Here is a 221524-nt window from a genome sequence, read left to right as displayed (position 1 = left end):
CCGCAGCGGGTGTATCCATAGCCAGCAATAGAAACAGCAAAAACCCCAAAATTTTCATGGATGCGGAGCCAATGCCGTTCAGTACCATAGGTTTCAAATTCTCGATGTTTCATAAATTTTCGACGATGCTAACAATGGTTTATCAAACTCATGCGCGCCGGAGAATATTGGAATTCCGGAAATGCAGATAAATCCGTCGCAACGCCCGTTGCGAGTGCCATTGCGGGATGGGAGGCCGATCCTGCGGAAAGCACCTTGCCCGCGGATGAAGTGCGGCTCTTTATGGCGCTCGGCATTGGCAAACCCACTCTGGCATTGGCGTTTCAAAAGGCGCAGCAGAACGGGACAACGATCGAGCGTGAGCTGATTGCCGACGGGACTCTCGATCCGCACATCTTTTACGAGGCTCTCGCCGACTGGCTCGGCCTTCCATTTTTCGCGAGCATCAACCCCGCGAATGTCTTCCTGACCGAAAACATCGATACACAGCTTGATAAAGGTGCGCTGCTGCGCCTGAGCCGTCCGTCGCTTCCTGCCCTGCTGGTCATTGCGCCGGAAGCGCGCCACGCCATCGCTTTGCGCGACCAACTCTCTCAGGCGCCCCACATGCGCGAGGGACTGGGCATCGCGGCACCGCAGACGATACGGGAGGCAATCTGGAAGGCCAATGCGCGGGCGCGTGTCGACAAGGTCACAGACCAGCTTTTCGGGGAAACGCCGGCCTTCAGCGCCCGGATCGTTCTCACCGGCTGGCAAGGCTATATGCTCGGCGCATTGTCGGTCGGTTTTCCGCTGGCTGTCGTTGTATGGCCCGACCCGATCCTTCTGCTCCTGCATATCGCACTGAGCGCCATCTATCTGGCAGCGATGGGGCTGCGGGCGATCGCTCTCAAGCTTGGGGCAACGGAGGGCGCCCGGCTCCCAAGCCCGCAACACGCTGCCGAGGCCGGTCCCCTACCCGTCTATACCGTTCTGGTCGCAGCCTATCGCGAAGAGGCCATGGTGCCGCAGATGATTGCGGCGCTCGACCGGCTGGACTGGCCGAAATCCCTTCTCGACATCAAGATCGTCTGCGAAGCGGATGATCTGGCGACCATCGCGGCAGTCCGCCAATACGCCAGGGGCGCGCATTTCGAAATCGTCGAGGTGCCGGCGGAGGGTCCGCGCACCAAACCCAAGGCGCTGGCCTATGCGCTGGCCGGTGCGCGCGGCGACTATATCGTGATTTTCGATGCCGAGGACCGGCCGCATCCGCAGCAGTTGCGCGAGGCCCATGCGCGGTTTGCAGCCGAAACCGACGCGATGGCCTGCCTGCAGGCGCCGCTCAACATTTCCAATGCCGGAGAAAGCCGGATCGCGGCCCTGTTTGCGCTGGAATATGCGGGGCTTTTCCGCAGCCTCCTGCCTCTTCTCGCACGCTTCGGCCTGCCAATGCCGCTCGGCGGCACGTCCAACCATTTTCGCCGGGGAGCGCTTGAAGCGGCCGGCGCCTGGGATCCGTTCAACGTGACAGAGGATGCCGATCTCGGCATTCGGCTGCATCGCATGGGCTATCGGTGCGGCGTTCTCAAACTGCCCACGCTTGAAGATGCCCCAACCGAGTGGCCGGTGTGGCGCGCACAGCGCTCGCGCTGGTTCAAGGGGTGGCTGCAGACGGTATTGGTGCATTTGCGCGCGCCGCGGCGTCTTCTCGCGCAGATCGGATCCGCCGGTTTCGTCGCCCTGTTCCTGACCTCGGGCGGAATGCTGTTTTCGGCGCTGGCACATCCGCTGCTTGCCGTCTTCATCCTGCGGTCGATCTGGCTGTTTGCAAGCGGCGCGTGGCTTGCAGTCGGGCTTGCGGAGCAACTCCTTTTTGCTGTGGATGTCGCGAATATCGTGGGGAGCTACTACCTCTTCGCGTTTCTCGGACGCAAGCCGATGAGCGCAGAGGAACGCGTCACCGTCGGTAGTCCCTGGGCCGGCGTGCCGTTTTACTGGATCATGCTTTCCGTTGCCGCCTGGCAGGCGGTGAAGGAGCTTTCCGCCAACCCGTTCCTCTGGCGGAAGACGCCGCACGCCCCTTCCTCCATAGCCGCAACCCGGTCAGAAGAGACCGGCGACCTGCGCGAGCAGAAGGAAGTTCAGGCAGAGGACCACCGCCGCGCCGATCGTCCCGAGAACGCGGATCACCGGGCCGTTCACATATTCGCCCATGATGCTGCGCTTTGATGTGAAATGCAGCAGGGCCAGCATGGGAATGGGCAGGGCGATCGAGAGGATGACCTGACTGACCACAAGCGCCTTGGTCGAATCGACTCCCATGAGAACGACCGCGAAGGCCGGAACCATGGTCACGAGACGGCGAATGAGGAGCGGGATGCGGAAACCGACAAAGCCCTGCATGATGACCTGACCGGCCATGGTGCCGACAACCGAAGACGACACGCCCGAGGCAATGAGCGAAACGAGGAAGACGGAAGCTGCGGCACTGCCGAGAAGAGGTGTCAGCGTGTGATAGGCGGTCTCGATCTCGGCAACTTCAGAATGACCGAGATGGAAGGCGGCGGCGGCCATGATGACCATCGCCATGTTGACGAGGCCGGCTGCCGCCAGCGCGATTACGACTTCCCGGTTGGAGAAATTCACCAGCATGCGGCGTTCGCGGTCATCGGCGGGCCGGATACGCCCCTGCGTGAGGCCGGAATGCAGAAAGACCGCGTGCGGCATCACGGTGGCGCCGACAATACCGACGGCAATCATCAGCGCATTGCTGTCCGGAATATTGGGTGTTGTCAGGCCCTTGGCGACATTGCCCCATTCGACCGGGGCGATCAGCATTTCAACCAGATAGCAGAGACTGATGATGGCGACGAACGTGCCGATCAGGATTTCCATGCGACGGAAGCCGCCCTGCTCCATCACCAGAATCACATAGGTCACGATTGCGGTGACCACCATGCCGGCGAGAAGGGGCATGCCGAAAATCAGCGACAGACCGATGGCGCCGCCGAGAAATTCGGCCAGGTCCGTGGCCATCGCAGCGATCTCGCTGACGACCCACATCACATAGACCATCGGTTTCGGATATTGCTCGCGGCACATTTCGGCAAGGTTCACGCCGGTCACAATGCCGAGCTTGGCGGAGAGCGACTGGAACAGCATCGCAATCAGGTTGGCCGCCAGCAGAACCCACAAAAGCGCATAGCCGTAGCCGGCACCCGCCTGAATGTTCGTCGCAAAATTGCCGGGGTCCATATAAGCGATGGATGCAATAACAGCCGGCCCGAAAAAGGGGAGAAAGGCCCGCACTCCGGTCCTTCGCCCCGCCAGAGCATCGCGCATCGCCTGTTCATGCCGCAGTGCCACGGTGGAGCCGCTCGCCATCTGCAATTCGTCGCGCAACATGTCTTTACCTGTTCAATTATAGCACATGCTATAAACATTAGCTTATGACAAGTTGCTGTCAATAAGGTCGCTCACGAAATTTCCACTTGCCGCCGGGCTTCAACGCGTTCAGAAAGCCGGCATGACCGCGAAGGCAGGCAGGGACGCGGGGCTGTAAGGCGGGACATGGCCAGACGAAAAACAACAGAGGCTGACGATGCGCTGGCCGCTCCCGGAACGCGGGCTGCAGCCTTCCAGCAGGCGCGCGATGCGCGGCGTTCGGAGCTTCTGGAAGACTATGTCGAACTGATTGACGATCTCGTGCGCGCAACCGGCGAAGCACGGCAAGTCGATATCGCTGCCTATCTCGGCGTAGCACAGCCGACGGTCGCCCGCATGCTGAACCGTCTGTCTGATGCAGGCCTGATCGAAAAGCGCCCCTATCGCGGTATATTCCTCAGCGAAGCCGGGATGAAACTCGCCGAAGAAGGCCGCGAACGCCATGCGATCGTCGAGACCTTCCTCATCGACATCGGGATCGACCCGGAGATCGCCGGCTGCGACGCTGAGGGCATCGAACATCACGTCAGCCGCGAAACGCTGGCCGCCTTCAAGGCCTATTCAGCCGCCAAACGCGAAAAGTAATCGGAAAACCAAGAAAAGCTGGAGCGGGTGAAGGGAATCGAACCCTCGTATTCAGCTTGGGAAGCTGCTGCTCTGCCATTGAGCTACACCCGCTTCTTCGACCTTCAGGTCTGTGACCGCACAAATCCAACACTCGGTCCTCTTTGTCAAGCAACACAAACTGCGTCATGGACATGAAAACTGCCGCCTCATGTCCGCGAAGAAAGCGTTGAAATTGATCAAGCTTATATTATATATGTTAAATATATGAAGATCCATTTCTATTCTATGAAAGTCTAAGTCGAAGAAAAAGGCCGGCTTTATTTCGGAAAATCGACAGTTGCGGCTCCCAACCGCATTGCAATTGAATGAATTTCGCCTTTATAAGGCCCGCTTACCGGATTTTTGAGAATCGTCTATCGTCAAACTGGAACCGGCCGACCGCCATGGCCAATGCGATCTATCTTCTCGTGGTGAACTTTTCCCTCGGGCTTGCGTTTTCGCTGGCATTCGTGGGGATCGCGAGGGCACAGCGGGTGTCGTTGGGCTATTGGTGCGCGGCGGGGTTTCTTCTGGCCTCTTGCACGGTCGGCGCAGAGATGCTTGCGCCGCGCACGGGCATGCCGCAGCTCATTTCCTTCCTGTCGTTCTCCTGCCTGCATTCCGCACTGGCGCTGGTTGCTTTCGGGCTGATCAGGAACTTCACAAACTGGCCACGCTGGCCATTGCCGGCGCTTTATCTGGCGTTCGAAGTGGCCTTTCCGACAATCGTCATGGCAACGCCGCGCGATTCGCTCTTCTATTCCTTCGCCTATCAGACGCCGTTTGCCGTAATGCCGGCACTGGGCGCAGCTGCACTCCTGTCCGGATCGCGGGCCCGGCGGAGCCTTGCGGAGCATTTCCTGATGCTCGTGCTGTTTCTCAGTACCGCTCAGTTCCTGTTCAAGGGTTTCCTGTCCTATCAGCTCGGGCCCGGTTCCAGCATCCAGACCTATGTCTTCAGCAGCTATGCGCAATTCTCGCAGACAATTTCGGCCATCCTCTCCATCCTGCTCGGTGTCAGCCTGATGCTCGTCGTGATGGAGGAAAGCAACACCCGGACCCGGCAGACGCTGCTGCGCGACCACCTGTCAGGGCTGTGGACACGACGCGCCTTTTTCGAAAAGAGTGAAACCGCCTTGAAGCGCAGAAGCGCGAACAGGTCGCCTGTCATCATTCTCTGCGATCTCGATCATTTCAAGAAGATCAACGATACCTATGGCCATGCGGTTGGAGACGAGGTGATCCGCGTGTTTGCCGCCTGCCTTGAGGCAGCCGGTGGGGATGTCTGCGGACGGCTCGGCGGCGAGGAATTTGCGACGCTTACACTCGACAGCAACGCGTCGCTGGCGCAGCTTCAGGTCGAGACCGTTCGGGCGCGATTGCTCAATGCCGAATTCCTGCAGGAGGGGCTGCGGCCAACCGCCAGCTTCGGGATTGCCGTGATGTCCGAACATGAGGGCCTGTCCGATGCGATTGCCCGCGCTGACGCCGCCCTTTACGAGGCCAAGGCACGTGGCCGTGACCGGCTGGTATTTTCCCGAAACGAAAAAGACGTCGCCTCAATTCTGCGCGAGGCTCTGCTGCGCCGCTGAGACATTTCTGCGGCCCTTGTTCACTCAGTCTGTGGTCGTCAGTGTGATCTCGGCGCACAACCCGCCAAGGGTCTCGTCGTTGTGCAGTTCGAAATCCATATTGTAGACGGTGGCGATCTCGCGAACGATGGAAAGGCCGAGGCCGGTACCAGGCTTGGCGCTGTCCAGCCGCCAGCCACGCCGCGTCAGATTGGCAAGCTCCTCGGGACGCACGCCCGGCCCGTCGTCCGTGACGCGGAACCATATCCTGCCAGTATCGATGCCCCAGGTGACCACGACGCGGGCTTTTGCCCACTTGACCGCATTTTCAATGAGGTTGCCGGCGATCTCCCGGAAGTCTCCCGGATCGACAGGTGCGGTGAGCGAGGCCGGCCCTTCCGTCGAGAAATCGATCTCCTCGCCCTCCGGCGTCCGACGGACTGTGCGGATGACATCGCCGACGAGTTTGGCGATATGGCTGTCGCCGCCGCGAAGATCGGGCCTTGCCGCAATCCGCGACAGGGCGAGTTCCCGGTCGACATGAGCGCGCATGGTGGCGGTCAGATGATCGAGTTCGTCGGCCATGGCCGTCTCGCCACGCTCGCGCAGCGTCAGGGCATCGTTGGAGAGAACCGTCAGCGGCGTTCGCAAACCGTGGGCAAGATCGGCAGCGCGGCGGCGCGCCTTCTCGATCATGGCACCCTGCGTGTCGAGAAGCTGGTTCATCGCGTTGACCGTCGTCTGGAATTCCGCCGGGTAGTCACCCGTGAGGCGGCTGTCACGACGTTCGCGAATACGATCAATGCCTTCGCTCAGCGACGACAGGGGTCGCAGGCCGAAGGCAAGCTGGGCAATCGACGCGCCGACGAGGATGAGGCCAAGCGTCGCCAGGGCCGGAGCGATATCGCGCACGAAGCCGTCGCGCGCTTCTTCCAGCGCGCGATTGTTGATGGCGACCGCAATGCGGATGGGACGCGGCCCTCCCGGCGCGGAGACCCGGACAATGCGTTCCAGGACGATCAGTGTGCGCCCCTCCGGACCCGCAAGCATGTAATGATGGATTGTCCCGTTCGTATGCGTATCGGCGGGCAGCGCAAGCATCGTGTCGAAGAGCGAGACGGAGCGCATCGTCTGGCTCGCGACATCGTCGACGATCTGCCAGTAGAGGCCGCCATAGGGGATGTCGAAGCGCGGATCGAGCGAGCCGCTGGGGCGTATCAGCTTGCCGCTGTTGTCGAAGGCGAGCGCACCGGCGAGCGTATTGATCTGGTTCGTCAGTTCGAAGTCTATTCGCTTGCGGATGTTGTTGGAAAAGAGCGACACGAGAAGCACCGCCGTCAGCGCCAGCGACAGACCAACGGTCAGCGCCGACAGGACGAGGAAGCGGCCGCGGATCGATGTCAGCCATTTCATACGGCGCATCATGGCGTGCTCGCCTCTCCGGCAGATGCAATGCGATAACCGTAGCCGCGCCGCGTTTCGATGAGGTCGCGGCCCAGCTTGCGGCGAAGTCGCCCGATCAAAACCTCGACCGAATTGCTCTCACGTTCGAAATCCTGCGCATAGAGCTGTTCGGTGAGTTCAAGTTGGGTCACATGTCTGTCGCGATGCTGCATGAGATGGTGCAAGCAGCGATATTCGAGCGGTGTCAGGTCCACAGGCGCGCCGCAGAGCGTAACCAGACGCGTGCGCGGATCGAGCGAAACCTCGCCGACAGAAAGCACCGGACTGGCCTGTCCGGCGGCACGTCGCAGGATGGCACGCAGCCGCGCAAGCACTTCGGCCACCTGAAACGGCTTGGCGAGATAGTCGTCGGCGCCGGCGTCTATGCCCTCCACCCGCTCCTCCCAGTTGCCGCGGGCTGTCAGCACCAGAACCGGCATCTGGCGTCCCGCCTTGCGCCAGCGCTTGAGCACCGTCATCCCGTCCATGGTGGGCAGGCCAAGATCAAGGATGGCGGCAGCAAAGTCCTCACTGTCACCGGCATACCAGCCGGATTCGCCATCTCGCTCGTGGGCGACGAGATAGCCTGCGCGCTCCAGATGGGTAACGAGATCGCGCGCAATCAGAGGATCGTCTTCGACAAGGAGAATGCGCATCATTCGTTCTCGGTCTTGAGGATCTGGCCGGTCGCGGCATCCATATGGATCTCGACCAGCCGGCCATCGGCCTGCAACACCTTGAATTCATAGGTGAAGGCACCGTGTCTGCGGTGCGGCTCTATGCGAACGATATCTCCGGGGAAGCGGGCGGTGACGATGGCCTTCAGGTCAGACAGCGGCTTCACCGTGCCGTCCTCGACCGCCCTGTGAACGGCATCGAGCGTCTCATCTTCGTCGCCATCATGGTGGCCGTCCGCATGCGCCAGAGATCCCGCAAGGGCAAGCACAATGGCGGCAGACAGAAGGGAAAGAGCAGAGCGACGCATGATCCAACGCTAGCACGGGCAAGCTGAAATTTCGCTGACATTTTCCGTCAGCCATCGCTCAGTTCGCAGTCGCTAGGTTTCCTGGCAACGGTCGGACACGGGGTCCCGGTCGCCATTGAAGGAACCAAAGCCATGAAGAAACTCATTCTCGCTGCCACACTCATCTCCGCACTCGCCTCCGGCATCGCCCAGGCAGAAGACGAAAGCACCAAATGCGATGTGCCGAAGGACAAGTGGATGAGCGAAGACGCCATGAAGGCCAAGGCAAAGGAACTGGGGCTCGATGTTCGCAAGATCAAGGTCGAGAACGGCTGCTACGAAGTCTATGCCATCGACGCCAAGGGCAAGAAGGTCGAACAGGTCTTCAACCCCGAAACCGGCATTCAGGTCGGCACCGAAGGCAGCAACTGATGACCGAGGTCGCGCTCGAAGGCCGGGAAAGGCCCGGCCGGAGCGACGACCAGATCAAGGTGTGGGATCCGCTGGTGCGGATCTTTCACTGGTCACTTGTCGCGCTCTTCACCTTTTCCTTCTTCACGGGGGATGAATGGAAATCTGCCCATATCCTCTCGGGCTATGCGATCGGTTCGCTGCTCGTGATCCGAATCCTCTGGGGTCTCGTGGGAACCCGGCATGCGCGGTTTGGAAGCTTCATCTATTCGCCGCGCACGATCATGGCCTTCCTGAAGGATAGCCTGTCGATGAAGGCCAGGCGCTATGTCGGCCATAATCCGGCGGGTGGAGTCATGGTTATCCTGCTGATCGCCATGATCGCTGGCATCGTGACGACTGGATACATGATGACCACGGATACGTTCTGGGGGATCGAGTGGGTTGAGGACATGCACAAGGCGCTTGTCTATTCGACGCTCGGTCTCATCGCGCTGCATATCGCAGGCGTCGTTCTGGCAAGCCTGGAACACAGGGAAAATCTGGCCCGCGCCATGATTACCGGCTGGAAGCGCAGGTAAGCCCGTCGCCCCAGCCTGTCGCGAGCCCCTTCCTGGCCCCACTTCCCGGAGGGGGCTCGTAGACTTTGCCGGCGATTCGAACATCGCAAAAATGTTTTCGCGAGAGACGTTGCCAGTGTTGCGTTGACCGATATCAGATGGGCAGGCCGTCGGTCCTCCGACCGCCCAAAAAGCCACAGGATAACGTCAAGCCCATGAAACACATCGTCAAGTTCGGCCTTATGGCCGCTTTCGTTGCGACTGCATTCGCAAACAGTGCATCTGCCGGCGAAAACAAATGGGGCGCCTTCGCAGTCGATACATCCGACAAGAGCAAGGCCCCCTATTACGGCGTCGGCGGCGGCGATACGGAGAAGGAAGCCTCCAACTACGCCATGAAATTCTGCAAGGATGAAGGCGGCAAGGAATGCACGCTCGCGGTGACCTATGAGAAATGCGGCGCGCTGGCGTCCAGCGGCAAGTCGATCTGGTGGGGCGTTGCCCCGACGCAGAAGGACGCAGAGATCCAGGCTCTGCAGGGCTGCAAGGACGGAGCCTGCAAGGTCGTCAGTTCCGACTGCAACTGAAACAGAAAACGGCGCCGGCTTGTCGCCGGCGCCGCTTGTTACTTTTGACTTTGGCCTATCAGGCCTGAAGCGGGTCTTCGCCGAAACGGTTCGGACCCGTCGTGCCCTTCAGGAAATAGGCTTCGACGAGAAACCAGATCGGGCCGATGAGCGGGATCAGCTGGATCAGGATGAACCAGCCGGAGCGATCACGGTCATGCATGCGCTTGACGGCAACGGCGAGACCGGACCAAACGGCAAAGACCAGATAGCCAATACTGACGACGAGGTACGGAACGGACGCAGCGCCCTCAACATGGAACGTGCCGTCCTCACCGACTGAGCCGGGAACGACCTGCCAAAGGAGCGTCATGATAATGCCGACAGCGGCAGCTGCCAGCACATGGATCAGGAATGCGAACCAGATCTTCTTGCGATTGATGCGGCCCTGGAACGAAAAAAGAAGCTCTTTCATAATACCCTCACGCTGAAAAAGTTTCCAAATCCCTAATCGAGTCAGGACTATTGTCAACGAAGCGCGAACAATTATCTCAAAAATGTTCGAGAATAGCACGCAATATAGTTAACGCGCGCGGCCTCGTGTTTGCTTGCCGTGCGGTCCGCAGCCGAAACCTCTCGGACGTTCGGATCAGCTTCTGAAATGCTTGGAAAGCTTTAGGCCCTGCGCCTGATAATTCGAGCCGACGCCGGAGCCATAGAGCGCCTGCGGCTGTTCGAGCATATGCTCATAGACCAGCCTGCCGACGATCTGGCCATGTTCGAGGATGAAGGGGACCTCGTGGCTGCGCACTTCGAGAACCGCCCGCGAGCCCTTGCCGCCTGCGGCGGCATGGCCGAAGCCGGGGTCGAAGAAGCCGGCATAGTGCACGCGGAACTCGCCGACCAGCGGGTCGAAGGGCGTCATCTCGGCGGCATAGAGCGGCGGAACATGGACGGCCTCGCGGGAGACGAGAATGTAGAACTCGTCCGGATCAAGGATCAGTTCGTTGCGGCCGCGGCCGTAGATCGGCTCCCAGAAGTCATGCAGGTCATGCGCGCCCTTGCGGTCGACATCCACGACGGCCGTGTGATGCTTGCCGCGATAGCCGATGAGGCCATCCGGGCCCGTGCCTTCGAGATCGATGGAGAGCGCGATGCCGGCGCCGGAAACATTCGGTTCGCTCGCCGCAACCAGACCTTCGCTGGCATGCAGGCTTTTCACCTCCTGCTCGGTCAAAAGTGCATTGCCGATGCGGAAGCGGATCTGCGACAGGCGCGAACCGCGACGCACGACGATGGGGAAGGTGCGGGGCGAGATTTCGAGATAAAGCGGGCCGTTATAGCCGGCCGGGATCTTGTCGAATTCCTGGGCACGGTCGGTAATCACGCGGGTGAAGATATCGAGCCGGCCGGTCGAGCTTTTCGGGTTGGCGGAGGCCGACATCGCGGCATCAAGCGACAGGCTTTCCATCAGCGGCACGATATAGACGCAGCCGGTTTCGAGAACCGCGCCTTCGCTCAGATCGACGACATGCAGCTTCAGACGGTCGAGCTTGTCAGCCACCAGATGATGCGGACCGGGCAGGAAGCTGGCGCGGACACGAAACGCCTTTGCGCCGAGCCTTAAGTCAAGGCTGGCCGGCTGGATCTGGTCATGGTCGAGCGCGGCCTCACTCTTGAGCTTGCCGTCATCGAACAGAGCCTTGATCGCCTTGTCGGCCAGAATTCCGGTAGTGCGGGTCATGTTTGAAATCCTTTGGCGGACAAAACCAAAATCGCTTCCTTGACGCAAGCGCCCTTGAGGCGTAAGGGCTTTTTATCCCGTGGTGATTTGGCCGGTCGGCTTGCAGCCACGTTAAATAAGTGGCTAAAAGGACCGGGTGTGAAACCGGTCCGCTTTTGCGACCGGTTTTTTTGTTATGCAAAGGTGCATATCCATGACCAGGAATTGGAAACCCGCAACCAAGCTCGTACACGGCGGATCGCTGCGCTCGCAATTCGGCGAAATGTCCGAAGCGATTTTCCTCACCCAAGGGTTCCTGTACGAAACGTCGGCTGCCGCCGAGGCTCGCTTCAAGGGCGAGGATGACGGGTTCATCTATGCCCGCTACGGTTCGCCGACGAACGACATGTTCGAAAAGCGCATGTGCCTGCTGGAAGGCGCCGAAGACGCCCGCGCCACCGCATCCGGCATGGCCGCCATCTCCGCCGCCATTCTCTGCCAGCTGAAGGCCGGCGATCATATCGTGGCCGCCCGCGCGCTCTTCGGCTCCTGCCGCTACATCGTCGAAACGCTGGCGCCGCGCTACGGCATCGGCTGCACGCTGATCGACGGGCGCGATCTCGCCAACTGGGAAAAGGCCATCCAGCCGAACACCAAGGTGATGTTCCTGGAAAGCCCGACCAACCCGACGCTGGAGGTCGTTGACATAGCCGGCGTTGCCAAGCTTGCCAACCAGATCGGCGCGAAGCTGGTGGTCGACAACGTGTTTGCAACGCCGCTCTTCCAGCACCCGCTCGATCTCGGCGCCCATATCGTCGTCTATTCCGCCACCAAGCATATCGACGGCCAGGGCCGCTGCCTCGGCGGCATCATCCTCTCCTCGAAGGATTGGATCGACGAGAACCTGCACGACTATTTCCGCCATACGGGCCCGGCCATGTCGCCGTTCAATGCCTGGACGCTGCTGAAGGGTCTCGAAACCCTGCCGCTGCGCGTCAAACAGCAGACGGAAAACGCCGCCCGCGTTGCCGATTTCCTTGCCGACCAGAAGGCCGTCGCCAAGGTCATCTATCCGGGCCGCGCCGATCACCCGCAGGCCGACATCATCGCCAAGCAGATGACCGGCGGCTCGACGCTCGTTGCCTTTGAGCTCAAGGGCGGCAAGGAAGCGGCGTTTGCGCTTCAGGATGCGCTGGACGTGATCTGCATTTCCAACAATCTCGGCGACGCCAAGAGCCTGATCACCCATCCGGCAACGACGACGCACAAGAACCTGAAGGACGAGGACCGCGCCGAACTCGGTATCTCCGCCGGCACGGTGCGCCTGTCGCTCGGCATCGAGGACGGAGACGATCTGATCGCGGACCTGGAACAGGCGCTGTCGAAGGTCAAGGCTTGACGATGGTTGCGTCGGGCCAGGCCCGGCGCGCCGCATCGCGGAAGGCGTCAATGGCGGCTTCCGCAACCCGTGCATTCATATCGAGGGCTTCCGCCGCATAGGCAATCTCGCTCTTGTTCTTAACATGATTGAGAACTCCGGCTGCTTTGCGCGCAATATCCTGACCATAGGCCGCCTCGGCTTTCTCGATGGCGGCAAGCGGCATGTCCCCGCCATTCGCCTCGACAAGCCGTCCCAGATCGATCGCATCGCGATAGGCCACCGCGCGGTCGAAACAGCGGTCGGCATTCGCCAAGAGCTTCTCCGCAAACATGTCGTTCGTTCCGAGCAATGGGACCTGGAGATCAGGCGAGAGTGCACCAGCCAGAGTGACCCGTGCTTCGCGTACGATTTCAAATTTAACGGCGAGACCTTCGAATTCGACAAGGGTTCGAACGCCGTAGGCATCCGAGCGAATGTCGCGAAGCTGCCTGACCTCGCCCGAAAACAAGGCCGCGAGACCGCGGTCGAACACCGCGTTTCGGATATCGCGGTAGCCATCCGTGTCGGCACACAGAAAATCGAGGTCTAGCGAACGGCGATATTCGCCGCGGGTCAGAACGATGGCTGTCCCGCCGCCGAACCAGCAGCGGCTTTCCAGCAGAAAATCTGCATTCATATTCCGCAGCAGGCCAGCAATCTTGTTGTGTTCCGGACGCCTAAACTTAATCACGGGATCACACCAGGAGCCGGCCATGGCCGAATGCATGCGCCAGTTCTTCGATGAGATGCGTTTCATCCTCACCCAGACGCTCGCGGTCGACAAAACGCCAATTGCGTTCGTAGAGCGCAAAGGCCTCCTTGGCCGGAATTGCGCATGCAGGGTCGCGGTTCCAGACGAGCGCTCTCAGCTCGGGGAACTCGGCGGGCACGATCATACGGTCAACCACGTTTATCATGCTGGTATTTTAACAGAGGCTCGGCAGGCGAGCAAATCTGCCCGTTTACCGCCCTGCCGCCGCGGGGCGCGGCGCATGGTGGGGTGACAGCGCCTTGGTCAGCACGACAATGGCGACCAGTGTCACGACATAGACCAGAACCTGAAGCTCGCTCGGGCTTTGCGCGTAGCCGACCAGCGTGTGCAGGAGGCGGCCGAGGATGCTGCCTTCATCGATCAGCCAAGACGTATCCCAGGCGGTCGTGGAGAGAACATTCACCCTGCCGGAAGCCAGCAAAAGCGCGGCGCTCTGGGACGCCATGCTGGCAGCGAGCAGCGTGATCAGCGCGGACGTGACGGAGAAAAGGTAGCGCGTCGGGATCTTCACGAGGCCGAGATAGGTGAGCGCGGAGACGCCGCCGCCGAGAACGAGGCCCAGCATGGAGCCCAAAGCCAGCGACGACCAGCTGTCGCCGCCGGCCAGCACGATGCCATACATGAAGAGTGCGACTTCGGCACCTTCGCGCAGGACCGCGACCCCGACAACGACGGCAAGCGCTGCGAGCGGCCGGCTGCCTTCGCTGACGGCCTGACCGGCCGCCGTCAGTTCGGCAGCAAGTTCTCGGCCGTGGCGGGCCATCCAGAGATTATGCCAGACGAGCATGCAGACCGCGATGGCCAGCACGCCGGCATTGAAGAGCTCCTGCCCGAAACCATCGGCCCATTTCGAGACGACTTCGGCGAACATCGCCAGAAGCGCACTGCCGGCGATGCCTGCCAGCACACCGCCCGCGATCCACCAGCGGCTGCCGGCAACAAGCCTCGTCGCGGCAAGTACGATGCCGATGACGAGGCCAGCCTCGAAGACTTCGCGGAAGACGATGATGAGCGCGCCGAGCATGACTATCAGTCCGTGTTTGATCGATTACTGGACGACGACCTTGCCGATGGTTTCCTTTGGATGGAAGTCATCGAAGAACGTGTATGTGCCAGGCGCCTGTGCCCGGACATTGACGAGGATGTCGGAGAAGCCAGCCGCGACCTTTTCGAACCCAAGCTTGGAGGACTCCAGTTCGACCGGCATCGGATTGGCGTTTTTCAGCTTGATGCGGAAGGGCTCGCCCGCCTTGACCGTGATCTCACCGGGCGTAAAGACCTTGTCCTTGACGGTGATCTCATAGGTCTTCATGTCTTCGGCGCTCGCAGAGAAACCGAATATGGCCATGGCAGCACCCGACATGGCGGCGACGATCTGAAACTTCCGCATCTGCATTTCATGCTCCGTGAACGGTTCCAGCCTTTGCTGGCCGGCATTTCCAGACAGCCATAATATCATGATATTCCGAGTCAAGAAAAATTGTGTCGCAGGGCTTATCAGCGATGCCTGACATGCTGTCTGGAGGCTAACGGAAACTTGACGCAAGCGCTTTGGTGTACAATACCTAAATGCATGGTTTTGCAGGTGTGGCATGTATAGGGCGGTAACCCGGGACATCGAAGTGACGGTTGAGCCGTTCTATCTTCCGGAACAGTCGGATCCGGAGGATAGCCGTTATGTATGGGGCTATCGGATCGTCATCGCCAACTGGTCGAAGACACCGGTGCGGCTCATGCATCGCTATTGGCACATTACGGATCAGAACGGACAGGTCGACGAGGTCACGGGACCTGGCGTGATCGGCGAACAACCGCGGCTGGCACCGGGTGACACCTATGAATATTCATCAGGCTGTCCGCTGGATACGCCCTCCGGCATGATGTTCGGGCGTTATCAGATGGAAACGGACGAAGGCGAAAAGTTCGACGTCGCCATTCCCGCGTTTTCACTCGATTCACCGGGGCTGGCGCGGACGCTGAACTGAGTTCAGCGTCCGGCATTCTGGACCGTTACGCTTCTGCCCGAACCGTTTCTACTTCTTCAGCCGTGTAGCGATAGACCTGCGAACAGAATTCGCAGGTGACGGTAATCACCCCATCCTCGAAGCCTTGATCGACCTCTTCGGCCTCAAGGCCGCGCAGCACGCCGGCGATCTTGTCGCGGGAGCATGAGCAGCGATCATAGACCTTCTGCGGCTCGAAAACGCGGACGCCGCGCTCGTGGAAGAGACGATAGAGCAGGCGTTCGGCCCCGACATGCGGGTCGGTGAGTTCGTCTGCATCGATGGTGGCGACGAGGCTGCGGGCCTCGGTCCAGTTGTCGTCTTCCTCGATCTCGTGGCCTTCGTCGCCGTCGCCGCCCGGAAGATCCGGCTGGCGCATGCGCTCCGGCGCCTCGGGCAGGAACTGCGCGATCAGGCCGCCAGCCCGCCAGCGATGGCGCGGCTTGCCGGCCTCGTCGCGGTCGAGCAGTTCGGCAACGCTGAGGCGCACCGCCGTCGGGATCTGTTCCGACTGACGGAAATAGACCATGGCGATGTCCTCAAGGCTCGAACCGTCCATTTCAACGATGCCCTGATAGCGGCCCATGTGGGCGCCTTGATCGATGGTGAAGGCAAGAATGCCGCTGCCGAGCAGATCGGGCGGCGAGGTCAGGCCTTCCTCCATCGCTTCCTTCACGCGCTCTTCGTCGAAGCGGGCGTAGGCGCGCAGGCTGTCGGGCGTCGAGAAATCGGCGACCAGAAGATCGACCGGGCCGTCCCCTTGGGTCTGCACGATGAACTTGCCCTCGAATTTCAGCGAGGTGCCGAGAAGGACCGTCAGCGCGATGGCTTCGGCCAGCAACCTTGCCACCGGCACCGGATAGTCGTGGCGGGCAAGGATGGCGTCGAGCATCGGCCCGATCTGCACGGCGCGGCCGCGCACATCGAGACCCTCGACCTGGAACGGAACAACGTTGTCGTCCCCGGCGAAACCAAATTCGCCGAGATTGGCGGTCAGGTCTGACATCATGTTTCTCCCGGCCGGGTCCGATATCGCGGACGGCCGTCTTTCAAGCGTGTTTCAGGGGTGGAGAGGACTGAACAATCGATCTTCATCGTCTCCAGTTCCTCTTAGGCATGACGTTGTCGCAAAACCGCTATACACTTTTGCGCGTCATGCTCAGAATTGCCCCTTAGATAGTAAATCAATTAGATGACGCCAAGGCACCAGGCGAGAATGGATTTCTGTGCATGAAGGCGGTTTTCCGCCTCGTCGAAGACCACCGATTGCGGCCCGTCGATGACCTCATCCGTCACTTCCTCGCCGCGATGCGCCGGCAGGCAATGCATGAAGAGGGCTTCCTTGCCGGCCTTGGCCATCAGCTCGGCATTCACCTGATAGGGCATGAAGACATTGTGGCCGCGAGCCTTGTGTTCCTGGTTCATCGACACCCAGGTGTCGGTGACGATGCAATCGGCGCCGGAAACCGCGCGGTCGACATCATGGGTCAGCATCAGCTCGGCGCCCTTGTTGCGGGCCCAGTTGAGGAAGCGGTCGTCCGGCTCGGAGCCCATGGGCACGGCCATGTTCATGCGGTAGCCGAATTGCGCCGCACCCTCGACAAAGGAATGCAGCACGTTGTTGCCGTCGCCGGTCCAGGCAATCGTCTTGCCCTTCACGGCACCGCGATGCTCCTCGAAGGTCATGATGTCGGCCATGATCTGGCAGGGATGCGTATCATCCGTCAGCGCGTTGATGACCGGCACGGTTGCGTGTTCGGCCAGCTCCAGCAGGCGCGAATGGGCCGTCGTGCGTATCATGATCGCATCGACGAAGCGCGAAAGCACCTTGGCGGTGTCGCCAATGGTTTCGGCGCGGCCAAGCTGCATTTCGGTGCCCGACAGGAACAGCGTTTCGCCGCCGAGCTGGCGCATGCCGACATCGAAGGAGACGCGGGTGCGGGTCGAGGGCTTCTCGAAGATCATTGCCAGCATCTTGCCCTTGAGCGGCTGGTCGGCGGTTCCGGCCTTCGTCGCCTTCTTGCGGGCCAGCGCATCGTTCATGATGACGCGCAGCTCGCCGGCGGAAACGGCGGAGAGATCGAGGAAATGCTTCGGAGAGGCCATGTCGATGTCCTGAAATAGATTGGCTGCTTATGCCGCAGCCTTGAGATGGTCGAGCGCCCGTTCGATGCGAGCGAGACCTTCGCGAATTTCGTCAGCCGTGACGGTCAGCGGCGGAACGAGGCGCATGACATTGTCACCGGCGCCGACGCCGAGCATGTGTTCGGCGCGCACCGCCTTGATCAGATCGGCCACCGGGCGCTTGGCCTTGATGCCGAGCAGCAAGCCCTGACCACGGACTTCGACGATTTCGTCCGGATAGCGATCCTTCAGCGATTCCAGACCCTGGCGGAAGACGAGGCTCATGTCGTTGACATGTTCGAGGAAGCCATCGCCGAGCACGACGTCGAGCACGGCATTGCCAACCGCCATGGCGAGCGGATTGCCGCCATAGGTCGAGCCATGGGTGCCGGCGACCATGCCGGAGGCCGCTTCTTCCGTGGCGAGGCAGGCCCCGAAGGGGAAGCCGCCGCCGATGCCCTTGGCGATGCCCATGATGTCCGGCGTGATGCCGGCCCATTCATGCGCGAAGAGACGACCGGTGCGACCCACGCCGCTCTGCACTTCATCGAGGAGCAGAAGAAGGCCGTGGTCGTCGCAGATGGTACGCAATGCGCGCAGGAATTCCGGATCGACCGGGCGCACGCCGCCCTCGCCCTGCACGGGCTCGATCAGGATACCGGCGGTCGCCTCAGTGATGGCGGCCTTCACGGCATCCAGATCGCCGAAGGGGACCTTGTCGAAACCGGGGGCCTTGGGGCCGAAGCCTTCAATGTACTTCTCGTTGCCACCGGCCGCGATCGTCGCCGTCGTGCGGCCATGGAAGGCGCCGTCGAAGGTGATGATGTGGAACTTTTCCGGATGCCCCTTGTGGAAGTGATAGCGGCGCGCCGTCTTGATGGCGCATTCGATCGCTTCGGCACCGGAATTGGTGAAGAAGACCTTGTCGGCAAAGGTGTTGGCGACGAGGCGGCTGGCGAGCCTTTCCTGGCCCGGAGCCTCATAGAGGTTCGACGTGTGCCAGAGCTTTTCGGCCTGGGCCTTCAGCGTCTCGACCAGATGGGGATGCGAATGGCCCAGCGAATTCACCGCCACGCCGGCTGCGAAATCGAGATATCGCTCGCCGTTTTCCGCAATGAGCCAGACGCCCTCGCCGCGCTCGAAACGGAGCGGCGCACGGGAATAACTGTCATAAAGCGGCGTGGCTTCGGCCATGGCGCGTCTCTCCTTCAGGTCCAGTCAACGACGGGAATAAAAAATGCCGCTTCGACAGCGGCGCGTGTACTATTGCGGCTTCGCCCGTCATTGTCAACAAATGCAGGCGGTTGGCGGCATCGCCCCTCCCCCGCGGTTGGAAGGAGGAGCGGCCTTGTCGTCAGTCCTTCAGCAGTTCCGGTCCGTCGAGGATCTCGTTGTCGATCTCGCCGATGGCCTGCTTTTCCTTGCCATCATAATCCAGCGAATGGAGGATGTGGCGGATAAGGTTCAACCGGGCGCGGCGCTTGTCGTTGGCGCGGATGACCGTCCAGGGCGCGTGCTTGGTGTGTGTTTCCTTCAGCATCTTGTCGCGCGCCTTGGAATAATCGTCCCATTTGGTGAGCGCGGCAATGTCCATGTCGGAGAGCTTCCAGACCTTGAGCGGATCGTGGCGGCGGTCGTGAAAGCGCTTCAGCTGCATTTCTCGGCCGATATTGAGCCAGAACTTGAAAAGATAGGTCCCGTCATTGACGATCAGCCGCTCGAAGTCGGGCGTTGCCTTGAGAAAGGCCTTGTATTCGTCCTCCGTGCAGAAGCCCATGACGGGCTCGACGCCGGCGCGGTTATACCAGGAGCGGTCGAAGGCGACGAATTCGCCGGCGGTCGGGAAGTGGCTGACATAGCGCTGGAAATACCATTGGCCGCGCTCGGTCTCGGTCGGCTTGGTCAGCGCCACGACGCGGGCGGAGCGAGGGTTCATGTAGGCAAGCGTCGCCGCAATCGAGCCGCCCTTGCCGGCGGCATCGCGCCCCTCGAAGACGGACATCACGCGCTTTCCGGTCTTCTGCAGCCAGAACTGGACCTTCACCAGCTCCTTCTGCAGCGAATGGAGCTCGATCTGATAATCTTCTTCCTTCAGCTTCTTCTTGTAAGGATAGCCGCCGGAATCGAGCGCCGCCTCCTCGATCCACTCGGGAAGATGCGGATCGTCGACATCGAACACCCGCTTCTTGCCGCCAAATTCGAGTTCGACGGCCCTGCTCTTCTGGTCTGCCATACGCTGCCATTCCTCCTGTCACATTATTTCATCCTAGCGCGGATGCGCGCGAAGAAAAACATGTCACAATAGAAGCGTAACAAAGTTCCCATCATTAGCGATTCGCGTGTGTTGGGAGGAAGGCGTGGCATTGACGGACGACGACGGCAAAATCAGGTGGCGGCAAAGTCCCTATACCCTGCTTGCCGGCCTGCTGATCCTCGTGGCTGCCTTTGCCGCCGCCATGCATTCAGTTGCCGTTGCCCTCGTGCTTTCCGTTGGTGCCGTGGCGATCCTCGCCTATCAGCCTGCGCGTAACGCCAGAAGCGAAACGGTTGCCGCGCCGGTCATCGAGGCGCTGCCCGCTGCCGAGACGGCCCGGGACAATATTGGCGTGACCAGCGCCGCGCTGTCTGCCATCGACATGCCGCTTTATCTGATCGATGCGCGCGAGAATATCGTTTTCCAGAACGGGGCTGCCGCCGAGGCTTTCGGCGAAATCGAGGCGAATGCCCACATCACGACGCGGTTGCGCTCTCCGGCCATTCTCGACTGCGTGCGCGAGACGATCGCCAAGGGCAATGTGAACACGGTTGAGTATTCGGAGCGCCATCCCTCGACGCGGGTCTATCTGGTGCGGGTTGCACCGATGCCGAGCGAGAACGGAAAGGCGACGCATTTCATCCTGTCTTTCCGCGATATCTCGGAATCGCGTGTGGTCGAACGCATGCGCTCGGACTTTGTGGCCAATGCCAGCCATGAACTGAGAACCCCGCTCGCCTCGCTGCAGGGCTTCATCGAGACCCTGCAGGGGCCTGCGAAAAACGACCCCAAAGCCGGCGAACGCTTCCTCGGCATCATGCTTGAGCAGGTCCAACGCATGAACCGACTGGTGGATGACCTGCTTTCGCTCTCCCGGCTGGAACTGAAGGCGCATATCGCGCCCTCCGATCGGGTGGACCTGCTGCCGCTGCTCGGCCATGTACGCGACGCCCTACAGCCGCTCGCTGCATCGCTCGATATTGAGATCGCCATGGACCTGCCGCAAGATCCCGTCTTCGTGGCCGGCGACCGCGACGAGCTCATCCAGGTCTTCGAAAACCTCGTGCAGAACGCCTGCAAATACGGGCAGGAGGGCAAACGCGTCGAGGTGACGCTGACGCCGGCGACGAAAGGCCAGGGCGCGGAAGTCTCGATCCGCGATTTCGGACCGGGCATTGCAGAGGAGCATATTCCGCGCCTCACCGAGCGTTTTTACCGTGTGAACGTCGAAGCCAGCCGTTCCAAAAAAGGAACCGGGCTGGGGCTTGCCATCGTCAAGCATATCCTGACACGGCATCGCGCCCGCCTCATCGTGAAGTCGGAAATGGGCAAGGGATCGGTATTCACGGTCAGATTTTGACGACAGGTATGATCATTGCCCTCCACACGTTTAAAATAAACGAGTGAATTCAGTCGTATAATTTGTCACAAATCTTTTGCCAAAGTGTCATAAAAGCATTGGCGGGTGGCGCTAGGAAAGCGCATCCAGACTGAATGCGTCGCGCCATTGTCATGGTGCGGCCGAGCATGAACGCGCAACGGCTGATCGAAGAGGCCCGACATGACCCAATCCCACATTATGACCGCCTATGACGAGGAACTGCGTTTTCTCAGCCGCCGGATCGCGGAAATGGGCGGCATGGCCGAGCAGATGGCAGCGGATGCCGTTCGCGCACTGGTCAACGCCGATGCGGCGCTGGCGCAGCGCGTGATCTCCGACGACGCCATTCTCGACGCCGCCGAGCGCGAAATCACTGACAAGGCGATCCTGACGATTGCCCGCCGCCAGCCGGTCGCCAACGACCTGCGCGAAATCATGGGCTCGATCCGCATCGCCTCCGACCTGGAACGCGTCGGCGACCTCGGCAAGAACACGGCCAAGCGCGTCATCGCCGTCCAGCAGAGCGGCGTTCCGCGCGCGCTGGCCCGCGGCATGGAACACCTTTCCGAACTGGCTCTTGCCCAGCTCAAGGACGTTCTCGACGTCTACACGACGCGCTCGGCCGAGAAGGCGCAGTCGATCCGCGACCGCGACGAGGAAATCGACGCAATGTACACGTCGCTCTTCCGCGAGCTTCTGACCTACATGATGGAAGATCCGCGCAACATCACATCCTGCACGCATCTTCTCTTCTGCGCCAAGAACATCGAGCGCATCGGAGACCATGCCACGAACATTGCCGAGACGATCTACTACATGACGACCGGCACACAGCCCGACGGCGAGCGCCCAAAGGACGACAACACCGCCACGATGACGGTTCAGGGCTGAAAGCGGTAGAACGTCATGCAGCCGAAAATCACGGTGGTCGAAGACGAGGAGGCGCTGAGCGTCCTCCTCCGTTATAATCTGGAAGCCGAAGGCTACGAGGTCGAGACGATCCTGCGCGGCGACGAGGCGGATATCCGCTTGCAGGAGCAGGTGCCGGATCTCGTTATCCTCGACTGGATGCTGCCGGGCGTGCCGGGTATCGAACTTTGCCGGCGCCTGCGCGCCAGACCGACGACCGAGCGGCTGCCGATCATCATGCTGACGGCGCGCGGCGAGGAAAGTGAGCGAATTCGCGGTCTCTCGACCGGGGCTGACGACTATGTTGTGAAGCCCTTTTCCACGCCGGAGCTGATGGCCCGTGTCAAGGCGATGCTTCGCCGCGCCAAGCCGGAAGTCGTTTCCTCGCAGTTGAAATGCGGCGATATCGAACTGGATCGGGACAGCCATCGCGTTCATCGCCGCTCGCGCGAAGTTCGTCTCGGTCCGACGGAATTCCGCCTGCTGGAATTCTTCATGTCGTCACCCGGCCGCGTCTTCTCGCGCTCGCAGCTTCTGGACGGCGTCTGGGGTCACGACATCTATGTCGATGAACGCACGGTTGACGTCCATATCGGCCGTCTGCGCAAGGCGCTGAACTTCTCCAACATGCCGGACGTCATCCGCACCGTTCGCGGTGCGGGCTATTCGATGGAAGGCTGAGACGTTATTTTGAAGCAAGGCCGCGGCTTGATGAGCCGCGGCCTTGCTTTGTTTCGTGCATTTCACATCGCTATTTTTCGATGTGGCGGGAACCCGATCCGGGTTCAGACGTTCTCCCGACGCAAACGGAATGTGTTTGTTCCGATACAAGGAGAAACGCTCATGAGCAGCACGACTGACAAGATTTCCGGCAAGGCCAACGAACTCGCCGGCAAGGCCAAGCAGGCCGTAGGTAAGGCTGTCGGCGACGACGAAATGCGCGCCAAGGGCGCCGCGCAGGAGGTCAAGGGCAAGGTCCAGACCGCCAAGGGCAATGCCAAGGACGCCATTAAGAACGTGACTGATCGTCTCTGATCCCTCGGATCGGTACCGAATTCCCTCCCGGTTCCCACCCCCTCCCCCAAAACGCAGCGGGCCCCTTTCGGGGCCCGTTTCATTTTGTGCTGTCTGTCTGACATCAGCGGCCGGCGCGGCGGCGCTCGGCGGACGGCTGGTAGGCAAGCCGCGCATGATAGGTGCAGTAGGGCGAGCTGTCCGGGCTGTCGTTGCCACAGAAGTGGAAGTCGTCCTTCATCGGATCGCCGACCGGCCACTTGCAGGTGCGCTCGGTCAGTTCCGTCAGCGCAAGGCGACGCGAGATCGGCACGACCACGTTGGACGCCGGCTGCACTTCGGTCTCGTAATAGACTTCGGTCTCGACCTCTTCCTTCAGCATGGTTGCGCCCTGCGCACGGGTGACCGTGCGGGTTACGGTGCGCGGCATGAAAGACTGCGAACGCGGCGCTGCTGCAGCAGCCTGGCGCTTGGCCGGACGCGCAGTTGCCGCGCCGCCTGCCTTGGCCCGGCCCGGCAGGCACAGGCGATGCACCTTGCCGATGACCGCGTTGCGGCTGACACCGCCAAGCTGGGCAGCGATCTGGCTGGCGCTCAAGCCCTCGGACCACAATTTCTTCAGTCTTTCGACGCGCTCGTCTGTCCAGCCCATCGTCATCGTATAATCCGCTCCTTGTGCCTCGCAGAATCCACCACCGAGGCCGCGGAGGGGTTCCGCTGCCGGGATACGCGCTTACAGTGTGGTGACTAGTTCCGCCGCATGCGATCTAGTAATTATTTGTTAACCTAAAGGGTGGGTGACTCTGTGGCAAGAGTCGGCGGAATCGACGAGAATCACTTTCCGCGCTTTTCCCCAACTTGATGGGATTTTGGCAACACTCCCGCCAGACGCACTGCCAGCTGTCTATTTTATAAGTCTTTGTAAATAAAAAGATTTCAGGAATCGGATTGAGGATTTCGGTGCGACTTTGCCTGCCGTAACGGAAGGTGTAATCCCGTTGAGTCAGCCCCCAAAAATCGCATCGCTCTCGACAGAAAAATCCCGCCGTCAAGCGGGAAATGAGAGCAGATCGCCACAATTGTAAGTCGATCAGCCGCCCGGCAGCACGTGGATAGAGAAGAGCCTGGCCGTGTTGCCCTCGCCGCCAGCGCCCGCATTGATCACCAGCCTGCCGGGGCCTTCAGCAGGGTTGCCACCCTTGACCACCACATCGAACATCAAGTCGGTCTTGTTCTGCGACAGGAGAAAGCGATGGCGGCCACAATTGCCCAGCCCGCCGAACTCGCACTCCACAGTGACCTGAACCGGCTTGTCGCCGCCTTCCAGCATCAGGGCAATGTTGGATGTCTTGCCCTGCATCGATGTTATGACCGATTGCGGAAGTTCTATGGATACCGAGCCGTCAATACCAGGCGCGGCAGAGGTGATGGCGAGATAGGGGCCGGAACCGCTCTGCTCGACCTTGGCGGAAGCCTGTGAACCGACGGAGAAGGATTTCGATTTGCCAGCTTCGAAGAGCTTCGTCCATTCATCGCCAAATCCGCCCTGGCGGGAAAGCGACTTCAATTGCTTCGCGCCGTCAAAATCCTCGGCCTTGGCCGTGGGCGGCGGGTTGGGAACGGAACCATCGCGAACGGCTTTTGGAAGGTTGAGGCCCGTGCTTTGCACCCACCACCAGCCTGCGGCTCCGAATGCGGCGAATGTCACCAATGCGAAGGCGCGCGCCTTCCAGCGGCTCTTCCGGCGCGGCTTGATCGCACGCTCGGGCGGCAAATGAATGACTTCCGGCTCGGGTTCGGCTTCGTCAGCGACATAGGGCGGCTGCGACACCTCGATATCGAAGGCCGGCGCGCGCCGCTCTCCACGATCCTCCACCTCGGGAATGATGTCGAAAACAGGGTCGCGCTGACGTCCCGTCCGCTCGATCTCCACGGCAGGCGCGTCATCGATGGACGGCTCCGCGCCCTGCCCCACGATCTCACGACGCGTCATCCCGCCAATTGCGGCAGCCGCCGCGCGTGTTTCAGCCTCAGCTAGCGGGGGGCGAAGCGCGCCTGTCGCGGCCGCTTCAGCACGGCGGGCAAGATCGGCTTCTTCGGCGCGGCGCGCGGTTTCTTCTGCAACGCGACGCTCTGCCTCTTCGCGGACAAAGCGATCCCGCTCCCGCCTCTCGCGCTCCTGCTCGGCTGCCTGGCGTTCGGATTCTTCGCGCGCCAGCCGTTCGCGTTCCTGCGCCTCGCGTTCGCGCTCGGCTGCCTGCCGCTCGGCAAATTCGCGCGCGGCCTGTTCGCGGGCAAGCCGTTCCCGTTCGGCCTGGGCACGAATGGCTTCCTCGCGCTCCGCCTGCTCTTCCAATGCGCGGCGCCGGGCTTCCGCCTCGCGTTCGGCCTGCTCGGCGGCGTGGCGTCGGGCGTCGTCAGCCGCGCGGCGCGCCTCTTCTTCCTCGCGCTCTGCGGCGAGCATCTGCTCGCGCTCGGCAAGTGCGCGTTCGCGGGCAGCCTGCTCACGGGCGGCAATGCGATCGCGCAGCGCGCGCTGCGCCGCCTCATATTCCATTTCGCGGGCGATGCGCTCGCGATCGATCTCTTCGCGGCGGCGGCGCATCTCGGCGTCACGCTCGGCCTGAACGCGCGCCTGCTCGTTGCGTTCGCGCGCCAGTTCGGCCTCCATGCGGGCCTGCTCTGCCATTTGCAGTTCGCGCCTGCCCCGCTCCTCACGCTCGGCGGCCTCGCGGACTGCGCGCTGCTTGGCCTCGTGCTCCATGTAATCGAGCTTGGCGTCCCGCTCGACGCGGTTGATCGCCGCCTCAAGCTGGCGGCGCTGTTCGGCGGCGATCGCGGCATCCGTGATGTTCTGCTGACGCATCCCGTTTTCCAGAGCCAGACGCGCGGACTGATAGACGCGAGCGCGCTGCTCCGGATCAGCACCGGGGCCGACCCGTTCAAGAGCCTTTCTGATGGCCGTTTCCAGACTCAAATGCTTCTGCTCCTACAGCGCCTCGCGGTCTTGTCCGACCGTCTGCGGCAGCCCCCGCCCGCGCGAAATATATATAGCCACGAATGCAAGTCTTCGAGAACTGCGCTCGCCGTGTCACGCGCGCTCGCGAAAGCCAAGGCGCGCTTCAATCCCGAAGCTCTACTAAACAACCCCCCGCCGCGAAAATAGCAAGTGACATCTTATCCACTATCGCGACAGGTCCGGCCGCTTGCGGCGGCGACATATTTCAATTTTCATCGGGATGAAAATCTGCTAGATGATTGACGTTTGCGTAAACGTAATAATTGGACAAGCCGGGAGGAACCATGGCTCTGCCGCCGATCTTGAAAGACAACCTGCGCCTGCCGGTCGTCGCGTCGCCCCTCTTCATCATTTCGCATCCAGACCTCACGCTTGCCCAATGCAAGGCCGGCGTCGTTGGTTCCTTCCCGGCGCTCAATGCGCGGCCCGAAGCCCAGCTCGACGAGTGGCTGGCGAAGATCACCGAGGAACTGGCCGATCACAACGCGAAAAACCCGGAGCGCCCGGCCGCGCCCTTCGCGGTCAACCAGATTGTCCACACCTCGAACAAGCGTCTCGAACACGATCTGATGATGTGCGTCAAATACAAGGTGCCGATTGTCATTTCCTCGCTCGGTGCCGTGCCGGAAGTGAACCAGGCGATCCAGTCCTATGGCGGCATCGTGCTGCATGACGTGATCAACAACCGACATGCCAATTCCGCGATCCGCAAGGGCGCCAACGGCCTGATCGCCGTGGCCACGGGCGCCGGTGGCCATGCCGGCAAGCTCTCGCCCTTCGCGCTGATTCAGGAAATCCGCGAATGGTTCGACGGGCCGCTGCTGCTGTCCGGCGCGATTGCCAATGGCGGCGCAGTCCTCGCCGCACAGGCGATGGGTGCCGACATGGCCTATATCGGGTCGCCCTTCATCGCGACCCATGAGGCGCGCGCGGTGGACGCGTACAAGCAGATGATCGTCGAAAGCAAGGCGGACGACATCGTCTATTCGAACTTCTTCACCGGCGTTCACGGCAACTATCTGAAGCCTTCGATCGTGGCGGCTGGCATGGACCCAGACCACCTGCCCGAAGCCGACCCGTCGAAGATGGATTTCGACCAGGCGACCACCGGCGCGAAGGCGTGGAAGGATATCTGGGGCTGCGGGCAGGGCATCGGCGCGGTGAAGGAAGTGTCCTCCACAGCAGCCCTCGTGGACCGACTGGAGCGGGAGTATATCGCCGCCAAGAAGACAATTTGCGGCTGATACAGGGGCTGCTATGGTGACCTCCTCGACCGGGAGGAATCCATGCGGAATTTGAACTGGACAGCAGGCATTCTCATTGGCGCGGCGCTCACAGCCGCGCCTTTTTCGTCAGCCCTTGCCGGCGCCTTCAAGAGTTTCGGCAAGTGGGAGGTTTCCTGCACCAACGGGCGTAATTGCGAACTGCGCTTCTTCGATACCGATAACAAGGCCGGCGCCAATGCCTTCGTGCTGCGCGATATCGGTCCGACAGCGCCGGCGACGCTGGCAATCGGCCTGCCGGGAGATGTTTTCGGCGAGACGGCGAAGGACCTGACAATAACGCTTTCGATCGAGGGCGGCGCGGAGCAGAGTTTCGGCCCGGACAAGCTCACCTTTGACGCAACCAACTCGGTCTGGCGGCTTGCGGGCGACATTGCCACGAACGGAACAGTGGAAACGCTGCGCAAGGGCAAGACAATCGCGCTGACGGCGCATGCCGGTGGCCAGACGGTGAAGGCGACCATTCCGCTTGAAGGCATGGCGGCCAGCCTTCTCTTCCTCGACGATATACAAAACCGCGTCGGCCATACGGACGCGCTGGTCTCCAAGGGCGACAAGCCGCCGAGTGCACTGCCGCCAGTCACCGATATTCGCAAGTTCAGCGACCTGCCAGCCAGCATCCGCACGAACTTCACCGACGAGGACGCCACCTGCGGCGGTCTGGACGAAGGCACGCTGGCTGCGCTCGGTGGTTTCACACGCCGTTACGCCGAAAAGGAAGCGCTTTACGTCATCCCCTGCGGCGCTCCCGGCGCCTATAATGTTCCCTTCGTCGCCTATTATGAGCTGGAATCGATGCTGGAGCAGGTGCAGTTTCCTGTCATGGCCAAGGAGGGCCCGAGCGTCTCCTCGACCTCCTACAACCTCGATTATGACGAGAAGAGCGATACGATGACATCGTTCTTCAAGGGCCGCGGGCTCGGCGATTGCGGTTCTTTCTACAAATGGAAGATCTCGGAAGGCGGCGCCGGTCGCGCGCTCGTTCTGCTCAAGGAGACCGACAAGGACGACTGCGACGGCAAATATGGCGACGGCCCCGAAAGCTGGCCCGCCGCCTGGCCGATGAGCGGAGCGGCCGGACAGAAGGCGAAGTCCAAGGGCTAAGCAGACTTGCATTGGCAGGCCAACGCTTCGTTTGCTTAGTTTGTTGTTTTGACGCAGGTTCTGGTCGGAAAACCGTGGGACACTTTTCCGGAACCTGCTTAGAGACGTCCGACTGCTGGAGCCCGCCTTGGTATCGCCGAAGGCGCCTGCAAGGGCCAGCTCATTTGCGAATGCTCACGAATTTTCTCGCTGCGGCCCAAAAACCGGCTTGAAATTGCAGGGCGTTGCCTGTATCAGCGCGTCACGAAACGCCGGTAGCAAACTTGCTTCCTGGCCTGGAATGCCGCTTTAGCTCAGTCGGTAGAGCACATCATTCGTAATGATGGGGTCACGTGTTCGAGTCACGTAAGCGGCACCATTTCCCTCGTAAATTTTAGTTCGCCATCGTGGCCTGTGTGTTCGTAACGCCTGATCCGCAGGCCCTCAATGCGGCGTTCGAGCCGTTATAGACGCTGATCGTCGAGGCGATGATGGAGAAGCAGCCGTTCTGGGGAATGGTGCTCGTCTGCTGGCCGAAAAGGCTGACATCGTTGCCGGGATTGTAGACGATGCCCGAAAGGCTGTCGGTCGTGTTGCCCTGATAGATTGCGAAGTTGGCGCCATAGAGATAGGCGAAAACGTTCTGGTAGCCGTAAGTGGGTGTGGCCGACGTGGGCGCAGTGATGGTCGCGGCGCTCGAGCTTGAAAGCGTGAAGCTGCCATACCAGAAACCGAGCGACGTACCGTTGGCCGTGAACTTGCCCGACGCAATCTGCAGGCCCGACCAGTAGAAGAACATGGAACTCGAACCTCCAATCGGGTCGCCGGCGCCCCCGAGCGTGAACTCGGCGCCGCTGAGGTAGAGCGGCGTTGTATAGAGATCCATATTGCCCGTTCCGAAGGTGGTCTTCGAGCTGTTGAAGGTCGAAACGCTGGTATTGTAGAATTCGAAATCGCCGGTTCCCAGCGTCACGATGCCATTGGAGTTCAACAGGCCGCAATAGTAGAAATAGAATGGCCCGTTGCCGAAGGTGATGGTGCCGGTCGAGCCGTTATTGATCGTGCCCGTGTTGAAATAGAACGGACCGTTGCCGAACGTGACGTTGCCGGTCGTGTTGTAGATGCCGCCACCGAGATAGAACGGACCGTTGCCGAAGGCGACATTGCCGCCATTGCCGTTGTTGATCGTACCCACAGCGGAAAACAACATGTTCCCGAAGGTGATCGAACCCGATCCGTTGTAGAGATATTGCTGCAGCGCCATGGTCACGTTGGCGCCCGCGGCAGGGACGATGTTGACCACGGCACCATTTGAAATGCTCAGCACGCCACGGATCACGTAACAGCCGCTCCCGAGAACGATCGTCGTGTTCCCGGAAAGCGTGACGCCACCCGTGATCGTCACAGGATTGGCGCAGGTCGTGTCAGCTACGCCCGAGCCCGTGAACGTCACCGTAGAGTTCTGCGCGGTCAGCGACGAGAATTTGGTTCCCGACACGTTCGCCGTTGTGCTGGTATAGCTGAGGCCCGACCCGCCGAATACGGCGGCAGGTGTCAGCGGGGTCTTGAACGTACCGCTATAGGGCCAGCTCGCCATGTTCTGCAGGCGCTTCTTCATCGCCGCGATGCGGCTATCGGAAGCGAGCGGGTCAACGCTGGGTTTGCTGAAGGTGAAGCTGCTGAGCCCCGGTGTCAGAGGAGCGTTGTAGCAGATGCTGAACTGCTCGAGCATCTGCGAATAGGCAACCTCGATCGCCGAGACCTTGCTTGCCGCATTGCTGCAATAATAGAGATAGCTTGCCGAGGCTACTGTGCAGCCCGTGCCGTTTACCGCCGCACTGCTGAAAATGTTGAGCGCGCCGCCAAGCGTCCGCAGGCAGTCACCCGAGATCGCGCCGGAGACAACGGAGGCACTGGAGAGAGCGCTGACAGAAACCGAACCGGTCTTGGTGAACATCTGTCCCAGTGTCAGGTTGATCGGGTCGACCACAGTCGTTGTCAGCAGCTGGCCCTGCGTGGGGGAGTTTGTGACACTCGTGGTCAGGATATTCGCCGGATAGCCGTTGATGACGGCGACCTGCTGGGCGGTCGCCACCGCCTGCGGGCTCGGCGAACCGTTGCTGATCGCGCCACTGGTGCCGGCCGCCGCAAGATTGGCCAGATCGGCCACGCGCTGCATGTCACCCTTCTTGACGAAGAGAAGCGACGCCTCCAGTGCCAGCGCGGACATGGCAATCAGGATGACGATGGAAAAGGCACCCAGTATGCCCATGGCACCATCACGCGCCCTGGACAGGCGGGCCAGTTCCAGCGAAATCCTCGAGCATTTCACCGTTTCACAGAAACGCTGAAACGCTCTATTTCCTTTTTTTTGCGCAATTCCGGACGCGAAACCGTTTTTCACTTTCGCTGGAATTGCTCTGGCAACAGCCGAGCGGAGCGGGCTTTTCGTGAACATGCGCTATCCGTTCGGGAATTGTGCCGTGGCATTGAGGTTGAAACTGTAGCCGGCGAGGCTCATCGGATAGGTGACCTGCACGCGCGTGAAACTTGCCACACCGACGAGATAGGCAGGAATGATGGTGATCTGCGACGCGCTTGGCCGGGCAAGCCCTTGCGTGACGGCGAGTTGCTCGATGTAACATTGAGCGGGCGTGTCGGTGCAGCCAGCGACCGGCGCGGTGCAGGCGGAGCCGGCAATGGCGATGCAGCGGGCAGACTGCGTCACCACGGATTGCAGGGCGTTGAGATTAAGCATGGCCATGCCGAAGCCGAGGCCGGCAAACAGGACCAGGGCAAAGAGCGGAAAGACCACCGCGAATTCCACGGCGGCCGCGCCGTCGCGTCTTGCCAGAATGCCTCGATCACGCGGCCGAAGCTTCATGAGGTCACCCTCGCAACCACGGACCTGTCCAGGCCGTAGATTCCGGCCAGGAAACCCGGCGGCAGGATGAGCGGCTGGAGTTGTTCCGTCACATGAATGGTGACGAACTTGCCTGATGTTACATTGCCGGAACAGCTTGCCGGAGTTAGCCCCGTGCTGGTGTAGACCGGCGGGTAGCCGGCGACGCAGAAGTAATTGGATGCGTCCAGCGGATTGGTGGAATTATTGATCAGGACGGAGACCGTGATACTGCTCGATGTACCCAGCGTGCTGCGCACGATGCTCTGCAGCGTTGCCTGCATGACAGGGGCAGTGGCAGCCGAAAGTGTATTGCCATTTCGCACCGCATAGTAGGCGGCGGCCGAAATGGCGGATCCGATGCGCGACTTCTGATAATAGGCAAAGCCGAGATCGACGGTCGCTGCAAAAATCATCAGCATGAGCGGGAACACGACCGCAAATTCCACCGCCGCCGCGCCTGCACGGTGGCGGGTCAGGCGGTGGGCAATCCTGAATGCTCTCGCTGCACTCGTCATATAAATAAACCAATATGCGACGGGAACGGCCCGCCAATCTCATTGCGGCGGTATAGCAGCTATGTCTAAAAATTGAGTTATCGGATGCCGCACCGTTCGGATACGCGACCTCCGAAAGAGGCGGATTCCCCGCGCCTTCGCCCTTGACGCTGAGGTGTGGATCGCCGACTTATACAATCCAATTTTGGAACGGGCAGCATGACGGCGACCATCTACGGCATCAGGAATTGCGACACGATGAAGAAGGCCTTCGACTGGCTGAAGGCCCATGATGTCGCCTATACCTTTCACGACTACAAGGCCGCCGGTATCGACGAAACCTCGCTGAAGCGATGGTGCGGAGCTTTTGGCTGGGACAAGGTGCTGAACCGGGCCGGCACGACCTTCAAGAAACTGGACGAGGCCGACAAGGCCGATCTCGATGAGGCAAAGGCGATCCGGCTGATGCTGGCGCAGCCCTCGATGATCAAGCGGCCAGTTCTCGATGTCGATGGTCAGCTCATGCTCGGATTCAAGCCGGAGCAGTATTCTCAACTTTTCGGAGCCTGACCTATGGCGAAGTCAACACGCGCCACACAGGCGCTCGACAAGGCGAAGGTCGCCTACACGGTCGTCGCCTATGAATACGATCCCGACGCGGACCGGATCGGCATGGCAGCCGCCGAGGCAATCGGCGAACCGGCTTCGCGCGTGCTCAAAACGCTGATGGCAGAAGTGGACGGCAAGGCGGTCTGCGTCGTGCTGCCCTCCGACCACGAGGTGTCGATGAAGAAGCTGGCCGCGGCGTTCGGCGGCAAATCGGCCAACATGATGAAGCCGGCGGCGGCGGAAAAGCATACCGGTTACGTGGTCGGCGGCATTTCGCCCTTCGGTCAGCGCAAGGCGGTGCCGACCGTCATTGAGGAAAGCGCCATGGGCGAGCCCTATGTGTTCATGAATGGCGGACAACGCGGCCTGCAGGTTCGGCTGGCGCCTGCCGACGCACTGGCAGCGATCGGCGCGAAGGCAGCGGCCGTCATCGCCTGAACCTTCCCGTCCCCTTCCAATCGCCATCGCGGCACCCTACTCTTCTGAAGACTTCAATCACCGAAAGACATGATCATGACTGAGACGCCCATCGATCCCGTAAAGCTTGAAAAGCTCGCAGAAGTCGCCGTGAAGGTCGGCCTCCAGCTGCAGGAGAACCAGGATCTGGTCATCACCGCGCCGTTTGCGGCCGCACCGCTGGTTCGTCTCATCATCAAGCATGCCTATCTCGCGGGCGGCGGGCTTGTTTCCGCCTTCTACAATGACGAAGAGGCGACGCTGGCGCGCTATCGCTACGGCAGCGACAAGAATTTCGACAAGGCTGCGACCTGGCTCTATGAGGGCATGGCCAAGGCGTATGAGGCCGGAACTGCGCGGCTTGCGATTTCCGGCGACAATCCGATGCTGCTGGCGAACGAGGACCCTGCCAAGGTGGCTCGTGCGAACCGCGCCATGTCAGTCGCCTACAAGCCGGCACTGGAGAAGATTTCGAACTTCGATATCAACTGGAACATCGTTTCCTATCCGAACCCGTCCTGGGCCAAGCAGATGTTCCCCGGTCTGCCGGAAGACGAGGCTGTTAAGAAGCTGGCGGATGCCATCTTCGCCGCCTCGCGGGTCGATCGCGACGATCCGGTTGCGGCCTGGAAGGAGCACAATGCGAACCTTGCCAAGCGATCGAAGTGGCTGAACGACAAGCGTTTTGCGGCGCTCCACTTCACCGGACCCGGCACGGACCTGACTGTCGGGCTCGCCGACGGCCATGAATGGCATGGCGGTGCGTCGACAGCGAAGAACGGCGTGACCTGCAATCCGAATATCCCGACGGAGGAAGTCTTCACCACGCCGCATGCGCGAAAGGTGGACGGCTATGTCCGCTCGACCAAGCCGCTCAGCCATCAGGGCACGCTGATCGATAATATCGAGGTGCGTTTCGAACAGGGCCGCATTGTCGAGGCAAAGGCGACCAAGGGCGAAGCCGTGCTGCTCAAGGTGCTCGACACGGATGAGGGCGCGCGGCGCATCGGCGAAGTGGCGCTGGTGCCGCATTCCTCTCCGATCTCGGCATCCGGTCTGCTCTTCTACAACACGCTCTTCGACGAAAACGCCGCCTGCCATATCGCGCTCGGCCAGTGCTATTCGAAATGCTTTGTGGACGGGGCGAACCTGACACAGGACCAGATCAAGGCGCAGGGCGGCAATTCCTCCCTCATCCATATCGACTGGATGATCGGCTCCGGCGAGATCGATATCGACGGCGTGGCTGCGGATGGGTCGAAGGTGCCGGTGTTCCGGAAGGGTGAGTGGGCGTGAAGGGGAAGCGGCTGGCTCCTCTCCCTACCCCTTGTGGGGAGGGTTGGGGAGGGGTCTTTCTATCCTCTTGCTGGGAGGTCTTGGCGAAGACCCCCTCTGGCTGCCGCCATCTCCCCCACAAGGGGGGAGACGGATGGAGCCTCATCGCTGCGGCCAACCGTCCAGTAAGGTCAGCGCTTAACCAGCAAACCGCCCGGCGTCGTTGCCGTAATAATTCCGGTAACGCTCGGAGATCGTGTGGATCGGCAGGACGATCAGAACGTCTGTCGTGCGGAAGGCCCGATCGACGACAGCGCCTTCGCCGATCATGGCGCCGAGGCGCAGATAACCCTTGATCAGCGGCGGAAGGGCGGCCAGCGCCTTGCGCATGTTGATCGCTTCGGCCGGCATCAGGTCCATGGAATGTTCGAGTTCCGGCAGTGCCTCGACGCGCCAGCGGCCCTTGGCGAGCGCATTGTGGTGCAGATAGGAAAGCGCCAGCGCATGCTCTTCCGGCACTGCGCCGGGGAAGGATGCGCAGCCGAACATGACGTCGATGCGGTGCTTGAGCGCATAGGCCCAATTGCCCTGCCAGAGCAATTCGACCGTGCGCTTGGTGCGATATTGCGGGAGCACGCAGGAGCGGCCAAGCTCCATGAAACGCTTGTCCGGGTGGCGGGCGACAAGGTCGGCCACTTCAAACTCGGACGACGAATAGAAGCCGCCATTGGCCATGGCCACGTCCTGACGCAGCAGGCGATAGGTGCCGACGATCTGGTCTTCGGCATCGCCTTCTATGGCCGTGTCGAGAACCAGAAGGTGATCGCAGATGGCATCCCAGGCATCAATGTCGCGGCGCTTGCGGGCGGATTCAGGCGGAACCTGCGCATGCATTTCCTCGACGAACACGCGATAGCGGATCGCCTGCGCCGCGTCGACTTCCGATGCTGTGCGGGCAATGCGCGTTTCCAGCGTGCCAATGCGGCCGAGAACGCCGCTCTTGTCGGCCTTCAGGCGCGCCAGCGTCGCGTCCTGTCCTGCCAAGATGTCGGGGTTGAGCGTTTCTGTCGTCATCGCGATTCGAGCCTCTTTGGTTGAGGGCGATAAACCACGTATATACGACATGCGGGTGACATTAATAGGACAGAACCGTGTCCCATTCATTCTAAACTTCTGAAATTCTATCCGGCGCGACGAGCCGCGTAAGACGCAAGAAGTTCCGCAAGCTTGGCCGGGTCGGCGGGCTTGACGAACAGTTCCGTGGCGCCGGCATCGATGGCGGCCTTTCGGGTTTCGGACCCCGCAGAGCCGGTCACCACAATGATGGGCACTTCGGCCAAGCGATTGGTGCGCTCGAAGTCACGAATCGCGGAAAGCGCATCGAGCCCGTTTCCGCCGGGCATGGACAAATCCGTGACGATCGCGCCCGGACGTCCGGTGGCTTGCGTCGCGGCAGCGATCAGATCCCGAAGCGTCTCGACCTCGGACACGCGATGTCCACCCTTCTTGAGAACCGTCTTCAAAAGCAAACGATTGACCGGATCATCCTCGGCCAGCAGCACATCAAGGCCGCTCCCCTCCGCCTGCGTCCAGCGCGAATTGCTGCGATTGTCATTGATCGGGTCGCGCAGTTCGATGCCCTTCATGCGGCCCTGCAGCACGCCGACGAGCGAGCGTTCACGCAAGGGTCGAACAAGCCATGAATCATAGCCGGCACCGAGAAAACGCGTAGTGCTGCGGGTTTCCGGGTCGATCAGCAGGATGCGGCGGGTCGCCGGATTGCGGAAAACCGGATGCTTGCACAATTCTTCCGACAGGAAATCGGCAAGGCGGCGATCGACCACGATATCGGTAAATGCATCCGCAGCATGTTCAAGGCTCGCGAGGAGGTCCGCGGGGGTGGCCGCGAGTCTCACCGTTCCGCCGAGGCTGGTGACGGCTGCGGCAAGCGCTTCACGGCAGACGCCATCGGGCGCAATGATGAGCATGTGCGTGCTCGACAGCATCGTGGCGCGGGCCTGACGCAGGCGAAAATCGGAGGGTTGGCCCACAGGCACGCGAACAACAAACGTGCTGCCGACGCCCAGCTCGCTTTCGACAGCAATGCTGCCGCCCGCTTCCAGCACAATGCGGCGGGAGATGGCCAAGCCAAGCCCCGTTCCGCCGATTCTGCTCTTTTCCTCGCCAACCTGTTCGAATTCGCGGAAAAGCCTTTCCTGGCCCCGCACCGACATGCCCGGCCCGGTGTCGCGAACACGGATTTCCAACTCGCCCTCGACCATGGAGGCCGAGACGAGAACTCCGCCTTCATTCGTGAATTTCACGGCGTTGCCGACCAGATTGAAGAGAACCTGGCGAAGACGTTCGGGGTCGAAGGAAAGCAGGCCCGGCACATCGGCAGCCACCCAGCTTGCGATTTCGATGCCTTTTTCATGCGCCCGATGCGCGAGAATTTCCACCACGCTTTCGATGAGCTGGCGAAGATCATCATCGCGCGGATGAAGCTTGAAACGGCCTGCCTCGATCGCTGAAAAATCCAGGAGGTCATCGACAAGCTGCGAAAGCGCCTGAACCGACTGGCCGATGCCGGCGAGATAATTGGCCTGTTCGGGTGTCAGCCGCGTCTGGCCAAGCAGATGGCTCATCCCCGCGATGCCGGAAAGGGGCGTGCGGATATCATGACTGACGGTCGCCAGGATCCGGCTCTTCATCGCGCTTTCGCGCTCGGCGCGAGCGAGTGCCTCGCGCGTCATGTCAAGGCTGGTCACATGGTCCGCAGGCCCAGATCGGGCCGATGAAAACAATCGTCGAAACCATGCCGCAAGCGCGCTCCTGCCACGGCCGGCGGGAGGAGACTGTTCGAACTTGAAGTCGGCTTCTTGAAAATCTCGCATGAGCCAGAGCTAACATGCGAAACCTACAGAAGTGTTTCCGCGCTTCGTTAATCGTTCATTTCGATTTTTCGCCGCTTCCGAAGATTTCGTCAAAACCGATCAGAACAGCGCCCACGGTGATGAAACTGTCGGCCAGATTGAAGACGGCAAAGGACCATGACGTGCCGATGTGGAAGAGAACGAAATCGATGACATGACCATAGAGGAAGCGGTCGATGAGATTGCCGAAGGCGCCGGCAATGACCAGCGCGAAACCCATATGGGCGATCCAGCGGGAGGCGGGCGTGCGCAGCCAGAGCCATGTGACGAAGGCGACAATGGCGAGCCGCAGGCCCACGATGAAGACACCCGGCATTTCGTCGAACCAGGAGAAGGCGACGCCGGTATTGTAGGTGCGGTAGAGCGCCAGCACCGGCAAGAGATGAACAGGTTCCTGCAGCGGCAGATAATGATCCACGGCGATCTTCGTCAGCTGATCAATGATGAGCAACGCGATGATGAACAGAATCGCCGGGCGGGCGCGGGAAAACAGCGAGACCTTGTCCATCAGCGCGGCTCCAGCGTCAGCAGATGCCGGCGCGCCTCGAAAAGCATGACGGCGGTGGCGACGGCGAGGTTGAGCGAATCGGCAAGCCCCGCCTGCGGGATACGCGCCAGCTGATCGGCTTCCTTGGCCAGCTGGTCCGGCAGGCCCTGCTGTTCATTGCCCATGAGGACGACGACAGGCTTCTTCCTGTAATCGACGGTGCGATAATCAACGGCACCGGCCAGATGCGTGGCGACGACCGAGACGCCGGCGGCCTTTTTCCAGGTCAGGAATTCTTCCGGAGTGGCGCGGGTGACCGGCAGCGCGAAGACTGAGCCCATGGTCGCGCGCACCGTTTCCAGCGAGAACGGATCGGTACATTCACCGACAAGGATCACCCCGGAAGCTCCGGCCGCATCGGCGGTGCGGATGATCGTACCAAGATTACCGGGATCGCGCACGCGGTCGAGCGCGATATAGGTCTCATTAGCGGCAGGGCGAATGTCAGAGAGCGCGCGCCATTTCGTCCTGAAGACGCCGACAACCATTTGCGGATTGTCGCGGCGGGTGATGGCCGAGAGCACCTTCTCGCTGACCTCCAGCACGAGCCCACCGGCGGCCACCGTGCGGGCGGCGACCTTGGTCACCAGCGGCTTATCCTTGGCGTTCTTGGCGTAGACGAGCGTGGTGATGGCCCAGCCGAGTTCCAGCGCGTCGATGACGAGCTTCAGGCCTTCCGCCATGAATGTGCCGGTTTCCTCGCGGCCCTTCTTCTGCGACAGGCCCTTGATGTCCTTGATGATCGGATTGGCAAGGCTGGTGACTTCCTTGACCTGGCCGACGCGGCCGGGGCCGCTCTTGGTGGCGTCGCTCATGCGGGCACCCAACGCGAAAAGAGGGATGTGGAAAGCGCCCTGCCCGGCTCCGAGCCGTCGAGGCCGCTTTCACGGATGATGAGTTCGCCGGATTCGACCACGCCTCCGGCGCCGCGCATCGTTTCACGCATCAGCTCGTGGATCGAATAGAAGCTGGCGCGGATCGAATAGGCGGTCAGCACGAAGCCGAGAGCCTTTTCGCTCAGGAGTTCGCGGCCGATATCCAGCATCAGCGGCAGGTGATCGAAGAGATGCCAGACCTCGCCATTCGGGCCACGGCCGAATTTCGGCGGGTCGGTGAGGATGATGTCATAGCGATTGCCTCGACGCTCCTCGCGCGCAATGAATTTCATCGCGTCGTCGCAGATCCAGCGGATCGGAGCCTTGTCCAAACGGGCGAGCGCCTGGTTCTCGCGGCCCCAGCCGATGGCCTTCTTGGAGGCATCCACATGGGTCACTTCGGCGCCTGCGGCAGCGGCTATGAGCGAGGCGACGCCGGTATAGCCGAATAGGTTCAGGACTTTGACCGGGCGCTTGGCTCTTTCGATCTCCTGACGCATCCAGTCCCAATGCACCTGCTGTTCCGGGAAGACGCCGACATGGCGGAAGCTGGTGAAGCGGCCGTGGAACTCGACGCCGAGGAGCTGCATCGGCCAGGTTTCGCCGAGCGCGCCCTTGGGGAAGCGCCAGCGGCCCATGCCGTCCTCGTCCGTATCGCCGGTGAAGACGGCATCGACATGATCCCAATGTTTGGCGGCGAGAGAGCGCTGCCAGAGTGCCTGTGCTTCGGGGCGAACCACGCGGTAATCGCCATACTGCTCGAGCTTTTCACCCGCGCCGGTATCGATCAAGCGGAAGCCGGATGAGGACTGGTTCTCCAGGATCACCGGGATGCGCTCTGCGGGCTTTTCGCCGGTGCGGGTCATCAGCGGACGCTCGGGCGCGGCAGGGGCGGCGCGCTCCTGCTTCACCGGGGCATTCCCGAACGCTGCATCCTTGGGTCGCGCATCCTTGGCCGGCACAGGCTGGCGCGGACGGTCGCGCTTTTCCATCCGGCCGGGGGCCGGACCAGAACCCGGCGGACCGCCGCGTCGCATCTTTGTCGTCTTCGTCAAAAGTCATATTCCCGAGGCACCGAATTTGCGACTGTCGCAAAAACGGCTCTATCGGCACGAAATAACATTAAGTGCTCTCTTGGCAAAGACTTATCCCGCAAGCGATATTATAGCATTCATCAAGAGCGGCTCGGATTTGAGCCACGCATATGGGAGGAGCGATCAAGATGGATATGAGCGGCGAAGAGCGCATTGCAGCCAAGCGAGAGGTCGTCTGGGCGGCGCTGAACAATCCTGAAATCCTGAAAGCCTGCATTCCGGGCTGTCAAAACCTCGACATGGCTTCTCCGACCGAAATGTCGGCGACCGTGAAGATCAAGATCGGCCCGGTCTCGGCAACCTTTTCGGGTGACGTGACGCTCTCCGATCTCAATCCGCCGGAGGGCTACAAGATTTCCGGCGAAGGCAAGGGCGGCATTGCAGGTTTTGCCAAGGGTGGCGCGGAAGTGAAGCTCACCGAAGATGGCGATGGCACGATCCTGTCCTACACGGTCGATGCGCAGATTGGCGGCAAGCTGGCGCAGCTCGGGTCGCGACTGATCGATTCGTCTGCCAAGAAGCTTGCGGGCCAGTTCTTCGCAGATTTCAACAAGGCTGTCAGCGGAAGCTGACAGCGGCCTTTCCTTAAGATTATTTCGACGCCGAAACTGGCACGAGAACCTGCTGAGCCAGTTCCTCGGCGCGCTTCTGGCTGCGTCGGGCCTCACCCTGCCAGCGGGCGGCTTCCTGCGCATGATTTTTGGCGCGGCGACGGTGCTTGCCTTGCGCAAACCAGGTCAGGCTGGAGCCGACAATCGCGCCCAAGATAAGGGCGAGGAAAAGATAGACGAAGAAGGGCGCCGTCAGCGACAGCAGCGGATCTGCCGGATCGAACGGGTTGAGTGCCAGTGTGACAAAGTGGCGATTGGCGACCGAAAGAACGATGAGAATGATGGCGATCGGCAGGAGGATCACCAGATTGATCAGCTTCTTCGTCATGGGCGGACTCCGGCGGGCAAAAGGTTGAAAGCCGGTCAAGACCGACCGGCCGTCATCTCAAGATAGAAGGATGTGTGGCGCTTTCAAGCCGGAACGATCCCGAAAGGCTCAATCGTCTTCGTCGGCCTGACCGGGGTTGAGGCGCTCGCGCAGTTCCTTGCCCGTCTTGAAGAAGGGAACCCACTTCTCCTCGACGAAGACTGCATCGCCGGTGCGCGGGTTGCGGCCCGAACGCGAGGGACGGTTCTTGACCGAAAAAGCACCGAAGCCGCGCAGCTCGACACGATTGCCACCGGCCAGCGCATCGGTGATCTCATCGAGAACGGCATTGACGATGTTTTCCACGTCGCGGTGATAGAGATGTGGATTGCGCGCAGCAACGATCTGCACCAATTCGGACTTTATCACGTCTTCCCCCTCGTTCATTTCCAATTTCCGGCAGAGCCCGACTTTGGCGATTGCCCAAGCCTGCTGCCGGAGTGAATTTTTCACGGTCTTCTTGTCCCGGCGGATGCCGCCGGGGGTGCCTTAGCCGCGCTCAACCTGCCAAACGGAAACAAGGCCGTCAAGGAACAAGTGCTGGATACCTAGCATTTTCAAGGTGCTTGCCGAAAAATCCTTGTCCAGTCCCGACCATTCTGCAGCGTGAATGAGGGCGCCGGGCAGCATGCCGGCCCAGCCCTGGGGCGCCGGCTTCCAGTCAACGACAGGCAGTTCAGGGTCGACTGAACGGGTCTTCAGATAGGCCTTGATTTCCGGCATGCCGCCGAGTTCATCGATCAGGCCGTTCTTGAGCGCCTGCCGGCCGGTGAAAATCGATCCGTCAGAAACGGCCATTGCCTGTTCCGGCGTCATCTTGCGGCGCTCGGCCACCAGATCGACGAACCAGTGAAAGCTGTCCTGGACCATGGCATTGATCATGGCCTTGGTCTGATCGCTTGGCGGGTTGAACGGCGACGGTTCGGCCTTCATGGGCGCCGACTTGATCGTTTCCAGCGAGACGCCGATCTTGTCGAGCAGTTCCTTGGCCTGCGGATACTGGAAGAGCACCCCGATGGAGCCGGTGATCGACATGTCGCCGGCAACGATGCGGTCGCCTGCCAGCGCGATCATGTAGCCGGCAGAAGCGGCCAGCGTGCGGATATCGGACACGACCGGCTTCTTCTCGGCAACCCGGCGCAATGCCTTGTAGATCGTCTCGCCGCCATAGGTCGTGCCGCCGGGAGACGAGATGTCGACGATCAGGGCCTTGACGTTGTCGGCCTTGGCGATCCTGTCCAGACGCGCCGTCAGATCCCGATCGTCCTGGATGAGGCCAGTGATCGAGACCCGAGCGATCTGGTTGGCACCAGGACCTTCAGCGCCAGGCCAGCGGAACCAGACGGTGGCCAGCACAAGGACGAGAACGATGATGGCGAGGCCGCGCCAGAAGGTGACCTTGCGGCGCAACGCCCGTCGATCGGCAATTCCATTGTCCATGCGATGTTCCCTCTCAAGATCATGCCGGCATTCTGCGGCTCAGGCGGCGCGCCGCCCGGTTACGTTCCAAATCGACATCTTTGCTATCAGCCTTCGCGTCACCGGGCAAATCCGCGCAGCAGGGCACGCCGTAAAAAGGCCATGTCTGAGCGGCAGGAGAGGGCGTGGCAAAATGTTATTAAGGCTACCGATCTTTTCCCAGCCTTCGTCATTGTCTGCGGCAGGAAAATAACCATATTGCGTCGCGAACGCTTCGGCTAATGTGACAGCCACCGAGTACGGAAACGAAATGGCAAGCTTGGAAATGAACCGGGGGGAAGCAGGCGATCTGGATGCGCGGCGCGTGGCCTATCTGCAGGCCCTGCGTCATTCCAGGCGCGTGCGCCGTCTCAAGATTCTGCTGCCTGTCGGTGCGCTTGTGGTTTCTTCCCTTTTTGTCGTCGTTTCCATCGTTCGGAGCTTTCTGCCGGACAATATCGACGTGAAAGGCGCGACGATCGAAAACGGTCAGATCGTGATGGAAAAGCCGGCGATATCGGGCCGCAACGCCGACGGCATCTTCTATTCGATGACGGCGGCAAGAGCCTTGCAGAGCATCGTTTCGCCCAACATCATGACGCTGGAGGATATTGCCGCGCAGATGCCGGTCAACGATCAGCTGATCGCCAAGGTCAATGCGAAGGGTGGCGTCTACGACCGCAGCGCCAATACGCTCGACATGACCCAGCCCTTCTCGCTGCACCTCTCGAGTGGGCTGGTCGCGAATTTCCGCTCGGCCAAACTCGACGTGAAGAACGGCACGATGTCCTCCAACGACACTGTCTCCATTACCGCGTCCAAGGCAACCGTGGTTGCGCAAAGCATCAATATCGAAGATAAGGGCCAGACGATCATATTCGACGGCCGCGTGCAGGTGAACCTGAGCGCTGATTCCATTAAGGACAAAGGCAATTAATTGATGCCCGCCAAATCCAATGTCACGCTGTGCCTGGTGATTGCTGCCCTTGCGACTGCACCCGCCACTGCCGCTTTCTCACAGGCGACCGCCAGCAAGATGGACGGTGTTGCGCTTTCCAATGACAAGCCGATCCATATCGAAAGCGACAAGCTTGAGATCAAGGACAAGGAAAATCGCGCCGACTTCACCGGCAATGTCGTGGCCACGCAGGGCTCGACCATGCTGAAGTCGAAGACGATGACGGTGTATTACAAGTCGTCTGGCAAGGATGGCGCGAATAACAGCGGTGGTGCGATGGCCAATGCCGGCAACGGCGACATCGACCGCATCCTCGTGAACGGCGGCGTGGTGCTGAATTCCGACAAGCAGACGGCGACTGCCGAGAGCGGCCACTTCGAGATGGCCAAGCAGCTCTTCGTTCTGGAGGGCAAGCAGGTGGTGCTGTCCGACGGGAACAACGTTTTTACCGGCTGCCGTCTCACCGTCCACATGGACACCGGCCAGGCGCAGCTCGACAGCTGCGGCGGACGCGTGCAGATTCAGCTCGATCCCAAATCGCGCAGCAAATAAGCGGTGATCTCCTTGTTGAGCAGGAACAGCGCGAAAACCTCGCCCAAAACCCAAGGCGACCAGCAGAACGACAGCCACGCGGCCCGTTACGAGGGGACGCTCGTTGCGCGTGATCTGACGAAAACCTACAGTTCGCGACGCGTGGTCAACGGCGTTTCGCTGATCCTGAAGCGTGGTGAGGCCGTTGGCCTCCTCGGCCCCAACGGCGCCGGCAAGACGACCTGCTTCTACATGATCACCGGCCTTGTTCCGGTCGATTCGGGCTCGATAGAACTCGACGGGCATGACGTGACATCCATGCCGATGTATCGGCGGGCGCGGCTTGGCGTGGGTTACCTGCCGCAGGAAGCCTCCATTTTCCGGGGGCTCAGCGTCGAGGAGAACATTCGTGCGGTTCTCGAAGTGCGCGAGAAGAACCGGGCCAAGCGCGAAGACAAGATCACGGAACTGCTGGATGAGTTCTCCATCGGGCATTTGCGCAAGTCGCCCTCCGTGGCACTTTCGGGCGGCGAGCGGCGACGCCTGGAAATCGCACGTGCTCTCGCCACCGAGCCCGCCTTCATGCTGCTTGACGAGCCGTTTGCCGGCGTCGATCCGATTTCGGTTTCGGAAATTCAGAACCTTGTCCGGCATTTGACGCGCCGCGGCATCGGCGTACTCATCACCGACCACAATGTGCGCGAGACGCTTGGGCTGATCGACCGCGCCTATATCATCCATGCGGGCGAAGTGCTGACTCATGGCCGCGCCGATGATATCGTCAACAACGCCGACGTTCGCCGGCTCTATCTCGGCGACAATTTCAGTCTGTAAGGCTGCGCTGCGCGCGCAAACGTCACAGAACCTTCACTCATTTTAACCGAATCTCTGCTTGGCTCTTGACCGCGAAAGGGAAACCAAGCAATTTTCGGGCCAGACAGATTATCCGCCGGGAGCGCGTCGAAACTGTCGAATGGTAAGTGGGAGTTTTGCGTTCATCATGGCCATGTCAGCCAGCCTGCATTTAAAGCAATCGCAATCGCTGGTGATGACGCCGCAGCTCATGCAGTCGATCCAGCTCCTGCAGATGACGCATGTCGAACTCAACCAGTTCATCGAACAGGAAGTTCAGAAGAATCCGCTGCTGGAGGTCGTTTCGGGCGACACGCCGGTGGCATCACTGGGCGAGGACGTGCCGGAAACTTCCGCCGAGCCCGCCTCTGCACCGAGAGGCGAAGGAGACTGGTTCGAGACGGGCAATACCGGCCAGGCCGAGCGCCTGACCAAGGAACTGGACGCCAATTTCGAGCCGGAATTCGACACGGATCAGGCCGAGCGCCGACCGGACTCACCTGAACTCCTTGGCCAATGGAAGTCGATGCCGGGCGGCAACGGCGAAGATGGTAGCGACTTCGACATGGACGATTTCGCTGCAGCCGGCGTGTCCCTGCGCGAATTCGTCAGCCAGCAACTGCCTTTTGCTGTCATGGGTGCGGCGGACCGGCTGATCGCGCAGCATCTCGTCGATCTTCTCGATGACAGCGGCTACATCCTGCCCGAGCTCGACGCCGTGGCCGACCGGGTTGGCCGTCCGGTCGCCGATGTCGAACGCGTGCTGACCGTGCTGCAGACGCTGGAACCCGCCGGTATCTTTGCCCGCTCCTTAAGCGAATGTCTGGCGATCCAGCTGCGCCAGAAAAACCGGCTCGATCCGGCCATGTGCGCCTTCGTCGCCAATCTCGAACTGCTGGCGCGGCGCGACTTCCAGTCGCTCAGGAAGCTCTGCGGGGTCGATGAAGACGATCTTCTCGACATGCTGGCCGAAATCCGACGGCTCGACCCGAAGCCGGGCAGCGGCTTCCTGCGCTCGGGCTCGGAAACAATCGTGCCGGATATCGTGGTTTCACGGGCGGGCGATGGCGGGTGGAATGTTGAACTCAATCCGGACACGTTGCCGCGCGTGCTGGTCAACCAGACCTATTATGCCGAAGTGTCGCGGCATGCGCCGCGCGACAGCGCGGACCAGGCCTTCTTGAGCGAATGCATGCAGAACGCCAACTGGCTGACGCGCAGTCTCGACCAGCGGGCGCGCACCATCCTGAAGGTGGCCACGGAAATCGTGCGCCGACAGGACGGCTTCCTGCGCCGGGGCGTCGACGGGCTGAAGCCGCTGAACCTGAAAACCGTTGCCGATGCTATCAAGATGCATGAATCGACGGTCAGCCGCGTGACCTCCAACAAATTCATGATGACGCCGCGTGGTGTCTATGAGTTGAAATACTTCTTCACCGTCTCGATCTCTTCTGCAGAAGGCGGCGATGGGCATTCGGCCGAGGCCGTGCGCAATCGCATCCGCTCGATGATCAACGAGGAGACCGCTGACACCGTGCTTTCCGATGATGATATCGTCGATATCCTGAAGGCAGCCGGCATCGACATCGCCCGGCGCACAGTCGCCAAGTATCGCGATGCGATGAATATCCCCTCCTCCGTCCAGCGCCGGCGTGAGAAGAAGGCAATTGCCCGCATTGCCTCGTAATGCGTTATGTCAAATCCGTTCGGAACAATCGGTGGGCAAGTGGCTGCTCCCGCTGCACGTCATGTTGACTTGCCCCATGCCCCGGAGTAGAAGCGCGCCGCACCCCATGGAAGACCGAAAGTATTGTCGGAATCGCTTGGATGCGAAGGCAGCTTGGAATAGACTGTTTCTCGCAAATCAATACACAAGAAGGGTAAAACCATGAGTGTGCGAGTTTCCGGAAAACATATGGAAGTCGGTGAAACGTTCCGCCAGCGGATCGAGAACCATGTCGGAGACGCGGTGGGGAAATATTTCGATGGAGGCTATTCCGGCCAGGTGACGGTCGAAAAGTCGGGTTCGTCGCGTTATGCGGCGGATTGCAAGATTCACCTCGATACGGGCGTCGTGTTCCACGCGGCCGGCGAGGCGAACGATCCCCAGGCTGCCTATGATGCGGCGGCCGAGCGGATCGAGAAGCGACTTCGGCGCTACAAGCGCCGCCTGCGCGACCACCATGCCGGAAACGGGCAGCACACCGAAATGCCCTATTCCGTGATCGATTCAATCTCGGAAGAGGTTGAGGACGTACCGGAAGATTATGCACCGGCCATCATCGCAGAGAGCACGAAGCGGCTCAGAACCATGACTGTCGCCGGCGCCGTGATGGCGCTCGACATGACCGACGAACCGGTTTTCGTGTTCCGCAATGCGGGTAACGAACAACTGAACATTGTGTATCGCCGCCACGACGGCAACATCGGCTGGATCGATCCGGCCGGCGTGAAAGGCTGAGAAGCCGGGCAGGCGCGCCGGAAAACGCGCGCCTGCCTCGTTTCAGCTTCAGAACGGGGAACATCGAATGGCATTGGCAGATCTGCTGCAACAGGATGCGATTATTCCGGCTCTGAAGGCCAATTCCAAAAAGCAGCTGCTTCAGGAACTCGCGGAAAAGGCCGCAGCCGTGACCGGGCTGCCCGAGCGGGAAATTTTCGATGTCATTCTGCAGCGCGAGCGTCTTGGCTCGACCGGCGTCGGTAACGGCATCGCCATTCCCCATGGCAAACTGAATTCCATCAGGAAGATCGCCGGCGTCTTCGCGCGTCTTGACACGCCCGTCGCCTTCGAGGCGCTGGACGATCAGCCCGTCGATCTCGTCTTCCTGCTGCTGGCACCGGAAGGTGCGGGAGCCGACCACCTGAAGGCGCTTTCGCGCGTCGCCCGCGTGCTCCGCGATCAGGATCTGACCGCGCGTCTTCGCGCCTGCGAAACCGCCGCCGCCATCTTCGCCTGCCTGAACCAGGATGCGGGAACGAACGCGGCCTGAACCCAAAGGGTCAGGCCGCCAGATCAATCTTCTCAGTCTGTAGACAGCGGGTAGGCCTTACGCCGTCTTTTCCGCATCCGCCGTATCGGTCGCCGCCACCTTCGGGCCGCCCTTCGAGACACCGACCATGGCCGGACGCAGCATGCGCTCGCCGATGACATAGCCGGCCTGGACGACCTGCAGGACGGTGTTGTTCGGGACTTCGGTGTTGGGGATTTCGAACATCGCCTGATGGAAATTCGGGTCGAACTTCTGACCTTCCGGCTCCAGCTTCTTCACGCCGTGGCGCTCCATGGCGGCGAGCATCGAGCGCTCGGTCAGTTCAACGCCTTCGATCAGCGCCATGAGCCCTGCTTCGCCTGCTTCCTTGGCTTCAGCCGGGATGGCATCCAGCGCGCGACGCAGGTTGTCGGAGACACCGAGCATGTCGCGGGCGAAGCTCGCGATCGCGTAAGACTTGGCGTCCTTGACATCGCGCTCGGTGCGACGGCGCAGGTTGTCCATTTCAGCGGCGAGACGCAGATAGCGGTCGCGCAGATCGGCGTTTTCCGCCTTGAGGAATTCGATCGGATCCGGCTCCTGTTCGGCAGCTTTTGCTTCAGCCTCAGCGGCCTCGGTAATCACGGCTTCGGCGTCTGCGCCGAGTTCCGTTGCCGCTTCGTCAGGTCCGTTCTTCTTCGTGTCGTCGGTCATGACGGTCTCCAGATGATAGTTTGCTTATCGCGTTTTGGGGGTTGCGCCCGATATCGATGTTCAGGCTCGAAAAATCAAGGCTTCAAAGCCGACTTGTTGACAATCGGACTGTTTGTTCGATGTCAGCCGGGCGAACTCAGCTTGGAAATCAGTTGCGCCGTGTAGTCTACCATCGGGACGATGCGCGCATAGTTGAGCCGGGTCGGGCCGATCACACCCACCGCGCCGACGATCTTCTGCTCGCTGTCACGATAGGGCGCGACGATCAGCGAGGAGCCGGAAAGCGAGAAGAGCTTGTTTTCCGAGCCGATGAAGATGCGCACCCCCGGCCCCGTTTCGGCGAGGTTCAGAAGGTCGATCAGACTTTCCTTGCGCTCCAGATCATCGAAGAGCATGCGCAGGCGATCGATATCGGCCTGGTCGTCGAGCCCTTCGATGAGGTTGGATTGTCCGCGCACGATGAGCCGCGATGTCTGGTCAAGCTCGCTCGTGCCGGACCAGACGGCGAGACCGCGCTCGACGAGATCCTGCGACAGCGTATCGAGCTCGGTCTGAATCGTTTTACGAATGACCTCTGTCTGATTGCGGATTTCCGCCAGCGTGTAGCCAGAAACATGCGCATTCAGGAAATTGGCCGCTTCGGTAAGTTGCGAACTCGTGGTACCCGCAGGCAATTCAATGATACGGTTTTCAACCTCGTCATGCTCGCCAACCAGAACGGCAAGCGCCTTGGTTGGCCCCAGCCGGACGAATTCGACATGGCGGAGAACCGGATCGTTCTTCGTGGTGACCACCAGGCCCGCGCCGCGCGACATGCCGGAGAGCATGCGGCTTGCCTCGCTCAACAGATTGTCTGCCTGCGGGCCTCGCTCGGCAGAGCGCATCTGCGCCTCGATGGAGGTCCGTTCTTCCGGCGACAAATCGCCGACCTGCATGAAGGCATCGACGAAGAAGCGCAGCCCCAGCTGTGTCGGCAGGCGGCCGGCGCTGATGTGCGGCGAATAGATGAGGCCCAGTTCCTCCAGATCGCTCATCACGTTGCGCACGGAGGCGGGCGAGAGCGACATGGGCAGAAGGCGCGAGAGATTGCGCGAGCCAAGCGGCTCGCCGTTCTGCAGATAGGTTTCCACAATGCGCCGGAAAATCTCGCCCGAGCGCTCATCCAGCGTGCGGCCCGTATCCAGCGTCTGACCGATCCGTCTATCCCAACCGATCATGTGCCCTGCATGCTCTCCACCAGTCCTTGGTGTTGAAATATAAACATCGACGGCGTCTGCGCAAACAGGATTTGAAAACCGGAGCGCCGTTTTTCTTTGCAAATGGCGGGTTCGGGTCTTAGAAGAGCGCAAAACAATCAAGGAGACATCCATGAGGCCTTCCGGACGCAAGACCGACCAGATGCGCAAGGTGACGTTTGAGCGCGGTGTATCCAAGCACGCCGAAGGTTCCTGCCTCGTCAAGTTCGGCGATACGCATGTTCTGTGCACGGCCAGCCTTGAAGACAAGACGCCGCCGTGGTTGAGGAATTCCGGCAAGGGCTGGGTAACGGCCGAATACGGCATGCTGCCGCGCGCCACCGGCGATCGCATGAAGCGCGAAGCCGCCAGCGGCAAGCAGGGCGGACGCACGCTGGAGATCCAGCGCCTCATCGGCCGCTCGCTGCGTGCCGTGGTCGATCTCGAAGCGCTCGGCGAACGCCAGATCACCGTCGACTGCGACGTGATCCAGGCGGATGGCGGCACACGCACGGCCTCGATCACCGGCGGCTGGATCGCGCTGCGCGACTGCCTGAAATGGATGGAAACGCGCGGCATGATCAAGATGGATCGCGTGCTGAAGGACCATGTCGCGGCAATTTCCTGCGGCATCTTCGCGAACCAGCCGGTCATCGACCTCGACTATCTGGAAGACTCGTCTGCCGAGACCGACGCGAACTTCGTCATGACGGGCGCGGGCGGCATTGTCGAAATCCAGGGCACCGCGGAAGGCAAGCCTTTCTCGGAAGAGGAATTCGCGACCCTGATGGGTCTGGCCAAGGCCGGCATTGCCGATCTCGTGACCCTGCAGAAGGAAGCCGTCTCGGCTTGAGGAGACGCATGGCCGGGGCTCAACGCATCGAAGGCATTCTGGAGACAGCGCTTTACGCCGCCGATCTCCACGCTGCGGCGGATTTCTACGGCCGGGTTCTCGGCCTTCAGGAAATCACCCATGTCGAAGGCCGGCATATCTTCTTCCGCTGCGGGCAAGGCGTTCTCCTGATTTTCAATCCGGATGCGACGGAATTGCCGCCGCATAATCTTGACATGCCGGTTCCGCAGCACGGCGCACGCGGCGTGGGTCACGTTTGTTTCCGCGTCGCGGGCGAGGAGATGGACGCTATGCGCGCCCGTCTCGAGGCGGAAGGCGTGCCGATCGAAGCCGATTTCCGCTGGCCGAACGGCGCGCGGTCCCTCTATTTTCGCGACCCGGCCGGCAACAGCCTGGAATGCGCCGAAGCCAAACTCTGGAACCTTTGACATGCGCAAACTCGATACCCGCACCATCGTCGTTGCCAGCCACAATGCCGGCAAGATCCGCGAAATCAACGACCTGATCGGCCCGTTGGGTTTTACCGCGACGTCCGCCGCCGAACTGAACTTCGCCGTGCCTGACGAGACGGGCACGACATTCGAGGAGAATGCCGCGATCAAGGCGCTCGCCTCGGCAAAGGCTGCCGGCATCCCGGCCCTTTCGGACGATTCCGGCCTTGTCGTCGATGCGCTCAATGGCGCGCCGGGCGTTTACACCGCCGATTGGGCGGAAACCGGGGACGGTACACGCGACTTCCAGATGGCGATGCAGAAGGTCGAAACCGCGCTGCAGGAAAAGGGCGCAGCCATCCCGGAAAAGCGGACCTGCCGCTTCGTCTCGGTGCTCTGCCTCGCCTGGCCCGACGGGCATACGGAAATGTTCCGCGGCGAAGTGGAAGGCACGTTCGTCTGGCCGCCGCGCGGGACCGCCGGTTTCGGCTACGATCCGATCTTCCAGCCGGAGGGCTATGGCGTGACGTTCGGCGAAATGTCGGCAGAGGAAAAGCATGGCTGGAAACCGGGCGACAAGGCTGCTCTCTCCCACCGCGCCCGCGCGTTCAAGCTCTTCGTCGAAACCTGCCTTGAGGCATGATGATGCTCGGCGCTGACGGCCATATCCTCCCCGATACGGGCGATCCCGGCTTCGGCGTCTATCTGCATTGGCCTTTCTGCGCGGCCAAATGCCCCTATTGCGACTTCAACAGCCATGTGCGCCACCAGACGGTGGACCAGCCGCGCTTTGTCGAGGCCTTCCTGAAAGAGATGGCCGCCGCGCGGGAGCTCACCGGCCCGCGCACCGTGACCTCCATCTTCATCGGTGGCGGCACGCCCTCGCTGATGCAGCCGGCGACCGTCGAGGCGATCCTGAGTGGCGTTGCCAACACCTGGCATGTGCCGGCCGGGATCGAAATAACGCTTGAGGCTAACCCGTCGAGCGTGGAGGCGGAGCGTTTTCGCGGCTACCGCGCCGCCGGCGTCAATCGCGTTTCCATGGGCGTGCAGGCGCTGAACGACAAGGATCTCAAGTTCCTCGGCCGGTTGCACAATGTCGAGGAAGCGCTCACCGCGATCCGGCTGGCGCGCGAGATCTTCCCGCGCATGTCCTTCGATCTCATCTATGCCCGGCCCGGCCAGACGGTCGAGGAGTGGAGCCGCGAGCTTGTCGAAGCGATCAATCTCGCCGTCGATCACCTGTCGCTCTATCAATTGACCATCGAGGAAGGCACGCCCTTCTTCGGCCTGCACAAGGCGGGCAAGTTTACCGTGCCCGATGGCGACCAGTCGGCAGCGCTCTATGAGGCGACGCAGGAGATCACCGCGCGCCACGGCATGCCGGCCTATGAGGTGTCCAACCATGCCGTGCCGGGTGCTGAAAGCCGGCACAATCTCACCTATTGGCGCTATGGCGACTATGCCGGCATCGGCCCCGGCGCGCATGGGCGCATCTCGCGCGGAACACAAAAGATCGCGACCGCGACCGAACGGAACCCGGAAGCCTGGCTGTCGCTCGTGGAAGCGCGTGGCCATGGCATGATCGATCACGAGCTTCTGGGCTATGAGGAACAGGCCGACGAACTGCTGCTGATGGGGCTTCGGCTCCGTGAAGGCGTCGACCTCGCGCGCTGGCAGGCGCTCTCCGGCCGCGACCCGGACCCTAAGCGCGAGCAGCTGCTGCTCGACCATGGATTTATCGAACGCCTTGGTAATTCGCGCCTGCGCTGCACGCCGTCCGGCATGCTCATTCTGGATAGCGTGGTGGCTGATCTCGCCTGCTGAAAGCATCACGCCTTCTGGCAATAATGCGCCGTGTCGCTCTCGCCCGTCTGGAAATCTCCTGCCTGTGGCGGAGCAATCGGCTTGAATAGCGTGCGATCCGGTTTCAGGTCGAGAAGTGGAGTGCCGTCGAGGCAATCGAGGCCACGCACGAAAAGCCGGTTGCCTTCGATCTTATCCAGAACAACGATTGAGGTGCCGATCGGGTTGGGCCGCACGGGCGTGCGCAAGGAGAACGTGCCATGGATCTTGCCGTTCGACGCAGGGCTTTGCAGGACCAGATCGCGGCGCGAGCGGTCGAGCCAGTAGAGCACTTCCAGCCGCTCGAATTTCGCCACCCCTTCCAGCGCCCGGTCCCAAGGCTCAAAGACATCGATCACGCAGACCGGCCCGTCATGGCGGCCCTGTCGCGGGGTTTCCATGCGCGAGGTCCAGGGCGTTGAAATCCGGCCGATGAATTCCAGCCCGGCATCCTGCGCCGACGGCGGAGCAACGGCCACCTCATTCTCGCGGATTTCGTTTTCGCGGATCATGATCGCCTCCAGCGTTATATTGCTCTGAATATAGCGTGGACTTCGGACCGTACAAACGAAAAAGGCCAGCATCGCTGCCGGCCTTTTTGAATAGATAGCCTGATCGACTATTCGTTGATCAGGCGCTTCAGGAGCTCGATTTCATGGCTGAGCTTCTGGTCGCCGGTGATCAGCTCTTCGATCTTGCGGACGGCATGGAGAACCGTGGTGTGATCGCGTCCGCCGAAGCGACGGCCGATTTCCGGGAAGGAACGCGGGGTCAGTGTCTTGGACAGATACATGGCGATCTGGCGCGGCTTGACGATGACGCGGGTGCGGCGGTTGGAGACGAGTTCCTGACGCGACACGTTGTAGTGACGGGCCACCACGCGCTGGATGTCCTCGATGCGGACGCGGCGGGGTTCGCCGGCACCGACCAGATGGGCCAGCAGTTCGTCGACGCGTTCCATCGACAGGTCCGGCTCGAACGAGCGACGGAACAGAAGCTGGTTGAATGCGCCTTCCAGCTCGCGGCCGCTTGCGGTGACACGACGGGCGACGTGATCGAGCACGCCCTCGGCGATATCGAGCGACGGGTCATCCATGCGAGCGACTTCGAGGCGACGCTTGAGGATTTCAAGGCGCATTTCGTAGTCGGGCGCTTCCATCTCGATGGCAACGCCACCCTGGAGGCGCGAACGGACGCGCGGATCGAGCGATTCCAGCTCCCACGGCGCGCGGTCGGCGGCAACGACGACCTGACGGGCGCTGTCGAGCAGCGTGTTGAGGAGATGGCAAAACTCGTTCTGGATCGACTTGCCCTGCAGGAACTGCATGTCGTCGATGATCAGGAGATCGATATTGCGGAGCGATTCCTTCAGCGACAGCGCATCGTTGTCGCGGATGGCGGCGGCGAAGCGCCACATGAAATATTCAGCCGTCAGATAGACGACGCGCGGATTGCGCGGGCTGGTGATGGCAGCCGCCGCAATGGCCTGCAGAAGATGCGTCTTGCCAAGGCCCACGCTCGAATGAACGAAGAGCGGATTGAAGCGCACGGCGCCGGCACCGGCTTCGGCAATCGTCTTGGCAGCGGCAAGCGCGACGCGGTTGGAGCTGCCCTCGACAAAGGAAGCAAAGGTGTAGCGTGCATCAAGCGGCGAGCCGAAAAGCGGCGTTGCGGCGCTGGCCTGCCACGAAGACGGCGCTACAGACGACGCAATCTGGGCGATCGGCTGGGCGGACGGACGGCGGGCTGCCTGCGGCTGCGACGTCTGAACCGGCGTAGCATCAGCTACATCGTCATCTGTTGCCACCTTGGAGGCACGGGCCGCCGTGCGGACCAGGATTTCGACCTTCATGATCTCCGCATCTTCTTCCTGGAAGAGCGCGGTGATGAGATCGAGATAACGGTTATTGATCCAGGACTTCAGAAATGTCGTAGGAACAGTCAGTCTGACGACGCTCTTCGAAACGGAATGCAGTTTCAGTCTGCCAAACCAGCTTGCATAGACGTCAGTACCAACCTTGGCTTTGAGCCGCGCACTGAAACGCTCGAACAAAGCGTTATTTACCATTGTCTGAACGTTCCCCGCCGCTTGAATTTCGGACGAACCGATCACTGGCGCTGCGCCGCTTTCGCGTGCGCGCACCGATGCTTGTGCCATCGTCATGAGCCGCCTCTCTAACTTCTCTTATCCACACCGACCAGAGCCTCGTATCTCTCTTGGCCGGGCTGTCATTCCAAAAATCGGTCCACTCCGCCCCGAACAGACCGACTACGCATATTACTCGTTACGCACCTTCCGTTTCCGGTTCAGCCCAGCCTGGCGCAAGCTTCGCTGCCTATTCCGGCAGCAAGAAGGCTCATGCCTCGGCAAGGCCGGGTCAGGTCACCCGCCTCGTTCCTTTCACGCTCCGGATGCACCTCTCCCGCAACCGGCTCGCCAGACACACCAAGAGAACAGGCCCGAAACCATGGGCCAGGTTTTCATGCGTGACCAACCGTGAAAACGCAGACCCGTACAGGGTCAGCTACAGAGCACTCAACCGTTTCGTAAACAGGTATTCCCCATACGTTGCGATCATTTTGTCCGGCGTTGTCCGCCCTCTGTTGGGTGCATTTACGCAGGATCGTTTGGAAAGATCAATCGCGTTTTTTACGCAATTTTAACTCGCGACCATTGACTCAAGGAGCGAGTTTCTGTCCCCACCAAGCCTTCCAAAAAGAATCGCTTTTGAATCAAGGAGATTCGTTTTCGCGGCGTGGGAGGGGGCTCGAAATGCAAAAAAATTAATTTTTTTCTTGACTCAAAAATAGGCCGACCTCCCCTTAAGTGAGGTCAGGAACGGCTTTGTCACCTTCGCCAAGATATTGAAAATAAAATGTTTTTTATGTCAGCATCCTGTCATGATCGAAACTGATGAATGACAAGCGGACGACGCAATGATGACAGCGGGAGAGGAAACGACAAAAAGCCCGGTCAGACGACCAGGCTCTTTAAATCACAAAATTTCGATCAGATGATCAGGCCGAAAGAGCCTTCACGCGGCTCGCAAGACGCGAAACCTTGCGCGATGCCGTGTTGGCATGAACAACGCCGCGGCCGGCAGCGCGCATCAACTCGGGCTGAGCAGCGCGGAGCGCTTCCTGGGCGAGCTTTGCGTCGCCGGAAGCGATTGCTTCTTCAACCTTGCGGAGGAAAGAACGAACGCGCGAACGACGAGCCTTGTTGACGTCGGTGCGGCGAGCAATCTTGCGGGTCGCCTTCTTCGCAGAAGCTGTATTGGCCATATGTGCCTCTCTTACAAACTCGATATGCTACCACCCTGCCGCGCTCGGTCGCCAGACCATTCGTCAGAACTCAAGTGGAAGCGTTTGACGGAAAGCACCGGAACGGCGGCTTTCCAAACGGTTGGCGGGCATATAACGGGAAAGCGGCCGCCCGTCAACGCGCAAAATGCGAAGCTGCCCCTATTTCTGGCAAGCGGCGCAGAAGAACGTCGAGCGGCCCGACTGCACGATGCGCTCCACCGGACGACCACAACCCGGATTGGGACAGGCCTCGCCCTCGCGATCATAGACCCGGAACGTATGCTGGAAATAGCCGAGCGAGCCATCCGTCTGAATATGGTCACGCAGGGACGAGCCGCCGGCGACGATAGCTTCTGCAATGACATCGCGGACGCATTCGGCGAGGAGCCCAAGCTGCGGCTTTGGCCTGCCCTTCCTGTCGACGAGCGTTCCCGCCGCCCGTTTCGGCGAAAGCCCTGATCGGTGCAGCGCCTCGCAGACATAAATGTTGCCGAGCCCGGCAATCACCGTCTGATCGAGCAGTGCGGCCTTCAGGGGCGCCTTCTTGTCCGCAAAGGCTGTGGCTAGCACCTCTGCGCTAAGGCTGTTTCCGGTGGGCTCCGGCCCGAGGCTGGCAAGATACGGATTGTCGGCCAGCCTGGCGGTCTCTTCCAGCAGAAGGAAGCCGAAGCGGCGCGGATCATTATAGATGACGCGGGCGGGCTCATTCGCACGGGCGAGATGAAAGACGACATGGTCGTGCTTCTCGTCCTTGGAGCGCGCATGGTGAAATTCGCCGGGAGTCGCAGGCTCGCCGCCCGCTTCGATGCGGAACGATCCCGACATCCCGAGATGAGCAATCGCGGTCAGCCCGCCTTCGAAGTGGATCAGCAGGTATTTCGCCCGGCGGCTCAGGCTTTCGATCTGCCGGCCGGCGAGCGCATCCGCCATTCCGGGCGTAAAGGGAAAGCGCAGGTTTTCGCGGCGCAGTTCCAGCCGCGTCAGCCGCGCGCCTTCCATGGTGGGCGCAAGGCCGCGCCGGACGGTTTCCACCTCGGGCAGTTCGGGCACGGTAACCTCTTTCGTTCAATTCTATTTCTCGGCGCGGCAATCTGGTCTATAGACGCCGCATCACGTTGCGGTGCAAAACCGCATGTCCATATATAGGTGTGCCTGCGAATAGCGCCCAAGAGGCGAATGCGCCAGAGCCTGATGCCGACGAACGAAAAACCGGAGCCTGAACCCATGAACGAGAGCCGCACCTCTGCAAACGGTGGCATGGAAACGTCCTATGGTTTTCGTGAGGTCGCCGATGGCGAGAAGCAGAGCCTCGTCAACGATGTCTTCCACAAGGTCGCCAAGCGCTACGACATCATGAACGATGTCATGTCGGCGGGCCTGCACCGCGCGTGGAAAGAGGCGATGGTGGCCTCGCTCAACCCGCGCCGCGACCCGTCCTATCGCGCACTCGACGTTGCCGGCGGCACGGGCGATATCGCCTTCCGCATTGTGGAAGCCTCGGGCCGTCAGGCCCATGTGACCGTGCTCGACATCAACGGCTCGATGCTGGGTGTCGGTGCCGAGCGGGCGGAAAAGAAGGGTCTCTCGCCGAACCTTGATTTCGTCGAAGCCAATGCCGAAAGCCTTCCCTTCGAGGCCAATTCCTTTGACGCCTACACGATCGCCTTCGGCATTCGCAACGTTCCGCACATTGATGTGGCACTGAAGGAGGCCTATCGCGTGCTCAAGCGCGGCGGGCGGCTTCTCGTTCTGGAATTCTCCGAAGTTGAAATGCCGCTGCTCGATACGTTCTACGACCAGTGGTCGTTCAAGGCGATCCCGCAATTCGGCAAGATGATCACGGGTGATGCCGAGCCCTATCGCTATCTGGTGGAATCGATCCGCAAGTTCCCCAATCAGCGCGATTTCGCGACGATGATCAGCGAGGCCGGCTTCTCGCGCGTGAATTTCACCAATTATACGGGCGGTATTGCCGCTCTTCATTCCGGCTGGAAACTCTGATCGATGGCCGGATTGACGTCTTATGCCCGGCTTGCCCGCGTCGGCTGGGTTCTGGTTCGCGAAGGCGTTGTCGGCGCGTTCCCGTCGGAAGGCCTGCCCGCGCCAGCTCGCACGGCAAAGGCGTTTCTGGAGCTTTTCGCGCGCAATCGCGCCCGCGGCAGCGCCCGCTCGGATAATCTCGCCCGCGCGGTCGAGCGGCTGGGTCCGTCCTATGTGAAGATGGGGCAGTTTCTGGCCACCCGTCCCGATGTCATCGGGCAGGAATTTGCTGCCGATCTCGCGCTGTTGCAGGATCGCATGGCGACCTTCCCGATGGAGCAATCCGTCGCGCAGATCGAAGGCTCGCTGGGCCGTAAGGCGGACGATCTTTTCGCGCATCTCTATAATCCGGTCGCGGCAGCCTCGGTCGCGCAGGTCCACCCGGCGGAAATCTTGGTCGACGGTGTCGAGCGCAAGGTCGCCGTCAAGGTTATCCGCCCCGGCGTGCGCCAGCGTTTCGCGGCCGATCTCGAAGCGATGTATCTCGTTGCCGAGATGCAGGAGCGGTTCCTGCCCAAATCGAAGCGCCTGCGCCCCGTCGAGGTGACGCGGACGCTCGAACAGACGACGCGGATCGAAATGGACCTGCGGCTGGAAGCGGCGGCGCTCTCCGAAATCGCTGAGAACACCAAGGACGATCCGGGCTTCCGCGTGCCCGCCGTCGACTGGGAGCGCACGGGGCGCGATGTCGTCACCATGGAATGGATCGACGGCGTCAAGATGTCTGATATCGCCGGCCTGCGTGCCGCCGGTCACGATCTCGACAAGCTGGCTGACACGCTGATCCAGTCGTTCCTACGCCATACGCTGCGCGACGGCTTCTTCCACGCAGACATGCACCAGGGCAATCTCTTCGTCGAGGCGGATGGTACCCTCGTCGCCGTTGATTTCGGCATCACGGGCCGTCTGGGGCGGAAAGAACGGCGTTTCCTCGCCGAGATCCTCTACGGTTTCATCACCCGCGACTATATGCGCGTCGCCGACGTGCATTTCGAGGCGGGCTATGTGCCGGCCCACCATGATCATGCGAGCTTCGCCCAGGCCATCCGCGCCATCGGCGAGCCGATCCACGGGCAGTCGGCCGAAACGATCTCGATGGCGAAACTGCTGACGCTGCTTTTCGAAGTCACCGAGCTTTTCGACATGGAGACGCGACCCGAACTGCTGATGTTGCAGAAGACGATGGTGGTGGTCGAGGGCGTCGCGCGCACGCTGAACCCGCGCTTCAACATGTGGAAGGCATCGGAAGAAGTGGTCGGCGACTGGATCCGGGACAATCTCGGGCCGAAGCGCATTGTCGGCGATCTGAAGGACGCCGTCGGCGCCGCGATCCGCCTTGCCGAAGCGCTGCCGGAGATTGCGGCAAAGACCGAGAAGTTCCATGCCGAGGTCATGCACATGACCGAGAACGGCTTGCGCTTTGATGCGAGCACGGCTGAAGCCATCGGCAAGTCCGAGGCAAAGCACTCGCGGCTGGGGCGCGTGGCGCTGTGGGTGATTGCGGTCGCGAGTGTTTATATCGCGTGGAAGGTTGGGTAGACCCCTCCTCTCCCCTTGTGGGAGAGGATAGTAAGCCCGTACGAGCCGCAGGCGAGTGCTGGGCGCGCTTGGTGAGGGGTGAACTTTTCAACATCGGAGCCAAATCGCGACCCCTCACCTGCGATTTCTAACACTTAGCTAAAGCTAAGATGTTGAAATCGCTTCCTCTCCCACAAGGGGAGAGGACAAAGCCTCAATCATCCTCGCCATGATTGGCGATCATCATAGCCTGCAATGCAAGCCGTTCGGTCTTGCGCATGCGCTCCGATTCCGACTTCAGCTGGCCGCAGGCGGCGAAAATGTCGCGGCCGCGCGGCGTGCGGATGGGCGAGGCATAGCCGGCGGCGTTGACGAAATCGGCGAAGGCCTCGATCGTCTCCCAGTCGGAACACTCGTATTTCGAGCCCGGCCACGGGTTGAACGGGATCAGGTTGATCTTGGCCGGTACGCCCTTCAGGATCTTCACCAGATCGCGCGCATCGGTCAGGCTGTCGTTGACGCCCTTGAGCATTACATATTCGAAGGTGATGCGGCGCGCGTTGGACAGGCCCGGATAGGCCCGGCAGGCTTCCATGAGTTGCTTCAGCGGATATTTCTTGTTGATCGGCACAAGCTCGTCGCGCAGCGCATCGTTGGTGGCGTGCAGCGAGATCGCCAGCATGACACCGATTTCCTCGCCGGTGCGGTAGATTTCCGGCACGACGCCGGAGGTCGACAGCGTGACGCGACGGCGCGAGAGCGAGAGCCCGTCGCCATCGGTGGCGATCAGCAGCGCCTTCTTCACCTCTTCGAAATTGTAGAGCGGCTCGCCCATGCCCATCATCACGATATTGGTGATCTTGCGGTCCGACGAGGGCAGGATGCCGCCCTGCGGTGTTTCGCGGTCCGGGAAGTCGCCCAGCCGGTCGCGGGCGAGCAGAAGCTGCGAAAGGATCTCTTCCGCCGTCAGGTTGCGCACGAGGCGCTGCGTGCCGGTGTGGCAGAAGGAGCATGTGAGCGTGCAGCCGACCTGGGACGAGATGCAGAGCGTGCCTCGACCCTCTTCCGGAATATAGACCGTCTCCACCTCGACCGGACGGCCGGCGCCGCGCGCCGGGAAGCGCAGCAGCCATTTGCGGGTGCCGTCGTTGGAAATCTGCTCCTCGGCGATTTCCGGGCGCTGGATGGTGAAATGCTGCTTCAGCAGCGCGCGCAGATCCTTGGCGACATTGGTCATGTCGTCGAAATCGGAAATGCCGCGAATGTAGAGCCAGTGCCAGATCTGGCTGACGCGCATCTTGACCTGACGCTCGGCCACGCCCTTCTCGACGAGGGCGGCCGCCAGCTCTTCGCGCGACAGACCGATCAGCGAGGGCTTTTCGGACAATTCAAAAACGGGCTTCGCCGGGGCTCCCGGCGCGGCAAGATCGAGACTGACCATAAGAGACATCCTTGGGCGCGGCACGAAACCGGGGGCCTGCGCATCATTTGGGGCGCTCTCTAGCACCATTTTCCCGCCGCGTCAGCCCCTCACGTTCGAAACGACTTGAGGGCCGAAAACAACAAAGCCGGCGCGAAGGCCGGCTTTGAAAGCATAGGACCGGATGGCAGAGCTTACTTGCAGGTTTCGATCTGCTTCAGCGCTGCCGAAATACCGGAAAGCGAATAGGTGTAGGAGGTCGGCGTGCCGCGCGAGGAGACGGCATCGACTTTGAGGCTGTGGCCGGACTTGAGGGCTGCGACCAGCGCCGGTTCTTCGGCAGCGTTTTCGAGCCAGGCCGACTTGTCCTTGATGAACATCGTGTAGGACTTGGTATCGACCGTGACCTTGACCTTGGAGCCGGCCTTCAGCGCATAGCCCACCATGACCTGCGGTTCGTAGGAGATGTTCTGGCCGGGACGCTGGGTGACCAGGAAGAAATTGTCGCCATGCTCGAGCTTGGCCGGAGACTTTTCAGCCGGAACCGAAAGAACGTAGCAGACCTTGTTGGCGCCGGATGTGTAGGAATAGGCGCCCCAGGCGTTGAACTGCTGGATGCGGGTCGGGCCGCCGGGAGCTGCGGCTTCCTTCTTGTCGCCGGACTTCTTGTCGGTCGACTTCTTGTCGGCCTTCTTGTCGGCGGGCTTCTTGTTGGCCGACTTTTCGGTCTCCTTGGCGTCCTTTGCCGCTACAGTCGTCGCGGACAGGGTGACGGCCGATGCAGTTGCCAGGATGATGGAAAGAGCGAGTGCTGTTTTGCCTGCGAACATAACTTCCTACCGATTGTTTCCGTCCATGCGAAAAAGCCGAACAATGCCGGCCGTTTATGACGATTTGAATTAATTTAGCTTAATTCGGGTTACCAAACCGTCAACAAGAGACTGCTTCGCCACAAAATCGGTCGAGAGCGGCATATTCCACACGGTCATTCGTGCCGGAATGGCGCGAAGCGCTTCCCTTGTGCAGATGAATGGCCTGCGAATTCGGGCGACATTGGGGCGGTCGAGCCGCCCCAATCGGTTTTGCGCGAAAATGGCCTGGCGTTGTCCTGCCCGTCAGCGCGCGATCTGCCGGTGAACATAGGCGCGGATGAGATCGGCGGTCGCCTGCGTGTTGATCAGACCGAGGTGATCGACGCCGTCGAGGACGTGATATTCGCCATTCGGATTGACCGCCGACAGGGTCGGTTCGAACTGATCGGCGCGGAATGCCTCGTCCTCTCTGCCAGCCACCAGCAGGAAGGGCGGAAGCCTGGCGACGTCGCCGAGATAGTCGCGGCGCGGCGCATAGGAAACGTTGAGCCGCCAGCTATAGGCCGTCGTTGCCGCCTTGCCCTGCGGGCTTTCGAGAACCGCGCGCGGGAAACGGAAGGTGACGACCGTCAGTCCATCCAGCGCATGAATGCCGAGAGCGTTGAGGACGGAAAGCCCGATAGCCCGGCGCACCAGCGCCTGCGACCAGCCGCCGGCATTGTCGCGCATGGTGGGCGCCTTGTAGTTCAAGAACGGCGAGAGAAGGACGACACCATTCGGCATCCCGCCATACTTGCCACCGGCGAAGCGGATGACGAAGCCGCCGCCGCTGGAATGGCCAGCGAGGATGAGCTTCTGTCCGGGCTTCAGCAGCTGTTTGGCGAGTGCTGCGACATCGTCCTCCATCTGGCCGATATAATCGACATCGCCGCGCCTTTGCGGCGAAGGACCGTGGCCGCGCAGATCGGGAACGGCAACCGCGATATCGCCATCGCCGGCGATCTGGTGGGCGAGCCACTGGTAACTCCCGCCATGCCAGCCGGAGCCGTGAACCAGAATGACGAGCGGCGCATTGTCCGACTTCGCCGGGATATAACGATAGCCGAGGTCCGTGCCGTCTTCCGCCTTGTAGGGCAGAAGCGGAAGCTCGACCTGTTCAGGCGGAAGCACGGAGTTGAAGTTGAGCGTGTCGGCATCCTTGTTTGCAGGCTCAGGGCTCTGGCTGAAGACCAGCGCGAGGGCGACAAGGGGGATCGCTGCGAGGATGGCGAGGGTGACGGTGAGGACACGAAGGGCGGTGTTCATCTCCTTCACGCTGTCTTGGTGTTCAGATAGGCAACGGCGCGGCCCATCATGAAGCAGGAGGATGTGGCGTTCACGAAGCCATAAAGGAAGCGCAGGTTGTCGCTGGCGCCGAGATCGGGATTGATCGCCGAGACGACCGCAATCCCGTAATTGACGATGAAGATCGCAAGGATCAGTCCGAGCGAGAACCATTCGCCCTCAATCAGCAGCCTGTCGGCAGCGATACGGCGAGCTTTGCGGCCGGGCTTGACGAGCATCAGCAGGCCGAAAGCGGCGATGAGGCCGGCGACCGTGCCCATCAGTGCAGGCTCGGCAAATCGTCCCATGACGAGACGGATGACGGCAATCGCCACGAAAAGCGCCGCCGGGATGATGATGCGGGAGACGGAGAGTTCGCGGGTCCTGGTGCGTTGCAGGCCGAGATAGACGAGGGCGGCGAGAATGAGCCAGACCCAGAGCGGGGTGTGGGTGACAATGCCGATGGCATATTGGGTTGCGTATTCCATGACGATGTTCCGTTCTTTGGAGGTCTCGGGACCGCAGCGGGTTCCGTTGACCACAGTCATCGTCGAACTGCGGGGCATTCTCAAACGGACATGAGCGAAGCGGCACCGATCTTTCGCGAGTGGTGACAACCGTCACTTCGCGAAGCGCGAGTTGCTATGCCGAGCCTTCCTTGTGGTCTTCGAGCGCCGCCCGCGCCTTGTCGTAATGCTCGGGTTTCATGTACGCGCGCACCGAACTGATCGCCATGGTGAGCACGGCAAGGTCGTCGGAAAAGCCGATCACGGCGATGAAATCCGGCACCAGATCGATCGGGGAGACGAAATAGGCGAGCGCGGCCAGCAGAATGCCGCGAACCCTGGTCGGCGTTGTCGGATCGAGGACGCAATAGTAGGCGGCCACCACGTCTTCCCCAAATGGCAGGACGCGAACGGCGCGCTTGAAGGCGGGCCAGAAGCCCTTGCGGACCTTTGCCGACTGCTTTTCCTGCGTGTCCGGATCGCCCGGCATCAGGATCTCACCATATTTGATGTCGTCCATGCGAAGCCTCTTGCCGCCCGTCAAATGCGGGCCGCCATGATGTAATGATCGGCAGGCCCGGTTTCAAATCCGGTAATGTGCTTCCGCGCGATCCATTTCCAGCGCGAGCTGGAAGTCCAGCTCCGTCAGGCCGCCCGAGGAATGGGTGGAGAGCGAGACATCCACCGTCGCATAGGAATTCTTCCAGTCGGGATGATGGTCGAGCTTTTCGGCCACGAGCGCGCATTGCGTCATGAAGGCGAAGGCCTCGCGGAAGTTCTCGAAGCCGAAGGTCTTGGAGATGACCTTTCCGCCCTCCTCCAGATGCCAGCCGCTGTGGGACTTCAGCTTCTCTTGCACTTCGCTCTCGTTGAGCTTAACCCGATTGACCATCATCAACTCCCTGTTTCTCGCGCAATTCCGGGCGAAGGACCGCTTCACGCTTTTGCGGAATTGCTCTCAACGGTAAACGCATGAACGACGTTTCGGTTCTTTTTGTTTGTCTCGGCAATATCTGCCGGTCTCCACTGGCGGAGGGGGTGTTTCGCCATATCGTCGCGCAGCACGGCCTTGCCGGTCGCGTCACCACGGATTCGGCAGGCACCGGCGGCTGGCATACGGGCGAGGCGCCGGACCGGCGCTCGATTGCGGTCGCGGCGCAATACGGCATCGACCTGTCGAAGCTGAAGGCGCGCCAGATCAACAGACGCGACTTCCAGAGCTTCGACCTCATCCTCGGCATGGATAGTTCCAACGTCGCCAATATCCGCCGCGTCGCACCGGAAGAGGCGCGCGGGCGCGTCCATCTCTTCTCCACGCTGACGCTTGGAAAAAGCTTTGACGTTCCCGACCCCTATTATGGCGACGCGTCAGATTTCGAGCGCGTCTACCACATGATCTCGGAGGGCTGCGTGTCCCTCGCCGAAATGCTGAAATCGTCCGACATGTCCGCGAGCGGGAACACCTCCTCGGTCAGGTAGGGACCGCCGCCCACGGAATCGCGCGATGACAGGAGCACGAAGCGTGGAACGAGAAAGGGCGCCGTGTGGAAGTCACCGCGCCCTGCAAGATAGTGTACGACATCATCGACCCGTGACGAACGCAGCCTCGCCAGCGTCACATGCGGCGTGAACTTGCGTGGGTCCGGGGGCAGGCCGATCCGCTGGCAGATCCGCTCGATTTCGGCCTGGAGCGCAGACATCTCCTCGTTGGGGGAAACGCCGGCATAGACCGAATGCGGCTTCTTCGATCCGAAGGAGCCTGTGCCGGAAAGCTGGAGGGAGAATTCGGGGCGGTCGATGCGGTCGAGGCGATCGACGATTTCATCTGCGGTGCGATTATCGACATCCCCGATGAAGCGCAACGTGATGTGATAGTTCTCGACGTCTATCCATCTGGCTCCGGGGAGACCACCGCGCAGCAATGAGAGGCTCATGGCCGCATTGCGCGGAATTTCGAGGGCGGTAAACAGTCTGGGCATGACGAGCTCCCCGAATCTATTACTCGAACAATGCTAGCGAATCACGCAATTGCGAAATGCGCAAGACAAAAGGGAAAACGCTTGTGGAACGAATAGTTTCACGCAAGCGACAATTTTGACTTACTTCGCTGGAATCGATTTCAGAAAGGCCTCGGCAGTCGGCAGAAATGCTGCGACTGCGGCGTCCACACCCTTCGCATTCGGGTGCATGCCATCGTCCAGTTTCAGTTCGGGTTTGAGCACGTAAGCCTCGACAAACAGGGGATAGAGCGGCGCACCGTAGGCTTTGGCGAGATCGGGAAAGATCGGATTGAAGCGGGCGGCATAGTCGGGACCGAGGTTCGGCGGCGCCTGGATGCCGGCGAGAAGAACGGCAATCTTGCGCTCCTTCAGCCGCGTCATGATCGCGTCGAGATTTTTCTTCGTGTCTTCCGGCGCCAGGCCGCGCAGGGCATCGTTGGCGCCGAGTTCCAGAATGACACCATCCGTGCCGTCGGGGATCGACCAGTCGGCACGCGCCAGCCCGTCGCCCGTCGTGTCGCCGGAAACGGCGGCATTGGCGATGGTGACATCATAGCCCTTGGCCTTCAATGCCGCTTCCAGCTTGGCGGGAAAGGCGTCGGCGGCAGGCAATTGATAGCCGGCCATGAGGCTGTCGCCGAAGGCCACAAGCTGGATCGTCCTTGCCGCTGCCTGCGATGCCCACAGAAGCGTGGCCGCGAGCAATATTCCCATCGACGCTTTAAAACGCATCTTCCTCACCCTAAATTGCGTATTGCTTTCCGAACCGGCTGCACGCCAGCCTGCTTCCGCAACACTACGTCGCATTGATATAGGGCAGATTTTCGTGACCGACACCATTATCCGCCTGAAAAAGGCCGACCTGACGCTCGGGCTCTCGGCCGCTTCGGTCCATGTGCTGAAAGACGTCGACCTCGAAATCGCCCGCGGGCGCTCGGTGGGCATCGTGGGTCCATCGGGTTCCGGCAAGTCGACACTGCTCATGGTGATGGCGGGGCTCGAGCGGGTCGATAGCGGCGAGGTCGTGATCGACGGCGCGCCCTTTCATCAGATGAGCGAGGACCAGACGGCTGCGTTTCGCGGCCGCAACATCGGCATCGTGTTCCAGTCGTTCCACCTGATCCCCAACATGACGGCGCTGGAAAATGTCGCCGTGCCGCTGGAACTCGCAGGTGAGGCGAAGGCCTTCGACATTGCCCGCAAGGAGCTTGAGGCGGTCGGTCTCGGCGCGCGCATGGCGCATTATCCGGGTCAGCTTTCGGGCGGCGAGCAGCAGCGCGTGGCGATTGCCCGTGCGCTTGCCCCCTCGCCCGCACTCCTCATCGCCGACGAACCGACCGGCAATCTCGATGGTGAGACCGGGCGGCAGATCGCCGATCTTCTGTTCGCCAAGCAGGCGGAGCGCGGCATGACCATGCTTCTCGTCACCCACGACCCGTCGCTTGCCGCGCGCTGCACCGAACAGGTTCGCATGCGTTCCGGCAGGATCGAGACCGATGCCCCGACCCACCGCGAAACGGTGCAGGCATGAGTGCCACGACGCGTTTCCGCCTCGCTTTCAGGCTGGCGCTGCGCGAAATGCGCGGCGGCCTGAGCGGCTTCTACATTTTCCTCGCCTGTATTGCGCTCGGCACGGGAGCCATTGCCGCCGTCAATTCGGTCGCCGGCTCCGTTACCGGTGCGATGCAGGAGCAGGGCCAGACGATCCTGGCCGGCGACATCCGCTTCCAGATCAACAACCGCGATGTGACGCCGGAGGAGGAGGCCTATTTCAAGAGCTTCGGCGAGGTCTCCCGCTCCGACACGATCCGCTCGATGGCCCGCAAGGCCGATGGCAGCGACCAGACATTGTCGGAAGTGAAGGCCGTCGATGGCGGCTACCCGCTCTACGGCACGCTGCAGTTTGAGCCCCAGACGAGCCCTGCGGAGGCGCTTGCCCAAAAGGACGGCACCTTCGGTGTGATCGCCGCGCCAGATCTCCTGGACCGACTGAAGCTCAAGGTCGGCGACGGCCTTCTGGTCGGCAACGCCAAGCTCCGTATCACCGGCTCGCTCGTCAAGGAGCCCGATGCGCTTTCGGAAGGCTTTGCCTTTGCGCCGCGCCTGATCGTCAGCCGCGATGCGCTTGCCGCCGCCGGGCTGCTGCAAACCGGAAGCCTCGTCGAGCATGTCTTCCGCGTGAAATTGCCGGTCGGCACGCCGATGCCCACAGAGTTGAAAAAGAAGACGGACGCCGCCTTCCCCAATTCCGGCATCCGCATCGCCACCAGCAAGAATGCAGCACCGGCGCTCAACGACACGATCAGCCGGTTCACCGAATTCCTGACGCTGGTGGGCCTCACGGCGCTGATCGTCGGCGGCTCGGGCGTGGCGAATGCCGTGCGCGCCTATCTCGATTCCAAGCGCGGCGTCATTGCCACGTTCAAATGCCTCGGCGCGCCAGCCTCGACAGTGACGCTGATCTACATGCTGCAGATCCTGATGATTGCGGCGGTGGGCATTCTCGCGGGGCTCGTGCTGGGGGCCGTCGCCCCGATGATCGCCAACAGGTTCCTGGCCGAATATCTGCCCGTAGACCCGACGCCAGCCCTATTTCCAACGGCCCTGCTCATTGCCGCGCTTTTCGGCCTGCTGACCGCAGCCGGTTTCGCCATCCTGCCGCTCGGTCGCGCCCGCGATGTGCCGGCGACGGCGCTTTTCCGCGAACAGGGTTTCGAGCCGACGCGCTGGCCGGCGCGGCCATTTGCGCTTGCGGCCGGGGTTGTCTTCCTCGCAATTGCGGGACTCGCCGTCTTTACCGCGCAGGACCGTCGCATTGCGCTCTATTTCCTCGGCGCGATCATCGTCGCTTTCGTGATCCTGCGGCTCGTGGGCATCGGCATAGCGGCACTTGCCCGCCGCAGCCCCTCCTTCCGCTCGCCTGTCGTGCGGCTGGCGCTCGGGAATATCCATCGTCCCGGCGCCCTGACCGGCCCGGTCGTGCTGTCTCTCGGTCTTGGCCTCATGCTGCTGGTCACGCTGGCGCTGATCGACGGCAATATGCGGCGCGAGCTTCAGGGCAGCATGGCCGTGCGCGCGCCGGACTATTTCTTCATCGATATCCAGAGCCGCGATCTGGCCGGCTTCGAGGACGTCGTGAAAAAGAGCGCTCCGACCGCCAAGCTCGTTGAAGCGCCTATGCTGCGCGGCCGGCTCACCGCGTTGAACGGGACGGACGTCTCTCAGATCAAGGCTGCTGAAAGCGTCCGCTGGGTGCTGAACGGTGACCGGGGAATCACCTATTCCGACAGCGTGCCGGAGAACGCGACCGTGACTGAAGGCGCGTGGTGGCCGAAGGACTATACCGGCGAGCCGCTCGTCTCCTTCTCCGAGGAAGAAGGCAAGGAGCTGGGCCTGAAGGTCGGAGACACCGTGACCGTCAACGTGCTTGGCCGCCAGATCACGGCCAGGATCGCCAATATGCGGAAAGTCGACTGGCGCTCGATGGGGATCAATTTCGTCATGGTCTTCACGCCCTCGACCTTCAAGGGCGCGCCGCATGCCTGGCTTGCAACGCTGACGGGATCGGATGCCGAGCGTTCAGCCGAAAACTCCGTCGTTCATGCTGTCACGAACGCCTATCCGGGTGTCACGACGATCAACATCAAGGACGCCATCGACACCGTGACCAAGCTGACGGGCCAGATCGCGCTGGCAATCCGGGTGGCGGCGAGCGTGGCGCTGATCTCTTCCGTGCTGGTTCTGGCCGGCGCGCTCGCCGCCGGAAATCGCGCCCGCATTCATGATGCCGTGGTGCTGAAGACGCTGGGCGCGACACGGCGCACGCTGATCGCAGCGTTTGGGCTTGAATATGCACTGCTGGGTCTCGCCACAGCGATCTTCGCCCTGATCGTCGGGGCGGCCGCATCCTATGGCGTGGTGCATCTGATCATGACATTGCCATGGCACTTCGATCCCTGGACTGCTGTTCTGACCGCCCTTCTGTCGCTCGTCGTGACGGTCGGCGTCGGGCTCATCGGAACATGGCGGGTGCTGGGACAGAAAGCCGCACCGGTTCTTAGAGAGCTATAGTAAATAATGCTAAGTCTACAAAAGTAACGAGAATTTTAGATTCTGAACTCTTGCGGAACTTGAGCTTGCACCTCATATTCAACGCATCGGCGTGAAGACCGTCATCGGGCTTCACAATGCACGATGCGCATATTGGAGAGTTAGAGCGTCCGTTGCGCATCCGTTGGATGCACGACGCTCTAAATCAACATGGCGGGATTGCGCCTCAAAATGCTTTTTCCGACATGCAAATCGGGCACAAAGCCCCCTTTGAGAGGAAACAATGGCTGAACTTCGCAACTTCCAAACCGGTACGCAGTCCGGCGTGATGGTTGACCAGGGCCTTCGCAGCTACATGCTGAAGGTCTACAATCTCATGATGTTCGGTGTGGGTATCACCGGTGTCGCCGCTTACGTCACGACGCTTCTGACCACGACCAACGATCCGTCGCAGGCCGCCGCCACGATGCGCGGCGGCGTGATGCTGACCCAGCTCGGCGTAGCACTCTACACCTCGCCCCTGCAGTGGGTGATCATGCTGGCGCCGTTGGCGCTCGTGTTCTTCCTGAGCTTCCGCATCGACAAGATGAGCGTATCAGCAGCGCAGGGCACGTTCTGGGCCTATGCAGCGCTTCTCGGCGTCTCGCTGTCCTCGATCCTGCTCGTCTACACGGCGGCCAGCATCACGCAGACCTTCTTCGTGACCGCTGCCTCGTTCGGTGCGCTGTCGCTTTACGGTTATACGACGAAGCGGGATCTCAGTGGCATGGGTTCCTTCCTGGTGATGGGCCTTTTCGGTGTCATACTTGCCTCGTTGGTCAACCTGTTCTTGCAATCGTCGGGCCTAGAATTCGCGCTCTCGATCATCGGCGTGCTGGTCTTTGCCGGCCTGACCGCTTGGGATACGCAGAAGATCAAGGAAATGTATTACGACGCAGACGATGAAGTCACCTATGGCCGCAAGGCCGTGATGGGCGCGCTGACGCTCTATCTCGACTTCATCAACCTGTTCCTGTTCCTGCTGCGCTTCCTCGGCAACAACCGCAATTGATCGCGCGCAGACTTGAGCTATAACGAAAGGCGGCCTCCGGGCCGCCTTTTTTGTTGCCTTAAGGCTTGCCTTCCGAGCAATACCGGACGCGAAACCGGTTCTCATTTTTGTTGGAGTTGTTCTCGATGCCCTTCTCGATCCGTGACGCTGCGGCGCGCGATCTTTCCGCCATTACAGAGATTTATCGCGAATCCGTCCTCAACGGCACGGCGACCTACGAGCTCGATCCGCCGGATCAGGCCGAGATGACGGCGCGCTTCGAGACCATTACCGGGCGGGGCTATCCATACGTGGTTGCAGCCGGCGAAGACGGGACCATTGTCGGCTATGCCTATGCTTCCGCGTTCCGGACGAGACCGGCTTATAACTGGCTGGTGGAGGATTCGATCTATCTGGCCCCCGCTGCACGTGGACAGGGGATAGGCCGCGCACTGGTCAACGAACTCGTCACCCGCTGCACGGCGCTCGGCTTCCGCCAGATGGTCGCCGTCATCGGCGGCTCCAGCCCGGCTTCGATTGGTGTTCACCGCGCGGCTGGCTTCGAAATGTGCGGCACACTGAACGCAACCGGCTTCAAGCTGGGGCATTGGCTCGACACGGTGTTCATGCAGATTGCACTGGGCGAAGGCGCGGAGACGGTACCGGATGTCGCGGCCTATCCGGGGACGTTGAAGTAGAGCCTCAAGTCTCGACCAGCTTCAGCACCTTGTCGAAGACCTTCAGCACCTGTTTGAGGTCCTGCCCGCGCTTGAGCACCTTGCCGGCCGTGTTCACGACGCTGAACGCGCCCTGCTTGTTGGCGAGCCGCGGGTCCTTGATGATCTGGTAGAGCGGCAGTTCGCCGGAGCGCTTGAAGACAGAGAAGACAGCCACGTCGCGCAGGTGGTCGAGCGCATAGTCCTTCCACTCGCCCTCGCCCACCATACGACCGTAAATCCAGAGGATCATGTCGAGTTCGCGGCGATGAAAGGTAACGGGAAGAGGGTCCTTCGCGTACTTGTATTCGCGAAGGTCAATGACGTCGGCCGAATTCGTTGGCCTTGCTCGGTCCCGCTGCAAATCGGGTTGATCGTCCAAGGGGCGCGCTCCGCATCATGACATTTCGATGTCAGTTTGCCTGACTTGCAACAAAATGCAAGCGTGAAGGCAAGGGAGTTATTGCGTCCAGGCCATCAAGCCCACGGCGCCCAGAATGGCGCCCGGCTCGCCATTGGGGCCGGTCTGCTGCAGGAGAACCGCGCAACCGTCGTGTTCGCGCACTTCCATGGCCGACATGGGCAGTTTCAACTGCAGGGCCTCACCCTTCCACATGCCGACCGTCTCCACTGCGGTGACGCTGTTGACATAGGTGATCGTCTTGCCGGCGTTTTCGCCGCGTGTGATCGGCACGGTTTGCTTGCGCTTGAAATAGGCGACAACGACATCGCCCGTCCCTTTGCCGGCCCCGACGGAAATATCCATTTCCTTGCCGTTGATCGAGGCCTGAACCGGAACTGCGAGGCCTTGACCTGCCGTGTCGAGCTTTTTCAACCCCGCTTCAATGGCGCCGCGATCAGCGCCGTTAACATCTGTGCGCCCATTCAGAACCGCCTGCGGCGTATAGACATTCGACCGGCTCATCGTGGCGGCATAGCCATATTGGCGGCCCGTGTTCTGTTTGGAGGAAAGCGTGTCGGCCCAGCCAAGATAGTTCCAGTAGTCGACGTGATAGGACAGCGCCAGAAGGTCTCCCCGGCGCAGAAGCTCGCCCAGGACTGCATCGGCCGGTGGGCAGGAGCTGCAGCCTTGCGACGTGAACAGCTCGACGACTGCCTTGGGCGCAGCTACTTCCTCCGCGCGGGCGCTGGCCAGCGGCAGAAGAGAGACGGCGATCAAAAGGGCAAGCCGGTTCACGGGCGGATACTCACATCAATATTTCAATCTTTGCGCGACCATACGCTCTTCAGTCCTTCACTGCCAAATCACATTGGGGTGAATTATAAGTCAGCCGAAGCGATCTCTCCATGCTGGCTGGCTTCCCGCCTGCGGCAGCGCGGTCGCGGTATGAACACCGCGCGCCACGGCACGGGCCATGACGAGCGTGGCCAGATGGCAAAGCTCGAAATAGTCGCCGGCGTTTGCAATCTGTCTTTCGCCGGTTGCAGCCGAAAAGACCGTGTCGCCATCGGCAGGCAGGTGGGCCGGCAGGATGGCGCGGGCGAGCCCGTCATGCGCCATGATGGAAAGGCGATGGGTCTGTGCCTTGGTGAGCTGCGCGTTTGTCGCCACCACGCCGATTGTGGTGGACGTGAGGTTCAGGCCCTTGATGCGCATGGCATAGTCGTTTTCAGTGAAGCTCGCCGGCAGGCCGAGACCGCCGAACTCCCCTTCCCTCTCGAAGGGTGCGGCCCAGAAATGCGGCCCCTCGCCCACCACCGCCGAGCCGAGTGCGTTGACGGCGACAATCGCCCCGACCGTCAGCCCGTTTTTCGTCGTCGCCGAAGCCGAGCCGAGACCGCCCTTTAACGTGCCCGTCGTCGCGCCCGTTCCCGCACCGGCAGAGCCGAGATCGAAGACGCCGGATCGCGCAGACCTGTAGGCATCGTAACCCATATCCCGATAGGGCGATTGCAGGCCCCAATCCTTGTTGCCGCCATTGAGCAAGTCCATCAGGATCGCCTGCGGCACGATCGGCACGCGGACATTGCCGACCTCGAAGCCGCGTCCATCGGCGCGAAGACCGGCCTGTACGCCACCCGCCGCATCAAGCCCGAAGGCCGAGCCGCCGGAGAGCACGAAGGCATCCACCTGCTCGACCATCATCGACGGATCGAGCAGTGCCGTATCGCGTCCACCCGGCGCGCCGCCCAGCACCGTTCCCGAGGCCGTCACGGGCTTGTCGAAAACGATCGCCGTCACACCCGAGCCGAGCTCGAGATCGGTCGCGTGGCCGATGGAAATTCCGGCGATGTCGGTGATGAGATTGAACATGGCGGCCTCCTTTTTGCGGCGGATAAGATCATGACGAAAGACGCCAAGGAAGGGCGAAAAGGGTCGCAGCGGACTGGAATTTGCTCGCATCGCCTGCTATGCGCCTGAAAGTTCAGGCAGGAGAGCGCGCGATGTTCCAGAACACCTTCCCCGACAAGGCCGTGATGGCCGATCTGATGGCGAAAATGCTGTGGGAGTGCAAGGCCGTGCATTTCCGCCCAGAGCAGCCCTACAAGCTGGCGTCGGGGCTGCACAGCCCAGTCTATATCGACTGCCGCAAGTTGCTTTCCTATCCGCGCATTCGCTCCGCCATCATGGATTTTGCCGCCGCGACGCTGCTTTCCGACGTCGGCTTCGAGCAATTCGACTGCATCGCCGGCGGCGAGACGGCGGGCATTCCCTTCGCGGCGCTTCTGGCCGACCGGCTGGCCCTGCCGATGATCTATGTACGCAAGCAGCCGAAGGGTCATGGGCGTGGCGCGCAGATCGAGGGCGTGATGCCGGAAGGCGCGCGTGTGCTGGTCATCGAGGACCTGACCTCGGCCGGCACCTCGATCTTCACCTTCATCAATGCCGTGCGCGCTGCCGGCGGCGTGGTCGATCACGGCATGGCGCTGTTCTTCTACGGCATCTTCCCGGAAGCCGAAGCGCGCTTCGTCAACGGCAAGATCCAGATGCATCATATCGCCACCTGGCGGAACGTGCTGAAGATCGCGCGCGAACAGAAACTGTTCGACGATGAAAAGCTGGGCTCCGTCGAGGAATTCCTCAACGCGCCGGTGAAGTGGTCGGCGGCTCATGGCGGCGTTTCGGAACTGCCGACCGCCTGATTTCATCCAGTTTTAATGTGCGGGGCCTTGGCTTGCGGCCAGCCCTGCATTAAATCGATTAAAGAACATATCGGGAGAGAAATTCATGATCCTTTGCTGTGGCGAAGCGCTGATCGACATGCTGCCGCGCACGACTACGCTCGGCGAGAACGCCTATGCCCCATATGCCGGCGGCGCGATCTTCAACACCGCCATCGCGCTCGGCCGCCTCGGCATCCCGACATCCTTCTTCACCGGCCTCTCCGATGACATGCTGGGCGACGTGCTGCGCGAAACGCTGACGGCTTCCGGCGTCGATTACTCTCCCGCCGCGATCTCCTCGCGCCCGACGACGGTCGCCTTCGTCAAGCTGGTCAACGGCTCGGCCACTTATGCCTTCTACGACGAGAACACGGCCGGCCGCATGATCACGCGCGCTGACCTGCCCAAGCTCGGCGACGATTGCGAGGCCATGCATTTCGGCGCGATCAGCCTGATCCCCGACCCGTGCGGCGATGCCTATGAGGCGCTGCTGACGCGGGAAGCGAGCAAGCGCGTGATCTCGCTCGACCCGAATATCCGCCCCGGCTTCATCAAGGACAAGCCGGCGCATATGGCGCGCATCAAGCGCATGGCCGCCCTTTCCGACATCGTGAAGTTCTCGGACGAGGATCTGGAATGGTTCGGTATGGGCCATGATCATGCAAGCCTCGCCGCCCATTGGCTGAACCATGGCGCCAAGCTCGTGATCATCACGCGCGGCGCGGATGGCGCGGATGGCTATACGCAGAATTTCAAGGTCACCGTGCCGAGCGAGAAGGTCACGGTCGTCGACACCGTTGGCGCGGGCGACACATTCGACGCGGGCGTTCTCGCCTCGCTGAAGATGAAGGGCCTGCTCACCAAGACGCAGGTGGCTTCGCTCAGCCAGGGCGATGTGCATGACGCGCTGGCTCTGGCGGCAAAGGTCGCGGCGGTGACAGTGTCCCGCGCGGGGGCAAATCCGCCGTGGGCGAAGGAAGTCGGGCTCTGATCAGAACTCCACCTCGAGTTCGACCATCTCGGCGGGTTCGGCTTCTGCACCCGCGATCCATTCCTGCATGAGCGGCCAGGCGAAGATGTGGTCGCAATAGGCCTTGAGCTGCGGATCGAGTTCGACGGCATAGGTGACGAAGCGCGAGCAGACGGGGGCGAACATGGCGTCCGCGATGGTGGGCGTCTGGCCGAAGAGCCAGGGGCCACCATAATGGTTGAGGCATTCGGTCCAGATTTCCTTGATGCGCTCGACATCCGGGCGCGCGCCGGAAAAGATCTTGAAGCTCTGGTAGCGCGTGCGGATGTTCATCGGCAACGCCGAGCGCATGTTCTGGAAGCCGGAATGCATTTCGCCCGACACCGCCCGGCAATGGGCGCGCGCGGCCTGATCATAGGGCAAGAGCCCTGCCGACGGGTTCCATTCGTGCATGTATTCGGCAATAGCCAGCGTGTCCCAGACGGTGACGACGCCGTGGGTGAGGCGCGGCACGAGGACGGAGGGCGAGAGCAGCAAGAGTTCCTTGCGGTTCTTTTCGTCCGGCGGGGCCACGACCTCGGTAAACTCCAGACCCGCCATTTTGCACAGCAGCCAGCCGCGCAGCGACCAGGAAGAGTAATTCTTGGACGAAATGGTGAGTTCGGCTGAGAGCATGTTTTCCACCCCACGAGACACATAGCAATATCTTCTGGCAACAGGCTCGAAAATGCACTAGCTTTTTGCATTGCACAAGAAGGAGATTGCCCGCTTATGCTTTATCAGGCCTACCAGCTGCAGGACGATCTGATCGGCCCGTTCCGCAAGGCAGCAAAATTCTGGATGCGCATGGGCAATTGGGGCTTCGGGCCGCTGACGCGCGACGCAAACCAGCAGTTTCTCGCAGCGCTTGAGATGGTGTCGCGGTTTGAGCTGACCCATTCGCGCCCCGATTTCGGTATCAACGAAGTTTCGACCGGCAATCAGGTCGTGCCGGTGCGCGAAGAGGTGGCGCTGGACCTGCCTTTCGGAAAGCTGCTGCATTTCGTGAAGGACATCGATGCGCTTCAACCGCGTGTGCTGGTCGTCGCGCCCCTCTCCGGCCATTTCTCGACCTTGCTGGCCGGCACGGTGAAGACGCTGCTGCAGGACCATGATGTCTACATCACCGACTGGACAAACGCCCGCGACGTGCCGCTTTCCGAAGGGCATTTCGGCGTCGAGGACTACATCACTTATGTCATCCGTTTCCTGGAGGAGATCGGTCCCGGCGCGCATATTCTCGCTGTCTGTCAGCCCTGCGTGCAGGCGCTCTGCGCCGTCTCGGTCATGTCGGAGGAGAACCATCCTGCAACCCCGAAGACGATGACGCTCATGGCCGGCCCCATCGACCCGCGAGAGAGCCCGACGGAAGTTAACGAACTCGCCGTCAAGAAGTCGCTGGAATGGTTCGAGAATTCGATGATCTCGACCGTGCCCTATCGCTATGGCGGTGGCGGGCGCAAAGTCTATCCGGGCTTCCTGCAGCTCATCGCCTTCATGTCGATGAACATGGAGCGCCACAAGAAGGCGCATGCCAAGCTCTACGATCATCTGGCCAAAGGAGAGGTGAAGGAAGCCGAGAAGATCAAGACCTTCTACGACGAGTATTTCGCCGTGCTGGATCTCACGGAAGAGTTCTACATCGAAACCATCGACCGCATCTTCCAGAAGGCGGAACTCGCCACCGGCGACTTCACCTATATGGGCCGGCCGGTCAATCCCGGTGCGATCCGCAAAACCGCACTTCTGACCGTCGAGGGCGGACGCGACGATATCTGCGCGCTCGGCCAGACGGCGGCCGCGCACGATCTCTGCAACTCGCTACGCCCGCATCTGAAGCGCCATCACCTGCAAGCCAATGTGGGGCACTATGGTGTGTTCAACGGGCGGCACTGGAATAACGAGATTTATCCGGTGGTGCGGAATCATATTCTGATGATGGAGTGAATGGGTCGCTTGCGTCTGGGTAAGGGTCCGCCCTTCCGATCAATGGCTTGGTTGACAGTTTTCCATCGTCGGAGCGCAGTTGGCATCTAGTTTGAGTTGGCCCTGACCAAGGTAATAACCACCAATGCCACCTAACACAGCAGCGACAAAGAAAGGCGTTGCTAGCGTTAGCCTTCGATAGCCTCCCGTTGACAGCTTGAACACATAAAGTGCGGTGTAGATCGACACGGGAAGCTGAAAGACAAGAATGCGCAGAAAACGTTCGACTGTCAGGCCGTGACGGTAAGGCTCCCAATCGTCAGCAGGGTTTATCACGCTCAAGTCTGGGGTTAGATAGTCGTAAACCGAGAAGGTCAGCGCAACGAGTGCTGGTGTCGCCAAGGCAATGACATACCAACGCTGCCCATATCTCCATGATAAAAAGCCTTGCAGCATCTGCGCGGGCCACATTATCCAGATGAAAGTAAGCGCCCCCAACATCGACAACAACGGCGTCATGTAGATCACAATATCAAGGGTGTCAGACTTCGTTCGAAAGACTGCGACGTGCAGGACATCCGTGACGGTCAGGCTCGCTAAGGCGCAAAAAGCTGTACCAACCGCGGTCGCGCCCGCCATAATGCAAAGTGCACCGAAATGCCTACGCAACACCGAAGCAAGAGTCGGTGCCTGCTCCGTCACTCCGCCCGACCCTTCAGCGCCGCAACCAGCCCCGCTGTCGAGGAATCCAGCCCTTCGGTCCCCTTTGCCCCCTGCACAACCGGCAACAGACCCGTTGCCAGTTCCTTGCCAAGTTCCACGCCCCACTGGTCGAACGAGTTGATGCCGAACATCACCCCTTCAACGAAGACGCGGTGTTCGTAGAGCGCGATCAGGCGGCCGAGCGCGAAGGGGGTCAGCCTGTCGTAGACAAACGTGATCGACGGGCGGTTACCGGTGAAGACGCGGTGGGGGGCGATCTTTTCGGCTTCGTCTTCGGCCCATTTCTGGGCGAGAAGCTGCGCCTTCGCTTCCGCCTTTGTGCGGCCCTTCAGGAGCGCCTGGGACTGCGCGAGGCAGTTCGACATCAGCAGTTCGTGCTGATAGCGCAGCTTGGGCTCGAAGCCGTTGGCGGCGATCATGAATTCCACCGGGATGATATCCGTGCCCTGGTGCAGAAGCTGGAAGAAGGCGTGCTGGCCGTTGGTGCCGGGCTCGCCCCAGACGACCGGACCGGAGGAGCCGTCGACCGGCGATCCGTCGATGACGACGCCCTTGCCGTTCGATTCCATATCGAGCTGTTGGAGATAGGCGGCAAAGCGCGACAGGCGCTGGTCGTAGGGGATGACGGCGCGGGAGGTGTAGCCCAAGACATTGCGCTGATACCAGCCGACCATGCCGAGAACCATAGGCAGGTTCTTCTCGAAGGGGGCCGAGCGAAAATGCGTGTCGACCGCGTAGGCGCCATCGAGGAAGGCACCGAAGTTTTCCGGGCCAACCGAGATCATCAGCGGCAGGCCGATGGCCGACCAGATGGAGTAACGCCCACCGACCCAGTCCCAAAAGCCGAAGACGCGCGCACTGTCGATGCCGAAGGCGGCGACCTTGTCGAGCGCGGTGGAGACGGCGGCAAAGTGATGGCCGACGGCCGCCTCGCCGAGCTTGTCGGCGATGAAGGCGCGGGCCGATTTCGCGTTTGTCATCGTCTCGATGGTGGTGAACGTCTTGGAGGCGATGATGAAGAGCGTCGTTTCGGGATCGAGCAGCTTCAGCGTGTCGGCAATATGCGCGCCATCGACGTTGGAAACGTAATGCGCGCGCGGGCCGTCATGATAGGGCGCAAGCGCCAGCGTTGTCATGGCCGGGCCGAGGTCGGAGCCGCCGATGCCGATATTGACGATATCGGTGAACTTCTTGCCCGTCGCGCCGGCGATCTTGCCCGAACGGATGCCGTCTGCAAACGCGCCCATGGCGGAAAGCACGGCGTTGACGTCCGGCATGACGTCTGCGCCGTCGACGATGACGGGCGTGTTGGCGCGGTTGCGCAGTGCGGTGTGTAGTACCGCCCGCTTTTCCGTAAGGTTGATCTTTTCACCGGCAAACATGGCCTCGCGCTTGGCGGCAACACCGGCCTTCCCGGCGGCCTCAGCCAGCAGCGTCATGATCTTGGGGTTAACCGCAGTCTTGGAGAAATCCAGCAGAAGATCGCCAAGACCTATGCTGTAGCGGGAGAAGCGGTCCGGATCGGCAGCAAAGGCGGCGCGTATATCGGTTGCGGCCGTTTCGGCAACAGCATCACGAAGGGCTTTGACGATGGATTGCATCACTTCTCTCCTCGGGGGCGCGCAAGCCAGTTCCGCTGGCGCGAAAGTTTGACCGTTCGAGGGAGACTCTTATGACATCAATCGATTTAAAGAAAGGCGTCTGCGGACCTGAAATGAGGTCAGCGAAGGAAAAGCAAAACCCCGAACGCAGGCGTCCGGGGTTCTGAAGAAAATTGGACCTTTGAAGCCCGCCGTCAGTCGACGTCGGCTTCGGCAGCGAGTGCCTTGACGAGTTCGACCAACTTGCGACGCACCTTTGCATCGTTGATCTTCACGAAGGCGCGATTGAGCTGAAGTCCTTCGGAGGAGGACAGGAAGTCGACCACATAGTTGGAGCTCGAGGCTTCCGCCATGCCCGACTGACCGGAGGACGTGTCGCCGGGGGCGTCTTCGAAGAAGAAGGACACTGGAACATTGAGAATGTTCGAGATGTTCTGCAGGCGGCTCGCGCCGACGCGGTTGGTGCCCTTCTCGTATTTCTGGATCTGCTGAAAGGTAATCCCCAGGCTCTCGCCCAGCTTTTCCTGGCTCATGCCGAGCATGGTTCTGCGCAGGCGAATTCGGCTACCGACATGGATGTCGATCGGATTTGGTTTTTTCTTGTTAACGACCATTTAAGTGCCCTGACTTGAATAAGCAGCGGTAAAATCCGCCACATAATTTCACGACTTTGAGGCAAGAGTTCGCCCGCTGGTTACGCCCCACCTTCGCGTAACACGAGCCGTCTAGCATCGCGGTACACTATGCATTTTCAGGGGTTTCTGGTCAATTCTAACGGAAAATAAAACTAACGCGAGAAAAAGCCGCAATCAAGAAAATTAGCACGGTCAACAACCAAAAGTTCGTACCTCGCGCAGAATTGTTCAAAGATGAAACAGATTTTAGCGCAAAAGTTGAATCAACTACACCGGAGGTATAAATTGTTGCCCCTGAAATTATCTGTCCATTTGCCGCAATAATTGCAGAAATACCGCTGTTTGCGCTGCGGATCATCGGCAACCCAAGCTCGACGGCAGTGACCTGGGCCTGATGAAAATGCTGATAGGCACCCGGTGTTCTGCCAAACCAGATATCATTGGTCAGGTTGATCAGCGCCGAAGCTCGCGCGGAGGCCGGGCCGATCTCGTCGGGGAAAATCGCCTCGTAGCAGATGAGGGGATAAAGCTGACGCCCGCCCGGAAGGGTCAGGAGATTGGGACTGACCGCGGCGCTGTAGCCCCCCGGCAGAGCCGCAATCGTGTCGATGCCCCAGGACCGCAGGAGACCCGCAAAGGGCATGTATTCGCCGAAGGGAACCAGATGGACCTTGTCGGCGGCGGAGACGATCTGCCCCTCGCTGTCAAATACATAGGCAGAGTTGTAGTAGCGGCGGGGTGATCCGGGACCGGCATCCTCCGCCCGCACGGTGCCGGCAATCAATGTCTGGTTGTCGTGCAGCAGATCGGCAAGCCGGGTGAAGGCCTCCTGCTTCTCGGTCAGGATGAACGGTATGGCCGTTTCCGGCCATACGATGAGATCCGGCTTCTTGCCGCCTTCGGCGGGTAGCTTGCTAAGCGTCAGCAGCTTGTCGAAGATGGCGTTGCGGCTTTCATCGGTATCGCCTTCATCGAGGCCGGTCACCGGCTGGACGAGGCGCACGCTGATTTCGCTCTTGCCCGGCCGCGCAGCGAAACGTTGCATGGCCCAGTAGCCGTAGCCGAAGTCGGCGGCGAGAAGCAGGGCCGCGAGCGTGACGCCGATCCGTGCCCCCTTGCCCGTGCCGAGAAGCGCGGGCATGGCGAAAACAAAGACCGCAAGCAGCGTCATTCCTTCGACGCCGATGAGCCGCACCGGCTGCATCATGATGGGGATGGGCATGGCGGTGTAGCCGATCGCGTTCCAGGGGAAACCCGTCAGCACGAAGCTGCGCAGCCATTCCAGGACCGCAAAGGAAACGGCGAGCATGGCGACCCGGCCTATTCCGTCGGGCCAGAGCAATCGTGCAAGCGCGACAGCGAGACCGTAGAAGATGGCGAGAAAGGCGGGCAGCCCGGCCACTGCCAGCGGAACGGCCCATTTGAATTGAGGATCTGCAAGCAGCGGGCTCGCCAACCACCACAGACCCGCGACGAAATAGCCGAAGCCGAAAAGCCAGCCAATGCCGAAGGCCGGAAGGATGCGGCCGAAAAAGCCGCTTTCGGGGGAACCGGCGGCGCCGTCAATCAGCCAGACGAGCAGCGTAAAGGCGACGAACATGGCGGCAAAGACGTTGAGTGGCGGGAGCGCCAGGGCTCCGATTGCGCCTGCGACAAACGCGAGCAGCGCCCGCTTCCATCCCCAGCTCAAGATGACGCTGTTGGCCAGTCTTTCCATGCTTCACGTCCAAATTGATGCAATAGCGGACCGTTCCGGCCCTTTGACGAGGCCGAAACCGCCATGAAATTGCGCTCAATCTAGGGCGGGAGGCTTGCCCGGACCTGCCGCTTGGACCGCCATGGGCTCCAGTTCCTGCTCGCCCTTGGCCTGCGTACGGCGACGCGGGGCAACGCGTTTGCGGGTGATGCGGACCTTCTTGATACGGCGCGGATCGGCTTCGAGAACGTGGAATTCAAAGCCGGGAAGCGCCTGCACCACCTCGCCGCGTACGGGGATGCGGCCAAGCGAGGAGAAGATCAGGCCGCCGATCGTGTCGACATCTTCCAGCTGCTCGCGAATGTCGAAATCCGATCCGAGAAGCTTGGCAATGTCTTCGAGTTCGGCACGCGCATCGGCGATGAAGACGTCGTCGGAGGTCTTGCGGATCATGACTTCGTCGTCGTCATGTTCGTCCTCGATATCGCCGACAACCATTTCGACGATGTCTTCCAGCGAGACCAGACCGTCCGTGCCGCCATATTCGTCGATGACCAGCGCCATCTGGATGCGCGAGGCCTGCATGCGGGCCATCAGATCCGAAGCCAGCATGGAAGGCGGCACGAACAGGAGCTGGCGGATGATGCCGGTTTCCGACAGGGACTTGTTGATGTCGATGCGCCCGAGGTCGAAAGCGGGCTTGGGTGTGCGGGCGACGGGCTTTTCTTCAGCCTCCGCCGCAATCGCCGCCGCCTTGGCGGCAGAGGCGGCACGAACCGAGGTGCGGCGCTTGTTGCGCGCCTGTTTCATGATCCAGGACAAGAGGTCTCGGATATGGACCATGCCACGCGGGTCGTCGAGCGTGTCGCAATAGACCGGCATGCGCGAGCGACCGGAATCCTCGAACAGCACCATAAGGTCGCCGACCGTGATGCTCTGGTCCACCGCCTCGATATCGGCGCGCGGCACCATGACGTCCTCGACGCGGACCTCGCGGAAGCGCAGAATATTGTGCAGCATGGCCCTTTCGCTGGGCGAAAAGGCCGCATTGCTGTCTGGATCGGCCAGAAGCGCGTCGGCAATATTGTCGCGCAGGCTCGATCCGTTGGACGGCTTGAAAAGGCGCGCAGCCCAGCTCCTTAGAGGATTGCCGTTCTTCAGCGCGCCGGAGGGACTGCCGCCCTCCTCGGAAACTGACGAGCCATTGTCATCGCTCGCCGCTCGTGTCGTTTCAGATATGTCGCTCATTGTCTCCAGGGATCAGGTCGGTTCGGTGCCAGCATAGGGATCAGATAGGCCGAGGCCTAAAAGAATGCGGGTCTCGAGACCTTCCATGATCGTCGCTTCTTCGTCGTTCATGTGATCATAGCCGAAAAGATGCAGAAAACCATGCACCAGCAGATGGCTCAGATGCGCCTCGAACGGCTTTTCCAGTTCTGCCGCCTCGCGGGCGACCGTTTCATGGGCGAAAATGATGTCACCCAGCATCGGTCCCGGCTTGCCGCCGGGCTGCAGCGGATAGGCCGGGAAGGACAGAACATTGGTTGGCTTGTCCTGCTCACGCCATTCCGAATTGATCTCGCGGATCGAAGCATCGTCCGTGAAGAGCAGCGAAAGTTCGACCAGGTGTTTCGGGAAGGATTGCTTCTCGAATTTCACCAGATGGTCACCCGCCGCTTTCAGAACCGGCTCGCATAAAGCAAGAAGACTGGCCTCGTCCGGCCAGTCCCCTTCCTCGATGGAAATCTGTATGTCGAGCGTCGGTGTCAGTTTGTGCTCCCCACCGCATCCGCGGCAGGCTCCGGCTTTTCATATTCCGCGTCGTAAGCCTTGACGATGCGCCCGACAAGGGGGTGACGGACGACATCGACGTCGCGGAAGCGAATGATCGACACCCCTTCAACCTCTTTGAGGATCCGCAGTGCCTCGACCAGACCCGACTTCACGCCCCGCGGCAGGTCGATCTGGCTCGGGTCGCCGGTGACGATCATGCGGGCGTTTTCACCCAGACGCGTCAGGAACATCTTCATCTGCATCGACGTCGTGTTCTGCGCCTCGTCGAGAATGACGGCGGCGTTGGAGAGCGTACGGCCGCGCATGAAGGCGAGCGGGGCGATTTCGATGACGCCGGCGGTGATGGCGCGTTCGACCTTGTCGCCCGGCATCATGTCGTAAAGCGCGTCATAGAGAGGCCGCAGATAGGGATCGACCTTTTCCTTCATGTCGCCGGGCAGGAAGCCGAGGCGCTCGCCGGCTTCGACAGCCGGCCGCGACAGGATGATCTTGTCGACCGCACCGCGCTCGAGAAGCTGGGCGGCATGGGCCACGGCGAGATAGGTCTTGCCCGTGCCGGCGGGGCCGGTGCCGAAGACAAGCTCGGAGCGTTCCAGCGCGCGGATATAGGCATCCTGCGTCGGGGTGCGGGCGGCAATCGTCTTCTTGCGGGTGGAAATCTGCGCCATGGTCAGCTTGGCCTTCCGCTCCAGCGTCGGCAAGGTCAACTGGTCGTCTGCGGCAACCGCCATGCGGATGGCGCCTTCGACATCGGAGGTCTCGACCGAACCGCCCTTCTGCAAACGATCGTAGAGATAATCGAGCGCCCGGCGGGCCTGGTTCGTTGCCTGAAGATCACCGGTGATGGCGACAGAATTGCCGCGCGCCCGCGCATCCACCTTCAGCCGCTCCTCGATGAGCTTGAGATGCTCATCGAACTGGCCAAACAGTTCGCTGGCGTATCGGTTGTTTTCGAACGTGAGCACGAAATGATTGGCATCCGTGACGGACGAGCGGGATTGACGCGAAGTTTGCGGCACCATTTCGTGTGTGTTCAAGCGGTCGGGCTCCATGGGTTGGTCCCGGACCTTCAGCTTTCCGCCACCTCGGCAAACAAGCTGTTTGGACCGGCTTCGGTGATTCTTACTTTTATAATGTCACCGATTTTTAACTTGTCACCGCTTTTCGTCGTTTTCGCATCGATAATTACCGGCTGAAGCCACGGAGAGCGTCCGACGAGCTGGCCTTCCATGCGCCCTTCCTTCTCCAGAAGCAGGTCAATTGTCTTGCCGACGCAGGCGCGGGCAAAGTCGCGCTGCTGCTTGAAAAGCAGCGTTTGCAGGCGGTCCAGCCGTTCCGACTTCATCTCTTCCGGCACATGGTCGGGCAGGTCGGCACCGGGCGTGCCGGGTCGCGGCGAATATTTGAACGAGAAGGCCTGTGCATAACCGACCTCTTCAATCAGACGCATGGTGTCTTCGAAATCCTCGTCCGTTTCGCCGGGGAAGCCGACGATGAAATCGCCGGACAGTGCCAGTTCCGGATTGACGGCGCGGATGCGCCTGACCAGCGCCAGATAGTCGGCCGCCGTATGCTTGCGGTTCATCGCCTTCAGGATGCGGTCGGAACCGGACTGCACCGGCAAATGCAGATAGGGCATCAACTTGGACTGGGTCGCATGGGCCGCAATCAGCCGGTCGTCCATGTCGCGGGGGTGGCTGGTCGTGTAGCGCAAACGGTCGAGGCCGTCGATTTCGGCAATCGCCGCGATGAGTTCGCCAAGACCGATCGCGTTTCCGTCAGCATCCGTGCCGTGCCAGGCATTGACGTTCTGGCCGAGCAGCGTCAACTCGCGGACGCCAGCCCCGGCAAGCTTCTTCGCTTCGTCGACGATCTGGGCGAGCGGGCGCGAGACTTCGGAGCCGCGTGTGTAAGGCACCACGCAGAAGGTGCAGAACTTGTCGCAGCCTTCCTGCACGGTCAGGAATGCAGTGGGCCCACGCGATTTCGTGACCGCCTTTTCGGGCGACGGCAGATGCTCGAACTTGTCCTCAAGGGAATAGTCTGTCTCGACTGCCTTGCGGCCTTCGCGGACGTCCCTCAGAACCTGCGGCAGGCGATGATAGGTCTGCGGACCGACAACGAGATCAACAGCCGGGGCACGACGCAGGATTTCCTTGCCCTCGGCCTGGGCGACGCAGCCCGTGACGCCAATGACGAATTCGCGGCCTTCCGCATTCTTCGCCTTCTTCATGTCGCGCAGGCGGCCAAGCTCGGAATAGACCTTTTCGGCCGCTTTCTCGCGGATATGGCAGGTATTGAGAAGGACGAGATCCGCGTCTTCGAGCACTGTTGTTTCAGAATAGCCATCGGCGGCCAGCGCATCGGTCATGCGGGCACTGTCATAGACATTCATCTGGCAGCCGTAAGTCTTTACGAACACCTTGCGGGTATTCGTGTTGACGGCCCCGTGGGTGGTGGCGTCGGCTGCGGGGTCGGGGGGTTGGAGCGCTTGATCGTTCATGCGCGCTTCCATACTGCATTGAAACCCCGAAATGAAGCCCAAAACCCGCAAAAATAAGGGATTTGGTAATGACATAAAGATATATTTATGTCCTTGTACGCTTGTTTTCCGATGACGAAATGGCTAGACAGTCATCGGTATTTCTTCCAGAGGGGATCAAGCCCAGATGCGCGCCAACTACCTTTTCACCAGCGAATCCGTATCCGAAGGTCATCCGGACAAGGTCTGCGACCGCATTTCGGACGAGATCGTGGATCTCGTTTATCGCGAAGCGGCCAAGACCGGCGTGAACCCCTGGGGTGTGCGCATCGCCTGCGAAACGCTGGCGACGACGAACCGCGTCGTGATTGCCGGTGAAGTTCGCCTGCCGCCGAGCCTGATGAAGAAGGACAAGAACGGCCACGACGTCATCAACCCGGCCAAGTTCAAGACCGCAGCGCGCCGCGCCATCAAGGATATCGGCTACGAACAGGACGGCTTCCACTGGAAGACGGCCAAGATCGACGTTCTCCTGCACTCGCAGTCGGCTGACATCGCGCAGGGCGTCGACAACGCCTCCGACCAGCAGGGCAACGAAGGCGCCGGCGACCAGGGCATCATGTTCGGTTACGCCTGCAAGGAAACGCCGGACCTGATGCCGGCTCCGATCTATTATGCGCACAAGATCCTGCAGCTGCTCTCCACCGCCCGCCGCAAGGGCGAGGGTGACGCCGGCAAGCTTGGACCCGACGCCAAGAGCCAGGTCACGGTTCGCTATGAAAACGGCAAGCCGGTCGAAGCCGTTTCCATCGTTCTTTCCACGCAGCATCTCGATGCCAGCTGGGATTCGAAGAAGGTTCGCACCGTCGTCGAGCCGTATATCCGCGAAGCTCTCGGCGACCTGAAGATCGCCGACGATTGCACCTGGTACATCAACCCGACCGGCAAGTTCGTGATCGGCGGCCCGGACGGCGACGCCGGTCTCACCGGCCGGAAGATCATCGTCGACACCTATGGTGGCGCAGCCCCGCATGGCGGCGGCGCATTCTCCGGCAAGGACACGACGAAGGTCGACCGTTCGGCCGCCTACGCAGCGCGCTACCTTGCCAAGAACGTCGTGGCTGCCGGCCTTGCCGACAATTGCACGATCCAGCTGTCCTACGCCATCGGCGTTGCCCAGCCGCTGTCGATCTATGTCGACCTTCACGGCACCGGCAAGGTTTCGGAAGACCAGGTGGAAGCCGCGATCCGCAAGACCATGGACCTGTCGCCGACCGGCATCCGCCGTCACCTCGACCTGAACAAGCCGATCTATGCCAAGACGTCCGCCTACGGCCATTTCGGCCGCAAGGCTGGCCGCGACGGCTCCTTCTCCTGGGAAAAGACCGATCTCGTGAAGGCGCTGAAAGACGCCATCAAGGGCTGACATGACGGATCACGAAGACCATCCGACCCGCGCGTCCGAAGCCTTCTTCGGACGCCGGAAGGGCAAGGCGTTGCGTGCCAACCACGCGCGCCTGATGGAGACCTTACTGGCTGAGCGGCTGGTCGACCTCACCATGCCGGCGCCTGCCGATCTTCGTGATCTCTTTCCTGTTCCCGTTCACCGCCTTCGCCTCGAAATCGGTTTTGGCGGCGGCGAACACCTGATCCACCGCGCGACCACCGAACCGGAAACCGGCTTCATCGGCGTCGAGCCGTTCATCAATTCGATGGCAAAGCTGCTTTCGAGTGTCGAGCAGACGGGCGCGCGGAATATCCGCGTCTTCAACGATGACGCGGCCCTCCTTCTGGACTGGCTGCCGGCGGGCGCGTTCGATCAGATCGACCTGCTTTATCCCGATCCGTGGCCGAAGAAGAAGCACTGGAAGCGGCGTTTCGTCAGCCAGGTGAACCTCACACGCTTCCATCGCGTGCTGAAGCCGAGCGGCCTCTTCTGCTTCGCCTCCGATATCGGCACCTATGTGAACTGGACGCTGCAGCACTGCCGCGACCATGGCGGCTTTGAGTGGACGGCGGAAAACGCCTCCGACTGGCTGACGCCCTTTGCCGGCTGGCCAGGTACGCGCTACGAGGCCAAGGCCAGGCGCGAAGGGCGGTCGTCCGCCTATCTGACTTTCAGGAAAATCTGAAACCGTCCGCGTTCAAACGGACGTGTTTCGTCAGTGAACCGTGACCGTCTTCAACTGGTCTTCAGCGGCCTTGAAGAAGGTGGAGGAGCGATTGTCGGTGAGGAGGATGGGCGTGCCATCGGCGCCGAAAAGAGCCCACAGATCGATATCCGGATCAAGCTCCGGCGCTTCGGGGAAGCAGCGACCCACATCGGTCGCGGAAATCTTGCGGATATAGGCGACTTCGCCATCACCGAGGTGTGCAAGGTCACTGAGCGACAGGGCCGCGGGCACTTGCTTCATCTGCATTTCAGAGCCTCCTTGGGAAAGAGAAGCAGAACGGGCGCGTTCGCCCGTGTTCTTACTCTGAAACGGAAATGTTAATTTTCCTTACCAGCCGCTCCGGTTCCGGTCTCATGATTTCTACGGAGAGAAGACCGTTTTTCAGCACGGCGGCTTGCACCTGCATTCCGTCAGCGAGAACGAACATGCGCTGGAACTGGCGGGCGGCAATGCCGCGATGCAGATAGTCGCGCTCGCCCTGTTCCGTCTGACGACCGCGAATGATCAGCTGGTTTTCTTCGGTCGTGACGTCCAGCTCGTCTTCGGAGAACCCGGCAACGGCAAGGGTGATGCGCAGGCCGCCGACAAAATTTCGGGTCGGGTCGGGCGCGAGGCGTTCGATATTGTAGGGAGGGTATCCGTCATTCGCCTTGGCAATGCGCTCCAGCGTCTTTTCCATGGCGTCGAAGCCCAGAAGGAGGGGGCTTGCGAAGGTCGTCATTCTTGTCATCGTCCAAAGTCCTTGGGGTAAGCGACTCGAAGCGGACCCGGCATCGCGGCATCACGCTTGGTTCCAATATGGTGTGTGATTTTCGGCAGTGCAAGATGGAGGAAAAAGTCGATTGAGAATTGAATGCAAAGCGTTAGTCTCTGCGGCAAATCAGACGCACTTACAGGAAATGCCATGACAGCGCCGCGCAAGATCATCATCGACACCGATCCGGGGCAGGACGACGCCTGCGCCATACTTCTGGCGCTCGGCAGCCCGGAAGATCTCGACATTCTCGGCATCACGACGGTTGCCGGCAATGTTCCGCTGGCGCTGACGTCGAAGAATGCCCGCATCGTCTGCGAAGTCGCCAGCAAGACCGATATCAAGGTCTTTGAAGGCTGCGACCGCCCGATCTCTCGCGCGCTGGTGACGGCGGAATATGTGCATGGCGCCACCGGGCTCGACGGTCCGGAGCTCTTCGAGCCGAGCATGCCGGTCCAGCCGCAGCACGGCGTCGATTTCATCATCGAGACGCTGCGCAACGAACCGGAAGGTACCGTCACGCTCTGTACGCTCGGCGCGCTCACCAATATTGCGACGGCGCTGACCCGTGCCCCGGACATCGCGCCGCGCGTGAAGGAACTCGTCATGATGGGTGGCGGTTTCTTCGAGGGTGGAAACATCACTCCCGCCGCCGAGTTCAACATCTATGTCGATCCGGAAGCCGCCGATATCGTGATGAAGTCCGGCATCCCGGTCGTCATGATGCCGCTCGACGTCACGCACAAGGTGCTGACGCTGAAGCGCCGTGTCGAGAAGATCGGCGCGCTCGGCACGAAGGTGTCGAAATTCATCGTCGACATGCTCGGCTTCTTCGAACGCTTCGACGTCGAGAAGTATGGTTCCGACGGCGGCCCGCTGCACGACCCGACCGTGATCGCCTATCTCTTGAAGCCGGAGTTGTTCTCCGGCCGCATGTGCAATGTTGAGATCGAAATCGCCTCGGAGCTCACCGTCGGCATGACGGTTGTCGACTGGTGGCAGGTCACCAAACGCCCGCATAATGCGATGGTGATGAAGGATGTGGACGCGGAAGGGTTCTTCGATCTGCTGACAGAGCGTGTGGGGCGGCTTTAAACTGAGCCGGAGGTCTGATCGGGGATCGTCTTCACGCCGATCTCCGCCGCCGTGCGAACGAGCGCCTTATCGAGAGTGGCCAGCGGCAGGTCGAGACGGACGGCCAGTTCGAGATAGGCGGCGTCATAGGTTGTCAGAGAGTAGCGGCGAGCAATATCGAGCGTGTCTCCAAAGGACTGGATTTCTGTTTCGCCGTCCGTGACCACCGGCAAAGCCTCCAGTTCCTTTACGAGCAACTGAAATGCATTCGCGGAAATACGCCCTCGTCGCAAGGTTTTTAAGAGAACGTTCCCGATTTCAAGATGCCAGATCGTCGGAACATGCGCAGTCAATGTCAGCAGACTGTCCAGAACAATCTCCGCATCGGACACGACTTCGTCTTCCAGAAGCCAGGCAGCAGTGACAGAGCAGTCAAGAACAAACCCGCTCATCTGCGCCCTTCGTCCCTGAGCTCCTTCCAGCTTACGCCATCAAGCGTGACGCCCTTCCGCAACTCTCGGATATTGCGGATCGCTGCCGCGATCCTCTCCGGGTCTCGCTGTTCCACCACAGGCACCAGCCGCGCCACCGCCTTGTCGTGACGCGTGATCAGCACTTCCTCGCCCTTCGCGACCTTGTCGAGAAGGGCTGAGAGATGCGCGCCGGCTTCCAGTTCTCCGACTTCAATCACGTGGCCGCTCCAGAAATTGGTCTCATGAACCAATGTACTCTTGCGGCCCCGCAATTCAAGTCAAAGCCCGTATTTGTCCTTGAAGGCATACCACCACGAACCGATGGTGGAATATTGCGCGCGGAACATGCGGCCACCGGGGAACGGATACCAGGGCATGGCCGCAAAGCGTTCGAAGCGGGACTGGTCGCCGTCGATCGCGTTGGCGAGGATTTTGCCGAAGAGATGCGTGCCGGTGACGCCATGGCCGGAATAGCCGTGGGCGAAATAGACGTTGGGCGCGAGCCGGCCCATCTGCGGAACGCGGGTGAAGGAGATGGCGAAATTGCCGCTCCAGGCGTAATCGATCTTCACATTGGCGAGTTCCGGGAAGACCTTGGCCATGTTCGGACGGATCTTGGCAATGATGTCAGCCGGATCGGTGCCGCCATAGATCGTGCCGCCGCCGAAGAGCATGCGGCGATCGGCGGAGAGGCGGAAATAGTCGAGAATATAGCGGGCATCCTCGACGCATTTGTCGCCGGGGATGAGCTTTTGCGCCAGCGCTTCCGACAGAGGTTCCGTGGCGATGATCTGGGTCGAGGCCGGAAGAACGCGGTCTGTCAATTCCGGGATCACATGGCCGAGATAGGCATTGCCGCAGGCAACGACGACGCGGGCCGTGACCTTGCCCTTTTCGGTATAGACGACGGGCTTGGCTGCCGACTTGTCGACGCGGGTGACGGGCGAGAGTTCATAGATCGTGCCGCCGAGGCTTTCGAGCGCGCGGGCTTCGCCGAGCGTCAGGTTCAGCGGATGCATGTGGCCGCCGGACGTGTCGAGCATGCCGCCGACGTAAGCCTCCGTGCCGACCTCCTTGCGGATGGCTGCGCGGTCAAGCATGACGTGATCGTTCATGCCGTAGCTCGCCCACAGCGCCTTCTTGGCTTCGAACTCGCGCATATGGGCACTCGTATAGGCCGTGTAGATATTGCCGCGCTTCAGGTCGCAATCGATATTGTACTGCTCGATCAGCCGGTAGATCGTCTGCGCGCCTTCCTGCACCATGCCGCCGACGAAGCGGGCGGCATCGTCGCCATAGGCACGCTTGATCTTGTCGAGACCGGCGTTCAGGCCGTTGACGATCTGGCCGCCGTTGCGGCCGGAGGCGCCCCAGCCGATCTGTGCACCTTCGACGATCGTGACATGATAGCCCTTTTCGGCAAGATGGATCGCTGTTGCAAGGCCGGTATAGCCGCCACCGATGATGCAGACATCCGTCTCGACATCACCTTCGAGCTTGACCGGCTGGCGCTGGATATTGCGCGAGGCGGCGTAGTAGGAGCCAGGATAGCTGCCGTCTCCGGCGTAGGGAACGTTCTTGGCCATCACACAATCTCCAGATAGGCGCTGAATTCGTAGTCGGTAACCTGCTCGGCAAAGCCGGCGATTTCCTGCCGCTTGCAGGCAACCAGCATGTTGCGGAGCAGCGGCGAGAAGACCTCTTCCATGATCTCGCCATCTTCGAAGGCATCGACGGCCCCACCCCACTCGGAGGGGATCTTCTTCAGGCGTTCGCCATAGGCACGGCCTTCGATCGGACGCGGCGGCATCCACTTGTTCTTGATGCCGACCAGCGCCGCGCCCAGGATCGCCGCCATGGCCAGATAGGGGTTGGCGTCGGCGCCCGGTACGCGATGCTCGATGCGGCGCGACTTCGGGCCACCGCCGGGAATGCGGATGGCCGCCGTACGGTTTTCGAAGCCCCAGGTGATGGAGGTCGGCGCATGCGTATCGGGACGCAGGCGGCGGTAGGAGTTGAAATGCGGCGCAAACAGCAGCGTCGATTCCGACATGCCCTTCAGCATGCCCGCGACGCAATGCTTGAACAGATCGGTGTTCTCGCCGTCGGCATCGGCAAAGACGTTCTTGCCGTCCTTGTCCACGAGGCTCATGTGCATGTGCATGCCGTTGCCGGAACGCGTGCCATAGGGCTTGGCCATAAAGGTGGCGGCAAAACCGTGCTTGCGGGCCACGCCCTTGATGATGCGCTTGGCGAACATGATGTCGTCAGCCGCCTTCAGCGGGTCGTTGCCATGCAGCAGCGTGATCTCGAACTGGCCGATGCCGTTTTCGGCAATCGCCGCATCGGCGGGCACATTCTGGCGCTCGCATTCGGCATAGACGTCGGAGAAGAAATTGCCGAAGTCGTCCAGCTCGTCGATCGAGAGGATCGCGTCGGAGTCGAGACGCTTGCCGGTATAGGGCGAGATCGGCGGCTCGGGGTAATCCGGCTCGGAGTCAATCAGATAGAATTCCAGCTCGGAGCCGACGACGGGGTAAAGCCCCATGTCGTTATACTGCTTGACGATGGCAGCAAGCGCCTGGCGCGGGTCGGCCAGGAACGGTTTGCCGCTTTCCTCGAACATCCAGAGCGGCACCATGGCGCTCGGACGCTGGGTCCAGCGCACCGGCACGACGCCCCTGCCCGTCGGCTCGCAGATGCCGTCATTGTCGCCATGGATGAAGACCTGTTCGGAGCCGACGATGTCCTCGCCCCACACGTCCACGCCCACGATAGAAAGCGGCATGCGGATGCCACCGCCCATGACCTTGTCGATCTGGCTGACCGGGACCCGCTTGCCGCGAAGGATGCCGTTGAGGTCGCAAACGACCGCCTGAATGCTCTCGATGTCCTGATCGAGATCGGTTGTGATTTCCGAGTTTTTCACTTTGGTTCCGCCTGGGGTGTGGGTTCTGTGAGGCGGAAAATCCAAACTTTTGATCAAATTGTCAAGGGCCGACAAAAAAAGCCCGCCTCGAAGTCGAGACGGGCCGGACGGGAAAGGTCTTCATGTCATTGAAATATATTAGTTTTCAATCCAATGCTCAAAATCCGTGAAGTGCACCGGTTTAGCGGCAGACCCGCACGTTATAGACGCGGCGGTGGCCTTCCCAATCGCGCTTGACCCGCTTTTCAAGCCAGCAGTCCCGGCGAACATGACGGCGTGGCGGCACGACGCGGACGCCGCCCTGGCCGATATAGACACCTGGCGGCCCCCCGTCGCGATAGCCGCCATGGCGATGATGATAGGGCTCGGCGCCGGCGGCAGTAATGCCAAATCCCGTAAAAACAAGAGCGGCGGCGGCGGCAATCATGAGATGTTTCATCGAAACGTCCTTCCGGTTTTCGGGTTGTGATGGTGAAAACGCCAAATCCATCTACTTGTTCCCGAAATGCCGCTCCGACTGGCAGGGATCGTCGCGGCAAAACGAGTCCCGTGGAAACACCGGACCGTACCGCTTGGGACGCAGTCGCGCTTGAAATGGCGGATTTCCCGCTATAAGAACCCCGCCATCACACCAGATTTTCAGGAGACTTTCGACATGACAGCGCGCAATCTCTTCCTCCTGCCCGGCGACGGCATCGGCCCGGAAGCCATGGCGGAAGTCCGCAAGATCATTGCCTGGATGAATGAAGCGAAGGGTGCGAACTTCGTGACCGACGAAGGTCTCGTCGGCGGCTGCGCTTACGACGCACATGGCGCTGCGATTTCCGAAGGTGACATGGCGAAGGCCATGGCGGCAGATGCCGTTCTCTTCGGCGCGGTTGGCGGCCCGAAGTGGGATGCCGTTCCTTACGAAGTTCGCCCGGAAGCCGGCCTTCTGCGCCTGCGCAAGGATCTGGAGCTTTTCGCAAACCTGCGCCCGGCCATCTGCTATCCGGCGCTGGCCTCGGCCTCCTCGCTGAAGCCCGAACTGGTCGAAGGTCTCGACATCCTCATCATCCGCGAGCTGACCGGCGGCGTCTATTTCGGCGAGCCGAAGACGATCACCGATCTCGGCAACGGCCAGAAGCGCGCCATCGACACGCAGGTCTATGACACCTACGAAATCGAGCGCATCGCGTCCGTAGCGTTCGAAATGGCCCGCACGCGCAAGAACACCGTCTGCTCGATGGAAAAGCGCAACGTCATGAAGTCGGGCGTGCTGTGGAACCAGGTCGTCACGCAGACGCACAAGGACAAGTATTCCGACGTGAAGCTCGAGCATATGCTGGCCGATGCCGGCGGCATGCAGCTGGTGCGCGCGCCGAAGCAGTTCGACGTCATCGTCACCGACAACCTCTTCGGCGACATGCTGTCTGACGTTGCCGCCATGCTCACCGGCTCGCTCGGCATGCTGCCGTCGGCTTCGCTCGGCGCACCGGATGCCAAGACCGGCAAGCGCAAGGCGCTTTACGAGCCCGTGCACGGCTCGGCTCCGGACATTGCCGGCAAGGGCATTGCCAACCCGATCGCCATGATCGCTTCGTTTGCCATGTGCCTGCGCTATTCGTTCAACATGGTCACGGAAGCCGACAATCTCGAAAAGGCGATTGCCAACGTTCTCGACAAGGGCATCCGCACCGGCGACATCATGGCCGAAGGCGCAACCCGCGTCGGTACCGTCGAGATGGGCGACGCAATTTTGGCGGAATTCAAGGCTCTTTCTGCCTGAGACCGCTCACACTGTGTCGGAGCGCCGCACCCGTTGAAACGGTGCGGCGCTTTCAACATCTAGAGGGCCGTACCCCCGTGTTTCCGATCCGCGCCAAGGCGGATCCCGTTGCGAAAGGCAACTGACGCAGATGATGGGCCTCGACGGCTTTCTGAACTGGCTCGCGGAGCGCCGCGCGCAATATTCCCCCTCCACACCCCCGATACGCTGGAAACTTTGGGCCGCGATCACGGTCGTGCTTGTAGTGCTGGCCATGGTGTTTCGCGACAGCGCGCTGACGATAGCTGCGCGCCATCAGCCGCATTGGCTGACGGTGCTTGCCGAAAACACGACCGATATCGGCAAGTCATGGTGGAGCCTGACGCTCACCGGCCTTGTCTTCATCGGAGCGATGATAGCCTTGAAGCTGGTAACCGATGCGGCGGCGCGCGTGCGTCTGCACTATGTCGCGACGGCGTCGGCCTATGTTTTCCTGAGCGTGGCGCTTTCCGGCATTATCGGCAACATCGTCAAGCGCATTATTGGCCGTGCACGCCCTCCGCTCTTCGATGCGGAAGGCGCGTTTCACTTCAAGGCCTTTTCGGGCCATCTTTACGAGAGCTTCCCCTCTGGCCACTCGACGACGGATGGCGCGATGGCCATGGCACTGGCGGTTCTGTTTCCGAGCATCCGCATTCCGGTCCTGATCATCGGCGGCTTTCTGGCGCTGACGCGCATCATGGTCGGCGCGCATTACTTGAGCGATGTCATCGCCGGCTACTCGTTCGGCCTGTGGTATGCCTATATGAGCGCGCTTTTCTTCGCCAAGCACGGCTTCTCGCTGAAGCCGCCGAAGGGTTGATCAGGCAGCCATTGCCGGGCGTCGGCCCAGCATCAGCAGCGAGACGGCCAGCGCAACAATGCCGCAAAGCGCAATCACCGCCGCCATCGTCACAGGCTTGCCATCAAACACGGCGCTGACGCCGACAATGGCCGCAGCCCCGATCAGCATCTGCATCGTGCCGCCGAGTGAGGCGGCCGTGCCGGCAATCGGCCCGTGCTCTTCCAGCGACAGGACCATGGCCGTCGGGATGACCAGGCCGAGGAAGGCATTGGCGATGATCAGCAGGCCGACCAGCATGACGAATGTGCCAATGCCTGCGGCAAAGACGATGAAAAGCAGAACGGTTGTCGCCGCAAAACCCGCCACGCAGAAGCGCACGACCGGCATCGCACCGAAGCGGTTGCCCAGATTGGCGGCAAACTGGCTGGAGCCGAAGAAGCCGAGCGCATTCAGCGCGAAGGCAAGGCTGAACTGCGTAGACGTCAGCCCGAAATGCTGCGTGTAGAGGAAGGGCGCGGTGGCGAGGAAGGCGAAGAAGCTCGCCATGCCCGCACCCCCGATCAGCGTCTGGCCGATGAAGTTGCGGTCGCGGATCAGCACCTTGAACGCAGCGACCATGCCGCTCAGCTCAAACCGGGTGCGATATTCCGGATGCAGCGTTTCCTTGAGGCCAAAGCGTGTCAGCAGGATGCTGACGCCCGCTGTTCCTGCCGCGAACCAGAAGACCGCCGGCCAGCCGAACGCCGTCATGAGCCCGCTGCCGCCGAGGGGCGCGAGCATGGGCGAAACGGAGGTGACCAGCATGATAGTCGACATGAGCCGCGTCGCGTCGCTGCCCGTATAGAGATCGCGGATGACGGCGCGCGGGATCGACATGACGGCCGCCGCCCCCACGCCTTGCACGAAGCGCGCGGCAATCAGCCAGCCCATGGAAGGCGCGAGCGCGCATCCAGCGGAGGCGACGAGGAAGAGGCCAAGACCGAAATAGAGCGGCGGCTTGCGGCCGACACTGTCGGAGGCCGGGCCGTAGACAAGCTGGCAGATGCCGAAGGCCGAGAAGAAGGACATGAGCGTCCATTGCGCAGCGGCGGCGTCAGCATGCAGATCGGCGGCGATCTTCGGAAGTGCCGGAATATACATGTCGATCGCGACCGGCCCGACAGCGCCGAGCAGCGCGAGGATAACCGCGAGCTTGAAGATTTCCGGTTTCATGGGGGATGCCGCCTAATTGTATATTAGAAATGTCTTTTCCAAATCTCAGATTCGACCCTGCGCCACAAGGCGTGATGGCTCAATAGTTTTGAAGGCGGGATTTGTATTCTTGATGAACCGCAAGCCGGCTTCTGTAACTTTCCCGACACATAATCGCGCTAGGGCATTGTTTCCTGCCCCCATCCGGGGTAAGGGGGCCGCTTCGCGCGCCGGGGTCAGGTTTTTGGCCTCCGGCGCATCATCTTTTCCGGGGCACGGACTTTAGGATTGATGCTGAAAACACCCTATTACCTGATCGACAAGGCGAAGCTTCTCCCCAACATGGAGAAGATCGCCTGGCTGCGCGAGAACTCGGGCGCGAAGTCTCTTCTTGCCCTGAAATGCTTTGCCACATGGTCCGTCTTCGACCTGATGAGCGAATACATGGACGGCACGACGTCCTCCTCGCTCTATGAAGTGAAGCTCGGACGCGAGAAGTTCGGCAAGGAAACGCATGCCTACTCCGTCGCCTATGGCGATGACGAGATCGGCGAGGTCGTCGACAATTGCGACAAGATCATCTTCAACACGATCAGCCAGCTTGAGCGCTTTGAAGCCGCATGCGCCTCGAAGGTGCGGGGCCTGCGCGTCAACCCGCGCGTCTCGACGTCCGAATGGCTGATCTCTGACCCGGCGCGCCCGCATTCCCGCCTCGGCGAATGGGATGCCGCGAAGATCGAGGCGGTGGCCGACAAGATCACCGGCTTCATGTTCCATAACAATTGCGAGAACGACGATTTCGATCGCTTCTCGGACATGCTCGGCAAGATCGAAGCCGAATTCGGTCATCTGATTGCGAAGATGAAATGGGTGAGCCTCGGCGGCGGCATCCACTTCACCGGCGAAAACTATCCGATCGACAAGCTCGCCGACCGGCTGAAGCGCTTTGCCGACACCTATGGCATCCAGGTCTATCTGGAGCCGGGCGAGGCCTCGATCACCAAGTCTACGACGCTGGAAGTGACCGTGCTGGACACGCTCTATAACGGCAAGAACCTCGCCATCGTGGATTCATCCATCGAGGCGCATATGCTCGACCTGCTGATCTATCGGCAGTCGGCCAAGATGGCGCCGAATGCCGGCGACCACGAATACATGGTCTGCGGCAAGTCCTGCCTGGCAGGCGATATTTTCGGCGAATTCAAATTCGACCATGAACTGAAACCCGGCGATCGCCTCTCCATCCAGGATGCGGCCGGCTACACCATGGTCAAGAAGAACTGGTTTAACGGCGTGAAAATGCCGTCAATCGCCATCCGGGAAACCGATGGCAGCATCAGGACGGTCCGCGAGTTCACCTTCGCGGACTACGAACAAAGCCTGTCCTGAAGCGATCCGCTCTCGGACAAGTCTCTGACGATTGGACACAAGGAGTTTAGTCCTCATCATGAAGAAGAACGTTCTCATCATCGGCGCCGGCGGCGTCGCCCAGGTGGTTGCGCACAAGTGCGCGCAGAACAACGACATTCTCGGCGACCTGCATATCGCCTCGCGCACCAAGGCGAAATGCGACGCGGTGGTTGCCTCCGTGCACGAGAAGAAGGCGATGAAGCAGCCGGGCGTGTTCGAAGCCCATGCGCTCGATGCACTCGATATCGAAGCCACCAAGGCGCTGATCAAATCGACCAATTCCCAGATCGTCATCAATGTCGGCACGGCCTTCCTCAACATGTCGGTCCTGCGCGCCTGCATGGACACGGGCGTCGCCTATATCGACACCGCGATCCACGAAGAGCCGAACAAGATCTGCGAAACGCCGCCGTGGTACGGAAACTACGAGTGGAAGCGTGCCGCCGAATGCGAGGAAAAGGGCATCACCGCAATTCTCGGCGCCGGCTTCGACCCGGGCGTCGTCAACGCCTATGCCAAGCTCGCCAAGGACGACTATTTCGACAAGATCACCGATGTCGACATCGTCGACATCAATGCCGGCAGCCATGGCAAGTATTTCGCCACGAATTTCGACCCGGAGATCAACTTCCGCGAATTCACCGGCGTCGTCTATTCCTGGCAGAACGGCGAATGGCAGGTGAACAAGATGTTCGAGATCGGCAAGGACTATGACCTGCCGGTCGTCGGCACGCGCCGCGCCTATCTCTGCGGCCATGACGAAGTGCATTCGCTGTCGAAGAACATGGACGGCGCGGATGTGCGCTTCTGGATGGGCTTCGGCGATCACTATATCAACGTCTTCACCGTGCTGAAGTCGATCGGTCTGCTTTCCGAACAGCCGGTCAAGCTTGCCGACGGTTCGGAGGTCGTGCCGCTCAAGGTCGTCAAGGCCTGCCTGCCCGACCCGGCATCGCTTGCGCCCGCTTACGAAGGCAAGACCTGCATCGGCGACTTCGTGAAGGGCACGAAGGACGGCAAGGAACGCGAAGTGTTCATCTACAACGTCGCCGACCACAAGGAAGCCTATAACGAAGTGGGCTCGCAGGGCATTTCCTACACCGCCGGCGTTCCGCCGGTCGCCGCTGCGATCCTCATCGCAAAGGGCGCCTGGGATGTGAAGAAGATGGTCAATGTCGAAGAACTGCCGCCGCAGCCCTTCCTCGCCGTACTGAACCGCATCGGCCTGCAGACCTGCATCCGCGACGAACAGGGCGACCGCCCGCTGGAATTCGTCGAGCCCTGAGATTTGGGGTGATGCGACATGAAGAAACCCGCCGGAGCGATCCGGCGGGTTTTTTGTTGGCGGGTGTAGCACCCCCCTCTGTCAGCTACGCTGACATCTCCCCCTCAAGGGGGGAGAGTGGGAGCGCAGGGCCGCCTCTCTGCCAATCTCCCCCCTTGAGGGGGAGATGCCCGGCAGGGCAGAGGGGGGTTCCACGCCCGAAACGTCCCCTTAAGCCGCCAACCCCTTCTTCCTCAGCATCGCGTCCGGGCTCGGCAGCTTGCCGCGGAAGGCCTTGTAGGCGTCTTCGGGGTCCATGGAGCCACCGGACGAATAGATCTTCAGCTTCAGCTTCTCGGCCATCTTCGGATTGAACGCGTCGCCGGTTTCCTCGAACGCCGAGAAGGCATCCGCGTCGAGCACTTCCGACCACATGTAGGAATAGTATCCGGCCGAATAGCCGTCGCCCGAGAAGACGTGCTGGAAATGGGGCGAGCGGTGGCGCATGACCATCGCGTCCGGCATGCCGATCTCCTTCAGTACCTTCGCTTCCAGCGCCATCGGATCGGCCGGCGGTTCGGCGGCGGTGTGATAGGCCATGTCGACAAGGGCTGACGAGGTGAACTCGACCGTTGCGAAGCCGGCATTGAAGGTGCGGGCGGCGAGAACCTTGTCGAGGAGTTCCTGCGGCATCGGCGCGCCGGTCTCGTAGTGGACGGCATAGGTTTTGAGGATTTCCGGAACCGTGAGCCAGTGTTCGTAAAGCTGCGAGGGCAGTTCCACGAAGTCGCGCGAGACGCCCGTGCCGGAAACCGTCGGATAGGTGACGTCGGAGAGCATGCCGTGCAATGCATGGCCGAATTCGTGGAAGAGCGTGCGCGCATCATCCAGCGACAGAAGCGCCGGCTTGCCTTCGGCGGGCTTGGCGAAATTGCAGACATTGTAGATCAGCGGGATTTCGCCCTGCGCGCCATTCTTCAGGGTCAGCTTGTGCTGGCTCTGGAACGAGCTCATCCAGGCGCCGGAGCGCTTGGAGGACCGGGCAAAGTAATCGCCGACGAACATGGCCTTCAGCGCGCCCGAGGCGTCGTGGATTTCGAAGACGCGGGCGTCGGGGTGATAGGCCTTCACATCCTTCAGCTCCGTCGCGGTGATGCCGAAGAGCCGGCGGGCGACCTCAAAGCAGGCCTCGATGATCTTTTCGAGCTGAAGATAGGGCTTCAGTTCGCCTTCCGAGAAGTTGAAGCGTTCGGCCCGGATCTTTTCGGCATAGTGCCGCCAGTCCCAGGGCTTTACGTCATGGTTTTTGCCCTCGGCTGCAATGGCTTTCGCGATATCGGCTTCTTCTTCGAGAGCGCGGGTGCGGGCCTTTTCCCAGACCTGCATCAGAAGACCGTTCACGTTGGCGGGGGACTTGGCCATCGTGTTGTCGAGCTTGAGTTCGGCGAAATTGGCAAAGCCGAGGAGTTTCGCCTTCTCGTGGCGAAGCTGCAGCGTTTCGGCAATGACGCCGCGATTGTCCGTCTCTCCGCCGTTTTCACCGCGGGCGATCCAGGCCTTGAAGGCGGTTTCGCGCAGATCCCGGCGTTCCGAGAAGGTCAGGAAGGGCTCGATGATCGAGCGAGAGAGCGTGACGGCATACTTGCCCTTCTCGCCGCGCGCTTCCGCCTGGGCCGCCATGGCGTCCTTGAGGAAATCGGGCAGTCCGGCAAGGTCGGCCTCTTCGCTCAAGATCAGGAACCAGCTCTTCTCATCCGCCAGAACGTTCTGGCCAAATGTTGCACCGAGCGAGGCGAGACGTTCGTTGATCGCGGCCAGCCGCTCCTGATCGGCACGCGGCAACTTGGCACCCGAGCGGACGAAGCCCTTCCAGTGCCGTTCCAAAACGCGGGTCTGCTCGAGATCGAGGTTGAGCGCCTCGCGGGTTTCCCACAGCGTGTCGATGCGCTTGAACAGCGCCTCGTTCATGCCGATCTTCGAATAGTGCCGCGACATCTTCGGGGAAATGTCCCGCTCAAGCGCCTGGATGGCGTCATTCGTGTCGGCCCCTGCCCTATTCCAGAAGATGGAGGACACGCGCGACAGTTCATCGCCGGCAATTTCGAGTGCAACGATCGTATTCTCGAAGGTCGGGGCCTCGGGATTATTGGCGATTGTGTCTATTTCGGCTTCGTGCAACTTGAACGCAACATCGAAAGCGGGGGAAAAATCACTTTCCGATATTTGGGCGAAATCCGGCAAACCATTTCGACCGTTCCAGTCGATAAGAGCAGGATTGATTTTTGCTTCAGCCATCGGGGGTTATCCTCATATGAATCGATTATGAGAGGCAATATAGGGGCAGGTTTATCCTTTGGAACATGGCGTTCCAAAAAAAGACGCGGTAATCATTGCAAAGATTGCCTTGTTATAATAAGAAAGCCTTATCAATTGGACGGACCCAAAACATGATCGAGCCGGAATCCATCGGTTTCCTTATCGCAGAGACAGCCCGCCTTCAGCGAAGCGAATTCGAAAAGCGCATCGCGGGTGCGGGGTTCGAACTGACCCCGGGCGAGGCGCGCGCTCTTCTCGTCATCGGCAACCGTTCAGGCTGCCGGCAGAACGAGATCGCCGAAAAGATGGGTGTCGAGCCGATGACCATGAGCGGCTATATCGACAAGCTGGAAAGCCTTGAGCTTGTGGCGCGCCTGCCCGACCCGACGGATCGTCGCGCCCGTAATGTGGTGATGACGCCGAAAGCAGAGCCCATGCTTGCCGAAATCCGCCAGCTGGCAAAGATGCTGCTGTCGGACATGGTATCCGAAATGGCCGAAGGCGAGCGGGAAGCGCTGCATAGCGCGCTGAAGATCGTCAAGGCGGCTCTGGTGAGCATGTCGGCGAGCCGGGACGCGGAATGAATGTTGCGCAGGCAGAGACGTTGCAGATGACCAGGACCCAGCCGCTCATGTCGGAGCGGCGGACGAGCCTGATCGGCGCGTTCATGACGATGGTGGGTTCCATCTCGATGTCTCTCTACACGCCGGCGATGCCGGCGCTGGCGCATTCTTTCGGGGTGAGCCCCGCATCCGCCAAGATGACCCTCACCTTCTATTTTGCGGGTTTTGCCGTCGCGCAGCTGGTCACCGGGCCGGCATCCGATGCCATTGGCCGGCGCAAGGCGGCCATCGTCTTCATGCTGGTCTACCTGGCCGGCAGCATCATGGCCTTGTTCGCCCCAACCATCGAATGGCTGATGGCCGCGCGGCTGATCCAGGGCATTGGCGCTTCGGTCGGCACAACCGTTTCCCGCGCCATCGTGCGTGACCAGTTCACCGGGGAACAGTCGTCGCGCATCATGAACATGATCGGGATCGTCCTTGCGGTCGGTCCCGGCATTGCTCCGACAATCGGCGGGCTCATCCTTGAATTTTCCACCTGGCAGGGGATTTTCCTCGTCATGGCCGGCATAGGCGTGACGGGTATCGGCATCGTTCTTTTTGCACTCAAGGAGACCACGGTGCCCGATCTTGCGCGCGCTGCGCCGGGGCCGCTTCTCAAATCCTACGGCAAACTGCTTGCCAGCGCGCCGGTGATGTCGGCGGCATTGACGGTCGGCTTTGCGGTGGGCGCACTCTATATGCTGGCAACCGTGCTTCCCTTCGTCCTCATCGACGAGGCGGGGCTGACACCGGCACAGTTCGGGCTGGGCATGATGGCGCAGACCGGCAGCTATTTCCTCGGGTCCGTTCTCTTTCGCGTCCTTCTGCGTTCAGCTTCCGCGGAGACACTGGTCGTTCCGGGGCTGGCTTGCATCCTTGTGGGGAGTTTACTTGCCTTCCTGTCGATCCAGTTCCTGCCGATTTCCTATCTCTCGGTCATGATCCCTGTCGGCTTCTATGCCTTCGGCATCGCCTTCGTGATGCCACATATGACGACCGCTGCGATGATGCCGTTTCCGCGCATCGCCGGCACGGCGGCCGCCATGCTGGGTTTCGTTCAGATGGGCTCGGGCGTCTTCGGCGGCGCCGTTGCCGCAGCAATCGGTGAGCCGGTGCTGGCGCTGCATGTGCTCATGCCGGGTATGGGCGTCCTGTGCGCCGTCATCTATGTCTGGCATGTGCGGGCAATCCGGCGTTTCAACGCAGACGAAACCACCTCTCTCTGAGCCATTGTTGCTCCGCAGACCGGCACAGTCGCCCGAAATGGGATGGATCGGTCGAATTTTACATATCGTTTTTATCTTATGTAATCGGCCTTGCGATAAACCTCATATCCGGCGCGGCTGACCCGTCATTGCGGTTGCGGCAACGCCAGCGTGTTAAGGCAAATGGCCGGTGGGGACGTGAATGGCAATCCTGATCGTTGAAGACAATCCGACAAACGGGCTGATCCTCCGTCACCTGATGTCGAAGGCCGGCTGCAGTGAAATCGTGGTCTGCGATGATCCCGCCAAGGCGCTACGGGCCTGCGAAACACAAGACTTCGATCTCATGATGGTCGATCACATGCTGCCCGGCATGACCGGCCTGCAATTCGTGCGCATCGTTCGCGACTTTGAACAGTACCGCGAGACGCCCATCGTGATGGTCACGGCCGATACGTCTTCCGCACTGCGCGAGGAAGCTCAGGAAGCCGGTGTGAACACGTTCCTCACCAAACCGATCGAAGCGCTGGGCTTCACGCAGATGATGAGCCGGCTGATCGCGGGCTGCACGCACTCTACCGCCAGATCCGCCTGACACTTTCGGGGAAAATAGACATGAAAACTCTTATCCAGGCCTTCCTCGTTGCGACGGCATTCGCGTCCGCAGCCTGCGCCTTTCCATCCGGCGCGCTGGCGCTCGACAAGCCGGCGGGTGACCCGATCCTCACCATCACCGGCCATATCGGGCAGACCAATGCCGGCTCAACGGCGGCATTCGATCTTGCCATGCTGGAAAAACTTGATGGCCGAAAGGCCGCCATGGAAACACCCTGGACAACGGGCAAGCCGGAGTTTTCCGGTCCCTATCTGCGTGCCGTGCTTGCAGCAGCCGGCGCCAGCGGCAAGAAGCTCGTCGTGAAGGCGCTGAACGACTACGCCTCCGAAGTTCCCATGGAGGACGCCGAAAAGCTCGACACGATCCTGGCAGTCCGCATGAACGGCACGGAAATGTCGGTGCGCGACAAGGGCCCGATCTTTCTCATTTATCCGTTCGACAAGGATCACTCGCTTTATAACGAGAAATATTTCTCGCGCTCCGTCTGGCAGATCAAGGAAATCGAGGTCGTCGAGTGAACGGACGCGGAGAAAAGGTCAGCGAAGTCCTTCGCCGCGCCGGTCTTCGGGCGGCGGTGCTGCAGGCCTTTTCGGTCGTCTTGCTGATGATTCTCATTTTCCTCTACGCCGACATGTCGGAGCGGCAGGCAGCGCTCCAGAACAGCATTCGCGAGAATGCCATGTGGGCAGCATTCCAGCTTGACCGCGAGGCGCATGAACTGGAAACGGAAGCCCGTCTGAGCCTGACAGACCAACCCATAGGGCCAGGTCGGGTGAAAGCGCTGATGCGGCGCTATGACATTGTCTATTCGCGCAACGATCTCCTGGGACGCGGGCATTTCGACGACTTTTTCATCCAGGCCGGCGATGTCGGGCAGTCCAGTGCCAACATCAGGCGGATGGTCCGCAACCTCGATCCTGTCTTCACGGCTCTGGACAAGGCACCATACCCGCGCGCGTCGCTGCTGGCCGCCCTTCCCACCATTCATGCGCTGCACGATGAGACCAACAAGCTGCTGCTCGCGTCCAATACGGCAATTTCGGAAAACAAGGCCCAATCGCGCGACGCGTTGATCCGGCTGCAGAAGGTGTCAGGAATCTACGTTCTTCTTCTGACCGTTTCCGTGGCCTTCCTGATCTTCACCTTGCGCCGCCAGCTGAAAGCGGTACGCACCGCAGGCCTCGGCTTCGAAGCCATGGCCAATGATCTTGCCTCGGCCTATCATGCGGCGGATGCCGGAAACCGGGCGAAGTCGCAATTCATGGCCACCATGGGTCACGAGATCCGGACGCCGCTGAATGCGATCCTCGGCACGGCCGAACTGCTCCAGCTGTCCGACATTCCGGATGACGTCCGCGACAACGTTCAGACTATACGTTCGTCGGGCGAGGCGCTGCTTGAAGTGCTCAACGAGATCCTCGATTATTCGAAAATCGAATACGGCAAGCTTGAAATCGAGACACGGGCGGTCAATCTGGCCGAGCTGTCCAGAAGCGTCATGGACATCATGGCGAGCCGGGCGAAGGAGCGTGGCAACGCGCTGGTGCTCGACTTGCCGGACGAACTGCAGCGCCCCTGGATCAAGTCCGATCCGACGCGGCTGCGCCAGATCATTCTCAACCTTGTCAGCAATGCCACGAAGTTTACCAGCAACGGTACGGTGACGCTGCGCCTGCGCGAGTTCTCGGGGCCGAACGGCCGCCAATTCCTGCGGATTGAGGTTCAGGACACCGGCATCGGGATCGACGAGGAAGGTCGCAAGAAGCTGTTCAAGCCCTTCTCGCAGGTGGACGCCTCGATCAGCCGTCGCTTTGGCGGCACGGGCCTTGGACTCACGATCAGCAAGGAAATAGCCGAACGTCTCGGCGGCCGCATGGGCGTGGACAGCGAGATCGGCAAGGGCAGCACGTTCTGGCTGGAAATGCGGGTGGACGCGACGGAAGCACCGGAAATGCCCTCACCGAGCGAACGGCCGACAGGTCTGTCGACACTCGGGACGCTGAAAGTCCTGCTGGTTGAGGACAACAAGGTCAACCAGCAGCTTGCGCTGCGTTTCCTGGAGAGACTGGGACAGAAGGCGGACCTCGCTGCGAACGGCGCGGAAGCCGTGGAGGCTGCGGCTGCAACCTCTTACGACCTCATCCTGATGGACATGCAGATGCCGGTCATGGACGGGATCGAGGCCGCGCGCGCCATCCGCAAGGGTCACGGTCCCAGCAAGACTGCCCCCATCATCGCCATGACGGCCAATGCCTCCGACGAGGACCGCGATGCCTGCCGTGAAGCCGGCATGAACGGATTTGAGCCGAAGCCCATCACGTTGAGGCGCCTGCACCATGTGCTTGCCGGCATTACCGAAAGCTCTGGTATCAAGCCGGCGCTCAAGGCTCAGACGGGGGCGGAAGCGCCGGACGCGCTCGGGAACGGAATCGACGCAGCGCGAAAGGCGGAACTCGTTGACGTTCTCGGCGAAGACATTTTCGGGGAGCTGGTCGCTTCATTCCTGAAGGACGCGGATGCGCTGGTGCGCGATTATCGGCAGGCGCACGCAGCCGGAAACGCGCAAGACGCCGACAGGGCGCTCCACACGCTGAAGGGCGCTGCCGCCAATGTCGGGTTCAAGGCCGTCGCCGAGATCGCCCAGGCAATCCGTGAAGCGCCGAGCGCCGAAAAGTCAGACCGGCTCACAGCCCTGCTGGCGAGCTACACATTCAACAAAGCAGCATAAACGAGGCCAAGATGAAGATCCTGATCGTCGACGACAACAACACCAATCTTCGCCTTCTGACAGGCATGGTGCAAAAGCTGCACGGCTGTTCGCCTATACCCTTCTCGTCGCCCGCCGATGCGCTTGCCGCCATGCCGGACCTGGAATTCGACGTCGCGCTGCTCGATTACATGATGCCGGTCTATAACGGCGTCGAGTTTCTGACGGAGATGCTGCATTTCGACAAATACGCCGGCGTGCCGGTAATTTTCGTCACCGCCGACCTCGACCTGACGACACGGATGGACGCGTTGAACGCCGGTGCCATCGATTTCCTGACGAAGCCGGTCGATTTCCAGGAGTTCAAGGCGCGTGTCCAGAACATCGCCGCACTTGCCGACGCACGTCGCAGGCACAGCGAAAGTCTCCATGCAGGACAATCCGCCGGCGCTGAAAGCCTGCGTGAGCAGGAACGCGAGATCATCCAGCGCATCACACTGGCTGCCGGCTACAAGGATCCGCAGGCCGCCCAGCAGCGCATGCGGGTGGCCGCCTATTCGGAAGCGATTGCGCGAGCTGCCGGGCTGCCGGAGACCTTCTGTCGCGATATCCGTCTCGCGGCCACCCTCTTCGACAACACGACGGCGCTCGCCTCGGACACGTCGCTCCTCAAGCGCGGCAAGATGACCGAGGCCGACTTCCGCCGCCGCACCAGTGCCGGCACTGCAGGCGATGAATCGACCTCCCTGCTCCAGCTCTCCGCCGAAATCGGCAGGACCTATCGTGAACGTTTCGATGGGCAAGGTTATCCGAACCGGCTGAAGGGCACGGCAATCCCCGTGGCGGGACGGATCGTCGCGATCGCCTCGAGCTTCGACGCCCTCATTTCGGAGCGGCAGTTCAAGCAGGCCTGGCCGTTCGAGAAAGCGGTCGACTACATTCGCGGCAAGGCGCGAAGCCATTTCGACCCGGCACTGATCCAGGCCTTCGGCGCCGCAGTGGAGGAGATCGGCGCTATTGCCTTCGCCGAGACGGTTCCCATGGGCTTCGAAGCGGCCTGAGCCTCTGATTGAACCCGCCGCGCCGGAATGCTATCAGCCGCGAAACGAGCTGGAAGCATGAGGACGCGCGTCATGACGAAAATCACCATCCGCAGGCCCGACGACTGGCATCTGCATCTTCGCGACGGGGCGATGCTTCAAGGCATTCTGCCGGAAACGACGCGGCATTTCGCCCGCGCCATCATCATGCCGAACCTCGTGCCGCCGGTGGCCACGGTGGCCGATGCGCGCTCTTATCGCGACCGGATCGTTGCCGCGATCCCCAAGGGCGATACGTTCGAGCCGCTGATGACGCTCTATCTGACCGAGGCAACGCAAGCCGACGACGTCGCACGCGGCAAGGCGGAAGGGCTGATCCATGCGGTCAAGCTCTACCCCGCAGGCGCAACGACCAATTCGCATGGCGGCGTGCGCAATTTCGACAAGGTCATGCCGGTTCTGGAGCGCATGGCCGAGATCGGGCTTCCCCTCTGCGTCCACGGCGAGGTGACGACGCCGGAGGTCGACATTTTCGACCGCGAGGCCGTGTTCATCGAGACCGTGCTTGATCCACTGCGCAAGCGCCTGCCTGAGCTGAAAGTGACCATGGAGCACGTCACCACCGCCGATGGCATCAACTATATTCGCAGTGCGACCAAGAACCTTGCGGGCTCGATCACCACGCATCACCTGATCATCAACCGCAATGCGATCCTCGTCGGTGGCATCAAGCCGCACTACTATTGCCTGCCGGTGGCGAAACGCGAAAGCCATCGTGTGGCGCTGGTCGAGGCCGCAACCTCGGGTGACCGCCGTTTCTTCCTCGGCACCGACTCCGCGCCGCATGCGGATCCGCTGAAGGAATGCGCCTGCGGCTGCGCGGGCTGTTTCACAGCCACCAATACGATGAGCTGCCTTGCCCATGTCTTCGAAAACGCCGGCGCGCTGGGCAAGCTGGAAGCCTTCGCATCATTGAACGGTCCCGCCTGGTACGGATTGCCGGTGAACGAAGAGACCATCACGCTGGTCAAGCGCGATCAACCCGTCAGCTATCCCGCCAAGATCGAAACGGGGGCGGGTCCTGTCACCGTGTTCGATCCGATGTTCCCGCTACATTGGGCGGTTGAGGACTGATTTGGACAAGCAAAAGGGCCGGACTTCTTTCGAGGTCCGGCCCTTTGTCATGTTTCGCTTTGAGCGGAATTACTTCTTCGGTGCCTCGGCAGGCTTGGCCGCATCGGCGGCCGGGGCGGCTGCAGGTGCTGCGTCAGCTGCCGGGAACGGTACCTTGGTGTCGCCAAGCGACTGGAGATAGGCCAGAAGATCGCCGCGCTCGTCTTCCTTCGGAAGACCCGCAAAGCCCATGGCCGTGCCCTTCACGTAATCCTTCGGCTTCTTCAGGAAGTGGTAGAGGTGGTCATAGGTCCACTTTTCCGAACCGCCCTTGGAGAATTCCTTCATGCCTGCGGAATAGGAGAAGCCTTCGTGGCTGGCGACCGGGCGGTCAACGATACCGTAGAGGTTCGGGCCAACCTTGTTGGCACCGCCCTTGTCGCCGGTGTGACAGGCTTCGCATTTCTTGAAGATGGCCTGACCCTTGGCCGCATCAGCCTTGGCAAGCACGACACCAACCGGCGTATCGGCCTTAGCAGCTTCACCGGCCCCGCCAGCGGCAGCTTCGCCTTCGGCGGCTGCGATCGCATAACCGGGCTTCTCGGGCGATTCCGACTTGAAGATGCCTTCCGACAGGATCGACACCGACATCAGAACGAACACGGTCCCCAAAAGAGCACCTACGCCCATGTTCACATGTGAATTCATCTGCTAACGCTCCCCTTAGCGATGTCCGGGTGATCACGACCGGCGCATCTTGAAATCGGGCGGAACGTATGTCTTTTAGCGCGCAAGCGCAACAGGTCTTGTTCCTCCCAGACTGAGACCTTTTGCCACTTTTCACACGCGAAATGAAGGCCCCCTTGATGCAGATCAACCGTTTTGATCAGTCGCTGGTCCTGATCCCGGCCCGCATGGCCTCGACGCGGCTTCCCGGCAAGCCGATGGCGGATATCTGCGGTGCACCGATGATCGTGCAGGTCGTGCGCCGCGCCATGGAAGCCAATGTCGGGCGCGTTGTTGCTGCCGTCGACCATGAGGAGACCTTCAACGCAGTCACCGCCGCCGGCTTCGAGGCGGTGATGACGCGCGAAGATCATCAGTCCGGCTCCGACCGCATTTTCGAGGCGCTGGAAAAGGCAGATCCGCAGGTGCGCGCGCGGTATATCATCAACGTTCAGGGCGACCTGCCGACCATCGAGCCGGAAACGGTGCGCGCAGCCCTTGCGCCGCTCGAAGACGAGACCGTCGATATCGCGACGCTGACCGTCGAGATCACGGATGAGGAAGAAAAGACCGCGCCGAGCGTGGTCAAGGTCATCGGTTCGCCGGTCTCCGAAACCCGGCTGCGGGCGCTCTATTTCACGCGCGCGACCGCGCCTTGGGGCGAAGGGCCGCTCTACCACCATATCGGCCTCTATGCCTATCGCCGCGAATCACTGAAGCGCTTCGTGTCGCTCAAACCCTCCGTTCTTGAAATGCGCGAGAAGCTCGAACAGCTGCGCGCACTGGAAGCCGGCATGCGCATCGATGCCGAAATCGTCCATGCCGTTCCCCTTGGCGTCGATACGCCAGCCGATCTTGAAAAGGCGCGCCGCGTTCTTTCGGCGCGCATGAAGTGAGCAGAAAACCATGATCGCAAGAACCAACCGCATCTCCTTCCAGGGCGACTTCGGCGCCAATTCCGACATGGCGTCCCGTGACATGTTTCCCGACATGTCGCCGCTCCCCTGCCAGACGTTTGAGGACGCCTTCAATGCGGTGGAAAGCGGCGATGCGGATCTGGCGATGATCCCGATCGAGAACACGCTTGCCGGCCGCGTCGCCGACATCCACTATCTGATGCCGCAGTCGCGCCTTTATATCATCGGCGAATATTTCATGCCGATCCGCTTCCAGCTCATGGTTCTGCCGGGCGTTCAGAAGAGCGAGATCAAGACGGTGCACAGCCACATCCATGCGCTGGGCCAGTGCCGCAAGATCGTACGCTCCAACGGCTGGAAGGCGGTTGTTGCGGGCGATACGGCGGGTGCGGCCAAGCTCGTCTCCGAAACCGGTGACCGCTCGATGGCGGCGCTTGCACCGCGTCTCGCCGCCGATCTCTACGGGCTGGAGATTCTCGAAGAGAATGTCGAGGATTCCGACAACAACATCACCCGTTTCGTCGTGCTCTCGCCCAACGAGAAGCATGCCGCTCGGGAGAGAGCCGACGAGACCATCGTGACGACCTTCGTGTTCAATGTCCGCAACATTCCGGCCGCGCTCTACAAGGCGCTGGGCGGCTTTGCCACCAACGGCATCAACATGACGAAGCTGGAAAGCTATCAGATCGGTGGCAAGTTCGTCGCCACGCAGTTCTTTGCCGATATCGAGGGCCATCCGGACGACGAGAACGTGAAGCGCGCGCTGGACGAACTGAAGTTCTTCTCCGAAAAGGTCCGCATCCTGGGCGTCTACAAGGCGCATCCGATGCGCAAGCAGTTCTGACAACCCGACACGCGTTTCAGCGGACGAGGCGATAGACCTTGAGGTTCGTCGCCTCAGTCGGCGTGACATCCTTGAGGAAGGCTGGCGGGCGGTCCTTCAGCAGTGCTGCGGCAAGGCCCTCCGGCGCGTGGCTTGCCATTTCCCGCATTTCGCCATCGTCGGGGCAGAAGACGACATAGTCGGTTCCCGCATTGCCAAGGGTCGCTTCAGCCTTCTCGGGCGCGCCGAGACCCGCATGCAGGACAACGAGCATGCCTTCCGGATTGCGATGATAGGGGGCGGACAGGACGCTGTGACCCGTGAAGCGAAGGATCGGTGACCCCATATTGGAGGGTGCCGCGATCATGCCCTTGGGCAGACGGTTCAGCGCATTGAGATTGGCTTCCTTGACGCAGGCGCCGACCTTGCCGCCGGCTGCAGCGGCCTTGGTCGCCTGTTCGCTGCCGGCCGCTTCCGTCACCACGAAACCTGCGACGAACCAGAAGGAGGGAAGGCTTGCGAGCGTCATGATGGCGAAGGGCAGACCTGCAACCACGGATTCCGGGTCCCGACGGCTGATGGCATGCAGTTCTGCCACCAGGACCGAAAGCGGCAGAATGGAGAGCATCTGCGGGAAGGTCGCGCCGCGCACCTGCACGAGCGAGATGGCCCAGGCAGCACTCAGCAGCACGAAAAGCACCAGATGGACGCCGGCGCGGTCGCCCATCTTCACCCGCCAAGCCGAAACGACCATGGCGATGAAGCCGACAAAATAGAAGCCGCCGACGGTCGCGGGTGCAAGCTGCGCCTGACGGAAGACGGATTGCGCCTCGGTGACCTTGTCGAGCCAGATTTCCTTCAGCAGCGGATCGAGGCTGGCAAGCGGGTTATGCAGGCATTGCGGCATGACGGTGAGTGTCAGACCGGCAGCGCCCACCCCGATGCAGGCCAGGATGGCAAACCGGACCGACATCGGCGCCCGGCTCACAAAGCTTGCGGCCCCGAATAGCGCCACGCCACCGTAAACGGTCAGCGCCAGGAAGCCGAAGGAGAGGTTGTCGCAGGTGACGGTCGTGTAAAGCGCTCGCGGAACGGTCGCGACATAGGCCGCGCCGGTGAGCAGCGCGAAGAAGAGGCCGAAGGTGCGGGCAGCTGCTGCGTAAGCCTGACCGAGAACGGCCCAGCGCACGGCAACGATGATGGCTGCAACACCCAGAAGCGGGGTCGTTTCTGCGCCCACCGCCAGAGCAATGGCGGCCGCGAGAGCAGCCAGCGCATAGCTGGTGGCGCGATGGAGCGGATCAACGAGCGCTGCGGCAACGATCGCGATCAGCGCCATCTGGACATTGTGGTGGTCGATGCCGCCCGGCTCGAAGCGATGAACCTGAATGAGGAACAGCACCGTGAACGGAATGGCCGCAAACATTGCGCGCTCGCCGCCGAGCCGGCGCGCGCCAAGCCCGATGAAATAGAGAACCGGCAGCGAAAGCGAAACGGGCCAGACAAAAAGCGCGGTCGCCTCCGCCATGCGCGGACTGAGGAACAGGCGGAAGAATGCAATCAGCGCCGCAATCGGCAGATCGACGAAGCGCGACCAGTGCATCAGCGTGCCCGGCTGGATGCCGAGACGATATTGCATCATATCGAACCAGCCCTGCCCGTTCAGAAAATCGCGTACCTCGACGAGCCGCATGGCGTCATCATTGTCCGGTCCGACATAATCCGTGTAGCTGGAGGCGAGGTTGACCAGATGGAAAAGGACCAGGACGGCAAAGGCGATGAGGACGGCAAGGCCGAGACGGCTGGTCTCCGCATTGAGAGGACCTGCGCGTCCGCTTCCCTTCGCGTTCGCTTGAGACAGCGCGGCGGTCGTTTCGATGCTGGCCATGGTCGATCCCAATATGGCGCAAGGCTCCCGGTTTCATACCGGAAGGCCGAACTTGCGGGGGGTGGATATTTCGCGGCAGGGATGCCCGGAATTCAAGCTAACTTAACCTTCTCAAGAAATAGTAAAGCGGAAGGAACACGCGCCCGCAGAGGCGCAAACAGCAAGGGACACGCAGTCATGGCGACGGATGGCATTCTGGACGATCTCGATATCGCCGTGCTGCTGCCGTGCTATAACGAGGCAGCCACGATTGCCGACGTCGTCGCGGGCTTCAAGGCAGCGCTTCCCGGCGCCCGCATCCATGTCTACGACAACAACTCGACCGACGGCACGGCGCTGAAGGCGGCGCTTGCCGGTGCGACCGTGACGCGCGAGCGGCGGCAGGGCAAGGGCCATGTCGTGCGCCGCATGTTTTCCGATATCGACGCCGATATCTACATCATGGCCGACGGCGACGGCACCTACGATCCGGAAGAGGCGCAGGACCTGATCCGCACGCTGCTTTCAGAAGGCGCCGACATGGTGGTCGGCACGCGCCGCGGCGTGACGCAGGATGCGGGCCGCCAAGGTCACGCCTTTGGCAATGCAATCTTCAACAAGCTTTACCGCATGATCTTCGGCACCGGGTTCTCGGATATCTTTTCCGGCTACCGTGCCTTCTCGCGCCGGTTTGCCAAGAGTTTTCCTGCCGTTTCCGGCGGGTTCGAAATCGAAACGGAAATGTCGGTCCATGCGTCACGGCTGAAAATGCCGGTGAGCGAGCTGGAGCTCTCCTATGGCCGCCGCCCGGAGGGCTCGCATTCGAAGCTCTCGACCTACAAGGATGGCGCCAAGATCCTCTGGATGTTTGCCATGCTGATGAAGGAAACGCGGCCCTTCGCCTTCTTCGGCCTGATCAGCGGCGTGTTTCTGGCGGCCAGCGTCGGTTTCATGCTGCCGGTCCTGACAGACTATGTCTCGACGGGTCTGGTTCCGAAACTGCCGACCTGGATACTTTCCATGGTGCTCATGATGATCTCGTTCATGATCTTCACCGCCGGACTTATTCTCGACAGCGTAGCACGGGCGCGCGCCGAGCAACTGCGGATCCATTATCTGACGCTCGCCTCGGTGCACCAGTCGCGCCATCAGACGCTGCGGCGTGGAATCGACGGCAAGGCTGGACAGGATAAGGCCACAGGGTCTAAGCGCCGCGCCGCATGAAAAAGCTTCTCTGGTTTGCCTTTGCCGGCGGCACCGGCTTTCTCGTCGATGCCGGTTCCCTGTCGCTGATCCTGTGGCTGACGCCGGTCGGGCCTTATATCGCCCGCGTTCTCTCGATTGCGATCGCCATGGCCTATACCTGGACGATCAACCGCACCTTCACCTTCGGCCGGTCTGGTCGCCATGTTGCGTCCGAGGGGATGCGCTATGGGCTTGTCGGAGTCACCGCAGCTCTCGTCAATTACGGAACCTACTCTGTCTGCCTGATGATCTGGCCCCCGCTCTGGCCGGTGGCCGCCGCCGCCATCGGTTCCGGAGTGGCGATGGTGTTCTCCTATCTCGGCTATTCGCGGTTCGTGTTCGGGAAGTAGCGCTCACCGGAGCGTCGCCTGTTACCAGGGAAACAGCGCGCCCAGCCCTCGCCATGGCATGTAACCCCCATTCGTGTCATCGTCTGCTCAGGCGCTACGGCGCCACGCAGCAAAGAATTGGGGGTTCCTATGCTGAAGAAACTGATCCTTGTCACCGGCATGCTCATCATGGCCGGCACGACGGCCGCGATGGCCGACGCCACGATCCCGCAGAAGGACGAAAAAGGCACGAAGGACAACAAGCTGCTGCCACGCTACGAGGGTTCGCTGCTGCTCAGCGCCAAGCAGCAGGCCTATGCCGAACTTACTGTGCCGCTTTCGCCGCTCGAAAGGAACGACAAGACCGATTCCGACAACAACAATGTCTATGCGCCCAAGCAGTCGAAGACACTTGAGGGACCGCTGACGCGCCTCGTCTATCTGGAGCCCGAGGGCCGCTCGCCGCTCGAAATCCTGCGCAACTACCAGGAGGTCGTCAAGGCAGCCGGCGGCGAAACGCTGTTCGAATGCAAGGACGAGGCCTGTGGCGGCTCATCGACGCGGGCGGCATATGGCGGCGGCGGCGACCAGAGCCTGACGATGCAGTTTGTCCGCGAGAAGGACATTGCCGAGCCGGACTTCTCGAACGGCAAATGCGCGCTGACATCCGGCATCACCGACCAGCACTATTTCTCAGGCCGGCTTCCCGTCGATGGCGGCGACGCTTATCTTGCGATTCAGACCTTCACGATTTCCGACGGCGGCAACTACTGCAACGCTTTCAACGGCCGCACAATCGCCCTCGTCAACGTGGTCGAGCCCAAGGGCCGCGAGCAGAAGATGGTCGTCGTGAAGGCCGACGATATGGCCAAATCCATCGACGCCTCCGGCAAGATCGCGCTCTACGGCATCTTCTTCGATACCGACAAGGCAGACCTCAAACCGGAATCCGACCCGACGCTGCAGGAGATCGCCACGCTGCTGAAATCCAAGCCCAACCTGAAGGTCATCGTCGTCGGCCATACCGACAACCAGGGTGGCTTCGACCACAACGTAGACCTTTCGAAGCGCCGTGCGGCTTCAGTTCAGGCGGCGCTGACCAAGCGCTTTCAGGTGGATGCCGCCCGCCTCAAGAGCGCCGGCGTCGGCATGGTGGCACCCGCCGCATCGAACGAGAGCGAAGACGGCCGCGCCAAGAATCGGCGGGTGGAAATTGTGAACATGAACTGAGCGGGACTGTTGGTTTGGACAATCGCCGCGGTTGATACCGCGACGATCTCGGATGAGGGATCAGACCACTTCCCAACCGTCCTTTTCGCTGGCGCGATAAATCGCATCAATGAACTGCTGGTTCTTCTTCGAGCTTTCGAGCGTTACCACTTCCGCGTCCTCGCCTTGCGCTGCGCGGGCGAAGGCTTCGGCTTCCAGGCGATACTGGCGGGCGTCCTGGAAGCGGTAGTGGCGGGATTCGGCGTGGCTGACGTTGGTCACCTCGATCTCTTCCGCGCCATAGCGGTCGGCGTTGAAGGGAGATTTGACCTCAATGAAGCCCTCGGTGCCATGGAACACCATGATCTGGCGGGCGGCGAGCTGGGTGGAAATGTAGAAGCTCAGTTCGAAATCGCCGAAGTCGGCGCGTACCGAGGAATAGATGTCCGTACCGAACTGCGGGTCGCGTTCGGTCGTCGCCTGAACGCGTATCGGCTCCTTGCCGGTCGAGAAGCGGGTGCTGATTGCCGGATAGACGCCGATGTCCGGCAGCCCGCCACCGCCAAGTTCGGGGATGTTGCGCATATTGTCCGGGTCGCGGTTGAAATAGGTGAAGGCGCCCTGGACATGGCGGAGCCTGCCGATCGCGCCCTCGGCGATCAGCATGCGCACGCGCCGCCAGACCGGCGAATAGGTGACCATGTAGGCCTCGGACACGAGAACCTTGTTGCGGTCGCGCGCGGCGATGATGCCGTCGATCTCGGAAGCCTTGAGCGCAATCGGCTTTTCGCAGAGCACATGCTTGCCGGCATCGGCCGCCTTGATCGCCCATTCGGCATGCTGCGACGTCGGCAGCGGAATGTAGACTGCATCAATGAGGTCGGATGCCAGCATTTCCTCATGCGATGCAAAGACATGCGGGATAGAGAAGCGCGCAGCGAGCGCTTCCGCCTTGTCCTTGTCGCGGCTCGAAATGCCGGCGACGACGCAGTTTTCCGCATCCTGGATTGCCGGGATGACAAGTTCGCGGCCGATCTTGGCGGTCGATATGATTCCGAAGCGCAGCATGGGTCTCTCCTCTCAGGGTTTTTTCGATTGGTAGAAAATTGAGGCACGTTGCGCAATCGCTTTCGGCGAGGATCAATCCACCGGTATTACCCTTGACCGAGTCCGACAGGTGCCTACATTCCTTCGGCAGCCTTATAAACGCAATTGCGGAGTTCCCCATGCAGAAGCGCAAGCTCGGCCGAACCGGCCTCGATATCTCGCCCGTCGTCTTCGGCGGCAATGTTTTCGGCTGGACCGCCGACGAGAAGACATCGTTTGCACTTCTGGACGGCTGGCTTGATGCTGGTCTGAACACGATCGACACGGCCGATGTCTATTCCGCCTGGGCTCCCGGCAACAAGGGCGGTGAATCGGAAACGATCATCGGCAAGTGGCTGAAGCAGAGCGGGCGCAAGCGCGAGGATGTCGTCATCGTCACCAAGGTCGGTTCCGACATGGGCAACGGCAACAAGGGGCTGAAGGCCGGGTGGATCAACCGGGCGGTCGAGGATTCGCTGCGCCGGCTGCAGACGGATTACATCGATCTTTATCTCTCGCACTGGCCGGACCCGGAGGCGCCTTATGAGCAGACGCTTGCCGCCTTCGACGGGCTGAAGAAGGCGGGAAAGATCCGGGCGATCGGTTGCTCGAACCTGAATGCCGGCCAGCTCACTCAATCGCTCCAGGTGGCCAAGGACAAGGGTCTGCCGCGTTACGACGTGCTGCAGCCCGAATATAATCTCTACACGCGCGAAAAGTTTGAAGGCTCGCTCGCCGAGCTCTGCATTGCGGAAGATATTGGGGTCATCACCTATTTCAGCCTCGCTTCCGGCTTCCTCAGTGGCAAATATCGGACGCTTGCAGATGCCGAGGGCAAGGCGCGAGGCGGCGGGATGAAAGCCTATCTGAACGAAAAGGGCAGCCGCATTCTCGACGCGCTGCAGACGGTCTCCGGCCAATACGGGGCAACGCCGGCGGAGATCGCGATTGCGTGGCTGCTGAAAAAGCCCGGTGTCACCGCTCCGATCGCGAGCGCCACGAGCCTCACGCAGCTGGAGAGCCTGAGAAAGGCTGCATTGCTGACGCTGGATGCGCAGGCCATGACGCTTCTGGATTCTGCCGGGGCCTGAGCGGTTCAGAAAATCCCGGCGCGGCGGAGCAGCCACCAGGCGAGCAGCACCGAAACGCCAATCGCGCCGAAGGCCGAGATCGTTCCGGCATCGTCATGTTGGAACGGCAGTCCGCCGGTGTTCATGCCGAAGAATCCGGTGACGAGCGTCGGCGGCATGATCAGCACGGTCATCACCGACATGATATAGAGGTGACGATTGGTCTCGATGGAGGTGAGCGAGTTCACCTCTTCGTGCAGCAGCCGCGCGCGCTCCTGCAGCGCGTCGACCTCGTGGCCGGCAGCCTCGAGCCGGCTGGTGCTGCGGGCCGAGACGTCTGCAAAGCCTTCCGGCATCTCGTCTTCCTCGGCAGCGGCGGCATGGCGCATGGCGGTCAAAAGAGTTCGCATATGCCGGTGCAGGCGCACAATCGAACGGCGCAGCGGCTGCAGTTCCTTCTGGTGCTTCAGGGGCTCGCGGTTCGAATAGACCGCATCTTCAATCACGTTGAGGTCAGCCGTGATCTCCTTGACCAGACCAAAAAGCGAGCGCTGGAAATTGGCGACGATCTGCTCGAAGATGTCGATCGGATTGTCGAACTTGCCTGGCGTCTTTTCGACTGCGAAGCGCACGCTGTCGACGCTGGCCAGCGGATGCAGCCTGGTCGTGACGATGAAGCGGCCGAAGACGGCATAGTGCAGGAAGCCTATCTCGCGCGTGCTCTGGTCGAAATCGCGCTGGTAGTCGACCAGTGTGCCATAAAGATAGCCTTCGTCGACATTGACCGACGGGTGGGTCTCGTGCGTCGTCAGCGCGACAAGCGCCGCTTCCGGAAGTACGCCGAGGCTTTCGAGAAAGGCAGGCAGGCGCGCGTCCGCCAGCGAGAAATGGAACCAGAAAAAGCCCTCTCCCGGCAATGCCTTCACCTCGGCGTCAGGCAGTGCGCGCGCCGGGGTCGAACCCTCATGGAGATGATAGGCCCATACGAGGCCGGGAATTTGCGAAGCGGGAAGGTGCATGTCGGATATCCGCTCAGTGATCAGGTGAACGCGTGGCGATTGGGTGCTGTGTAAGCGAGGTTTGGCCCGCGAGTCGAGTGGTCCGGTATGAAGCTTTTTTGACAGTCCTCGCATGAGACGCCGCAAGATGGCCGGATGCGTCCTCTCTTCGTCCGCTACCTGCCTTTTTTGCCTTGGTGCAAGCCATAGAATGGCGCTATCAACTGCAATCAAAGGAGCAGAAAATGTCCCATGCCGACACCGCGCTGATTGTCATAGACGTTCAGGAATCGTTTCGCCACATGCCTTACTGGAACGCGGAGGGCCTCATCGCCTATCTCGCACATCAGCAGCGCCTGATCGATGGTGCCAAGGCGGCCGGCATTCCGGTCGTGCAGATATTCCATACGCGGGCCGGTTCACCCTTTGACCGCGAGGGCGGACTGGTGCGGACAATGGAAGGCCTTTCCATCCAGCCCGACGTCACCTTCTACAAGGAACGGCATTCGGCGCTTGCCGGCACCGGCCTCGACATCTGGCTGACGCGCAACGGCATCAACCGTCTGATCATCTCCGGCATTCGAACCGAACAGTGCTGCGAGACGACGACGCGGCATGCATCCGATCTCGGCTGGAGCGTCGATTTCGTCAGCGCGGCCACCTTCACCTTTCCGATGCAGCATGCCGACGGCACGGTGTTCAGTCAGTCGGATATCATCAGGCGCACCGAACTCGTTCTGGCCACCCGCTTCGCGCGGATCGTTTCGGTCGACGAGGCGCTGGCCGGGCTCAACATCAAGAAGGCTGCGTGATGCAAAAGCGGTCCGGCAACGACATCCGCCACATTCCGATGTTTGTGGTTCTGCCGCCAGACACGCTACTGCTGGACGTTGCCGGCCCGATGGAAGTGTTCCGTCGGGCCAATCTCGAGCAGAGCGCCGTGCAGTTCGACTACACCTATGTCGCGGCGGCGCCTGAACAGGCGACATCCATCGGTCTGACCGTTTCGGGCCTTCTTCCCCTGCCCGAGCATCTGCCGGATGATGCGTGGATCGTCATCTCCGGCAGTCTGACCGCCCCTGCGGTACGCGAGAAGAACCGCGAGGCGCTTGCACAGATCACCCGCTGGCTGCGCTCGGGTTTTCGGCCGGGTATGACGCTTGTGACCATCTGCTCCGGGGCGATGCTCGCCGGTGAGGCTGGCCTGTTCGACGGCTATCGCTGCACCACGCATGCGGCCTGCATGGAGGAGCTTGCCCAGCGCGCGCCGCTGGCGCAGCCGCTCGACAACCGGCTCTTCGTGGAGGATCGCAACCGGCTTTCCAGCGCGGGTATTTCGACTGGCATCGATCTGGCGCTCCACATCGTCAGCCAGTTGACCTCGCCCGCAACGGCGCTGGCGATCGCCCGGCAGATGGTCGTCTACATGCGCCGCAGCGGCAGCGATCCGCAGCTTTCGCCCTGGCTGACCGGACGCAATCATGTCCACCCCGGCATACACCGGGCACAGGATGCCATCATGGCCGAACCCGCGGCCGCCTGGTCGCTGGCCCGCCTTGGGCGTGTCGCACATCTGAGCGAGCGGCATCTCTCGCGGCTTTTCCGCGAGCATGCCGGCATGGCGGCAACGGATTACGTCAACATGATCCGGGTGAACCTCGCCGCCGAAATGCTGGGCGGATCGGACCTTGCGGTCGAGGAAGTCGCCGCCCGCGCGGGCTTCTCCTCTGCCCGCCACCTGCGCCGCATCTGGAGCGGCTTTCACGCGGAGCCGCCGGCCCGATTCAGGAGCCGCGCGGGCGCGCCCTGAAGGCACGGCCGCCCTCATCGCGCGTATGCCGGAGCCCTTATGGACATCGGGGCAATGTTCAACGATAGTGCGGCCGGGACCAGGCATCGGGCTTGGGGAGGAAAAATGTCTGTCTTGATCAGAAGGGCCATTCTCGGCCTCGTTTTCGTGTTTTCGTGTCTCCTGTCACTGGCCGCTGCCCCCGCGCAGGCCGCAACTCCGCCGCAGGAGGTGGTGACGGGCTGGTACAAGCTGATCCTCGAACTTGTCCGCCACACGTCCAATTATTCCCCACCCGTGGCCGCGCGTTCCTTCGGCTATATCGGCGTGACCGCCTATGAGGCCGTGGCAAGCGGATCGGACAATCTGCAGAGCCTGGCCGGCCAGCTGAACGGTCTCAAGTCTCTGCCGGCGCGCGAAAAGGGTGTCGCTTACGACGACGCGGTGATCCTCAATACCGTGATGGAATTTTCCGTGACGCACTTCTTCGACCGCACCGGCCCGACTGGCCAGCATGTGATGAAGAAGATGGCCGCGAAGATGGATGAAAAGGTCTCCGCCGGCCTTGCCGCCGATGTCATCGCCCGCAGCCGCGACTACGGGCAGAAGCTTTCGCAAGCGGTGTTCGACTGGTCCTCGACCGATGGCGGGGCGAGCGTCGAGAACATGGGCTTTCCGCTCGAATACAAGGTCTCCGACAAGCCGGGCCACTGGGTGCCGACGAGCCTGATCCGCCAGCAGCAGGCGCCGCTCCTGCCCGACTGGGGCAAGATGCGCCCCTTCGCCATGCCGACGGGCTCGTCCTGCCGCCTGCCCGAGCCGCCGGACTATAGCGAGAAGCCGGACTCCGCCTTCTACAAGGACGCCAACGAGGTCTACACGACCGTGAAGACGCTGACCGACGAACAGCGGACCATTGCCCGCTTCTGGTCCGACGATCCGATGCTCTCGCCGACACCGCCCGGCCACTGGATCAACATCGCGCTGATCGTGCTCGACCAGAAGAAGGCGGATCTGCCGACGACGGTCGATACGCTGGCCCGCCTCGGCATTGCTCTGTCGGATGCCTTCATCGGCTGCTGGGACGCCAAATTCGTCTTCGACCTCATCCGTCCGATCACATACATCAAGAAGGTGATCGATCCCAAATGGGATGCGCTGCTGATCACGCCACCCTTCCCGGAATATCCGAGCGGCCACAGCACGCAGTCGGGCGCGGCAGCGTCGGCAATGACGCATATTTTCGGTGATGCGCTGGCCTTCGATGATTCCACTCACGAGGCCGACGGGATCAAGCCGCGCCACTTCGCCAATTTCCGCGCGGCGGCTGAAGAGGCCGCGATCTCGCGGCTTTATGGCGGCATCCATTTCCGCCCGGCCATCGAGCGCGGGCTGACGCAGGGCGAATGCATTGCCAATTATGTCAACGCACTGAAGACGAAGAAGTGAGATGCTGGCGGTGAACGGAATCCGGCTCTGCGTCCTCTCTTCGCTTCTTCTGCTTTCGCCACTGGCGGCAGGTGCAGAAGATGCACCCACGCCACGCCCCGTCACGCCGATCTTCCAGGAGGAACAGGCGGCCGAGAGCGGTGTGGATGCTGTCTACAATGGCGATTGGGAATTCATGGTCGGCGGCGGCGTCTCGACCTTCGACTGCGACGATGACGGCTTTCCGGACATGCTGTTGCCGGGCGGATCTGGCAAGTCGGTCTTCTATCACAATGAGAGCAAGAAGGGCGGGCCGATCCGCTTCAAGGCGATGACGTCCGGGCTGGAGGTCGACAAGCTGCTCGGCTCCTACGCCATCGATATCGACGGCGACGGGATCAAGGACATCATTCTGCTCCGGCTCGGCGAGAACATCGTCATGCGCGGCAAGGGCAAATGCCAGTTTGAACGCGCCAACGAGACCTGGAATTTCGACGGCGGCAAGGCCTGGTCGGCCGCCATGGCCGCGACCTGGGAGCGCGGCAACACATGGCCGACGATTGCCATAGGCAATTACATCGACCCGGAGGCCGACATGGAGCCATGGGGCTCCTGCACCGACAACTGGCTGCATCGCCCCGAGACTGCGACGCCGCAGCGCAAATTTGCCAATCCGCTGCCGCTGAAACCCAGCTATTGCGCACTCTCCATGCTCTTCACCGACTGGAACCGTTCCGGCATACCCTCGCTGCGCGTTTCCAACGACCGCGAATATTACAAGGGCGGGCGCGAGCAGATGTGGCATGTGGACCCCGGCAAGGCGCCCGTGCTCTACAGCGAGGAAGAGGGCTGGAAATACCTGCGCATCTGGGGCATGGGCATTGCCAGCTATGACCTCGACTTCGACGGTTACCCCGAATATTTCCTCACCAGCATGGCCGACAACAAGCTGCAGACGCTTGTGACCCTGCCGAAGGACGGCAAGGGGCCGGCCGCCTACAAGGACATAGCCTTTGCCAAGGGCGTGACGGCGCATAGGCCCTATACCGGCGGCGACTGGCACCCCTCGACCGCCTGGCATACCGACTTTCAGGACGTCAACAATGACGGGCTGGTCGATCTCTTCATCGCCAAGGGCAATGTCGCGGAAATGCCTGACTTCGCCAAGCTCGACCCGAACGATCTGCTGGTGCAGAACGCCAAGGGCAATTTCATCGAAATGGGACTGGAGGCCGGCGTTGCCAGCATGAATGTTTCGCGCGGAGCGGCCCTCGTCGATTTCAACCTCGACGGCCTGGTCGATCTCGTCGTCACCAACCGCTGGAAGCCCGCGCAGGTCTGGCGCAACGTGACCTCGGATGCCGGCCATTTCATCGAGATCGGCCTGAAGAGCGAAGGCGGCAACCGCGACGGAATCGGCGCGTGGATCGAGGTGAAGCATGACGGCCATGTGCTCCGCCGCGAAATCACGATCGGCGGCGGCCATGCCGGCGGCTCGCTGGGCTGGCACCATTTCGGCGTCGGGAAGGACACTGAGGTGGAATTCCGCGTGATATGGCCGAATGGAGAGGCGGATGACTGGCAGACGGTCGCGGCGAACGGGTTTTACTGGGTGAGCCCGAGGAAGACGGCGGTGAAGTGGGAGTGACCTGACACAAGTCAGGCCAACCCGCTTCCAAGCTTACCAGAGCCGTTCCAGCCCCGACTGGTGTTTTGGCAGCACGTTTACAATCGAACGAAACCACGCCACTCGCCGGGCAGTTGACAAAGTGCATGCGAAACTTTTTTTGCTGTAACGCATTTCGACATCTTGCCTTTTCGGGTTGGAGGCAATCTTGGATCAGACCGAAATCGAGCGCCTTGCGGGCGGACCTGCGCGCTTGTCGCTTGAAGACATTATTTATCATCCGCGCATCGCGGAGGCGCGGAAAGTCTATCTCGACCGGTTGATAGGTCTCTACAGCGGCGATCCGCACACGGTTCGGCTGCTGATCGAATCGGGCCGTTTTCTCGTCTATCACATCGCGGGAGTGATAGATGCGGGATCGGATCCCGATCGACGGGAGACATGGCTGACCGTCAAGCGCCTCAAGCAGGAAATGCGGCTGTTCGGCGTAGCGAGTGAGCGACATATTGATGGCCTGATTGCGCGTCTATGCTCGACCGGCTTCATGCAGATGAAGCCCGCAGAGCAGGATCGCCGCGTGCGCATTCTGAAGCCCACCGAAAAACTGAAAGCCCACGACCGCGATTGGCTTGCTGCGCATTTTGCCCCGCTTATGGTGCTGTTTCCGGAGCACGACTACAGCGCGCTGATGGGGCCTGATTCGGATTTTCACGTCGCATTCCGGCGAAGCACAATTGCCTTCGTGCCCTACGCGGCCTCCCTGCTTCTGGCGATGCCCGATGTGATGCTCTATTTCAATCATGCCGCCGGCGCAGTCGTTCAGGCCGAATTGCTGCGGCTGACGATGGAGGCACCCGGATTTCCGGACACCGCGATTCCTTATGCCGGAATTGGCGACCGGTTCGGCGTTTCACGGACCCATGTCCGTCAGCTGCTGATCGAGGCTGAAGCGGCAGGGCTCGTCAGGCTAATCAACCGCGACAAGAACCGCGTCCAGATTCTACCACGTCAGTGGGCGAGCTACGACCAGGGTATCGGTGTCGGCATGTATCTGAACGACCTGGTCTACATGGCGACCATCAGAACAATGCAGCGCGAGCGGTCGTCCGAACTGGCTGTCGTGGCTTGAAGCCAAACACACCGGGCGCGCAATATATGAGTTAGCTAATCGCTTAGAGATGGAATGGCGCACCCGAAGAGATTCGAACTCCTGACCCCCAGATTCGTAGTCTGGTGCTCTATCCAGCTGAGCTACGGGTGCGTGCCGCGCGGCGCTTCTTGTCGAAGCGGCGGTGTGGGGCTCTCCTAAAGGGTTGCTTGTCGGAATGCAAGCGGAAATCGGAAAAATTTTCGTTTCCCGGTCAATTACGCGTTCGGCGAGGTCTGCGAAGGATGGCGACGGAAGCCGTCTATGGCGATGGGGCGGTCGGGGATTTCTATGCGGAAAAGCGTGCCGGGCTGGGCTTTTTCCACGAGCGCAATCGTTCCGCCATGGGCTAGCACGAGTTCGCGGGCAATGGCGAGGCCAAGCCCCGTGCCGCCGGAACGGGCCGAGCCGCGGAAGGCCTTGAAGAGGTTCTCGCGTGCCTTTTGCGGCATGCCGGGGCCGGTGTCGTCAACCGATATGCTCACGACGCTGCCGGTGCGATAGGCAGACACAGTCACCTGCTTGATCACCGCATCGTCCTCCGGCTCGTTCATCAGCGCCTGCACGGCGTTGCGGACGAGATTGTGGATGACGCGAAAGAGCTGGTCGGGGTCGGCATCCACCGTCAGATCGTCGGGCACGCGAACATCGAATCCCAATCCGCTTTCCGCTCCGATCCCCGTCAACACATCCACGACGTCCTGGACCACCGTCTTCAGGCGCACCAGCCGCCGCTTCGGCTCGGCCTCGCTCGCCTTGCCGAAGGAAAGCACGCTGTCGGAATAGCTCACGGCCCGGTCTATCGTGCGCAGAAGCTTCGGCGCCAGCCGCTTCACCATCGGATCTTCCGTGTCGCCCAGGCGGTCGGATATCAGCTGCGCGGACGCCAGGATATTGCGCATGTCATGATTGATCTTGGAGACGGCAAGGCCGAGTTCGGCAAGGTTCTTCTGCTGGCGCAGCGTCTTTTGCAGTTCCTTCTGCATCGTCTGGAGATGCCGCCCGGCGACGGCCAGTTCGTCGCCGCCTCTGCCCGGCTCGAAAATGCTGTCGGCGTCCTCGGGATGCATCGAAAAGCGCTCGATGCTGTTTGTCAGCCGCCGGATCGGCCGGATCATGATGCGGTTGATGGCCATGAAAATCAGGCCCGCCGAGATCAACGAGATGACCAGCGAGATCAGCAGCACGTTCTGGGAATAGGTGATCATGGCCGCGCGCAGGCTCGTATCGGCCATGACAACCTCGATCTTCATGTCGGTCTTGTCGATCGGACAGAAAACCCGAATGATCCGGTTGCCGCCGAAGAACAGTTCGTCGAACGCGTCGTAGATGGCGCGCTGCAACGAGACAGCGGCGAGATTGTATTGAAAGTCGACGGTCGGCGGCATGTCGGCCATCGCGATCAGATGGCGCATGCCGTCCTTGGTCAGAACGATGGCCTTGGTGTCGGTCGCCATCAGCGTGTCGTCGCGCACCGGCTTCGGCAACACGACATCCTTCAGCCCATCCACAACAACAGAGGCGGCGGCGGCCGTATTGAGCCGGTCGGACAGCCAGTTCAGTCGCATATTGGCGATTGCAGGAAGAAAAATGAGGATTTCGGCCAGCGTCACGAAGGCGAATGTCAGCAAGAGCAAACGGCCGGAAAGACCACGCCAGGGGCGAACTTTCGCCTCCTGAAGCGCTACCGCTGCCGATTCCTGCCTGCCGTCGCGCACGTCTGACCGCCTTTTCCCCCCAAGGCGCGCCCCGCCCGGATGGCGGACATTATAACCACTTGATCGGGATATGCCACCGCAATTGAAAGCGCCCGGCGCGGCGGCCGGGCGTCCTCTCTGGGCCGTCGGTGCAGAATGGGCTCAGAACTCTTCCCAGCCCTGACCGGCAGCGCCGCCTGCGACCTTCAGCGGGCGACGCGGCGGGGCGGCGGCAGGGTTGCGCGCCGGCGCGACCCGGCGAGTGGCGGCAGACGGAGGTTGCGCCGTCCGCCCGCGTTCTGTGCTGGGCGTACCTTCCGACAGGCGGAACCAGGCGATCATCTCGGTGAGCCCGGCGGCATCCTGCGACAGCTTATGCGTCGCAGCGGAGGTTTCCTCCACCATGGCGGCATTTTTCTGGGTGACCTGGTCCATCTGGTTGACGGCTGTGTTCACTTCTGCAAGGCCTGCCGACTGTTCGTGGGCGGCGGTGGCGATCGACTGAATATGGGCGTTGATCTCGCTGACCTGATGCTCGATCTTCTGCAGCGCCTCCCCCGTCTTGTGGACGAGCCGCACACCGGCGCCCACCTCCTCGCCGGATTTGGTGATCAGCGTCTTGATTCCCTTGGCAGCATGGGCAGAACGCTGCGCCAGTTCGCGCACCTCCTGCGCAACGACGGCGAAACCCTTGCCGGCCTCGCCGGCGCGGGCGGCTTCGACACCGGCGTTGAGCGCCAGAAGGTTTGTCTGAAAGGCGATCTCGTCGATCACGTTGATGATCTGGCTGATCTCGCTGGATGCCTGTTCGATGCGCCCCATGGCGTCGACCGCGTCACGCACGATCACGGCGGAATGGGCCGCATCCGACGTCGCTTCGCTCACCATGCGGCTCGCTTCCTGGGCGCGCTGCGAGGAGGCCTTGACGACGGCGGTGATCTGGTCGAGCGCGGCGGAGGTTTCTTCAAGCGCGGCGGCCTGCTGTTCGGTGCGGCGCGACAGGTCATCGGTCGCACCGCGAAGTTCGCGGGTGCTGTCGTCCATGCTCACCGAGCTGCCGCGCACATTGCCGATGATACCGGACAGCGCATCAAAGGTGGCGTTGACGTTCTTCTGCAGTTCCGCGAAGGCACCTTCGAAGTGGCCACTCATACGGCGCGTCAGGTCGCCCTCGGCAAGGAGCGCAACGGCCCCGCCGGCTTCACTGAGGCCGCGGTCGACATTTTCAACGAGACGATTGACGTTTTCAGCGAGACGGTTGAGCTCAGGATGGCCGAAATCGACCGAGATGCGGCCAGTGAAATCGCCGGCAGCGGCGCGCGCCGTAGCTTCCGTGATGGCCGTCTGCAGGCGCGCAACGTTGACGCGTTCCTCTTCCTTGGAGAGGTTGAGAACGCGCATCGATAGGCCGTTTTGCCGGAAAATCTCGACGGCGCGGGCCATGTCGCCGATTTCATCGGCGCGATCGACGAAGGCAACGTTACGCTCGTAATTGCCGGCGGCCATGTCCGTCATCTGGCCGGTGAGTGTCAAGATCGGATCAGCCAGCGAGCGCTTCGCAATCACGAAGGCGATGATGAGGCCGATGGAGATGCCGCCAACCGCCATTATGGAGACGATGGACAGCATGAGGGTCCGGAAGCTCGCGACCTGATTCGTAATCTCATCCAGAGCCTTGCGGTCGACCTCGACGATCTTGTCGATTTCAGCCTGGAAGGCCTTGCGGTTGGCGCGGTTGGCGTCGTTATTCCCCTGCTTGTTGGCCTCGGTCGGCGAAACCTGCGTGCCGAGGCGCACTGTTTCGGAGCGGAACTCGCGGAACTCCTTGGCGCGGGCCGTCATGGCTTCGAAGACAGGGGCCTGATCGGCCGACACGAGCGGCTTCCATTCGGCGATGACGGCGTCGATATCCGCCAGACGCTTGGTGAGCCCCTCGGCGAACTGCTTGGCTTTCTCCGTATCTGGCGCTGCGTAGATGCCGCGCGCTTCCATGACGACGGCGGTGACCAGCCGGTTCAGTTTTTCACCGAGATAGGCACGCTCGGACACGTTCTGGAATTCGGAGAGGCGAGCATCGTATTTTTCGACGACAAACACGCCAACGCCGCCCAACAGGCACGCCACAACACTCATGATCGTCACGAGCGACAGAATTCTGGCCTTTATGTTCAATGTCTCTCTCCGCCAAATCGACTGCACGGCAAGGGATGCAGGTCGCAATATGAACGAAAACCTAGGCGCGCTAAGGTTAGAAAATGCTTAAACTTGTAGACTAGCCTTACCCCTCAATTGTCAGGGGGCTCTATGGCGATCCCCTGCACGGGAGCATCAGGTCCACAATTTGCGGCAGAACGCCTGCGGGAATTGACTTTCGGGCGGATTTATATCAATAAGCCGCCACGTCGATGGATAGATGGCGCTTGACGTCTTCGTTCCAGGCGAAACGCTCCTTGCAAAATGCTTGCAAATTCAAGAAGGGCCGCACACCGCGGTGTTAAAATAAATGTCTACGAAGCGTACCTACCAACCCTCCAAGCTTGTTCGCAAGCGTCGTCATGGCTTCCGTTCCCGCATGGCAACTGCCGGCGGCCAGAAGGTTCTCGCAGCTCGCCGCAACCGCGGCCGCAAGCGTCTTTCGGCCTGACAAGCGGTCCCGCCCGATGGAAACGCACGGGCAGGACGCCTCAATTCAAATCAAAAAGCCTGCGGGGCGGCTGAAAAGCCGGCCCCAGTTTTTGTGTGTCCGCGAGGGCGAGCGCCGGAAAGGTCCGTTCTTCATCGTTGAAGTACTCGACCGGCAAGCACCCGATGAGCCGCCGCGCGTGGGCTTCACGGTGACGACCCGCCAGGGCAACGCCGTCGAACGCAACCGCATGCGCCGCAGGCTGAAAGAGGTTGTGCGGCTTACCGCGCAGTTTGCAATGAAGCCCGGACACGACTATGTGATCGTCGCGCATCGGGACATGCTTTCCGCTCCCTTCGAGCGGCTGACCCAGGCCCTGTCGGCGCGCATTGCCGGCACTGACATCAAGAAGCGGCCGCGACCGGCCAGCTCGGGAAAATCTGATGGAAAATAACCGCAACTATATCGTCGCGATCGCGCTTTCGGTCCTGATCCTGTTCGGCTGGCAGTATTTCTACATGGGCCCGCGCATGGAAGCCCAGCGCCAGGCCGATATCGCCAAGCAGAACGCCCAGGATGTCGCCGCCCAGCCGGCCGCCAGCACGAACGCAGCAGCACCTGCTGCCACGACCAGCGGCGCAGTGCCGCCGGCCGGCACGACCGCCGGTGCCGTCAGCCGCGATGCAGCGCTTGCCTCGAGCGGCCGCGTCGCCATCGACACGCCTGACATGTCCGGATCGATCAACCTCCGCGGCGCACGCTTCGACGACCTGAAGCTGAAAAAGTATCGCGAGACGGTCGCCAAGGATAGCCCGAACATCACGCTGCTGAACCCGGCCGAAACGGCTGACGGCTACTTCATCGAACTTGGCTATATCGGCGGAACCGCACTGCCAGGCCCGGCCACCGAATGGAAAGCCGATGCCAATGCCAAGCTGACGCCGACGACGCCCGTCACGCTCACCTATCAGAGCCCGGACGGACTGACCTTTGCCCGCACGATCTCGGTCGATCAGAACTACATGTTCACGATTTCCGACAAGGTGACGAATAGCGGCCAGCAGGCATCGACCATCGCCGGCTACGGCCGCGTGACGCGCTACAAGGAGCCGCTGGAGCCCACGACCTATGTTCTGCATGAAGGCTTTATCGGCTGGCTCGGCTCCAATGGTCTGATCGAGGAAAAGTACAAGGCCGCCAAGGACAAGCCGCTGGCCTACGACAAGACCTCCACCGGCTGGCTCGGCATGACCGACAAGTACTGGGCAACGACGATCATTCCGCCGCAGTCGATCGAATACGTGCCCCACTTCACCCATTTCGAAGACGGCACGCCGCGCTTCCAGGCCGATTTCAAGAGCGTCGACATTGCGCTTGCTCCCGGTGAGACGAAGGAACTCAAGAACCTCGTCTTCGCGGGTGCCAAGGAAGTGCCGGTGGTCGATGGCTATGCCAAGGACGATTCGTGGTTCGGCAAGCTGACCAACGGTCTCATCGGAACCAAGACGGTCGAAAAGGGCTATGACGTCCCGCGCTTCGACCTCCTGATCGACTGGGGCTGGTTCTACTTCTTCACCAAGCCGATGTTCGCGCTGATGGACTTCTTCTTCCGCTATTTCGGCAATTTCGGCCTGGCGATCCTGGCAACGACCATCGTCATCAAGGCGCTCTTCTTCCCGCTGGCTTCGAAGCAATATGCCTCGATGGCCAATATGAAGAAGATCCAGCCGAAGATGGAAGAGCTGAAGGCAAAGCATGGCGACGACCGCATGGCGCTCCAGCAGGCAACCATGCAGCTCTACAAAGAAGAGAAGATCAATCCGGTCGCCGGTTGCTGGCCCGTACTCCTGCAGATCCCGGTCTTCTTCTCGCTCTACAAGGTGATCTACGTCACGATCGAAATGCGGCAGGCGCCGTTCTTCGGCTGGATCAAGGATCTCTCCGCGCCGGACCCGACCTCGATCGTCAACCTCTTCGGTCTTCTGCCGTTCGAGGCGCCAACTATCGTGCATCTCGGCGTCTGGCCGCTGATCATGGGCATTACCATGTTCCTGCAGATGCGCATGAACCCGACGCCGCCGGACCCGGCGCAGGCGATGATCTTCACCTGGATGCCCGTCGTCTTCACCTTCATGCTGGCCTCCTTCCCGGCCGGTCTGGTGATCTACTGGGCCTGGAACAACTCGCTGTCTATCCTGCAGCAGTCGATCATCATGAAGCGCCATGGCGTCAAGATCGAGCTGTTCGACAATCTGAAGGGGCTGTTCAAGAAACGAACGAAAGCCTGACGGCCACGGCCGACGGACCATTTGAGACCCCGGTGTCACCATGGCGCCGGGGTTTTTCTTATGGTCCACGTTGCTTCATCCAGATCAGGCGAATGGGCCCTGGCGGGGCGGCAGCGGCGGCACGTCGAATGCCCTGGGCGGCAAACCCTTTGCGGCACGCTCCGCCATCACCGTATAGGCAGCCTCAAGGTGGCGGGTGAAGCGCTCGGTGTCGAAGAGCGGCAGGCGCAGGCGGTTCTGCTCGATCCTTGCCTTCAGCGCGCGGCGGCGCAGCGGGCTGCGAGCCATCGCCACCGCCATGTCGACGAAGGCCTGCTCGTCGCGAGCAACAAGCTCGCCGAGACCAATGGCTGTGAGGAGGCTTTCCGATACGCGCGACGCGAAATTGGTTCCCTTGAGCGCCACCACCGGCACGCCGACCCAGAGGCAGTCGGAGGTCGTCGTGTGCCCGCTATAGGGAAACGTATCGAGGGCAATATCGACGCAGGCCATGCGTGCCAGATGATAGGCATAGTCGGCGCGCGGCATGTAGATCACACGCGACGGATCGATGCCCAAACCCTGCATATGGCGGACGAAATTCTCCCGCGCCGGGCCGGGCTGGCAGAGCACCCAGAGAACCGAATCCGGCACGGCCTCCAGCACTCTCGCCCAGAGAGCCGCGACATCGGCCGTGATTTTGGCGGGCTTGTTGAAGGAACCGAAGACGACCTTGTCTTCCGGCAAGCCTAAAGAAGCGCGCGGGCTGGGCACCGGGTGCGGCCGCCTTTTCCAGTCGTTGCACTGATAGGTTTCCGGAAGCCGGCAGAATAGCTCGTGATAATACGGCTCGGACCCATCCGGCAGCACGATCGGATCGCCGATGATGTAATCGCAGTCGATACCGTAACATGTGCCCGGAAAACCCAGCCATGCCACCTGCACCGGGGCAAGCCCGCGGTTGACGAGATCGACGCGGGCGCCGCGCGTGTGGCCTTTCATGTCGACAAGAATATCGATGCCGCGGGCACGGATCAGGTCTGCCGCCGCCCCGTCGTCCAGATCGCGGATATCGACGAGATTGGGGTAGCGCCGGCGGAATTCGAGATCGGTCTCCGCGAGATCGGAATCGGTGTAGCAGAAGAGCGTGACGTCGAACCGATCCGGATCATGGGCCTCCAGCACACCCTGAAACAGGATCATCGTGGGATGCTGGTCCGAAACGTCATTGGTGAGGTAGCCGATGCGGATCTTCTCGCCGAAGCGATGCGGACGAGCGCGGCGGGCGGCACGGGCTTCCGCGGTGAAGGGCCGGCCGGCCGGCATATGACGAACAAGCCCGTTGAGGTGCTCGTCGCCGCACCACATCAGATGGAACAGCGGGTCCTCATGGTCGAAGGCCCAGGCCTCACCCCTCAGCATGGCCTGATGGACAGTGCCATCAAGGCGGGCGAGTTCTGCGAGTGCGAGGCGCGGGCGCAGAATCTTGCGCAGTGTGGACAGAGCCTCGGGGGCCATGGGTCCCAGCGCCTGCACACGACGCAGCAAGGCAAGCGCCCTGGTGTCGTCGAAAAGCTGGGCACGGATGCGGGCGGCCAGCGTGAAGAGAAGCTGCGCCTGCTCGGGCATCAGTTCGGCGGCAAGTTCGTAGAAATGGGCGGCCTCGGGCATATGGCCGAGGCGGGAATAGGATTGGGCGGCCGCCAGAAGCACGGGCGCAGGCGGATTGCCCTCGGTCAGCAGGAGTGCGGCGCGCGTCAGGCAGAGACGCCAGTCGCCTGCGCTGAATGCCTGCAAGACTGCATCGACCTGATCTTCCGTGCTCATCTGTTCCATCCGCTGTCATCGACTTGTAGAAACAGCGGCTTGCGTGAGCCTGAAACCGGCCCGGCGCAAGCCGCGCCGGGCCGGTTTCAAAGATTAGCCTATTCAAGCAGCCAAAAAGGCGTCCTTGGTGGCTTCGAAGAAGGCCTTCAGCGTGATCGGGGCCTTGCCGGTCAGCTTCTCGATGTCGCCCGTCACCGTTGCCAGCTTGCCGGCGCGGGTGTTGGTGTCGAAGGAGAGATAGGTCGGCGCCACGAATTCCGGCACGCCGGCGGCGATCATGCCCTGCAGCAGGCCTTCATCCGGAACATGCACGACCTGGATCGGCTTGCCGATGATCTGGGATGCAAGAGCTGCAATCTCGTCATTCGACAGCGCCTCGACGCCGGTCAGCGTGTAGGTGTTGCTGGACGTGTCGGAGGAAGCGAGCACGGCTGCGGCGGTGCGGGCGAGATCTTCGCGCGTCACATAAGCCGTCTTGCCCTGACCGGCGGCAGTGAACCACTGGCCGGACTTCAGCGCGTTCGGGATCGAGGCGAACAGGTTTTCCATGTACCAGCTGTTGCGCAGGATCGTGTAGCCGAGCCCCGAAGCCTTGATCGCCTTTTCGGTGCCGAGATGGTCGGGCGCGAAGGTGACCAGCGATTCGTCCGGCAGCGGCATGGACGTGTAGATGATATGACCAACGCCGGCGGCCTTGGCGGCGGCCACGGCAGCCGAATGCTGGCGCAGGCGGCGGTCGGTGCCGTCGAGCGAATCGGTCGAAACGATCAGGAGGCGGTTGACGCCGGCGAAGGCCTTTTCCAGTGAGGCTGCGTCGTCGAAGTCGGCGGCAACGGTCTTCACGCCCTTGGCGGCAATATCGGCGAGCTTCGACGTGTCGCGGCTGGCGGCGATGATGGAACCGGGCGCAACACCCTGAGTTTCGAGGAGGTGCTTGATGACGAGGCGGCCGAACTGGCCGGAAGCGCCGGTAACGAGAAGCGTGTCGGACATGGTTTCATCCTTTCAATTGCTGATGAGCAAAATCGTGTTGCCAGGGGTGTTCTACCCCGGGAAGATGACAATGCATGCACAAACGCACTATTGTCTCTTTCAGTAACCAGGGCTACAATCTGCGTGTAAGTCTGTAAAGTAGGCATTGTTTGGGCCCCTAGGCACAGAAAGGTAACCACCCATGAGCGACGTGCAAGCGCGGACGGTGGGCGACATCCGGTCGCGCTATGAAAGTTTCGATGCAGGCAACTGCCCGGTTCGCGATGTTCTGGGCCAGCTGGGCGACAAGTGGAGTACCCTGATCATCGGGCTTCTCGGCGAGAGGACCCATCGATTCGGTGAGCTTCGACGCTCGATCCCCGACATCTCGCAGCGCATGCTGACGCAGACGCTGAAGGATCTGCAGCGCGACGGACTGGTTGACCGTACCGTGTTTGCGACCGTTCCGCCGAGCGTCGAATACAAGTTGACGCCGCTCGGCAGGTCGCTGCTGAGCCCGCTTGGCATACTGATCGAATGGGCCGAAATGCATCACGGCGCAATCCGGCTGGCGCGTCAGGCCTACGAGTCCGGCGAAGGTTGAGGATCAGCCGAATTTGCCATTCAATCGATATAAATCGATTGACACAGGCGCCGCATTGTTGGGAATAAGGTCTCAAAGAGCGCCGGGCTGATGCTGGCGCGACGGCCGGTTTCAACCGGCGACAGACGGGAGATGAACATGACATCCAAGCTGGAACAATTGCGCGCAATGACCACGGTTGTTGCCGACACGGGCGACATCGAAGCCGTGGCACGGCTAAAGCCGGTCGATTGCACGACCAATCCGTCGATCGTCCTCAAGGCGCTCGGCACGGACATGTTCAAGGACGTGTTTGCCGAAGCCATCGCCTGGGGCAAGGCCTCCAGCCTGTCGCATGACGAAGCGGTTGCTGCCGTTTCGGATCGTCTCGCAGTGTCTGTCGGCGCGGAGCTCACCAAGCTGGTGCCCGGTCGCGTCTCGACCGAAGTGAATGCCGACCTTTCCTTCGACATCGAAGGCTCGATCGCCAAGGCGCGCGAAATCATCGCCGACTACAAGGCGCGTGGCATCGAGAAGGATCGCATCCTGATCAAGCTCGCCTCGACCTGGGAAGGCATCCGCGCTGCGGAAGTGCTGGAAAAGGAAGGCATCAACTGCAATCTCACGCTTCTCTTCTCCATGGCCCAGGCGATTGCCTGCGCTGATGCAGGCGTCTTCCTCATCTCGCCCTTCGTCGGCCGCATCCTCGACTGGTACAAGAAGTCGACGGGTCAGGACTACACGTCCGAGACCGATCCGGGCGTCGTGTCCGTCCGCGCGATCTACAACTACTACAAGGCCCACGGCATCAAGACCGTCGTCATGGGCGCATCCTTCCGCAATATCGGCGAAATCGAAGCGCTGGCCGGCTGCGACCGTCTCACGATCTCGCCCCAGCTGATGGACGAGCTGGACGCCGACAAGGGCACGCTGACGCGCGTTCTGTCGGAAGACAAGATCACATCGGTCGAGAAGATCGCGATGGACGAGAAGACCTTCCGCTGGATGATGAATGAGGACGCGATGGCGACCGAAAAGCTGTCGGAAGGCATCCGCGCATTCGCCAAGGACCTCGGCAAGCTGCGCGAGATCGTTGCCAAGGCGATGGCCTGATCAAGGATCGGCGCTCCTGGATCATTTCATCGTTTCATAGAAACGCTGAAGCGACCTATCTCCTTGTTTTTGCGCAACTTCAGACGCGAAACCGGTTTCCGCTTTCGCTGAAATTGCTCCAGATGAGAAGCGAGCCGCCTTCGGGCGGCTCTTTCGTTTTGGCGTTGCGCCCGGCGCCTCGCAGTCCGCCTACAAGGCCAAGTCCAAAAGTCCCGGCAAGGCATTCGCGGCCATTTCGGCGCGGATGGTCGCGATGATCCTGTCGGCAGGCTGCGGCCTGCTCCAAAGGTAACCCTGTCCGGTATCGCAACCGAGCGTCTTCAGGCGCTCAGCGACTTCTTCCGTCTCGATGCCTTCCGCCACGGTCTTGAGGCCCAGCCCCTGCGCCATGGAGATGATGGCCCGGCAGAGCACCGCGTTCTTGTCGTTCCGCTCCAGATCGCGCACGAAGGCCTGATCGATCTTCAATGTGGTGATGGGGAAACGGGCCAGATAACTGAGCGACGAATAGCCCGTGCCGAAATCGTCAATGGTCAGCGACACGTCGAGGCCGACGATGGCGTGAAGGGTTTCGCTGATATTGCTGTCGTCGCCCAGCAGCAGACTTTCGGTGATTTCCAGTTCGAGCCACTGCCCCTTGCACCCCGTCTCCTCCAGGCAGGCGCCGAGCGTGCCGAGAAAGCCACCGAAGAGCAATTGCCGCGCCGATACGTTGACCGAAACGGCGATCGGTTCTGCACGTCCGGCATTGACGGCGACGGCGAAGCGGCAGGAATCCAGGAGTACACGTCGACCGATCTCGATAATCTGTCCGGTTTCTTCCGAAATCGGAATGAAAGCGCCGGGCGAAACGAAGGATCCGTCCTGCCGGATCCAGCGGCACAGGGCTTCGGCACCATTGATTGCACCCGTCCTGAGATCGACCTTGGCCTGAAAGAAAGCCTGGAACTCATTGTTCCGCAGACCGTCGTTGATCTGGTTTTCAAGCTCGAAGCGGCGCTGCGCCTCGGTTGCCATGCGGTTGTCATAGACGGTGGTGCGGGCGCGTCCGGCTGCCTTTGCGGCATAAAGAGCCATGTCGGCAAAGCGGAAGAGCGCGTACTGATCGAAGGTTTCGCCCACCCCGAAGGCAACACCAATGCTGGTCGTGATGGCGATGCGGTCGATGCCGACATCGATCGGCGACTGCAGGGCATCATGGATGCGTTGCGCCAGCTTCTCCGCATCGGCGGCCTCGGCAACAGCCGGCATGACAACGGCGAATTCGTCGCCTCCGAGTCGGCAGACATGGCCTTCCTTGCCGACGGCCCCGATCAGAAGTCGGCCAAACTGGAAGATCAACTCGTCGCCTACCGCGTGGCCGAGTGTGTCGTTGATGTATTTAAAGCGGTCGATGTCGAGAAGCAGCAGGGCGCTGATCGAACCGCACATGTAAGCGTCGTCGAGAACGGTCTGCAGAAGGCTCTGGAACGAGCGTCGGTTATGCAGACCGGTCAGGCTGTCGCGGAAGGCCAGCGCCTGCATTTCGGCCTCGCTCTGCGCGAGACGCTTTTCCATCTCCTTGCGCTCGGTCACATCGCGGCCGATGGCAAGAACCGACTCAACGACACTATCCTGCCCGAATTCAGGAAAGAGGCGGATTTCGTGGGTGTAGACGAGGCCGGTCCCGTCCGTGAGGTCGAGTTCGATCGTGCAGGCCTCGCCGGTCTCGAAGACACTACCGATCGATCGCATCATCTCCATCGTGGCCGGCCCATTGGTCACCCCACTGAGGTCCCGGGTCAGCGCATCCTCGAGCGGTGGCAGGTTTGCGCTTTCGAAGAATTCGCGCATGGGGCGGTTCATATTGAGCAGCTGGCCGTCACGGGCCACACGAATGAGGCTGTCGGGCAAATTGTCGGCCAGCGTCCGATAGGCGTTTTCACGCTGACCCAGTTCATTGACGAGCCTGCGCCATTGCGTCGTCTCCCGAGCCGTGCCGAGGATGGCGATCGGCTTGCCTTCGTCGTCCCGCAGGGCAAGCTTGCGCACGTCGAAGAACCGGGTTTCACCATCGGGACCCTGCACCGCATGTTCGAACGTCACGATATCGTTCGTGACCAGCGCCTGGCGATCGGTGCTGTCGTGAATCGGCGCGCGTTTACCCTGATCGGTCTCGCTGGCGGTCTTTCCGACAAGCTGAGCGCTTGGCACGTTGTTGAAACGGTCGAACATTTCATTGCAAAGAACGTAGCGACCGTCTTCGTCCTTCAGCCATACCATATCGGGAAACAGCTGGACGGTTGCGCTGAGGATCGCTTCAGCCTTGCGCTGGGCACCCAGGCGCTCAGTCTCGGTGCAATCACGCGCATAGCCCGCAAGGAATACGCCTTCGGCGGTTTCTGTCACTTCACCGCGAATCTCGATGTTGAGAATGGTTTCGCCCAGAACAACTTCCAGAAACTCCGTCACCGGGCCACGGCGGCGAAAGATGTCACGCATCCTGTCGAGGAAAAGCCGGCGCCGGCGTGGCGTCATCATGGCAAGAGCCGCCTGGTAAAGCGTCTGCGTAGCGGCAGGATCGTCAAACACCAGAGGACCAAGAGCACCCTGAGCTTCGTCAAGCGCATACGTATCCTCGGCCTCCTTCCGAAGTACGAAAATTACGCCCTCAAGATATCGCGCTGCCTCCGGCAATCGCGTTACGGTGCCCATGAAATGCCCTCAAATTTACAGGTGCGATAATTCCCTAAAATCTTTAGCAATTCCTAAACCGTGCCCTTTTACCGGAATGCGACTCGCCGGCTTCAATCTACACCAGAAATCGCAAGGGGTATCGGGAGCCGGTTTTGCTTGACATTTCCGGTCAAAACATCAATTCCCGCCTGACATGCCGTTACCGCTGGAGAGAAACATGGAAACGCAAGCACCTGCTGGAGATGCCGTTCTCTTTGGCAAGCCGTGGGTTTTCATCCGCGGCGTACCGGCGCTGAAATTCCTGCCGCCTGAAGGTCCGCCGGAGATTGCCTTTGCCGGGCGCTCCAATGTCGGGAAGTCATCGCTGATCAACGCTCTGACGGGCGTCAAGGGGCTGGCGCGCACCTCCAATACGCCCGGCCGCACGCAGGAACTCAATTACTTCGTACCCGATGGCTACTCGGGCGAGGATGGCGATCTGCCGCCGGCGGCGATGGTGGACATGCCGGGCTATGGTTATGCGCAGGCACCGAAGGAAACGGTCGACAACTGGACGAAGCTGATCTTCGATTATCTGCGCGGCCGCGCCACACTGAAGCGGGTCTATGTACTGATCGACAGCCGCCACGGCATCAAGAAGAATGACGAGGAAGTTCTCGACCTGCTCGACAAGGCGGCCGTCTCCTATCAGGTCGTGCTGACCAAGAGCGACAAGATCAAGCCGCCTGCGGTCACGAAGCTTCTGGCCGACACGGCCGAGAAGATCAAGAAGCGCCCCGCAGCCTATCCCTTCGTTCTCTCCACCTCTTCCGAAAAGGGCGACGGGATGATCGAACTGCGCGATGCGATCGTGACGGCGTTGCGCACCTGAAGCAATAAAGTTCCATCGCATTCAATGCAAACAAAGAGCCCACCGCAAGCGGATTGCGGCGGGCTCGATTGTGTCAGTTCAGCTGACCGGGATTACTTCGGCAGAAGGACGTGGTCGATGACGTGGATCACGCCGTTCGACTGCTTGACGTCAGCGATCGTCACCTTGGCGACGCCGCCCTTTTCGTCGGTGATGGTGATCTTGCCGCCCTTGGCCTTGGCCTTCAGGATGCAGCCGCCGACTGTCTTGATGTCATGTGTGCCGCCGTCGTCCTTGATCATCGTGGCGAGCGCCGAGGACATGACGTCAGCCGCCACGACATGGCAGGTCAGGATCTTGGTCAGCTTGTCCTTGTTTTCCGGCTTCACGAGCGTTTCAACCGTGCCCTTCGGCAGCTTTGCGAAGGCTTCATTGGTCGGCGCGAACACGGTGAACGGGCCCTTGCCCGAGAGAGTATCGACGAGACCGGCAGCCTTGACGGCAGCCACGAGCGTGGTGTGATCCTTCGAATTGACGGCGTTCTCGACGATGTTCTTTTCGGGATACATCGGCGCTCCGCCGACCATCGGATTGGCGGCAAGTGCAACGGCCGGAATGGCGGCGATGCTGGTCACGGTAAGAATACGGATCAGTTTCTGCAACATTGTCGACTCCTGTTTAAAGCGGACCCAAAGTCCTGCGTTTCAATTTTCTTCCTCCCCCACCGCAATTTCACAATTTTGCCAAATTGAACAAAATCGGACGCAGTACTTTCTAGTAATACAGAGCGCCTCCGCTTACGACATCTGTCGCAAGCGCTTTCTGCATTGGGGTTACGGGAGCTTCTACGCAGAGACCGCGCAACAAGTTTCAAAATTATTCGAAATAAATTTTTCTATTGAAACTGATCCACCGCGCCACCTTATCGTAACGCGGCTCTTTTGGAGCTTTTGAAGGGCCTAAGCGCCGATCTTGCCACTGGCGACCACCGGGCCGGTTGGCTTGCCGGTCGGGGAACCGCCGAAGGGCTCGAGCGAGACAGCGAGCGTGACCCCGTCCTTGAGACGGCCGCGCATGTCGGGCGGAATGACGATTGAACCATCGCCGGTCTCGGGGAAAACACCGAGCGGCACGGGCGCGCTATCGCCCTCGATCAGCCAGAGTTCGAGCGAGTTCGATTTTCCAGCACCCGCGGCCACGGGCGTGACCTTCAGTTGTCCGCTCTGGCGATCGAACAGGGTCACGAGGCTGATGGAAGAGGTTCCGGAGCCGAGCGTGGCCACCACGGGCGCGTTGGCGGCCGGCTTGCGGAACACTCCTTCCGCGCTGGCCGCAAAGAAGATGGCGGCGGAGAGTGTGACCAGTGTCAGCCCGCGCCAGAAAGCGAGCGACTGCCAGATCAGCCCCTTCGATTGATCGGCCACACCCTTGCTGAACAGTTTGGCCTCAACGGACCCATAAAGCCAGGACGGAGGTGCCTCGGCGGCATATTCCGTGTTGAAGGTCGCCAGGTTCTCCTGCCAGCGCGCCACGATTGCCTGGAAGGCCTTGTCCTGGCGCAGACGATGTTCAACGCGCAGCCGGTCCGGCAACGGCAGGACGCCGAGGACATACTCGCCCGCCAGCACTTCGTCGCGGCTGCGGTCGCTCCTCTTGTTTTCCGGCGTCGTCATCGGTCCATGCACTCTCTCAGTTTGATCAGGCTGCGGCGCAGCCAGGTTCGCATCGTGTTCAGCGGAACCCCGTGCATGCCGGCCAGTTCCAGATAGCTCATGCCCTCGACATAGGCGCTGCGGACGGCTGCCGCGCGATCCTCTTCGAGTTCACGCATGCAATCGTCGATCCGCCTGCCTTCCGAACTCAGCACAGCGGTCTCTTCCGGTCCTGCCTGCGGATCGGCAATCTCGCCGGCCTCGTCCAGTTCGACGGCCGCCTGGCGCCTGCGCCTCAGCATATCCAGCGCATGGTTGCGCGCAATCGCGATCAGCCATGTCATCGGCCGGGCCATGTCGGCACGATAGGCGCCGGCATTGTTCCAGACCTTGATATAGATCTCCTGCAGCGCCTCCTCTGCATCTGCCCTGTCCTGCAACATACGCAGGCAGACACCGAATAGTTTCCGGCTGGTTTGCTGATAGAGCGCCGCAAAGGCTTTTCGATCGCCAAGCGCCACCTGTGCAATCAGCCGGGCGACGTCTGCCTCATCCCTGTCATCGTTCGCCGCCAAGAATACCTCATCCCAAGCCCCCGAGAATATTCCGCTCTGGATTATTCACATCGTCTTCGAAACACACTAAACAATCGCCGACCAATTCCCAAGAGGCCATTTGATGTCCGAAACAGAAAGCGAAATGCAAGCCAGGCTCCTGGCGCAGGCCCTGCCCTTCATGCAGCGCTATGAGCACAAGACCATCGTCGTGAAATATGGCGGCCACGCGATGGGCGATGCCGAACTCGGCAAGGCCTTTGCCGCCGATATCGCGCTGCTCAAGCAATCGGGCGTCAATCCCATCGTCGTGCATGGCGGCGGGCCGCAGATCGGCGCGATGCTGACCAAGATGGGCATCGAGAGCCGCTTTGAGGGGGGCTTGCGGGTCACCGACCAGAAGACGGTCGAGATCGTCGAAATGGTTCTGGCCGGCTCGATCAACAAGGAAATCGTCGCGCTGATCAACCAGACCGGCGAATGGGCGATCGGGCTGTGCGGCAAGGATGGCAACATGGTCTTCGCCGAAAAGGCCAAGAAGACGATGATCGACCCGGACTCCAATATCGAGAAGGTTCTCGATCTTGGTTTTGTCGGCGAAGTGGTCGAAGTCGATCGCACGCTGCTCGATCTGCTGGCGAAGTCCGAGATGATCCCGGTCATCGCGCCGGTCGCACCGGGCCGCGATGGGCATACCTACAATATTAACGCCGACACCTTTGCAGGTGCGATTGCCGGTGCGCTCAACGCCACACGCCTGCTTTTCCTCACCGACGTTCCCGGCGTTCTCGACAAGAACAAGCAGCTGATCAAGGAACTTTCGGTTGCTCAAGCCCGCGCCCTCATCAAGGACGGTACGATTTCCGGCGGCATGATCCCGAAGGTCGAAACCTGCATCGAAGCGATCGAGGCCGGCGTGCAGGGCGTGGTCATCCTCAACGGCAAGACCAGCCATTCCGTCCTGCTCGAACTCTTCAGCGAACAGGGCGCCGGTACGCTGATCGTGCCCTGACACCATTACTGGCTCGGGAATAGCAAAGGCCGCGGATCGCTCCGCGGCCTTTTTCGTTTCTGCTGTCCGAAATACTCAATCGGCCATGACCGGAGCCGCACCCGGCATCTGGATGCGCGGCGGGTTTTTCAGGACGAGGACGCCCAGGATGACAAGGACATAAGCGACGAGGTTATAGAGGACTGCGGTCATCAGCGATGTGCTGTAAGCGGCGACTGGCTGAGCGCCGGCTGCCAGCTGTGCTGTCAGCGCACGGAAGAAGATTTCACTGACGATGGCCACGCCCAGCGCGCCCCCGGCCTGCTGGATCGCCTGAAGCGCGCCGGAGCCCGAACCGGCATCCTTGACCGGCACGCCTGCAAGGATGGTCTGGAACAGCGAGGAGATCGAAATCCCGAGACCGACGCCGGCCGCCAGGAGCGGCGCGACGAAAACCCCATAGTGAAGGCTGCCTTCGAGGCTGCCGACAATCATGCGCAGCGCGAAGATGCCGACGAACATCAGGGCAACGCCGGCCGCGATGCGCTGGCGCTGCCAGCGGAAGCCGAGACGGCCGGAAATGGCGGAAGCCACCAGAACGCCCACCGAGAACGGCAGGGTGGTCAGCCCCGACCAGAGCGGCGCCAGCCCATAACCAGACTGCAGATAGAGCGCGAAGATCAGGAAGAAGGGCGGCATGGCCGAGAAGAAGATCAGCGACATGAACGCGCCGATCATGAAGTTGCGGTTCCGCATCAGGTCGACGGGCAGAAGCTGCGGCGCGCCTGTGCGGCTCTGGCGACGCTCCCACAGGACGAAGACGACGAAGAGCACGGCGGCGGCGCCGAGCATGGCGAAACACCATGTGGCCCAGTGATAGTTGCGGCCCTCGATCAGCGGGAAGACAAGCAGGAACATGGCGGCAGAGACTATCAGAATACCGCCGAAGTCGTTTTTCATGCCGGGGTTACCGGGGATTTTCGGAATGAACTTTGCGCCCAGAATCAGTGCCAGAATGCCGATGGGCACGTTCATGAGAAAGATCGGGCGCCAGGCGAGGCCGCCGAGGTCGGCGCCGATGATGAGGCCGCCGAGCACCGGCCCGATGACCGATGCGAGGCCCGCCGTCAGGCCGAAGAGCGAGAAGGCCGTGGCGCGCTCATGCGGGGGAAAGATCGTCTGGGCTATGGAAAGCACCTGCGGGGTCATGACCGCGCCGCCCATGCCCTGCAGGAGCCGTGCGATGACCAGGAATTCGATGTTCGGCGCGAGACCGCACATGATCGACGCCGCGGTGAAGCAGCCGACGCCGATCAGGAACATCTGTTTCTTGCCGACGATGTCGCCATAGCGGCCGAAGGGGAGCAGGCCGAGCGCGAAGGTGAGGATGAAGCCCGCCACGACCCATTCGATGTCGGAGGAGCTCGCCCCCATGTCATGCTGCAGCGTCGGCAGCGAGACATTGACGATGGTGACGTCGAGCAGGTTCATGAAGCTCGCCATCAGAATGATGGCCATCGCCGACCAGCGCTTTTCATAGGTCGGATAGGGCTGATGGTCGTTCGGGGGCGCGGATGTCATGGGGGTCTCTCAGATCGGTGCAGCAGTGAAGGAGCGGATAAGTTCTTCGGCAACGCTGTCAAAAAGTGACAGCAGGTGGCGAGGCTTGTATTGAAAGGAAACGAGCGCGCCGATGACGATATGCGCGCCGGCCTCCGGGTCGAGGGTTGAACGGAACTGACCCGCCGCGCGGCCTTCCTCCAGGATGGTCACGAAGCGGCGATGCCAGTTGATACGCATGGCGCGCACCTTCGGTTCCAACAGCGGGTCTAAACGCGCGCGCTTTCCGATTTCCTCGATCAGCGGCAGCAGATCGGGCTTGTGAACCAGCAAGCTCTTGTATTCCGCAATTTCCAGCTTGAGCCGGCCCAGCGGGTCGAGCGCAATCTGGTTCACGCGCTGGCCCTGTTCGATGAATTCCTCCTGGAGGGTGTCCATGACGAGGCCCAGAAGGGCTTCCTTGCTCGGTACGTGATAGTGGAGCGTCGCGATATTGATCCCGACACGCGCGGCCACATCGCGAGTGCGCAGGCCATCGATTCCCTTCTCGACGATGAGCGCCCGCACCGCCGCCGCAATCTCGCGGCGTCGCGTGTCTGTGCTCACATATTTTGGGCTTTGTTCCGTCATCAATCAATCAATTGATTGATTCCGAATTTAAAGTCAAACGAAGTTTTTGCGACCAACGACGCTTTTCCGCTTGATCTGGAGTGCGCTCCAGAAATTATCAAAGGCGGGTCTCAACGTTGAAAGGCGGGAAACAGCCATGAAGATCGGCGAATTGTCGGAACGCACCGGGCTCAGCATCGATACGATCCGCTATTACGAGAAGATCGGCCTGATCACGCCACCTTGGCGCAATGCCGGCGGCACGCGGGTCTACGATCCCGATATTCTGGTCTGGATCGACTTCCTGAAGGCGTTGAAGGCGACGGGGATGCCGCTGTCCGACATGCAGGCCTATGCCGGCATGCGGGCACGCGGCAATGCCACCGCCGCGCCACGAAGTCTCATGCTGGAGAAGCAGCGCGAGATTGTCAAAGCGCGGATCGCGGAGCTGACGGATTGCCTCAAGCTCCTCGACTACAAGATCGCCAATTACCACGACATCGAACGCGCCCATGACCTTGCCGATGAGACCAAGGCCACGCGCACCGGCCGAAGGAGCCAGACACGATGACCGAGACCCATGCCACCAAGACCCACGCGAGCCCGACCCCGCTTGAACGGGGCGAGGCGCTGAGCCAGCGCCTCAACCCGGACCTGCGCGCCGTGCTCGAAGCCCGTTACGATGGCCTCGTTCCGGGCTTTACCGACACGCTGATCGAATTCGCCTATGGCCGGCTCTATGCCCGCGAAGGCCTCGATCTGAAGACCCGCCAGATCGCGACCGTGGCCGCACTCACTGCGCTCGGCGGGCAGACCGGCCCGCAGCTGAAGATCAATATCGACCACGCGCTGGCTGCGGGAGCCTCGGAGACCGAGATCACGGAGGTGATCTTCCAGATGGCCGTCTATGGCGGCATGCCGGCGGCGATCAACGGGCTGAATGCCGCAATGGAGGTGTTTGCGGCGCGGGCGGCGTGATCGCGGAGCGGTTGCGGCCGGTCACGGTCATGACGAAGGCGGGCCGGAGAAGAATCCCATTTTCTTCCCGCCCCGCCTCTGTCATAAGGCTCGCATGACCGCGACACTCCCCAGACCTTCCCTGCCGAGCCCTGCCGATTTCGCCCATGTGCGCGAATGGGTGTTCGATCTCGACAACACGCTTTATCCGCACCGGATCAATCTCTTCGCGCAGATCGACCGCAACATGACGGCGTTTGTTGCCAATCTGCTCGGCATGGATCCGGTGGAGGCGAAGACGCTGCAGAAGCGCTATTATCACGATCACGGCACCACGCTGAAAGGCCTGATGCTGCATCACAACGCCGATCCGAGCGCCTTTCTGGAAGCCGCACATGCGATCGATTATTCCGGCATTCCGGCCGATCCGGAGCTCGGTGACCTCCTGAAGGCGCTGCCGGGGCGCAGGTTCATCCTGACGAATGGGACCGTGGCGCATGCCGAGGACACGGCCCGGGCGCTTGGCATTCTCGATCATTTCGACGACATTTTCGACATCGTGGCGGCCGATTACGTGCCGAAGCCGGCGGGCGAGACCTATGACAAGTTCATGGCCATGCATCGCATCGACACGCGCCGCGCCGCCATGTTCGAGGACCTGCCGCGCAATCTCCTCGTGCCGCATGCTCTGGGCATGAAGACGGTGCTGCTCGTGCCGGAAGTCTTCGAGACGGGCTTCGTCGAAGCCTGGGAGAAGGCGGGCGAGGACGACACCCATATCGGCTACATGACGCACGACCTCAAGGGTTTCCTCAAGGCGCTTTTGTAGTTTTCACGCCCCGCCGTTGCCGGTCGGGCGGTAGTGGCGCTCGACGATACCCCAGGCCTCCTCCGCCGTTTCAACGAAATTCAGGAGCTTGATGTCGTCCGGCGCGATGGTGCCGAAATCGGCCAGCGCGTCGAAATTGACCATCGTCCGCCAGAACTTCTCGCCGAAGAGGATCAACGGGATCCGATCCATGCGGCCTGTCTGGATGAGCGTCAGCGTCTCGAACAGTTCGTCCATCGTGCCGAAGCCGCCGGGGAAGACGGCGACGGCCTTGGCGCGCATGATGAAATGCATCTTGCGGATGGCGAAATAGTGGAAGTTGAGGCTGAGTTCCGGCGTCACGTAGGGGTTCGGGGCCTGCTCGTGCGGCAGCACGATGTTGAGGCCGATGCTGGGCGCCTGAACGTCATGCGCCCCGCGATTGCCGGCCTCCATGACGCCAGGCCCGCCGCCGGTGACGACGACGAATTCGCGGTGATCGTAAGTGGCCGAATATTCCGAGCAGAGACGGGCGAACTTCCGCGCCTCATCATAATAGACCGAGGCGGCCTCGAGGTTTTGCCGCTGCGTGTCGTTCTTCGCCGCCCAGGCCGGGCGGCCGGGTTCGGGAATGCGCGCACCGCCGAAGAGGACGACGGTGGAGCGGATGCCGGCCTCGTCGAGGATCATGCCCGCCTTCAGGAGTTCGAGCTGCAGGCGCACGGGGCGCAGCTCGCGCCGGCAAAGAAAGTCGTCGTCGGCATAAGCCAGCCGATAGGAGGGCGAGGCGGATTGGGCGGTGACCGGCACGGCTTCGGTATGCGCGCGGTCCTCCCGGTTGTCGCGCAGCGGCGCCCATTCCTTCTGTTTTGCCTTACCGTTCCTGCTGCCATTCGCCATTGCTGCACTCTCTTCAAGATTGACGGGCAAGCCCCCGTCGCATAGGACTGACGCCCGATATCCCGGACGTCGATCCGGTCGATGATAGACAGCGAAGTTTAAGGAATTTCCCATGCACGCAGCCGATCTTGCCGGGCTCGAAAAGACCATCGAAGCCGCCTTCGACAACCGCGACAGCATCAACACGTCGACCCGCGGCGAAGTGCGCGATGCGGTCGCCGAAGCGCTGAACCTGCTCGACAGTGGCAAGCTCCGCGTCGCCACGCGTGGCGAAGACGGCACATGGACCGTGCATCAGTGGCTGAAGAAGGCCGTGCTCCTCTCCTTCCGTCTCAATCCGATGGAAATCGTCAAGGGCGGTCCGGGCGAATCGAGCTGGTGGGACAAGGTGCCTTCGAAGTTCGACGGCTGGTCGGCGCTGGAATTCGAGAAGTCCGGCTTCCGCGCCGTGCCGAATTGCATCGTGCGCCGCTCGGCCTTCATCGCCCCCGGCGCAATCCTGATGCCCTCCTTCGTCAATCTCGGCGCCTATGTCGGCGAGGGCACAATGGTCGACACCTGGGCGACGGTTGGCTCCTGCGCGCAGATCGGCAAGCATGTGCATCTCTCGGGCGGCGTCGGCATTGGTGGCGTTCTGGAACCGCTTCAGGCCGGTCCGACCATCATCGAGGACAATTGCTTCATCGGAGCCCGTTCGGAAGTCGTCGAAGGCTGCATCGTGCGCGAGGGCTCTGTACTCGGCATGGGCGTCTTCATCGGCAAGTCGACCAAGATCGTGAACCGCGCCACAGGCGAAATCTTCTACGGCGAAGTCCCGCCCTATTCCGTCGTCGTCGCCGGTACGCTGCCCGGCAAGAACTTCCCGAACAACGAGCCCGGCCCCGGCCTCTACTGCGCCGTCATCGTCAAGACGGTGGACGAGCGGACGCGTTCGAAGACGGGCATCAACGAGCTGCTGCGGGATTGATTGCGCGCACTCGCCGGATTTGCCTCTCTTCGCGCGCAGAGCGTGGAAAAAACTCTGGTAAAATCAAACGGGCAGGGCTCTCAGGAGCCTGCCCGTTTGTCGTTTGGCGGCCAAGTGAATGATTAGCGGTTTGCCAAGGTTTCCAGCAATTCGTCCAGCCGTTCGAGCGTTGAAACGAGACCTTCCTTCATGCCCATGTCGATAACCTTCTGAAGGTCTTCCGCCGTCGCATAGGTCACGACCGTCACGACTTTCGTGCGAGCGCCTTCATCGAGGAAAGAGACGTCCCATTCCGCCTGGGGAAGGTTCGAATTGACCGCGCCGGTCTCATCAGAGAAGGCATCCAGAGCCGTATAACTCTCGATCGGACGGATGGTCTTGTAGTCCAGGCGGCCCCAATACTCGGCACCACCCGGATCGACCATGGCGTAATGCCAATGTCCGCCTTCGCGAAAGTCCATCGATTTTGTCTTCGTGGTCAGCGGCTTCGGAGCGAACCAGCGATCGAGCAGTTCGCTTTTTGTATAGCAGTCCCAGACCAGTTGCCGTTTGCCGGGGAATTCCCGTTTCACAGTGAAGGTGTGCTGCTGCATGTCCGCAGCAAAAGTGAATAGCAGATCAGGTTTCATCGGTCGCTCCTTGCAATGTCATCAAGAGGTTATCGAGGTTGGCGTAGCGGCTCTCCCAGATCGCGCGCTGTTCGTCGAACCAGCGCTCGGCAGCGGCCAATCGGTCGGGATTGAGCTGGCATGTCCTGACGCGGCCCGCCTTGGCGGACGTCAGGAGGCCCGCGGTCTCGAGGACGGAGATGTGCTTCAGGAAGGACGGTAGAGCCATGTCGAATGGGGCCGCAAGTTCGCCAATGGCGGCGGGTCCACGGACCAATCGCTGGACGACCGCCCGGCGGGTCGGGTCGGCCAGCGCGTGAAAAACGGGGTCGAGTGAGTGCGTATAGTTATCCATACAGCTAACTATACGCACAAAATTAGTTAGATCAATGGCTAACTATCAAATTTTCTCGAATTCCGGCTTCGTTCAGCCATCCACCTCGGCTGCCACCGGGATTGCCGGTTGCGCGCCGGGCTTCAGGCAGGCGAGCGAACCGGCCTTGGCCGCACGCGCCAGTGCGGCGTCGAAATCGAAGCCGGCGTCGAGGCTGGCGACGAGGTAGCCGCAAAATGTGTCTCCTGCCCCCACCGTATCGACAGGTGTGATCTTCAGGCTGGCAGCATGGTGGACCTTGCCGTCGCGCACGGCGATGACGCCATCGGCACCGAGTGTAACGATGAGGGTCTGGCCGGTTTTCGTCGCAAGCGCCTGCATCGCGGTCAGCCGTTCATCTGCCGAAAGGCCGCTCTTGCCGATCAGCAGTTCGAATTCCGTTTCGTTGGAAATGACAATATCGGCGAGCGCTGAAAGCCGGGCAGCATCCGCCGTCAGCGGGGCCGTGTTGATGACCGTGGTCACGCCCTTGGTCCTGGCCAAGGCCAGCGCCTTTTCGACGGAGGCCGGTGGGATTTCGAGCTGAAGCATCAGATAGCCGCCCTTCTCGGTCGCAGCAACCGCCTTCTCGGCATCATCTTCCGAGACTTCGCCATTGGCGCCCGGAACCACGACGATGACGTTCTCGCCATCGCCGCCGACGAGGATATGGGCAGTGCCGGTCGGTACGGCTGCGGTCTTGGTGAGCGAGAGGTCGGCGCCGCCCTCAGAGAGAAGCGCCAGAGCATCCTTGGCGAAAGCATCACCACCCACGGCCCCAGCCATCTTCACGCTGGCGCCGGCGCGGGTGGCGGCGAGCGCCTGATTGGCACCCTTGCCGCCCGCGGCCGTGGCAAAGGAACGACCGGAAACGGTCTCGCCGGGCTTCGGCAGGCGGTCGGTGGTGGCGATGAGGTCCATGTTGATGGAGCCGAAAACGGTAATCATGCGCGTACTCTTTTATGATGAATGCGCGGCAGATTGCATTTCGGCCTACTCTTCGTCAACCACACGGAGCTTGAGCATGGCGGTGCGGCTTTCGACCGGGCGCGATGCCGTGCCCCGTTCTTCGGCTGCCTGTGCCGGCGAGAGTGTTTCGAATTCCATTTCCTCGATCTTCGCGCCGCGCTTCATCAGCTTGGTGGTGGAGGTGGCGATCAGCTCGACATCCTTCTGCGTCTGGGCGAAATGGGTCTGTAGCTTCTGCACGCGGTCATCGAGACGGCTCATGTCCTCCATCAGGCGAACCACCTCGCCCTGGATCAGATGCGCCTGTTCGCGCATGCGCTGGTCTTTTAGCACCGACTGGATGACCTGGAGCGACAGCATCAGCAGCGATGGCGAGACGATGACGACGCGTGCCTTGTGCGCCTTCTGCACGACGCCTTCGAAATTCTCGTGGATCTCGGCGAAGATCGATTCCGAGGGCACGAACATGAAGGCGATGTCCTGCGTTTCGCCCTTGATCAGGTATTTCTGCGCGATATCGGAAATGTGTTTCTCGAGGTCGCGGCGGAAGTTCTGCGCGGCGAGCTTGGCCGCTTCCGGGGAGCCTGCGTCGCGGATCGCATTGTAGGCCTCAAGCGGGAACTTGGCATCAACAACGAGCGAAGGCTGGCCGTTGGGCATGCGAACGAGACAATCCGGGCGCGATCCGTCGGAAAGAGTCGCCTGGAACTCGTAAGCACCCATGGGCAGGCCATCGGCAATGATCGTCTCCATGCGCGACTGGCCGAAAGCGCCGCGCGTCTGCTTGTTGGAGAGAATTGCCTGAAGCCCGACGACATCCTTGGCGAGCGACTGGATGTTGTTCTGCGCCGTGTCGATGACGGCGAGACGCTCCTGAAGGCGGCGCAGGTTTTCATGCGTTGCCTTGGTCTGCTCGGTCATGGAGTTGCCCAGTCGATGCGACATGCCGTCGAGCCTGTCGCCGATCGCCTTGTTGAGCTCGGCTTGCCGTGTTCCGAAAATCTCCGCCATGGAGGACATGCGGCCCTGCATTTCGGATTGCGCGCGCACAATCTCGGCAAGCCGGGCTTCTGCCGCATGGGCTTGGGCGGCCAGCGCAGCGCTCAGTTCTTCCGCCGCACGGCGGTTTCGCCCCGCGACCATGATAACAGCGAGCAGAACAAAAAGGAGCAACACCGCACCGGCGCCCAGAAGGAGCGCGGGGCTGACGGCAACGCCGGAGACCATAAAGAGCGGGATGAAGAGGGGCGAGGTTTCTGTTTGCATAGACAGACATTAACAGATTCGGATCGATGTTCCACCTCTGTTCTCGTTATTGCCAACCTTTGTAAAGTCTCGTCTGCGCATCGGATGAATATGTGATTGTTGATGTATTTTCAGCCGGTCATGATTTCTGGCACCGTAAATTAGAGGAATGTTAATTGCATTCCCCGAATTGTTTGCTCACTTACTGGGGCTAGGTACGCAAGATGAGCGACAAGAATTCCACTGCCGAACTTCGCGATCGGCTTGCGTTTCTCGGCATGGACGAGGCAGCGTTGTCACGTCTACGCGCCATGGAAGGCGACATTGTCGCTTCGCTCGCTCCCGGACTTGACCGCTTTTACGGGTTGATGAGCAAACATCCGCAGATGGCGGCCTTTTTCCGTGATGCCCGGCATATCGAATTCGCCAAGGGCCGGCAGAAGGAGCATTGGGGCAAGGTGGCCGCGGGCGCCTTCGACGCGTCCTATGTGGAGGGCGTTACCGCCGTTGGGCATGCCCATGCCCGTATCGGGCTGGAGCCACGCTGGTATATTGCCGGCTATGCGCTGCTTCTGGAAAGCATGATCGGCCATGTCGTGAAGGCGCGCTGGCCGTCGCGCTTCAGCAAGGGCGGTGCGGAGCAGATCGGCGCGGAAGTGGCTGTGATGGTCAAGTCGGCGCTGCTCGACATGGACTATGCCATTTCCGTCTACCTCGCCGAACTGGAAAAACGCCGCGCCGAGGCCGAAGCCGAGCGGCGACGGAATGAAGAAGCACAGGATATCGCCATTGCCGCGCTGAACGTTGCGCTGAACGCAATGTCGAGTGGCGACCTCGAATATCGCATGGCGGAAGATGGCGACGGGCTGTTCGGCCGCATGGCGCAGAGCTTCAACACCAGTGCCGAGCGGCTGCGCCAGACGCTGGGCCTTGCGCAGATGATCACCGAGGAGGCCAGCAGCTCCATCGCCGGCATTTCCATATCCGCCGACCAGCTTTCGGAGCGAACCGAACAGCAGGCCGCCGGGATTGAGGAAAGCTCGGCCGCGCTGCACGAACTGACGCAGAGCGTGGCCACCAGCGCCAGCGGCGCGCAATCAGCTGCCCGCGTCGCCTCCGACGCGCTGCATGTGGCGCAGGAATCCGGCCGCGTCGTCGCCGAGGCTGTCTCGGCCATGGGCGAGATCGAGCAATCCTCGCAGAACATTTCCAAGATCATCGGCGTCATCGACGAGATCGCCTTCCAGACCAATCTGCTGGCGCTGAATGCGGGGGTCGAGGCGGCACGTGCCGGCGACGCAGGCCGCGGCTTCGCGGTCGTGGCGCAGGAGGTGCGCGAGCTTGCCCAGCGTTCGGCCTCCGCCGCCAAGGAAATCAAGACCATCATTTCGGCAAGTTCCAACCAGGTGCGCACCGGCGTGGCGCTGGTCAACAGGTCGGGCACTGCGCTGGAGAATATTACCGAGAGGATTTCGGAGCTCAACGGCATCATTTCCGGCATCTCGGTTGCCGCAGCCGAACAGTCGAGCGGTCTGCAGGAAATCAATCAGGCCATCGCCTCGATGGACGGGATCACCCAGAAGAATGCCCATATGGTGGAAAGCACCTCCAACAGCACGCATCAGCTCAGCGAGCTGATCGATCAGCTGGCAAAATCGCTGCACGGGCTGAAGACGCGCGACCCGCAGGAACTGAGCCGCAACGCGCCATCGGCGCTGCGCCGGGCGGGCTGAGGATTTGCAGATGCTCCAGTTGAAAGCCTGTCTTTCATGAGCTAATTGAGGCCCCATGACGATCAAGCCTCTTATCATTCTGCCCGATCCGGTTCTCCGCCAGGTTTCCAAACCGCTGGAGAAGGTGGATTCGCGTGTTCTCAAGCTTGCCGACGACATGCTGGAAACCATGTATGACGCGCCCGGCATCGGCCTTGCGGCCATCCAGGTTGGCGAACCGCTGCGCCTTCTCGTGATCGACGTCGCCAAGGAAGAGGAAGGCCGCAAACCGCAGGTCTTCATCAATCCTCAGATCGTCGCCTCGTCCGACACGCGCTCGACCTATGAAGAGGGCTGCCTGTCCATTCCCGGCTATTACGCCGAAGTGGAACGCCCGGCCGACATCACGGTCAGCTACATCGATCGCGATGGCAAACAGCAGGAGCTCGCCGCCGAAGGCCTGCTCGCCACCTGCCTGCAACACGAGATCGACCATCTCGACGGCGTGCTCTTCATCGACCACATCTCACGCCTGAAGCGCGACATGGTGGTGAAGAAATTCACCAAGGCCAGCAAGACGGGCGGGCTGCCGAAGTTTTGATTTGATAGCCGCCGACGCCGTGATATCATTGATATCAAATCGAGGTGAGCGATGGGCGATATGCTGATCCGGGATGTGCCGGAAAATTTGAAGCGAGATGTGCAGCAATCGGCGCAGCGCGCCGGACGCAGTTTGTCCGACGAGTTGAAGCTACTGATCCGGCGGGGGCTTGCTGCGGAGAAGTTAAAGCCTTTTGACGATGCCGAAGCTGCGTATCTCCGGATGCGGGCGGCGTTCTCGGATTCGCAACTGGATGATTCAGAACATGCGGAACTCATGAAGGCAATTGAGACCGGCCGGAAAGCGGGCTCGGAGCGCCAGCCGCCGGATTTCTCATGATCTTCCTGGATACGAACGTTCTTTCCGACTTCGCACGCAGAAACGGCGATCCCATTGTCAGGGCGTGGTTTCTTCAGCAGAGGCCCGAGGATTTGGTCGTCAGTTCGGTTGTCGTTATGGAAATGGCTTTTGGAGCGGAGCGTATCTGGCTCCGTGATGGCAGCGGTCGTTTTCTTGTCGGGTTAAAAACATTGATTGAAACAGCATTCGCTGGCCGGATCTACGACCTCAATCTGGAAGCGTCACTGCTGGCGGGCAAGCTCCGCGCGCAACGCGAACGAGATGGGCGGCCGCTCCATGTTCAGGATGCGATGATCGCCGCCATTTGCGCGGTGCATGGCGGAACGCTCGCCACGCGGAACATAAAAGACTTCGAAGGGCTTGATTTGTCGCTGGTAAATCCGTTTGAAGAGCGCTGAACTCGAAACTGGACGCCACCCTATGCCGCTTCGCATCATCTTCATGGGCACGCCCGATTTTTCCGTTCCGGTGCTAAACGCGTTGCACGCGGCGGGCCACGAGATCGTGGCGGTCTATTCGCAGCCGCCGCGACCAGCGGGGCGGCGAGGGCTGGAGCTGAAGGCTTCGCCCGTGCATGAGGCGGCTGAGGCGCTGGGGATCGAGGTGCGGACGCCGCTCAATTTCAAGGCCGAGGAAGACCGTGCGGCGTTTATCGCGCTCAATGCCGACGTTGCTGTGGTCGTGGCTTATGGGCTGCTGCTGCCGAAGGCAATTCTCGAGGGGACGCGGCTTGGCTGCTATAATGGTCACGCCTCGCTGCTGCCGCGCTGGCGGGGGGCTGCCCCCATCCAGCGGGCGATCATGGCGGGTGACGCCGAGACCGGCATGATGGTCATGAAGATGGATGTCGGGCTCGATACCGGCCCGGTGGCGCTGACCGCGCGCGTGGCGATCGGCGAGACGATGACGGCGGGGGAGCTGCATGATGCGCTGTCGGAAACCGGCGCGCGCCTGATGGTCGAGGCGATGGGGAAGCTCGAAGCCGGCGACCTGCCGCTGACGCCGCAGCCGGAGGACGGCGTGGTCTACGCCGCCAAGATTTCCAAGGAAGAGACTCACATCGATTTCTCGAAGCCCGCGAAGGATGTGCATAACCACATTCGCGGCCTCTCGCCCTTTCCCGGCGCATGGTTCGAGGCGGAGATCGGCGGCAAGCCGGAGCGGATCAAGGTTCTCGCCTCTGCCGTTGCCGAGGGTTCCGGCGCGGCTGGCACGGTGATCGGCGAGGATGCCATGATTGCCTGCGGCGACGGCGCGGTGCGGCTCGTGCGCCTGCAGAAGGCGGGCGGCAAGCCGTTGGAAGCGGGTGAATTCCTGCGTGGGACGCCGTTGCACGTCGGGCTGAGGCTCGCCTGATGCCACGCTATTTCCTTACGGTCGAATATGACGGCACGCCCTATGTCGGCTGGCAGCGGCAGGACAATGGCAAGTCAGTTCAAGGTGTTATCGAGAAGGCCATTCTGGATGCGACCGGCGAGACGGTGACGCTGGGCGGTGCGGGACGCACGGATTCCGGCGTGCACGGGCTGGGACAGGTGTCGCATTGCGATCTCTCCAAGCCCTGGCGGCCCTATGTGCTGCGCAATGCCCTGAATGCGCATCTGCAGCTTGCCGAAGAGCGCGTCTCGATCCTCGAAGCGGCGGAGGTGGCGGAGACGTACGACTCGCGCTTTTCCGCCACCAAGCGGCATTATCTCTACCGCATCATCAACCGCCCTGCTCCCTTGGCGGTCGAGGCGAACCGGGCGTGGTGGGTGAAGAAGCATCTCGACCACGAGGCGATGCATGAAGCGGCGCAGCGGCTTGTCGGGCATCACGACTTCACCACCTTCCGCTCGGCGCATTGTCAGGCGAAGAACCCGGAACGGACGATGGAATTCCTCGACGTGAAGCGCCACGGCGAGGTGATCGAAATCCGCGCCTCGGCGCAGAGCTTCCTACATAACCAGATCCGCTCCTTCGCCGGCACGCTAAAGCTCGCCGGCGAGGGCAAATGGACGCCGGACGATGTGACGGCGGCGCTGGAGGCGCGCGACCGCACCCGCTGTGGACCGGTGGCTCCGCCGTGGGGGCTTTATTTTCTGAAGGTGGATTATCGGGACGGGCTGGATTTGCGGACGCCGGATTTGCGCTGACGGCCGCTCTCCCTCCCCCTTGTGGGGAGGGTTGGGGAGGGGTCTTCATTGCTTGCTCAGCGCTCGCGGCAAAGTCCCCCTCTGGCTGCCGCCATCTCCCCCACAAGGGGGGAGACGGATGGAGCGCCGCTCTGCCCCTACAGCGAAACCCCGAGAAAATCATTCAGCCATACCGACGCCAGCATCGACGGGATGACCGACGCAGCCGTCAGCACGGCCGCCTCGCTCCAGTTCCGTTTCGCCAGCATATAGAACACCGCGAATTGCGCGGCGACGATGGCGATGAGCTGCATTTGCAGGACGTAGTACCAGAAGGCGAGCGGGAGCGGCAGGATGAGTTCGAGGATCGCGATGCCGCCGGTGACGAGATAGACCGGGACGTTGAGCCAGTTCATCGCCACGACCATGGGGTCGAAGAGGCGGCTCGTGCCCCTCAGATACATGGCGAGCCCCACCGTCAGATAGGGCAGGAACCAGAGGCTGAGTTCGATCAGCGCCATGCGCAGATAGAAGAGCCCGCCGGAAACCGCGCCGGGGACGGCATAATCGGCAAAGATGCCGTGCCACCAGATCCAGTTGGGGATCATCAGCGGGAAGCACCAGAGGATCGCCCAGAAGGAGCGGCGAAACCCGCGCTCGGAAAGATCCAGCCACTGAAAACCCTGCGGCTTCAGGCTGACCAGCAGCCGGATGCCCTTGAGGTAATGCAGGACTTCCTCAAGCGGCGGCATGCGCGGCAAACCATTCGCGGATGAAGGTCTCGTAGATCTGCGTCAGCGTTTCGAGATCGGCCAGCGCCACGCATTCATCGACCATATGCATGGTCTGGCCGACAAGACCGAATTCCACCACCGGGCAGTAATCCTTGATGAAGCGGGCATCCGAGGTGCCGCCGGTGGTCGACAGCGCCGGCTTGCGGCCCGTCACACGCTCGACCGCCGCAGAGAGCGAAGCAATCAGCGGTTCGTTGCGCGTCAGGAACACATGGCTCGGCCGCTCCGACCAGGTGATGTCGTAGCGCACGGGCGGACGGCCTTCGCGAAGCGCGCCCTCGGCGGCCGCCTTGTTGAGCCGGCGAAGGATTTCCGCCTTCACGCTGTCTGCGGTCCAGGTGTCGTTGAAGCGGATGTTGAAGATGGCGCTGGCGCGCGCCGGAATGACATTCGTCGCCGTGTTTCCGACATCGATGCTGGTCACTTCCAGATTGGTCGGCGGGAAGGCGTCGGTGCCGGCGTCAAACGGCGGGTCCATCAGCGCCTGTGTCAGCTGGAGAATGCCGCGCACGGGATTGTCGGCGAGATGCTGATAGGCCGCATGGCCCTGCACGCCATGGACGGTGAGATAGCCCGAGACCGAGCCGCGCCGGCCGATCTTGATCATGTCGCCCAAGACATCCGGATTGGTCGGCTCGCCGACAAGGCAGGCATCCCAGCGCTCGCCGCTTTCCGCCATGCGCTCCAGAAGCTTGACCGTGCCATTGACCGCCGGCCCCTCCTCGTCGCCGGTGATGAGGAAGGAAACGGAACCCTTCGGTGCGCCGTCCTTCGCAATCACGCGGGCAAGGGCCGCGACGAAACAGGCAACGCCGCCCTTCATGTCGACCGCGCCGCGGCCATACATCATGCCATCGGCAATCTCGGCCGCAAAAGGCGGATGCGTCCAGGCCTTCTCATCGCCCACGGGCACGACATCGGTATGCCCCGCAAACATCAGATGCGGCCCGGACGTGCCTAGCCGCGCATAAAGATTCTCGATATCCGGCGTCCCCGCCTCCCGCTCCACCGCCCGCGTCACCTTGAAGCCTAAGGGTTCCAGCATGGACGCCAGCGCCGACAAAGCCCCGCCTTCGGCAGGCGTGACGGACGGGCAGCGAATGAGGAGGCTGAGGTTTTCGGCGGGATCGGAGAGGGTGTTCGTCATGCGAGAAGGGTTAGCCGATTGGGGCGGGAGTGTCATCAGGGATTTTGGGGGTGGCCCCTCCTGCATCATGTCGGCCTTGAGCCGAGGTGCAGTGGCGATGCCCAGCGCTAGTAACTGCCAATTCCAAACGCCTTTCAACTTGAAGCAATGGAACCAGCTATACGCTTTTACAGGTCGCTGCCGTCCTTATAAATAGGGACGGCGAGGGTTACATTGGCATGCGCCAAGCTTGGAAATGGCGTACGGCCCCAAGAATATCGCTCCAAAATTCTTTTCAGAACGTAAGGTGATGAGGCCTCCTCCTCAAAACGATCTGCAGCCTCAAGCTCATTCCGGTAGTATTCGATTTCGTGATTGGCCGCCCGTCTACCACCTCTCTGCATAGTGCGACCCACCACGATTTCGTTGCCGCTAAGGAACATTTCCAAGAATCCGGCCTCGACAATAAGAACATCCCTTACTTTTGTCGAAAATCCATAGTCTTGTGCGGTGACGACTATTGGAAGATATCGAAGTTTTTCCGCATTTCCGGCAGAAATTCCTAGAGTCGCAGCAGTTACGTCGGGCCGCGTCTTCAATATCTCCAACTTCCTCTTTGTCTGTAAAGCTGCAGCTTCCAGCTTTTTGTCATATCTCGCCCGCTCACTTGGATCCGCAGGCATAAGAAATAGCTTTATCTCGCCTACCAAACAAAGCCCACCAAATGAAACCAATAGGTCAATTTGCTCGCTGAAATTTTTTGTTTTCTTTACACCGTGTTCTGCAAACGATGCCGATGAGAACTTTTTATTCGCTGCGACGCTTTCTTTTATTTTTTTGCGATAACTCGCCTCATAACGTTCTCCGCGAGCCGTGATCGGATTTGAGTCATCAATCCCACCCTTCTCAAGCCACGCTTCCATTTTTCTTAACGGATTGCTCGTCATTAGGGCAGGTAAAGGTAGAACGTAATCGTTGCATTGCGGCACTCTAACGAGTGGGGCAGACCAGAGCCCCCGATGGCCTTTTTGGTTTTTGCCCGTCTTTATTTCAAAAGTGAGGAAATCGATAATTGCGGCCGATGTGGCACTATCAACGTTCAGTCCGTCTTCAATTGCTTTGCAAAGCGCAGCAGCAGGAACTTCAAGCGCCAGCATTCTGGCCTGCTCGGGAGAAAGTGTTGTCGGAAGTGCCACGCCTTGTTTCAACCCGTTAGCTATATCGACTAGTAGATGCCACGCGGAAAGCAATTTTGCGGCGGTCACTCCTTTTTGCTTTGGCATTTCTGTATCAAAAAATTCATACAAATAAGAATATTCGATTGCGCCTTTTTCAATTGTATAAATTGGTAGTTTTCGGGAAATATATGACGGAGAAGATACTTTAATTTTTACTTTTCCAGAAACTCGCCTGACCGACGTCACCGCCCATTGCCTTGAGCGCTTCTTGCGCTCGCTTGGCGTGAGTGCTGGCCAAACTGTCGAGTCAATATGTGCGTAATTCAACAAGTTTCTTTGCTGCCGCTTTAGCCAAGTTTGGTTGAGAACCCTCGCGCTAGGATCGGCGGGCTTCCAGTTGAAGCTGCTATCTGGACTCAGTTCGCAATACCAACCCTCGTGCCAAACTTGATTCCAAAGCGAGTTCATTGCCTTTCGAAAACTGTAAGACACTCCCGCTTCGACCGCGTATACTGAAAGTTCTTGAGGTGGCGGATTTGGACCAGATGCTTTGAACGCGTCGAAAAGCCAGCTTTCGGTGAGGTCGGTGGCGCTCTCCACGTAATCGTCAATCGTGAAATGCTGTCCTCCTGGTCCTTCTATTCGAATTTCCAAATGAGCATCAAAAGAAACTGATTGCGTTTTTTTTATCTCGTTTGCCTTTTCATCTCTTAGCTGAATTGCCGTGAGATATTCCCGATTGAGGGAGGCTATCGCCAGTATAGTCGCCCACTCGGGGCTGAGAGGACCAAACGAGGGTGACTTGAAGACTTCACGAGCGAATGCGAACTCTGCGGCTATCCACTTAGCCGATTGATACAAGTTGGTGTCATCCAGCGTTGGATGAACATTTGCGTACGCTGAATCCCATAGACTCTGTGAATATTCAGCCGAAGAGGGCGACTTAAGGCCGCTAACGCGCTTGCGAAAAGCGCTTTCAAAAATGGTCATGTCGTCCCAGCTTCTGTTATTTTCAGTGGCGAGAAATACTCAATAGTTCCAGCTAATTTAAACACCTCATTTTAGATTTGCACCAGCTACCGCACGTCTACCGAGTGGGTGGCTCTAAGTTTAAGTGGGCTGCTGTTGCGCTCGCTTCCCTATTCCCAAACCAGCCCTCCCATTCGTATCCCACGAGCCGGATCAAGTCCGGCATGACGGAGTTTGGAGGGGCCGCGCTCGCCAGGCATCAAGACTATCGTTGCATTGCTGCCCACTCCCCACTAAATCCCTCCGCACCACCGCAACCGGAGACCGCCCCATGCCAGTCATCGCCATCGACGGACCCGCCGCCGCAGGCAAGGGCACGCTTTCGCGGCGGATTGCGGAGAATTATGGGTTTCATCATCTCGATACCGGGCTGACCTATCGGGCCTGTGCCAAGGCGCTGCTGGATGCCGGGTTGCCGCTGGACGATGAGCGCCAAGCGGCGGAGATGGCGTTGAAGGTCGATCTTTCGGGGCTCGATCGGTCGGTGCTTTCGGCGCATGCGATTGGCGAGGCGGCTTCGAAGATTGCGGTGATGCCGTCTGTGCGGAGTGCACTCGTTGAAGCGCAGCGGGCGTTTTCGAAACGGGCGCCCGGCGCGGTGCTGGATGGGCGCGATATCGGAACTGTTGTGTGCCCGGATGCGGCCGTGAAGCTCTATGTGACGGCTTCGGCGGAGGTGCGGGCCAAGCGGCGGTTTGACGAGATTGTTGCGGGTGGCGGAGAGGCTGAATTCGAGGCGGTTCTGGCCGATGTGATCAAGCGCGACGAGCGCGACATGAACCGCGCCGACAGCCCTTTGAAACCGGCGGACGATGCGCACTTGATCGATACGACCGAAATGGGTATAGAGGCCGCATTCCAGGCGGCGAAACGTCTTATCGACGCTGTCTTGTAAGAGCAATTCCAGCAAAAGTGCCTCGCGGTTTTGCGTCCGGAATTGCGAAGAAGAAAACATTCGGCAAAAGTGCTCAGGCATTTTTGTCTGCATTGCATACAATGAGCCGCAGAGCGTCCCCGCGCCGGATTGCCCTTCTAAGAGGGCGGACGTGTTCCTGTGGTTGTCAACAACGCTAACCCCCGGCGCAGTGCCTTTGACTGGCACATTTTGGAGTTTCAATGTCTGCTACATCCAAGATGGAGGACTTCGCGTCCCTCCTCGAAGAATCCTTTGCAAAGAACGACCTCGCTGAAGGTTACGTTGCCAAGGGCATCATCACGGCCATCGAAAAGGACGTCGCCATCATCGACGTCGGTCTGAAGGTCGAAGGCCGCGTACCGCTGAAGGAATTCGGCGCCAAGGCGCGTGACGGCTCCATGAAGGTCGGCGACGAAGTCGAAGTCTTCATCGAACGCATCGAAAACGCACTCGGCGAAGCCGTTCTGTCGCGCGAGAAGGCTCGCCGCGAAGAGAGCTGGGGCCGCCTGGAACAGAAGTTTGAAGCCGGCGAACGCGTCGAAGGCGTCATCTTCAACCAGGTCAAGGGTGGTTTCACCGTCGATCTCGACGGCGCCGTCGCCTTCCTGCCGCGTTCGCAGGTCGACATCCGTCCGATCCGCGACGTCACGCCGCTCATGCACAACCCGCAGCCCTTCGAAATCCTCAAGATGGACAAGCGCCGCGGCAACATCGTGGTTTCGCGCCGCACGGTTCTCGAAGAATCGCGTGCCGAACAGCGTTCGGAAATCGTCCAGAACCTCGAAGAGGGTCAGGTTGTTGAGGGCGTCGTCAAGAACATCACCGATTACGGTGCGTTCGTTGACCTCGGCGGCATCGACGGCCTGCTGCACGTCACCGACATGGCATGGCGCCGCGTCAACCATCCGTCGGAAATCCTGAACATCGGCCAGTCGGTCAAGGTTCAGATCATCCGCATCAACCAGGAAACCCACCGCATCTCGCTCGGCATGAAGCAGCTCGAGTCCGATCCGTGGGATGGCATCTCGGCCAAGTATCCGGATGGCAACAAGATCAAGGGCACTGTCACGAACATCACCGACTACGGTGCATTCGTCGAGCTGGAGCCGGGCATCGAAGGCCTCATCCACATCTCCGAAATGTCCTGGACCAAGAAGAACGTACACCCCGGCAAGATCCTGTCCACGAGCCAGGAAGTCGACGTTGTCGTTCTCGAAGTCGATCCGTCCAAGCGCCGCATCTCGCTCGGCCTCAAGCAGACGCTTGAGAACCCGTGGCAGGCGTTTGCCCACAGCCATCCGGCTGGCACGGAAGTCGAAGGCGAAGTCAAGAACAAGACCGAATTCGGCCTGTTCATCGGCCTCGACGGCGACGTGGACGGCATGGTTCACCTCTCCGACCTCGACTGGAACCGTCCGGGCGAACAGGTCATCGAAGAGTTCAACAAGGGCGATGTCGTCAAGGCTGTCGTTCTCGATGTGGACGTCGACAAGGAGCGCATCTCGCTCGGCATCAAGCAGCTCGGCAAGGATGCCGTCGGCGATGCCGCAACGAGTGGCGACCTGCGCAAGAACTCGGTCGTTTCGTGCGAAGTGACCGCGATCAACGACGGTGGTATCGAAGTCAAGCTCGTCAACCACGAAGAGCTGACCTCGTTCATCCGCCGCGCCGATCTCTCGCGTGACCGTGACGAGCAGCGCCCCGAGCGTTTCCAGGTTGGTCAGGTTGTCGACGCCCGCGTCATCAACTTCTCCAAGAAGGACCGCAAGGTTGGCCTGTCGATCAAGGCTCTGGAAATCGCAGAAGAGAAGGAAGCCGTCGCACAGTTCGGTTCGTCCGACTCGGGCGCTTCGCTCGGCGACATCCTCGGTGCCGCTCTGAAGAACCGCGACAACAACTAAGGTTCTCGCGTTTCACAAGAATTGAAGAGCCCGCGTGGAGCGATCCACGCGGGCTTTTTGCTGTTTTGCGGTGGCGCTAAGTCCCCCTCTGGCTGCCGCCATCTCCCCCACAAGGGGGGAGACGGAAAGACGCGCCGCCGAGACCTCTCGCAGCGTCTTCATGTTCTCAGCGTTATCCGAGAGGCAACGGTCAAGAGGCGGGAAACCGGTGCGGCACAGTCTCCCTCCCCCTTGTGGGGAGGGTGGGGAGGGGTCTTCGCCACGCCCTCAGAACCCGCCGAACCTTTGATACATGTGCAGCGCCCGCTCGGCATCCGTCGGATTGCGCTTGAGCGGCTCTTCGGCGTCGAAGGGGCGTTCCTCGATTTCGGGCTCCTCGCGACGTTCGGCCTGTTCGCCATCGCCATGCCAGAGCGACTGGCCGTCCTCGCCCGCCATCTCCTCGCCCTCGTCATCGCGGCCCGCAGGCTCGCCGAAGCCGCGGCGGCGACGCTTTTCTTCCTCCTCGCGGACGAAGGGATAAGGCACCTGCGCGAAGGGAACGGCTTCCGGAAGTCGGGCTTGCGCGGCGAGTGCCAGTTCGGGCAGGCGCGCCGGGTCTGCCTTGGCTGCGGCTTGCTGGGCAATGCGGATGAGGTGATCGATATCGACCGTCTCGGCATCCTCCGCCATCACAGGCCGCGAGAAGAGTGGGATCACCCTGCCCTCCATGGCGCGCGCGGCCTCATGCGCCTTCCCGGCAATGACCGGGGCCGGCTCGACGGGGAGATCGGGCTTCAGCGCTGGCGCAGGGGTGACCGGCTTGCGCGCGGTCTCCGAGGTCGCCACGGCAGCGGGCGCGAAGACTTGCGTTGCCTCGGCCTCGAGGGCAAGTGCGGCCACGGACTTGAGCACATCGGCAGCGCGGCTCGCGACGTTGGCCACCACGACATTGAAGCCGCGCAGGACCTGCATGGTCGGCTGCCCCTCCTCGCGCCCGGCCGACACACGCTGCAAAAGATCGGCAGCGGCCTGAGCCTTGACCTGCTGCGCAGCCTCGGCTGGACGGGCAGCGGTCGCGGCGACGGTCTCGGGCCTCAGTGGATTTGCTGGGAGGATTGCTGCCTGGCGGACAGCACCGCCCGCCTCCGGCGCCGCTGCACGGCCATGTTCCCGTGGTGCGGCGGTTCCGGTGGCCGTCGCCTCGGCCTCTGCGGGTGCTGCGGCATTGGCTGGCACCGCCGGTACGGCAGCAACCTTCTGTGCGGCAATGGTGTTTGGCGCGGGGGTGTTGGGCTGAGGCGTTGTCGGGACCGGTGCCGCATTCTGCTCGTAGCTTTCGATCGCAGCCTTCAGCACCTGCTGCAGGCCATGCGCGCCCGGATCTTCCGCCATGGCAACGATGCGCGCGGCGGCCGGCGAGGCCGGATCGGCAAGGGCCGCGGCAAAGGCCTGCGGCTGGATGTTGAGCGTACCGAGGTTCGAAGCCTTCTGTGCAGCCAGAAGCGTCGCGGCGGGCAGCTGGCGGATCAACGCGGCCAGCCGGTTGGAGAAGTCACGCGGCGCCTCCTCGGGCAGTGGCGCCTCGCCGAGTGCGGTTGCAAAATCGATGGCGAGCCGCGTCAGGATATCTTCGGCATCCACCTGCTGAGAGGCGAGCAGATCGGCAAGCTGGTGCAGCGAGGCAAGCGTTTCGCTGGCAGCGCCCTGCTTTGACGTCGTCGGAATGGATGTTGTTGTAGGGCTCCGCGTCTGCCCGACAGCAGTCGGCCCGTCAGGCCGCGCTTCCCTCTGCCCGATGGCAGGGGCGGTAATCGGCTGCGCCGCTATCGAGGCATTGACGGGAGGAAGCATGGGCGCCCTCGTCCTCGTTTTAATGAAGGAAACGCATGGATCACACGCCTGAGCGAGGAGCGAACGTCGCCCGCAAACTTCACTTTTTGCGATCTTCCGCCGCGAACCAGTCGCACTGGTGCCGTCACGGCATCCGGAAAAGCAAAATCTGATTCTTGAGGCTAGGCCTCAAAAGTTAACAAAAGGTTAACGCCGCCTTCCGGCGTTAACCTGTCCGTCATGTTTGGCGAAATCGGTGACGTTCGCTCAGCTGTGCGCGAAGATGTCTGTCTCTTCCCATCCGAGCAGATCGAGCTTGGAGCGGGTGGGAAGGAATTCGAAGCAGGCCTTCGCCATTTCAACACGGCCGTCGCGCACCAGCCGCGCGGTCAGCTTGTCCTTCAGCGCATGCAGATGCAACACGTCGGAGGCGGCATATTCGAGCTGCGCCTGACTCAGCGTTTCGGCGGCCCAGTCGGACTGCTGCTGCTGCTTGGAAACGTCGACGTCCAGCAATTCCTTGAGATTGTCCTTCAGACCATGCCGGTCGGTATAGGTGCGCGTCAGGCGCGAAGCGATCTTCGTGCAGAAGACCGGCGAGGTCGTCACGCCGAACGTGTGGAAGAGCACCGCAATATCGAAGCGGCCGAAATGGAAGATCTTCTCGCGCGCGGGATCGGCGAGCATGCCAACAAGGTTCGGAGCTTCATTCTGGCCGGGCGCGATCCGGATCACATCGGCCGTGCCGTCACCGGGCGAAAGCTGGACGACACAGAGCCGGTCGCGGCGCGGAATGAGCCCCAGCGTTTCGGTGTCGATGGCGATCGCGCCGGTGTAGCGGGCTGCGTCTTCTGCCGAAATGTCGCCTTCGTGATAGCGGATGGGGCTCGTCATTTCTCGTCTCCGATTGCGTGTTCGACACGGCTATAATCCGAAACACCGTTCGCGTCCAATCGGCTGGACAAGTGCGCGTTCAATCCCCATATCTTGTTGAACATCGGTGTGGGCGGGCAGCGGTGACAGGAAGAGACCATGTTGAAGCTGACCATGCGCGCCATAGCCGTCCTTATTCTCCTTCTTACCGGCACATCGATCTGTCTTGCCGCAGAGAAAAACATGTTCAAGGACCTGCCGGGTGTTATCCCGCCCAAGGGTCTCGCCACCCAGTCGGAAGAGCGGACGGACTGCACCTCGCAGCTTGTTTCGCCCTATGAGCACGGAAGGCGGCAGCTCCCGGTCAGGATGTATTCCTGCAAGAACGGCCTGGTGACCTACGAAAGCACGATCTCGCCCGGCTTCAACCCGCCGGCCGGCGATCCTTATGTGCATGGCGAGAACATGAACGGTTTTCCGGGAACGCCCAATTGAGGTCACCCGTCACCTGAGAGCAGACAACAAAAAAGCCCGGAGAACCGGGCTTTTTGGGCTGTTTCATCAAACGTGAAACGGGAATTGGTGCCCAGAAGAGGACTCGAACCTCCACACCCTTGCGAGTACCAGCACCTGAAGCTGGCGCGTCTACCAATTCCGCCATCTGGGCGACGGGTTGCGATGTAGTGGGGCTGGCTTTGTCTGTCAACAGCGTTTTTGAAGTTTGTGCGACAAAGTGCGATTTCGGGTTCAGCCATCGCCCCGGTCGGCCGAATGACGGTCGGCATGGCCGAGATCGCGGTCCGGGTCGATGACGTCGCGGATGCGTTGCTTCAGGTCCTTCGGGCCTGGAAAGCCACCGTCACGCTTGCGTTCCCAAACGAGTGCATCATTGACGCGGATTTCGAAATGGCCGCCGGTGCCGGGAATGAGGGCGACTTCGCGCAAGTCCTGCCCGAAGGTGGAAAGCAGTTCCTGCGCCATCCAGCCGGCGCGCAGCAGCCAGTTGCACTGGGTGCAATAGAGAATCGTCACACGCGGCTTATCGGTCATGGCTGCAACCCTTTCGGTCAGGTCGATATATCGGCGGTCGGGCAGATCGGAGACTTCCCAAGCGGCGAAAAATGCTTATGACAAATCCGGGTTTCATTTCAACAAAGGCGTCCCATGACCACGTTCGACGTGCTGACGGTCGGCAATGCGATTGTCGATATCATTTCCTCCTGCCCGGACAGCTTCATTGAAGAAAACGATATCGTGAAGGGCGCGATGAACCTTGTCGATGCGGAGCGGGCGCAGCTTCTCTACAAGAAGATGGGACCGGCCCTCGAAGCCTCCGGCGGCAGCGCCGGCAATACCGCCGCCGGAGTCGCCAATCTCGGCGGCAAGGCCGCCTATTTCGGCAAGGTCGCGCGCGACCAGCTCGGCGACATCTTCGCCCATGACATTCATGCGCAAGGCGTTCATTTCGAGACGAAGCCTCTGGAAGGCGCGCAGCCGACCGCACGTTCGATGATCTTCGTGACGCCGGATGGCGAGCGATCGATGAACACCTATCTCGGCGCCTGCGTGGAGCTCGGCCCCGAAGATGTAGACGCCAGCGTGGTGGCGCAGTCCAAGGTGACCTATTTCGAGGGCTATCTGTGGGATCCGCCGCGCGCCAAGGATGCGATCCGCGAATGCGCCCGCATTGCGCATGAAAACGGCCGCGAAGTGTCGATGACGCTGTCCGACAGCTTCTGCGTCGGTCGCTACCGCGACGAGTTCCTGGACCTCATGCGGTCCGGCACGGTCGATATCGTGTTTGCGAACCGCGCCGAGGCGCTGGCGCTTTATGAAACCGAAGACTTTGAAGCGGCGTTGAGCGCCATTGCGCGCGATTGCAAGCTTGCCGCCGTCACCATGAGCGAAGAAGGGTCCGTGATCGTGCGAGGCGATGAGCGCACCTATGTGCCGGCCATCCCTGTCGACAAGGTGGTGGACACGACGGGCGCCGGCGATCTTTACGCGTCCGGCTTCCTCTTCGGCTATACGACGGGTCGCGATCTTGCCACTTGCGGCGCGCTCGGCAGCCTTGCCGCCGGCATCGTCATCCAGCAGATCGGCCCGCGCCCGCGCCTTTCGCTGAAGGATGAGGCGAGAAAGATCGGCCTTATTTGAAGGCTTCGCCGGGATAGGCGCCCCAAACCTCGCCCTGGTGGAGCCAGCCTTCGGTTCCATCGACCTCGGCCTCACACCAGTCGCCTGTGCATTCCTTGAGCTTGACAAGAACGCCCGGCTGCAGCTTGGCAACCACATTGGCGTCCTTCAGGGCGGAGCGGCGCAGGTTGACATAGATGTTCTCGCCCTTCTCGCGCATCCACGGGGCGGCCACCGCTGTGCGCTGGCCCGACAGCATGGAGTGGTAGACCCAGCCCTCCGTCCCTTCGGCGTCGCGAATGCGCCGCCAGTTTTCGAATTCCGCAATGATTTCCACCGGCAGGCCGGGACGCGTATAGAGCCAGGAGGCCGCATATTCGGTGCCGGGACCGACGCGCATGTTGACGCGACTGGCCTTGAGGCTGGCAAAGCGCGGCAGCGGCAGGCCGGTTGCCGTCTTCGAGGCGGTCTGGGCGCTGGCATCCGCGGCCTGAACCACACTCCATCCGGCGGCAAGAACAAGAACCGTTGCGAAGATCTGCCGGGAGACGCTATTGAAAGCCATTGCGCTGAATTGCCTGTGTTCTGACATTTGACAAGGGTGTGACCGAAAGACCTGTGTGAAGACGCCCATCGTCACGTTCAATCGCGAGAAAGGTTTGTCTTCGCTGACGGGTCTGATAAAAATCGGGACGACACCAACGGTCCGGACTGCGGCTTGGCCGCGCTCCGCTCTCAAGGTTGCGATAACTTGGTTAAAGACCTCTGAACAAGGCGACGAAAGCCGATGACAACAAGAAAAAAGCCCAAGGTCTACATCACGCGCAAGCTGCCCGAGGCGATCGAGACGCGCATGCGCGAGCTTTTCGATGCCGAACTCAATCTCGACGATCGTCCGCGGACGCAGCCGGAACTGGTGGCTGCGGTGAAGAGCGCCGACGTTCTGGTACCGACAGTGACAGACCGTATTGATGCCGCGCTGATCGAACAGGCCGGGCCGCAGCTGAAGCTGATCGCCAGCTTCTCCAACGGCGTGGACAACATCGATGTCGAGGCCGCAGCCCGCAAGGGCATCACGGTGACCAACACGCCGAACGCGCTGACGGAAGACACGGCCGATATGACGATGGCGCTGATTCTCGCCGTACCCCGCCGGCTGACGGAGGGCGCGCGTGTGCTCACCGACAATCACGGTGAATGGGCCGGCTGGTCGCCGACCTGGATGCTCGGACGGCGCATCTTCGGCAAGCGCATCGGCATTATCGGCATGGGCCGCATTGGCACGGCGGTTGCCCGGCGCGCCAAGGCCTTCGGTCTCTCGATCCACTACCACAATCGCAAGCGCGTCAGCCCGCAGACGGAAGAGGAGCTGAACGCGACCTATTGGGACAGCCTCGACCAGATGCTCGCGCGTGTCGACATCGTCTCCGTCAACTGCCCCTCGACGCCCGCCACCTTCCATCTGATGTCGGCACGCCGGCTGGAGCTGATGCAGCCGACGAGCTTCATCGTGAACACCGCGCGCGGCGACGTGATCGATGAGGACGCGCTGATCAAGAGCATAAGGTCAGGCAAGATCGCCGGTGCCGGGCTCGACGTGTTCGAGAAGGAACCGAGCGTCAACCCGAAGCTGCTGAAGCTCGCAGAACAGGGAAAGGTGGTTCTCCTGCCGCATATGGGTTCTGCGACACTGGAAGGCCGCATCGACATGGGCGACAAGGTGATCATCAACATCCGTACCTTCTGCGACGGCCACAGGCCGCCGGATCGGGTCCTGCCTGCTCGTATCTGACACTGCTCCATTGCGTGAAGACGAAGGCGGTTGATTCCAATTGACGTTTACGTCAAGGTTATATAACTGAAAGAAGGCTTGAATGGCCGCTGCAAGCATCTATTTTAGCTTGTAGACGGGAGGAAACGCCACGCCGGGGAGGCGGGGCAAGTCATATGGGAGTTGACATGTCGCAGGCTGCCACGAATGCAGAAGGTACGGAAACTGCCCGTCCCTGGCTGAAGTCCTATCCACCGGGCATGCCCGAAACGATTGCCCCCCCACCCTATCGTTCGCTCGCCGACATGATCGAGCACAACTGCCGCAGATATGCGAACCGCGTCGCCTATGACGGAATGGGCAAGACGATGACCTTTGCGGAGCTTGAAAAGCTTTCGGCCAAGGTCGCCGGCTGGCTGCAGGCGCAGGGCCTGAAGAAGGGCGACCGCGTCGCCATCATGATGCCGAACATCCTGCAGTATCCGGTTGTCGTCAGCGGCATCCTTCGCGCCGGCATGGTCGTTGTCAACGTCAACCCGCTCTACACGCCGCGCGAACTCGAGCATCAGCTGAATGATTCCGGCGCGAGCGCCATCTTCGTTCTGGAAAATTTCGCCACTACCGTGTCTGCCGTCGTAGCGCGCACCAGCGTCAAGAAAGTCGTTGTCGCCTCGATGGGCGACCTGATGGGGCTCAAGGGCCATATCGTCAATTTTGTCGTGCGCCGCGTGAAGAAGCTGGTGCCCGCATGGTCCATTCCCGGCCATATCCCGTTCAAGTCGGTGATGGCCGCAAACCGCCCGCTTTCGCCCGTCGATATTGCCGCCGGCGACATCGCCTTCCTGCAATATACAGGCGGCACGACAGGCGTCTCGAAGGGCGCTACGCTCCTGCATTCGAACCTTGTCGCCAATATCACGCAGAATGTCATGTGGATGAAGCCGGCGGAAACCCGCAAGGCATTTCCCGACCAGCTTATCTATGTCTGCGCGCTGCCGCTCTATCACATCTTCGCGCTGACGGTGAACATGTTCATGGCGCTCGAACAGGGTGGCCTGAATATCCTGATTGCCAATCCGCGCGACATTCCCGGCTTCGTCAAGGAAATCAGCCGCTACCGTTTCAACGTCCTGCCGGGCCTCAACACGCTGTTCAACGCGCTGGCCAATAATGAGGACTTCAGGAAGCTCGACTTCTCGAGCCTCATGCTGACGCTCGGCGGCGGCATGGCCGTGCAGCGCCCTGTGGCCGAGCTCTGGCAGAAGGTGACGGGTTGCTTCATTGCGGAAGGCTATGGCCTGTCCGAGACCTCGCCGGTCGCCACAACCAACCGCGCCGACGGGACGGAATATACCGGCACGATCGGCCTTCCGCTGCCTTCGACCGATATCGACATCCGGGACGACGACGGCAAAAGCGTCGCGATAGGCGAGGCCGGTGAGATCTGCATCCGCGGCCCGCAGGTCATGGCCGGCTACTGGAACCGTCCGGAAGAAACCGCCAAGGTGATGACCCCGGACGGGTTCTTCCGCAGCGGCGACATCGGCGTGATGCAGCCGGACGGCTATGTGAAGATCGTCGACCGAAAGAAGGACATGATCCTTGTCTCCGGCTTCAACGTCTATCCGAACGAGATCGAGGAATTCGTCGTGACGCTGCCCGGCGTGCTGGAATGCGCCGCGATCGGCGTACCGGACCCGCATTCGGGCGAAGCGGTGAAGCTCTTCGTCGTCAGGAAGGACCCGAACCTCACCGAAGCCGACATCAAGGCGCATTGCGCCAAGGGCCTGACCAACTACAAGCGGCCCCGCCATGTCGAGTTCCGCGACAGCCTGCCGAAGTCGAATGTGGGCAAGATCCTGCGCAAGGAACTGAGGGGCTGAGCGATAAAACGACGACGACGGCTCCAGGCGGGGCCGTCCAAGCGCGTTTGCGGACATTGAAGCCAGACACCATTTGTAATACATTTTGGTACCGGTGCTGTTCGATGCTGCGTGGAGACTGTTGATGGCTCGCAATACGTCCGTGACTTTGGGAGAACATTTCTCCAGCTTTGTCGATCAGCAGGTCGAAAACGGCCGCTACGGATCGACGAGCGAGGTGGTGCGCGCAGGCCTTCGACTTCTTGAAGAACACGAGGCCAAGGTCAAGGCCCTGCAGGCAGAGTTGATTGCCGGCGAGCAGTCCGGCGACCCAAGACCGTTTGACTTCGCGGCCTTCAAGGCCCGCAAGCGCGCCGACTTCGAAGGCTGATGAAAGCGCTCGTCTTTTCGCCTGCGGCCGAACTCGATCTTGCCAACATCTGGGACTACAGCGCGGCCAATTGGGGTCCGGATCAGGCGGACCGCTACACCGATGAAATTGAGGATGCCTGTCGGCAGCTTGCAGCGGGCGAGAAGCGGGGTCGCCCGGTCGATGTGCGAACTGGCTATCTGAAATATGTTACGGGATCGCATATGCTCTATTTTCGCGACCATGTTGGCTATGTGGAAGTCATCCGCATTCTGCACCAGCATCAGGATGTCAGCCTGAACCTACCAGACTGAATCGCTGCCCACCCGAGCGGCAAGGATTTCCTCCGCCACAAAGCAGAAAGGGCCGCTCTCGCGGCCCTCAGCGTGTCAAAGGTACATTTTCATTCCCACTCGATTGTTAACAATTATACCAAGGCATTGAAATGAAAAGAATAAATATTTTTGTGCATAAAAACGACCGTCGTCAAAACCGGCGAAATTCTACGCTTTTGATTTTCAAGGATTTTTCAAATAGTCATCCAAAATGATACTTTCGGAGACTATCATCAACAGACGGAACATTGAAACTATGCACCGAACAACGTGCATGTCGCATCCAATACGCTATAGCACTACCATCTACACATAGATTTGTCATGCTCGAAATCCGCCGCGATTGTTGCTTCCTGGCAAACGACCCGATGAACCACTCATCAGGCATTTCCAAATTGCTGCAGAAGACCAGCCAACGTCATGTTCTCGGCGACCGCGTCATGTGGGATCAAGGCGTAGCACCAAGGTTTTCCGCCATAGCTCGCAGCATGGTTGCTCGCATGTCGGCACCACTCGAGCGCCGAGTCGCGCTTTGCCAGCACATCCGGATCGCTCATCTGGTTTGAGGCCTTGGGCTCAAGCATTAGGATGGCTTCATCAGTCTCCGCGACAAAATCCGGCTGGTACTCCTGCAGGTCAGTCCCACTACGGTAAAACAACTGAAATTGCCCGCGCGCCGGCTTGAACCACTTTTGCGCTTCTCGATCGAGAATGACCGATAGCTTCCGCTCGGCATCCGACTGGAATTTTTGCGTCGGATAGAGGCACCTCTGGAACCCGCCAAATAGGTAACGCGCCATATTTGCCTTGTCGGACGGTGATAGGCGAAAATCGAGCGGTGCCTCGCCAACCGCTGCCGTGTAAGCGCTCTTTCGCAATTCGGTGAATCCACGTGTGACGACGACCTCGTATTCGACTGCCGTGTCCTGCCAGAAGTGCGTCTGCATCTGCGCATGCACGAAGCGAGCGATTTCTTTCTGGTGAAGGCGAAGGATCTTACGGACGCCGTCCTCCGGGTGCGTCGCCAACAGATGGTTCGCCACTTGGGCCGCGAGACCGTAGAGCAAATCGGCGTGCTCGTCGTAGGCAACGTCATCGAAGTCGATCAGGCCGCTGACAATGTAGTCTTCAAGCCGCTGTTCATCGATATTGCCAGCGCCAAGGCCGATCCGGTCCACTTGCCCCGTCCGCAAATGCGCCGCCCATAGCGTTTCATTCGGCACTTCATATCGCATGCGGGACAGGTCGAGCGTGAAGTGATGAAAGCCGGATTTCACTTCGCCCTTCGGCGTGACGAGTATACGGGGAATGTCGATCGTCTGCTGGACCACGAGATCGACGGTCTTGGCGACGATCGCCCTGAGATCGGGTTGCTTAGCGATCCCCTCCAGCTCCAACTGGGCAGGCCGATACTGGCTTTGAACCTCGCGCAGAACGGCTGCCTGCACCTCCGGCTTCTGTAGGTGTGCGACGCTGGGCAGCCGCGATGGCTCGGTCTCCATTTTGCGGATCACATCATAGGCGATCCGAACCACCTGTTGCTCTTCGTGCGTAAATTCGGCCGACGCTTCCTCGAAACCAGATGCCCCGTTAGCCGGCGCGTCGGAGCGCAGGCCAAGCTTGGCGGCGAGCTGAGGCCGCGACTCGACGGTGACTGTCTTCTGCTGCAACTCGCCTTCGGTGATGACGACCTGCTGGAGGCGGATGGCCGAATCCGGCTTGCGCGCCTCATCGACGATTTCCTGGAAGCGGTCATGCGCGACGATGTTCAACCGGTCGACAGCGGTGACACCCGTCCGCCGGCCATAGGGAAGCCGCAGGCCACGCCCGATCGATTGCTCGATCAGCGTCCGCGCATTAGCAGCGCGCAAGGGCACGATCGTGTAGAGGTTGGTGACGTCCCAACCCTCTTTCAGCATGTTGACGTGGATGACGATCTCGGTCGGCTCATCGGGGCTTTCGACCTTCAACAGCCTTTCGATCGTCTCTTCTTCCTTCACGCTGGAATCGACCTGGATGACCTTGTCCGCATAGCGCCCCTCGAAGAAGGCGTTGGACTTGACCAGCGTCATCAGCTCAGCAGCGTGCGTGGTGTCGCGCGCGATCACCAGCATGAAGGGCTTGACGATCCGCTCGCCGACCTGTCGCGCATAGGTCTCCAGTTCGACCTTGACGCTTTCGTGTAGACGCACGCCGTCTTCCAGTTTGATCTGCTGCAATTGCTCCGGCGATTTGCCGGTCGCGACGAAGTTCTCGCGAGTGACGACCGCGGGCTCTTTCACAAAGCCATCAGCCATGGCGCGGCCGAGCGGATAGTCGAAGATCACGTTCTGGAACGGCACCGGACCGCGTGTCGTCTCGACGAACGGGGTAGCGGTCAGCTCAAGCCCCATCACCGGCTTCAATTCGTTGATGGCGCGAACGCCCGCCGTCGCCCGATATCGATGGGATTCATCCATGATCAGGACGAGATCCTTCTGGGCGGCGAGATAGTCGAAATAGCTGTTGCCGATCTCTTCCTTGAAGCTACGCATACGTGGGCTGCGGCCGCCGCGGACTTCGGAATTGATCTTTGAGATGTTGAAGATGTTGATCGTGACCGGAAACAGATTGCCGCCGCTGGCGATCTGTCGCTCGAAATTGTCGCCCGTCGTGATGACCGGGGGCGAAATCGCGAACTCGGCGATGCCCTTTAGGACATATTTCGGCGTGTTGGGTGTGAAGTCGGTGATCAGTTTGTTGTAGATCGTCAGGTTCGGCGCGAGCACGAAGAAGTTGTTGAGGCCGTGCGCTAAGTGCAGATAGGCGATGAACGCGCCCATGAGGCGGGTCTTACCGACGCCTGTCGCCAGAGCGAAACACAGGCTCGGAAAGTCACGCTCCTCGAAATCGGTGACGCTCGGAAATTCGGTTCGGATCGCCGCAAGCGCGGCTTCAAGATCGGCGTCCTTTCGCGGCGGAACCAGCTCGGTGACGCGATCGAGAATTTCGAGAGATTGCCGCTGCGGAGCGCGGAGGCTGAGACGGCCGGCGATGGCGTTGACGTGACGGTTCATTGATCATCTCCCGCAAGATCGAACAGGCCCGGCTGGGAGGCGGAACGAGGTGTTGCTGTGTCGATAGCCTTCGTCGTGGGCGGCGCCTTGGGGAGATTTTCGACATTGAGGCTGTAGTCGTCATGGCCCCATTCGCAGCGCTCGCGAATGTGGTTCGGGATCTTCTTCACCGTCAGATTGGGCCAGGCAGAGGTGTTGCCGCGGAAGGCGGCGCAGAGCACGAGTAGCGTTCTTCCCTCGCCGACCTCCTCACTCATTGCGTCGAGCTGCTCGGGCGACAGCGTCTGCGTCGTCACATAGATGAAGTCGCTCTCGGTCGAGGTGCCGTGCTGCCAATAGACGCTATCGCTCGGGGCATAGGTGAAGCCCTCGATCTTGCACAAAGCCTCGGCCAGCATCTCGGCATTATAGGCCTTGCTGATGACCTCACGGCCCCACTTGTCCTTCTCAAGTAAGGACGGGGCAAGCTTGAAGTAGCGGAAACCGCCGCCTCCCTGCCAACCAGTCGCCTCGGTCACGCCGCCTTTGTCCTCACCGTCGATCACCTTCTTCAGGCGTGGGATAATGTGCGTGTGGCAGGGCTCCTCCAGCTCGACCATGATCCAGCGTCGGCCCATCTTGTGAGCGACCGCACCGGTCGTGCCGGAGCCTGCAAAGGAGTCCAGGACAAGATCGTCGGGCATAGTAGAAATCTGCAAGATGAGTCGAATAAGCTGTTCAGGTTTTGGCGTTGAAAATGGTTCGATTTCCGGCAGTAGTTTGCGCAGATGATCCCTCTTTGCGCTCTGGTTAGTACCAGCATCGCTCGCTGCCCACCAAGTCCGAGGCACAACGCCCTGCTGCACCTCGGTCAGATAGCGCTTGATGACAGGCATGCTGTCACCTTTGTTCCCGAAGTGCACTCGACCTTCGGCACGTGCTGCCTCAAAATTTTCCTTTGAAAAACGCCAATAATTTCCGCTAGGCGGCGTTACAACGCGCCCGGAAGGGAGGGTAATCGGAAACCGCGCTCCCTCGGAACCGCTCTTGGCTGTGCCGTTGTCACCTTGAAGCCAGCGCCCTCTCGGATCGTTGTCGGGATTACGGTAACGGGTTTCCTGTTCTGCACTTCTGGGGAGAAGATTTCTGATTTTCCGCCAAATCTCTCTATTTTTTGCATAGAGTAGAACATGATCATGAGCAGAAGAAATATCTGTATCGCCGCGACGCCCCTGATCTTTCTCCCATGCAAATGATGATACAAAGTTAGCCCGACCAAAAATCTCGTCGCACATTACTTTGAAGTAATGCGCCTCGTTGTCGTCGAGCGTAACCCAAAGCGAGCCATCCTCGGACAGTAATCGTCGAATAATTTCCAGACGATCACGCATCAAGCCAAGCCAGATTGAGTGCTCCACTCCGTCATCATAGTGCTCAAACGCGTTGCCCGTGTTGTAAGGAGGATCGATAAACACGCACTTCACCTTGCCGGCGAATTCCTGCTCCAGCGCCTTCAGCGCAAGCAGGTTGTCGCCGAAGATCAGCCGGTTATCGAAAATGTCGTCATCGCTCACGCGATGCTTGGCGTGATAGGACTTCTCAGGGTTTTCCAGCAGAATGCGCGGCTCCAGCCGCGGTCGGTTCTCTTTGCCCACCCAGGTCAGTTCAAGTTTTTGTTTCTTGGTCATGTGATGTTTCCAATCTGCGGCGCCTTCACCGACAGATAGTCGAACAGGGCTTTTTGTGGATACGTGTCGGTCGCGACCACCTTGGCTTGAAGCGGCGCAATCGCTGGATCGGCGTCAAGGCCATAGTGGGCAATCATTACGTCCCGGAGGAGCGGAATGGCGTCCGTCTGGTTGCGGAAAATCGCCAGGGGCCCCTTCAGTACAGTCTTGGGCTGGACCGCGCCCCAGAGTGTCTGTCGAGCAGCATCAAACGGCGCCCCCAGCTCGGTCCGAAGCTTGGCTTCATCAATCAGGTTTGCGCTGATGATCACCTGTTTGATTCGCTTGGCCAGAATAAAACCGAGGGCATAGACCCCGTGCTTGTACGTCAACCGCTCAAGGCCGCTGGCGACGATTGCTTCGGTGAGCATGCGCTGCTGGATGTAGCGGAGCGCACGTACAGCATTTGCCAGCTGTATACCTGTCAGGCCACCGCCGAAAAGACTTTGATATGCTGCGGATTCTGTATCAAGAAGCTGGGCTGGCTCTTTCTTCAACCAAACGACATACCTCGGGTCGGACTGAAGGAGCGCCAACGCCTGAGCAGCCTCGTCGATTCGGATGCGTGATGCGTCCTGTGCATTTTCTGGCCCCTCGGCCTTGTATGCGTAGTGGATGTTCAAATAGGCGAGCTCTCGCCGAAGCCGTTCTTGCTGATCGTCAAGCGCAGCGAAGTTCGCAAGTAGGACTGGATTTTGGTGGTTGCGCGCCCGCGTGACTGCCTTCCCAAACGCTTGGTCGGCATCGGCCTTGATGAGCGTCACCATCACCGAAGCTGCCGAGATATCAGCGCCAGTGTTCTCTGCTAGGTACCGCGCTGAAGAAGCAATAGTTTGCGCTCCGTTGATCACGGAAATTCCTGTTACCTTGAACCGCTTTTCAGTTCTTGTGCCGTTCTTCGCGTCAATTTGTTCGCAAAGGGCCGTGACCCCATTGTTGAGGTACAGAAAGTTGGCGGGCGTATTCGCAAGCGTTTCTCGGATCGAGCGATTTACCTCGGTCGTCTGCCCAAGGAAGGTTCGAATATTCTTTGCATAAAGCGCCTTGCCGTGCGTGTCGTGAAGGCGAACAAGGTCGGCGACTTTCATCAATCCAAAGTAAGTTTTCCGCGGCTCCATTGAGCAAGCCCAATCGCGCAGTGTCAGTGTTGCGTCCACGCGAGGATAGGCCTGCCCATCCTGAAGACCAACAACGACACGAGAAGCATCATAGTCGATGACCGTCTTCTTCAGCCGTTCTTCACCGTGGTCGTCATCAATCAGCAGATCATTGATCGCCGTGTGGGCATGATTGCTGATACCAGAACCGGTATGCGCGACAACAAGTTGAATGTGGGAGCACGCCTCCAAGGCCCCTTCAATGTCCGCTTGTCGGCTCAGAACGTGTCCGTTGAATCCAGTAAAGTCCTGCTTGATTAGTCGCCTGACACCTTGGCAGAACGCATTGGCTTCGTCCTGGCTGAACGTCTCGGACGCCTTCAACTTGCCTTGGACAAGGTATAGCGTTTCGGATCCTGCGTGGTAAAACACAGCGTCGATGCCGAAATCATCGAAATCATCCACCACCGAGGTCGCAGCATCTACAGCCGCTATCTCGCACAAGTTTCGAAGAGTATAGGCGCTGAATGCGCGAGACAAATTTTTCTTGGCCTGTTGCTCAGCTGGTTTGCTCGAGTCGAGCAGCGGAGGCAGATGCGGCACAAAATCTCGACCGAGCGCGATTTCTAAGAGAGACATGTTGTGTGCGCTAAGAGGAGCCATTCCAATATCCCGATCCACGAAGGCTAAATTAGATGTTTTTTACTAGTTTGGTTTCTTCAATGGATGGAGACGTCGACTATCACCACTGTTGCGCCAATAACTTCCTGACTTGTCGTTGTTTGGCCATCCATGATCGGGGTGAACAATTGTATCAAACAAGGTCTCTACATGTCTGGCAAATGAAAGACCATCATCTTCAGGAAGATGATGGGCAATTTCATTGAAATGGGCGCCCGCTGCATTGCGAACCTGCACAATCTTTTCAAGTTCGTCGAGAACCGGTTTTAGGCTCGTCCGGCTTCCTTCCACGCCATCGACGACCTGTACCACCGCCAGCGCTGACTTCAATTTGCCATTTATGGCGGGCAACAACTCGCCAAGGGTGTATCGGTTGTCCTTCTTGCGTGGCACCGAACATTCGTACTTTTGCACCAGATAGTCCAAAATAGCTTCCAGGATCACACCGGCCTTGCCGCAGACGGTCTGATGGTCAATGGGATCGGCCGCTAGATATGCCTTCAGGAACGAGATTTCGGGAGTGATGTCGCCAGTAGAGATTCCTGACCCCATGGACCAACGCTTCAATTCTACAAATTGGAACGGCTGATCTGGACGCAGCGCTCCCCAACGGTACTTTTCCTTCCACGGGCGATAATGGGTTGTAACGATGGTGTGTCGAAATTTCTTCGACGTTTCGTAGACCATCTGGATAACTCGATCCACATGTGGCTCGTCGACACTACCCAATACGTCATCGAGGATAAGAATTTTCTCCTCGGGCGTTTCGCGCAGGGCCAGGGCGAAAAAGACGCACAGTCCTAAGGTATCAAGGTGCGACTGGCTGAAGTAAGCCTGCGGAGGGACCTCCAGACCGGAAAACTCTGCCTTTAGTTCCAGGGACGCCCGCTTACCCGGATCAAGCGGAAGAGCAATTTTATCAAGCCCTTCGCCGGGGTGAACCATTTCGTAAAGTTGGCCAACTTTCTCAGCGATGTCAGCCAAAATCCCATCGGTGAATTTTCGCCGTTCCCCGATGCAGATTGCCAAGGCACTTTCCGCTCTGGGGACAAGTCCTTCCAGTTCCTTGCTTCGACATAGATTGCTTTCATATTGGTCGATTGCCGCGTTCAAAGCTGCGACAAACTGCTTTTCGCCACGCCACTCTTCATCTTTCCGTTGCCATGCCTTTTGCAAATCGTCGGTTTCTGCGAGCCAACCTGAAAGGTTCTCAATAACTCCAGGAACGTCAGCTTTGGGGGATTTGAGCCCCTCCTTCCAATCGAACTCAGACAAGACTTCACGAAATCCATTTACTGCAAGCCTATGATCTTCTTTGATCTTTTGAAGAGAATTCGAGGAACTGGTTAGGGATGTTTCGCACGTTTTCTTCTGAGCCGTTGCTTTGCGAAGAGCAGTTAATTGCTCTAGCCGGGCCGGGATGTTCGCCGATAGTTCCTTCGCATTTTCCGCACTGCTGCACAGGGGGCATTCGGTCGGGTCTGAATGAACGTGAAGATACCTTTGTCCAGCCTCAAGCAAATCGAGGATTTCATTTGCTCCTGTGCCGACCTGAAGAGCCGCTGCATTGAATTCAATCGTCGCAGATTCAAAAGCACTTTCGGCGTCCCGGGCAGCCCTCTGTGAAGCTTCAAATCGTTGCGGCAGATCGACTAACTTCAAGTAGGCATCACGAAGCCGTCCAATGGCAGTAATATCCGCATCACGGTTGATGCTCGAGTTGGCTAACCGGTCCTTTGCCCATGAAACAGGATTCTGGCCGGATGGCTTTCCAGCCGCATCAAAAAAGCCCTGTAGGGTGTCAAGACTTTGGCCTTCCGAGAGTTTCGCGGCCTTTTCTTCTGCCTTTAAGCCTTTGGCTAAGTCGGAAAGGGCCTTTTCCGATTGCTCAAATTCCGAAATATCAATGAACCGCTTGATCGCTTCATAGCGATCGGCCGGTTTTGCCTCGACCAATCCCGCAATTTGACGCTGGCGAAGGATTTCAATTTGAGGTGATGAGCCCACCGGTGAGATTTGGGCGGTCTTGCCGTTCAATCGGCCTTCGCATGCGCCGCCCTGACTTTCCAATTTGACCGTTACATCAGCGGGCGCCTTGCCTGCGGACGGGTAATATTTTTCAAGCCCGCTGCCTATGCCTCTGTCATCGAGCGACCCAACTTTGCCCTTGGCAAGGAATTCGAAGGCGTCGCAGATGGTCGTCTTTCCGCTTCCATTTTCGCCATAGATCATCGTCAGACGGCTGTCTGACGCAAATGACAATGTGAGCGGGCTTGATGCGCCGCGGAAGCCAGATACGTGTAGTGTCTTAAGGTGGGACTTGGTCATTTTTCACTTTCCTTGGCCACCGCCAATTCAAGCTCCAACTTCCAGTCTTCGCCTTTGATTTTTCCAGACGCCAATTTTGACTCGATCCCTTTACGAGCAACTTCTCTGATCAGGCCTGCGTCAAAGAGTTTATCGACGACAGTTTCAGCGAGAATCTGAGATGGCGTTTTAGCGGTCATTCCAATCTCCAGCGCATGGCAAAAAGGCGCGAGACCTCAACCTTTTGCTCAAGTTTTGCCTCTATTTCAGCTATCAGATTCTCGCGTTGCGTGTCTATGTTGTCCTGTGCCTCGAAAAGCGAGCGCCGTTTCTGGTTACGTGTCGCTTCTAGCGTCTTGATCTGCTTTTGACCGGCCAGCTTTTCCTCGAGTGTAAGCGCAGTCGTGGCTCCACGGCGAGCTTCTTTAATAAGCCTATCAATTTCCTTGATCTCGCGTTCCAGTCCAATCTTGAGATCGTCCGCCCAGCCATCAAGTTTATCGGCTTCGGCTTCGAAAAACCGCGCATTTCGTTCAGCAACCACCTTATTTATCAGTGTTTGGCTTTCGGTTTGCGTTGCCTCAAGGCACGATAGCGCGTCGTGATCAGGAATGACCTCCTGTTCAAGTATCCCCTGAATCGTCATGAGACGATCGCAGGCTTCACGTGTCAGTAAATTACCTTCGTCAGTAATCCCCGAAAGAATGATGTGATCCTCGGCCTCATCCAGAGTTTCCACCGTCATCAGAGATGCGACGAGCCAGCCAGCCTTTCCGATGAACGGTTCGAGAATGCTAATCTTGCCGGAATAATTGGTGTAATCGAAATGTACCTGCGCGGGATTGAGGGCGCGTGCCTTTGCGCGCTCAACCACAGCCTCGCCAAGGGGATGATTAAGCCGATAGGTGTGCGCTTCGCGGGATCGTCGCGGCAGCTCATAAAGCCCGGTAGGAATAGGTTCGCTGTCCGCCCATTTGGGTCGTGCTGGCAGGGTAAATGACGAACTGTTGTGGAACGTAGCCACGCCTTCAAGCTCATGGCGCGTTAGACGCATCAGCCACTGCTCATAACGGTCAAGATGGACTTTCGCATCCTCATCCCGAACCCGGAGCCTCTCCCGAACTTCGTCATCGAACTGTTCGAGGAGCTTCTGTCGTGTCTGGCTCATCGCCGTATCGATTTCGAGGCTGAGTTCTGATTGCAACCGGTCGAACGCTGCGCGAATTTGATCAGGCTGACGGCACTCCTGGTAGATTCCCGCTATCCTCTTCTCGAAATCGACGCCGGACTCGATCGCGCCCAAAACTTCGTCGCTAGCGCCGAATACGCCCTCGAAAAGTTGAAACTTTTCAGAGAGGAGCTGATAGACGCGCTGGTCTGCTTGATTCCTTCGATTGATGAAGTTCACCACAACGACGTCGTGCTTCTGACCGTAACGATGGCAACGGCCGATTCGTTGTTCCACACGTTGCGGATTCCATGGCAGATCATAATTCACGATGAGAGAGCAAAATTGCAGGTTAATACCTTCGGCTCCAGCCTCCGTCGCGATCATGATTTGACCTTCGTCGCGAAAGTAATCGACCAGCGCAGATCTCATGTCTGCGGTACGTGACCCTGTGACACGATCTGATCCTTCATGTCTTTCGATCCAACGTGCGTATATTTCCCGCGACAACGGATCCGTATTCGTTCCGTTGAACAGGACGATGCCGCTCCCATAGGGACTGCTGGCAAGTACCCTTTGAAGATACTCCTGAGTTCGCCGAGATTCAGTGAAGATGATCGCCTTCTCAGCCCCGCCTAGTTCGCGAGCCTTGGCGAAGGCCACATTTAAAGCTTTTAGCAGCGCCTTTCCCTTGGCGTTGTGTTCGATTGAGGTTGCCAGCTCAGCGAATGCTTCAAGATCAATGATTTCGGCCTCGATAGCTTTGCGGTCTGCCTCAGTCAGCCCTGCTTCTACAGCGTCCTCGGACCACTCGTCAGCGGTCTCATCGAGGGCCTCGAAATCTTCAGATAACTCTTCTTCTAATGGACTTGTAATAGGGTGCGCATCGAGCTTAGCTTTCAGCCGCTGCGAAATCGAATTCAATGCTCCCGCGATAGCAAATGTCGAAGATGCGAGAAGTTTGCGAAGAACGAGCGTCATCAGCGAGCGTTGGCCAGAGGGCAGTGCTTGCAGATTTTCGCGCTGTAGATACTCTGAGACGAGGTGATAAAGGCGATCCTCGCCATCTTCAGGAGTGAACTCCTCAACCAAAGGCAGGCGGCGTGTATAGGGTATGTATGCTGTTACCTGGCGCCGAAGCGTCCGGTGACAGATCGACTTTAGGCGCTCTCTCAGCGCTTCAAAACTCTGTTTGTCAGCGGGATTCGCAAACTGCTCGCGGAAACTCTTGACATCGCCAAAGGCGTGTTCGTCGATAAAACTGACAAGACCGTACAGTTCGAGTAACGAATTCTGAAGCGGGGTTGCCGTCAGAAGAAGCTTATTCTTCTGAGCAAGCGCATTTTTGAGGGTGTTTGCGATAACATTGGAAGGCTTGTAGACGTTCCTAAGCCTATGGGCTTCGTCGATCACGACAAGATCCCAAGGAACTCCTTGAACATCGGACGCCCTGGAACGGGCGAACTGATAGGAGCAGATCACCACAGCGTTTTGGACTTCAAACGGCTGAAAATTCCCGTCTCGAATGGCTTGATTATAAGACTTAGACTCAAGAATTGCGCAGGGTAATAGGAATTTTTCGCTGAGTTCTTGGTGCCACTGCTTCCGCAAGTTTGACGGCGCAATGACCAGAATGCGTCGCCTCCTCTCCGCCCATCGCTGGGCAATGACCAATCCGGCTTCGATCGTCTTCCCAAGACCGACTTCGTCGGCGAGCAACGCACCTTTTGAAAGAGGTGATGCGAAAGCAAACAGCGCCGCGTCAACTTGGTGAGGATTGAGATCGACTTGCGCACCTGCAACTGCTCCCGCCAGACGCTCCGAGCTATCTGGCGCGCACCGCTTTGTCAGCTCGTAAGCCAGGTATTTTGCATGAAAGTCAGTGATCATGCTGCCTCCCACGACGTCACTCCGTTACACCTGAAGATTTGGCTGCGGCCTTCTGCGCCTCAATCCAGCGGTCAATATCAACCCGCGTAAATCGCCATTGCCCCCTCACTTTGAAGGCTGGAATTTCCGCCCGTTGCGCCATTGTATAGACAGTCTTTTCTGCAACTTTCAGCAGGTCTGCCACTTCCGGTAATGTCAGAATTTCATCAGGCATCAACTGGGCCTCAGGTTAAACTTTGGCAAGGAATGCCAGATTGCGCCTAAAAATGCCAGTCAAGGTTCGGGTCATCTGCGCCTGAACAGAACTTACTTGTCGCGATTGCTCTTCTTTCCGGATGCATCAAAAAACATTGGAAAGAAGCTGCGTTGCGTCTTCACCTTGATGATGTCGTTCACGCCGATCGTATTGGCTTTACGTCGCTCCCCACCCCCAGGGGTAATCACCTCAAGATCGGGATTTTCGATGATCGCGGCATGGACATCGTCGGCATGGGCCGGCGTCACGTTGTAGATGCTCTCGTAAAATTCCATCACCGACATAGCGTCGCCAGCTTCGCTCACAAGGCGCGGGATGTCTCCCAGAAGCTGGGTTTTGGCCGAAGCGCGGCCAGTGTCGTCAAAGAGATAGAGCATCCCTTCATCGTGTCGCGGATCATAGGACAGCATATTGAGACCAGACCGTCCAAAATGCGCCTGAAGACTGGCGTTGTCGTGGAGTATGTTGTTGTAAACCTGCCGTGCACGGTAGGCATTCGCGAAATGGATCAGCCAATATCGCCAGCCACCGGGATTGTTGATCGAGAAAGGGCTGACATAAGGCGCACAAAGGCGGAAGGCATCGAAGACAATCTTCTCCGCAGTGCCAAGCCAATCCTTTTGGCTCATCAAACTATCGAGCGCTTGGACGTCGCTGCTGGGCAGGCCGAGATAATCAAGTTGAACCCGTAACCGCTCCGGCTGATCCTTCTGAAGGAAGGCCAGCAATGAGCTGATGACAAAGGTGTAGAAGATTTCAGCCGCCGGATAGGAATGCATGATGTCGAGGATCGTGTTTCGCTCGACATGGCTGTGACCGCACTGATCCAGGTTGAAGATCACGCTCCGATAACGCCCCTGCTCAAGAAAATTCTTGATCGTAGGATAGGCGGCTTCAAAGAACTCGTTCAGATACTCAACGCGCAAATGAAGCTTCGGGAAAGTTGCGATGATGTCCGCCTGGAGCGGCGCCACATGGGTCTTGAGAAGTTCGATCGCATCGCGGCTGGCATCATTGAATACAAGCAGGCACTCGACCTCGATTGCGTTCAGGCCCTGCGCCGCGCGATGTGTGTTTACAGCTTCGGTGGCGCGCTTCAGCTCTTCGATGAAAATCAGGGGAGAGCCTGATGTCCCGCACTGATAACGACCGCCCCCTGCAAAGCCATCCACGATAGCCAGGCGAAAGCGCTCCTGTTGCGGCAGCTTGCAGCGGACGGTAAGATAGTCGAAGACATATTCACGAAGAATCTTGTGCTTGCGCCGGGAGTGATCCTCGAGTTTCGCCCCATCAGCCCATTCGTATCGCTTCTCGACCATACCGCCCCCTCAAGATGCATCGCGCGATCATGCAAACGCTTGCGCAGCGGCGGGCATTTCATCCCAGGTCCGACCGCGATATTCGCGGCCATTCGCCTTTTTCGACCGCTTCTTATTGTCTTTGCCCCATGTTCCCCACTGCTTGAAAAAGAAGGCGGTGTCGGCCGAAAGGCATTGCCCGTAGATTTCGTCGATCCATTCCTCGCGGATTGGACGTGCGGATTTTCCGCTCTCGCCGCCTACGATCGCCCAATGGATACCACTAAGATCGACGGAGCCCACCGGACCGATCAGCGGTTCGAATGAAATAAAGCGAATGGCCGCCGGCGCGGCGCGCAAATGTTCGATCCTGTCAACGACATTCCGATCCTCTATGCTGGTTCCCAGCCAGACATTCGGCAAAACTTCACCAATCTTGGCATCAACAAGTTCGGCCATGCGCTCAGGTCGCTTGGTCAGGATCTGGTAGTTATGGCGCGGTGTGTCACGCATGACTTTCCAGACGTCAAGAATGAAGTCGTCACTGACCCGCTCATGGAACAGGTCGCTCATGGAATTGACGAAAATCTTTCGAGGTTTGCGCCAACTATAGGGAATAGCGAGTGCGTCACGATCTTCGCGGACGACCCCGTTCCAGACCGTGCGTCGACCAGTCTTCCGAGTGAGGCCAGTATATTTTTCGATGTGCATGGCCTCGAGGCGCTTGGCCATTTCCATGGCATAGCAATTCGTGCAGCCAGCCGTGACAATTGAACAGCCGGCGACGGGATTCCAAGTGGCGTCCGTCCATTCAATTTGGGTTTCAGCCATTGCGCCCTCCCGAACGATTTTCAATCAACCTTAGCATCATTGCGCCATTTCCCCGGATTCATACGCCACCTTTCCAACGCTCTGCGCAAGCCATGTCGGAAGCTGAGATGCGGCGGCAACCAGTTCGCCGAATACGCTGGGTGACATCCTTTGCTTCAATGTCCTCAGCGCGGTTTCGGCTTTTTCCGGTCCCAGCCAGGCCAACGCCCGGACGGCATCCCCTGCCGGGCGGTTGGCCAAGACCAATTGCCAGCGCGGGGCGTGCCGAAATTCTACGACCTGTCTGCCGAGGTGCATTTTCCGGCTACGCCCGGAAGTCAGATAGACCGAGCGGACGGGCACCTGCGTCGTCAAGCCGAGAGCATTAGCCGCAGCAGCGCCGGTCGAGACGATGACCTCGCCCTTTTGGGTCACAAGGGCCTCCACAGCCTGCTCGATCGACGGCGGCCGCGTGCCGAACCGGCTGGTTACGGGACGCAGGTAAATACCACGACCGGCGCGAACGAGCTGCCCGCGTTCGGTCAGCCGCGACAATGCCTGATCGATTGCCGCTCGATTCCCGAGATGAAGCAAACCTTTGGCTGAGATAGCTACGCCGTCGGGCAGACTCTCCGCGTGCGCCAAAATCTGATCGGCTAATCGCGTCATCACATTTCTCCTGTTAGAAATGTATCTTAATTTCTGACAGTTTCCAAGGAAATCGGAGATGTTTCAGGAAGGGGAAAGCCTTCCCCAGCGGCCGAGTCCTGGTCTCGGCCGACCCCTTCTGCGAGGATACCCCGCAACGCCCCCCTGGAGAGTGAGAGTGCGGACGGGTTTTCCGTGACGGGTTGAGGGCCGGAGAAGAGCTTTCCGGCGCCCGTCGCGGAGAACGACGATGTTCAGGAATAACCGCAGCGGGCGTGCTGGCTCGGACCGGACGAGCCTTTACGACGACATCACCGGCAAAATCATCGCCGAGCTGGAGGCGGGCCGCTTCCCTTGGGTCCAACCCTGGGGCACCGTCGCGGCCAAGGTGCCCCTCGCCATGCCGAGGAATGCCGCGACCGGACGGCATTATTCGGGCATCAATGTGCTGATCCTCTGGGGCGCCGTGATCCAGTACGGCTTCCCCGGCCAGAGCTGGCTCACCTTCCGCCAGGCCCTGTCGCTCGGCGGCAACGTCCGCAGGGGCGAACGCGGCACGACCGTCGTCTATGCCGATCGCTTCACCCCGGAGGACGAAAAGCGCCGTGCCCGCGAGACCGGCGAGGAAGCTGCGGCGATCCCGTTTCTCAAGCGCTTCACGGTGTTCAATGCAGCGCAATGCGACGGGCTGCCGGAAGATGTCGCCATCGTCGCCCCGCCGCCTCCGCCCATCCTCATCGAACCACAGGTCGAGGCCCTGATCCGGGCGACCGGCATCGACATCCGCATCGGCGGGGACCGCGCTTTCTATGTCCCAGCGCTCGATTATATGCAGGTGCCGCCGCCCCAGGCGTATTTCGAGCCGATCAACTGGCACAGGACGGCCCTGCACGAGCTGGGACACGCCACAGGCCACCCCTCGCGCCTGAACCGCGATCTCTCTGGTTCCTTCGGCTCGAAGAAATACGCCTTCGAGGAGCTGGTCGCCGAGATCAACGCGGCCTTCTGCTGCGCCTCGCTCGGCATCACACCCACCGTCCGCCATGCCGACTATATCGGCTCCTGGCTCGAGGTGCTGCGCGAGGACAATCGCGCCATCGTGCGCGCCGCTTCCCAGGCCAGCAAGGCGGCCGACTGGCTGCTCGGGTTCCTGCCGGGCGCCGATGTCGATGCGGCCGACGACGAACGGCAAGCGGCGTAACGAGCCTGAAAACCGGAAAGGCGGAGAAGCGGGCTTCCGGCTTTACGCCTTGCCGCCCGCCTGGCGCTGCCCTCCGAGAGTGAGAGGGCGGCGCTTCGCTTCGTGACGGGTTGGAGGTCGAGAGAGAGGCTCCCGGCCGCCCGTCGCGGAGTAACGAACATGGCGACTGCCATTCAGAAGATCATCCTATCGTCGGCGCGCGACATCCCCTTCAACAAGCTGGCGCTGAGCCAGTCCAACGTTCGGCGCGTCAAGGCTGGCGTCTCGATCGAAGAGCTGGCCGAGTCCATCGCCCGGCGCGGTCTCATCCAGAGCCTCCATGTCCGTCCCGTCCTCGACGCCGACGGCACTGAGACCGGGATGTTCGCGGTGCCCGCTGGTGGCCGCCGCTTTCGCGCCCTTGAACTGCTGGTTAAGCAGAAGCGCCTGGCCAAGACGGCGCCGGTCCCCTGCATCGTCGGCGACCCCAACAGTGACATCCTCATCGATGAGGTGTCACTGGTCGAGAATATCGAACGCGCGCCTCTGCATCCGCTCGATCAGTTTCGCGCCTTTTTGGGGCTGCGCGACAAGGGCATGACCGAGGAGGCCATCGCCGCCGCCTTCTTCGTCGGCGTCAATATCGTCAAGCAGCGCCTGCGCCTCGCATCCGTCTCGCCGACCTTGCTGGAAATCTACGCCGACGACGGCATGACTCTCGAACAGCTCATGGCCTTCACCGTCAGTTCCGACCATGCCCGCCAGGAACAGGTCTGGGACGCGATCAAGGATGGCTGGCAGAAAGAACCCTATCACATCCGCCGGATGCTGACCGAAACCACGGTACGGGCCTCCGACAAGCGCGCCGTCTTTGTGGGCATCGAAGCCTATGAGTCAGCCGGCGGCATGGTGCTGCGCGACCTGTTCCAGTCCGACGATGGCGGCTGGTTTCAAGATGCCGCCTTGCTCGACCGCCTGGTGGCCGAAAAGCTGAAGACCGTCGCCGATGAGATCGCGGGTGAAGGCTGGAAATGGGTCGAAGCCAGCTTGAGCTTTCCCTACGGCCACGAGCACGGACTTCGGGCGCTTGTCGGTGTCACGGTCGACCTGACCGAAGAGGAACGTGCCACTCGTGAGGCATTTCGCGAGGAATATGACCGGCTTGAAGCCGAATATTCTGAAGCCGACGAGTTGCCCGACGATATCGACGCGAGGCTCAGCAAGATCGAACAAGCGCTCAACGCCTTCGAGCAGCGCCCGTCGATCTACGATCCGGCCGACATCGCCATCGCCGGCGTCTTCGTCAGCCTTAACGCCGATGGCACGCTGTCGGTGGATCGCGGCTATGTCCGTCCCGAGGATGAACGATCCTCCGGGAGCGATGGCAGCGATGCGCCGGAGCCTGGCGGTGATACCGACGATCTGGCCACGCCTGCCGTGCAGCGCGCCGTCATCACGATTGGCGGCCAGGCTGCGGAGCCGGAAGACGATGAAGAGGAAGGCATCAAGCCGTTGCCCGAGCGCCTCGTCATCGAATTGACCGCGCATCGCACCCTGGCTCTGCGCAACGCGGTCGCCGAAAATCCGGATGTCGCCATGACCATGCTGCTGCACAAGCTGGTCAGCGACACGTTCCGGCGCACCGCGCCCGCTGGCTGCCTCGAGGCACGCGTCAATCATGTCTTCTTCTCGGCGCAGTCCGAGGAATTGAAAGACAGCGCACCCGCGCGTGAGGTCGCCGAACGGCACGAGCGCTGGGGCGATCATGTTCCTGATGACGATCAGGCGCTCTGGGATTGGTTGGCTCACCTCGACGATGGCACACGGCTCGATCTGCTGGCTCATTGCGTCAGCTTCGGCGTAAACGCCCTGTTCGAGCGGCCGAACCCTTACGGATCGGGCATCAGTCAGCATGGTTTGGACGTGCGAATGGCGCAAGCCGACCGGCTGGCGCGAGCCACCGGCCTCAACATGGTGACGACGGGCTGGAAGCCGACCGTTGGCAACTATCTCGGCCGCGTCACCAAGCCCCGCATTCTCGAAGCCGTTCGGGAGGGCGCGGGCGAGCGGGCAGCAGGGCTCATCGACCATCTGAAGAAGGGCGACATGGCAAAGGAAGCCGAACGCCTGTTGGCCGACACCGGCTGGCTGCCCGAGCCACTTCGCCTGATCGATCAGGACGAACCGGCTACGAACAGCGAAGGCGACGAAGCGCTTCCCGCGTTCCTCGATGACGACGAGGCGCCCTCCGACGAAAAGGACGGGCCTTCGCACGCCGTCGCCGCCGAATAGCGGGCAATGCGGGACGGCTCTGGCCGTCCTGCACCCTCCTTCTCCCCCCTCTCAGCCCGGCGTCAAGATCCAAAGTCTGCGCGGCGATTCCGCCCGGGCTGGGCTTTCTCGTTTCAGGAGCCTGTCATGGCCGACTATTTCACCCATTTCTCGTGCCTGCTCGACGTCGGCACACCCGAGAACGCCGCCCGTGCGCTCGATCTCTACAACACGCTGTCCGAGGAAGGCGCATCGGAGGAACCACCTTCCGAAGGCTTCCTCCTCTCGATCCAGCCCGAGCATGGCGGCAGCCAGCTCTGGATGCGCGACGACGTGACCGGCGATCCCGAGCGCCTCATCCACTTCGTCAAGCAGTGCGCCGCCAAGTTCGGCCTCACCGGCAGATGGGGCTTCCAATACGCCAACACCTGCTCGCGGCCGCGTCTCGACGGCTTCGGCGGCGGCGCTCACGTCCTCGACCTCGCCACCGGCGAGACCGTGGACTGGATCTACACCGATGGCTGGCTCGACCAGACCATCGCCGGCGCGGGAGGTCCACTATGAGCATCCCCGCCTATGCCCGGACCAATTTCCAGACCCTGCTGCGCGCAGCGGGCGACGGCAATCTCGCCCTCATGGAATGTCTCGACGCGGCGACGGGCAATCCGCGCTACGTCATCTGCGCCGTGGGGCGAGACGATGGTGATTGCCTCTTCACGCCTTTCGGCCATCTCGCCGACGGCAACCCCTATGACGCCTATCTGCCGCCCGATCCAGGCGATCCCGAAGGCTTCGTGCGCCCCGAGCCAGGAGATGCGCCATGATCGATATCGACGCCATCTTCGCGGGGGATCGCCAAAATCCGCCGCATGAACGGTCTCTACCCTGGCCGGAAACCCGAGGCGGCCTCACCGTCGTGGTCATCGAGCCCAAGCCGCATTGGGCAAGCGACATGCGGGCGTTTCGATCCGACGCTCGGGAATATTGCACCTATGCCGACTGGACCGAGAATGGCGCGCGTGCCCGGTTCTTCGGTCATGTCTATACCTGCGGCGACGACCTGATCCGCAAAGCCCGCACACTCGTCGCCTCCGAGATCGCGGACGGGCTCAGGAACTGAAACCTCGAAAGGCGCCCCACCTCACGGTCGGGCGCTTTTTCCATGCCGGCGTTCCGAGAGTGAGAGGGCGGCCGGGACGGGTTTGAGCCGGTGCGGTCGAGAGAGAGCGCCGCGCGGCTCGTCCGTCCCGCTCTCCCGAGGCTCACATCATGACCCTGATCTCCGCATCCGCGACAGCCGCCGCTGCCGTGACGCTTCCGTTTGGCCCCACCCCCGAGCACGCCGACGCCATCTTCTCAGCAGCTGGTCTGCTATTGTCACATCTCGAACGTGGCGAGCGGGTCGACGCCGCAGTTTTGCGTGCGGCGATGGAAACCGCCTTTGGCGCGTCGGATGCGGCTGGCGCCTGGGACTGGAAGACGGCCTATGACGCCTGCGAGGCCGCAACCGTCCTGTTTCTCCGCAAGTACGGACATACGCTTTTCCGCAAAGCCGGAACTCCGGCGGCAAGGCTGTCCGCGCTGACGAAAATCGTCGGCCTTCTGCCGACACATACGCGGCGGTCGACGGAGAGCCAAACCTTCCAGCAATTCTCGACGCCGATCCCGCTCGGCCTGGTCGCCGCCCACGCCGCGGCAATCACTCCGGCCGACCGGGTGCTGGAGCCTTCGGCGGGCACCGGCCTGCTGGCCATCCTGGCCGAGATCGCCGGCGGCGCGCTCGTTCTCAACGAGCTGGCCGACACCCGCGCCAGCCTGCTGTCGCTTCTCTTCCCGGCCATTCCCATCACCCGCTTCGACGCGGCCCAGATCGACGATCATCTCGATCCCGCCGTGACGCCCAGCGTCGTGCTGATGAACCCGCCGTTCTCCACAATGGCCAATGTCGAAGGCCGCGTCGCCGACACCACATATCGCCATGTCGCTTCGGCGCTGGCGCGTCTGGCTTCCGGCGGACGACTGGTTACGATCACCGGCGCCAGCTTCGCGCCCGACAATCCGGCCTGGCGGGACGCCTTCATTCGCCTGCAGGAGCGCGGGCGCATCGTCTTCTCCGCCGCCATCGACGGCGCGGTCTATGCCAAACACGGCACGACGTTTCCGACGCGGCTGACCGTCATCGACAAGCGGCCTGCTGACGATCCAGCCGTGTTCCCGGTCGCACCCGGCGTTGCCTCGGACGCCGCCACGCTGCTGGGCTGGCTCGACGATCATCTGCCGACGCGGCTCGCCGTCGATCCCTCCCTCACGGTCCCAACTGTCGCTGCTTCCGCCCCTCGCAGCGTGCGCGGCTATATCAACCGCACCGCCAAGGCCGTCCCTGCGGCCGTGCCGATGGCCGAGCCGGAGGGCCTGCCACTCGCCTACGAGACCCAGGACGGCCTAGCGGGCGAAGACGGCCGTTTGTCCGACGGCATCTATGAAGAATACGGATTGCAAGCGATCCGTATTGCCGGTTCTCAGGCGCACCCCACCAGGCTGGTGCAATCGGCGGCGATGGCTTCGGTCGCCCCGCCAAAGCCGAGCTATCGGCCAAACCTCCCGGCCAATATCCACGAGCTGCTGTCCGACGCGCAGCTCGAGACCGTCATTTATGCCGGCGAGGCGCACTCCGATCATCTTGCCGGATCGTGGACGGTGGACGCCACCTTCGACGTGGTCAGTGCTGCCCGCGAGGATGCGAAAGATGCCGTGCGCTTCCGGCGCGGCTTCATGATCGGTGACGGCACCGGTGTCGGCAAAGGCCGCCAGTCCGCCGCGATCATTCTCGACAACTGGCTCCAGGGCCGCCGCAAGGCGGTGTGGATCAGCAAGTCCGACAAGCTGATCGAGGACGCGCAGCGCGACTGGTCGGCGCTCGGCATGGAGCGGCTGCTGGTTACGCCGCTGTCGCGCTTCCCGCAGGGGCGGCCGATCACGCTGCCGGAAGGCGTCCTGTTTACGACCTATGCCACGCTACGCTCCGACGACCGTGGCGAGAAGGTTTCGCGCGTCCGGCAGATCGTCGAATGGTTGGGCTCAGACTTCGACGGAGTCCTCATTTTCGACGAGGCGCACGCGATGCAGAACGCCGGTGGCGGCAAGGGAGAACGCGGCGACGTCGCCGCCTCGCAGCAGGGCCGCGCGGGTCTGCGGCTCCAGCACGCGCTGCCGAACGCCCGCGTCGTCTATGTCTCGGCGACCGGCGCCACGACGGTCCACAACCTCGCCTACGCTCAGCGGCTCGGCCTGTGGGGCGGCGAGGATTTTCCGTTCAGCACTCGCGGCGAGTTCGTCGAGGCAATCGAGGCCGGCGGCGTCGCGGCGATGGAGGTGCTGGCCCGCGACCTGCGCGCGCTCGGCCTCTACACCGCCCGCTCGCTCTCCTTCGACGGTGTGGAATACGAGCTGGTCGAGCACGCGCTGACCCTCGAGCAGACCCGCATCTACGATGCCTATGCCGGGGCCTTCGCCATCATCCATAACCACCTCGACGCGGCGATGGAGGTGGCCAATATCACCGGCGCGTCCGGCACGTTGAACCGGCAGGCCAAGTCCGCCGCCCGCTCGGCCTTCGAGAGCGCCAAGCAGCGCTTCTTCGGCCATCTGCTCACCAGCATGAAGACGCCGACCCTGATCCAGTCGATCACCAGCGACCTGGAAGCCGGCCATGCCGCTGTCATCCAGATCGTCTCCACGGGCGAGGCGTTGATGGAGCGCCGGCTGGCCGAGCTGCCGACCGAGGAATGGAACGACGTTCGCGTCGACATCACGCCAAGGGAATATGCTCTCGACTACCTCGCCCATTCCTTCCCGGTGCAACTCTACGAGCCGTTCACCGACAGCGAGGGCAATCTGTCGTCGCGGCCGGTCTATCGCGACGGCCAGCCCGTCGAAAGCCGCGAGGCCGTGGCACGCCGCGACGAGCTGATCGCGCAGCTTGCCTCGCTGCCGCCGGTGCCCGGCGCGCTCGATCAGATCGTCCAGCATTTCGGCACCGAGCTGGTGGCGGAGGTCACGGGCCGCTCGCGGCGCATCGTCCGCAAGCGCGCGTCTTCGGGCGGCGACCGTCTCGTCGTCGAAAACCGCGCGGCCGCCGCCAATCTCGCCGAAACCCAGGCGTTCATGGATGACAGCAAGCGCATCCTGATCTTCTCGGATGCCGGCGGCACCGGCCGCAGCTACCATGCCGAACTGTCGGCGCGGAACACGCGGCTGCGCGTCCACTATCTGCTCGAACCCGGTTGGAAGGCGGACGCTGCTATCCAGGGCCTCGGCCGCACGCACCGCACCAACCAGGCGCAGCCGCCGCTGTTCCGGCCGATCGCCACGGATGTGAAGGCGGAGAAGCGCTTTCTTTCCACCATCGCCCGGCGGCTCGATACGCTCGGGGCGATTACGCGCGGCCAGCGTCAGACTGGCGGTCAGGGCCTGTTCCGTCCCGAGGACAATCTCGAAAGCCCCTATGCTCGCGATGCACTGCGCCAGCTCTATCTCTTGCTGGTGCGAGGCAAGGTCGAAGGCTGCACACTCGAGCGCTTCGAAACCGCCACCGGCCTGAAACTGATGGACGCGAACGGCATCAAGGACGAACTGCCGCCCATCACCACATTCCTCAATCGGCTGCTGGCGCTGACGATCGAGCTTCAGGGCGTGCTGTTTACCGCCTTCGAGCAGCTTCTAACAGCCAAGATCGAGGGGGCCATCGCCAGCGGCGTCTACGATGTCGGGCTGGAAACGTTGACGGCGGAAGGCTTCACCGTCACCGATCGCCAGACCATCTATACGCATCCGGGCACGGGTGCCGAGACCCGGCTCCTCACGATCGCGCAGCGGACCCGCAACCGCCCGGTCACATTGGACGACGCGCTCGCCCATCTGGGCGAATCCAGCGCCAAGCTGCTGGTGAACGAACGCTCGGGCCGCGCCGCCGTGCAGATCCCCGCCACCTCGATCATGCTCGACGATGGCGAGATCGAACGCCGCGTCCGGCTGATCCGACCGATGGAATCGCACACCGTTCCGGTGAAGATGATGGGCGAGACCCATTGGATTGAGGCGGAGCGCAGCGCCTTCGCCACGGCCTGGGCCGCCGAGGTTGCGGATGTGCCGGAGTTCTCCGACAGCACGATCCACATCGTCGCCGGCTTGTTGCTGCCAATCTGGAAACGGCTGCCGAACGAATCCACACGTGTCTATCGGCTCCAGACCGACGATGGCGAACGGATCGTTGGCCGCAAGGTCTCGCCGGCATGGGCGGCCAACGCAACCACGACCGGCGCAGCCACGCTCACGCCTGCCGATGCCTTCATGGCGCTGATGGATGGGCGCACCATCCTCGATCTCGCTGAGGGGCTTCAGCTTCGCCGCGTCCGCGTCATGGGCGCAGATCGCATCGAATTGTCGGGGTTCACCGACACGATGCGCGAGCGGCTTACCGCCTATGGCCTGTTCCACGAGATCATCTCCTGGAAGCTCAGGATGTTCGTGCCAACAGATGCCGCCGGCCCGGCTGTATTGGAGCGCGTGCTGGGACACTATCCGGTGCAGCGCATCGGCGAGCGCGAGGCGGCGTGATGGCCCGGCTCGACGCTTCCGATCTGGCGACCCGTCTCGGCCGGGAGGCCGAGGCGGTGTGCCGCCACTATCTCGACGCTGGCCGTCGCCAGGGCAATTACTGGCAGGTTGGCGATGCCCGCAACACGCCCGGCCGCTCCATGTTCGTGCGGCTCAAGGAGACGGTGAAAGGCCCAGCCGGCAAATGGACCGACGCCGCCACCGGCGAGCATGGCGACCTGCTCGACGTGATCCGGGAAAGTTGCGGCCTCATTGACTTCGCCGATGTCATCGGCGAGGCGCGTTCCTTTCTCAGTCTGCCGCGTCCTGAACCCGCACCAGCACCGAAGGAGCGACCGGGCAAACCAGCTCCGTCAGGCTCGGCCGAGGCGGCAAGGCGATTGTTCGCCATGTCGAAGCCGATCAGCGGCACCCCCGTAGAGACGTATTTCCGCACACGCGGCATTACGGCTTTGCACGGAACCGGAAACCTGCGCTTCCATCCACGCTGCTATTATCGGCCAGATGACCATGGCCCGCTTGAAACCTGGCCAGCGATGATCGCCGCCGTCACCGATCTCAACGGCCGGATTACTGGCGCCCACCGGACATGGCTCGCCCCTGACGGCACCGACAAGGCGCCTGTCGAAACGCAGCGCAAGGCGATGGGAGACCTGCTTGGTCACGCCGTTCGCTTTGGTGTGCCGGGTGATGTGATGGCCGCGGGCGAAGGCATCGAAAGCGTGCTTTCGGTAAGCCAGGCCATACCGGACATGGCCATGGCGGCGGCATTGTCCGCTGCCCATCTCGCCGCCGTTCTGTTTCCGGAAACGCTGCGTCGGCTCTATGTCATCCGCGACAACGACCCGGCGGGCGACGGCGCGCGGGACAGTTTGATCGAACGAGCGAACGCGGTCGGAATCGAGGCGATCGTGCTGTCACCAGTACTGGAGGACTTCAACGAGGATCTCCGGCGCCTTGGCCTCGATACACTCCGGGCTAATCTCAGGGGCCAACTCGCACCACAGGACGTCGCCCGCTTCATGGCGCTGGCGGCATAACCGGCAGGGAGGAAAGTGGCGACGTCATCGCCATGCCCGCCCGGATGCCCCTACATCGAAAGAGAGCCACGCCTCGGCCTTCGAGAGGGCGATCGGCCCATAGGCGTGCCGGGGCGGCAATGGCCGCCGCCGGCTATTTTCCGGCGGCGGCCCCAAAAGAGAAGTTGGGCCGCCTTTCCATCGCGAAACAAAATAGCCGGCTTGTCGCCATCCTCCGCTTTGCTCCGGCCCTGCGCTTTGCTGCGGGTGCAGTCCCGTCCCGCCCATGCGCTTCGTCGCCATGAAGGCCGCGAGGGTCGCGGTCCAAACGATGGAGCATCCCATGAGCGAGCGCGACGATTTCGAGCCCCACCACGCATCCTCTCCCACAGACCATCTCCTCCAGGAGCTTCAGCTTTACGGCTATCGCCCTTTTGAGGGCGAACCAGACCCCCGCCCACTGCCGGAAGCAACCCGCGTCACCGGCGCTATCGCCGACATCTTCGACGCCCTGATTGCAACCCTTATTGACACCCGCCTGGAACCCGATCTCGACGATCTCCTCTGGTCAACCGTCAATCTCTTCCACCGCGCTTGCCACCGGATTGAACGCGAACTGGACGACAACGAGCAAGGACAGCGCCGCCTTCAGCGCGAACAGGATGGCAGCGAGGTGAAATCCGTCGAACTGGAGCGCCTCACCGCCGAGGGCCAGACGCTTCTTGAGCGCCGCGACGCCTTCGAACTGATGCGCGACCAAGCCGCCGACCATTTCGAGCGCCATACCGGATCAAGCTGGAGGCCCCGCACAGGATCGATGGTCAACCATCGCAATCTTACCGCAGCGATGATCGACAGTCGCGACTTCCTGGCAGCCAAACGTCGCACTGAGACCGAAGTGCTGATGCCCGCCGGGCCGAAGATCGCCTTCACCGGCGGCGACACTGCCGACCACAAGCTGATCTGGGCCAAACTCGATCAGGTCCACGCCAAGCATCCCGACATGGTCCTAATGCACGGCGGCTCTCCCAAAGGCGCCGAAAAGATCGCTGCGCGCTGGGCCGATCATCGCAATGTGCCACAGGTCGCCTTCAAGCCCGACTGGGTGAAGCACGCCAAGGCCGCACCGTTCAAACGCAACGATCAGATGCTCTCTGTCATGCCAATCGGGGTTATCGTCTTCCCCGGCACCGGTATTCAGGACAATCTCGCCGACAAGGCCCGCAAGCTGGGCATCCCGGTTTATCGATTCGGCGGAAGCGGTGCGTGAGCGCCGCTGGAACGCCTACACCCGCTTTGGCTTGGGCTGATGCAACCTCCGGCGAACATTTGGTTTCAGTGCGTTGCCGACATCCTTGTTGACGAGGTCCAGATCAAACCACTCGGGATCGAAGTGCCCACCGCACCAACGCTTGATGTCGGCGTGTTCAGGGTCGCCAGGATCCCCCATCACCTCGAGGAAATGCTCATATCCCGAGATCCCGCCGACGTCTTCAGGCGGCCTTGCAAAGGCACCGTCCTCGCAGATGGCCTTTTTGGGAAATACATCAAGCCAAAGCCATTCCTCCAGTTCAACCGTATGTCGCCAGTTGTCGCCGAAGTCATATGTGTAGGTAAAAGTGCTTCCGGATCGAGAAAAATCCTTAAGTTGAACATCCCGTTCATCGAAAACACGCGGATCATCTGGACCCGCCCCATCTTCCAGAAGGGCGACATCGCCAAAGCGCAGTCCGCCGATGTGGAATTCGTGGAGATGGTAGTTCCACCAATTGAACGCGGCCTGAATTCCAAGGTGGAGGTGTTCGAGATTCCAGTGTGCCGGTATGAGCAAACGCCGCCAGATGGCTGGCTGGATACCATCAATCGATACACGAAGGCGAACGGCGTTAGGCGCTGAGGACATAGCAAGGACGATGCCGAAGCCAAGGCCATGCGTCAAGGCGCAGTCAACGAACTTAACAAGCCAATAGCATCACCGAACGCAACTGATTCCGGCGAATATTCGAGCAGGAGCCACCCCGCTTCATTTGCGCTTATCCTTGATCCATCCAACGGCCTGACGCCATCAACCCGTAAAGGGTCGGACTACGCATGCGCGTGCCGCCGCTTGCGGCTTCGCCTTCATCGGTGATTGCGGCCTTTGGCCGGACGCTTCGGGCGCCTGTCAGCGGGGGATGGTCCTCCGCTTCAAACAGGAGCCGGATCAATGTCCTCCACCGACGCTTACGCCTTCGCTCTCAGCCTCGCCTCAACCCTGATGGTGGCCATCATCATCTTCCGCGCCGGCGACGGCACGCTCTCGGTTACGCCGGCCGCCGAATTCGACGGCGACGAGGCCTCGATCCTGCGCGAAATCGATCCCTTCGCCCCTTAACGGGGCGAACGCCTCGCCTCAAATGGCGGAAACCCGCCGGTTTCCACTCCTCTTATCATTGTCGATTTGCTATAATGCAGCTGCGCCGTGGTGGTGGTGGAGGCGCAACCGTCAGAGTTCATCTCCCGGAGATACCACCATGCTCTTTCTCGGCATTCTCGCATCCATCGCCGCCATAGGCTTCTTGTGCTGGCTGTTGTTCACGCTCGCGGTCTTCGCACTGCCGCTTTTCGCCGGCGTTTCAATCGGAACGTGGGCTTATGGCACGGGCGCTGGATGGCCTGGCGCAATCCTCATCGGCCTTATTGGCGCGGCGCTGACACTGGGCATCGGCCAATTTCTGCTGATCGTCGTGCGGCCTCTCTGGATCAGGCTTTTGATTGCGGCTGCTTTTGTGCTTCCGGCGGCAATCGCCGGCTTTCACGCCACGCATGGTATCGTCAAGCACACCATGCCGTCTGAAACCTGGCAGGTCATCTTCTCCGTTGTCGGCGCGGTCGTCGTGGGGATCACTGCGTTTCTGAGGGTGGCGGGCATGGTAGCGTCCCCGCCGTCGAGCGGGACCGTGGCGCGGGCGTAGCAATCGTGATCAACGCAGGTCGACCCAGCCAAGCGAAGACTTCCGCCGCCTTGTGCCTCAAGGTATTTGGGACGGGCGGTGTGAACGATCATCAAGTGAGCCGATGAAACACGATCCCCATTTGCCACGCGACAGAAAAGCCTCAGACTGACGCTGCCGACCAGACGGCACTGCGGCGGGCTATCAGGTGGCATCGGTCAGGATGATGCAAGCCTAAGGTCCAGGCACTGGCAATTGATCTCGATGTCACTGCCTATGCCGGTTCATGAGAAACCAAGGCAGCCATCTATCTCCGTTCGGACTCGTTGAGAACCGCCACCTGCACGGCCTCTCCAATGGGCTGATCTGGCCGAAGGACGGCTTCGCCTCGACCGCCTAAGCCGCAATGGCGCAACGCAATTTTCTTCCCCTGGGTTTCACCCATTCCTCGCGAGCCAAGAAAACCGCTCCGTCACCATCCTCCGCTTCGCTCCGGTCGCCATCATGAATGATTTGTCGATGCGGCGTCGATCGCCTCCGGCCTCCCGATCGCCATCGAGGCCGCTGCGGTAGCGGGCTCGAATACGAAAAACGGAGATTTTAAAATGGCTACCATCGGCACCTTCAAGAAAACCGGATCAAACGAGTTCACCGGCGAGATCGTTACTCTGAGCGTCCAGGCCAAGGGCGTTCGCATCGTCCCAGACCTTCGCGCCAACGGCGAGAACGCCCCCAGCCACCGCGTCATGGTCGGCCGGGCCGAAATCGGAGCCGCCTGGTCGAAGCGCTCCAACGACGACCGGCCCTATCTCGGCCTCAAGCTCGACGATCCGAGCTTCAACGCCCCCATCTACGCCAATCTCTTCGACGATGAGGACGGCGAGACCTACTCGCTGATCTGGTCCCGCCCCAACGGCCGCCGCGGCGACTGACCCCGGCGCCAAGACCCCGGCCCTCCGGCCGGGGTCTTTCCCCTGACAACCGAATCAGTTGCTGGTCAATTCCGGTTAGCGCCGCGATCTTCAACGGTTTTTACTCGCACCGCGCGCCAAGAGCGACTATTATAGTCGTAGTTCTGGCATATGCGTTGCTGCCGGTGGGAGGTGATCATGCATGATCACCGCCCGACAATCACGGGCCGCACGCGCGTTGCTGGGATGGACGCAGGAGACGCTCGCTGACAAGGCCCGAGTATCATTGACCGCGCTCAAGCGCCTCGAATCCGAAAGCGGCCTCGAGGTGTATGAAACCACGCGCGATCAGGTTCGCAGGGCACTGGAGGCGGCAGGCATTGTGCTCCTGCTGACCGACAAGGGTGAAGGTGTGCTTCTGCATCATGAACAGTCTCGGCAAAGATAATCGTTGATTGACCGCTGAGAATACCATGCCTGCCTTCCCCGTACTTCATCATGCCCGGGTCATTGACAGGGTGCATAGAGTTAACGGCGTGGAAATCATCTGCTACGGTGTCAGGTAATGGCGCAATCAACCCAACATTTTCAGGACGAGCCACCGGCGGGGCCTTCGCTCACAGTCTATGACCAGGAGCATATGATGCTCTATCTGCGCCTCCTGGACGCCGCGCGCGACGGGGCTGACTGGCGAGATGTCATGAAGGTTCTGTTTGACCTTGATCCAGACGCCGATCCGGAACGATGTCGCCGTGTTCATGCTGCCCATCTCGCTCGCGCCCAATGGATGAGCGAGCACGGCTATCGGGAGCTGATCGGCAAGAACCCACCCGCTTAACGGGGTGATGCTTCTACGGCATCAGGCGATGCCGACTCTCTGTCTTCCACCCGACAACCCATCCGGGAATCTTACCCCTCCCTCAATTCGGCACCATTGATGGAGGGTTCTGATGCTGCCAGATGCGTCTCGCTGGCGATCCGCCGCGAATTACGAACACGTCGACACCCTGAGCGCCTCTGATCTCGCCTGGGAGTGGTTGCGCCGCAACGAAGGCTACGACAGGGACTATGAAGCTCTGAGCGACCCCGGCGCTGACCGCGAACAGCTGACGGAAAAAATCCGCCAGCACTGGGGGTTGCGATTTCGCCGTCGATCCAGCCCTCGACCTGCCTGACGCCCCTGTCTTTTGGCTGCCGCAAGCCGATACCAGCGTGGTTCTGTTATCGTCACCGCCGCCGGTGCTGCAAGACGCGCGCTCGCAAGACAGTCCCTTGCCGATCGCCTTGCCCGCAGACCAGCAAAACATTGACGGTTTCCATGCGCTATTGCCTCTGCTGGACGATCAAAGGCTGCAAGTGTTCAGCCTGGACGCCGAACCCCTTGCCGCGATCATTCCCCTGACGCTGGAAGGCTTCGACCGGCTTGCAGCCGTCTATCGCCTCCTCGCTCACCTTCATGGCCGGTCCGTGCCGCCCGACGCACGTCTGACGCGCCAGCAACGCGCCCGGGCACGGCGCATGCTACAGGCCATCGATGGATTACGCTCCGGCGCCACCCAGCAAGAGATCGCCCAGAGCCTCTTCCGCCTCAAACGATTGGGCCGAAGCGAATGGCAAGTGTCCCCGATCCGCCATTCGGTGATGTCGCTCCTCCGCGACGCCCGCTCGATGATTTCCGGCGGCTATCGCAAACTCCTTCGCCACCGTCGCAAACCCTGAAACTCTTGTACTGACGCGGTGTGGGAAATTCGACCCCCGCAAATTCCTCCTCCATCCAACCCGCTTCCCTTCGCCATCGTGGCCTGCATTCGCCGTCTGTTCCCGACGGTTCCAACGCACACCACGAAAGGCCGATCCATGCGCCCCGATCTCGCCGTTTTGCCGCCGCGCTTTCTGCGCACCAAGGAAGCCGCCGAATTCCTCAGCCTATCTGCCCGGACCCTCGAAAAGCACCGCACCTATGGCACCGGTCCGGCCTACAAGAAACTCGGGGGCCGCGTCGTCTACGCCGTCGACGACCTACAGGCCTGGGCCGAGCGCGGGGCGGTGACGTCGACAACCGATCCGCGCGGCAAGGTACTTCCAGCCAAGCGCCATGGCTTCCCGTCGGACGGCCAGCCAAGCCGCCTCGCGCGCTGACCCGGCGTCGTTGTCCAATGTCGGCGCGGCATCGAACCCTTTCGGAACGTGGGCAGCTCGATCTCTTTCGGGCACTCCCTGGCGATTTCGCGCCAAGAGATGCGCAGGATCTCATGGCCTATCCCTTCTTCTCCCTGTCCAAATCGCATCGTGTGACGCCCATCGACTTCGTCGCGGGCGCCATCTCGATCCGCGTCGAGGCTGTGCCAGACCATGGCATGGCCACCATCTGGGACGCCGACATCCTGATCTGGGCCGCAAGCCAGATCGTTGAAGCCCGCGACTCCGGCTTGCGGACCTCGCGGCTCATGGCGGCGACACCCTATGAAATTCTCACCTTCATCGGTCGTGGAACATCACTTCGCGACTATCAGCGCCTCAAGGCGGCGCTGGACCGGCTGCAATCGACGACGGTCAGCACCTCCATCCGTCAGGCGGCGGAAGGCCGCCGCCATCGCTTCTCCTGGATCAACGAATGGAAGGAGCGCACGGATCGGACCGGTCGCCCAGACGGCATCGAGCTGATTGTTCCTGACTGGTTCTATCAGGCCGTGCTCGACAACGCCCTCATCCTCACCATTGACCGGGCCTATTTCGATCTGACTGGCGGGCTTGACCGCTGGCTCTATCGCCTTGTGCGCAAGCATGGCGGCCGGCAGCGCAACGGCTGGCGGTTCGACTTCCGTCACCTGCACCAGAAATCCGGCGCTCTATCGCCGTTCAAGCGCTTCGCCTTCGAGCTGCGTGACATCGTGCGCCGTCAGCCCCTGCCGGGCTACACGCTGTTTCTGGAGGTCGAGGTTGGCGGACGAATGCTACTCGCCTTCGAACCTCATCCCGCCTGTGGACAGGCTGTGGATAGCCTCGTGCCATCGGGAACCCTCGGACACGTGCCATCAGGAACCGCCCTCTCGTGCTATCAGGAACCCAAACAGGGTCTAAACTACGGACATAAAAGCGGAAATCGCCCCCTTAACTTAGAATCTAACTCAGAATCTAACTTCTTGATGCGCGCGCGCGATGGGGAAAACCCATCTGACGATGCCTTTGACGCCCAGGAAAGCGCCGGAAAACCGATCACCAAGAGCCAGTCTCCAGACCGTTCGGGAGAAGCGCGATGATCGTGGCTCTCCTCAATCAGAAAGGTGGCGTCGGCAAGACGACGCTGGCGCTGCATCTGGCAGGCGAATGGGCGCGAAAGGGCCAGCGCGTCACCCTCATCGACGCCGACCCGCAGGGCTCGGCATTGGACTGGTCGCAGCAACGCGAGCATGAACGCCTGCCACGGCTCTTCGGTGTGATCGGACTGGCCCGCGATACGCTCCACCGTGAAGCACCGGAACTTGCCCGCAGCGCCGACCACGTCGTCATCGATGGTCCGCCCCGTGTCGCCGGATTGATGCGCTCGGCGCTTCTGGCGGCAGACCTGGTGCTGATCCCGGTACAGCCTTCACCGCTCGACGGCTGGGCTTCCGCTGAAATGCTCGCCCTGCTCAAGGAAGCCCGCATCTATCGTCCGGAGCTTGCCGCCCGTTTCGTCCTCAATCGCTGTGCGGCGCGCACCATACTGGCGCGTGAAACCGCTGACGGTCTTGCCGATCATGACCCGCCGGTGCTCGGCGCAACCATCGGCCAGCGCATCGTCTTTGCCGCCGCCGCCCAATCTGGACAGCTGGTGCAGGAACTCGACCCTGAAGGGCCAGCCGCGCGAGAAGTTGCCCAGCTCGTCGATGACATCACGAGCCTTGCTGCCGGGAGGGTGTGTCATGGCTGAGCGCCCGTCCCGTCGCGGCTTCGCCGCCCGGCCAGCCGATCCGGAGAGCTGGATCAAGGCGCCTGATGCGCCAGCGCGCGGCGCTGATAGCGCGCTCAACACCGCACGTCTGACCATCGACGTCACGCCGGACATGCGCGGGCGCATCAAGATCGCCGCCTTCCGCCGGGGCATGACCGTTGCCGACATGCTGCGCGATCTCCTCGCGCGGGAGTTTCCAGACGACGCCAGAGAGCCGTCATGAGCGTGATAGCCGGAAGCCAAGCGATCCGCCAGGCTGGGCCAGCATCTGCGCAGGCCACAGAACTCACCGAGGTCGAGCTGGTGTGGATCGAGAAGCAGATCGAACACTGGATACGCTTCGGCCATGAGACCTCCGAACGCCTGATCGACCGCCGCCGACGCTGCGTCAGCTTCGCGCCGGAGAGCGTCTTCGCGCTCATCCGCTGGGCGGCGAACAGGTTCGGCACGGTGAGTTCGCATCTCTACGTCGTGCGCACCGTGCGACCCGGCTACGTATTCCAGACCGTGCCTTCCGTGGTGCCCGGTGGCGACATCCTGCTGCATGTGGCGAGCTGGCCGAAGGTCGAACGGGTTTTGAGCCACATCGACGCCATTGAGGCCTTGCGGATCGACCCGTGCGCTGTTGCGCCCGATCACTGGCGTCATCTCCACAATCGCCTCGCGACCGGCGAACCGCCACGCCCCTACACGCTGGCGCGTCATCGGGCGTGGCTTAAACGACTGGAGGCCAGCCAATGAAGCGCGTCCTTTATCTTCTCGCGGCGGCCACGGCCCTTTCAGCGATCGGCATCACCACCTTTTCCGTTATGCCGATGCAACTCCTCTGGAACGCCACAGCCAGTGCGCCCATCGGCCTCTATGCTGTTGGCCCAGCCGACAAGCTAGAAGTCGGCGATCTGGTGGTCGTCAAACCAGACGAGGCGCTCGAAGATTTCATGGTCGAGCGCCGCTATATCGGTCGTGGCATCCCCCTTCTGAAACACATCTCGGCCCTTTCCGGGCAACAGGTCTGCCGGATCGGCCGCGACATCATGATCGATGGACGTTTCGCCGCCACGGCACTCGACCGCGACAGGCGCGGTCGTGAATTGCCGGTCTGGCAGGGCTGCCAGCACATCGCTCCGAACGCGGTTTTTCTGCTTAACCCCGCCGCCCGTGATAGCCTCGATAGCCGTTATTTCGGCCCGCTGCCGGTCACGGATGTGCTCGGCAACGCGCAGCCTCTCTACACCGATCCTACCGGAACGGGCCGCTTCATCTGGCGCGCAACAGCGCCTTGAGCGCCCGCGTTGCCGTCTTCTTCCACCATTCCAAGGAGATTTCCATGACACAGATCGGACAGTTTACGCGTACCCCTTCGGGGTTTTCCGGCCACATCCGCACGCTTATGCTGAGCGCCGAACTGGTGATCGTCGCCATTGCCCCGTCCGATACGGAAGGCGCGCCAGACTACCGTGTCCACCTCGATACCGAGGACGGCCCTGAAGCCGGAGCCGGATGGAAGCGCACCGGCGAACGCGCGGGCGAATTCATCGCCTTGGCTCTCGATGATCCGCTGCTTCCGCAGCCGATCCGCGCCAATCTGTTCCGCGACGATGACGCCGGTCACGCCTGGTCGCTGCATTGGAACCGCCCGCAAAAGCGCGAAGGACGGGACTGACGCCATGCGCCTGCTCCCTCTTCTCCTTTCCGGCCTGGTCTTTATCAGCGCGCCGCCAAGCCGTGCGCTTGCCGATCCGCCGACGCCGGTTGCCCAATCGCCCGGCGGTGCCTATGCCGATCATATTGCCGAGGCCGCTGCCCGGTTTGAGCTTCCCCCGCGCTGGATACGCGCAGTGATGACGGCAGAAAGCGCGGGTGACCGCCGAGCGCTCTCACCCAAGGGCGCCATGGGCCTGATGCAGATCATGCCTGCGACTTGGGAAGACTTGCGCGGGCGGCATCGGTTGGGCGCAGATCCTTATGATCCGCATGACAACATTATCGCAGGCGCTGCCTATATCCGGGAACTGTTCGACCGTTACGGCTCGCCCGGCTGGATCGCCGCCTATAGTGCTGGCCCCAGACGCTATGAAGCCTCTCTCAATGGCCGAACGCTGCCCAGCGAAACCCGCGCCTATGTCGCACTTGTGGCGCAATCGGTCGACGCCAGTGGATCATCGGACAGCACCTTGGCGAGCCCCTCGAATGCCGCCTCCTGGACACAGGCGCCGCTGTTCATCGCGCAGAACGCCGCCCGCCAAATCGCCATTCCCGTAACGGAAAAGCGTCCGTCTTCGCAGGCTCAGGCGACAACGGATGTGCGCGATGTCTCCGCCATCGAGCCGCAGTCCGAAGGCCTGTTTGTCGCCCGCGCCAGTGCAGGAAGCACACCATGAGCGCCCGGGTTCCTGATCGCACGATATCGGACACCGGCGTAGAGAGGCGGGCGCAGAGGTCGAGGCCTGGCAACACGACCGAAGGATGGCGAGATAAAAGGCCGCGATGTGCGGGCTTTGTCGGTCGTTTGTTTTCAGTGGGTTACGCATCACTTTTGCGAGGTGCGATGAAGTTTAGCACCTCGCAGAACCTCCATTCCTTTCGTAAAATCAACACCTTGTCGCGATGTGCTGGAGTTTTGCGATGAGTGGAGACGAGGACTTCCGTATCCGTCCTGGCCGCGTGCGCAGTTCCGGCACGCAAGCCACACGGCCCTTCATCGCTCAGGCCCTGGCAGCGGCCCAGAAGGCTGGCGGCCATGTGTCCCGCTCTGGCCGCATCAGCGCCGGCACCCGCTCGACCTTTGGCCGCGGCCGGACCGCGAGCGTGCGCGCCAATAACCTTCTGACCGGCCGTTCCCGCGTCGTTGTCATCAAGACCCGTGTGGTCCGCCACAGCGCCCGCGCCACACCGCTCACCACCCACCTTAATTATCTACGCCGCGATGGTGTGACCCGAGACGGGGAAAAGGCGCATCTCTTCGGTCCGGGCGAGACAGAGGTGGATGGGCAGGCCTTTGCCGAGCGGGCAGATGGCGACCGTCATCATTTCCGCTTCATCGTCTCTCCGGAGGACGCGACGGACATGGCCGATCTGCGATCCTTCACCCGCGACCTCATGGGCCAGATGGAAAAGGATCTCGGCACCAAGCTCGACTGGGCAGCCGTCGATCACTGGAACACCGACAATCCGCATGTGCATGTCATCCTGCGTGGATGCGCTGACGATGGCCAGGACCTCGTTATCGCCCGCGACTATATCAAAGATGGCATGCGCGCCCGCGCGGCCGATATCGTCACTCAGGAGCTGGGGCCGCGTACAGACCTCGACATCCGCCGCAACCTGATCGCCCAGATTGACGCCGAACATTGGACCCAGCTCGATCGCCAGCTGTCCCGTGATCGTGACGCCCATGGCATCATCGATATGGCGCCCGCCAGTGCCGAGCGGCCCGACGAATTCCACCCCCAAAAAATCGGGCGGCTGCGCAAGCTCGAAACACTCGGCCTCGCCCATGAGGTTGGCGCGGGGCAATGGGTCATTGACGGCAAGGCAGAAGCCACACTGCGCGCGCTTGGTGAGCGCGGCGACATCATCAAGCGCATGCACCGGGCGCTGACAGATCGCGGCATCGAACGCGGATCAGCGAGCTTCGTCCTCGCCGGTGAAAGTCTTGATGATACCATCGTCGGGCGGCTCGTCGCCCGCGGCCTCGACAACGAGCTGAAGGGCACCGCCTATGCCGTGATCGATGGTGTGGACGGACGCACCCACCACATCAAGCTTTCCAACCTCGACGCTGCTGGCGACAGCGCGCCTGGTTCCATCGTCGAGCTGCGCAAATTCGATGACGCCAACGGCCAGCGTCGCGCAGCACTCGCGGTGCGATCGGACTACGACATTGATCGGCAGATCACCGCGTCCGGTGCGACTTGGCTCGATCGTCAGAAAATCGCCCGTGATCCGCATGCGCTCTCCGACGGCGGCTTCGGTGCGGAGGTGCGTCAGGCCCTGCAAGCCCGTGCCGATCACCTTCTCGCGCAAGGCATTGCCGAGCGTCGCGGCAGCCAGATGATCTTTCCGCGCGGTCTGATCGAGACCCTGCGAAATCAGGAACTTGAACAGGCAGGTCAGGCGATCGCAGCCGAGACCGGCCGACCGTTCAAAGCTTTAGGGACTGGCGATTATGTGACCGGCGACTATCGCCGTCGGCTTACGCTCGCCTCCGGCCGCTTCGCCATGATCGATGACGGCCTCGGCTTCCAGCTCGTGCCCTGGACGCCCTCACTCGAAAAGCATCTCGACCGCCATGTCTCCGGAGTCGCGCGCGCCGATGGCGGCATAGACTGGAGCTTTGCCCGCAAGCGCGGGATTAGCCTTTGAACTTCTGACGAAAGACGAAACCGATGTCCGCGACCAAAATTCTCTGGGGCCAGATCCTCACCGTCCTTTCGATTGTTCTGATCTGCATTTGGGGCGCGACCGAGTGGGTGGCATGGCGGCTGGCCTTCCAGCCAGAGCTGGGCGAGCCCTGGTTTCGGCTGTTCGGTTTTCCAGTTTACCTGCCGCCCGCCTTCTTCTGGTGGTGGTACGCCTATGACGCCTATGCACCGCCGATCTTTGTGGAAGGCGCCTACATCGCTGCATCCGGCGGGCTTATCGCGGCAGCCGTCGCCATTGGCATGTCGGTCTGGCGGGCGCGTGAGGCCAAGAAGGTTGAGACCTACGGCTCCGCCCGATGGGCTGAACCCGATGAAGTGAAGGCCGCAGGCCTTTTGGGACACGATGGCGTCGTGCTTGGCCGCTATGACGAGCACTATCTGCGCCATGATGGGCCTGAGCATATCCTCTGCTTTGCCCCGACCCGATCCGGCAAGGGTGTCGGTCTTGTCGTCCCGTCCCTGCTGACCTGGCCCAGCTCCGCCATCGTTCATGACATCAAAGGCGAAAACTGGCAGCTCACGGCCGGCTTCCGCGCCCGGCATGGCCGCGTTCTGCTCTTCGATCCGACCAACGCCAAATCCTCAGCCTACAATCCGCTGCTGGAGGTCCGCCGCGGGGAATGGGAGGTGCGCGACGTCCAGAACATCGCCGATATCCTCGTCGATCCCGAAGGCTCCCTTGAAAAGCGCAACCATTGGGAAAAGACCAGTCACGCCCTGCTGGTCGGGGCCATTCTCCATGTCCTCTATGCCGAGCCTGACAAGACACTGGCCGGTGTCGCCGCCTTTCTCTCCGATCCCCGCCGCCCGATCGAGTCGACGCTCGCCGCCATGATGAAAACCGCACATCTGGGAGAAGCCGGTCCGCATCCCGTCATTGCCAGCGCGGCACGCGAACTCCTCAACAAGTCCGACAATGAACGCTCGGGCGTGCTCTCCACCGCCATGTCGTTTCTCGGGCTTTACCGCGATCCGGTCGTTGCTGAAGTCACCCGCCGCTGCGACTGGCGGATCATGGATCTGGTCGCCGCGAAACAGCCGGCAACCCTCTATCTCGTCGTGCCGCCGTCCGACATCGCCCGGACAAAGCCGCTCATTCGCCTGATCCTCAACCAGGTTGGGCGCCGTCTGACCGAGGATTTGCAGGCTAAGGCCGGACGGCATCGCCTTCTCCTGATGCTCGACGAGTTTCCGGCGCTAGGGCGGCTGGATTTCTTCGAGAGCGCACTGGCCTTCATGGCGGGCTATGGCCTCAAGAGCTTCCTGATCGCCCAGTCGCTGAACCAGATCGAAAAGGCCTATGGCGCGAACAACTCGATCCTCGACAACTGCCATGTCCGTGTCAGCTTCGCCACCAATGATGAACGGACCGCCAAGCGCGTTTCGGACGCGCTCGGCACCGCGACCGAGATGAAGGCGATGAAGAACTATGCCGGGCATCGGCTGTCACCCTGGCTCGGGCATTTGATGGTCTCGCGTTCCGAGACAGCGCGCCCCCTGCTGACCCCCGGCGAAATCATGCAACTGCCGCCGACCGACGAGATCGTCATGGCGGCGGGCCTCGCGCCCATCCGCGCGAAAAAGGCCCGGTATTACGAGGACGCCCGTTTCAAAGAGCGTCTGATGCCCCCGCCCAAGCTTGCCGCTTCAGACGTAGGTCGGCCCGAAGACTGGACCAGCCTGCCGATACCTGACAGGGCCGCGCTTTTCGAACCTCATGTGCCAAACGACGATCAGGGCGACGAAGATCCGACCGAATCCGAGCATCGGCACCAGCCGGAACTCACCCGCGTCGCGCCGGTCGAGAAGAAAGCCCCGATCAGCAATGAATTCGAGATCGACCTGCCGGACGAGACGGACGAAGACGCCGTCCGCAATAGCCGCCTGTCCCGTGTCATGCAGGGCGTGGCGCGTCAGGTCTCGCTCGATCCCGACGATGGCATGGACCTGTGAGGCGCACATGACAAAATCACCCTGCAAGCAACGTCTGTCTGTTTATCTCGAACCCGCCGTCATGAAACGTCTCGTAGAACATGCGGCGCGACGGGACCAATCCCGGTCGCTCATCGCCGAAGCCGCGATCGAATCCTTTCTGTCACCGGATGCCGCTGAACGGCAGGAAGCGGCCTTCACCAAGCGCCTTGATCAGATCGATCGTCGCATCGCACGCCTTGAACGCGATGTCGGGATTTCGGTCGAGACTCTGGCGGTGTTTGTCCGCTTCTGGCTCTCCACGACCCCGGCCTTGCCGGAACCTGCGGCGCAAGCCGCCCGGGCGAAGACCGGCGAGCGTTACGAGGCGTTTGTTACGGCGCTCGGACGGAGGCTCGCCAAGGGGCCGCAGCTGCGGCAGGAGATTTCGGAGGACGTGGGAGTGGCAGACTATTCAGCCAAACATAATCAACTTTAACGGTCGATTTGAATTGCGTTCACAGCCACATTGCAACCAGTCACAAAACATGGCTGTTTTGCGCCGTCAAAACGGCCATTGCGGGAGGCCTGGTCTCAAACCGAAAGTGGACGTTGATAACGCTTGGGGCACGGTCCGTGTTTTAGTGCGAACGGTCGCGGCTCGCTTTCTGATGGAATGAACGCCTACAAAATTGTAAAAAGTAGGCTCTTTGAAACTTTGCTAACGGTGGCGTCATGGTTCAAGGCCGGATTGAGAAACTACGGTTTATCGCCGAAGAGATGCAGATCGCCTTTCATCTAGCGACGAACCTCACCGATCCGTTTTTTGCGCGTACAATCGCGCGGCATATCCTGGTCAGGGCCGAGAATTTAATCGCGCATGCGCGGGGTCTTCGTCGTCCACTTCGCGACGCCGGTTTTGACACAAACGCGTTCCACACGGCCAAGGAGGCCTACGCCACCGAATTTGAAGAATATTTCAAGGTCGCGCGGCACAAGATTGGTGCCCATGTACAAGACTTCGATTTCGGCAAACGCATCGAGCTCTGGAACGATATCGAGATTGTTAAGCTCAGCTATTTTGTCGATGGCGCGCGGGAAATCTATGAGGGTCTCGCGGCGCTTACGGTGCCCGGTTACGTTCCTTATGCCGTACCGGCTGAGCTTTCTGATCCGAAGATCGTAGAGATCCTTCACCAAATCCAGCGCTCGCTCGATGCCCGCACCTGGGTCGAAATGGGGACGGACTCGCTTGCGATGGCGCGCGGCAACACATCCGCCGTTCTCAACACGACACCTGTTCATGCTCGTGCCGGCCAATTGGCCCTGATCCGCCGCTGGATCGCGCTACAGCTGGAACTTCGCGGCAAACTCGCCGCGTATCCCGCGATCGCGCGCCTTTTCAAAGAACGCATCGTTACCGACATCGTCAGCTTCTGCGACTGCCTCGTCACGCGCCCGGTCGCAGCTGACGCCTTGCAGGCGATGGACGGGCTGAACAAACTGGTGCAGGCAGAAAACCAGTCATCAGCAGCGATTGATGATTTTGTCGCCGCATCGCATTTTGAAACCGATCTCGCAGCCACCCGCAGGGTTCGCGACAAGATCGGCGCTCATCTTGAAATCGATGAGGCGGAAACGCTTCCCATGCTTCTCGCCGACCTCAACGCCTTCGATCTCGACAAGGCGCTCGCGTTTTACGATCGGGTCGCCGCTGCCTTCAACAAACAGTGCTTCGCCGTTCTTTTCCTGCGTATGTATGCCGCCGACGGCGCCCGGCTCTACGGCGTTACCATGGGTCATTCGGCAGTGAAACCCTTTGCGGGAGTCGCCGAGCCACCCCCCGCTGCTCCGCCCGCGCTACCACTCATCAACGACGAGCAGGAATACGCCAAGAATCTGAGGCGCTGGCTCGACGGCGATGAAAACCAGAAGGGAACTGCACGCGATTTTTTCTGGAAAGCGTTCATGGGCTCCGACAGCATCGAAGACATCAAGGAGACGGAGCACTTCGGCAGCGGCACACGCTATCACTCACACCAGTTCCGCAAGGCGCATCAATTCCTTCTCGACGCCTTGAGTGATGGCCTTTCCGATTTCGACTTCAAGGGTGTTCTCGATCTTGTTATGTCATGCCGAGGCGGCGCGCCCTATCCATTGTCGGAGGTGCTCGTCCGCTGCGCGCCACACGCACCCGTCTTTCGGCAATACCTGATCTGCCACGTCCTCGGCGAAATCGGCAGCGAACCGCACGAGAGCGTCTCCGACTTCTTCGACGCGCAAGCCCACTCGCCAACCTGGGCGGTTCGCCTGGAAGCGGTGATGGCTCGCTATAAATCCTTCATTAAGAACGAAGGGGTCTTTCGTACCAACCACAAAGGCCAGACGAAGGTCGAGCACGATGCGCTTGTCGCATCCATGACCCAAGCCATGTCACCGGATGAGCGGCTTATTTGCCTTCTCGGTTTTGCTAGCGTTCACACCGGGCCTCTCGCGGGTGTGTTCACGACCCCGTTTAACAGTAACTACACGGCCCTCCAGGCCGAGCTTGAGATGCTCATCCTGCCGCTTTTGAACGACGACGACGCCAACTCCAAAGTGGCCATGCTTAAACAACTCATTCAAACTCACGACTACGTGGGGGTGAGCGTTCATATCGCGATCAATCTCAATAGCGGCGAAAACCATCCGCTCTACGCAGCTTTGGTCGATGCCTGCTGCCGAGGAACCATTATTGCGGCCTCCAACAATCAAGCGAGCCGTCATCTCGCCATAAGCTATGTTATGAAGAAGGATCATCGCTTCGCTTTCGAGATCGCGGGGCCGCTTGCCGACCGCAACCCCGATTGGATCGATGCGCAAATCCTTGTCGCCCAAATTCTCGGTGAAATAGTTGGAGCGGAAGCTGATGCGCGCAAGCGTGTGAGCAGCATCCGAAGCGCTTACAAGCTGTCACCGATGCAGGAGGCTGCGCTTGCGGCGGTGGAGACAGAAGTTCAGAACCGTGTGACACGTCAAGAGGAATAGTTTCGATCGCGTATGACGACCAGCGTTGAAATACTGGCGGCCCCGACAGTTGCTAGGAAACTGACATCGCCGATGTCAGCAGACCGCAGTCGGCCCCACTTCAGCGATTCGCTCTTTCGCTGCCAAAACTTCAAAACGCAGCTATTCGTCGATCGAAAGGTTTTTGATCTCTATCCGTCAAAGGCATACTTGTTTAGGAACTGTCGTTCCCAAAGAAACGCCCGATCAACAGCGCTGAGTTCGGCTTCATCGCAAATTTCGTTCCACGTTGCCCGGATACCGTCCACCTGGGCGCCTATGATGATGCGTGCATCGTCGTCATGCAGCAAAAAGGCCGACGCTGCCGCGCGGCAGGTTTCCAAGCGGCTACGACGGTCGTCCTCCCCGATCAGCATAGCCTGATTTGCTTCGCGACCGGTGCGCGGCTGGGGGCAGATGTCGTAGGCGGGCGTAAGCGACAGTGATGCGCCATCCCAAAATGCCGCGTGATTGCGGGCATGGTCGTCGGTGTTGCCCGAGAGCACATTGAACACCATACGCCCAAACAACTCCCTCAGCGTTTCCTTCGGCTCGGTAAAACGCGCACGGATGATCTCGGCAAGATCGCGATAGCTGGCATATCGTGCCTGCATTTCGGACAAGCCGAACATGGTTAGTGCCGAGACCATCGCGCGCCGCGCCCAGCCCTTGTCTGTGCGTGTGCGGTCGAAGCGCTTGACCAGCAGCACGTCCTTGCCATTGGCCTTGACCAGCCTGACGGGGGCGACGTTGAGCCCGGCTGCCACATCGGCCAGCCGCATCGCCACATATTCCGCCTTGACGATGGCATAGGTGTCATTCGTCGCGGAAAATTTGGCGATGAACTTCTCGTTGCCATTGGCAATCAATGCCTTTGGCCGGGCACCGCCGATGGAACTGCCATGAAACAATGCCCTGTCGAGGGCTGGCGGAATAGGCTCGCCCCGGTCAACGCGCTCGGCCGCTTCCAGCAACTCCTCAAGCGTTGCATTTTCAGCTTCGCGTGGCTCATAACGATCCGGCGACGCCTGAAAATCCAGAGCGCCGATGCGGTCCGAGCCGGAATTCAGCATGTAGGTCAACTCATCGAATTCGACCGCTTGTGCGTCAACGCCCTTCAGACCCGTCAGTCGATTGATGATGACCCGTCGCCCCCATGCATCGGGCGATCCATCGCGCAAGGCGCCGGACATGTCGAGCGGCGCCTGCGGGACGAGCGCGCCGCGCTGCAACGGCAATTCCGGCAGATAGATCGGGATCGCGTCGGGGCGTTCCAGATAGGATCGGCCGTAGTTGAAAACATGAAGGTCGCCATCGCGGGCAAGACGTCCGGCGACGACAGGTTCCGTGCTTCCCGGCAACCAGATCCACACATAGGCCTCACGCGGCAGCGCTCTTGAACTCTGCCGATCGCCTGTCTTCCGCTCAGAAGTCATCCTTCACCTCCGTGCGCGGACGGCGGATCGACTGAGGCAGCAGCGCCAGCTTGTCCTCGACGCGGGCAATCTGGGTGGCAAGGGCCGATGGCTCACTGACAAACAACGGCACTCCAACCAGATGAGCCGCCTCGAACACCAGTCCGATTTCCGCCTTGGCGCTTCCCTTCTCGATCATCTGCAAGGTGCTGCGGGCAACGCCGATGCGCTCCGCAAGATCGGCTTCCGACATCTTGCGCTGTTTACGGGCAAGCTTGATCTGCCCGCCCATAAGGACGAGCGCTTCCTGCGTTGCACGCGAATAGGTTCGAATGGTGGAAACCATCAATATTGCCTCTTATGCCGGTCATGAATATCCTTCATGCCTGATATAAAAGGCACATAACACATAATCTTCGAATTTTCAATGAATGACCGCTATGGACGTCACAAAACGCCTTTATGAAGTTTATATCGGGCACTTTTATGTACGTACGGCCTTCGCAAGGCTCCCGATAGCGATGACAAGATAGACGAAGGCGACCATAGCCCATCCTTGACGAGGCGCCTTCCGAAAACAAGGGGCAAGCAGGCCCGCCGTTCTCCTGTATTTGCACGCCACATCCCTACGACGACGAAAATCTGTTGAGCCCGCCCAAAATCTGGCTCTCTTAATCATCCCCGTGCCGAAAGCGTTTGTTCGCTCGCGGCAGAAATGGGGATCGGATGGCCGCTTCACATCACAATTCGGAAGGCCTCGCGCGCGGCGCACGGATGCTGCGCACGGCGCTTGGCTCGGCCATCGCCCGGTTTTTGGAAGATGGCTCTGTCGTCGAGGTGATGCTGAACCCTGATGGACGCATCTGGATCGACCGACTCTCTGAAGGGTTATCAGATACGGGAGAACGCCTGTCGCCCGCCGATGGGGAGCGCATCGTCCGCCTGGTCGCGCACCATGTCGGCGCCGAGGTCCATTCCGGCGCCCCGCGCGTTTCGGCCGAACTGCCCGAGACAGGCGAACGGTTCGAGGGATTGTTGCCGCCCGTGGTCGCAGCCCCTGCCTTCGCCATCCGCAAGCCCGCCGTCGCTGTGTTCACGCTCGAAGACTACGTCGCGGCCGGGATTATGTCGGCGGCACAGGCAGAGACGCTACGCGAAGGCGTGGCCTCTCGCGCCAACATCCTCGTCGCCGGTGGCACCTCGACCGGCAAGACGACACTGACCAACGCTCTGCTGGCGGAAGTCGCCAAGACCTCCGATCGCGTGGTCATCATCGAAGACACACGCGAACTGCAATGCGCCGCACCCAACCTGGTTGCCATGCGCACCAAGGATGGCGTCGCTTCGCTCTCCGATCTCGTCCGTTCCAGTTTGCGCTTGCGCCCCGACCGTATCCCGGTCGGCGAAGTGCGCGGCGCGGAGGCGCTGGACCTGTTGAAGGCCTGGGGCACTGGCCATCCCGGCGGCGTCGGCACGATTCACGCCGGATCAGCCATCGGCGCACTGCGACGGATGGAACAGCTCATTCAGGAAGCTGTCGTCACTGTCCCACGCGCGCTGATCGCCGAAACGATTGATCTCGTCGCCGTGCTCTCAGGCCGCGGGTCCGCGCGCCGGCTCACCGAACTCGCCCGCGTCGAGGGCCTCGGCCCGGACGGCGACTACCGCATCGTCTCCGCCACGATTTTCCACCAGCCAGAAGAAGGAGCCTCCTAATGATGCCTGTTGTTCAGCCTTCCCGCCCCGTGGGCTTGCGCCTGCCGCGCCAGCGCCTCGCCATGACCGTTTCGGTCGCCGCACTCTCTGTGGTGATGGCCGCGCCCGCTTACGCCTCCGGCTCATCCATGCCATGGGAGCAGCCGCTGCAACAGATCCTGCAATCGATCGAAGGACCGGTCGCCAAGATCATCGCCGTCATCATCATTATCACCACGGGCCTGACGCTGGCCTTCGGCGACACGTCAGGCGGGTTCCGTCGTCTCATTCAGATCGTGTTCGGCCTGTCGATCGCTTTCGCGGCTTCGAGCTTCTTCCTGTCCTTCTTCTCGTTCGGCGGCGGAGCGCTGGTCTGATGATAACAGCTGGTGACGAGGTTCCAGGCTTCACCGTGCCGGTCCACCGTGCGCTCAGCGAGCCGATCCTGCTCGGCGGCGCGCCGCGCGCCATCGCGATTCTGAACGGCACGCTCGCCGGCGCGGTGGGCCTCGGCCTGCGCCTCTGGCTGGTCGGCATCCTCATCTGGGCAATCGGGCATTTCGCGGCGGTGTGGGCAGCCAAGCGCGACCCGCTCTTCATGGAGGTCGGTCGCCGCCATCTGCGCATCCCGGCGCACCTGACAGTTTGAGGAGAGCGCCACCATGATGAACCTCGCCGAATACCGCAACAAAAGCGCCCGCCTCGCTGACTTCCTGCCCTGGGTGGCGCTGGTCAGTACTGGCATCGTCCTCAACAAGGACGGCAGTTTTCAGCGGACGGCGCGGTTTCGCGGTCCCGATCTGGATTCGGCCGTACCCGCTGAACTGGTCGCCGTGGCGGGCCGGTTGAACAACGCCTTTCGCCGTCTCGGCTCGGGCTGGGCGATCTTCGTCGAGGCGCAGCGCCATCCGTCGAACAGCTATCCCGACAGCCGCTTTCCAGATCCCGCATCGGCTCTGGTCGATGCCGAGCGCAAGGCCGATTTCGAGGAAGCAGGCAGCCACTTCGAGTCCAGCTATTTCCTGACCTTCACCTATCTGCCGCCAGCCGAGGACGCCGCACGCGCCGAGACATGGCTTTACGAGGGCCGCGAGAAAACCGGCATCGATCCGCACGAGGTGATGTCGGGCTTCGCCGACCGCACCGACCGGCTGCTGCGCCTGATCGAAGCCTTTATGCCGGAATGCCGCTGGCTCGATGACGGCGAGACCCTGACCTACCTGCATGGATGCGTCTCGACGCACCGGCATCGCGTCCGCGTGCCGGAGACGCCGATCTATCTCGACGCGCTACTCGCCGATCAGCCACTCATCGGCGGGCTGGAGCCGCGGCTGGGATCATCCCATCTGCGCGTCCTCACCATCACCGGCTTCCCGACAGCGACAACGCCCGGCCTGCTCGACGAGTTGAACCGGCTCGCCTTTCCCTATCGCTGGTCCACACGCGCCATCCTGCTCGACAAGACCGATGCGGTGAAACTGCTGACCAAAATCCGCCGCCAGTGGTTCGCCAAGCGCAAGTCGATTGCCGCGATCCTGAAGGAGGTGATGACCAACGAACAATCGGTGCTGGTGGATACTGACGCCTCGAACAAGGCGGCGGATGCCGATCTCGCGCTTCAGGAACTCGGCGCTGACTATGCCGGTATCGCCTATGTTACTGCCACCGTGACGGTGTGGGACGCCGACCCGCGCATCGTCGACGAGAAGCTGCGGCTGGTCGAGAAGGTCATCCAAGGCCGCGACTTTACGGCTATGCCTGAGACCATCAATGCGGTGGACGCTTGGCTCGGCTCCTTGCCAGGCCATGTCTATGCCAATGTGCGGCAGCCTCCGATCAGCACATTGAACCTTGCCCACATGATCCCCCTCAGCGCCGTGTGGGCGGGGCCGGAACGGGACGAGCACTTTACAGCGCCCCCATTGCTGTTCGGCAAGACCGAAGGCTCGACCCCGTTCCGGTTTTCACTTCACGTCGGCGATGTCGGCCACACGCTGATCGTTGGCCCGACCGGTGCGGGTAAATCCGTCCTGCTGGCGCTGATGGCTTTACAATTCCGGCGCTACAAGGACGCACAGGTCTTCACCTTCGATTTCGGCGGGAGCATTCGCGCCGCGGCACTCGCCATGTGCGGCGACTGGCATGATCTTGGCGGCGGACTGACGGAGGGATCAGATGCCTCCGTCAGCCTTCAGCCGCTTTCCCGAGTCGATAACGCCACCGAACGCGCCTGGGCTGCCGACTGGATCGGCGCGATCCTCGCCCGCGAAAGCGTCGCCATCACGCCGGAGGTGAAAGAACATCTCTGGACCGCGTTGACCTCATTGGCCTCTGCACCAGTCGAGGAACGCACGATTACCGGGCTTTGCGTCCTGTTGCAGTCCAATGATCTAAAGCAGGCGCTCCGCCCCTACTGCATCGGCGGGGCCTGGGGCCGGTTGCTCGATGCCGAAATCGAACATCTGGGCACCGGAACGGTCCAGGCGTTCGAGACCGAGGGGCTGATCGGCACGGACGCGGCACCCGCTGTGCTCGCCTATCTCTTCCACCGGATTGAAGACCGGCTCGACGGTTCGCCG

General features: G+C 60.9%; 219 protein-coding genes, 4 tRNA genes, 2 pseudogenes and 1 riboswitch (2 of these 226 cut by a window edge). Of the genes and pseudogenes, 120 read left to right on the top strand and 105 right to left on the bottom strand.

Annotated features, from left to right (window positions below):
* Nucleotides 1-19, bottom strand: the beginning of a protein-coding gene (locus ABID16_RS10250; protein WP_354556238.1) for a transporter substrate-binding domain-containing protein. 776 nt of this gene lie to the left of the window's left edge; only the first 19 of its 795 coding nucleotides appear in the window; its start codon is at nucleotides 17-19; the stop codon falls past the left edge of the window.
* A 131-nt stretch (nucleotides 20-150) separates the two neighbouring features.
* Between ABID16_RS10250 and ABID16_RS10245 the strand changes: the two are divergent.
* A pseudogene (locus ABID16_RS10245) lies at nucleotides 151-1800 on the top strand (glycosyltransferase); the annotation flags it as partial.
* Nucleotides 1801-2085: 285 nt separating this feature from the next.
* On the opposite strand, the gene ABID16_RS10240 reads toward ABID16_RS10245, so the two are convergent.
* On the bottom strand, nucleotides 2086-3387 hold the full coding sequence (locus ABID16_RS10240; RefSeq protein ID WP_354556237.1) for an Nramp family divalent metal transporter: 1302 nt from the start codon (nucleotides 3385-3387) through the stop codon (nucleotides 2086-2088).
* A 165-nt stretch (nucleotides 3388-3552) separates the two neighbouring features.
* Between ABID16_RS10240 and mntR the strand changes: the two genes are divergently transcribed.
* Nucleotides 3553-4011 (top strand): manganese-binding transcriptional regulator MntR, encoded by a 459-nt coding sequence (gene mntR / locus ABID16_RS10235; protein ID WP_354556236.1) that lies wholly within the window; start codon nucleotides 3553-3555, stop codon nucleotides 4009-4011.
* Nucleotides 4012-4030: 19 nt separating this feature from the next.
* On the opposite strand, the gene ABID16_RS10230 is transcribed toward mntR, so the two are convergent.
* Nucleotides 4031-4104, bottom strand: a tRNA-Gly gene (locus ABID16_RS10230).
* A gap of 332 nt (nucleotides 4105-4436) precedes the next feature.
* Here ABID16_RS10230 and ABID16_RS10225 point away from each other — a divergent pair.
* Entirely contained in the window at nucleotides 4437-5624 is a 1188-nt protein-coding gene (locus ABID16_RS10225) for a GGDEF domain-containing protein (RefSeq protein ID WP_354556235.1), read from the top strand.
* A gap of 24 nt (nucleotides 5625-5648) precedes the next feature.
* On the opposite strand, the gene ABID16_RS10220 is transcribed toward ABID16_RS10225, so the two are convergent.
* The 3 genes from ABID16_RS10220 to ABID16_RS10210 are packed head-to-tail and all read right to left on the bottom strand — an operon-like array spanning nucleotide 5649 to nucleotide 8031.
* The gene (locus tag ABID16_RS10220; RefSeq protein ID WP_354556234.1) at nucleotides 5649-7028 is read right to left on the bottom strand and encodes a sensor histidine kinase; all 1380 of its coding nucleotides are present in this window, start codon (nucleotides 7026-7028) and stop codon (nucleotides 5649-5651) included.
* Nucleotides 7025-7702 carry a response regulator transcription factor gene (locus tag ABID16_RS10215; RefSeq protein ID WP_354556515.1) on the bottom strand — a complete coding sequence of 226 codons (678 nt, stop codon included), beginning with the start codon at nucleotides 7700-7702 and terminating at the stop codon, nucleotides 7025-7027. The genes ABID16_RS10220 and ABID16_RS10215 overlap by 4 nt, the downstream gene beginning before the upstream one ends.
* The gene (locus ABID16_RS10210; RefSeq protein ID WP_354556233.1) at nucleotides 7702-8031 is read right to left on the bottom strand and encodes a PepSY domain-containing protein; all 330 of its coding nucleotides are present in this window, start codon (nucleotides 8029-8031) and stop codon (nucleotides 7702-7704) included. The genes ABID16_RS10215 and ABID16_RS10210 overlap by 1 nt, the downstream gene beginning before the upstream one ends.
* Nucleotides 8032-8163: 132 nt before the next feature.
* Here ABID16_RS10210 and ABID16_RS10205 point away from each other — a divergent pair, with 132 nt between their 5' ends.
* The 3 genes from ABID16_RS10205 to ABID16_RS10195 all read left to right on the top strand — a co-directional run bounded on the left by ABID16_RS10205 (nucleotide 8164) and on the right by ABID16_RS10195 (nucleotide 9568).
* Complete coding sequence (locus tag ABID16_RS10205; protein WP_354556232.1) at nucleotides 8164-8442, top strand: PepSY domain-containing protein; 279 nt, start codon at nucleotides 8164-8166, stop codon at nucleotides 8440-8442.
* Nucleotides 8442-9002, top strand: coding sequence for a cytochrome b/b6 domain-containing protein (locus ABID16_RS10200; RefSeq protein WP_354556231.1), 561 nt, complete (start codon nucleotides 8442-8444; stop codon nucleotides 9000-9002). Before ABID16_RS10205 ends, ABID16_RS10200 begins: the two co-directional genes overlap by 1 nt.
* A 194-nt stretch (nucleotides 9003-9196) precedes the next feature.
* A complete protein-coding gene (locus ABID16_RS10195; protein WP_354556230.1) occupies nucleotides 9197-9568 on the top strand; it encodes a DUF4189 domain-containing protein in 372 nt (123 codons plus the stop codon).
* Nucleotides 9569-9626: 58 nt separating this feature from the next.
* On the opposite strand, the gene ABID16_RS10190 is transcribed toward ABID16_RS10195, so the two are convergent.
* Both ABID16_RS10190 and ABID16_RS10185 read right to left on the bottom strand, forming a co-directional pair.
* Entirely contained in the window at nucleotides 9627-10022 is a 396-nt protein-coding gene (locus ABID16_RS10190) for a DUF805 domain-containing protein (RefSeq protein WP_354556229.1), read from the bottom strand.
* A 174-nt stretch (nucleotides 10023-10196) separates the two neighbouring features.
* The gene (locus ABID16_RS10185; protein WP_354556228.1) at nucleotides 10197-11291 is read right to left on the bottom strand and encodes a 2'-deoxycytidine 5'-triphosphate deaminase; all 1095 of its coding nucleotides are present in this window, start codon (nucleotides 11289-11291) and stop codon (nucleotides 10197-10199) included.
* Nucleotides 11292-11360: 69 nt separating this feature from the next.
* Nucleotides 11361-11439: riboswitch (SAM riboswitch) on the top strand.
* A 45-nt stretch (nucleotides 11440-11484) separates the two neighbouring features.
* Between ABID16_RS10185 and ABID16_RS10180 the strand changes: the two genes are divergently transcribed.
* Entirely contained in the window at nucleotides 11485-12669 is a 1185-nt protein-coding gene (locus tag ABID16_RS10180) for an O-succinylhomoserine sulfhydrylase (protein ID WP_354556227.1), read from the top strand.
* On the opposite strand, the gene ABID16_RS10175 is transcribed toward ABID16_RS10180, so the two are convergent.
* From ABID16_RS10175 to ABID16_RS10160, 4 genes are all read right to left on the bottom strand, one after another.
* Nucleotides 12659-13327 (bottom strand): nucleotidyl transferase AbiEii/AbiGii toxin family protein, encoded by a 669-nt coding sequence (locus tag ABID16_RS10175; RefSeq protein WP_354556226.1) that lies wholly within the window; start codon nucleotides 13325-13327, stop codon nucleotides 12659-12661. The two genes, ABID16_RS10180 and ABID16_RS10175, sit on opposite strands and share 11 nt — an antisense overlap.
* A 58-nt stretch (nucleotides 13328-13385) precedes the next feature.
* Nucleotides 13386-13586: a hypothetical protein gene (locus ABID16_RS10170; RefSeq protein ID WP_354556514.1), complete on the bottom strand. Its 201-nt coding sequence runs from the start codon at nucleotides 13584-13586 to the stop codon at nucleotides 13386-13388.
* A 66-nt stretch (nucleotides 13587-13652) separates the two neighbouring features.
* A complete protein-coding gene (locus ABID16_RS10165; protein ID WP_354556225.1) occupies nucleotides 13653-14486 on the bottom strand; it encodes an FTR1 family iron permease in 834 nt (277 codons plus the stop codon).
* Between the two features lie 24 nt (nucleotides 14487-14510).
* Complete coding sequence (locus ABID16_RS10160) at nucleotides 14511-14858, bottom strand: cupredoxin domain-containing protein (protein ID WP_354556224.1); 348 nt, start codon at nucleotides 14856-14858, stop codon at nucleotides 14511-14513.
* A 196-nt stretch (nucleotides 14859-15054) separates the two neighbouring features.
* Here ABID16_RS10160 and apaG point away from each other — a divergent pair, with 196 nt between their 5' ends.
* Nucleotides 15055-15447, top strand: a complete 393-nt coding sequence (apaG, locus tag ABID16_RS10155) for a Co2+/Mg2+ efflux facilitator ApaG/CorD (protein ID WP_109855933.1) — start codon at nucleotides 15055-15057, stop codon at nucleotides 15445-15447.
* A 25-nt stretch (nucleotides 15448-15472) separates the two neighbouring features.
* Here apaG and ABID16_RS10150 read toward each other — a convergent pair whose 3' ends face one another.
* The 4 genes from ABID16_RS10150 to ppk2 all read right to left on the bottom strand — a co-directional run bounded on the left by ABID16_RS10150 (nucleotide 15473) and on the right by ppk2 (nucleotide 19822).
* Entirely contained in the window at nucleotides 15473-16471 is a 999-nt protein-coding gene (locus ABID16_RS10150; protein ID WP_354556223.1) for an Hsp33 family molecular chaperone, read from the bottom strand.
* A 182-nt stretch (nucleotides 16472-16653) separates the two neighbouring features.
* Complete coding sequence (gene argF / locus ABID16_RS10145) at nucleotides 16654-17571, bottom strand: ornithine carbamoyltransferase (protein ID WP_354556222.1); 918 nt, start codon at nucleotides 17569-17571, stop codon at nucleotides 16654-16656.
* Nucleotides 17572-17598: 27 nt separating this feature from the next.
* On the bottom strand, nucleotides 17599-18783 hold the full coding sequence (locus ABID16_RS10140; RefSeq protein ID WP_354556221.1) for an aspartate aminotransferase family protein: 1185 nt from the start codon (nucleotides 18781-18783) through the stop codon (nucleotides 17599-17601).
* Nucleotides 18784-18943: 160 nt separating this feature from the next.
* Entirely contained in the window at nucleotides 18944-19822 is an 879-nt protein-coding gene (gene ppk2 / locus ABID16_RS10135) for a polyphosphate kinase 2 (protein WP_354556220.1), read from the bottom strand.
* Nucleotides 19823-19952: 130 nt separating this feature from the next.
* On the opposite strand from ppk2, the gene phoR reads away from it, so the two are divergent.
* From phoR to ABID16_RS10115, 4 genes are all read left to right on the top strand, one after another.
* Complete coding sequence (gene phoR, locus ABID16_RS10130) at nucleotides 19953-21203, top strand: phosphate regulon sensor histidine kinase PhoR (RefSeq protein WP_354556513.1); 1251 nt, start codon at nucleotides 19953-19955, stop codon at nucleotides 21201-21203.
* A 201-nt stretch (nucleotides 21204-21404) separates the two neighbouring features.
* Nucleotides 21405-22115 (top strand): phosphate signaling complex protein PhoU, encoded by a 711-nt coding sequence (gene phoU / locus ABID16_RS10125; protein ID WP_354556219.1) that lies wholly within the window; start codon nucleotides 21405-21407, stop codon nucleotides 22113-22115.
* A 15-nt stretch (nucleotides 22116-22130) separates the two neighbouring features.
* Nucleotides 22131-22814 carry a phosphate regulon transcriptional regulator PhoB gene (gene phoB, locus ABID16_RS10120; RefSeq protein ID WP_109855945.1) on the top strand — a complete coding sequence of 228 codons (684 nt, stop codon included), beginning with the start codon at nucleotides 22131-22133 and terminating at the stop codon, nucleotides 22812-22814.
* Nucleotides 22815-22976: 162 nt separating this feature from the next.
* Entirely contained in the window at nucleotides 22977-23168 is a 192-nt protein-coding gene (locus ABID16_RS10115) for a CsbD family protein (RefSeq protein WP_354556218.1), read from the top strand.
* Between the two features lie 103 nt (nucleotides 23169-23271).
* Here ABID16_RS10115 and ABID16_RS10110 read toward each other — a convergent pair whose 3' ends face one another.
* Together ABID16_RS10110 and ABID16_RS10105 are read right to left on the bottom strand one after the other, a co-directional pair.
* Nucleotides 23272-23799: a GcrA family cell cycle regulator gene (locus ABID16_RS10110; protein WP_354556512.1), complete on the bottom strand. Its 528-nt coding sequence runs from the start codon at nucleotides 23797-23799 to the stop codon at nucleotides 23272-23274.
* A gap of 438 nt (nucleotides 23800-24237) precedes the next feature.
* Nucleotides 24238-26124, bottom strand: a complete 1887-nt coding sequence (locus ABID16_RS10105; RefSeq protein WP_354556217.1) for a coiled-coil domain-containing protein — start codon at nucleotides 26122-26124, stop codon at nucleotides 24238-24240.
* A gap of 326 nt (nucleotides 26125-26450) precedes the next feature.
* On the opposite strand from ABID16_RS10105, the gene ABID16_RS10100 reads away from it, so the two are divergent.
* From ABID16_RS10100 to ABID16_RS10090, 3 genes are all read left to right on the top strand, one after another.
* Nucleotides 26451-27410: an NAD(P)H-dependent flavin oxidoreductase gene (locus ABID16_RS10100; protein ID WP_354556216.1), complete on the top strand. Its 960-nt coding sequence runs from the start codon at nucleotides 26451-26453 to the stop codon at nucleotides 27408-27410.
* A 42-nt stretch (nucleotides 27411-27452) separates the two neighbouring features.
* On the top strand, nucleotides 27453-28553 hold the full coding sequence (locus tag ABID16_RS10095) for a DUF1176 domain-containing protein (protein WP_354556215.1): 1101 nt from the start codon (nucleotides 27453-27455) through the stop codon (nucleotides 28551-28553).
* 282 nt (nucleotides 28554-28835) lie between these two features.
* A tRNA-Thr gene (locus ABID16_RS10090) sits at nucleotides 28836-28911 on the top strand.
* A 15-nt stretch (nucleotides 28912-28926) separates the two neighbouring features.
* Here the strand turns inward: ABID16_RS10090 and ABID16_RS10085 are convergent.
* The 3 genes from ABID16_RS10085 to ABID16_RS10075 all read right to left on the bottom strand — a co-directional run bounded on the left by ABID16_RS10085 (nucleotide 28927) and on the right by ABID16_RS10075 (nucleotide 31952).
* Nucleotides 28927-30804: an LbetaH domain-containing protein gene (locus ABID16_RS10085; RefSeq protein ID WP_354556214.1), complete on the bottom strand. Its 1878-nt coding sequence runs from the start codon at nucleotides 30802-30804 to the stop codon at nucleotides 28927-28929.
* A 189-nt stretch (nucleotides 30805-30993) separates the two neighbouring features.
* Nucleotides 30994-31416, bottom strand: coding sequence for a TadE/TadG family type IV pilus assembly protein (locus ABID16_RS10080; protein ID WP_354556213.1), 423 nt, complete (start codon nucleotides 31414-31416; stop codon nucleotides 30994-30996).
* Nucleotides 31413-31952 carry a TadE/TadG family type IV pilus assembly protein gene (locus ABID16_RS10075; protein WP_354556212.1) on the bottom strand — a complete coding sequence of 180 codons (540 nt, stop codon included), beginning with the start codon at nucleotides 31950-31952 and terminating at the stop codon, nucleotides 31413-31415. Before ABID16_RS10075 ends, ABID16_RS10080 begins: the two co-directional genes overlap by 4 nt.
* A 198-nt stretch (nucleotides 31953-32150) precedes the next feature.
* Here ABID16_RS10075 and ABID16_RS10070 point away from each other — a divergent pair, with 198 nt between their 5' ends.
* The 3 genes from ABID16_RS10070 (at nucleotide 32151) to ABID16_RS10060 (ending at nucleotide 34292) form a co-directional block, all read left to right on the top strand.
* The gene (locus ABID16_RS10070; RefSeq protein ID WP_354556211.1) at nucleotides 32151-32501 is read left to right on the top strand and encodes an ArsC family reductase; all 351 of its coding nucleotides are present in this window, start codon (nucleotides 32151-32153) and stop codon (nucleotides 32499-32501) included.
* A 3-nt stretch (nucleotides 32502-32504) separates the two neighbouring features.
* Entirely contained in the window at nucleotides 32505-32978 is a 474-nt protein-coding gene (ybaK, locus tag ABID16_RS10065; RefSeq protein WP_354556210.1) for a Cys-tRNA(Pro) deacylase, read from the top strand.
* Between the two features lie 75 nt (nucleotides 32979-33053).
* Nucleotides 33054-34292 (top strand): aminopeptidase, encoded by a 1239-nt coding sequence (locus tag ABID16_RS10060; RefSeq protein WP_354556209.1) that lies wholly within the window; start codon nucleotides 33054-33056, stop codon nucleotides 34290-34292.
* Between the two features lie 177 nt (nucleotides 34293-34469).
* Here ABID16_RS10060 and olsB read toward each other — a convergent pair whose 3' ends face one another.
* The 5 genes from olsB to ABID16_RS10035 form a co-directional block, all read right to left on the bottom strand.
* Entirely contained in the window at nucleotides 34470-35345 is an 876-nt protein-coding gene (olsB, locus tag ABID16_RS10055; protein ID WP_354556208.1) for a l-ornithine N(alpha)-acyltransferase, read from the bottom strand.
* A gap of 107 nt (nucleotides 35346-35452) precedes the next feature.
* The gene (locus ABID16_RS10050) at nucleotides 35453-37039 is read right to left on the bottom strand and encodes an ATP-binding response regulator (protein ID WP_354556207.1); all 1587 of its coding nucleotides are present in this window, start codon (nucleotides 37037-37039) and stop codon (nucleotides 35453-35455) included.
* A gap of 181 nt (nucleotides 37040-37220) precedes the next feature.
* Nucleotides 37221-37712, bottom strand: coding sequence for a signal peptidase II (lspA, locus tag ABID16_RS10045; RefSeq protein ID WP_354556206.1), 492 nt, complete (start codon nucleotides 37710-37712; stop codon nucleotides 37221-37223).
* A complete protein-coding gene (locus tag ABID16_RS10040) occupies nucleotides 37712-38566 on the bottom strand; it encodes a TrmH family RNA methyltransferase (protein ID WP_354556205.1) in 855 nt (284 codons plus the stop codon). Before ABID16_RS10040 ends, lspA begins: the two co-directional genes overlap by 1 nt.
* Entirely contained in the window at nucleotides 38563-39663 is a 1101-nt protein-coding gene (locus ABID16_RS10035; RefSeq protein ID WP_354556511.1) for a class I SAM-dependent methyltransferase, read from the bottom strand. Before ABID16_RS10035 ends, ABID16_RS10040 begins: the two co-directional genes overlap by 4 nt.
* Nucleotides 39664-39848: 185 nt before the next feature.
* Here ABID16_RS10035 and ABID16_RS10030 point away from each other — a divergent pair, with 185 nt between their 5' ends.
* The gene (locus ABID16_RS10030) at nucleotides 39849-40292 is read left to right on the top strand and encodes an SRPBCC family protein (protein WP_354556204.1); all 444 of its coding nucleotides are present in this window, start codon (nucleotides 39849-39851) and stop codon (nucleotides 40290-40292) included.
* 19 nt (nucleotides 40293-40311) lie between these two features.
* On the opposite strand, the gene ABID16_RS10025 is transcribed toward ABID16_RS10030, so the two are convergent.
* The 3 genes from ABID16_RS10025 to sppA all read right to left on the bottom strand — a co-directional run bounded on the left by ABID16_RS10025 (nucleotide 40312) and on the right by sppA (nucleotide 42138).
* Nucleotides 40312-40659: a LapA family protein gene (locus ABID16_RS10025; RefSeq protein ID WP_354556203.1), complete on the bottom strand. Its 348-nt coding sequence runs from the start codon at nucleotides 40657-40659 to the stop codon at nucleotides 40312-40314.
* 108 nt (nucleotides 40660-40767) lie between these two features.
* Entirely contained in the window at nucleotides 40768-41067 is a 300-nt protein-coding gene (locus tag ABID16_RS10020; protein WP_109858354.1) for an integration host factor subunit beta, read from the bottom strand.
* 120 nt (nucleotides 41068-41187) lie between these two features.
* Entirely contained in the window at nucleotides 41188-42138 is a 951-nt protein-coding gene (gene sppA, locus ABID16_RS10015; protein ID WP_354556202.1) for a signal peptide peptidase SppA, read from the bottom strand.
* Between the two features lie 289 nt (nucleotides 42139-42427).
* On the opposite strand from sppA, the gene ABID16_RS10010 reads away from it, so the two are divergent.
* From ABID16_RS10010 to ptsN, 6 genes and pseudogenes are all read left to right on the top strand, one after another.
* Entirely contained in the window at nucleotides 42428-43093 is a 666-nt protein-coding gene (locus ABID16_RS10010; protein WP_354556201.1) for an LPS export ABC transporter periplasmic protein LptC, read from the top strand.
* Nucleotides 43094-43096: 3 nt separating this feature from the next.
* Nucleotides 43097-43666, top strand: coding sequence for an LptA/OstA family protein (locus tag ABID16_RS10005; protein WP_354556200.1), 570 nt, complete (start codon nucleotides 43097-43099; stop codon nucleotides 43664-43666).
* Nucleotides 43667-43747: 81 nt separating this feature from the next.
* A pseudogene (lptB, locus tag ABID16_RS10000) lies at nucleotides 43748-44479 on the top strand (LPS export ABC transporter ATP-binding protein); the annotation flags it as partial.
* Between the two features lie 166 nt (nucleotides 44480-44645).
* Entirely contained in the window at nucleotides 44646-46184 is a 1539-nt protein-coding gene (gene rpoN / locus ABID16_RS09995) for an RNA polymerase factor sigma-54 (protein WP_354556199.1), read from the top strand.
* Nucleotides 46185-46385: 201 nt separating this feature from the next.
* On the top strand, nucleotides 46386-46958 hold the full coding sequence (gene hpf, locus ABID16_RS09990) for a ribosome hibernation-promoting factor, HPF/YfiA family (RefSeq protein ID WP_354556198.1): 573 nt from the start codon (nucleotides 46386-46388) through the stop codon (nucleotides 46956-46958).
* 67 nt (nucleotides 46959-47025) lie between these two features.
* Nucleotides 47026-47490, top strand: coding sequence for a PTS IIA-like nitrogen regulatory protein PtsN (gene ptsN, locus ABID16_RS09985; RefSeq protein WP_354556197.1), 465 nt, complete (start codon nucleotides 47026-47028; stop codon nucleotides 47488-47490).
* 57 nt (nucleotides 47491-47547) lie between these two features.
* Here ptsN and grpE read toward each other — a convergent pair whose 3' ends face one another.
* Both grpE and hrcA read right to left on the bottom strand, forming a co-directional pair.
* Nucleotides 47548-48183, bottom strand: a complete 636-nt coding sequence (gene grpE, locus ABID16_RS09980; RefSeq protein WP_354556196.1) for a nucleotide exchange factor GrpE — start codon at nucleotides 48181-48183, stop codon at nucleotides 47548-47550.
* 122 nt (nucleotides 48184-48305) lie between these two features.
* Nucleotides 48306-49400 carry a heat-inducible transcriptional repressor HrcA gene (gene hrcA / locus ABID16_RS09975; RefSeq protein ID WP_354556195.1) on the bottom strand — a complete coding sequence of 365 codons (1095 nt, stop codon included), beginning with the start codon at nucleotides 49398-49400 and terminating at the stop codon, nucleotides 48306-48308.
* A 151-nt stretch (nucleotides 49401-49551) separates the two neighbouring features.
* Here hrcA and rph point away from each other — a divergent pair, with 151 nt between their 5' ends.
* From rph to hemW, 4 genes are read left to right on the top strand one after another with little or no spacing between them, the layout of a single operon-like run.
* Entirely contained in the window at nucleotides 49552-50271 is a 720-nt protein-coding gene (gene rph / locus ABID16_RS09970; RefSeq protein ID WP_230838894.1) for a ribonuclease PH, read from the top strand.
* A gap of 8 nt (nucleotides 50272-50279) precedes the next feature.
* Entirely contained in the window at nucleotides 50280-50699 is a 420-nt protein-coding gene (locus ABID16_RS09965) for a VOC family protein (RefSeq protein ID WP_354556194.1), read from the top strand.
* A 1-nt stretch (nucleotide 50700) separates the two neighbouring features.
* The gene (rdgB, locus tag ABID16_RS09960) at nucleotides 50701-51345 is read left to right on the top strand and encodes an RdgB/HAM1 family non-canonical purine NTP pyrophosphatase (protein WP_354556193.1); all 645 of its coding nucleotides are present in this window, start codon (nucleotides 50701-50703) and stop codon (nucleotides 51343-51345) included.
* Nucleotides 51342-52529, top strand: coding sequence for a radical SAM family heme chaperone HemW (gene hemW / locus ABID16_RS09955; protein ID WP_354556192.1), 1188 nt, complete (start codon nucleotides 51342-51344; stop codon nucleotides 52527-52529). Before rdgB ends, hemW begins: the two co-directional genes overlap by 4 nt.
* Nucleotides 52530-52534: 5 nt before the next feature.
* Here the strand turns inward: hemW and tsaA are convergent, their stop codons facing one another.
* The 4 genes from tsaA to mutM form a co-directional block, all read right to left on the bottom strand.
* A complete protein-coding gene (tsaA, locus tag ABID16_RS09950; RefSeq protein WP_354556191.1) occupies nucleotides 52535-53059 on the bottom strand; it encodes a tRNA (N6-threonylcarbamoyladenosine(37)-N6)-methyltransferase TrmO in 525 nt (174 codons plus the stop codon).
* A 107-nt stretch (nucleotides 53060-53166) separates the two neighbouring features.
* Nucleotides 53167-54705 carry a chromosomal replication initiator protein DnaA gene (dnaA, locus tag ABID16_RS09945; RefSeq protein WP_435532409.1) on the bottom strand — a complete coding sequence of 513 codons (1539 nt, stop codon included), beginning with the start codon at nucleotides 54703-54705 and terminating at the stop codon, nucleotides 53167-53169.
* An 860-nt stretch (nucleotides 54706-55565) separates the two neighbouring features.
* On the bottom strand, nucleotides 55566-55832 hold the full coding sequence (gene rpsT / locus ABID16_RS09940; RefSeq protein ID WP_109855996.1) for a 30S ribosomal protein S20: 267 nt from the start codon (nucleotides 55830-55832) through the stop codon (nucleotides 55566-55568).
* A 180-nt stretch (nucleotides 55833-56012) separates the two neighbouring features.
* Nucleotides 56013-56903 carry a bifunctional DNA-formamidopyrimidine glycosylase/DNA-(apurinic or apyrimidinic site) lyase gene (gene mutM, locus ABID16_RS09935; RefSeq protein ID WP_354556189.1) on the bottom strand — a complete coding sequence of 297 codons (891 nt, stop codon included), beginning with the start codon at nucleotides 56901-56903 and terminating at the stop codon, nucleotides 56013-56015.
* Nucleotides 56904-57077: 174 nt separating this feature from the next.
* Between mutM and ubiE the strand changes: the two genes are divergently transcribed.
* Together ubiE and ubiB are read left to right on the top strand one after the other, a co-directional pair.
* Nucleotides 57078-57854, top strand: a complete 777-nt coding sequence (gene ubiE, locus ABID16_RS09930) for a bifunctional demethylmenaquinone methyltransferase/2-methoxy-6-polyprenyl-1,4-benzoquinol methylase UbiE (RefSeq protein WP_354556188.1) — start codon at nucleotides 57078-57080, stop codon at nucleotides 57852-57854.
* A 3-nt stretch (nucleotides 57855-57857) separates the two neighbouring features.
* Nucleotides 57858-59432, top strand: coding sequence for a 2-polyprenylphenol 6-hydroxylase (gene ubiB / locus ABID16_RS09925; RefSeq protein WP_354556187.1), 1575 nt, complete (start codon nucleotides 57858-57860; stop codon nucleotides 59430-59432).
* 193 nt (nucleotides 59433-59625) lie between these two features.
* Here the strand turns inward: ubiB and rlmN are convergent, their stop codons facing one another.
* From rlmN to ABID16_RS09895, 6 genes are all read right to left on the bottom strand, one after another.
* The gene (gene rlmN, locus ABID16_RS09920) at nucleotides 59626-60852 is read right to left on the bottom strand and encodes a dual-specificity RNA methyltransferase RlmN (RefSeq protein WP_354556186.1); all 1227 of its coding nucleotides are present in this window, start codon (nucleotides 60850-60852) and stop codon (nucleotides 59626-59628) included.
* Nucleotides 60853-61025: 173 nt separating this feature from the next.
* Nucleotides 61026-61661 (bottom strand): invasion associated locus B family protein, encoded by a 636-nt coding sequence (locus ABID16_RS09915; protein ID WP_354556185.1) that lies wholly within the window; start codon nucleotides 61659-61661, stop codon nucleotides 61026-61028.
* Nucleotides 61662-61946: 285 nt separating this feature from the next.
* Nucleotides 61947-62948 (bottom strand): alpha/beta hydrolase, encoded by a 1002-nt coding sequence (locus tag ABID16_RS09910; protein ID WP_354556184.1) that lies wholly within the window; start codon nucleotides 62946-62948, stop codon nucleotides 61947-61949.
* Nucleotides 62949-62953: 5 nt separating this feature from the next.
* On the bottom strand, nucleotides 62954-63454 hold the full coding sequence (locus ABID16_RS09905; protein WP_354556183.1) for a DUF6622 family protein: 501 nt from the start codon (nucleotides 63452-63454) through the stop codon (nucleotides 62954-62956).
* A gap of 154 nt (nucleotides 63455-63608) precedes the next feature.
* The gene (locus ABID16_RS09900) at nucleotides 63609-63992 is read right to left on the bottom strand and encodes a YkvA family protein (RefSeq protein ID WP_354556182.1); all 384 of its coding nucleotides are present in this window, start codon (nucleotides 63990-63992) and stop codon (nucleotides 63609-63611) included.
* Nucleotides 63993-64055: 63 nt separating this feature from the next.
* Entirely contained in the window at nucleotides 64056-64364 is a 309-nt protein-coding gene (locus ABID16_RS09895) for a 4a-hydroxytetrahydrobiopterin dehydratase (protein ID WP_354556181.1), read from the bottom strand.
* A gap of 80 nt (nucleotides 64365-64444) precedes the next feature.
* Here ABID16_RS09895 and ABID16_RS09890 point away from each other — a divergent pair, with 80 nt between their 5' ends.
* Nucleotides 64445-64951 carry a low molecular weight protein-tyrosine-phosphatase gene (locus ABID16_RS09890; protein ID WP_354556180.1) on the top strand — a complete coding sequence of 169 codons (507 nt, stop codon included), beginning with the start codon at nucleotides 64445-64447 and terminating at the stop codon, nucleotides 64949-64951.
* On the opposite strand, the gene thpR is transcribed toward ABID16_RS09890, so the two are convergent.
* Nucleotides 64858-65451, bottom strand: a complete 594-nt coding sequence (gene thpR, locus ABID16_RS09885; RefSeq protein ID WP_354556179.1) for an RNA 2',3'-cyclic phosphodiesterase — start codon at nucleotides 65449-65451, stop codon at nucleotides 64858-64860. The two genes, ABID16_RS09890 and thpR, sit on opposite strands and share 94 nt — an antisense overlap.
* 120 nt (nucleotides 65452-65571) lie before the next feature.
* Nucleotides 65572-66204: an arylesterase gene (locus tag ABID16_RS09880; protein WP_354556178.1), complete on the bottom strand. Its 633-nt coding sequence runs from the start codon at nucleotides 66202-66204 to the stop codon at nucleotides 65572-65574.
* A gap of 94 nt (nucleotides 66205-66298) precedes the next feature.
* On the opposite strand from ABID16_RS09880, the gene ABID16_RS09875 reads away from it, so the two are divergent.
* The 4 genes from ABID16_RS09875 to ABID16_RS09860 all read left to right on the top strand — a co-directional run bounded on the left by ABID16_RS09875 (nucleotide 66299) and on the right by ABID16_RS09860 (nucleotide 71250).
* Nucleotides 66299-67003: an ABC transporter ATP-binding protein gene (locus ABID16_RS09875; protein ID WP_354556177.1), complete on the top strand. Its 705-nt coding sequence runs from the start codon at nucleotides 66299-66301 to the stop codon at nucleotides 67001-67003.
* The gene (locus ABID16_RS09870) at nucleotides 67000-69543 is read left to right on the top strand and encodes an ABC transporter permease (protein WP_354556176.1); all 2544 of its coding nucleotides are present in this window, start codon (nucleotides 67000-67002) and stop codon (nucleotides 69541-69543) included. Before ABID16_RS09875 ends, ABID16_RS09870 begins: the two co-directional genes overlap by 4 nt.
* A gap of 262 nt (nucleotides 69544-69805) precedes the next feature.
* Entirely contained in the window at nucleotides 69806-70573 is a 768-nt protein-coding gene (locus ABID16_RS09865; RefSeq protein WP_354556175.1) for a Bax inhibitor-1/YccA family protein, read from the top strand.
* A gap of 125 nt (nucleotides 70574-70698) precedes the next feature.
* Nucleotides 70699-71250, top strand: a complete 552-nt coding sequence (locus ABID16_RS09860) for a GNAT family N-acetyltransferase (protein WP_354556174.1) — start codon at nucleotides 70699-70701, stop codon at nucleotides 71248-71250.
* 4 nt (nucleotides 71251-71254) lie between these two features.
* Here the strand turns inward: ABID16_RS09860 and ABID16_RS09855 are convergent, their stop codons facing one another.
* From ABID16_RS09855 to ABID16_RS09845, 3 genes are all read right to left on the bottom strand, one after another.
* Nucleotides 71255-71650: a DUF2794 domain-containing protein gene (locus ABID16_RS09855; RefSeq protein WP_354556173.1), complete on the bottom strand. Its 396-nt coding sequence runs from the start codon at nucleotides 71648-71650 to the stop codon at nucleotides 71255-71257.
* Nucleotides 71651-71728: 78 nt separating this feature from the next.
* Nucleotides 71729-72466, bottom strand: a complete 738-nt coding sequence (locus tag ABID16_RS09850) for a DUF1223 domain-containing protein (protein ID WP_354556172.1) — start codon at nucleotides 72464-72466, stop codon at nucleotides 71729-71731.
* Between the two features lie 90 nt (nucleotides 72467-72556).
* Complete coding sequence (locus ABID16_RS09845) at nucleotides 72557-73543, bottom strand: P1 family peptidase (protein WP_354556171.1); 987 nt, start codon at nucleotides 73541-73543, stop codon at nucleotides 72557-72559.
* A gap of 131 nt (nucleotides 73544-73674) precedes the next feature.
* Here ABID16_RS09845 and ABID16_RS09840 point away from each other — a divergent pair, with 131 nt between their 5' ends.
* Together ABID16_RS09840 and ABID16_RS09835 are read left to right on the top strand one after the other, a co-directional pair.
* Nucleotides 73675-74373 carry an orotate phosphoribosyltransferase gene (locus ABID16_RS09840; protein ID WP_354556170.1) on the top strand — a complete coding sequence of 233 codons (699 nt, stop codon included), beginning with the start codon at nucleotides 73675-73677 and terminating at the stop codon, nucleotides 74371-74373.
* An 85-nt stretch (nucleotides 74374-74458) separates the two neighbouring features.
* On the top strand, nucleotides 74459-75385 hold the full coding sequence (locus tag ABID16_RS09835) for a carbohydrate kinase family protein (RefSeq protein ID WP_354556169.1): 927 nt from the start codon (nucleotides 74459-74461) through the stop codon (nucleotides 75383-75385).
* Here ABID16_RS09835 and ABID16_RS09830 read toward each other — a convergent pair whose 3' ends face one another.
* Nucleotides 75386-76039, bottom strand: coding sequence for a glutathione S-transferase (locus tag ABID16_RS09830; RefSeq protein WP_354556168.1), 654 nt, complete (start codon nucleotides 76037-76039; stop codon nucleotides 75386-75388). It lies immediately after the preceding gene.
* 96 nt (nucleotides 76040-76135) lie between these two features.
* Here ABID16_RS09830 and ABID16_RS09825 point away from each other — a divergent pair, with 96 nt between their 5' ends.
* Nucleotides 76136-77350 carry a polyhydroxyalkanoate depolymerase gene (locus ABID16_RS09825; RefSeq protein WP_354556167.1) on the top strand — a complete coding sequence of 405 codons (1215 nt, stop codon included), beginning with the start codon at nucleotides 76136-76138 and terminating at the stop codon, nucleotides 77348-77350.
* Nucleotides 77351-77389: 39 nt separating this feature from the next.
* On the opposite strand, the gene ABID16_RS09820 is transcribed toward ABID16_RS09825, so the two are convergent.
* The 8 genes from ABID16_RS09820 to miaB form a co-directional block, all read right to left on the bottom strand.
* On the bottom strand, nucleotides 77390-78031 hold the full coding sequence (locus ABID16_RS09820; protein ID WP_354556166.1) for a hypothetical protein: 642 nt from the start codon (nucleotides 78029-78031) through the stop codon (nucleotides 77390-77392).
* Nucleotides 78028-79653, bottom strand: coding sequence for a glucose-6-phosphate isomerase (gene pgi, locus ABID16_RS09815; RefSeq protein ID WP_354556165.1), 1626 nt, complete (start codon nucleotides 79651-79653; stop codon nucleotides 78028-78030). The genes ABID16_RS09820 and pgi overlap by 4 nt, the downstream gene beginning before the upstream one ends.
* A 194-nt stretch (nucleotides 79654-79847) precedes the next feature.
* Entirely contained in the window at nucleotides 79848-80267 is a 420-nt protein-coding gene (locus ABID16_RS09810; protein WP_354556164.1) for a helix-turn-helix domain-containing protein, read from the bottom strand.
* Nucleotides 80268-80424: 157 nt separating this feature from the next.
* On the bottom strand, nucleotides 80425-82005 hold the full coding sequence (gene lnt, locus ABID16_RS09805; RefSeq protein WP_354556162.1) for an apolipoprotein N-acyltransferase: 1581 nt from the start codon (nucleotides 82003-82005) through the stop codon (nucleotides 80425-80427).
* A gap of 75 nt (nucleotides 82006-82080) precedes the next feature.
* On the bottom strand, nucleotides 82081-83232 hold the full coding sequence (locus ABID16_RS09800; protein ID WP_354556161.1) for a hemolysin family protein: 1152 nt from the start codon (nucleotides 83230-83232) through the stop codon (nucleotides 82081-82083).
* 12 nt (nucleotides 83233-83244) lie between these two features.
* The gene (ybeY, locus tag ABID16_RS09795) at nucleotides 83245-83754 is read right to left on the bottom strand and encodes an rRNA maturation RNase YbeY (RefSeq protein WP_354556510.1); all 510 of its coding nucleotides are present in this window, start codon (nucleotides 83752-83754) and stop codon (nucleotides 83245-83247) included.
* Nucleotides 83751-84815: a PhoH family protein gene (locus ABID16_RS09790; protein WP_354556160.1), complete on the bottom strand. Its 1065-nt coding sequence runs from the start codon at nucleotides 84813-84815 to the stop codon at nucleotides 83751-83753. The genes ybeY and ABID16_RS09790 overlap by 4 nt, the downstream gene beginning before the upstream one ends.
* A 32-nt stretch (nucleotides 84816-84847) precedes the next feature.
* Nucleotides 84848-86281 carry a tRNA (N6-isopentenyl adenosine(37)-C2)-methylthiotransferase MiaB gene (miaB, locus tag ABID16_RS09785; RefSeq protein ID WP_354556159.1) on the bottom strand — a complete coding sequence of 478 codons (1434 nt, stop codon included), beginning with the start codon at nucleotides 86279-86281 and terminating at the stop codon, nucleotides 84848-84850.
* A 166-nt stretch (nucleotides 86282-86447) separates the two neighbouring features.
* On the opposite strand from miaB, the gene metK reads away from it, so the two are divergent.
* Both metK and trmB read left to right on the top strand, forming a co-directional pair.
* Nucleotides 86448-87686, top strand: a complete 1239-nt coding sequence (metK, locus tag ABID16_RS09780; protein WP_354556158.1) for a methionine adenosyltransferase — start codon at nucleotides 86448-86450, stop codon at nucleotides 87684-87686.
* A 1-nt stretch (nucleotide 87687) separates the two neighbouring features.
* Nucleotides 87688-88392 (top strand): tRNA (guanosine(46)-N7)-methyltransferase TrmB, encoded by a 705-nt coding sequence (trmB, locus tag ABID16_RS09775; RefSeq protein WP_354556157.1) that lies wholly within the window; start codon nucleotides 87688-87690, stop codon nucleotides 88390-88392.
* A gap of 30 nt (nucleotides 88393-88422) precedes the next feature.
* On the opposite strand, the gene ABID16_RS09770 is transcribed toward trmB, so the two are convergent.
* Nucleotides 88423-88680 carry a BQ00720 family protein gene (locus tag ABID16_RS09770; RefSeq protein ID WP_354556156.1) on the bottom strand — a complete coding sequence of 86 codons (258 nt, stop codon included), beginning with the start codon at nucleotides 88678-88680 and terminating at the stop codon, nucleotides 88423-88425.
* A gap of 52 nt (nucleotides 88681-88732) precedes the next feature.
* Nucleotides 88733-89164: an Hsp20 family protein gene (locus tag ABID16_RS09765; RefSeq protein WP_354556155.1), complete on the bottom strand. Its 432-nt coding sequence runs from the start codon at nucleotides 89162-89164 to the stop codon at nucleotides 88733-88735.
* Between the two features lie 174 nt (nucleotides 89165-89338).
* Between ABID16_RS09765 and ABID16_RS09760 the strand changes: the two genes are divergently transcribed.
* Nucleotides 89339-90283 (top strand): nucleoside hydrolase, encoded by a 945-nt coding sequence (locus tag ABID16_RS09760; RefSeq protein ID WP_354556154.1) that lies wholly within the window; start codon nucleotides 89339-89341, stop codon nucleotides 90281-90283.
* On the opposite strand, the gene ABID16_RS09755 is transcribed toward ABID16_RS09760, so the two are convergent.
* From ABID16_RS09755 to ABID16_RS09735, 5 genes are all read right to left on the bottom strand, one after another.
* Nucleotides 90280-90714, bottom strand: a complete 435-nt coding sequence (locus tag ABID16_RS09755; RefSeq protein ID WP_354556153.1) for a type II toxin-antitoxin system VapC family toxin — start codon at nucleotides 90712-90714, stop codon at nucleotides 90280-90282. The two genes, ABID16_RS09760 and ABID16_RS09755, sit on opposite strands and share 4 nt — an antisense overlap.
* The gene (locus ABID16_RS09750) at nucleotides 90711-90953 is read right to left on the bottom strand and encodes a type II toxin-antitoxin system Phd/YefM family antitoxin (protein ID WP_354556152.1); all 243 of its coding nucleotides are present in this window, start codon (nucleotides 90951-90953) and stop codon (nucleotides 90711-90713) included. The genes ABID16_RS09755 and ABID16_RS09750 overlap by 4 nt, the downstream gene beginning before the upstream one ends.
* A 60-nt stretch (nucleotides 90954-91013) precedes the next feature.
* Nucleotides 91014-92321, bottom strand: a complete 1308-nt coding sequence (locus tag ABID16_RS09745; protein WP_435532396.1) for an NAD(P)/FAD-dependent oxidoreductase — start codon at nucleotides 92319-92321, stop codon at nucleotides 91014-91016.
* On the bottom strand, nucleotides 92321-93664 hold the full coding sequence (locus ABID16_RS09740) for a glutamine synthetase family protein (protein WP_354556150.1): 1344 nt from the start codon (nucleotides 93662-93664) through the stop codon (nucleotides 92321-92323). The genes ABID16_RS09745 and ABID16_RS09740 overlap by 1 nt, the downstream gene beginning before the upstream one ends.
* A 181-nt stretch (nucleotides 93665-93845) precedes the next feature.
* Nucleotides 93846-94103: a hypothetical protein gene (locus ABID16_RS09735; protein ID WP_354556149.1), complete on the bottom strand. Its 258-nt coding sequence runs from the start codon at nucleotides 94101-94103 to the stop codon at nucleotides 93846-93848.
* 216 nt (nucleotides 94104-94319) lie between these two features.
* Here ABID16_RS09735 and leuB point away from each other — a divergent pair, with 216 nt between their 5' ends.
* Both leuB and ABID16_RS09725 read left to right on the top strand, forming a co-directional pair.
* A complete protein-coding gene (gene leuB / locus ABID16_RS09730; RefSeq protein WP_354556148.1) occupies nucleotides 94320-95432 on the top strand; it encodes a 3-isopropylmalate dehydrogenase in 1113 nt (370 codons plus the stop codon).
* A 130-nt stretch (nucleotides 95433-95562) separates the two neighbouring features.
* On the top strand, nucleotides 95563-96273 hold the full coding sequence (locus ABID16_RS09725) for a phosphatase PAP2 family protein (protein WP_354556147.1): 711 nt from the start codon (nucleotides 95563-95565) through the stop codon (nucleotides 96271-96273).
* Here the strand turns inward: ABID16_RS09725 and ABID16_RS09720 are convergent, their stop codons facing one another.
* Nucleotides 96274-97467, bottom strand: a complete 1194-nt coding sequence (locus ABID16_RS09720; protein WP_354556146.1) for a multidrug effflux MFS transporter — start codon at nucleotides 97465-97467, stop codon at nucleotides 96274-96276.
* A 270-nt stretch (nucleotides 97468-97737) separates the two neighbouring features.
* On the opposite strand from ABID16_RS09720, the gene nspC reads away from it, so the two are divergent.
* Both nspC and ABID16_RS09710 read left to right on the top strand, forming a co-directional pair.
* Nucleotides 97738-98835 carry a carboxynorspermidine decarboxylase gene (nspC, locus tag ABID16_RS09715; protein ID WP_354556145.1) on the top strand — a complete coding sequence of 366 codons (1098 nt, stop codon included), beginning with the start codon at nucleotides 97738-97740 and terminating at the stop codon, nucleotides 98833-98835.
* A gap of 58 nt (nucleotides 98836-98893) precedes the next feature.
* Entirely contained in the window at nucleotides 98894-100141 is a 1248-nt protein-coding gene (locus tag ABID16_RS09710) for a saccharopine dehydrogenase family protein (RefSeq protein WP_354556144.1), read from the top strand.
* Nucleotides 100142-100351: 210 nt separating this feature from the next.
* Here the strand turns inward: ABID16_RS09710 and ABID16_RS09705 are convergent, their stop codons facing one another.
* Complete coding sequence (locus ABID16_RS09705; RefSeq protein ID WP_354556143.1) at nucleotides 100352-102415, bottom strand: M3 family metallopeptidase; 2064 nt, start codon at nucleotides 102413-102415, stop codon at nucleotides 100352-100354.
* Nucleotides 102416-102567: 152 nt separating this feature from the next.
* Here ABID16_RS09705 and ABID16_RS09700 point away from each other — a divergent pair, with 152 nt between their 5' ends.
* The 7 genes from ABID16_RS09700 to pyrC all read left to right on the top strand — a co-directional run bounded on the left by ABID16_RS09700 (nucleotide 102568) and on the right by pyrC (nucleotide 109743).
* On the top strand, nucleotides 102568-103020 hold the full coding sequence (locus ABID16_RS09700; protein ID WP_354556142.1) for a MarR family winged helix-turn-helix transcriptional regulator: 453 nt from the start codon (nucleotides 102568-102570) through the stop codon (nucleotides 103018-103020).
* A 26-nt stretch (nucleotides 103021-103046) separates the two neighbouring features.
* A complete protein-coding gene (locus tag ABID16_RS09695; RefSeq protein ID WP_354556141.1) occupies nucleotides 103047-104267 on the top strand; it encodes a multidrug effflux MFS transporter in 1221 nt (406 codons plus the stop codon).
* Between the two features lie 181 nt (nucleotides 104268-104448).
* Nucleotides 104449-104841, top strand: a complete 393-nt coding sequence (locus tag ABID16_RS09690) for a response regulator (protein WP_354556140.1) — start codon at nucleotides 104449-104451, stop codon at nucleotides 104839-104841.
* 20 nt (nucleotides 104842-104861) lie between these two features.
* Entirely contained in the window at nucleotides 104862-105380 is a 519-nt protein-coding gene (locus tag ABID16_RS09685; protein ID WP_354556139.1) for a putative pterin-binding protein, read from the top strand.
* Nucleotides 105377-107590: an ATP-binding protein gene (locus ABID16_RS09680; protein WP_354556138.1), complete on the top strand. Its 2214-nt coding sequence runs from the start codon at nucleotides 105377-105379 to the stop codon at nucleotides 107588-107590. The genes ABID16_RS09685 and ABID16_RS09680 overlap by 4 nt, the downstream gene beginning before the upstream one ends.
* Before the next feature lie 11 nt (nucleotides 107591-107601).
* On the top strand, nucleotides 107602-108630 hold the full coding sequence (locus tag ABID16_RS09675; protein ID WP_354556137.1) for an HD domain-containing phosphohydrolase: 1029 nt from the start codon (nucleotides 107602-107604) through the stop codon (nucleotides 108628-108630).
* Between the two features lie 72 nt (nucleotides 108631-108702).
* Nucleotides 108703-109743, top strand: a complete 1041-nt coding sequence (gene pyrC / locus ABID16_RS09670; protein ID WP_354556136.1) for a dihydroorotase — start codon at nucleotides 108703-108705, stop codon at nucleotides 109741-109743.
* A 69-nt stretch (nucleotides 109744-109812) separates the two neighbouring features.
* On the opposite strand, the gene ABID16_RS09665 is transcribed toward pyrC, so the two are convergent.
* Nucleotides 109813-110430 (bottom strand): c-type cytochrome, encoded by a 618-nt coding sequence (locus tag ABID16_RS09665; protein WP_354556135.1) that lies wholly within the window; start codon nucleotides 110428-110430, stop codon nucleotides 109813-109815.
* Nucleotides 110431-110588: 158 nt separating this feature from the next.
* On the opposite strand from ABID16_RS09665, the gene ABID16_RS09660 reads away from it, so the two are divergent.
* Nucleotides 110589-111344 carry a 3-deoxy-manno-octulosonate cytidylyltransferase gene (locus ABID16_RS09660; RefSeq protein ID WP_354556134.1) on the top strand — a complete coding sequence of 252 codons (756 nt, stop codon included), beginning with the start codon at nucleotides 110589-110591 and terminating at the stop codon, nucleotides 111342-111344.
* A 10-nt stretch (nucleotides 111345-111354) separates the two neighbouring features.
* Nucleotides 111355-112209, top strand: coding sequence for a prephenate dehydratase (locus tag ABID16_RS09655; RefSeq protein WP_354556133.1), 855 nt, complete (start codon nucleotides 111355-111357; stop codon nucleotides 112207-112209).
* Nucleotides 112210-112225: 16 nt separating this feature from the next.
* Here the strand turns inward: ABID16_RS09655 and ABID16_RS09650 are convergent, their stop codons facing one another.
* Nucleotides 112226-114076, bottom strand: a complete 1851-nt coding sequence (locus ABID16_RS09650; protein WP_354556132.1) for a hypothetical protein — start codon at nucleotides 114074-114076, stop codon at nucleotides 112226-112228.
* 177 nt (nucleotides 114077-114253) lie between these two features.
* Between ABID16_RS09650 and ABID16_RS09645 the strand changes: the two genes are divergently transcribed.
* From ABID16_RS09645 to ABID16_RS09635, 3 genes are all read left to right on the top strand, one after another.
* A complete protein-coding gene (locus ABID16_RS09645) occupies nucleotides 114254-115279 on the top strand; it encodes a glycosyltransferase (protein ID WP_354556131.1) in 1026 nt (341 codons plus the stop codon).
* Nucleotides 115276-115650, top strand: coding sequence for a GtrA family protein (locus ABID16_RS09640; protein ID WP_354556130.1), 375 nt, complete (start codon nucleotides 115276-115278; stop codon nucleotides 115648-115650). Before ABID16_RS09645 ends, ABID16_RS09640 begins: the two co-directional genes overlap by 4 nt.
* A 129-nt stretch (nucleotides 115651-115779) precedes the next feature.
* Nucleotides 115780-116859: an OmpA family protein gene (locus ABID16_RS09635; RefSeq protein WP_354556129.1), complete on the top strand. Its 1080-nt coding sequence runs from the start codon at nucleotides 115780-115782 to the stop codon at nucleotides 116857-116859.
* A gap of 60 nt (nucleotides 116860-116919) precedes the next feature.
* On the opposite strand, the gene ABID16_RS09630 is transcribed toward ABID16_RS09635, so the two are convergent.
* Nucleotides 116920-117906 carry a Gfo/Idh/MocA family protein gene (locus ABID16_RS09630; protein ID WP_354556128.1) on the bottom strand — a complete coding sequence of 329 codons (987 nt, stop codon included), beginning with the start codon at nucleotides 117904-117906 and terminating at the stop codon, nucleotides 116920-116922.
* A 158-nt stretch (nucleotides 117907-118064) separates the two neighbouring features.
* Here ABID16_RS09630 and ABID16_RS09625 point away from each other — a divergent pair, with 158 nt between their 5' ends.
* Complete coding sequence (locus ABID16_RS09625; protein ID WP_354556127.1) at nucleotides 118065-119015, top strand: aldo/keto reductase; 951 nt, start codon at nucleotides 118065-118067, stop codon at nucleotides 119013-119015.
* A gap of 5 nt (nucleotides 119016-119020) precedes the next feature.
* On the opposite strand, the gene ABID16_RS09620 is transcribed toward ABID16_RS09625, so the two are convergent.
* Nucleotides 119021-120013, bottom strand: coding sequence for a transporter (locus ABID16_RS09620; protein ID WP_354556126.1), 993 nt, complete (start codon nucleotides 120011-120013; stop codon nucleotides 119021-119023).
* Nucleotides 120014-120237: 224 nt separating this feature from the next.
* Here ABID16_RS09620 and ABID16_RS09615 point away from each other — a divergent pair, with 224 nt between their 5' ends.
* From ABID16_RS09615 to ABID16_RS09595, 5 genes are all read left to right on the top strand, one after another.
* The gene (locus ABID16_RS09615) at nucleotides 120238-120804 is read left to right on the top strand and encodes an isochorismatase family protein (RefSeq protein WP_354556125.1); all 567 of its coding nucleotides are present in this window, start codon (nucleotides 120238-120240) and stop codon (nucleotides 120802-120804) included.
* Nucleotides 120804-121802 (top strand): GlxA family transcriptional regulator, encoded by a 999-nt coding sequence (locus tag ABID16_RS09610; protein ID WP_354556124.1) that lies wholly within the window; start codon nucleotides 120804-120806, stop codon nucleotides 121800-121802. Before ABID16_RS09615 ends, ABID16_RS09610 begins: the two co-directional genes overlap by 1 nt.
* Before the next feature lie 105 nt (nucleotides 121803-121907).
* Nucleotides 121908-123230 (top strand): vanadium-dependent haloperoxidase, encoded by a 1323-nt coding sequence (locus ABID16_RS09605; protein WP_354556123.1) that lies wholly within the window; start codon nucleotides 121908-121910, stop codon nucleotides 123228-123230.
* 1 nt (nucleotide 123231) lies between these two features.
* Nucleotides 123232-124857, top strand: a complete 1626-nt coding sequence (locus ABID16_RS09600) for a CRTAC1 family protein (RefSeq protein WP_354556122.1) — start codon at nucleotides 123232-123234, stop codon at nucleotides 124855-124857.
* 232 nt (nucleotides 124858-125089) lie between these two features.
* Nucleotides 125090-125965, top strand: a complete 876-nt coding sequence (locus ABID16_RS09595) for a hypothetical protein (protein ID WP_354556121.1) — start codon at nucleotides 125090-125092, stop codon at nucleotides 125963-125965.
* A gap of 55 nt (nucleotides 125966-126020) precedes the next feature.
* On the opposite strand, the gene ABID16_RS09590 is transcribed toward ABID16_RS09595, so the two are convergent.
* The 3 genes from ABID16_RS09590 to ABID16_RS09580 form a co-directional block, all read right to left on the bottom strand.
* Nucleotides 126021-126097, bottom strand: a tRNA-Arg gene (locus ABID16_RS09590).
* 104 nt (nucleotides 126098-126201) lie between these two features.
* Nucleotides 126202-127701 carry a sensor histidine kinase gene (locus tag ABID16_RS09585; RefSeq protein ID WP_354556120.1) on the bottom strand — a complete coding sequence of 500 codons (1500 nt, stop codon included), beginning with the start codon at nucleotides 127699-127701 and terminating at the stop codon, nucleotides 126202-126204.
* A 141-nt stretch (nucleotides 127702-127842) separates the two neighbouring features.
* Nucleotides 127843-129852 carry a methyl-accepting chemotaxis protein gene (locus ABID16_RS09580; RefSeq protein WP_354556119.1) on the bottom strand — a complete coding sequence of 670 codons (2010 nt, stop codon included), beginning with the start codon at nucleotides 129850-129852 and terminating at the stop codon, nucleotides 127843-127845.
* Between the two features lie 331 nt (nucleotides 129853-130183).
* Here ABID16_RS09580 and rpmH point away from each other — a divergent pair, with 331 nt between their 5' ends.
* Genes rpmH through yidC form a run of 3 tightly spaced genes read left to right on the top strand, consistent with a single transcriptional unit; the run spans nucleotide 130184 to nucleotide 132591 of the window.
* The gene (gene rpmH, locus ABID16_RS09575; protein WP_109856150.1) at nucleotides 130184-130324 is read left to right on the top strand and encodes a 50S ribosomal protein L34; all 141 of its coding nucleotides are present in this window, start codon (nucleotides 130184-130186) and stop codon (nucleotides 130322-130324) included.
* 16 nt (nucleotides 130325-130340) lie between these two features.
* Nucleotides 130341-130757, top strand: coding sequence for a ribonuclease P protein component (rnpA, locus tag ABID16_RS09570; RefSeq protein ID WP_354556118.1), 417 nt, complete (start codon nucleotides 130341-130343; stop codon nucleotides 130755-130757).
* Nucleotides 130747-132591 (top strand): membrane protein insertase YidC, encoded by a 1845-nt coding sequence (gene yidC, locus ABID16_RS09565; RefSeq protein ID WP_354556117.1) that lies wholly within the window; start codon nucleotides 130747-130749, stop codon nucleotides 132589-132591. The genes rnpA and yidC overlap by 11 nt, the downstream gene beginning before the upstream one ends.
* Nucleotides 132592-132675: 84 nt before the next feature.
* Here the strand turns inward: yidC and ABID16_RS09560 are convergent, their stop codons facing one another.
* Both ABID16_RS09560 and ABID16_RS09555 read right to left on the bottom strand, forming a co-directional pair.
* Nucleotides 132676-134397 carry an O-linked N-acetylglucosamine transferase, SPINDLY family protein gene (locus ABID16_RS09560; RefSeq protein ID WP_354556116.1) on the bottom strand — a complete coding sequence of 574 codons (1722 nt, stop codon included), beginning with the start codon at nucleotides 134395-134397 and terminating at the stop codon, nucleotides 132676-132678.
* A gap of 102 nt (nucleotides 134398-134499) precedes the next feature.
* Nucleotides 134500-135390: an SDR family oxidoreductase gene (locus ABID16_RS09555; protein WP_354556115.1), complete on the bottom strand. Its 891-nt coding sequence runs from the start codon at nucleotides 135388-135390 to the stop codon at nucleotides 134500-134502.
* A gap of 181 nt (nucleotides 135391-135571) precedes the next feature.
* Here ABID16_RS09555 and ABID16_RS09550 point away from each other — a divergent pair, with 181 nt between their 5' ends.
* Nucleotides 135572-135973, top strand: a complete 402-nt coding sequence (locus ABID16_RS09550) for a winged helix-turn-helix transcriptional regulator (protein WP_354556114.1) — start codon at nucleotides 135572-135574, stop codon at nucleotides 135971-135973.
* A 138-nt stretch (nucleotides 135974-136111) separates the two neighbouring features.
* A complete protein-coding gene (gene tal / locus ABID16_RS09545) occupies nucleotides 136112-137065 on the top strand; it encodes a transaldolase (RefSeq protein WP_354556113.1) in 954 nt (317 codons plus the stop codon).
* Between the two features lie 189 nt (nucleotides 137066-137254).
* On the opposite strand, the gene ABID16_RS09540 is transcribed toward tal, so the two are convergent.
* On the bottom strand, nucleotides 137255-139759 hold the full coding sequence (locus tag ABID16_RS09540) for an EAL domain-containing protein (protein WP_354556112.1): 2505 nt from the start codon (nucleotides 139757-139759) through the stop codon (nucleotides 137255-137257).
* A gap of 199 nt (nucleotides 139760-139958) precedes the next feature.
* Between ABID16_RS09540 and yihA the strand changes: the two genes are divergently transcribed.
* Entirely contained in the window at nucleotides 139959-140612 is a 654-nt protein-coding gene (gene yihA / locus ABID16_RS09535; protein ID WP_354556111.1) for a ribosome biogenesis GTP-binding protein YihA/YsxC, read from the top strand.
* A gap of 92 nt (nucleotides 140613-140704) precedes the next feature.
* Here the strand turns inward: yihA and ABID16_RS09530 are convergent, their stop codons facing one another.
* The 3 genes from ABID16_RS09530 to ABID16_RS09520 all read right to left on the bottom strand — a co-directional run bounded on the left by ABID16_RS09530 (nucleotide 140705) and on the right by ABID16_RS09520 (nucleotide 142818).
* On the bottom strand, nucleotides 140705-141256 hold the full coding sequence (locus tag ABID16_RS09530) for a fasciclin domain-containing protein (RefSeq protein WP_354556110.1): 552 nt from the start codon (nucleotides 141254-141256) through the stop codon (nucleotides 140705-140707).
* A 294-nt stretch (nucleotides 141257-141550) separates the two neighbouring features.
* Nucleotides 141551-142264 carry an anti-sigma factor gene (locus ABID16_RS09525; protein ID WP_354556109.1) on the bottom strand — a complete coding sequence of 238 codons (714 nt, stop codon included), beginning with the start codon at nucleotides 142262-142264 and terminating at the stop codon, nucleotides 141551-141553.
* The gene (locus ABID16_RS09520) at nucleotides 142261-142818 is read right to left on the bottom strand and encodes a sigma-70 family RNA polymerase sigma factor (protein ID WP_354556108.1); all 558 of its coding nucleotides are present in this window, start codon (nucleotides 142816-142818) and stop codon (nucleotides 142261-142263) included. Before ABID16_RS09520 ends, ABID16_RS09525 begins: the two co-directional genes overlap by 4 nt.
* 103 nt (nucleotides 142819-142921) lie before the next feature.
* On the opposite strand from ABID16_RS09520, the gene argB reads away from it, so the two are divergent.
* On the top strand, nucleotides 142922-143809 hold the full coding sequence (gene argB / locus ABID16_RS09515; RefSeq protein ID WP_354556107.1) for an acetylglutamate kinase: 888 nt from the start codon (nucleotides 142922-142924) through the stop codon (nucleotides 143807-143809).
* 75 nt (nucleotides 143810-143884) lie between these two features.
* Here argB and ABID16_RS09510 read toward each other — a convergent pair whose 3' ends face one another.
* Nucleotides 143885-145369 carry an MFS transporter gene (locus ABID16_RS09510; protein ID WP_354556106.1) on the bottom strand — a complete coding sequence of 495 codons (1485 nt, stop codon included), beginning with the start codon at nucleotides 145367-145369 and terminating at the stop codon, nucleotides 143885-143887.
* 9 nt (nucleotides 145370-145378) lie between these two features.
* A complete protein-coding gene (locus ABID16_RS09505; protein ID WP_354556105.1) occupies nucleotides 145379-145978 on the bottom strand; it encodes a TetR/AcrR family transcriptional regulator in 600 nt (199 codons plus the stop codon).
* 136 nt (nucleotides 145979-146114) lie between these two features.
* Here ABID16_RS09505 and ABID16_RS09500 point away from each other — a divergent pair, with 136 nt between their 5' ends.
* The 3 genes from ABID16_RS09500 to ABID16_RS09490 all read left to right on the top strand — a co-directional run bounded on the left by ABID16_RS09500 (nucleotide 146115) and on the right by ABID16_RS09490 (nucleotide 147743).
* Nucleotides 146115-146528: a MerR family transcriptional regulator gene (locus ABID16_RS09500; protein WP_354556104.1), complete on the top strand. Its 414-nt coding sequence runs from the start codon at nucleotides 146115-146117 to the stop codon at nucleotides 146526-146528.
* Nucleotides 146525-146935 carry a carboxymuconolactone decarboxylase family protein gene (locus ABID16_RS09495; protein WP_354556103.1) on the top strand — a complete coding sequence of 137 codons (411 nt, stop codon included), beginning with the start codon at nucleotides 146525-146527 and terminating at the stop codon, nucleotides 146933-146935. Before ABID16_RS09500 ends, ABID16_RS09495 begins: the two co-directional genes overlap by 4 nt.
* Nucleotides 146936-147029: 94 nt before the next feature.
* Nucleotides 147030-147743, top strand: coding sequence for a pyrimidine 5'-nucleotidase (locus ABID16_RS09490; RefSeq protein WP_354556102.1), 714 nt, complete (start codon nucleotides 147030-147032; stop codon nucleotides 147741-147743).
* 3 nt (nucleotides 147744-147746) lie between these two features.
* Here the strand turns inward: ABID16_RS09490 and ABID16_RS09485 are convergent, their stop codons facing one another.
* Complete coding sequence (locus ABID16_RS09485) at nucleotides 147747-148622, bottom strand: LOG family protein (RefSeq protein ID WP_354556101.1); 876 nt, start codon at nucleotides 148620-148622, stop codon at nucleotides 147747-147749.
* Nucleotides 148623-148734: 112 nt separating this feature from the next.
* On the opposite strand from ABID16_RS09485, the gene dapD reads away from it, so the two are divergent.
* The gene (gene dapD, locus ABID16_RS09480; RefSeq protein ID WP_354556100.1) at nucleotides 148735-149589 is read left to right on the top strand and encodes a 2,3,4,5-tetrahydropyridine-2,6-dicarboxylate N-succinyltransferase; all 855 of its coding nucleotides are present in this window, start codon (nucleotides 148735-148737) and stop codon (nucleotides 149587-149589) included.
* A 122-nt stretch (nucleotides 149590-149711) separates the two neighbouring features.
* Here dapD and ABID16_RS09475 read toward each other — a convergent pair whose 3' ends face one another.
* The 4 genes from ABID16_RS09475 to ABID16_RS09460 all read right to left on the bottom strand — a co-directional run bounded on the left by ABID16_RS09475 (nucleotide 149712) and on the right by ABID16_RS09460 (nucleotide 152805).
* Nucleotides 149712-150218: an SRPBCC domain-containing protein gene (locus ABID16_RS09475; RefSeq protein WP_354556099.1), complete on the bottom strand. Its 507-nt coding sequence runs from the start codon at nucleotides 150216-150218 to the stop codon at nucleotides 149712-149714.
* Nucleotides 150208-150552, bottom strand: coding sequence for an ArsR/SmtB family transcription factor (locus ABID16_RS09470; protein ID WP_354556098.1), 345 nt, complete (start codon nucleotides 150550-150552; stop codon nucleotides 150208-150210). Before ABID16_RS09470 ends, ABID16_RS09475 begins: the two co-directional genes overlap by 11 nt.
* A 72-nt stretch (nucleotides 150553-150624) precedes the next feature.
* Complete coding sequence (locus ABID16_RS09465; protein WP_354556097.1) at nucleotides 150625-151518, bottom strand: ribokinase; 894 nt, start codon at nucleotides 151516-151518, stop codon at nucleotides 150625-150627.
* 45 nt (nucleotides 151519-151563) lie between these two features.
* The gene (locus ABID16_RS09460; RefSeq protein ID WP_354556096.1) at nucleotides 151564-152805 is read right to left on the bottom strand and encodes a DNA recombination protein RmuC; all 1242 of its coding nucleotides are present in this window, start codon (nucleotides 152803-152805) and stop codon (nucleotides 151564-151566) included.
* 203 nt (nucleotides 152806-153008) lie between these two features.
* Between ABID16_RS09460 and ABID16_RS09455 the strand changes: the two genes are divergently transcribed.
* The 6 genes from ABID16_RS09455 to truA are packed head-to-tail and all read left to right on the top strand — an operon-like array spanning nucleotide 153009 to nucleotide 157592.
* A complete protein-coding gene (locus ABID16_RS09455; RefSeq protein WP_354556095.1) occupies nucleotides 153009-154517 on the top strand; it encodes a methyl-accepting chemotaxis protein in 1509 nt (502 codons plus the stop codon).
* A 55-nt stretch (nucleotides 154518-154572) separates the two neighbouring features.
* Nucleotides 154573-155097, top strand: coding sequence for a peptide deformylase (def, locus tag ABID16_RS09450; protein ID WP_354556094.1), 525 nt, complete (start codon nucleotides 154573-154575; stop codon nucleotides 155095-155097).
* Between the two features lie 51 nt (nucleotides 155098-155148).
* Nucleotides 155149-155436 (top strand): plasmid stabilization protein, encoded by a 288-nt coding sequence (locus ABID16_RS09445; RefSeq protein ID WP_354556093.1) that lies wholly within the window; start codon nucleotides 155149-155151, stop codon nucleotides 155434-155436.
* Nucleotides 155433-155855 carry a type II toxin-antitoxin system VapC family toxin gene (locus tag ABID16_RS09440; protein ID WP_354556092.1) on the top strand — a complete coding sequence of 141 codons (423 nt, stop codon included), beginning with the start codon at nucleotides 155433-155435 and terminating at the stop codon, nucleotides 155853-155855. The genes ABID16_RS09445 and ABID16_RS09440 overlap by 4 nt, the downstream gene beginning before the upstream one ends.
* A 22-nt stretch (nucleotides 155856-155877) precedes the next feature.
* On the top strand, nucleotides 155878-156813 hold the full coding sequence (gene fmt, locus ABID16_RS09435) for a methionyl-tRNA formyltransferase (protein WP_354556091.1): 936 nt from the start codon (nucleotides 155878-155880) through the stop codon (nucleotides 156811-156813).
* Complete coding sequence (truA, locus tag ABID16_RS09430; protein ID WP_354556090.1) at nucleotides 156813-157592, top strand: tRNA pseudouridine(38-40) synthase TruA; 780 nt, start codon at nucleotides 156813-156815, stop codon at nucleotides 157590-157592. Before fmt ends, truA begins: the two co-directional genes overlap by 1 nt.
* A gap of 137 nt (nucleotides 157593-157729) precedes the next feature.
* Here truA and ABID16_RS09425 read toward each other — a convergent pair whose 3' ends face one another.
* The 3 genes from ABID16_RS09425 to ABID16_RS09415 all read right to left on the bottom strand — a co-directional run bounded on the left by ABID16_RS09425 (nucleotide 157730) and on the right by ABID16_RS09415 (nucleotide 161659).
* Nucleotides 157730-158323: a hypothetical protein gene (locus ABID16_RS09425; protein WP_354556089.1), complete on the bottom strand. Its 594-nt coding sequence runs from the start codon at nucleotides 158321-158323 to the stop codon at nucleotides 157730-157732.
* Complete coding sequence (gene dapE / locus ABID16_RS09420; protein WP_354556088.1) at nucleotides 158310-159512, bottom strand: succinyl-diaminopimelate desuccinylase; 1203 nt, start codon at nucleotides 159510-159512, stop codon at nucleotides 158310-158312. Before dapE ends, ABID16_RS09425 begins: the two co-directional genes overlap by 14 nt.
* 167 nt (nucleotides 159513-159679) lie before the next feature.
* Nucleotides 159680-161659, bottom strand: a complete 1980-nt coding sequence (locus ABID16_RS09415) for a hypothetical protein (protein ID WP_354556087.1) — start codon at nucleotides 161657-161659, stop codon at nucleotides 159680-159682.
* A 310-nt stretch (nucleotides 161660-161969) separates the two neighbouring features.
* On the opposite strand from ABID16_RS09415, the gene cmk reads away from it, so the two are divergent.
* Together cmk and rpsA are read left to right on the top strand one after the other, a co-directional pair.
* Complete coding sequence (gene cmk, locus ABID16_RS09410) at nucleotides 161970-162593, top strand: (d)CMP kinase (RefSeq protein WP_354556086.1); 624 nt, start codon at nucleotides 161970-161972, stop codon at nucleotides 162591-162593.
* 221 nt (nucleotides 162594-162814) lie between these two features.
* Nucleotides 162815-164515 (top strand): 30S ribosomal protein S1, encoded by a 1701-nt coding sequence (rpsA, locus tag ABID16_RS09405; RefSeq protein ID WP_354556085.1) that lies wholly within the window; start codon nucleotides 162815-162817, stop codon nucleotides 164513-164515.
* A gap of 267 nt (nucleotides 164516-164782) precedes the next feature.
* Here the strand turns inward: rpsA and ABID16_RS09400 are convergent, their stop codons facing one another.
* Both ABID16_RS09400 and ABID16_RS09395 read right to left on the bottom strand, forming a co-directional pair.
* A complete protein-coding gene (locus ABID16_RS09400) occupies nucleotides 164783-166348 on the bottom strand; it encodes a hypothetical protein (RefSeq protein WP_354556084.1) in 1566 nt (521 codons plus the stop codon).
* Nucleotides 166349-166594: 246 nt separating this feature from the next.
* Complete coding sequence (locus tag ABID16_RS09395) at nucleotides 166595-167221, bottom strand: ribonuclease D (RefSeq protein WP_354556083.1); 627 nt, start codon at nucleotides 167219-167221, stop codon at nucleotides 166595-166597.
* Between the two features lie 138 nt (nucleotides 167222-167359).
* On the opposite strand from ABID16_RS09395, the gene ABID16_RS09390 reads away from it, so the two are divergent.
* Nucleotides 167360-167695: a hypothetical protein gene (locus tag ABID16_RS09390; protein ID WP_354556082.1), complete on the top strand. Its 336-nt coding sequence runs from the start codon at nucleotides 167360-167362 to the stop codon at nucleotides 167693-167695.
* A gap of 85 nt (nucleotides 167696-167780) precedes the next feature.
* Here ABID16_RS09390 and ABID16_RS09385 read toward each other — a convergent pair.
* Nucleotides 167781-167867, bottom strand: a tRNA-Leu gene (locus ABID16_RS09385).
* Nucleotides 167868-167947: 80 nt separating this feature from the next.
* The gene (locus ABID16_RS09380) at nucleotides 167948-168250 is read right to left on the bottom strand and encodes an Rdx family protein (RefSeq protein ID WP_354556081.1); all 303 of its coding nucleotides are present in this window, start codon (nucleotides 168248-168250) and stop codon (nucleotides 167948-167950) included.
* Nucleotides 168251-168364: 114 nt separating this feature from the next.
* Here ABID16_RS09380 and ABID16_RS09375 point away from each other — a divergent pair, with 114 nt between their 5' ends.
* Nucleotides 168365-169357, top strand: coding sequence for an adenosine kinase (locus tag ABID16_RS09375; protein WP_354556080.1), 993 nt, complete (start codon nucleotides 168365-168367; stop codon nucleotides 169355-169357).
* Here the strand turns inward: ABID16_RS09375 and ABID16_RS09370 are convergent.
* On the bottom strand, nucleotides 169350-169901 hold the full coding sequence (locus tag ABID16_RS09370; RefSeq protein WP_354556079.1) for an SH3 domain-containing protein: 552 nt from the start codon (nucleotides 169899-169901) through the stop codon (nucleotides 169350-169352). The two genes, ABID16_RS09375 and ABID16_RS09370, sit on opposite strands and share 8 nt — an antisense overlap.
* A 222-nt stretch (nucleotides 169902-170123) precedes the next feature.
* On the opposite strand from ABID16_RS09370, the gene ABID16_RS09365 reads away from it, so the two are divergent.
* The 4 genes from ABID16_RS09365 (at nucleotide 170124) to ABID16_RS09350 (ending at nucleotide 173653) form a co-directional block, all read left to right on the top strand.
* The gene (locus ABID16_RS09365) at nucleotides 170124-171128 is read left to right on the top strand and encodes a 2-hydroxyacid dehydrogenase (protein WP_112696285.1); all 1005 of its coding nucleotides are present in this window, start codon (nucleotides 170124-170126) and stop codon (nucleotides 171126-171128) included.
* A 167-nt stretch (nucleotides 171129-171295) separates the two neighbouring features.
* Nucleotides 171296-172990 (top strand): long-chain-fatty-acid--CoA ligase, encoded by a 1695-nt coding sequence (locus ABID16_RS09360; RefSeq protein WP_354556078.1) that lies wholly within the window; start codon nucleotides 171296-171298, stop codon nucleotides 172988-172990.
* A 124-nt stretch (nucleotides 172991-173114) separates the two neighbouring features.
* A complete protein-coding gene (locus ABID16_RS09355) occupies nucleotides 173115-173360 on the top strand; it encodes a type II toxin-antitoxin system ParD family antitoxin (protein ID WP_354556077.1) in 246 nt (81 codons plus the stop codon).
* Nucleotides 173360-173653, top strand: coding sequence for a type II toxin-antitoxin system RelE/ParE family toxin (locus ABID16_RS09350; RefSeq protein ID WP_354556076.1), 294 nt, complete (start codon nucleotides 173360-173362; stop codon nucleotides 173651-173653). Before ABID16_RS09355 ends, ABID16_RS09350 begins: the two co-directional genes overlap by 1 nt.
* A 401-nt stretch (nucleotides 173654-174054) precedes the next feature.
* Here the strand turns inward: ABID16_RS09350 and ABID16_RS09345 are convergent, their stop codons facing one another.
* From ABID16_RS09345 to ABID16_RS09300, 10 genes are all read right to left on the bottom strand, one after another.
* Nucleotides 174055-176730 carry a DEAD/DEAH box helicase gene (locus ABID16_RS09345; protein ID WP_354556075.1) on the bottom strand — a complete coding sequence of 892 codons (2676 nt, stop codon included), beginning with the start codon at nucleotides 176728-176730 and terminating at the stop codon, nucleotides 174055-174057.
* Nucleotides 176727-178397, bottom strand: coding sequence for a site-specific DNA-methyltransferase (locus ABID16_RS09340; RefSeq protein ID WP_354556074.1), 1671 nt, complete (start codon nucleotides 178395-178397; stop codon nucleotides 176727-176729). Before ABID16_RS09340 ends, ABID16_RS09345 begins: the two co-directional genes overlap by 4 nt.
* The gene (locus ABID16_RS09335; RefSeq protein ID WP_354556073.1) at nucleotides 178394-180196 is read right to left on the bottom strand and encodes an AIPR family protein; all 1803 of its coding nucleotides are present in this window, start codon (nucleotides 180194-180196) and stop codon (nucleotides 178394-178396) included. Before ABID16_RS09335 ends, ABID16_RS09340 begins: the two co-directional genes overlap by 4 nt.
* Nucleotides 180197-180238: 42 nt before the next feature.
* Entirely contained in the window at nucleotides 180239-182542 is a 2304-nt protein-coding gene (locus ABID16_RS09330) for an AAA family ATPase (protein WP_354556072.1), read from the bottom strand.
* Nucleotides 182539-182721, bottom strand: a complete 183-nt coding sequence (locus tag ABID16_RS09325) for a hypothetical protein (RefSeq protein ID WP_354556071.1) — start codon at nucleotides 182719-182721, stop codon at nucleotides 182539-182541. The genes ABID16_RS09330 and ABID16_RS09325 overlap by 4 nt, the downstream gene beginning before the upstream one ends.
* Entirely contained in the window at nucleotides 182718-185579 is a 2862-nt protein-coding gene (locus ABID16_RS09320) for an SNF2-related protein (protein ID WP_354556070.1), read from the bottom strand. Before ABID16_RS09320 ends, ABID16_RS09325 begins: the two co-directional genes overlap by 4 nt.
* A 16-nt stretch (nucleotides 185580-185595) precedes the next feature.
* Nucleotides 185596-185793: a methylation-associated defense system helix-turn-helix domain-containing protein MAD1 gene (gene mads1, locus ABID16_RS09315; RefSeq protein WP_354556069.1), complete on the bottom strand. Its 198-nt coding sequence runs from the start codon at nucleotides 185791-185793 to the stop codon at nucleotides 185596-185598.
* Between the two features lie 92 nt (nucleotides 185794-185885).
* Nucleotides 185886-187154: a three-Cys-motif partner protein TcmP gene (locus tag ABID16_RS09310; protein ID WP_354556068.1), complete on the bottom strand. Its 1269-nt coding sequence runs from the start codon at nucleotides 187152-187154 to the stop codon at nucleotides 185886-185888.
* A gap of 27 nt (nucleotides 187155-187181) precedes the next feature.
* On the bottom strand, nucleotides 187182-187964 hold the full coding sequence (locus ABID16_RS09305; RefSeq protein ID WP_354556067.1) for a DUF5131 family protein: 783 nt from the start codon (nucleotides 187962-187964) through the stop codon (nucleotides 187182-187184).
* Between the two features lie 36 nt (nucleotides 187965-188000).
* Nucleotides 188001-188612, bottom strand: coding sequence for a DUF6088 family protein (locus ABID16_RS09300; RefSeq protein WP_354556066.1), 612 nt, complete (start codon nucleotides 188610-188612; stop codon nucleotides 188001-188003).
* Between the two features lie 229 nt (nucleotides 188613-188841).
* Between ABID16_RS09300 and ABID16_RS09295 the strand changes: the two genes are divergently transcribed.
* From ABID16_RS09295 to ABID16_RS09260, 8 genes are all read left to right on the top strand, one after another.
* Nucleotides 188842-189792, top strand: a complete 951-nt coding sequence (locus ABID16_RS09295; RefSeq protein ID WP_354556065.1) for an ArdC family protein — start codon at nucleotides 188842-188844, stop codon at nucleotides 189790-189792.
* 159 nt (nucleotides 189793-189951) lie between these two features.
* Nucleotides 189952-192063 (top strand): ParB/RepB/Spo0J family partition protein, encoded by a 2112-nt coding sequence (locus ABID16_RS09290; RefSeq protein ID WP_354556064.1) that lies wholly within the window; start codon nucleotides 189952-189954, stop codon nucleotides 192061-192063.
* Nucleotides 192064-192189: 126 nt separating this feature from the next.
* Complete coding sequence (locus ABID16_RS09285; RefSeq protein ID WP_354556063.1) at nucleotides 192190-192606, top strand: hypothetical protein; 417 nt, start codon at nucleotides 192190-192192, stop codon at nucleotides 192604-192606.
* Nucleotides 192603-192866: a DUF6117 family protein gene (locus ABID16_RS09280; protein ID WP_354556062.1), complete on the top strand. Its 264-nt coding sequence runs from the start codon at nucleotides 192603-192605 to the stop codon at nucleotides 192864-192866. Before ABID16_RS09285 ends, ABID16_RS09280 begins: the two co-directional genes overlap by 4 nt.
* Complete coding sequence (locus ABID16_RS09275; protein ID WP_354556061.1) at nucleotides 192863-193162, top strand: hypothetical protein; 300 nt, start codon at nucleotides 192863-192865, stop codon at nucleotides 193160-193162. The genes ABID16_RS09280 and ABID16_RS09275 overlap by 4 nt, the downstream gene beginning before the upstream one ends.
* A 149-nt stretch (nucleotides 193163-193311) precedes the next feature.
* Complete coding sequence (locus ABID16_RS09270; protein ID WP_354556060.1) at nucleotides 193312-197658, top strand: strawberry notch-like NTP hydrolase domain-containing protein; 4347 nt, start codon at nucleotides 193312-193314, stop codon at nucleotides 197656-197658.
* Nucleotides 197658-198698, top strand: a complete 1041-nt coding sequence (locus ABID16_RS09265; RefSeq protein WP_354556059.1) for a DUF7146 domain-containing protein — start codon at nucleotides 197658-197660, stop codon at nucleotides 198696-198698. The genes ABID16_RS09270 and ABID16_RS09265 overlap by 1 nt, the downstream gene beginning before the upstream one ends.
* Before the next feature lie 322 nt (nucleotides 198699-199020).
* Nucleotides 199021-199947: a DUF2493 domain-containing protein gene (locus ABID16_RS09260; RefSeq protein WP_354556058.1), complete on the top strand. Its 927-nt coding sequence runs from the start codon at nucleotides 199021-199023 to the stop codon at nucleotides 199945-199947.
* 15 nt (nucleotides 199948-199962) lie between these two features.
* Here ABID16_RS09260 and ABID16_RS09255 read toward each other — a convergent pair whose 3' ends face one another.
* A complete protein-coding gene (locus ABID16_RS09255) occupies nucleotides 199963-200580 on the bottom strand; it encodes a plasmid pRiA4b ORF-3 family protein (RefSeq protein WP_354556509.1) in 618 nt (205 codons plus the stop codon).
* A 303-nt stretch (nucleotides 200581-200883) separates the two neighbouring features.
* On the opposite strand from ABID16_RS09255, the gene ABID16_RS09250 reads away from it, so the two are divergent.
* The 19 genes from ABID16_RS09250 (at nucleotide 200884) to ABID16_RS09160 (ending at nucleotide 215817) form a co-directional block, all read left to right on the top strand.
* Nucleotides 200884-201051, top strand: coding sequence for a hypothetical protein (locus tag ABID16_RS09250; protein WP_174156977.1), 168 nt, complete (start codon nucleotides 200884-200886; stop codon nucleotides 201049-201051).
* A gap of 139 nt (nucleotides 201052-201190) precedes the next feature.
* Nucleotides 201191-201631: a hypothetical protein gene (locus tag ABID16_RS09245; RefSeq protein WP_354556057.1), complete on the top strand. Its 441-nt coding sequence runs from the start codon at nucleotides 201191-201193 to the stop codon at nucleotides 201629-201631.
* A gap of 584 nt (nucleotides 201632-202215) precedes the next feature.
* Entirely contained in the window at nucleotides 202216-202542 is a 327-nt protein-coding gene (locus ABID16_RS09240; RefSeq protein ID WP_112796495.1) for a DUF736 domain-containing protein, read from the top strand.
* Between the two features lie 181 nt (nucleotides 202543-202723).
* On the top strand, nucleotides 202724-202969 hold the full coding sequence (locus tag ABID16_RS09235) for a helix-turn-helix domain-containing protein (protein ID WP_113372415.1): 246 nt from the start codon (nucleotides 202724-202726) through the stop codon (nucleotides 202967-202969).
* A 99-nt stretch (nucleotides 202970-203068) separates the two neighbouring features.
* Nucleotides 203069-203359, top strand: a complete 291-nt coding sequence (locus ABID16_RS09230; RefSeq protein WP_354556508.1) for a DNA -binding domain-containing protein — start codon at nucleotides 203069-203071, stop codon at nucleotides 203357-203359.
* 112 nt (nucleotides 203360-203471) lie between these two features.
* The gene (locus ABID16_RS09225) at nucleotides 203472-203696 is read left to right on the top strand and encodes a transcriptional regulator domain-containing protein (protein WP_354556056.1); all 225 of its coding nucleotides are present in this window, start codon (nucleotides 203472-203474) and stop codon (nucleotides 203694-203696) included.
* 97 nt (nucleotides 203697-203793) lie between these two features.
* On the top strand, nucleotides 203794-204240 hold the full coding sequence (locus ABID16_RS09220) for a DUF2285 domain-containing protein (RefSeq protein WP_354556055.1): 447 nt from the start codon (nucleotides 203794-203796) through the stop codon (nucleotides 204238-204240).
* Nucleotides 204241-204378: 138 nt separating this feature from the next.
* On the top strand, nucleotides 204379-204660 hold the full coding sequence (locus ABID16_RS09215; protein WP_354556054.1) for a helix-turn-helix transcriptional regulator: 282 nt from the start codon (nucleotides 204379-204381) through the stop codon (nucleotides 204658-204660).
* 17 nt (nucleotides 204661-204677) lie between these two features.
* The gene (locus ABID16_RS09210) at nucleotides 204678-205781 is read left to right on the top strand and encodes a replication initiator protein A (protein WP_354556053.1); all 1104 of its coding nucleotides are present in this window, start codon (nucleotides 204678-204680) and stop codon (nucleotides 205779-205781) included.
* Complete coding sequence (gene parA / locus ABID16_RS09205; protein ID WP_354556052.1) at nucleotides 205778-206434, top strand: ParA family partition ATPase; 657 nt, start codon at nucleotides 205778-205780, stop codon at nucleotides 206432-206434. Before ABID16_RS09210 ends, parA begins: the two co-directional genes overlap by 4 nt.
* On the top strand, nucleotides 206427-206678 hold the full coding sequence (locus ABID16_RS09200; RefSeq protein WP_354556051.1) for a ribbon-helix-helix protein: 252 nt from the start codon (nucleotides 206427-206429) through the stop codon (nucleotides 206676-206678). The genes parA and ABID16_RS09200 overlap by 8 nt, the downstream gene beginning before the upstream one ends.
* A complete protein-coding gene (locus ABID16_RS09195; protein ID WP_354556050.1) occupies nucleotides 206675-207196 on the top strand; it encodes a DUF2840 domain-containing protein in 522 nt (173 codons plus the stop codon). Before ABID16_RS09200 ends, ABID16_RS09195 begins: the two co-directional genes overlap by 4 nt.
* Complete coding sequence (locus ABID16_RS09190; protein WP_354556049.1) at nucleotides 207193-207738, top strand: S26 family signal peptidase; 546 nt, start codon at nucleotides 207193-207195, stop codon at nucleotides 207736-207738. The genes ABID16_RS09195 and ABID16_RS09190 overlap by 4 nt, the downstream gene beginning before the upstream one ends.
* A gap of 44 nt (nucleotides 207739-207782) precedes the next feature.
* On the top strand, nucleotides 207783-208118 hold the full coding sequence (locus ABID16_RS09185) for a DUF736 domain-containing protein (RefSeq protein ID WP_354556048.1): 336 nt from the start codon (nucleotides 207783-207785) through the stop codon (nucleotides 208116-208118).
* A 4-nt stretch (nucleotides 208119-208122) separates the two neighbouring features.
* Complete coding sequence (locus ABID16_RS09180; protein ID WP_354556047.1) at nucleotides 208123-208836, top strand: lytic transglycosylase domain-containing protein; 714 nt, start codon at nucleotides 208123-208125, stop codon at nucleotides 208834-208836.
* A 244-nt stretch (nucleotides 208837-209080) separates the two neighbouring features.
* Entirely contained in the window at nucleotides 209081-210820 is a 1740-nt protein-coding gene (locus tag ABID16_RS09175) for a relaxase/mobilization nuclease domain-containing protein (RefSeq protein ID WP_354556046.1), read from the top strand.
* Nucleotides 210821-210843: 23 nt separating this feature from the next.
* Nucleotides 210844-212832, top strand: coding sequence for a conjugal transfer protein TraG (locus ABID16_RS09170; protein WP_354556045.1), 1989 nt, complete (start codon nucleotides 210844-210846; stop codon nucleotides 212830-212832).
* Nucleotides 212833-212839: 7 nt separating this feature from the next.
* Nucleotides 212840-213289 carry a ribbon-helix-helix protein, CopG family gene (locus ABID16_RS09165; protein ID WP_354556044.1) on the top strand — a complete coding sequence of 150 codons (450 nt, stop codon included), beginning with the start codon at nucleotides 212840-212842 and terminating at the stop codon, nucleotides 213287-213289.
* Nucleotides 213290-213525: 236 nt separating this feature from the next.
* The gene (locus tag ABID16_RS09160) at nucleotides 213526-215817 is read left to right on the top strand and encodes a hypothetical protein (RefSeq protein WP_354556043.1); all 2292 of its coding nucleotides are present in this window, start codon (nucleotides 213526-213528) and stop codon (nucleotides 215815-215817) included.
* A 170-nt stretch (nucleotides 215818-215987) separates the two neighbouring features.
* Here ABID16_RS09160 and ABID16_RS09155 read toward each other — a convergent pair whose 3' ends face one another.
* Nucleotides 215988-217271 (bottom strand): type II toxin-antitoxin system HipA family toxin, encoded by a 1284-nt coding sequence (locus tag ABID16_RS09155; RefSeq protein ID WP_354556042.1) that lies wholly within the window; start codon nucleotides 217269-217271, stop codon nucleotides 215988-215990.
* Nucleotides 217261-217596 (bottom strand): helix-turn-helix transcriptional regulator, encoded by a 336-nt coding sequence (locus tag ABID16_RS09150; RefSeq protein WP_354556041.1) that lies wholly within the window; start codon nucleotides 217594-217596, stop codon nucleotides 217261-217263. Before ABID16_RS09150 ends, ABID16_RS09155 begins: the two co-directional genes overlap by 11 nt.
* A gap of 380 nt (nucleotides 217597-217976) precedes the next feature.
* Here ABID16_RS09150 and trbB point away from each other — a divergent pair, with 380 nt between their 5' ends.
* The 4 genes from trbB to trbE form a co-directional block, all read left to right on the top strand.
* Nucleotides 217977-218966 carry a P-type conjugative transfer ATPase TrbB gene (gene trbB, locus ABID16_RS09145; protein WP_354556040.1) on the top strand — a complete coding sequence of 330 codons (990 nt, stop codon included), beginning with the start codon at nucleotides 217977-217979 and terminating at the stop codon, nucleotides 218964-218966.
* Between the two features lie 62 nt (nucleotides 218967-219028).
* Nucleotides 219029-219322 carry a TrbC/VirB2 family type IV secretion system protein gene (locus ABID16_RS09140; RefSeq protein ID WP_112796505.1) on the top strand — a complete coding sequence of 98 codons (294 nt, stop codon included), beginning with the start codon at nucleotides 219029-219031 and terminating at the stop codon, nucleotides 219320-219322.
* Entirely contained in the window at nucleotides 219322-219594 is a 273-nt protein-coding gene (locus ABID16_RS09135) for a VirB3 family type IV secretion system protein (RefSeq protein WP_130270577.1), read from the top strand. Before ABID16_RS09140 ends, ABID16_RS09135 begins: the two co-directional genes overlap by 1 nt.
* Before the next feature lie 13 nt (nucleotides 219595-219607).
* Nucleotides 219608-221524 carry the 5' portion of a conjugal transfer protein TrbE gene (gene trbE / locus ABID16_RS09130; protein WP_354556039.1) on the top strand. Its footprint extends 522 nt past the window's final position, so 1917 of the gene's 2439 nt are visible here — the first part of the coding sequence; it begins with the start codon at nucleotides 219608-219610; its stop codon lies beyond the right edge, outside the window.

Source organism: Limnomicrobium aquaticum (assembly GCF_040545545.1).
GTDB lineage: Bacteria > Pseudomonadota > Alphaproteobacteria > Rhizobiales > Rhizobiaceae > Ensifer_A > Ensifer_A aquaticum.
The sequence above is the reverse complement of the archived record's forward strand: the minus strand, read 5'-3'. Positions and strand labels throughout refer to the sequence as shown.

What these genes read in the sequence shown, in the direction of transcription:
- ABID16_RS10240 (WP_354556237.1), bottom strand. Translation starts at nt 3,387, where the DNA reads ATGTTGCGCGACGAATTGCAGATGGCGAGCGGCTCCACCGTGGCACTG.
- mntR (WP_354556236.1), top strand. Translation starts at nt 3,553, where the DNA reads ATGGCCAGACGAAAAACAACAGAGGCTGACGATGCGCTGGCCGCTCCC.
- ABID16_RS10225 (WP_354556235.1), top strand. Translation starts at nt 4,437, where the DNA reads ATGGCCAATGCGATCTATCTTCTCGTGGTGAACTTTTCCCTCGGGCTT.
- ABID16_RS10220 (WP_354556234.1), bottom strand. Translation starts at nt 7,028, where the DNA reads ATGATGCGCCGTATGAAATGGCTGACATCGATCCGCGGCCGCTTCCTC.
- ABID16_RS10215 (WP_354556515.1), bottom strand. Translation starts at nt 7,702, where the DNA reads ATGCGCATTCTCCTTGTCGAAGACGATCCTCTGATTGCGCGCGATCTC.
- ABID16_RS10210 (WP_354556233.1), bottom strand. Translation starts at nt 8,031, where the DNA reads ATGCGTCGCTCTGCTCTTTCCCTTCTGTCTGCCGCCATTGTGCTTGCC.
- ABID16_RS10205 (WP_354556232.1), top strand. Translation starts at nt 8,164, where the DNA reads ATGAAGAAACTCATTCTCGCTGCCACACTCATCTCCGCACTCGCCTCC.
- ABID16_RS10200 (WP_354556231.1), top strand. Translation starts at nt 8,442, where the DNA reads ATGACCGAGGTCGCGCTCGAAGGCCGGGAAAGGCCCGGCCGGAGCGAC.
- ABID16_RS10195 (WP_354556230.1), top strand. Translation starts at nt 9,197, where the DNA reads ATGAAACACATCGTCAAGTTCGGCCTTATGGCCGCTTTCGTTGCGACT.
- ABID16_RS10190 (WP_354556229.1), bottom strand. Translation starts at nt 10,022, where the DNA reads ATGAAAGAGCTTCTTTTTTCGTTCCAGGGCCGCATCAATCGCAAGAAG.
- ABID16_RS10185 (WP_354556228.1), bottom strand. Translation starts at nt 11,291, where the DNA reads ATGACCCGCACTACCGGAATTCTGGCCGACAAGGCGATCAAGGCTCTG.
- ABID16_RS10180 (WP_354556227.1), top strand. Translation starts at nt 11,485, where the DNA reads ATGACCAGGAATTGGAAACCCGCAACCAAGCTCGTACACGGCGGATCG.
- ABID16_RS10175 (WP_354556226.1), bottom strand. Translation starts at nt 13,327, where the DNA reads ATGAATGCAGATTTTCTGCTGGAAAGCCGCTGCTGGTTCGGCGGCGGG.
- ABID16_RS10170 (WP_354556514.1), bottom strand. Translation starts at nt 13,586, where the DNA reads ATGATCGTGCCCGCCGAGTTCCCCGAGCTGAGAGCGCTCGTCTGGAAC.
- ABID16_RS10165 (WP_354556225.1), bottom strand. Translation starts at nt 14,486, where the DNA reads ATGCTCGGCGCGCTCATCATCGTCTTCCGCGAAGTCTTCGAGGCTGGC.
- ABID16_RS10160 (WP_354556224.1), bottom strand. Translation starts at nt 14,858, where the DNA reads ATGCAGATGCGGAAGTTTCAGATCGTCGCCGCCATGTCGGGTGCTGCC.
- apaG (WP_109855933.1), top strand. Translation starts at nt 15,055, where the DNA reads ATGTATAGGGCGGTAACCCGGGACATCGAAGTGACGGTTGAGCCGTTC.
- ABID16_RS10150 (WP_354556223.1), bottom strand. Translation starts at nt 16,471, where the DNA reads ATGTCAGACCTGACCGCCAATCTCGGCGAATTTGGTTTCGCCGGGGAC.
- argF (WP_354556222.1), bottom strand. Translation starts at nt 17,571, where the DNA reads ATGGCCTCTCCGAAGCATTTCCTCGATCTCTCCGCCGTTTCCGCCGGC.
- ABID16_RS10140 (WP_354556221.1), bottom strand. Translation starts at nt 18,783, where the DNA reads ATGGCCGAAGCCACGCCGCTTTATGACAGTTATTCCCGTGCGCCGCTC.
- ppk2 (WP_354556220.1), bottom strand. Translation starts at nt 19,822, where the DNA reads ATGGCAGACCAGAAGAGCAGGGCCGTCGAACTCGAATTTGGCGGCAAG.
- phoU (WP_354556219.1), top strand. Translation starts at nt 21,405, where the DNA reads ATGACCCAATCCCACATTATGACCGCCTATGACGAGGAACTGCGTTTT.
- phoB (WP_109855945.1), top strand. Translation starts at nt 22,131, where the DNA reads ATGCAGCCGAAAATCACGGTGGTCGAAGACGAGGAGGCGCTGAGCGTC.
- ABID16_RS10115 (WP_354556218.1), top strand. Translation starts at nt 22,977, where the DNA reads ATGAGCAGCACGACTGACAAGATTTCCGGCAAGGCCAACGAACTCGCC.
- ABID16_RS10110 (WP_354556512.1), bottom strand. Translation starts at nt 23,799, where the DNA reads ATGGGCTGGACAGACGAGCGCGTCGAAAGACTGAAGAAATTGTGGTCC.
- ABID16_RS10100 (WP_354556216.1), top strand. Translation starts at nt 26,451, where the DNA reads ATGGCTCTGCCGCCGATCTTGAAAGACAACCTGCGCCTGCCGGTCGTC.
- ABID16_RS10095 (WP_354556215.1), top strand. Translation starts at nt 27,453, where the DNA reads ATGCGGAATTTGAACTGGACAGCAGGCATTCTCATTGGCGCGGCGCTC.
- ABID16_RS10085 (WP_354556214.1), bottom strand. Translation starts at nt 30,804, where the DNA reads ATGGGCATACTGGGTGCCTTTTCCATCGTCATCCTGATTGCCATGTCC.
- ABID16_RS10080 (WP_354556213.1), bottom strand. Translation starts at nt 31,416, where the DNA reads ATGAAGCTTCGGCCGCGTGATCGAGGCATTCTGGCAAGACGCGACGGC.
- ABID16_RS10075 (WP_354556212.1), bottom strand. Translation starts at nt 31,952, where the DNA reads ATGACGAGTGCAGCGAGAGCATTCAGGATTGCCCACCGCCTGACCCGC.
- ABID16_RS10070 (WP_354556211.1), top strand. Translation starts at nt 32,151, where the DNA reads ATGACGGCGACCATCTACGGCATCAGGAATTGCGACACGATGAAGAAG.
- ybaK (WP_354556210.1), top strand. Translation starts at nt 32,505, where the DNA reads ATGGCGAAGTCAACACGCGCCACACAGGCGCTCGACAAGGCGAAGGTC.
- ABID16_RS10060 (WP_354556209.1), top strand. Translation starts at nt 33,054, where the DNA reads ATGACTGAGACGCCCATCGATCCCGTAAAGCTTGAAAAGCTCGCAGAA.
- olsB (WP_354556208.1), bottom strand. Translation starts at nt 35,345, where the DNA reads ATGACGACAGAAACGCTCAACCCCGACATCTTGGCAGGACAGGACGCG.
- lspA (WP_354556206.1), bottom strand. Translation starts at nt 37,712, where the DNA reads ATGGACAAGGTCTCGCTGTTTTCCCGCGCCCGCCCGGCGATTCTGTTC.
- ABID16_RS10040 (WP_354556205.1), bottom strand. Translation starts at nt 38,566, where the DNA reads ATGAGCGACGCCACCAAGAGCGGCCCCGGCCGCGTCGGCCAGGTCAAG.
- ABID16_RS10035 (WP_354556511.1), bottom strand. Translation starts at nt 39,663, where the DNA reads ATGCGACGCGGCGGTCCGCCGGGTTCTGGTCCGGCCCCCGGCCGGATG.
- ABID16_RS10030 (WP_354556204.1), top strand. Translation starts at nt 39,849, where the DNA reads ATGGATATGAGCGGCGAAGAGCGCATTGCAGCCAAGCGAGAGGTCGTC.
- ABID16_RS10025 (WP_354556203.1), bottom strand. Translation starts at nt 40,659, where the DNA reads ATGACGAAGAAGCTGATCAATCTGGTGATCCTCCTGCCGATCGCCATC.
- sppA (WP_354556202.1), bottom strand. Translation starts at nt 42,138, where the DNA reads ATGGACAATGGAATTGCCGATCGACGGGCGTTGCGCCGCAAGGTCACC.
- ABID16_RS10010 (WP_354556201.1), top strand. Translation starts at nt 42,428, where the DNA reads ATGGCAAGCTTGGAAATGAACCGGGGGGAAGCAGGCGATCTGGATGCG.
- ABID16_RS10005 (WP_354556200.1), top strand. Translation starts at nt 43,097, where the DNA reads ATGCCCGCCAAATCCAATGTCACGCTGTGCCTGGTGATTGCTGCCCTT.
- rpoN (WP_354556199.1), top strand. Translation starts at nt 44,646, where the DNA reads ATGGCCATGTCAGCCAGCCTGCATTTAAAGCAATCGCAATCGCTGGTG.
- hpf (WP_354556198.1), top strand. Translation starts at nt 46,386, where the DNA reads ATGAGTGTGCGAGTTTCCGGAAAACATATGGAAGTCGGTGAAACGTTC.
- ptsN (WP_354556197.1), top strand. Translation starts at nt 47,026, where the DNA reads ATGGCATTGGCAGATCTGCTGCAACAGGATGCGATTATTCCGGCTCTG.
- grpE (WP_354556196.1), bottom strand. Translation starts at nt 48,183, where the DNA reads ATGACCGACGACACGAAGAAGAACGGACCTGACGAAGCGGCAACGGAA.
- hrcA (WP_354556195.1), bottom strand. Translation starts at nt 49,400, where the DNA reads ATGATCGGTTGGGATAGACGGATCGGTCAGACGCTGGATACGGGCCGC.
- rph (WP_230838894.1), top strand. Translation starts at nt 49,552, where the DNA reads ATGAGGCCTTCCGGACGCAAGACCGACCAGATGCGCAAGGTGACGTTT.
- ABID16_RS09965 (WP_354556194.1), top strand. Translation starts at nt 50,280, where the DNA reads ATGGCCGGGGCTCAACGCATCGAAGGCATTCTGGAGACAGCGCTTTAC.
- rdgB (WP_354556193.1), top strand. Translation starts at nt 50,701, where the DNA reads ATGCGCAAACTCGATACCCGCACCATCGTCGTTGCCAGCCACAATGCC.
- hemW (WP_354556192.1), top strand. Translation starts at nt 51,342, where the DNA reads ATGATGATGCTCGGCGCTGACGGCCATATCCTCCCCGATACGGGCGAT.
- tsaA (WP_354556191.1), bottom strand. Translation starts at nt 53,059, where the DNA reads ATGATCCGCGAAAACGAAATCCGCGAGAATGAGGTGGCCGTTGCTCCG.
- dnaA (WP_435532409.1), bottom strand. Translation starts at nt 54,705, where the DNA reads ATGGCACAAGCATCGGTGCGCGCACGCGAAAGCGGCGCAGCGCCAGTG.
- rpsT (WP_109855996.1), bottom strand. Translation starts at nt 55,832, where the DNA reads ATGGCCAATACAGCTTCTGCGAAGAAGGCGACCCGCAAGATTGCTCGC.
- ubiE (WP_354556188.1), top strand. Translation starts at nt 57,078, where the DNA reads ATGAACGAGAGCCGCACCTCTGCAAACGGTGGCATGGAAACGTCCTAT.
- ubiB (WP_354556187.1), top strand. Translation starts at nt 57,858, where the DNA reads ATGGCCGGATTGACGTCTTATGCCCGGCTTGCCCGCGTCGGCTGGGTT.
- rlmN (WP_354556186.1), bottom strand. Translation starts at nt 60,852, where the DNA reads ATGGTCAGTCTCGATCTTGCCGCGCCGGGAGCCCCGGCGAAGCCCGTT.
- ABID16_RS09915 (WP_354556185.1), bottom strand. Translation starts at nt 61,661, where the DNA reads ATGTTCGCAGGCAAAACAGCACTCGCTCTTTCCATCATCCTGGCAACT.
- ABID16_RS09910 (WP_354556184.1), bottom strand. Translation starts at nt 62,948, where the DNA reads ATGAACACCGCCCTTCGTGTCCTCACCGTCACCCTCGCCATCCTCGCA.
- ABID16_RS09905 (WP_354556183.1), bottom strand. Translation starts at nt 63,454, where the DNA reads ATGGAATACGCAACCCAATATGCCATCGGCATTGTCACCCACACCCCG.
- ABID16_RS09900 (WP_354556182.1), bottom strand. Translation starts at nt 63,992, where the DNA reads ATGGACGACATCAAATATGGTGAGATCCTGATGCCGGGCGATCCGGAC.
- ABID16_RS09895 (WP_354556181.1), bottom strand. Translation starts at nt 64,364, where the DNA reads ATGGTCAATCGGGTTAAGCTCAACGAGAGCGAAGTGCAAGAGAAGCTG.
- ABID16_RS09890 (WP_354556180.1), top strand. Translation starts at nt 64,445, where the DNA reads ATGAACGACGTTTCGGTTCTTTTTGTTTGTCTCGGCAATATCTGCCGG.
- thpR (WP_354556179.1), bottom strand. Translation starts at nt 65,451, where the DNA reads ATGCCCAGACTGTTTACCGCCCTCGAAATTCCGCGCAATGCGGCCATG.
- ABID16_RS09880 (WP_354556178.1), bottom strand. Translation starts at nt 66,204, where the DNA reads ATGCGTTTTAAAGCGTCGATGGGAATATTGCTCGCGGCCACGCTTCTG.
- ABID16_RS09870 (WP_354556176.1), top strand. Translation starts at nt 67,000, where the DNA reads ATGAGTGCCACGACGCGTTTCCGCCTCGCTTTCAGGCTGGCGCTGCGC.
- ABID16_RS09865 (WP_354556175.1), top strand. Translation starts at nt 69,806, where the DNA reads ATGGCTGAACTTCGCAACTTCCAAACCGGTACGCAGTCCGGCGTGATG.
- ABID16_RS09860 (WP_354556174.1), top strand. Translation starts at nt 70,699, where the DNA reads ATGCCCTTCTCGATCCGTGACGCTGCGGCGCGCGATCTTTCCGCCATT.
- ABID16_RS09845 (WP_354556171.1), bottom strand. Translation starts at nt 73,543, where the DNA reads ATGTTCAATCTCATCACCGACATCGCCGGAATTTCCATCGGCCACGCG.
- ABID16_RS09840 (WP_354556170.1), top strand. Translation starts at nt 73,675, where the DNA reads ATGTTCCAGAACACCTTCCCCGACAAGGCCGTGATGGCCGATCTGATG.
- ABID16_RS09835 (WP_354556169.1), top strand. Translation starts at nt 74,459, where the DNA reads ATGATCCTTTGCTGTGGCGAAGCGCTGATCGACATGCTGCCGCGCACG.
- ABID16_RS09830 (WP_354556168.1), bottom strand. Translation starts at nt 76,039, where the DNA reads ATGCTCTCAGCCGAACTCACCATTTCGTCCAAGAATTACTCTTCCTGG.
- ABID16_RS09825 (WP_354556167.1), top strand. Translation starts at nt 76,136, where the DNA reads ATGCTTTATCAGGCCTACCAGCTGCAGGACGATCTGATCGGCCCGTTC.
- pgi (WP_354556165.1), bottom strand. Translation starts at nt 79,653, where the DNA reads ATGCAATCCATCGTCAAAGCCCTTCGTGATGCTGTTGCCGAAACGGCC.
- ABID16_RS09810 (WP_354556164.1), bottom strand. Translation starts at nt 80,267, where the DNA reads ATGGTCGTTAACAAGAAAAAACCAAATCCGATCGACATCCATGTCGGT.
- lnt (WP_354556162.1), bottom strand. Translation starts at nt 82,005, where the DNA reads ATGGAAAGACTGGCCAACAGCGTCATCTTGAGCTGGGGATGGAAGCGG.
- ABID16_RS09800 (WP_354556161.1), bottom strand. Translation starts at nt 83,232, where the DNA reads ATGAGCGACATATCTGAAACGACACGAGCGGCGAGCGATGACAATGGC.
- miaB (WP_354556159.1), bottom strand. Translation starts at nt 86,281, where the DNA reads ATGAACGATCAAGCGCTCCAACCCCCCGACCCCGCAGCCGACGCCACC.
- metK (WP_354556158.1), top strand. Translation starts at nt 86,448, where the DNA reads ATGCGCGCCAACTACCTTTTCACCAGCGAATCCGTATCCGAAGGTCAT.
- trmB (WP_354556157.1), top strand. Translation starts at nt 87,688, where the DNA reads ATGACGGATCACGAAGACCATCCGACCCGCGCGTCCGAAGCCTTCTTC.
- ABID16_RS09770 (WP_354556156.1), bottom strand. Translation starts at nt 88,680, where the DNA reads ATGCAGATGAAGCAAGTGCCCGCGGCCCTGTCGCTCAGTGACCTTGCA.
- ABID16_RS09765 (WP_354556155.1), bottom strand. Translation starts at nt 89,164, where the DNA reads ATGACAAGAATGACGACCTTCGCAAGCCCCCTCCTTCTGGGCTTCGAC.
- ABID16_RS09760 (WP_354556154.1), top strand. Translation starts at nt 89,339, where the DNA reads ATGACAGCGCCGCGCAAGATCATCATCGACACCGATCCGGGGCAGGAC.
- ABID16_RS09755 (WP_354556153.1), bottom strand. Translation starts at nt 90,714, where the DNA reads ATGAGCGGGTTTGTTCTTGACTGCTCTGTCACTGCTGCCTGGCTTCTG.
- ABID16_RS09745 (WP_435532396.1), bottom strand. Translation starts at nt 92,321, where the DNA reads ATGGCCAAGAACGTTCCCTACGCCGGAGACGGCAGCTATCCTGGCTCC.
- ABID16_RS09735 (WP_354556149.1), bottom strand. Translation starts at nt 94,103, where the DNA reads ATGAAACATCTCATGATTGCCGCCGCCGCCGCTCTTGTTTTTACGGGA.
- leuB (WP_354556148.1), top strand. Translation starts at nt 94,320, where the DNA reads ATGACAGCGCGCAATCTCTTCCTCCTGCCCGGCGACGGCATCGGCCCG.
- ABID16_RS09725 (WP_354556147.1), top strand. Translation starts at nt 95,563, where the DNA reads ATGATGGGCCTCGACGGCTTTCTGAACTGGCTCGCGGAGCGCCGCGCG.
- ABID16_RS09720 (WP_354556146.1), bottom strand. Translation starts at nt 97,467, where the DNA reads ATGAAACCGGAAATCTTCAAGCTCGCGGTTATCCTCGCGCTGCTCGGC.
- nspC (WP_354556145.1), top strand. Translation starts at nt 97,738, where the DNA reads ATGCTGAAAACACCCTATTACCTGATCGACAAGGCGAAGCTTCTCCCC.
- ABID16_RS09710 (WP_354556144.1), top strand. Translation starts at nt 98,894, where the DNA reads ATGAAGAAGAACGTTCTCATCATCGGCGCCGGCGGCGTCGCCCAGGTG.
- ABID16_RS09705 (WP_354556143.1), bottom strand. Translation starts at nt 102,415, where the DNA reads ATGGCTGAAGCAAAAATCAATCCTGCTCTTATCGACTGGAACGGTCGA.
- ABID16_RS09700 (WP_354556142.1), top strand. Translation starts at nt 102,568, where the DNA reads ATGATCGAGCCGGAATCCATCGGTTTCCTTATCGCAGAGACAGCCCGC.
- ABID16_RS09695 (WP_354556141.1), top strand. Translation starts at nt 103,047, where the DNA reads ATGACCAGGACCCAGCCGCTCATGTCGGAGCGGCGGACGAGCCTGATC.
- ABID16_RS09690 (WP_354556140.1), top strand. Translation starts at nt 104,449, where the DNA reads ATGGCAATCCTGATCGTTGAAGACAATCCGACAAACGGGCTGATCCTC.
- ABID16_RS09685 (WP_354556139.1), top strand. Translation starts at nt 104,862, where the DNA reads ATGAAAACTCTTATCCAGGCCTTCCTCGTTGCGACGGCATTCGCGTCC.
- ABID16_RS09675 (WP_354556137.1), top strand. Translation starts at nt 107,602, where the DNA reads ATGAAGATCCTGATCGTCGACGACAACAACACCAATCTTCGCCTTCTG.
- pyrC (WP_354556136.1), top strand. Translation starts at nt 108,703, where the DNA reads ATGACGAAAATCACCATCCGCAGGCCCGACGACTGGCATCTGCATCTT.
- ABID16_RS09665 (WP_354556135.1), bottom strand. Translation starts at nt 110,430, where the DNA reads ATGAATTCACATGTGAACATGGGCGTAGGTGCTCTTTTGGGGACCGTG.
- ABID16_RS09660 (WP_354556134.1), top strand. Translation starts at nt 110,589, where the DNA reads ATGCAGATCAACCGTTTTGATCAGTCGCTGGTCCTGATCCCGGCCCGC.
- ABID16_RS09655 (WP_354556133.1), top strand. Translation starts at nt 111,355, where the DNA reads ATGATCGCAAGAACCAACCGCATCTCCTTCCAGGGCGACTTCGGCGCC.
- ABID16_RS09650 (WP_354556132.1), bottom strand. Translation starts at nt 114,076, where the DNA reads ATGGCCAGCATCGAAACGACCGCCGCGCTGTCTCAAGCGAACGCGAAG.
- ABID16_RS09645 (WP_354556131.1), top strand. Translation starts at nt 114,254, where the DNA reads ATGGCGACGGATGGCATTCTGGACGATCTCGATATCGCCGTGCTGCTG.
- ABID16_RS09640 (WP_354556130.1), top strand. Translation starts at nt 115,276, where the DNA reads ATGAAAAAGCTTCTCTGGTTTGCCTTTGCCGGCGGCACCGGCTTTCTC.
- ABID16_RS09635 (WP_354556129.1), top strand. Translation starts at nt 115,780, where the DNA reads ATGCTGAAGAAACTGATCCTTGTCACCGGCATGCTCATCATGGCCGGC.
- ABID16_RS09630 (WP_354556128.1), bottom strand. Translation starts at nt 117,906, where the DNA reads ATGCTGCGCTTCGGAATCATATCGACCGCCAAGATCGGCCGCGAACTT.
- ABID16_RS09625 (WP_354556127.1), top strand. Translation starts at nt 118,065, where the DNA reads ATGCAGAAGCGCAAGCTCGGCCGAACCGGCCTCGATATCTCGCCCGTC.
- ABID16_RS09620 (WP_354556126.1), bottom strand. Translation starts at nt 120,013, where the DNA reads ATGCACCTTCCCGCTTCGCAAATTCCCGGCCTCGTATGGGCCTATCAT.
- ABID16_RS09615 (WP_354556125.1), top strand. Translation starts at nt 120,238, where the DNA reads ATGTCCCATGCCGACACCGCGCTGATTGTCATAGACGTTCAGGAATCG.
- ABID16_RS09610 (WP_354556124.1), top strand. Translation starts at nt 120,804, where the DNA reads ATGCAAAAGCGGTCCGGCAACGACATCCGCCACATTCCGATGTTTGTG.
- ABID16_RS09605 (WP_354556123.1), top strand. Translation starts at nt 121,908, where the DNA reads ATGTCTGTCTTGATCAGAAGGGCCATTCTCGGCCTCGTTTTCGTGTTT.
- ABID16_RS09600 (WP_354556122.1), top strand. Translation starts at nt 123,232, where the DNA reads ATGCTGGCGGTGAACGGAATCCGGCTCTGCGTCCTCTCTTCGCTTCTT.
- rpmH (WP_109856150.1), top strand. Translation starts at nt 130,184, where the DNA reads ATGTCTACGAAGCGTACCTACCAACCCTCCAAGCTTGTTCGCAAGCGT.
- rnpA (WP_354556118.1), top strand. Translation starts at nt 130,341, where the DNA reads ATGGAAACGCACGGGCAGGACGCCTCAATTCAAATCAAAAAGCCTGCG.
- yidC (WP_354556117.1), top strand. Translation starts at nt 130,747, where the DNA reads ATGGAAAATAACCGCAACTATATCGTCGCGATCGCGCTTTCGGTCCTG.
- ABID16_RS09560 (WP_354556116.1), bottom strand. Translation starts at nt 134,397, where the DNA reads ATGAGCACGGAAGATCAGGTCGATGCAGTCTTGCAGGCATTCAGCGCA.
- ABID16_RS09555 (WP_354556115.1), bottom strand. Translation starts at nt 135,390, where the DNA reads ATGTCCGACACGCTTCTCGTTACCGGCGCTTCCGGCCAGTTCGGCCGC.
- ABID16_RS09550 (WP_354556114.1), top strand. Translation starts at nt 135,572, where the DNA reads ATGAGCGACGTGCAAGCGCGGACGGTGGGCGACATCCGGTCGCGCTAT.
- tal (WP_354556113.1), top strand. Translation starts at nt 136,112, where the DNA reads ATGACATCCAAGCTGGAACAATTGCGCGCAATGACCACGGTTGTTGCC.
- ABID16_RS09540 (WP_354556112.1), bottom strand. Translation starts at nt 139,759, where the DNA reads ATGGGCACCGTAACGCGATTGCCGGAGGCAGCGCGATATCTTGAGGGC.
- yihA (WP_354556111.1), top strand. Translation starts at nt 139,959, where the DNA reads ATGGAAACGCAAGCACCTGCTGGAGATGCCGTTCTCTTTGGCAAGCCG.
- ABID16_RS09530 (WP_354556110.1), bottom strand. Translation starts at nt 141,256, where the DNA reads ATGTTGCAGAAACTGATCCGTATTCTTACCGTGACCAGCATCGCCGCC.
- ABID16_RS09525 (WP_354556109.1), bottom strand. Translation starts at nt 142,264, where the DNA reads ATGACGACGCCGGAAAACAAGAGGAGCGACCGCAGCCGCGACGAAGTG.
- argB (WP_354556107.1), top strand. Translation starts at nt 142,922, where the DNA reads ATGTCCGAAACAGAAAGCGAAATGCAAGCCAGGCTCCTGGCGCAGGCC.
- ABID16_RS09510 (WP_354556106.1), bottom strand. Translation starts at nt 145,369, where the DNA reads ATGACATCCGCGCCCCCGAACGACCATCAGCCCTATCCGACCTATGAA.
- ABID16_RS09505 (WP_354556105.1), bottom strand. Translation starts at nt 145,978, where the DNA reads ATGACGGAACAAAGCCCAAAATATGTGAGCACAGACACGCGACGCCGC.
- ABID16_RS09500 (WP_354556104.1), top strand. Translation starts at nt 146,115, where the DNA reads ATGAAGATCGGCGAATTGTCGGAACGCACCGGGCTCAGCATCGATACG.
- ABID16_RS09495 (WP_354556103.1), top strand. Translation starts at nt 146,525, where the DNA reads ATGACCGAGACCCATGCCACCAAGACCCACGCGAGCCCGACCCCGCTT.
- ABID16_RS09490 (WP_354556102.1), top strand. Translation starts at nt 147,030, where the DNA reads ATGACCGCGACACTCCCCAGACCTTCCCTGCCGAGCCCTGCCGATTTC.
- ABID16_RS09485 (WP_354556101.1), bottom strand. Translation starts at nt 148,622, where the DNA reads ATGGCGAATGGCAGCAGGAACGGTAAGGCAAAACAGAAGGAATGGGCG.
- dapD (WP_354556100.1), top strand. Translation starts at nt 148,735, where the DNA reads ATGCACGCAGCCGATCTTGCCGGGCTCGAAAAGACCATCGAAGCCGCC.
- ABID16_RS09475 (WP_354556099.1), bottom strand. Translation starts at nt 150,218, where the DNA reads ATGAAACCTGATCTGCTATTCACTTTTGCTGCGGACATGCAGCAGCAC.
- ABID16_RS09470 (WP_354556098.1), bottom strand. Translation starts at nt 150,552, where the DNA reads ATGGATAACTATACGCACTCACTCGACCCCGTTTTTCACGCGCTGGCC.
- ABID16_RS09465 (WP_354556097.1), bottom strand. Translation starts at nt 151,518, where the DNA reads ATGATTACCGTTTTCGGCTCCATCAACATGGACCTCATCGCCACCACC.
- ABID16_RS09460 (WP_354556096.1), bottom strand. Translation starts at nt 152,805, where the DNA reads ATGCAAACAGAAACCTCGCCCCTCTTCATCCCGCTCTTTATGGTCTCC.
- ABID16_RS09455 (WP_354556095.1), top strand. Translation starts at nt 153,009, where the DNA reads ATGAGCGACAAGAATTCCACTGCCGAACTTCGCGATCGGCTTGCGTTT.
- def (WP_354556094.1), top strand. Translation starts at nt 154,573, where the DNA reads ATGACGATCAAGCCTCTTATCATTCTGCCCGATCCGGTTCTCCGCCAG.
- ABID16_RS09445 (WP_354556093.1), top strand. Translation starts at nt 155,149, where the DNA reads ATGGGCGATATGCTGATCCGGGATGTGCCGGAAAATTTGAAGCGAGAT.
- ABID16_RS09440 (WP_354556092.1), top strand. Translation starts at nt 155,433, where the DNA reads ATGATCTTCCTGGATACGAACGTTCTTTCCGACTTCGCACGCAGAAAC.
- fmt (WP_354556091.1), top strand. Translation starts at nt 155,878, where the DNA reads ATGCCGCTTCGCATCATCTTCATGGGCACGCCCGATTTTTCCGTTCCG.
- truA (WP_354556090.1), top strand. Translation starts at nt 156,813, where the DNA reads ATGCCACGCTATTTCCTTACGGTCGAATATGACGGCACGCCCTATGTC.
- ABID16_RS09425 (WP_354556089.1), bottom strand. Translation starts at nt 158,323, where the DNA reads ATGCCGCCGCTTGAGGAAGTCCTGCATTACCTCAAGGGCATCCGGCTG.
- dapE (WP_354556088.1), bottom strand. Translation starts at nt 159,512, where the DNA reads ATGACGAACACCCTCTCCGATCCCGCCGAAAACCTCAGCCTCCTCATT.
- ABID16_RS09415 (WP_354556087.1), bottom strand. Translation starts at nt 161,659, where the DNA reads ATGACCATTTTTGAAAGCGCTTTTCGCAAGCGCGTTAGCGGCCTTAAG.
- cmk (WP_354556086.1), top strand. Translation starts at nt 161,970, where the DNA reads ATGCCAGTCATCGCCATCGACGGACCCGCCGCCGCAGGCAAGGGCACG.
- rpsA (WP_354556085.1), top strand. Translation starts at nt 162,815, where the DNA reads ATGTCTGCTACATCCAAGATGGAGGACTTCGCGTCCCTCCTCGAAGAA.
- ABID16_RS09400 (WP_354556084.1), bottom strand. Translation starts at nt 166,348, where the DNA reads ATGCTTCCTCCCGTCAATGCCTCGATAGCGGCGCAGCCGATTACCGCC.
- ABID16_RS09395 (WP_354556083.1), bottom strand. Translation starts at nt 167,221, where the DNA reads ATGACGAGCCCCATCCGCTATCACGAAGGCGACATTTCGGCAGAAGAC.
- ABID16_RS09390 (WP_354556082.1), top strand. Translation starts at nt 167,360, where the DNA reads ATGTTGAAGCTGACCATGCGCGCCATAGCCGTCCTTATTCTCCTTCTT.
- ABID16_RS09380 (WP_354556081.1), bottom strand. Translation starts at nt 168,250, where the DNA reads ATGACCGATAAGCCGCGTGTGACGATTCTCTATTGCACCCAGTGCAAC.
- ABID16_RS09375 (WP_354556080.1), top strand. Translation starts at nt 168,365, where the DNA reads ATGACCACGTTCGACGTGCTGACGGTCGGCAATGCGATTGTCGATATC.
- ABID16_RS09370 (WP_354556079.1), bottom strand. Translation starts at nt 169,901, where the DNA reads ATGGCTTTCAATAGCGTCTCCCGGCAGATCTTCGCAACGGTTCTTGTT.
- ABID16_RS09365 (WP_112696285.1), top strand. Translation starts at nt 170,124, where the DNA reads ATGACAACAAGAAAAAAGCCCAAGGTCTACATCACGCGCAAGCTGCCC.
- ABID16_RS09360 (WP_354556078.1), top strand. Translation starts at nt 171,296, where the DNA reads ATGTCGCAGGCTGCCACGAATGCAGAAGGTACGGAAACTGCCCGTCCC.
- ABID16_RS09355 (WP_354556077.1), top strand. Translation starts at nt 173,115, where the DNA reads ATGGCTCGCAATACGTCCGTGACTTTGGGAGAACATTTCTCCAGCTTT.
- ABID16_RS09350 (WP_354556076.1), top strand. Translation starts at nt 173,360, where the DNA reads ATGAAAGCGCTCGTCTTTTCGCCTGCGGCCGAACTCGATCTTGCCAAC.
- ABID16_RS09345 (WP_354556075.1), bottom strand. Translation starts at nt 176,730, where the DNA reads ATGAACCGTCACGTCAACGCCATCGCCGGCCGTCTCAGCCTCCGCGCT.
- ABID16_RS09340 (WP_354556074.1), bottom strand. Translation starts at nt 178,397, where the DNA reads ATGACCAAGAAACAAAAACTTGAACTGACCTGGGTGGGCAAAGAGAAC.
- ABID16_RS09335 (WP_354556073.1), bottom strand. Translation starts at nt 180,196, where the DNA reads ATGGCTCCTCTTAGCGCACACAACATGTCTCTCTTAGAAATCGCGCTC.
- ABID16_RS09330 (WP_354556072.1), bottom strand. Translation starts at nt 182,542, where the DNA reads ATGACCAAGTCCCACCTTAAGACACTACACGTATCTGGCTTCCGCGGC.
- ABID16_RS09325 (WP_354556071.1), bottom strand. Translation starts at nt 182,721, where the DNA reads ATGACCGCTAAAACGCCATCTCAGATTCTCGCTGAAACTGTCGTCGAT.
- ABID16_RS09320 (WP_354556070.1), bottom strand. Translation starts at nt 185,579, where the DNA reads ATGATCACTGACTTTCATGCAAAATACCTGGCTTACGAGCTGACAAAG.
- mads1 (WP_354556069.1), bottom strand. Translation starts at nt 185,793, where the DNA reads ATGCCTGATGAAATTCTGACATTACCGGAAGTGGCAGACCTGCTGAAA.
- ABID16_RS09310 (WP_354556068.1), bottom strand. Translation starts at nt 187,154, where the DNA reads ATGGTCGAGAAGCGATACGAATGGGCTGATGGGGCGAAACTCGAGGAT.
- ABID16_RS09305 (WP_354556067.1), bottom strand. Translation starts at nt 187,964, where the DNA reads ATGGCTGAAACCCAAATTGAATGGACGGACGCCACTTGGAATCCCGTC.
- ABID16_RS09300 (WP_354556066.1), bottom strand. Translation starts at nt 188,612, where the DNA reads ATGACGCGATTAGCCGATCAGATTTTGGCGCACGCGGAGAGTCTGCCC.
- ABID16_RS09295 (WP_354556065.1), top strand. Translation starts at nt 188,842, where the DNA reads ATGTTCAGGAATAACCGCAGCGGGCGTGCTGGCTCGGACCGGACGAGC.
- ABID16_RS09290 (WP_354556064.1), top strand. Translation starts at nt 189,952, where the DNA reads ATGGCGACTGCCATTCAGAAGATCATCCTATCGTCGGCGCGCGACATC.
- ABID16_RS09285 (WP_354556063.1), top strand. Translation starts at nt 192,190, where the DNA reads ATGGCCGACTATTTCACCCATTTCTCGTGCCTGCTCGACGTCGGCACA.
- ABID16_RS09280 (WP_354556062.1), top strand. Translation starts at nt 192,603, where the DNA reads ATGAGCATCCCCGCCTATGCCCGGACCAATTTCCAGACCCTGCTGCGC.
- ABID16_RS09275 (WP_354556061.1), top strand. Translation starts at nt 192,863, where the DNA reads ATGATCGATATCGACGCCATCTTCGCGGGGGATCGCCAAAATCCGCCG.
- ABID16_RS09270 (WP_354556060.1), top strand. Translation starts at nt 193,312, where the DNA reads ATGACCCTGATCTCCGCATCCGCGACAGCCGCCGCTGCCGTGACGCTT.
- ABID16_RS09265 (WP_354556059.1), top strand. Translation starts at nt 197,658, where the DNA reads ATGGCCCGGCTCGACGCTTCCGATCTGGCGACCCGTCTCGGCCGGGAG.
- ABID16_RS09260 (WP_354556058.1), top strand. Translation starts at nt 199,021, where the DNA reads ATGAGCGAGCGCGACGATTTCGAGCCCCACCACGCATCCTCTCCCACA.
- ABID16_RS09255 (WP_354556509.1), bottom strand. Translation starts at nt 200,580, where the DNA reads ATGTCCTCAGCGCCTAACGCCGTTCGCCTTCGTGTATCGATTGATGGT.
- ABID16_RS09250 (WP_174156977.1), top strand. Translation starts at nt 200,884, where the DNA reads ATGTCCTCCACCGACGCTTACGCCTTCGCTCTCAGCCTCGCCTCAACC.
- ABID16_RS09245 (WP_354556057.1), top strand. Translation starts at nt 201,191, where the DNA reads ATGCTCTTTCTCGGCATTCTCGCATCCATCGCCGCCATAGGCTTCTTG.
- ABID16_RS09240 (WP_112796495.1), top strand. Translation starts at nt 202,216, where the DNA reads ATGGCTACCATCGGCACCTTCAAGAAAACCGGATCAAACGAGTTCACC.
- ABID16_RS09235 (WP_113372415.1), top strand. Translation starts at nt 202,724, where the DNA reads ATGATCACCGCCCGACAATCACGGGCCGCACGCGCGTTGCTGGGATGG.
- ABID16_RS09225 (WP_354556056.1), top strand. Translation starts at nt 203,472, where the DNA reads ATGCTGCCAGATGCGTCTCGCTGGCGATCCGCCGCGAATTACGAACAC.
- ABID16_RS09215 (WP_354556054.1), top strand. Translation starts at nt 204,379, where the DNA reads ATGCGCCCCGATCTCGCCGTTTTGCCGCCGCGCTTTCTGCGCACCAAG.
- ABID16_RS09210 (WP_354556053.1), top strand. Translation starts at nt 204,678, where the DNA reads ATGTCGGCGCGGCATCGAACCCTTTCGGAACGTGGGCAGCTCGATCTC.
- parA (WP_354556052.1), top strand. Translation starts at nt 205,778, where the DNA reads ATGATCGTGGCTCTCCTCAATCAGAAAGGTGGCGTCGGCAAGACGACG.
- ABID16_RS09200 (WP_354556051.1), top strand. Translation starts at nt 206,427, where the DNA reads ATGGCTGAGCGCCCGTCCCGTCGCGGCTTCGCCGCCCGGCCAGCCGAT.
- ABID16_RS09195 (WP_354556050.1), top strand. Translation starts at nt 206,675, where the DNA reads ATGAGCGTGATAGCCGGAAGCCAAGCGATCCGCCAGGCTGGGCCAGCA.
- ABID16_RS09190 (WP_354556049.1), top strand. Translation starts at nt 207,193, where the DNA reads ATGAAGCGCGTCCTTTATCTTCTCGCGGCGGCCACGGCCCTTTCAGCG.
- ABID16_RS09185 (WP_354556048.1), top strand. Translation starts at nt 207,783, where the DNA reads ATGACACAGATCGGACAGTTTACGCGTACCCCTTCGGGGTTTTCCGGC.
- ABID16_RS09180 (WP_354556047.1), top strand. Translation starts at nt 208,123, where the DNA reads ATGCGCCTGCTCCCTCTTCTCCTTTCCGGCCTGGTCTTTATCAGCGCG.
- ABID16_RS09175 (WP_354556046.1), top strand. Translation starts at nt 209,081, where the DNA reads ATGAGTGGAGACGAGGACTTCCGTATCCGTCCTGGCCGCGTGCGCAGT.
- ABID16_RS09170 (WP_354556045.1), top strand. Translation starts at nt 210,844, where the DNA reads ATGTCCGCGACCAAAATTCTCTGGGGCCAGATCCTCACCGTCCTTTCG.
- ABID16_RS09165 (WP_354556044.1), top strand. Translation starts at nt 212,840, where the DNA reads ATGACAAAATCACCCTGCAAGCAACGTCTGTCTGTTTATCTCGAACCC.
- ABID16_RS09160 (WP_354556043.1), top strand. Translation starts at nt 213,526, where the DNA reads ATGGTTCAAGGCCGGATTGAGAAACTACGGTTTATCGCCGAAGAGATG.
- ABID16_RS09155 (WP_354556042.1), bottom strand. Translation starts at nt 217,271, where the DNA reads ATGACTTCTGAGCGGAAGACAGGCGATCGGCAGAGTTCAAGAGCGCTG.
- ABID16_RS09150 (WP_354556041.1), bottom strand. Translation starts at nt 217,596, where the DNA reads ATGGTTTCCACCATTCGAACCTATTCGCGTGCAACGCAGGAAGCGCTC.
- trbB (WP_354556040.1), top strand. Translation starts at nt 217,977, where the DNA reads ATGGCCGCTTCACATCACAATTCGGAAGGCCTCGCGCGCGGCGCACGG.
- ABID16_RS09140 (WP_112796505.1), top strand. Translation starts at nt 219,029, where the DNA reads ATGACCGTTTCGGTCGCCGCACTCTCTGTGGTGATGGCCGCGCCCGCT.
- ABID16_RS09135 (WP_130270577.1), top strand. Translation starts at nt 219,322, where the DNA reads ATGATAACAGCTGGTGACGAGGTTCCAGGCTTCACCGTGCCGGTCCAC.